Source organism: Pseudomonas entomophila L48 (assembly GCF_000026105.1).
Classification (GTDB): Bacteria; Pseudomonadota; Gammaproteobacteria; order Pseudomonadales; family Pseudomonadaceae; genus Aquipseudomonas; species Aquipseudomonas entomophila.
The window spans coordinates 5,505,425-5,727,459 of the sequence record NC_008027.1; the positions used below are offsets into that span (position 1 = coordinate 5,505,425).

General features: G+C 63.9%; 213 protein-coding genes, 2 tRNA genes, 1 other RNA gene and 4 pseudogenes (2 of these 220 running past the window's edge). 96 read left to right on the plus strand and 124 right to left on the minus strand.

Annotated features, from left to right (window positions below; translation table 11 throughout):
- Together PSEEN_RS23940 and PSEEN_RS23945 are read right to left on the minus strand one after the other, a co-directional pair.
- On the minus strand, positions 1-307 hold the 5' portion of the coding sequence (locus tag PSEEN_RS23940) for a DUF5943 domain-containing protein (RefSeq protein ID WP_011536163.1). Its footprint begins 224 nt before the window's first position; only the first 307 of its 531 coding nucleotides appear in the window; the start codon lies at positions 305-307; the stop codon falls past the left edge of the window.
- Between the two features lie 77 nt (positions 308-384).
- The gene (locus PSEEN_RS23945; RefSeq protein ID WP_011536164.1) at positions 385-1,362 is read right to left on the minus strand and encodes a dipeptidase; all 978 of its coding nucleotides are present in this window, start codon (positions 1,360-1,362) and stop codon (positions 385-387) included.
- Between the two features lie 286 nt (positions 1,363-1,648).
- Between PSEEN_RS23945 and PSEEN_RS23950 the strand changes: the two genes are divergently transcribed.
- Entirely contained in the window at positions 1,649-2,050 is a 402-nt protein-coding gene (locus tag PSEEN_RS23950) for a lysozyme inhibitor LprI family protein (protein WP_011536165.1), read from the plus strand.
- Between the two features lie 114 nt (positions 2,051-2,164).
- Here PSEEN_RS23950 and PSEEN_RS23955 read toward each other — a convergent pair whose 3' ends face one another.
- On the minus strand, positions 2,165-3,109 hold the full coding sequence (locus tag PSEEN_RS23955; RefSeq protein ID WP_011536166.1) for a GlxA family transcriptional regulator: 945 nt from the start codon (positions 3,107-3,109) through the stop codon (positions 2,165-2,167).
- 211 nt (positions 3,110-3,320) lie between these two features.
- Between PSEEN_RS23955 and choX the strand changes: the two are divergent.
- The 5 genes and pseudogenes from choX to PSEEN_RS23980 form a co-directional block, all read left to right on the plus strand.
- Positions 3,321-4,199 (plus strand): annotated as a pseudogene (gene choX, locus PSEEN_RS23960) (choline ABC transporter substrate-binding protein); the annotation flags it as partial.
- A gap of 111 nt (positions 4,200-4,310) precedes the next feature.
- On the plus strand, positions 4,311-5,195 hold the full coding sequence (gene cdhC, locus PSEEN_RS23965; protein WP_011536168.1) for a 3-dehydrocarnitine:acetyl-CoA trimethylamine transferase CdhC: 885 nt from the start codon (positions 4,311-4,313) through the stop codon (positions 5,193-5,195).
- 124 nt (positions 5,196-5,319) lie between these two features.
- Entirely contained in the window at positions 5,320-6,285 is a 966-nt protein-coding gene (locus PSEEN_RS23970) for an L-carnitine dehydrogenase (protein ID WP_011536169.1), read from the plus strand.
- A 10-nt stretch (positions 6,286-6,295) separates the two neighbouring features.
- On the plus strand, positions 6,296-6,769 hold the full coding sequence (locus PSEEN_RS23975) for a thioesterase family protein (RefSeq protein WP_011536170.1): 474 nt from the start codon (positions 6,296-6,298) through the stop codon (positions 6,767-6,769).
- A 285-nt stretch (positions 6,770-7,054) separates the two neighbouring features.
- The gene (locus tag PSEEN_RS23980; protein WP_044488534.1) at positions 7,055-7,312 is read left to right on the plus strand and encodes a hypothetical protein; all 258 of its coding nucleotides are present in this window, start codon (positions 7,055-7,057) and stop codon (positions 7,310-7,312) included.
- 79 nt (positions 7,313-7,391) lie between these two features.
- On the opposite strand, the gene gbdR is transcribed toward PSEEN_RS23980, so the two are convergent.
- Both gbdR and PSEEN_RS23990 read right to left on the minus strand, forming a co-directional pair.
- The gene (gbdR, locus tag PSEEN_RS23985) at positions 7,392-8,498 is read right to left on the minus strand and encodes a choline metabolism transcriptional regulator GbdR (protein ID WP_011536172.1); all 1,107 of its coding nucleotides are present in this window, start codon (positions 8,496-8,498) and stop codon (positions 7,392-7,394) included.
- 389 nt (positions 8,499-8,887) lie between these two features.
- Positions 8,888-10,264 (minus strand): L-serine ammonia-lyase, encoded by a 1,377-nt coding sequence (locus PSEEN_RS23990; RefSeq protein WP_044488535.1) that lies wholly within the window; start codon positions 10,262-10,264, stop codon positions 8,888-8,890.
- 443 nt (positions 10,265-10,707) lie between these two features.
- Here PSEEN_RS23990 and PSEEN_RS23995 point away from each other — a divergent pair, with 443 nt between their 5' ends.
- From PSEEN_RS23995 to choV, 3 genes are all read left to right on the plus strand, one after another.
- Positions 10,708-11,655 (plus strand): choline ABC transporter substrate-binding protein, encoded by a 948-nt coding sequence (locus PSEEN_RS23995; RefSeq protein WP_011536174.1) that lies wholly within the window; start codon positions 10,708-10,710, stop codon positions 11,653-11,655.
- A gap of 81 nt (positions 11,656-11,736) precedes the next feature.
- Positions 11,737-12,585 carry a choline ABC transporter permease subunit gene (gene choW, locus PSEEN_RS24000; RefSeq protein ID WP_193383931.1) on the plus strand — a complete coding sequence of 283 codons (849 nt, stop codon included), beginning with the start codon at positions 11,737-11,739 and terminating at the stop codon, positions 12,583-12,585.
- The gene (choV, locus tag PSEEN_RS24005) at positions 12,582-13,760 is read left to right on the plus strand and encodes a choline ABC transporter ATP-binding protein (protein ID WP_011536176.1); all 1,179 of its coding nucleotides are present in this window, start codon (positions 12,582-12,584) and stop codon (positions 13,758-13,760) included. The genes choW and choV overlap by 4 nt, the downstream gene beginning before the upstream one ends.
- Positions 13,761-13,878: 118 nt before the next feature.
- Here the strand turns inward: choV and hisF are convergent, their stop codons facing one another.
- The 6 genes from hisF to PSEEN_RS24035 form a co-directional block, all read right to left on the minus strand.
- Positions 13,879-14,649, minus strand: coding sequence for an imidazole glycerol phosphate synthase subunit HisF (gene hisF / locus PSEEN_RS24010; protein WP_011536177.1), 771 nt, complete (start codon positions 14,647-14,649; stop codon positions 13,879-13,881).
- Positions 14,650-14,658: 9 nt separating this feature from the next.
- The gene (gene hisA, locus PSEEN_RS24015; RefSeq protein WP_011536178.1) at positions 14,659-15,396 is read right to left on the minus strand and encodes a 1-(5-phosphoribosyl)-5-[(5-phosphoribosylamino)methylideneamino]imidazole-4-carboxamide isomerase; all 738 of its coding nucleotides are present in this window, start codon (positions 15,394-15,396) and stop codon (positions 14,659-14,661) included.
- 27 nt (positions 15,397-15,423) lie between these two features.
- Positions 15,424-15,684, minus strand: a complete 261-nt coding sequence (locus PSEEN_RS24020) for a DUF2164 domain-containing protein (protein WP_011536179.1) — start codon at positions 15,682-15,684, stop codon at positions 15,424-15,426.
- On the minus strand, positions 15,685-16,323 hold the full coding sequence (hisH, locus tag PSEEN_RS24025) for an imidazole glycerol phosphate synthase subunit HisH (RefSeq protein ID WP_011536180.1): 639 nt from the start codon (positions 16,321-16,323) through the stop codon (positions 15,685-15,687).
- Positions 16,324-16,917: an imidazoleglycerol-phosphate dehydratase HisB gene (gene hisB, locus PSEEN_RS24030; protein WP_011536181.1), complete on the minus strand. Its 594-nt coding sequence runs from the start codon at positions 16,915-16,917 to the stop codon at positions 16,324-16,326.
- Positions 16,918-17,134: 217 nt separating this feature from the next.
- Positions 17,135-18,793, minus strand: a complete 1,659-nt coding sequence (locus PSEEN_RS24035; protein WP_011536182.1) for an OFA family MFS transporter — start codon at positions 18,791-18,793, stop codon at positions 17,135-17,137.
- A 370-nt stretch (positions 18,794-19,163) separates the two neighbouring features.
- Between PSEEN_RS24035 and PSEEN_RS24040 the strand changes: the two genes are divergently transcribed.
- From PSEEN_RS24040 to PSEEN_RS24075, 8 genes are all read left to right on the plus strand, one after another.
- Positions 19,164-21,413 (plus strand): AsmA family protein, encoded by a 2,250-nt coding sequence (locus PSEEN_RS24040; protein WP_011536183.1) that lies wholly within the window; start codon positions 19,164-19,166, stop codon positions 21,411-21,413.
- Complete coding sequence (gene mutY / locus PSEEN_RS24045) at positions 21,410-22,477, plus strand: A/G-specific adenine glycosylase (RefSeq protein ID WP_011536184.1); 1,068 nt, start codon at positions 21,410-21,412, stop codon at positions 22,475-22,477. Before PSEEN_RS24040 ends, mutY begins: the two co-directional genes overlap by 4 nt.
- Positions 22,474-22,746, plus strand: a complete 273-nt coding sequence (locus tag PSEEN_RS24050) for an oxidative damage protection protein (protein ID WP_011536185.1) — start codon at positions 22,474-22,476, stop codon at positions 22,744-22,746. Before mutY ends, PSEEN_RS24050 begins: the two co-directional genes overlap by 4 nt.
- 90 nt (positions 22,747-22,836) lie before the next feature.
- Positions 22,837-22,912: transfer RNA gene (locus tag PSEEN_RS24055), tRNA-Phe, on the plus strand.
- Positions 22,913-23,125: 213 nt separating this feature from the next.
- Positions 23,126-23,587 carry a DUF4234 domain-containing protein gene (locus tag PSEEN_RS24060; protein ID WP_044488538.1) on the plus strand — a complete coding sequence of 154 codons (462 nt, stop codon included), beginning with the start codon at positions 23,126-23,128 and terminating at the stop codon, positions 23,585-23,587.
- A gap of 85 nt (positions 23,588-23,672) precedes the next feature.
- The gene (locus PSEEN_RS24065; protein WP_011536187.1) at positions 23,673-23,993 is read left to right on the plus strand and encodes a hypothetical protein; all 321 of its coding nucleotides are present in this window, start codon (positions 23,673-23,675) and stop codon (positions 23,991-23,993) included.
- 178 nt (positions 23,994-24,171) lie between these two features.
- Positions 24,172-25,182: a polyphosphate kinase 2 gene (gene ppk2, locus PSEEN_RS24070; protein ID WP_011536188.1), complete on the plus strand. Its 1,011-nt coding sequence runs from the start codon at positions 24,172-24,174 to the stop codon at positions 25,180-25,182.
- A 153-nt stretch (positions 25,183-25,335) separates the two neighbouring features.
- Positions 25,336-25,779: a hypothetical protein gene (locus PSEEN_RS24075; RefSeq protein ID WP_011536189.1), complete on the plus strand. Its 444-nt coding sequence runs from the start codon at positions 25,336-25,338 to the stop codon at positions 25,777-25,779.
- A gap of 114 nt (positions 25,780-25,893) precedes the next feature.
- Here PSEEN_RS24075 and gabP read toward each other — a convergent pair whose 3' ends face one another.
- Together gabP and PSEEN_RS26785 are read right to left on the minus strand one after the other, a co-directional pair.
- Positions 25,894-27,279 (minus strand): GABA permease, encoded by a 1,386-nt coding sequence (gene gabP / locus PSEEN_RS24080; protein ID WP_011536190.1) that lies wholly within the window; start codon positions 27,277-27,279, stop codon positions 25,894-25,896.
- Between the two features lie 133 nt (positions 27,280-27,412).
- Entirely contained in the window at positions 27,413-27,616 is a 204-nt protein-coding gene (locus PSEEN_RS26785) for a hypothetical protein (RefSeq protein WP_011536191.1), read from the minus strand.
- Between the two features lie 270 nt (positions 27,617-27,886).
- Between PSEEN_RS26785 and PSEEN_RS24085 the strand changes: the two genes are divergently transcribed.
- From PSEEN_RS24085 to PSEEN_RS24105, 5 genes are all read left to right on the plus strand, one after another.
- On the plus strand, positions 27,887-28,660 hold the full coding sequence (locus tag PSEEN_RS24085) for an ABC transporter ATP-binding protein (protein WP_011536192.1): 774 nt from the start codon (positions 27,887-27,889) through the stop codon (positions 28,658-28,660).
- Between the two features lie 11 nt (positions 28,661-28,671).
- Positions 28,672-29,433 (plus strand): ABC transporter substrate-binding protein, encoded by a 762-nt coding sequence (locus tag PSEEN_RS24090; RefSeq protein ID WP_011536193.1) that lies wholly within the window; start codon positions 28,672-28,674, stop codon positions 29,431-29,433.
- 57 nt (positions 29,434-29,490) lie between these two features.
- On the plus strand, positions 29,491-30,183 hold the full coding sequence (locus PSEEN_RS24095; protein ID WP_011536194.1) for an ABC transporter permease: 693 nt from the start codon (positions 29,491-29,493) through the stop codon (positions 30,181-30,183).
- The gene (locus PSEEN_RS24100; RefSeq protein WP_011536195.1) at positions 30,184-30,873 is read left to right on the plus strand and encodes an ABC transporter permease; all 690 of its coding nucleotides are present in this window, start codon (positions 30,184-30,186) and stop codon (positions 30,871-30,873) included.
- A 112-nt stretch (positions 30,874-30,985) separates the two neighbouring features.
- Positions 30,986-32,221: a methyltransferase gene (locus PSEEN_RS24105; protein WP_011536196.1), complete on the plus strand. Its 1,236-nt coding sequence runs from the start codon at positions 30,986-30,988 to the stop codon at positions 32,219-32,221.
- A gap of 234 nt (positions 32,222-32,455) precedes the next feature.
- Here the strand turns inward: PSEEN_RS24105 and mdtI are convergent, their stop codons facing one another.
- The gene (gene mdtI, locus PSEEN_RS24110) at positions 32,456-32,773 is read right to left on the minus strand and encodes a multidrug/spermidine efflux SMR transporter subunit MdtI (protein WP_011536197.1); all 318 of its coding nucleotides are present in this window, start codon (positions 32,771-32,773) and stop codon (positions 32,456-32,458) included.
- The gene (locus PSEEN_RS24115; protein ID WP_011536198.1) at positions 32,767-33,126 is read right to left on the minus strand and encodes a multidrug/spermidine efflux SMR transporter subunit MdtJ; all 360 of its coding nucleotides are present in this window, start codon (positions 33,124-33,126) and stop codon (positions 32,767-32,769) included. Before PSEEN_RS24115 ends, mdtI begins: the two co-directional genes overlap by 7 nt.
- A gap of 484 nt (positions 33,127-33,610) precedes the next feature.
- On the opposite strand from PSEEN_RS24115, the gene PSEEN_RS24120 reads away from it, so the two are divergent.
- From PSEEN_RS24120 to PSEEN_RS24145, 6 genes are all read left to right on the plus strand, one after another.
- A complete protein-coding gene (locus PSEEN_RS24120) occupies positions 33,611-34,189 on the plus strand; it encodes a hypothetical protein (protein WP_011536199.1) in 579 nt (192 codons plus the stop codon).
- A gap of 9 nt (positions 34,190-34,198) precedes the next feature.
- Positions 34,199-34,405, plus strand: coding sequence for a helix-turn-helix domain-containing protein (locus tag PSEEN_RS24125; protein WP_011536200.1), 207 nt, complete (start codon positions 34,199-34,201; stop codon positions 34,403-34,405).
- 18 nt (positions 34,406-34,423) lie between these two features.
- On the plus strand, positions 34,424-34,804 hold the full coding sequence (locus PSEEN_RS24130) for a hypothetical protein (RefSeq protein WP_011536201.1): 381 nt from the start codon (positions 34,424-34,426) through the stop codon (positions 34,802-34,804).
- A 22-nt stretch (positions 34,805-34,826) separates the two neighbouring features.
- Positions 34,827-35,078, plus strand: coding sequence for a hypothetical protein (locus tag PSEEN_RS24135; RefSeq protein ID WP_011536202.1), 252 nt, complete (start codon positions 34,827-34,829; stop codon positions 35,076-35,078).
- Positions 35,079-35,176: 98 nt separating this feature from the next.
- A tRNA-Thr gene (locus PSEEN_RS24140) sits at positions 35,177-35,252 on the plus strand.
- A 130-nt stretch (positions 35,253-35,382) separates the two neighbouring features.
- On the plus strand, positions 35,383-35,706 hold the full coding sequence (locus PSEEN_RS24145; protein ID WP_011536203.1) for a helix-turn-helix domain-containing protein: 324 nt from the start codon (positions 35,383-35,385) through the stop codon (positions 35,704-35,706).
- Here PSEEN_RS24145 and PSEEN_RS24150 read toward each other — a convergent pair.
- A complete protein-coding gene (locus PSEEN_RS24150; protein ID WP_011536204.1) occupies positions 35,703-36,053 on the minus strand; it encodes a type II toxin-antitoxin system RelE/ParE family toxin in 351 nt (116 codons plus the stop codon). The genes PSEEN_RS24145 and PSEEN_RS24150 overlap by 4 nt on opposite strands.
- 5 nt (positions 36,054-36,058) lie before the next feature.
- On the opposite strand from PSEEN_RS24150, the pseudogene PSEEN_RS24155 reads away from it, so the two are divergent.
- Positions 36,059-36,691, plus strand: a pseudogene (locus PSEEN_RS24155) (hypothetical protein); the annotation flags it as partial.
- Positions 36,692-36,695: 4 nt separating this feature from the next.
- Here the strand turns inward: PSEEN_RS24155 and PSEEN_RS24160 are convergent.
- The 3 genes from PSEEN_RS24160 to PSEEN_RS24165 form a co-directional block, all read right to left on the minus strand.
- Positions 36,696-37,715: a DUF262 domain-containing protein gene (locus tag PSEEN_RS24160; RefSeq protein WP_011536207.1), complete on the minus strand. Its 1,020-nt coding sequence runs from the start codon at positions 37,713-37,715 to the stop codon at positions 36,696-36,698.
- Between the two features lie 8 nt (positions 37,716-37,723).
- Complete coding sequence (locus PSEEN_RS26790; RefSeq protein ID WP_011536208.1) at positions 37,724-38,284, minus strand: hypothetical protein; 561 nt, start codon at positions 38,282-38,284, stop codon at positions 37,724-37,726.
- Positions 38,285-38,847: 563 nt separating this feature from the next.
- Entirely contained in the window at positions 38,848-39,063 is a 216-nt protein-coding gene (locus PSEEN_RS24165) for a hypothetical protein (RefSeq protein ID WP_044488541.1), read from the minus strand.
- Between the two features lie 204 nt (positions 39,064-39,267).
- Here PSEEN_RS24165 and nirK point away from each other — a divergent pair, with 204 nt between their 5' ends.
- The 3 genes from nirK to PSEEN_RS24180 all read left to right on the plus strand — a co-directional run bounded on the left by nirK (position 39,268) and on the right by PSEEN_RS24180 (position 41,571).
- Positions 39,268-40,410, plus strand: a complete 1,143-nt coding sequence (gene nirK, locus PSEEN_RS24170; RefSeq protein WP_011536210.1) for a copper-containing nitrite reductase — start codon at positions 39,268-39,270, stop codon at positions 40,408-40,410.
- Positions 40,411-40,488: 78 nt separating this feature from the next.
- Positions 40,489-40,707, plus strand: a complete 219-nt coding sequence (locus tag PSEEN_RS24175; protein ID WP_011536211.1) for a DUF3079 domain-containing protein — start codon at positions 40,489-40,491, stop codon at positions 40,705-40,707.
- A gap of 42 nt (positions 40,708-40,749) precedes the next feature.
- Positions 40,750-41,571 carry a suppressor of fused domain protein gene (locus tag PSEEN_RS24180; protein WP_011536212.1) on the plus strand — a complete coding sequence of 274 codons (822 nt, stop codon included), beginning with the start codon at positions 40,750-40,752 and terminating at the stop codon, positions 41,569-41,571.
- 19 nt (positions 41,572-41,590) lie between these two features.
- Here PSEEN_RS24180 and PSEEN_RS24185 read toward each other — a convergent pair whose 3' ends face one another.
- From PSEEN_RS24185 to PSEEN_RS24200, 4 genes are all read right to left on the minus strand, one after another.
- Positions 41,591-41,998, minus strand: a complete 408-nt coding sequence (locus PSEEN_RS24185; RefSeq protein ID WP_011536213.1) for a type II toxin-antitoxin system HicB family antitoxin — start codon at positions 41,996-41,998, stop codon at positions 41,591-41,593.
- Positions 41,999-42,015: 17 nt separating this feature from the next.
- Positions 42,016-42,207 carry a type II toxin-antitoxin system HicA family toxin gene (locus PSEEN_RS24190; protein WP_011536214.1) on the minus strand — a complete coding sequence of 64 codons (192 nt, stop codon included), beginning with the start codon at positions 42,205-42,207 and terminating at the stop codon, positions 42,016-42,018.
- 218 nt (positions 42,208-42,425) lie between these two features.
- Entirely contained in the window at positions 42,426-43,295 is an 870-nt protein-coding gene (locus PSEEN_RS24195; protein WP_011536215.1) for a LysR family transcriptional regulator, read from the minus strand.
- Between the two features lie 12 nt (positions 43,296-43,307).
- Positions 43,308-45,554, minus strand: a complete 2,247-nt coding sequence (locus PSEEN_RS24200; RefSeq protein WP_011536216.1) for a heavy metal translocating P-type ATPase — start codon at positions 45,552-45,554, stop codon at positions 43,308-43,310.
- Positions 45,555-45,741: 187 nt separating this feature from the next.
- Here PSEEN_RS24200 and cadR point away from each other — a divergent pair, with 187 nt between their 5' ends.
- Positions 45,742-46,185 (plus strand): cadmium resistance transcriptional regulator CadR, encoded by a 444-nt coding sequence (cadR, locus tag PSEEN_RS24205; protein WP_011536217.1) that lies wholly within the window; start codon positions 45,742-45,744, stop codon positions 46,183-46,185.
- Positions 46,186-46,308: 123 nt separating this feature from the next.
- Here cadR and PSEEN_RS24210 read toward each other — a convergent pair whose 3' ends face one another.
- The 3 genes from PSEEN_RS24210 to PSEEN_RS24220 are packed head-to-tail and all read right to left on the minus strand — an operon-like array spanning position 46,309 to position 48,937.
- Positions 46,309-47,280, minus strand: coding sequence for a thymidylate synthase (locus PSEEN_RS24210; protein ID WP_011536218.1), 972 nt, complete (start codon positions 47,278-47,280; stop codon positions 46,309-46,311).
- Positions 47,281-47,328: 48 nt separating this feature from the next.
- Positions 47,329-48,138, minus strand: a complete 810-nt coding sequence (gene lgt / locus PSEEN_RS24215; protein ID WP_011536219.1) for a prolipoprotein diacylglyceryl transferase — start codon at positions 48,136-48,138, stop codon at positions 47,329-47,331.
- Positions 48,139-48,154: 16 nt separating this feature from the next.
- On the minus strand, positions 48,155-48,937 hold the full coding sequence (locus tag PSEEN_RS24220) for a sulfite exporter TauE/SafE family protein (protein ID WP_011536220.1): 783 nt from the start codon (positions 48,935-48,937) through the stop codon (positions 48,155-48,157).
- Between the two features lie 131 nt (positions 48,938-49,068).
- Here PSEEN_RS24220 and PSEEN_RS24225 point away from each other — a divergent pair, with 131 nt between their 5' ends.
- Positions 49,069-49,815 (plus strand): NRDE family protein, encoded by a 747-nt coding sequence (locus PSEEN_RS24225; RefSeq protein WP_011536221.1) that lies wholly within the window; start codon positions 49,069-49,071, stop codon positions 49,813-49,815.
- 113 nt (positions 49,816-49,928) lie between these two features.
- Here PSEEN_RS24225 and ptsP read toward each other — a convergent pair whose 3' ends face one another.
- Complete coding sequence (ptsP, locus tag PSEEN_RS24230) at positions 49,929-52,202, minus strand: phosphoenolpyruvate--protein phosphotransferase (RefSeq protein ID WP_011536222.1); 2,274 nt, start codon at positions 52,200-52,202, stop codon at positions 49,929-49,931.
- A 22-nt stretch (positions 52,203-52,224) separates the two neighbouring features.
- Positions 52,225-52,704 (minus strand): RNA pyrophosphohydrolase, encoded by a 480-nt coding sequence (locus tag PSEEN_RS24235; protein ID WP_003249017.1) that lies wholly within the window; start codon positions 52,702-52,704, stop codon positions 52,225-52,227.
- A gap of 139 nt (positions 52,705-52,843) precedes the next feature.
- Here PSEEN_RS24235 and PSEEN_RS24240 point away from each other — a divergent pair, with 139 nt between their 5' ends.
- Entirely contained in the window at positions 52,844-53,500 is a 657-nt protein-coding gene (locus PSEEN_RS24240) for a histidinol-phosphatase (RefSeq protein ID WP_011536223.1), read from the plus strand.
- A 114-nt stretch (positions 53,501-53,614) separates the two neighbouring features.
- Here the strand turns inward: PSEEN_RS24240 and PSEEN_RS24245 are convergent, their stop codons facing one another.
- Both PSEEN_RS24245 and ilvA read right to left on the minus strand, forming a co-directional pair.
- Positions 53,615-54,040, minus strand: a complete 426-nt coding sequence (locus tag PSEEN_RS24245) for a DUF2269 family protein (RefSeq protein ID WP_011536224.1) — start codon at positions 54,038-54,040, stop codon at positions 53,615-53,617.
- Between the two features lie 75 nt (positions 54,041-54,115).
- Positions 54,116-55,630: a threonine ammonia-lyase, biosynthetic gene (ilvA, locus tag PSEEN_RS24250; protein ID WP_011536225.1), complete on the minus strand. Its 1,515-nt coding sequence runs from the start codon at positions 55,628-55,630 to the stop codon at positions 54,116-54,118.
- Between the two features lie 133 nt (positions 55,631-55,763).
- Between ilvA and rpiA the strand changes: the two genes are divergently transcribed.
- Positions 55,764-56,438: a ribose-5-phosphate isomerase RpiA gene (gene rpiA, locus PSEEN_RS24255; RefSeq protein ID WP_011536226.1), complete on the plus strand. Its 675-nt coding sequence runs from the start codon at positions 55,764-55,766 to the stop codon at positions 56,436-56,438.
- Positions 56,439-56,542: 104 nt separating this feature from the next.
- Here rpiA and PSEEN_RS24260 read toward each other — a convergent pair whose 3' ends face one another.
- The 4 genes from PSEEN_RS24260 to PSEEN_RS24275 form a co-directional block, all read right to left on the minus strand.
- Positions 56,543-57,442: an SdiA-regulated domain-containing protein gene (locus tag PSEEN_RS24260; RefSeq protein WP_011536227.1), complete on the minus strand. Its 900-nt coding sequence runs from the start codon at positions 57,440-57,442 to the stop codon at positions 56,543-56,545.
- A 90-nt stretch (positions 57,443-57,532) separates the two neighbouring features.
- A complete protein-coding gene (locus PSEEN_RS24265) occupies positions 57,533-58,459 on the minus strand; it encodes an SdiA-regulated domain-containing protein (RefSeq protein WP_011536228.1) in 927 nt (308 codons plus the stop codon).
- Positions 58,460-58,612: 153 nt separating this feature from the next.
- On the minus strand, positions 58,613-59,278 hold the full coding sequence (locus tag PSEEN_RS24270; RefSeq protein WP_011536229.1) for a fumarylacetoacetate hydrolase family protein: 666 nt from the start codon (positions 59,276-59,278) through the stop codon (positions 58,613-58,615).
- Between the two features lie 25 nt (positions 59,279-59,303).
- Positions 59,304-60,701 (minus strand): FAD-binding oxidoreductase, encoded by a 1,398-nt coding sequence (locus tag PSEEN_RS24275; protein ID WP_011536230.1) that lies wholly within the window; start codon positions 60,699-60,701, stop codon positions 59,304-59,306.
- A gap of 170 nt (positions 60,702-60,871) precedes the next feature.
- Here PSEEN_RS24275 and serA point away from each other — a divergent pair, with 170 nt between their 5' ends.
- Positions 60,872-62,101, plus strand: a complete 1,230-nt coding sequence (gene serA / locus PSEEN_RS24280; RefSeq protein ID WP_011536231.1) for a phosphoglycerate dehydrogenase — start codon at positions 60,872-60,874, stop codon at positions 62,099-62,101.
- 167 nt (positions 62,102-62,268) lie between these two features.
- Here the strand turns inward: serA and PSEEN_RS24285 are convergent, their stop codons facing one another.
- Positions 62,269-62,745, minus strand: coding sequence for a DUF4399 domain-containing protein (locus PSEEN_RS24285; protein ID WP_011536232.1), 477 nt, complete (start codon positions 62,743-62,745; stop codon positions 62,269-62,271).
- A 227-nt stretch (positions 62,746-62,972) separates the two neighbouring features.
- On the opposite strand from PSEEN_RS24285, the gene PSEEN_RS24290 reads away from it, so the two are divergent.
- Positions 62,973-63,437, plus strand: a complete 465-nt coding sequence (locus PSEEN_RS24290) for a transporter substrate-binding domain-containing protein (protein ID WP_011536233.1) — start codon at positions 62,973-62,975, stop codon at positions 63,435-63,437.
- A gap of 83 nt (positions 63,438-63,520) precedes the next feature.
- Here PSEEN_RS24290 and PSEEN_RS24295 read toward each other — a convergent pair whose 3' ends face one another.
- Both PSEEN_RS24295 and PSEEN_RS24300 read right to left on the minus strand, forming a co-directional pair.
- Positions 63,521-64,021, minus strand: a complete 501-nt coding sequence (locus tag PSEEN_RS24295) for a 2-thiouracil desulfurase family protein (protein WP_044488544.1) — start codon at positions 64,019-64,021, stop codon at positions 63,521-63,523.
- A complete protein-coding gene (locus tag PSEEN_RS24300) occupies positions 64,002-64,625 on the minus strand; it encodes a 2OG-Fe(II) oxygenase (protein ID WP_011536235.1) in 624 nt (207 codons plus the stop codon). Before PSEEN_RS24300 ends, PSEEN_RS24295 begins: the two co-directional genes overlap by 20 nt.
- Positions 64,626-64,746: 121 nt before the next feature.
- Between PSEEN_RS24300 and PSEEN_RS24305 the strand changes: the two genes are divergently transcribed.
- A complete protein-coding gene (locus PSEEN_RS24305) occupies positions 64,747-65,499 on the plus strand; it encodes a DUF2059 domain-containing protein (RefSeq protein WP_011536236.1) in 753 nt (250 codons plus the stop codon).
- On the opposite strand, the gene bipL is transcribed toward PSEEN_RS24305, so the two are convergent.
- Positions 65,500-66,426: a phospholipase BipL gene (gene bipL / locus PSEEN_RS24310; protein ID WP_044488546.1), complete on the minus strand. Its 927-nt coding sequence runs from the start codon at positions 66,424-66,426 to the stop codon at positions 65,500-65,502.
- A gap of 98 nt (positions 66,427-66,524) precedes the next feature.
- On the opposite strand from bipL, the gene PSEEN_RS24315 reads away from it, so the two are divergent.
- Positions 66,525-67,091, plus strand: a complete 567-nt coding sequence (locus PSEEN_RS24315) for a DUF6436 domain-containing protein (RefSeq protein WP_011536238.1) — start codon at positions 66,525-66,527, stop codon at positions 67,089-67,091.
- On the opposite strand, the gene PSEEN_RS24320 is transcribed toward PSEEN_RS24315, so the two are convergent.
- Positions 67,070-67,636, minus strand: coding sequence for a sugar O-acetyltransferase (locus PSEEN_RS24320; protein WP_011536239.1), 567 nt, complete (start codon positions 67,634-67,636; stop codon positions 67,070-67,072). The genes PSEEN_RS24315 and PSEEN_RS24320 overlap by 22 nt on opposite strands.
- Before the next feature lie 86 nt (positions 67,637-67,722).
- Here PSEEN_RS24320 and PSEEN_RS24325 point away from each other — a divergent pair, with 86 nt between their 5' ends.
- Positions 67,723-70,089: a penicillin acylase family protein gene (locus PSEEN_RS24325; RefSeq protein WP_011536240.1), complete on the plus strand. Its 2,367-nt coding sequence runs from the start codon at positions 67,723-67,725 to the stop codon at positions 70,087-70,089.
- 75 nt (positions 70,090-70,164) lie between these two features.
- On the opposite strand, the gene PSEEN_RS24330 is transcribed toward PSEEN_RS24325, so the two are convergent.
- The 7 genes from PSEEN_RS24330 to PSEEN_RS24360 form a co-directional block, all read right to left on the minus strand.
- The gene (locus PSEEN_RS24330; RefSeq protein WP_011536241.1) at positions 70,165-71,037 is read right to left on the minus strand and encodes a transporter substrate-binding domain-containing protein; all 873 of its coding nucleotides are present in this window, start codon (positions 71,035-71,037) and stop codon (positions 70,165-70,167) included.
- The gene (locus tag PSEEN_RS24335; RefSeq protein ID WP_011536242.1) at positions 71,034-71,819 is read right to left on the minus strand and encodes an amino acid ABC transporter ATP-binding protein; all 786 of its coding nucleotides are present in this window, start codon (positions 71,817-71,819) and stop codon (positions 71,034-71,036) included. Before PSEEN_RS24335 ends, PSEEN_RS24330 begins: the two co-directional genes overlap by 4 nt.
- Positions 71,816-72,475 carry an amino acid ABC transporter permease gene (locus tag PSEEN_RS24340; RefSeq protein WP_011536243.1) on the minus strand — a complete coding sequence of 220 codons (660 nt, stop codon included), beginning with the start codon at positions 72,473-72,475 and terminating at the stop codon, positions 71,816-71,818. The genes PSEEN_RS24335 and PSEEN_RS24340 overlap by 4 nt, the downstream gene beginning before the upstream one ends.
- A complete protein-coding gene (locus tag PSEEN_RS24345) occupies positions 72,456-73,121 on the minus strand; it encodes an amino acid ABC transporter permease (protein WP_011536244.1) in 666 nt (221 codons plus the stop codon). The genes PSEEN_RS24340 and PSEEN_RS24345 overlap by 20 nt, the downstream gene beginning before the upstream one ends.
- A 554-nt stretch (positions 73,122-73,675) precedes the next feature.
- The gene (locus PSEEN_RS24350; RefSeq protein ID WP_011536245.1) at positions 73,676-74,461 is read right to left on the minus strand and encodes a MetQ/NlpA family ABC transporter substrate-binding protein; all 786 of its coding nucleotides are present in this window, start codon (positions 74,459-74,461) and stop codon (positions 73,676-73,678) included.
- Between the two features lie 359 nt (positions 74,462-74,820).
- Positions 74,821-75,768, minus strand: a complete 948-nt coding sequence (locus tag PSEEN_RS24355; protein ID WP_011536246.1) for a sigma 54-interacting transcriptional regulator — start codon at positions 75,766-75,768, stop codon at positions 74,821-74,823.
- Positions 75,769-75,832: 64 nt separating this feature from the next.
- Positions 75,833-76,414 (minus strand): alpha/beta hydrolase, encoded by a 582-nt coding sequence (locus PSEEN_RS24360; protein ID WP_011536247.1) that lies wholly within the window; start codon positions 76,412-76,414, stop codon positions 75,833-75,835.
- Positions 76,415-77,217: 803 nt separating this feature from the next.
- Here PSEEN_RS24360 and PSEEN_RS24365 point away from each other — a divergent pair.
- On the plus strand, positions 77,218-77,460 hold the full coding sequence (locus PSEEN_RS24365; protein ID WP_011536248.1) for a hypothetical protein: 243 nt from the start codon (positions 77,218-77,220) through the stop codon (positions 77,458-77,460).
- A gap of 123 nt (positions 77,461-77,583) precedes the next feature.
- A complete protein-coding gene (locus PSEEN_RS24370) occupies positions 77,584-77,853 on the plus strand; it encodes a DUF3077 domain-containing protein (protein WP_011536249.1) in 270 nt (89 codons plus the stop codon).
- A 187-nt stretch (positions 77,854-78,040) separates the two neighbouring features.
- Here the strand turns inward: PSEEN_RS24370 and PSEEN_RS24375 are convergent, their stop codons facing one another.
- From PSEEN_RS24375 to PSEEN_RS24455, 18 genes are all read right to left on the minus strand, one after another.
- On the minus strand, positions 78,041-78,394 hold the full coding sequence (locus PSEEN_RS24375) for a hypothetical protein (RefSeq protein ID WP_011536250.1): 354 nt from the start codon (positions 78,392-78,394) through the stop codon (positions 78,041-78,043).
- Between the two features lie 284 nt (positions 78,395-78,678).
- On the minus strand, positions 78,679-80,064 hold the full coding sequence (locus tag PSEEN_RS24380) for an IS4-like element ISPen1 family transposase (protein WP_011536252.1): 1,386 nt from the start codon (positions 80,062-80,064) through the stop codon (positions 78,679-78,681).
- 162 nt (positions 80,065-80,226) lie between these two features.
- The gene (locus PSEEN_RS26410) at positions 80,227-80,505 is read right to left on the minus strand and encodes a hypothetical protein (RefSeq protein ID WP_011536253.1); all 279 of its coding nucleotides are present in this window, start codon (positions 80,503-80,505) and stop codon (positions 80,227-80,229) included.
- 108 nt (positions 80,506-80,613) lie between these two features.
- Positions 80,614-80,916, minus strand: coding sequence for a hypothetical protein (locus tag PSEEN_RS24385; RefSeq protein WP_044488548.1), 303 nt, complete (start codon positions 80,914-80,916; stop codon positions 80,614-80,616).
- Positions 80,909-85,573, minus strand: a complete 4,665-nt coding sequence (locus PSEEN_RS24390; protein ID WP_011536255.1) for an RHS repeat-associated core domain-containing protein — start codon at positions 85,571-85,573, stop codon at positions 80,909-80,911. Before PSEEN_RS24390 ends, PSEEN_RS24385 begins: the two co-directional genes overlap by 8 nt.
- The gene (locus PSEEN_RS24395; RefSeq protein WP_011536256.1) at positions 85,570-88,557 is read right to left on the minus strand and encodes a type VI secretion system Vgr family protein; all 2,988 of its coding nucleotides are present in this window, start codon (positions 88,555-88,557) and stop codon (positions 85,570-85,572) included. The genes PSEEN_RS24390 and PSEEN_RS24395 overlap by 4 nt, the downstream gene beginning before the upstream one ends.
- A gap of 85 nt (positions 88,558-88,642) precedes the next feature.
- Positions 88,643-89,161: an Hcp family type VI secretion system effector gene (locus PSEEN_RS24400; RefSeq protein WP_011536257.1), complete on the minus strand. Its 519-nt coding sequence runs from the start codon at positions 89,159-89,161 to the stop codon at positions 88,643-88,645.
- 440 nt (positions 89,162-89,601) lie between these two features.
- Complete coding sequence (locus PSEEN_RS24405; protein ID WP_011536258.1) at positions 89,602-90,003, minus strand: ExbD/TolR family protein; 402 nt, start codon at positions 90,001-90,003, stop codon at positions 89,602-89,604.
- Between the two features lies 1 nt (position 90,004).
- Positions 90,005-90,727 (minus strand): MotA/TolQ/ExbB proton channel family protein, encoded by a 723-nt coding sequence (locus PSEEN_RS24410; RefSeq protein WP_011536259.1) that lies wholly within the window; start codon positions 90,725-90,727, stop codon positions 90,005-90,007.
- A 30-nt stretch (positions 90,728-90,757) separates the two neighbouring features.
- A complete protein-coding gene (locus PSEEN_RS24415; protein WP_011536260.1) occupies positions 90,758-91,555 on the minus strand; it encodes an energy transducer TonB in 798 nt (265 codons plus the stop codon).
- 549 nt (positions 91,556-92,104) lie between these two features.
- The gene (locus PSEEN_RS24420) at positions 92,105-93,094 is read right to left on the minus strand and encodes a sulfate/molybdate ABC transporter ATP-binding protein (protein ID WP_011536261.1); all 990 of its coding nucleotides are present in this window, start codon (positions 93,092-93,094) and stop codon (positions 92,105-92,107) included.
- Between the two features lie 3 nt (positions 93,095-93,097).
- A complete protein-coding gene (gene cysW, locus PSEEN_RS24425; protein WP_011536262.1) occupies positions 93,098-93,970 on the minus strand; it encodes a sulfate ABC transporter permease subunit CysW in 873 nt (290 codons plus the stop codon).
- A gap of 12 nt (positions 93,971-93,982) precedes the next feature.
- The gene (gene cysT, locus PSEEN_RS24430; protein ID WP_011536263.1) at positions 93,983-94,801 is read right to left on the minus strand and encodes a sulfate ABC transporter permease subunit CysT; all 819 of its coding nucleotides are present in this window, start codon (positions 94,799-94,801) and stop codon (positions 93,983-93,985) included.
- A gap of 135 nt (positions 94,802-94,936) precedes the next feature.
- The gene (locus PSEEN_RS24435) at positions 94,937-95,944 is read right to left on the minus strand and encodes a sulfate ABC transporter substrate-binding protein (RefSeq protein ID WP_011536264.1); all 1,008 of its coding nucleotides are present in this window, start codon (positions 95,942-95,944) and stop codon (positions 94,937-94,939) included.
- A gap of 48 nt (positions 95,945-95,992) precedes the next feature.
- Positions 95,993-96,175 (minus strand): sulfur starvation response protein OscA, encoded by a 183-nt coding sequence (gene oscA / locus PSEEN_RS24440; RefSeq protein WP_011536265.1) that lies wholly within the window; start codon positions 96,173-96,175, stop codon positions 95,993-95,995.
- Between the two features lie 263 nt (positions 96,176-96,438).
- The gene (locus PSEEN_RS24445) at positions 96,439-99,504 is read right to left on the minus strand and encodes an efflux RND transporter permease subunit (protein WP_011536266.1); all 3,066 of its coding nucleotides are present in this window, start codon (positions 99,502-99,504) and stop codon (positions 96,439-96,441) included.
- The gene (locus PSEEN_RS24450) at positions 99,501-100,568 is read right to left on the minus strand and encodes an efflux RND transporter periplasmic adaptor subunit (RefSeq protein WP_011536267.1); all 1,068 of its coding nucleotides are present in this window, start codon (positions 100,566-100,568) and stop codon (positions 99,501-99,503) included. The genes PSEEN_RS24445 and PSEEN_RS24450 overlap by 4 nt, the downstream gene beginning before the upstream one ends.
- Positions 100,565-101,653, minus strand: a complete 1,089-nt coding sequence (locus tag PSEEN_RS24455) for an efflux RND transporter periplasmic adaptor subunit (protein ID WP_011536268.1) — start codon at positions 101,651-101,653, stop codon at positions 100,565-100,567. The genes PSEEN_RS24450 and PSEEN_RS24455 overlap by 4 nt, the downstream gene beginning before the upstream one ends.
- 139 nt (positions 101,654-101,792) lie before the next feature.
- On the opposite strand from PSEEN_RS24455, the gene PSEEN_RS24460 reads away from it, so the two are divergent.
- Positions 101,793-102,959: an AAA family ATPase gene (locus tag PSEEN_RS24460; RefSeq protein ID WP_011536269.1), complete on the plus strand. Its 1,167-nt coding sequence runs from the start codon at positions 101,793-101,795 to the stop codon at positions 102,957-102,959.
- Positions 102,960-103,071: 112 nt separating this feature from the next.
- Here the strand turns inward: PSEEN_RS24460 and PSEEN_RS24465 are convergent, their stop codons facing one another.
- From PSEEN_RS24465 to PSEEN_RS24495, 7 genes are all read right to left on the minus strand, one after another.
- A complete protein-coding gene (locus tag PSEEN_RS24465; protein WP_011536270.1) occupies positions 103,072-103,965 on the minus strand; it encodes an ABC transporter permease subunit in 894 nt (297 codons plus the stop codon).
- Entirely contained in the window at positions 103,962-104,843 is an 882-nt protein-coding gene (locus tag PSEEN_RS24470) for an ABC transporter permease subunit (protein ID WP_193383932.1), read from the minus strand. The genes PSEEN_RS24465 and PSEEN_RS24470 overlap by 4 nt, the downstream gene beginning before the upstream one ends.
- A gap of 35 nt (positions 104,844-104,878) precedes the next feature.
- The gene (gene potA / locus PSEEN_RS24475) at positions 104,879-106,021 is read right to left on the minus strand and encodes a polyamine ABC transporter ATP-binding protein (protein ID WP_011536272.1); all 1,143 of its coding nucleotides are present in this window, start codon (positions 106,019-106,021) and stop codon (positions 104,879-104,881) included.
- 57 nt (positions 106,022-106,078) lie between these two features.
- A complete protein-coding gene (locus PSEEN_RS24480; RefSeq protein ID WP_011536273.1) occupies positions 106,079-107,173 on the minus strand; it encodes a polyamine ABC transporter substrate-binding protein in 1,095 nt (364 codons plus the stop codon).
- Between the two features lie 161 nt (positions 107,174-107,334).
- Entirely contained in the window at positions 107,335-108,432 is a 1,098-nt protein-coding gene (locus PSEEN_RS24485) for a polyamine ABC transporter substrate-binding protein (RefSeq protein ID WP_011536274.1), read from the minus strand.
- A gap of 169 nt (positions 108,433-108,601) precedes the next feature.
- The gene (locus tag PSEEN_RS24490) at positions 108,602-109,963 is read right to left on the minus strand and encodes an aspartate aminotransferase family protein (RefSeq protein ID WP_011536275.1); all 1,362 of its coding nucleotides are present in this window, start codon (positions 109,961-109,963) and stop codon (positions 108,602-108,604) included.
- A gap of 48 nt (positions 109,964-110,011) precedes the next feature.
- Positions 110,012-111,370, minus strand: coding sequence for a glutamine synthetase family protein (locus tag PSEEN_RS24495; protein WP_011536276.1), 1,359 nt, complete (start codon positions 111,368-111,370; stop codon positions 110,012-110,014).
- Positions 111,371-112,037: 667 nt separating this feature from the next.
- On the opposite strand from PSEEN_RS24495, the gene PSEEN_RS24500 reads away from it, so the two are divergent.
- On the plus strand, positions 112,038-113,414 hold the full coding sequence (locus PSEEN_RS24500; protein WP_011536277.1) for a glutamine synthetase family protein: 1,377 nt from the start codon (positions 112,038-112,040) through the stop codon (positions 113,412-113,414).
- A gap of 200 nt (positions 113,415-113,614) precedes the next feature.
- Here the strand turns inward: PSEEN_RS24500 and argA are convergent, their stop codons facing one another.
- Both argA and argE read right to left on the minus strand, forming a co-directional pair.
- Positions 113,615-114,913, minus strand: coding sequence for an amino-acid N-acetyltransferase (gene argA / locus PSEEN_RS24505; protein WP_011536278.1), 1,299 nt, complete (start codon positions 114,911-114,913; stop codon positions 113,615-113,617).
- A 125-nt stretch (positions 114,914-115,038) separates the two neighbouring features.
- Positions 115,039-116,181 (minus strand): acetylornithine deacetylase, encoded by a 1,143-nt coding sequence (gene argE, locus PSEEN_RS24510; protein WP_011536279.1) that lies wholly within the window; start codon positions 116,179-116,181, stop codon positions 115,039-115,041.
- A 180-nt stretch (positions 116,182-116,361) separates the two neighbouring features.
- Here argE and PSEEN_RS24515 point away from each other — a divergent pair, with 180 nt between their 5' ends.
- Positions 116,362-117,741 (plus strand): CYTH domain-containing protein, encoded by a 1,380-nt coding sequence (locus PSEEN_RS24515; protein ID WP_011536280.1) that lies wholly within the window; start codon positions 116,362-116,364, stop codon positions 117,739-117,741.
- A gap of 88 nt (positions 117,742-117,829) precedes the next feature.
- Here PSEEN_RS24515 and PSEEN_RS24520 read toward each other — a convergent pair whose 3' ends face one another.
- Positions 117,830-118,300, minus strand: a complete 471-nt coding sequence (locus tag PSEEN_RS24520; protein WP_011536281.1) for an Lrp/AsnC family transcriptional regulator — start codon at positions 118,298-118,300, stop codon at positions 117,830-117,832.
- 126 nt (positions 118,301-118,426) lie between these two features.
- Between PSEEN_RS24520 and PSEEN_RS24525 the strand changes: the two genes are divergently transcribed.
- The 3 genes from PSEEN_RS24525 (at position 118,427) to PSEEN_RS24535 (ending at position 120,926) form a co-directional block, all read left to right on the plus strand.
- The gene (locus tag PSEEN_RS24525; protein ID WP_011536282.1) at positions 118,427-118,753 is read left to right on the plus strand and encodes a hypothetical protein; all 327 of its coding nucleotides are present in this window, start codon (positions 118,427-118,429) and stop codon (positions 118,751-118,753) included.
- A gap of 98 nt (positions 118,754-118,851) precedes the next feature.
- Positions 118,852-120,519, plus strand: a complete 1,668-nt coding sequence (locus PSEEN_RS24530) for a GspE/PulE family protein (protein ID WP_011536283.1) — start codon at positions 118,852-118,854, stop codon at positions 120,517-120,519.
- Between the two features lie 92 nt (positions 120,520-120,611).
- Positions 120,612-120,926 (plus strand): DUF2388 domain-containing protein, encoded by a 315-nt coding sequence (locus PSEEN_RS24535; RefSeq protein WP_011536284.1) that lies wholly within the window; start codon positions 120,612-120,614, stop codon positions 120,924-120,926.
- A gap of 104 nt (positions 120,927-121,030) precedes the next feature.
- On the opposite strand, the gene gcvP is transcribed toward PSEEN_RS24535, so the two are convergent.
- The 10 genes from gcvP to PSEEN_RS24585 all read right to left on the minus strand — a co-directional run bounded on the left by gcvP (position 121,031) and on the right by PSEEN_RS24585 (position 133,441).
- On the minus strand, positions 121,031-123,904 hold the full coding sequence (gene gcvP / locus PSEEN_RS24540; protein WP_011536285.1) for an aminomethyl-transferring glycine dehydrogenase: 2,874 nt from the start codon (positions 123,902-123,904) through the stop codon (positions 121,031-121,033).
- 161 nt (positions 123,905-124,065) lie between these two features.
- Positions 124,066-124,449, minus strand: a complete 384-nt coding sequence (gene gcvH / locus PSEEN_RS24545; protein ID WP_011536286.1) for a glycine cleavage system protein GcvH — start codon at positions 124,447-124,449, stop codon at positions 124,066-124,068.
- A gap of 47 nt (positions 124,450-124,496) precedes the next feature.
- The gene (gene gcvT, locus PSEEN_RS24550) at positions 124,497-125,579 is read right to left on the minus strand and encodes a glycine cleavage system aminomethyltransferase GcvT (protein WP_011536287.1); all 1,083 of its coding nucleotides are present in this window, start codon (positions 125,577-125,579) and stop codon (positions 124,497-124,499) included.
- Between the two features lie 124 nt (positions 125,580-125,703).
- Positions 125,704-127,326, minus strand: a complete 1,623-nt coding sequence (locus PSEEN_RS24555) for an ABC transporter permease (RefSeq protein WP_011536288.1) — start codon at positions 127,324-127,326, stop codon at positions 125,704-125,706.
- 143 nt (positions 127,327-127,469) lie between these two features.
- Positions 127,470-128,471 (minus strand): extracellular solute-binding protein, encoded by a 1,002-nt coding sequence (locus PSEEN_RS24560; protein ID WP_011536289.1) that lies wholly within the window; start codon positions 128,469-128,471, stop codon positions 127,470-127,472.
- A 156-nt stretch (positions 128,472-128,627) separates the two neighbouring features.
- The gene (locus PSEEN_RS24565; protein WP_167535670.1) at positions 128,628-129,845 is read right to left on the minus strand and encodes a 2-octaprenyl-3-methyl-6-methoxy-1,4-benzoquinol hydroxylase; all 1,218 of its coding nucleotides are present in this window, start codon (positions 129,843-129,845) and stop codon (positions 128,628-128,630) included.
- Positions 129,846-129,854: 9 nt separating this feature from the next.
- A complete protein-coding gene (locus PSEEN_RS24570) occupies positions 129,855-130,337 on the minus strand; it encodes a DUF4442 domain-containing protein (protein WP_011536291.1) in 483 nt (160 codons plus the stop codon).
- Entirely contained in the window at positions 130,334-131,533 is a 1,200-nt protein-coding gene (gene ubiH / locus PSEEN_RS24575; protein ID WP_011536292.1) for a 2-octaprenyl-6-methoxyphenyl hydroxylase, read from the minus strand. Before ubiH ends, PSEEN_RS24570 begins: the two co-directional genes overlap by 4 nt.
- Positions 131,530-132,864, minus strand: a complete 1,335-nt coding sequence (pepP, locus tag PSEEN_RS24580) for a Xaa-Pro aminopeptidase (RefSeq protein WP_011536293.1) — start codon at positions 132,862-132,864, stop codon at positions 131,530-131,532. Before pepP ends, ubiH begins: the two co-directional genes overlap by 4 nt.
- Positions 132,865-132,886: 22 nt before the next feature.
- Positions 132,887-133,441, minus strand: a complete 555-nt coding sequence (locus PSEEN_RS24585; protein WP_011536294.1) for a YecA/YgfB family protein — start codon at positions 133,439-133,441, stop codon at positions 132,887-132,889.
- Between the two features lie 146 nt (positions 133,442-133,587).
- Here PSEEN_RS24585 and PSEEN_RS24590 point away from each other — a divergent pair, with 146 nt between their 5' ends.
- The 4 genes from PSEEN_RS24590 to PSEEN_RS24600 all read left to right on the plus strand — a co-directional run bounded on the left by PSEEN_RS24590 (position 133,588) and on the right by PSEEN_RS24600 (position 134,988).
- Entirely contained in the window at positions 133,588-133,797 is a 210-nt protein-coding gene (locus PSEEN_RS24590) for a TIGR02449 family protein (RefSeq protein ID WP_011536295.1), read from the plus strand.
- Complete coding sequence (locus PSEEN_RS24595; RefSeq protein ID WP_011536296.1) at positions 133,794-134,111, plus strand: cell division protein ZapA; 318 nt, start codon at positions 133,794-133,796, stop codon at positions 134,109-134,111. The genes PSEEN_RS24590 and PSEEN_RS24595 overlap by 4 nt, the downstream gene beginning before the upstream one ends.
- A 17-nt stretch (positions 134,112-134,128) precedes the next feature.
- Positions 134,129-134,308, plus strand: a non-coding RNA gene (gene ssrS / locus PSEEN_RS26415) — 6S RNA.
- A 71-nt stretch (positions 134,309-134,379) separates the two neighbouring features.
- On the plus strand, positions 134,380-134,988 hold the full coding sequence (locus tag PSEEN_RS24600) for a 5-formyltetrahydrofolate cyclo-ligase (RefSeq protein ID WP_011536297.1): 609 nt from the start codon (positions 134,380-134,382) through the stop codon (positions 134,986-134,988).
- Between the two features lie 19 nt (positions 134,989-135,007).
- On the opposite strand, the gene PSEEN_RS26895 is transcribed toward PSEEN_RS24600, so the two are convergent.
- Entirely contained in the window at positions 135,008-135,163 is a 156-nt protein-coding gene (locus tag PSEEN_RS26895) for a hypothetical protein (protein ID WP_011536298.1), read from the minus strand.
- Between the two features lie 176 nt (positions 135,164-135,339).
- Here PSEEN_RS26895 and PSEEN_RS24605 point away from each other — a divergent pair, with 176 nt between their 5' ends.
- The 4 genes from PSEEN_RS24605 (at position 135,340) to PSEEN_RS24620 (ending at position 140,674) form a co-directional block, all read left to right on the plus strand.
- Positions 135,340-135,789: an EVE domain-containing protein gene (locus PSEEN_RS24605; protein WP_044488550.1), complete on the plus strand. Its 450-nt coding sequence runs from the start codon at positions 135,340-135,342 to the stop codon at positions 135,787-135,789.
- A 94-nt stretch (positions 135,790-135,883) separates the two neighbouring features.
- The gene (locus tag PSEEN_RS24610; RefSeq protein ID WP_011536300.1) at positions 135,884-136,843 is read left to right on the plus strand and encodes an HlyD family secretion protein; all 960 of its coding nucleotides are present in this window, start codon (positions 135,884-135,886) and stop codon (positions 136,841-136,843) included.
- Positions 136,840-139,563, plus strand: a complete 2,724-nt coding sequence (gene rbbA, locus PSEEN_RS24615; RefSeq protein WP_011536301.1) for a ribosome-associated ATPase/putative transporter RbbA — start codon at positions 136,840-136,842, stop codon at positions 139,561-139,563. Before PSEEN_RS24610 ends, rbbA begins: the two co-directional genes overlap by 4 nt.
- Before the next feature lies 1 nt (position 139,564).
- On the plus strand, positions 139,565-140,674 hold the full coding sequence (locus PSEEN_RS24620) for an ABC transporter permease (protein WP_011536302.1): 1,110 nt from the start codon (positions 139,565-139,567) through the stop codon (positions 140,672-140,674).
- On the opposite strand, the gene PSEEN_RS24625 is transcribed toward PSEEN_RS24620, so the two are convergent.
- On the minus strand, positions 140,675-141,079 hold the full coding sequence (locus PSEEN_RS24625) for a flagellar basal body-associated protein FliL (protein ID WP_044488552.1): 405 nt from the start codon (positions 141,077-141,079) through the stop codon (positions 140,675-140,677).
- Positions 141,080-141,236: 157 nt separating this feature from the next.
- Between PSEEN_RS24625 and PSEEN_RS24630 the strand changes: the two genes are divergently transcribed.
- Positions 141,237-142,214: an NADPH:quinone oxidoreductase family protein gene (locus tag PSEEN_RS24630; protein WP_011536304.1), complete on the plus strand. Its 978-nt coding sequence runs from the start codon at positions 141,237-141,239 to the stop codon at positions 142,212-142,214.
- Positions 142,215-142,265: 51 nt separating this feature from the next.
- Here PSEEN_RS24630 and PSEEN_RS24635 read toward each other — a convergent pair whose 3' ends face one another.
- The 5 genes from PSEEN_RS24635 to trxA form a co-directional block, all read right to left on the minus strand.
- Complete coding sequence (locus PSEEN_RS24635) at positions 142,266-142,916, minus strand: gamma-glutamylcyclotransferase (RefSeq protein ID WP_011536305.1); 651 nt, start codon at positions 142,914-142,916, stop codon at positions 142,266-142,268.
- A 345-nt stretch (positions 142,917-143,261) separates the two neighbouring features.
- The gene (locus PSEEN_RS24640; protein ID WP_011536306.1) at positions 143,262-144,230 is read right to left on the minus strand and encodes a CDP-6-deoxy-delta-3,4-glucoseen reductase; all 969 of its coding nucleotides are present in this window, start codon (positions 144,228-144,230) and stop codon (positions 143,262-143,264) included.
- Positions 144,230-145,696, minus strand: a complete 1,467-nt coding sequence (gene ubiD, locus PSEEN_RS24645) for a 4-hydroxy-3-polyprenylbenzoate decarboxylase (RefSeq protein ID WP_011536307.1) — start codon at positions 145,694-145,696, stop codon at positions 144,230-144,232. The genes PSEEN_RS24640 and ubiD overlap by 1 nt, the downstream gene beginning before the upstream one ends.
- A 212-nt stretch (positions 145,697-145,908) precedes the next feature.
- Entirely contained in the window at positions 145,909-147,168 is a 1,260-nt protein-coding gene (gene rho / locus PSEEN_RS24650; protein ID WP_011536308.1) for a transcription termination factor Rho, read from the minus strand.
- A gap of 310 nt (positions 147,169-147,478) precedes the next feature.
- Complete coding sequence (gene trxA / locus PSEEN_RS24655; protein WP_011536309.1) at positions 147,479-147,805, minus strand: thioredoxin TrxA; 327 nt, start codon at positions 147,803-147,805, stop codon at positions 147,479-147,481.
- Between the two features lie 245 nt (positions 147,806-148,050).
- Here trxA and ppx point away from each other — a divergent pair, with 245 nt between their 5' ends.
- On the plus strand, positions 148,051-149,553 hold the full coding sequence (gene ppx / locus PSEEN_RS24660; protein WP_044488910.1) for an exopolyphosphatase: 1,503 nt from the start codon (positions 148,051-148,053) through the stop codon (positions 149,551-149,553).
- Positions 149,554-149,757: 204 nt separating this feature from the next.
- Here the strand turns inward: ppx and ppk1 are convergent, their stop codons facing one another.
- Positions 149,758-151,989, minus strand: coding sequence for a polyphosphate kinase 1 (gene ppk1 / locus PSEEN_RS24665; protein ID WP_011536311.1), 2,232 nt, complete (start codon positions 151,987-151,989; stop codon positions 149,758-149,760).
- Between the two features lie 19 nt (positions 151,990-152,008).
- Positions 152,009-153,019 carry a porphobilinogen synthase gene (hemB, locus tag PSEEN_RS24670; protein WP_011536312.1) on the minus strand — a complete coding sequence of 337 codons (1,011 nt, stop codon included), beginning with the start codon at positions 153,017-153,019 and terminating at the stop codon, positions 152,009-152,011.
- 208 nt (positions 153,020-153,227) lie between these two features.
- Here hemB and PSEEN_RS26425 point away from each other — a divergent pair, with 208 nt between their 5' ends.
- A complete protein-coding gene (locus tag PSEEN_RS26425) occupies positions 153,228-153,872 on the plus strand; it encodes a DedA family protein (protein WP_011536313.1) in 645 nt (214 codons plus the stop codon).
- A 501-nt stretch (positions 153,873-154,373) separates the two neighbouring features.
- On the opposite strand, the pseudogene PSEEN_RS27080 reads toward PSEEN_RS26425, so the two are convergent.
- A pseudogene (locus PSEEN_RS27080) lies at positions 154,374-155,000 on the minus strand (sterol desaturase family protein); the annotation flags it as partial.
- 113 nt (positions 155,001-155,113) lie between these two features.
- Between PSEEN_RS27080 and elbB the strand changes: the two are divergent.
- Positions 155,114-155,782 carry an isoprenoid biosynthesis glyoxalase ElbB gene (elbB, locus tag PSEEN_RS24685; protein WP_011536315.1) on the plus strand — a complete coding sequence of 223 codons (669 nt, stop codon included), beginning with the start codon at positions 155,114-155,116 and terminating at the stop codon, positions 155,780-155,782.
- 78 nt (positions 155,783-155,860) lie between these two features.
- Here elbB and PSEEN_RS24690 read toward each other — a convergent pair whose 3' ends face one another.
- Together PSEEN_RS24690 and PSEEN_RS24695 are read right to left on the minus strand one after the other, a co-directional pair.
- Positions 155,861-156,313 (minus strand): YaiI/YqxD family protein, encoded by a 453-nt coding sequence (locus tag PSEEN_RS24690; RefSeq protein WP_011536316.1) that lies wholly within the window; start codon positions 156,311-156,313, stop codon positions 155,861-155,863.
- 191 nt (positions 156,314-156,504) lie between these two features.
- Positions 156,505-158,436, minus strand: a complete 1,932-nt coding sequence (locus tag PSEEN_RS24695; protein ID WP_044488555.1) for an FTR1 family protein — start codon at positions 158,434-158,436, stop codon at positions 156,505-156,507.
- Between the two features lie 275 nt (positions 158,437-158,711).
- Between PSEEN_RS24695 and PSEEN_RS24700 the strand changes: the two genes are divergently transcribed.
- From PSEEN_RS24700 to PSEEN_RS24715, 4 genes are read left to right on the plus strand one after another with little or no spacing between them, the layout of a single operon-like run.
- Positions 158,712-160,103: a COG3014 family protein gene (locus PSEEN_RS24700; RefSeq protein WP_011536318.1), complete on the plus strand. Its 1,392-nt coding sequence runs from the start codon at positions 158,712-158,714 to the stop codon at positions 160,101-160,103.
- A 14-nt stretch (positions 160,104-160,117) separates the two neighbouring features.
- Positions 160,118-160,486: a YcfL family putative periplasmic lipoprotein gene (locus PSEEN_RS24705; protein ID WP_011536319.1), complete on the plus strand. Its 369-nt coding sequence runs from the start codon at positions 160,118-160,120 to the stop codon at positions 160,484-160,486.
- A gap of 21 nt (positions 160,487-160,507) precedes the next feature.
- Positions 160,508-161,095, plus strand: a complete 588-nt coding sequence (lpoB, locus tag PSEEN_RS24710) for a penicillin-binding protein activator LpoB (protein WP_011536320.1) — start codon at positions 160,508-160,510, stop codon at positions 161,093-161,095.
- Positions 161,096-161,098: 3 nt separating this feature from the next.
- On the plus strand, positions 161,099-161,842 hold the full coding sequence (locus PSEEN_RS24715) for a hypothetical protein (RefSeq protein WP_011536321.1): 744 nt from the start codon (positions 161,099-161,101) through the stop codon (positions 161,840-161,842).
- 56 nt (positions 161,843-161,898) lie between these two features.
- Here PSEEN_RS24715 and PSEEN_RS24720 read toward each other — a convergent pair whose 3' ends face one another.
- The 7 genes from PSEEN_RS24720 to PSEEN_RS24750 all read right to left on the minus strand — a co-directional run bounded on the left by PSEEN_RS24720 (position 161,899) and on the right by PSEEN_RS24750 (position 167,984).
- Entirely contained in the window at positions 161,899-162,147 is a 249-nt protein-coding gene (locus PSEEN_RS24720) for a DUF3077 domain-containing protein (RefSeq protein WP_011536322.1), read from the minus strand.
- Entirely contained in the window at positions 162,144-162,407 is a 264-nt protein-coding gene (locus PSEEN_RS24725) for a hypothetical protein (protein WP_011536323.1), read from the minus strand. The genes PSEEN_RS24720 and PSEEN_RS24725 overlap by 4 nt, the downstream gene beginning before the upstream one ends.
- A gap of 619 nt (positions 162,408-163,026) precedes the next feature.
- Positions 163,027-164,265: a heme biosynthesis HemY N-terminal domain-containing protein gene (locus tag PSEEN_RS24730; protein ID WP_011536325.1), complete on the minus strand. Its 1,239-nt coding sequence runs from the start codon at positions 164,263-164,265 to the stop codon at positions 163,027-163,029.
- On the minus strand, positions 164,262-165,362 hold the full coding sequence (locus tag PSEEN_RS24735; RefSeq protein WP_044488558.1) for a uroporphyrinogen-III C-methyltransferase: 1,101 nt from the start codon (positions 165,360-165,362) through the stop codon (positions 164,262-164,264). The genes PSEEN_RS24730 and PSEEN_RS24735 overlap by 4 nt, the downstream gene beginning before the upstream one ends.
- A gap of 46 nt (positions 165,363-165,408) precedes the next feature.
- On the minus strand, positions 165,409-166,176 hold the full coding sequence (locus PSEEN_RS24740; RefSeq protein WP_011536327.1) for a uroporphyrinogen-III synthase: 768 nt from the start codon (positions 166,174-166,176) through the stop codon (positions 165,409-165,411).
- Complete coding sequence (gene hemC, locus PSEEN_RS24745; protein WP_011536328.1) at positions 166,173-167,114, minus strand: hydroxymethylbilane synthase; 942 nt, start codon at positions 167,112-167,114, stop codon at positions 166,173-166,175. The genes PSEEN_RS24740 and hemC overlap by 4 nt, the downstream gene beginning before the upstream one ends.
- A 120-nt stretch (positions 167,115-167,234) precedes the next feature.
- Positions 167,235-167,984 (minus strand): LytR/AlgR family response regulator transcription factor, encoded by a 750-nt coding sequence (locus tag PSEEN_RS24750; protein WP_044488561.1) that lies wholly within the window; start codon positions 167,982-167,984, stop codon positions 167,235-167,237.
- Between the two features lie 295 nt (positions 167,985-168,279).
- Between PSEEN_RS24750 and argH the strand changes: the two genes are divergently transcribed.
- Positions 168,280-169,674, plus strand: coding sequence for an argininosuccinate lyase (argH, locus tag PSEEN_RS24755; RefSeq protein ID WP_011536330.1), 1,395 nt, complete (start codon positions 168,280-168,282; stop codon positions 169,672-169,674).
- Between the two features lie 66 nt (positions 169,675-169,740).
- Here argH and PSEEN_RS24760 read toward each other — a convergent pair whose 3' ends face one another.
- Positions 169,741-170,403: a glutathione S-transferase family protein gene (locus tag PSEEN_RS24760; protein ID WP_011536331.1), complete on the minus strand. Its 663-nt coding sequence runs from the start codon at positions 170,401-170,403 to the stop codon at positions 169,741-169,743.
- Between the two features lie 147 nt (positions 170,404-170,550).
- Between PSEEN_RS24760 and PSEEN_RS24765 the strand changes: the two genes are divergently transcribed.
- The 4 genes from PSEEN_RS24765 to PSEEN_RS24780 all read left to right on the plus strand — a co-directional run bounded on the left by PSEEN_RS24765 (position 170,551) and on the right by PSEEN_RS24780 (position 175,123).
- Entirely contained in the window at positions 170,551-170,853 is a 303-nt protein-coding gene (locus PSEEN_RS24765) for a hypothetical protein (protein WP_011536332.1), read from the plus strand.
- 51 nt (positions 170,854-170,904) lie between these two features.
- Positions 170,905-171,150 carry a TIGR02647 family protein gene (locus PSEEN_RS24770; protein ID WP_011536333.1) on the plus strand — a complete coding sequence of 82 codons (246 nt, stop codon included), beginning with the start codon at positions 170,905-170,907 and terminating at the stop codon, positions 171,148-171,150.
- 168 nt (positions 171,151-171,318) lie between these two features.
- Entirely contained in the window at positions 171,319-174,183 is a 2,865-nt protein-coding gene (locus tag PSEEN_RS24775) for a class I adenylate cyclase (RefSeq protein ID WP_011536334.1), read from the plus strand.
- 97 nt (positions 174,184-174,280) lie between these two features.
- Positions 174,281-175,123 carry a PI-PLC domain-containing protein gene (locus PSEEN_RS24780; RefSeq protein WP_011536335.1) on the plus strand — a complete coding sequence of 281 codons (843 nt, stop codon included), beginning with the start codon at positions 174,281-174,283 and terminating at the stop codon, positions 175,121-175,123.
- A 36-nt stretch (positions 175,124-175,159) separates the two neighbouring features.
- Here the strand turns inward: PSEEN_RS24780 and rnk are convergent, their stop codons facing one another.
- The 3 genes from rnk to cyaY form a co-directional block, all read right to left on the minus strand.
- Positions 175,160-175,570, minus strand: a complete 411-nt coding sequence (gene rnk, locus PSEEN_RS24785; protein ID WP_011536336.1) for a nucleoside diphosphate kinase regulator — start codon at positions 175,568-175,570, stop codon at positions 175,160-175,162.
- A gap of 157 nt (positions 175,571-175,727) precedes the next feature.
- Positions 175,728-175,946: a DUF1289 domain-containing protein gene (locus PSEEN_RS26430; protein ID WP_011536337.1), complete on the minus strand. Its 219-nt coding sequence runs from the start codon at positions 175,944-175,946 to the stop codon at positions 175,728-175,730.
- 1 nt (position 175,947) lies between these two features.
- Positions 175,948-176,280, minus strand: coding sequence for an iron donor protein CyaY (gene cyaY, locus PSEEN_RS24795; protein WP_011536338.1), 333 nt, complete (start codon positions 176,278-176,280; stop codon positions 175,948-175,950).
- A gap of 214 nt (positions 176,281-176,494) precedes the next feature.
- Between cyaY and lptM the strand changes: the two genes are divergently transcribed.
- From lptM to PSEEN_RS24840, 9 genes are all read left to right on the plus strand, one after another.
- On the plus strand, positions 176,495-176,704 hold the full coding sequence (lptM, locus tag PSEEN_RS25880) for an LPS translocon maturation chaperone LptM (protein ID WP_011536339.1): 210 nt from the start codon (positions 176,495-176,497) through the stop codon (positions 176,702-176,704).
- Between the two features lie 9 nt (positions 176,705-176,713).
- A complete protein-coding gene (lysA, locus tag PSEEN_RS24805) occupies positions 176,714-177,961 on the plus strand; it encodes a diaminopimelate decarboxylase (RefSeq protein WP_011536340.1) in 1,248 nt (415 codons plus the stop codon).
- Positions 177,962-177,965: 4 nt separating this feature from the next.
- Positions 177,966-178,796, plus strand: a complete 831-nt coding sequence (gene dapF / locus PSEEN_RS24810) for a diaminopimelate epimerase (protein ID WP_011536341.1) — start codon at positions 177,966-177,968, stop codon at positions 178,794-178,796.
- Between the two features lie 13 nt (positions 178,797-178,809).
- Complete coding sequence (locus tag PSEEN_RS24815) at positions 178,810-179,517, plus strand: DUF484 family protein (protein WP_011536342.1); 708 nt, start codon at positions 178,810-178,812, stop codon at positions 179,515-179,517.
- Positions 179,517-180,416 (plus strand): tyrosine recombinase XerC, encoded by a 900-nt coding sequence (gene xerC, locus PSEEN_RS24820; RefSeq protein WP_011536343.1) that lies wholly within the window; start codon positions 179,517-179,519, stop codon positions 180,414-180,416. Before PSEEN_RS24815 ends, xerC begins: the two co-directional genes overlap by 1 nt.
- Complete coding sequence (locus PSEEN_RS24825) at positions 180,413-181,108, plus strand: HAD family hydrolase (RefSeq protein ID WP_011536344.1); 696 nt, start codon at positions 180,413-180,415, stop codon at positions 181,106-181,108. The genes xerC and PSEEN_RS24825 overlap by 4 nt, the downstream gene beginning before the upstream one ends.
- A gap of 157 nt (positions 181,109-181,265) precedes the next feature.
- Positions 181,266-182,189 carry a glycosyltransferase family 2 protein gene (locus tag PSEEN_RS24830; RefSeq protein WP_044488566.1) on the plus strand — a complete coding sequence of 308 codons (924 nt, stop codon included), beginning with the start codon at positions 181,266-181,268 and terminating at the stop codon, positions 182,187-182,189.
- Complete coding sequence (locus PSEEN_RS24835; RefSeq protein WP_011536346.1) at positions 182,176-182,616, plus strand: GtrA family protein; 441 nt, start codon at positions 182,176-182,178, stop codon at positions 182,614-182,616. The genes PSEEN_RS24830 and PSEEN_RS24835 overlap by 14 nt, the downstream gene beginning before the upstream one ends.
- Positions 182,613-183,365: a class I SAM-dependent methyltransferase gene (locus PSEEN_RS24840; protein ID WP_044488568.1), complete on the plus strand. Its 753-nt coding sequence runs from the start codon at positions 182,613-182,615 to the stop codon at positions 183,363-183,365. The genes PSEEN_RS24835 and PSEEN_RS24840 overlap by 4 nt, the downstream gene beginning before the upstream one ends.
- A gap of 12 nt (positions 183,366-183,377) precedes the next feature.
- On the opposite strand, the gene PSEEN_RS24845 is transcribed toward PSEEN_RS24840, so the two are convergent.
- From PSEEN_RS24845 to glnK, 4 genes are all read right to left on the minus strand, one after another.
- Positions 183,378-185,024 carry a hypothetical protein gene (locus PSEEN_RS24845; RefSeq protein WP_158020277.1) on the minus strand — a complete coding sequence of 549 codons (1,647 nt, stop codon included), beginning with the start codon at positions 185,022-185,024 and terminating at the stop codon, positions 183,378-183,380.
- Positions 185,025-185,169: 145 nt separating this feature from the next.
- Entirely contained in the window at positions 185,170-185,499 is a 330-nt protein-coding gene (sutA, locus tag PSEEN_RS24850) for a transcriptional regulator SutA (RefSeq protein ID WP_011536349.1), read from the minus strand.
- 431 nt (positions 185,500-185,930) lie between these two features.
- Entirely contained in the window at positions 185,931-187,265 is a 1,335-nt protein-coding gene (locus tag PSEEN_RS24855; protein ID WP_011536350.1) for an ammonium transporter, read from the minus strand.
- A gap of 49 nt (positions 187,266-187,314) precedes the next feature.
- On the minus strand, positions 187,315-187,653 hold the full coding sequence (glnK, locus tag PSEEN_RS24860; protein ID WP_002555808.1) for a P-II family nitrogen regulator: 339 nt from the start codon (positions 187,651-187,653) through the stop codon (positions 187,315-187,317).
- Positions 187,654-188,059: 406 nt separating this feature from the next.
- On the opposite strand from glnK, the gene PSEEN_RS24865 reads away from it, so the two are divergent.
- The 11 genes from PSEEN_RS24865 to PSEEN_RS24915 all read left to right on the plus strand — a co-directional run bounded on the left by PSEEN_RS24865 (position 188,060) and on the right by PSEEN_RS24915 (position 201,993).
- Positions 188,060-188,323, plus strand: coding sequence for an accessory factor UbiK family protein (locus tag PSEEN_RS24865; protein ID WP_011536351.1), 264 nt, complete (start codon positions 188,060-188,062; stop codon positions 188,321-188,323).
- A 24-nt stretch (positions 188,324-188,347) separates the two neighbouring features.
- Positions 188,348-188,776, plus strand: coding sequence for a TOBE domain-containing protein (locus PSEEN_RS24870; protein WP_011536352.1), 429 nt, complete (start codon positions 188,348-188,350; stop codon positions 188,774-188,776).
- 471 nt (positions 188,777-189,247) lie between these two features.
- Positions 189,248-189,454, plus strand: a complete 207-nt coding sequence (locus PSEEN_RS24875; protein ID WP_044488571.1) for a hypothetical protein — start codon at positions 189,248-189,250, stop codon at positions 189,452-189,454.
- A 311-nt stretch (positions 189,455-189,765) separates the two neighbouring features.
- Positions 189,766-192,477: a magnesium-translocating P-type ATPase gene (mgtA, locus tag PSEEN_RS24880; RefSeq protein WP_044488572.1), complete on the plus strand. Its 2,712-nt coding sequence runs from the start codon at positions 189,766-189,768 to the stop codon at positions 192,475-192,477.
- Between the two features lie 9 nt (positions 192,478-192,486).
- Positions 192,487-192,849, plus strand: a complete 363-nt coding sequence (locus PSEEN_RS24885; protein ID WP_011536355.1) for a DUF2493 domain-containing protein — start codon at positions 192,487-192,489, stop codon at positions 192,847-192,849.
- Positions 192,850-193,036: 187 nt separating this feature from the next.
- Entirely contained in the window at positions 193,037-195,037 is a 2,001-nt protein-coding gene (locus tag PSEEN_RS24890) for a DUF4034 domain-containing protein (protein WP_011536356.1), read from the plus strand.
- A gap of 4 nt (positions 195,038-195,041) precedes the next feature.
- On the plus strand, positions 195,042-196,850 hold the full coding sequence (locus PSEEN_RS24895; RefSeq protein ID WP_011536357.1) for a M48 family metallopeptidase: 1,809 nt from the start codon (positions 195,042-195,044) through the stop codon (positions 196,848-196,850).
- A gap of 111 nt (positions 196,851-196,961) precedes the next feature.
- The gene (locus PSEEN_RS24900; RefSeq protein ID WP_011536358.1) at positions 196,962-198,449 is read left to right on the plus strand and encodes a YifB family Mg chelatase-like AAA ATPase; all 1,488 of its coding nucleotides are present in this window, start codon (positions 196,962-196,964) and stop codon (positions 198,447-198,449) included.
- Positions 198,450-198,674: 225 nt separating this feature from the next.
- Positions 198,675-198,926 (plus strand): DUF2790 domain-containing protein, encoded by a 252-nt coding sequence (locus PSEEN_RS24905; RefSeq protein WP_011536359.1) that lies wholly within the window; start codon positions 198,675-198,677, stop codon positions 198,924-198,926.
- Between the two features lie 31 nt (positions 198,927-198,957).
- Positions 198,958-199,974 carry an alpha/beta hydrolase gene (locus PSEEN_RS24910; protein WP_011536360.1) on the plus strand — a complete coding sequence of 339 codons (1,017 nt, stop codon included), beginning with the start codon at positions 198,958-198,960 and terminating at the stop codon, positions 199,972-199,974.
- 231 nt (positions 199,975-200,205) lie between these two features.
- Positions 200,206-201,993: a monovalent cation:proton antiporter-2 (CPA2) family protein gene (locus tag PSEEN_RS24915; RefSeq protein WP_011536361.1), complete on the plus strand. Its 1,788-nt coding sequence runs from the start codon at positions 200,206-200,208 to the stop codon at positions 201,991-201,993.
- Positions 201,994-201,996: 3 nt separating this feature from the next.
- On the opposite strand, the gene PSEEN_RS24920 is transcribed toward PSEEN_RS24915, so the two are convergent.
- Positions 201,997-202,275 carry a HigA family addiction module antitoxin gene (locus PSEEN_RS24920; RefSeq protein WP_044488574.1) on the minus strand — a complete coding sequence of 93 codons (279 nt, stop codon included), beginning with the start codon at positions 202,273-202,275 and terminating at the stop codon, positions 201,997-201,999.
- 641 nt (positions 202,276-202,916) lie between these two features.
- Here PSEEN_RS24920 and PSEEN_RS24925 point away from each other — a divergent pair.
- Entirely contained in the window at positions 202,917-203,210 is a 294-nt protein-coding gene (locus PSEEN_RS24925; RefSeq protein WP_044488576.1) for a DUF3077 domain-containing protein, read from the plus strand.
- Positions 203,211-203,308: 98 nt separating this feature from the next.
- Here PSEEN_RS24925 and ycaC (PSEEN_RS24930) read toward each other — a convergent pair whose 3' ends face one another.
- Positions 203,309-203,938, minus strand: coding sequence for an isochorismate family cysteine hydrolase YcaC (gene ycaC / locus PSEEN_RS24930; protein ID WP_011536364.1), 630 nt, complete (start codon positions 203,936-203,938; stop codon positions 203,309-203,311).
- Positions 203,939-204,180: 242 nt separating this feature from the next.
- Between ycaC (PSEEN_RS24930) and PSEEN_RS24935 the strand changes: the two genes are divergently transcribed.
- Positions 204,181-205,092, plus strand: a complete 912-nt coding sequence (locus PSEEN_RS24935; protein WP_011536365.1) for a LysR substrate-binding domain-containing protein — start codon at positions 204,181-204,183, stop codon at positions 205,090-205,092.
- Positions 205,093-205,161: 69 nt separating this feature from the next.
- Here the strand turns inward: PSEEN_RS24935 and PSEEN_RS24940 are convergent, their stop codons facing one another.
- The 6 genes from PSEEN_RS24940 to PSEEN_RS24965 all read right to left on the minus strand — a co-directional run bounded on the left by PSEEN_RS24940 (position 205,162) and on the right by PSEEN_RS24965 (position 210,353).
- Positions 205,162-207,003, minus strand: a complete 1,842-nt coding sequence (locus PSEEN_RS24940; protein ID WP_086009466.1) for an amidohydrolase — start codon at positions 207,001-207,003, stop codon at positions 205,162-205,164.
- A gap of 269 nt (positions 207,004-207,272) precedes the next feature.
- Positions 207,273-208,091 (minus strand): alpha/beta fold hydrolase, encoded by an 819-nt coding sequence (locus PSEEN_RS24945; protein ID WP_011536367.1) that lies wholly within the window; start codon positions 208,089-208,091, stop codon positions 207,273-207,275.
- Between the two features lie 40 nt (positions 208,092-208,131).
- Positions 208,132-208,698 (minus strand): antibiotic biosynthesis monooxygenase, encoded by a 567-nt coding sequence (locus PSEEN_RS24950; protein ID WP_011536368.1) that lies wholly within the window; start codon positions 208,696-208,698, stop codon positions 208,132-208,134.
- A 118-nt stretch (positions 208,699-208,816) separates the two neighbouring features.
- A complete protein-coding gene (ycaC, locus tag PSEEN_RS24955; protein ID WP_011536364.1) occupies positions 208,817-209,446 on the minus strand; it encodes an isochorismate family cysteine hydrolase YcaC in 630 nt (209 codons plus the stop codon).
- 155 nt (positions 209,447-209,601) lie between these two features.
- The gene (locus PSEEN_RS24960; protein ID WP_011536369.1) at positions 209,602-209,928 is read right to left on the minus strand and encodes a DUF4234 domain-containing protein; all 327 of its coding nucleotides are present in this window, start codon (positions 209,926-209,928) and stop codon (positions 209,602-209,604) included.
- On the minus strand, positions 209,925-210,353 hold the full coding sequence (locus PSEEN_RS24965) for a hypothetical protein (RefSeq protein ID WP_011536370.1): 429 nt from the start codon (positions 210,351-210,353) through the stop codon (positions 209,925-209,927). The genes PSEEN_RS24960 and PSEEN_RS24965 overlap by 4 nt, the downstream gene beginning before the upstream one ends.
- A gap of 230 nt (positions 210,354-210,583) precedes the next feature.
- Here PSEEN_RS24965 and PSEEN_RS24970 point away from each other — a divergent pair, with 230 nt between their 5' ends.
- Entirely contained in the window at positions 210,584-212,011 is a 1,428-nt protein-coding gene (locus PSEEN_RS24970; RefSeq protein WP_011536371.1) for a mechanosensitive ion channel family protein, read from the plus strand.
- A gap of 67 nt (positions 212,012-212,078) precedes the next feature.
- Here PSEEN_RS24970 and amaA read toward each other — a convergent pair whose 3' ends face one another.
- Complete coding sequence (amaA, locus tag PSEEN_RS24975; RefSeq protein ID WP_011536372.1) at positions 212,079-213,365, minus strand: L-pipecolate oxidase; 1,287 nt, start codon at positions 213,363-213,365, stop codon at positions 212,079-212,081.
- A 148-nt stretch (positions 213,366-213,513) separates the two neighbouring features.
- The gene (amaB, locus tag PSEEN_RS24980; RefSeq protein ID WP_011536373.1) at positions 213,514-215,004 is read right to left on the minus strand and encodes an L-piperidine-6-carboxylate dehydrogenase; all 1,491 of its coding nucleotides are present in this window, start codon (positions 215,002-215,004) and stop codon (positions 213,514-213,516) included.
- Positions 215,005-215,137: 133 nt separating this feature from the next.
- On the opposite strand from amaB, the gene PSEEN_RS24985 reads away from it, so the two are divergent.
- Both PSEEN_RS24985 and hglS read left to right on the plus strand, forming a co-directional pair.
- The gene (locus tag PSEEN_RS24985; protein WP_011536374.1) at positions 215,138-216,022 is read left to right on the plus strand and encodes a LysR family transcriptional regulator; all 885 of its coding nucleotides are present in this window, start codon (positions 215,138-215,140) and stop codon (positions 216,020-216,022) included.
- 145 nt (positions 216,023-216,167) lie between these two features.
- Positions 216,168-217,553 carry a 2-oxoadipate dioxygenase/decarboxylase HglS gene (hglS, locus tag PSEEN_RS24990; protein WP_011536375.1) on the plus strand — a complete coding sequence of 462 codons (1,386 nt, stop codon included), beginning with the start codon at positions 216,168-216,170 and terminating at the stop codon, positions 217,551-217,553.
- 98 nt (positions 217,554-217,651) lie between these two features.
- Here hglS and PSEEN_RS27475 read toward each other — a convergent pair whose 3' ends face one another.
- The 3 genes and pseudogenes from PSEEN_RS27475 to PSEEN_RS25000 form a co-directional block, all read right to left on the minus strand.
- Positions 217,652-218,518 carry a methyl-accepting chemotaxis protein gene (locus PSEEN_RS27475; RefSeq protein WP_420806637.1) on the minus strand — a complete coding sequence of 289 codons (867 nt, stop codon included), beginning with the start codon at positions 218,516-218,518 and terminating at the stop codon, positions 217,652-217,654.
- Positions 218,516-219,652, minus strand: a pseudogene (locus tag PSEEN_RS27480) (Cache 3/Cache 2 fusion domain-containing protein); the annotation flags it as partial. The gene PSEEN_RS27475 and the pseudogene PSEEN_RS27480, both read right to left, overlap by 3 nt.
- A gap of 180 nt (positions 219,653-219,832) precedes the next feature.
- Positions 219,833-220,762 carry a LysR substrate-binding domain-containing protein gene (locus PSEEN_RS25000; protein WP_011536377.1) on the minus strand — a complete coding sequence of 310 codons (930 nt, stop codon included), beginning with the start codon at positions 220,760-220,762 and terminating at the stop codon, positions 219,833-219,835.
- Between the two features lie 155 nt (positions 220,763-220,917).
- Between PSEEN_RS25000 and PSEEN_RS25005 the strand changes: the two genes are divergently transcribed.
- Positions 220,918-222,035: the 5' portion of a NorM family multidrug efflux MATE transporter gene (locus PSEEN_RS25005; protein WP_011536378.1), read on the plus strand. It continues 277 nt past the right edge of the window; 1,118 of the gene's 1,395 nt are visible here — the first part of the coding sequence; its start codon is at positions 220,918-220,920; its stop codon lies beyond the right edge, outside the window.

Below are 222,035 nucleotides of genomic sequence, written 5' to 3' on the forward strand. Positions count from 1 at the left end.
GGTCGATGTCCTGGATCTGGAACAGGCCCCAGCCACGCTGGGACAGGCGCTTCATGTAGTGCTCGAACACCGCCACGCCTTCCAGGCCATGGCACTCGGCTTCTTTCTCGCACCAGTGCCAGGCGGACTTGTAGCCGGCCTTGTAGAGGATTTCGGCGTACTGCTCGGCGCCCAGCACTTCCTCGATGCCCATGTGGTTGTTGACGAAGAAATGCCGGGGCACGTAGAGCATCGGCAGGGCGTCGCTGGTCCAGACACCGGTCTCGCTGTCGACTTCGATTGGCAATTGCGGGGCGATCTTGGCCATGGAAACTCAACTCCATAAAATTTTTGTTTGGATGCCCCGGCGTTGCTGGCAGGGGCTTTCAGGCTTGGAGAGCGGCTTTATTCGCCCCAGACGTCCTTCAGGACATTGACCCAGTTTTCGCCCATGATCTTGCGCACCACCCGTTCGGAGTGGCCGCGTTTGAGCAGGGTTTCGGTCAGGTTGGGGAACTCGCCGACGGTACGGATGCCCAGCGGGTTGATGATCTTGCCGAAGTTGGTCAGGCGCCGGGCGTAGCCCTTGTCGTGGGTGAGGTACTCGAAGAAGTCCTGGCCATGGCCCTGGGTGAAGTCGGTGCCGATGCCGATGGCGTCCTCGCCAACGATGTTCATGGTGTACTCGATGGCCTCGGCGTAGTCGTCGATGGTCGAGTCGATGCCCTTGGCCAGGAACGGCGCGAACATGGTCACACCGACGAAACCGCCGTGGTCGGCGATGAACTTCAGCTCTGCATCGGACTTGTTGCGCGGGTGTTCTTTAAGGCCCGAGGGCAGGCAGTGGGAATAGCAGACCGGCTTCTTCGACTCGAGGATGACCTCTTCGGAGGTCTTGGAGCCGACGTGCGAGAGGTCGCACATGATGCCGACGCGGTTCATCTCAGCGACGATCTCGCGGCCAAAGCCCGACAGACCGCCATCACGCTCGTAGCAACCGGTGCCCACCAGGTTCTGGGTGTTGTAGCACATCTGCACGATGCCCACGCCGAGCTGCTTGAACACGTCGACATAGGCGATCTGGTCCTCGAACGCATGGGCGTTCTGGAAGCCGAAGAGGATGCCGGTCTTGCCCAGCTCCTTGGCCTTGCGGATGTCGGCGGTGGTGCGCACCGGCATCACCAGGTCGCTGTTCTCGCGGATCAGTTTCTGGCTGGACGCGATGTTGTCGACGGTGGCCTTGAAGCCCTCCCACACCGACACCGTGCAGTTGGCCGCGGTCAGCCCGCCCTTGCGCATGTCCTCGAACAGCTCGCGGTTCCATTTGGCAATGATCAGGCCGTCGATGACGATGCTGTCGGCGTGAAGTTCGGCTGGGCTCATCAGGCTGTCCCCTTTTATCGAGTGTGACCGCGCCGAATCCTGTGCCGGCGCTTTGGGGCCAGCATATGCCTGCGGCTGGATGCGCCCCGATGCAAAAACGACAGGGGGTTTGCCGAAAGCGTCAACGGCCGCCCCGGCGCGCTCTGGCACGGTGCTCGGTGATGAGAGCCAGTCTCGACAACCGGAGTTTGTAAGGCTTTGATGAACTTTTTGTCAGGGAGCTATCGCCGCCAACACCGGCTGAGCGAGAATCCTGCGATTCGTCAGCCTGATCGGGAGAAAACGGATGAAATCAATGGCATGGCTGGTGCTGCTGGCCGTCGCTTGCGGCGCGCAGGCCGCCGAGGAAGAAAGCACGCCCTGCGACAACGTCGAAAGCGACCAGCAAGGCTATGCGTGCGCGGCCTACAACAAGCAGACCGCCGAGCGGGAGCTGAAGGCGGCCTACGACGACCTGATCCAGCGCATCCGCGACCAGTACGCGGACGAGAGCGACAAGGCCGCCGCCCTGAGTGCGAAGATGGAAGCGGCGGAGAAACTCTGGGCCCAGTTGCGCGACGCCGACTGCAAGGTCGAGACCTATGCCGAGAAGCCCGGTAGCAAGGCCTTCGAGGCGGCGTGGAACACCTGTGTGGCGCAGCGCAGCGACGAGCGTTCGGAATACCTGCAGTCGATCGGCCAGCAGTAGAAACTGCCATCGGCAACTGTAGGAGCGGCTTCAGCCGCGATCACCCGCAAAGCGGGTGCCAGGCACCGGGGTGCCCGCATCGCGGCTGAAGCCGCTCCTACAGTCGAAGCTGTCTCATGACACCGCCAACCGCCTGTCCTCCCGCGGACACCGCTCGAACCGCGCCCGGTAACAACGGGTGAAATACGACGCCGACTCGAACCCGCACGCCACCGCAACCTCCAACACGCTCATGTCGGTCTGGCGCAACAGCTGCCGGGCCTTGTCCAGCCGCAGCCGCAGGTAGAAGCCACTGGGCGTGTCGTCCAGGTGCAGACGGAACAACCGCTCCAGCTGGCGCCGGGTGACCTGCACCGCATCGGCCAGCACCTGGGTGTTCAGCGGCAGCTCGGTGTTGCGCTCCATCTCCCCGATCACCTTGACCAGCTTCTTGTTGCGCAGCCCGTAGCGCGTGGCGATCTGCATGCGCTGGTGGTCCTGGCGCGGGCGGATGCGCCCGAGCACGAACTGCTCCGACACCTGTACCGCCAGCTCGCTACCGTGGGCCTGGGCGATGAGGTCGAGCATCAGGTCAATGGACGCGGTACCGCCCGCGCAAGTGATGCGCCGACGGTCGATCTCGAACAGTTCCTGGGTGGCCTGCAAGCGTGGGTAGCGCTCCTTGAACGCCTCCAGCGCCTCCCAGTGCAAGGTGGCGCGGTGGCCGTCGAGCAGGCCGGCTTCGGCGAGCACCATGGCGCCGGTGTCGATACCGCCGAGCACCACGCCTTCGTGATCGAAGCGACGCAAATGCTGCTGTAGCAACGGCCCATGGCAGGCCAGCGGTTCGAAGCCGGCGACCACCAGCAACAGCCGGGCATGCTCGCCCTCGCCCAGCACGCCATCAGCGTTCACCGACATGCCATTGCTCGCCTGCACCGCGCCGCCGTCCAGGCTGAGCACGCGCCAGCGATACAACGGCCCACGGAAGCGATTGGCCACCCGCAGCGGCTCGATGGCGCTGATGAAACCCATGGCCGAGAAACCCGGCAGCAGCAGGAAATCGATGGTTTCAGGCATTGCTCGCTCCACGGTAAAAGTGGTCGCCTCCGTGCAAGTCTTGGTCGCCAGGGTGCGATTTTCCACCCTGCCGCCAGCGTAGCTTGTTCACACGGCCCGCAGAGGCCGGCACCCATAAAAAACGCACTGCCGATGGAGAGCCACCATGCAACGCTTTATCCGCCGCAGCCTGTTGTCCCTCGCACTCAGCACCACCTTTGTTTCCCCGCTATTCGCCGCCGAACCCGCCGCCTGCAAGGACGTGCGCCTGGGCGTGGTCAACTGGACCGACGTGATCGCCACCAGCGCCATGGCCCAGGTGCTGCTCGACGGCCTGGGCTACCAGACCAAGCAGACCAGCGCCTCGCAGCAGATCATCTTCGCCGGCATCCGCGACAAGCGCCTGGACATGTTCCTGGGGTACTGGAACCCGATCATGACCCAGACCATCACCCCGTTCATCCAGGCCAACCAGGTCAAGGTGCTCGACAAGCCCAGCCTGGAAGACGCCCGCGCCACCCTCGCCGTGCCCAAGTACCTCGCCGACAAGGGCCTGAAGACCTTCGCCGACATCCACAAGTTTGAGAAGGAACTCGGCGGCAAGCTCTACGGCATCGAGCCGGGCTCGGGCGCCAACACCCAGATCAAGGCGATGATCGCCAAGAACCAGTTCGACCTGGGCAAGTTCCAGCTGGTCGAGTCGAGCGAGGCCGGCATGCTCGCCGCGGTGGATCGCGCGGTGCGGCGCAAGGAGGCGGTGGTGTTCTTCGGCTGGGCGCCGCACCCGATGAACGTGAACATCGACATGGTCTACCTCGGCGACAGCCAGGACGCCCTCGGCCCGGACGAAGGCCGCGCCACGGTGTGGACAGTGACCGCGCCGGATTACGCCGAACGCTGCCCCAATGCCAGTCGCCTGCTCGCCAACCTGAGCTTCAGCGCCGAAGACGAGAGCCGGATGATGCAGCCGCTGCTCGACCACAAGGACGCCCTGGAGTCCGCCCGCCAGTGGCTCAAGGACCACCCCGAGGACAAGGCGCGCTGGCTTGAAGGGGTAACGACCTTTGACGGCAAGCCGGCTGCGGACAACCTCAAGCTCACCGCCAACTGACAGATCGCATCGCGGATGAATCCGCTCCTACACCGCCCAGGAGGCAGCACGCCTCCTGTAGGAGCGGATTCATCCGCGAAAAGCCCACAAACGATTCCAGAAGGAACCCCCATGAACCACGACGTCATCATCACCTGCGCCCTCACCGGCGCCGGCGACACGGTAGCCAAGAGCCACCTGGTCCCGGTCACCCCGAAACAGATCGCCGAATCCGCTGTCGAGGCTGCCAAGGCCGGCGCCACCGTGGTCCACTGCCACGTCCGCGATCCGCAGACCGGCCGCTTCAGCCGCGACGTGAACCTCTACCGCGAGGTCATGGAGCGCATCCGCGAAGCCGACGTGGACATCATCGTCAACCTCACCGCCGGCATGGGCGGCGACCTGGAGATCGGCCCCGGCGAGTCGCCGATGGAATTCGGCCCAGGCACCGACCTGATCGGTCCGCTGGAGCGCCTGGCCCACGTCGAGGCGTTGCTGCCGGAAATCTGCACCCTCGATTGCGGCACCCTCAACTTTGGCGACGGCAATGCCATCTATGTCTCCACCCCTGCCCAACTACGCGCTGGCGCCAAGCGCATCACCGAGCTGGGCGTGAAGGCCGAGCTGGAAATCTTCGACACCGGCCACCTGTGGTTCGCCAAGCAGATGATCAAGGAAGGCCTGCTGGACGACCCGCTGTTCCAGCTGTGCCTGGGTATCCCCTGGGGCGCGCCGGCCGACACCACCACCATGAAAGCGATGGTCGACAACCTGCCGGCCGACGTGACCTGGGCCGGCTTCGGCATCGGCCGCATGCAGATGCCCATGGCTGCCCAGGCGGTGCTGCTCGGCGGCAACGTGCGGGTGGGGCTGGAAGACAACCTCTACCTGGACCGCGGCGTGCTGGCCAGTAACGGCCAGTTGGTCGAACGGGCGGCGCAAATCATCACCCGCATGGGCGCCCGCGTGCTCACCCCGGCCGAAGGCCGGGAAAAGATGAACCTCAAGCGCCGCTAACCCCTGTAGGAGCCGGCTTTGCCGGCGAACCAGGCAACTCGGTGCCAGGCACCGGCCATGCCGGTGTTCGCCGGCAAACCGGCGCCTACAGGCCATCGCCAAATCAGCTTTCATGGAGTGCCATATGCCTTTCATCACCGACATCAAGACCTTCGCCGCCCTCGGTAGCGGCGTGATCGGCAGCGGCTGGGTCGCCCGCGCCCTGGCCCACGGCCTGGACGTCATCGCCTGGGACCCGGCCCCCGGCGCCGAAGCAGCCCTGCGCAAACGTATCGCCAACGCCTGGCCAGCCCTGCAGAAGCAGGGCCTGGCCCCCGGCGCATCGCCGGACCGCCTGACCTTCGTCGCCACCATCGAGGCGTGCGTGCGCGACGCCGACTTCATCCAGGAAAGCGCACCGGAACGCCTGGACCTCAAGCTCGACCTGCACGCAAAGATCAGCGCCGCCGCCAAGCCAGACGCAATCATCGGCTCCAGCACCTCGGGGCTGCTGCCCAGCGAGTTCTACGAGTCGGCCACCCACCCCGAACGCTGCGTGGTCGGCCACCCGTTCAACCCGGTGTACCTGCTGCCACTGGTGGAGATCGTCGGCGGCCGCAACACCAGCCCCGACGCCATCGAAGCGGCGAAGACCATCTACACCGCATTGGGCATGCGCCCGCTGCACGTGCGCAAGGAAGTCCCCGGCTTCATCGCCGACCGCCTGCTCGAAGCGCTGTGGCGCGAAGCCCTGCACCTGGTCAACGACGGGGTGGCCAGCACCGGCGAGATCGACGATGCAATCCGCTTCGGCGCAGGCCTGCGCTGGTCGTTCATGGGCACCTTCCTCACCTACACCCTCGCCGGTGGCGACGCCGGCATGCGCCACTTCATGGCCCAGTTCGGCCCGGCGTTGAAGCTGCCCTGGACCTACCTGCCAGCCCCGGATCTGACCGACAAGCTGATCGATGATGTGGTGGAAGGCACCTCGGAGCAACTGGGCGAACGTAGCATCGCCGCCCTGGAACGCTATCGTGATGACACCCTGCTGGCAGTACTGGAAGCGGTGCGCAGCAGCAAGGCCAGCCACGGCATGGCCTTCGGCGATTGAGGAGAACCCGATGCCCGCTCTGATCACCTACCGAACCCCAGTCCAGGAGGACTGGGTGGATTACAACGGGCATCTGCGCGATGCCTACTACCTGCTGATCTTCAGTTATGCCACCGATGCGCTGATGGAGCGCATCGGCCTGGATGCCGACGCCCGTGGGCAGACAGGACACTCGTTATTCACCCTGGAGGCACACATCAACTACCTGCACGAGGTGAAGCTCGGTAGCGAGGTGTGGGTGCAGACGCAGATCATCGGTTTCGACAGGAAGCGCCTGCATCTGTACCACAGCCTGCATCGGGCAGGGTTCGACGAGGCGCTGGCAGCCAGTGAGCAGATGTTGCTGCATGTGGACCTGGCAGGGCCGAAGTCGGCGCCGTTCGGGGAGCATAGTGTTGCCTTGTTGCAAGGACTGAAGGATGAGCAGCGTGATCTGCAGGCACCGCAATTTGTCGGGCGTGTACTGGGGTTACCTGCTGGCTGACAGATCCCGGGGGCGCAAAGCGCCCCCACTGCGCTCAAAAAAACAACCCCGGAAAGCCGTGAGCATCCGGGGCCAAGAGCGAGCAACATCCACTGTGCATGAAGTGGAGGTGACCAAACCTCCGGTGCCGTGAATGACTTCAGTGTGCGGCCTTCCTTCCCCTGCGATTTAGCCGTAAACGACCTGTTCTTAGCCAAAGCAGCCATCGCGGCAATCTGTCCTTGCCGCGCTGATGTGACGGACACAGAATCGATCGCAAACAACAGCGGCAAAAGGACAACAGTCATGATGCATGCGGACTTGATCGACCAGGACGACCTGCTGGGCCAACTGCGCTCGCGGGGTTTCGATATTCCGGCGGGCGCCAGCGCCGAGCAGGCGTGCGAGGTGGTGATACGCGGGCTGACCGAGCCCAATGCCCGTGCCTTGAAGGGTATGGTGGAGCAGATGTACACGGGTAGCGCGACCATCCTCCCGGCCGTGCGCCAAGCCATCGACAAGCAGTTGCTGCCTGCCTTGGCGCAGTTCAATAGGCGCGCCTGACCTTCACGGCCCATTCGCCGGCAAGCCGGCTCCTACGGGTAACCAGCCTGTAGGAGCCGGCTTGCCGGCGAATGCGGTATCAGAGCCTCACGCTGGCAAAGGTCGACTCGTTGCGCGCCTGGCTCAGCGCCGCCATCGGCCCGCTGTGCGGCGACAGGGCCATGGCCTGCGGGATCGGCATCATCGCCACCTGCTGCGTGGTGTTCGAGCCCACGCGCTCGTCACGCGGCGGAATGCCGAAGTACTCGCGGTAGCACTTGGAGAAGTGCGGCGTGGAAACAAAGCCGCACACCGACGCCACCTCGATGATCGACATCGGCGTCTGCTTGAGCAACTGCCGCGCGCGGATCAGGCGCAGCTTGAGGTAGTAGCGCGACGGCGAGCAGTGCAGGTACTTCTGGAACAGGCGCTCGAGCTGGCGCCGCGACACCGCCACGTACACCGCCAGTTCGTCCAGGTCGATCGGCTCTTCCAGGTTCGCTTCCATCAGCGCGACGATTTCCTGCAGCTTCGGCTGGTTGGTGCCCAGCATGTGCTTGAGCGGTACACGCTGGTGATCCTGCTCGTTGCGGATGCGCTCGTAGACGAACATCTCGGAGATCGCCGCCGACAGCTCGCGGCCATGATCGCGGCTGATCAGGTGCAGCATCATGTCCAGCGGCGCGGTCCCGCCGGAGCTGGTGAAGCGGTTGCGGTCGAGGGTGAACAGGCGGGTGCTCATGTTCACCCGCGGGTAGGCCTCCTGCATCGCCGCCAGGCATTCCCAGTGCACGCTGCAATCGAAGCCGTCGAGCAGCCCGGCGCAGGCCAGCGCCCAGCTGCCGGTGCACACCGCGCCCAGGCGACGCGACTGGCGGGCCTGGGCCTGCAGCCAGGTGACATGCTCACGGGTGACCGTGCGCTGGATGCCCACGCCACCGCAGACGATCACGGTGTCCATGGGCGGAGCATTGTGCATGGCGGCATCGGGGGTGATCTGCAAACCATCGCTGGCCCACACCTGGCCACCGTCGACGGTCAGCGTGTGCCAGCGGTACAGCTCGCGGCCGGACAGCTGGTTGGCCATGCGCAGCGGTTCGACGGCTGACGCCAGCGAGATCAGGGTGAAGTTGTCCAGCAGGAGAAAGCCGATGGACTGGGGTGCTGTGCGGTTCTGGGTTGGGGTCCCGGAGGTGTACGACGTCATCGCGATTTCTCCTCACACAATGCAGGGTGTGCCTCAGGCGAGCACTGTTCTTGTAGTGGCCCCGTTTCGTATGCAGGGGCTTTGCCAATCCCGACGCAAATGGCATGCCGGAAATTGAACGCTCATCCAATAAAACCTGAAAGCGACGTTGGCATGCGCCTTCCAGCAGGGTCAGGAAGGAGCGTAGACCTAAACGCAAATCGGCGCGCCAGCGCCTTTGCGTGTCACGGCTGAGCAGTTCGGTAGCACTTGTGGGAAGGATGCCCAGATGCGACAGATTTGAGTGTCACCGACAATGACCCTGCTGGTAACGACAGGCGACGGCCGGTAGATGACAACCGTTGCGCCAGAATGTGGCGCAACGGTCAGGCGTGGGCAAAAACGGCGCATCAGCACTCGATGACGCTGACCGCCAGACCTCCACGCGAGGTTTCCTTGTACTTGTCATGCATGTCGGCGCCGGTGTCGCGCATGGTGCGGATCACCTGGTCGAGCGAGATGAAATGCTCGCCGTCGCCGCGCAGGGCCATCTGCACGGCATTGATTGCCTTCACCGCAGCGATGGCGTTGCGCTCGATGCACGGCACCTGGACCAGGCCGCCGACCGGGTCGCAGGTCAACCCCAGGTTGTGCTCCAGGGCAATCTCGGCGGCGTTCTCCAATTGTGGCGGCGTGGCACCCAGCACTTCGGCCAGGCCCGCCGCAGCCATGGCGCAGGCCGAACCGACCTCGCCCTGGCAACCGACTTCGGCGCCGGAGATCGATGCGTTCTTCTTGCACAGGATGCCCACCGCCGCCGCCCCCAGGAAGAAGTCCACCACGTTGGATTCGTCCACCACATCGGAGAAGCGCATGTAGTAGTGCAGCACAGCCGGAATGATCCCGGCGGCACCGTTGGTGGGTGCGGTGACCATGCGCCCGCCGGCGGCGTTCTCTTCGTTCACGGCCAGGGCGTACAGGTTGACCCATTCCATGGCGCTCATGGTCGAGCCGATCACATTGGGCTTGCCCAGCTCTTGCAGGCTGCGGTGCAGCTTGGCGGCGCGGCGGCGCACATTGAGCCCGCCGGGCAGAATCCCTTCATGCTTGAGGCCGTTGTCCACGCAGTCCTGCATGGCCTGCCAGAGCTTGAGCAGGCCGGCGCGAATCTCGGCCTCGCTGCGCCAGACCTTTTCGTTCGCCATCATCAATTGCGACACACGCAGGTCGTTTTGCTTGCACAGGCGCAGCAGTTCGGCGGCACTGTCGAAGTCGTAGGGCAACACCGTCTGGTCGGCATCCAGCACACCGCTGGCGGCTTGCGCGGCATCGACCACGAAGCCGCCGCCCACCGAATAGTAGGTGTCGCGGTGCAGCTCGCCGCCCTCGCCTTCGGCGATCAGGGTCATGGCGTTGGGGTGGTACGGCAGGTTCTCGTCCAGCAGCAGCATGTCGCGGGCCCAGACGAACTCGATGGGCAGCCGGCTATCAAGCTGCAACACGTTGGTTTCGCGCAAATCGGCGATGCGCGGCGTGATCTGGCTCGGGTCGATCGCGTCGGGCCATTCGCCCATCAACCCCATGATCGTGGCGTTGTCGGTGCCGTGGCCGACACCGGTGGCCGACAGCGAGCCATAGAGCCGCACCTCGACGCGCTGCACCCGCTCCAGCTCGCCGCGTTCACGCAGCCCCTGGACGAACAGCGCGCCAGCACGCATGGGGCCGACGGTGTGGGAGCTGGAAGGCCCGACACCGATCTTGAACAGGTCGAACACGCTGATGGCCATGGCCGATTCACCTCTTGATGGGCTTGTCTCACGGCGCCGAACACCGCCTTGCACAACTGCTAGGCTGAAGTTCGAGCCGCCTTGGAATGCTCGCATCATCGGGCTTTTGCCCACCCCCTCGCCGTCTGCAACCGACGTACTTTTGCCCAGCAGCGCCGCCGCTGAACCGGCCCTGCGTGCGCCGTTTTCCAGCGCCCGGGCGCCGTAAAAACCGAGGCGTGGGGGTGGAAAAATCCAGTTGCGACATCGTCCGTACTGGATGCGACCCGTCCTGTACTGGATACGACGCCACCAGTAGGCGATTGCCGAACGCTGGAGGATTATCGAAAGCGACTCGTATTGCACGGCCTCGCATCCTGCCCTCTGCAGGCCTGGTCGACCGGAGCCCTGAGAACGCCCGGCGACCCACGCGAACCCGAAGATAAAATCACAGGAGTCCATCCATGAAAGGTAAACCCTCGCTGTTGCTGGTCGCGTTGCTGTCCGCCCCGCTGCTGGCCCAGGCCGCAGAGCCCGAACAGTGTCAGACGGTACGTTTCTCGGACGTCGGCTGGACCGACATCACCGTGACCACCGCCATGACCAGCGTCGTGCTCGAAGCCCTGGGCTACAAGACCCACACCAACATGATCTCGGTCCCGGTGACCTACAAGTCGCTGGCCGGGGGCAAGGACCTCGACGTGTTCCTCGGCAACTGGATGCCGACCATGGAAAACGACATCAAGCAGTACCGCGACGCCGGCACCGTCGAGACCGTGCGCGCCAACCTGGAAAACGCCAAGTACACCCTGGCCGTGCCCCAGGCGCTGTACGACAAGGGGCTGAAAGACTTCGCCGACATCGTCAAGTTCAAGGACGCGCTGGGCGGCAAGATCTACGGCATCGAACCGGGCAACGACGGCAACCGCACCATCCAGAGCATGATCGACAAGGACGCCTTCGGCCTGAAGAGCGCCGGCTTCAAGCTGGTGCAGTCCAGCGAGGCGGGCATGCTGTCGCAGGTCGACCGCTCGCAGAAACGCGGCGAGGCGGTGGTGTTCCTGGGCTGGGAACCGCACCCGATGAACAAGCGCTTCGCCATGAAGTACCTCACTGGCGGCGACGAGTACTTCGGCCCCGATTTCGGCAAGGCCACCGTGCTCACCAACACCCGCAAGGGCTATGCGCAGGAATGCAGCAACGTCGGGCAACTGCTGAAGAATCTGTCGTTCACCCTCGACATGGAAAGCGAGCTCATGGGCAATGTCCTGGACGACAAGATGAAAGCCGATGCCGCCGCCAAGGCGTGGCTGAAGAAAAACCCGCAAGTGCTCGACACCTGGTTGGCAGGTGTGACCACCGTGGATGGCAAACCCGGCCTTGAGGCGGCCAAGGCCAAGCTGACGCAATAACGCAAGACGCAATGGCAACACCGCGGGGCGGGACCGTGCCCGCCCCGGACTGATTTCAATCTTTGCAGGTGGAAGCTCGCTATCATGCTTATCGATCAGAAAATACCCTTGGGGCAGTACATCGCCTCATTCGTCGAATGGTTGACCCAGAACGGCGCCAGCTACTTCGATGCTATCGCCCAGGGCCTGGAGTTCATGATCCATGGCGTCACCAGCGCCCTGACCTGGTTCAACCCGTTCGTGCTCATCGCCCTGTTCGCCGCCCTCGCGCACCTGATCCAGCGCAAGTGGGCCCTTACCGTATTCGTCGCCCTGTCGTTCCTGCTCATCCTCAACCTGGGCTACTGGCAGGAAACCATGGAAACCCTGGCGCAGGTAACCTTCGCCACGGTGGTCTGCGTGGTCATCGGCGTGCCGCTGGGCATCGCGGCCGCGCACAAACCGATGTTCTACACCGCCATGCGTCCGGTGCTCGACCTGATGCAGACCGTGCCCACCTTCGTCTACCTGATCCCCACGCTCACGCTATTCGGCCTGGGCGTGGTGCCGGGGCTGATCTCCACCGTGGTGTTCGCCATCGCCGCGCCCATTCGCCTCACCTACCTCGGCATCTGCGACGTGCCACAGGAGCTGCTCGACGCCGGCAAGGCCTTCGGCTGCTCGCGCCGCCAGCTGCTGACCCGCATCGAACTGCCCCACGCCATGCCGAGCATCGCCGCCGGCATCACCCAGTGCATCATGCTGTCGCTGTCGATGGTGGTGATCGCCGCCCTGGTCGGTGCCGACGGCCTGGGCAAACCCGTGGTCAACGCACTGAACACCGCCGATATCTCCCTGGGCTTCGAAGCGGGCCTGGCGATCGTGCTGCTGGCGATCATGCTCGACCGAATCTGCAAGCAACCGGAACTGCCGGTAAGGGGTGAGGCATGAGCATCATTCGTTTCGAAGACGTCGACGTCATCTTCTCCACCAAGCCGCGCGAGGCGCTGTCGCTGCTCGACCAGGGCAAGACCCGCGAACAGATCCTCCAGCAGACCGGGCTGGTGGTCGGCGTCGAGAAGGCCAACCTGGACATCAACAAGGGCGAGATCTGCGTGCTGATGGGCCTGTCCGGCTCGGGCAAGTCCAGCCTGCTGCGTTGCATCAACGGCCTGAACACCGTCAGCCGCGGCAAGCTGTTCGTCGAGCATGAAGGCAAGCACATCGACATCGCCCACTGCACCCCGGCTGAGCTGAAGATGATGCGCACCCAGCGCATCGCCATGGTGTTCCAGAAGTTCGCCCTGATGCCCTGGCTGACCGTGCGCGAGAACATCAGCTTCGGCCTGGAGATGCAGGGCCGCCCGGAGAAGGAACGGCGCAAGCTGGTGGACGAAAAGCTCGAGCTGGTGGGCCTGACGCAGTGGCGCAACAAGAAGCCCGATGAGCTCTCCGGCGGCATGCAGCAGCGCGTGGGCCTGGCCCGGGCGTTGGCGATGGACGCCGACATCCTGCTGATGGACGAGCCGTTCTCGGCCCTCGACCCATTGATCCGCCAAGGCCTGCAGGACGAACTGCTGGCCCTGCAGAGCAAGCTGAGCAAGACCATCGTGTTCGTCAGCCACGACCTGGACGAAGCGCTGAAACTGGGCAGCCGCATCGCGATCATGAAGGACGGGCGGATCATCCAGTACAGCAAACCGGAAGACATCGTGCTCAACCCGGCCGACGAGTACGTGCGCACCTTCGTCGCCCACACCAACCCGCTGAACGTGCTGTGCGGCCGCAGCCTGATGCGCAGCCTGGACAACTGCCGGCGGGTCAATGGCTCGGTGTGCCTGGACCCGGGTATCGACTCATGGCTGGACCTGGGCGAAGGCAACTCGATCAAGCGCGCACGCCAGGGCCAGAACGGGCTGGACATGCAGAACTGGGCACCGGGGCAGGATGTGGAGCTGCTGGAGCGCAGGCCGACCGTGGTGCACGCCGATATCGGCATGCGCGAGGCACTGCGGATTCGTTACCAGACCGGCAACAAGCTGGTGTTGCAGGATAACGACAAGGTGGTGGGGATTCTTGGGGATACCGAGCTGTATCACGCGTTGCTCGGCAAGAATCACGGGTGATGCATTGGGGCCGCCTTGCGGCCCATCGCGGCTGAAGCCGCTCCTACAAGGATCACGCGTCTCCTGTGTAGGAGCGGCTTCAGCCGCGATGGGCTGCAAAGCAGCCCCAATCACGCTGTCAGCGCACGACAATCCCACGCGAAGCCATGTAGGCCTTCGCTTCCGGCACCGTGTACTCACCGAAGTGGAAGATACTCGCCGCCAGCACCGCGCTGGCATGCCCTTCCAGAATCCCGTCCGCCAGGTGCTGCAGGTTACCCACGCCACCCGAGGCAATCACCGGAATCCCCAGCGCATCGCTGATCGCCCGGGTCACCCCCAGGTCGAAACCGTTCTTCATGCCATCCTGGTCCATGCTGGTGAGCAGGATTTCACCGGCCCCCAACCCTTCCATCTTCTTCGCCCACTCCACCGCATCCAGCCCGGTGGGCTTGCGCCCGCCATGGGTGAAGATCTCCCAGCGCGGCGCTTCGCCCGGGCCGGAGACTTTCTTGGCGTCGATGGCAACCACGATGCACTGCGAACCGAACCGGTCCGCCGCCTCGCCCACGAACTCCGGGTTGAACACCGCGGCGGTGTTGATCGACACCTTGTCGGCACCGGCATTGAGCAGGTTGCGGATGTCCTGCACGGTACGCACGCCACCGCCCACGGTCAGCGGGATGAACACCTGGCTGGCCATGCGCTCGACGGTATGCAGGGTGGTGTCACGGCCATCGACACTGGCGGTGATGTCGAGGAAGGTGATCTCGTCGGCACCCTGTTCGTTGTAACGACGGGCGATCTCCACCGGGTCGCCGGCATCGCGGATGTTCTCGAACTTGACGCCCTTGACCACCCGGCCGTTGTCCACGTCCAGGCAAGGGATGATGCGCTTGGCCAGTGCCATGGTCGTTCCTCAGCCTTGGTAGTTGTCGCAGAAGGCCTGGGCCTCGGCGACGTCGAGGGTGCCTTCGTAGATGGCACGGCCGGTGATGGCGCCGATGATGCCGGGGGCTTTCGCGTCCAGCAGGGCCTTGATGTCACCCAGGTTGTGGATGCCGCCCGAGGCGATCACCGGGATCGAGGTGGCTTCGGCCAGGGCCTTGGTGAAGGGCACGTTGCAGCCCTGCATCATGCCGTCCTTGGCGATGTCGGTGTAGACGATCGCCGAGACACCATCGGCCTCGAAACGCTTGGCCAGGTCGATCACTTGCACCGCGCTCACTTCGGCCCAGCCGTCGGTGGCGACGAAGCCGTCTTTCGCATCCAGGCCGACGATGACCCGGCCCGGGAAGGCCTTGCACGCTTCGGCGACGAACTCTGGCTGCTTGACCGCCTTGGTGCCGATGATCACGTGGCTGACGCCCGCCTTGACGTAGTGCTCGATGGTTTCCAGCGAGCGGATGCCGCCGCCGATCTGGATCGGCAGGTTCGGGTAGCGCTTGGCAATCGCGGTCACCACTTCACCGTTGACCGGCTGGCCTTCGAAGGCGCCGTTCAGGTCGACCAGGTGCAGGCGGCGGCAGCCACCCTCGACCCATTTGGCGGCCATGCTCACCGGGTCGTCGGAGAATACGGTGGAGTCTTCCATGCGGCCTTGGCGCAGACGTACGCAGGCACCGTCCTTGAGATCGATAGCGGGGATAATCAGCATCTTGATGACCTGTCTTGTTCGTTGAGTTCAGGGCTTCTCGAGCGCCCACAGGTCGCTTTCGATGCTCTCGAACCGCTCCTTGAGGTGCAGCTGAACATCGGCAATCGCCCTGTTGTAGTAATACGGAGCCACTTCTTTGGAAAACAGCTCGAGGACCTCGGCCACCTCGAACGACCCCAGCTCCAGCTCGAAACGGTCTTCGAGGAAGCGCTTGAGCTTGTCGAGCGCCTCGCGCTCTTGCTCGGGGGCCAGCGTGAGAATGGGGGCCTTGGTCTTCGCTCGGCTCATTTACCAGCGCCCATCCCAGGCGACGAAGTTCTGCAGCAGTTGCAGGCCATGGGTGTGGCTCTTCTCCGGGTGGAACTGCACGGCGAAGCGCGAACCGTCGGCCAGCGCGGCGGCGAAGTCGACGCCATAGTGGCCGCGACCGACTACCTGGCCTTGCTTACCGGCATTGATGTAGTAGCTGTGCACGAAGTAGAAGCGTGCGCGATCAGGGATGTCGTGCCACAGCGGGTGGTCGATGGTCTGGCTGACCTCGTTCCAGCCCATGTGCGGCACTTTCAGGTGCTCGCCGTCTTCCTTCAGGTCTTTACCAAAGAAGCGCACCTGGCCGGGGAACACACCGATGCAGTCGACACCCTCGTTCTCTTCGCTATGGTCGAGCAGCGCCTGCATGCCCACGCAGATACCGAGGAACGGGCGGTCCTGGCTGACTTCGCGCACCAGGCTGTCAAAGCCCAGGCGGCGGATCTCGGCCATGCAGTCGCGGATCGCGCCGACGCCGGGGAACACCACACGGTCGGCTTCACGAATCACCGCGGCGTCGCTGGTGACCAGCACCTTGCCGGCACCCACGTGCTCCAGGGCCTTGGCCACCGAGTGCAGGTTGCCCATGCCATAGTCGATTACGGCTACCGTCTGCATTTACAGGCACCCTTTGGTGGAAGGCATCTGCCCGGCCATGCGCTCGTCTTGCTCGATGGCCATGCGCAGCGCGCGACCAAAGGCCTTGAACACGGTCTCGATCTGGTGGTGGGTGTTGTGGCCACGCAGGTTGTCGATGTGCAGGGTCACCAGGGCATGGTTGACGAAGCCCTGGAAGAACTCCTGGAACAGGTCGACATCGAAGCCACCCACCGATGCGCGGGTGTAGGGCACGTGCATCTGCAAGCCCGGGCGGCCGGAGAAGTCGATGACCACCCGCGACAGGGCTTCGTCCAGCGGCACGTAGGCGTGGCCGTAGCGGTAGATGCCTTTCTTGTCGCCAATGGCCTGGGCGAACGCCTGGCCGAGGGTGATACCGACGTCTTCGACGGTGTGATGGTCATCGATATGCAGGTCGCCCTTGCACTCGATGTCCAGATCGATCAGCCCATGCCTGGCGATCTGGTCGAGCATGTGTTCAAGGAAAGGCACGCCGATATCGAATCGGGCCTTGCCGCTGCCATCGAGGTTGATCGAGCACTTGACCTGGGTTTCCAGGGTATTGCGCTCGACGGAAGCCTTACGTTCGACCATCACCAGCTCCGCAAAATCATTGGGCGAAAAGGGTTCCATTATAGGCCCAGAATGCGCCGGCTTGAAACGCGGATGACATATGGTGGAGCAAGCATTTACGGGGGTTGGACAGGCCTACAGGTCTATACAACCGCCCTTTCGCCGGCAAGGCCGGCTCCCACAGTCGCATCGCACCCTGTAGGAGCCGGCCTTGCCGGCGAACAGCCTCAAGCATCAATCAATGAAACAGCACGGCCGTCTTCTGCAAGGTGATCCACACCCCCCAGGCCAGCGGAATCACCACCACGGCCCAGGCCAGCAGCACCAGCGGCAGGCTGCCCGGCGCTGCATGCCATTCCAGCGCACGCGCAGAATCCGCGCCCTTGTCATGGCTCAAGGCCCGCTCGGCGGCCAACTCGGCGTCGGTCATGAAGTACTTGTCCGCCACTGGCCGCACCAGCATGTTGCAGATAAAGCCCAGCACCAGCAGGCCGGCCAGGATGTACAGGGTCATGTCGTAGGCCGCGGCCCGCTCGACGCCCGCCGCCAGCTGCGCCTCGCGCAGGTAGGTGATCAGCACCGGCCCCAGCACGCCGGCCGCCGCCCAGGCAGTCAGCAAGCGGCCGTGAATGGCGCCGACCATCTGCGTACCGAACAGGTCGGCCAGGTACGCCGGCACGGTGGCGAAGCCGCCGCCGTACATCGACAGGATGATGCAGAACGCCGCCACGAACAGCGCCACGTTGCCGATATGGCCCATGTTCGGCACCAGGCTGTACAGCCCCACGCCCAGAGCGAAGAAGGCGAAGTAGGTGTTCTTGCGCCCGATGTAGTCGGAGAACGAAGCCCAGAAGAAACGCCCACCGATGTTGAACAGGCTGAGCAGGCCGGTGAAGCCTGCGGCGATGGCGGCAATCTGCGCCAGTTGCGCGGCGTTCAGCTCGCTGAAAGTCAGCTCGTTGCCCAACAGCTTGCCAGCGAACACTTCCTGCAGCAGCGGCGACGCCATGCCGAGAATGCCGATACCCGCCGAAACGTTCAGGCACAGCACCAGCCACACCAGGGCGAACTGCGGGGTTTTCCAGGCCACGCTGACATGCACATGCCGGTCAGTGACCATGGCGTTGGCCTTCTTCGCCGGCGCGGTCCAGCCTTCAGGCTTCCAGCCGGTCGGCGGCACCCGGTAGGCCAGGGCGCCGGCGGTCATGAACACGAAGTAGATCGCGGCCATGGCGACGAAGCTCTGCCATACGCCCACCTCGGTCGGGCTGGAGAAATGCCCCATCAGCGCGGTGGCCAGCGGCGCGCCCACCATGGCACCCCCGCCAAAGCCCATGATCGCCATGCCGGTGGCCATGCCGCGCTTGTCCGGGAACCACTTGATCAGCGTCGACACCGGCGAGATATAGCCCAGCCCCAGGCCGATCCCGCCGATCACCCCCGAGCCCAGCCACATCAGCCACAGCTGGTGGGTCTTCACGCCGATCGCCGAGATCAGCAGGCCACCGCACCAGCACAGCGCCGACACCAGGCCGGCCTTGCGTGGGCCGGCGTGTTCCAGCCAACCGCCGAGCACCGCGGCCGAACAACCGAGGAACACGAAGAACAGGGTGTAGATCCAGCTGAGCATGGAGATCGGCCAGTCGCACTCGGCGCTGAACAGGCGGGCGACGAAGCCCATGTCAGCAGCGCAGGCCACCGGCGCGCTGACACCCAGGGCCTGGGACAGCGGTAGCCAGAACACCGAGAAACCATAGGCCATGCCGATGCACAAGTGGATGGCCAGGGCCGCCGGCGGCACCAGCCAGCGGTTGAAGCCCGGGCGGGCGATGATGCGCTCCTTCGACAGGAAGCCCGGCGCGCTCGCCGCCACTCCCGCCGTGATACTGCTGTTCATGGGTTGTTCCTTTTTTGTAGGTGGGCGATGCACGCGGAGGGCTCTGCACGGCTGCACGCAAGGCAGCCCGGCCGCTTCGGTCGGCACCCCGCGACAATGGGTCGCGGGGGCTCCACGGGCGGCGCAAGATTACCAGCAGCCGGTGGCATGAAAGCAATCTGATATCGTGTTTTTTTCGTCAGCTGAAACGGTATTTCTCAGACCGTGTCGCCTGGTTCGCCGGCAAGCCGGCTCCTACGGCTTCGGTGGGGACCGGATTGCAGGCGAACCGGCCAAGCCACGCACGGTCGAAACGTCGAATGCGCAGAGCCAGGCGCCACGGCGCTATACTCGCCGCTGAATTTCACTTTCGGACTACAAGGACTCGCCCATGAAAGCGTTCGGCAAAATCCTGGGGCTGGGGCTGCTCGGGTTGTTGCTGATCATCGTGGCGCTGGGCTTCGCCCTGACCCACCTCTTCGATCCCAACGACTACAAAGACGAGATCCGCCAGCTGGCCCGCGACAAGGCCCATGTGGAGCTCACGCTCAATGGCGACATCGGCTGGAGCCTGTTCCCCTGGCTGGGCCTTGAGCTGCACGAGGCGAGCATCGCCACGCTGAACAACCCCAAGGTGCCGTTCGCCGACCTGCAGATGCTCGGCCTGTCGGTGCGCGTGCTGCCGCTGCTGCGCCGCGAGGTGCAGATGAGCGACGTGCGCGTCGAAGGCCTCAACCTGACCCTGACCCGTGACGCCAATGGCCACGGCAACTGGGAAGACATCGGCAAACCACTGCCTGATGCGACGGCCGCCAACGCACCTGCCGCCACCCCGGGCGAGGCGCCCGTCAACCCAGCTGCCAAGCCGGAACCCAGCGAGCGCATGGTCAAGCTCGACATTGACAGCCTGACCGTCAACAACGCCCGGGTGCTGTACACCGACGAGAAGGCCGGCCAGAGCTACGGTGCAGAGAGCATCCAGCTGAGCACCGGCGCCGTGCACGAAGGCATCAATATTCCGCTCAAGGCCAGCGCGTTCCTCAGCGCCAGCCAACCGAACATCAAGGCACGCACCGAGCTCACCGGCGAACTGCGCTTCGATCGCAAGCTCAAGCGCTACAACCTCGAAGACATGCGCCTGTCCGGCGAAACCTCGGGCGAGCCGCTGGCCGGCAAGACCCTGACCTTCGTCGCCCAGGGCCAGGTGCTGGTGGACCTGGCCGCCAACGTCGCCTCGTGGAGCGGCCTGAAAGTCTCGGCCAACCAACTGCGCGCCCTCGGTGAGCTGAACGTGCGCGACCTGGACAAGGCGCCGCAGGTCAGCGGCGGGCTGTCCATCGCCCAGTTCGACCTGCGCACCTTCCTCGACGGTATCGGCCACCCGCTACCGGCCACCGCCGACCCGGCCGCATTCAAGAAGCTGGAGCTGGTGACCCGCCTCGACGGCACCCGCGACAGCCTGGCCCTGGAAGACCTGGCCGTGAAACTGGACGACAGCACCTTCACCGGCCGCGTCGCCGTGGAAGACTTCGCCAAGCAGGCCCTGCGCATTCGCCTGAAAGCCGACAAGTTCGACGCCGACCGCTACTTCCCGGCCAAGAGCGACGAGGCCAAGGGCGCCACCGCGGCGCGCCAGGCCGAAGTGAAACAGCAGGAAGCCAGCGCCGTCGCCGGTGCCGGCACCACCCCGCTGCCCAACGCCCCGACGCAACAGGCCTGGAGCAACGACAAGCTGCTGCCGGTAGACCGCCTGCGCGCCCTCGACCTGCAGGCCGACCTGTCCTTCGGCGCCCTGGTGCTGGACAAGCTGCCCATCAGCGACGCCCAGCTCACGGCCACCGGCCAGGGCGGCCTGGTGACTCTGCAGACCCTACGCGGCGGCCTGTACAACGGCAGCTTCGAAGCCAAGGGCACGGTCGACGTGCGCCCTGCCGTGCCGCAGATCGGTGTGAACACCAAGATCAATCGCGTCCCCGTGGAGCACTTCATCAAGCGCGAAGGCCCCGACCAGGCGCCCCCCGTCAAAGGCCTGCTGACCCTGAGCAGCGACCTGACCGCCACCGGCAACAGCCAGAAGGCGCTGGTCGACACGCTCAACGGCAACGCCAGCTTCACCATCAACGACGGCGTGCTGGTCAACGCCAACCTGGAACAGCAGCTGTGCCAGGCCATCGCCACCCTCAACCGCAAGCAGCTCAGCGGCGAGGCGCGGGGCAAGGACACGCCGTTCCAGGAACTGCGCGGCAGCCTGGTGATCCGCAACGGCGTGGCCAGCAACCCGGACCTCAAGGCGCGCATCCCGGGCCTGACCGTCAACGGCAATGGCGACCTCGACCTGCGCGTGCTGGGCATGGACTACAACGTCGGCATCGTCGTCGAAGGCGACCAGCGCGCCATGCCCGACCCGGCCTGCCAGGTCAACGAGCGCTTTGCCGGCGTCGAAGTGCCGCTGCGCTGCCGTGGCCCGCTGGAACTGGGCGCCAAGGCCTGCCGCCTGGACCAGGATGGCCTGGGTAAAGTCGCGGCGAAGCTGGCCGGCAACCGCCTGAAGGACAAGATCGATGAAAAGCTCGAAGAAAAACTCGGAGACAAAGTGAGCCCGGAACTCAAAGATGCGCTCAAGGGGCTGTTCAAGCGATGACACCCCAGCAGTTCTCCAGCGCCGTGCTGGCGTGGTACGACCAGCACGGCCGTCACGACCTGCCCTGGCAACAGGGCATCACCCCGTACCGGGTGTGGGTCTCCGAAATCATGCTGCAGCAGACGCAAGTCAGCACCGTGCTCAACTACTTCGACCGCTTCATGCAGGCCCTGCCCACCGTGCAGGCCCTGGCCGAGGCGCCGGAGGACGAGGTGCTGCACCTGTGGACGGGCCTGGGCTACTACACCCGCGCCCGCAACCTGCAAAAGGCCGCAAAGATCGTCGTCGAGCAGCATGGCGGCGAGTTCCCGCGCAGCGTCGAGCAGCTCACCGAGCTGCCCGGTATCGGCCGCTCCACCGCAGGCGCCATCGCCAGCATCAGCATGGGCATCCGCGCGCCGATCCTCGATGGCAACGTCAAGCGCGTGCTGGCCCGCTTTACCGCGCAAGCGGGCTACCCCGGCGAGCCCAAGGTGGCCAATCAGCTATGGGCCACCGCCGAGCGCGTGACCCCGATGACACGGGTCAACCACTTCACCCAAGCGATGATGGACATGGGCGCCACGCTGTGCACCCGCAGCAAGCCCAGTTGCCTGATCTGCCCATTGCAGCGCGGCTGCGAAGCGCACCTGCACGGCGAAGAGACCCGCTACCCCGAGCCCAAGCCGCGCAAGGCCCTGCCCCAACGCAAGACCCTGATGCCGCTGCTGACCAACCCCGAAGGCGCGATCCTGCTCTACCGCCGGCCCTCCACGGGCCTGTGGGGCGGCCTGTGGAGCCTGCCGGAGCTGGACAACCTCGAACAGCTCGACGACCTCGCCTACCAGCACGGCCTGCGCCTGGCCGGCAGCCAGGCACTCGCAGGCCTGACCCACACCTTCAGCCATTTCCAGCTGGCCATCGAGCCCTGGCTGGTGCGTGTCGACCCCGTCGGGCCGCACGTGGCCGAGCCCGACTGGCTCTGGTATAACCTCGCCACCCCGCCGCGCCTGGGCCTCGCCGCCCCGGTCAAGAAGCTGCTGCAACGCGCGGCCGACGAACTGATTGCAGGAGAGAAGCCATGACCCGCACCGTGAAGTGCCGCAAGTACAACGAAGAGCTGCCAGGCCTGGACCGCCCACCGTATCCGGGCGCCAAGGGCCAGGACATCTTCGAGCACATCTCGCAAAAAGCCTGGAAGGAGTGGCAGGACCACCAGACCATGCTGATCAACGAGAAGCGCCTGAACATGATGAATGCCGAGGACCGCAAATTCATCCAGGCCGAGATGGACAAGTTCTTCGCTGGCGAGGACTACGCCCAGGCCGAAGGCTACGTTCCGCCCTCGAATTGACCCCGGAAAACGTAAGCGACGGAATTAATTTAAATTTTTTCAAAAAAGTCGTTGACGATCGGTTCGGAAATCTATTTAATGCACCTCGTCGCCCAGATAGCTCAGTCGGTAGAGCAGAGGATTGAAAATCCTCGTGTCGGCGGTTCGACTCCGTCTCTGGGCACCAAGTGCCAAAACCCTGGTTCGAAAGAACCAGGGTTTTTTTATGCCCGAATGATTTGTGCGCCGGATTTCTGGCGACAAAATATCAATGTGATATCATTCGCGCCCGCGACCCACTCAAGTGGACGCGCACCAAGGAAGATGGTTGAGCAAGGATTGCCTCGACGGACAGCCGATGTCTCAACCCGCTTTTCACTCAACGAAAATCGGAACACTCATGACATCCCCTGCCGAACTCATGAACAAGGTCAACCGCAAGACCTTGCACCTCGTCCTGCTGTCCATGGCCACCGGCGGCCTCTATCTGCTGGTCTGGCTGTTCAAGGCCAACCAAGCCCTGCGTGAAGCAACCGGGCAACCACTCTGCAGCGAAACCTTCGTCATCTGGCTGTGTGTCTGCACCGGCCTGGGCGGCGCCTTCGCCGGCAGCCCGGAGCCGCTGGTTGCCGGCCTGGGTGGCTTGCTGGGCCTCGCCGGCTGGGTGCTCTGGATCATCTGCGCCTTCAATGCACGCACCTTGCTGATCGCCTATGCACGCGAGCATGAGCAACCTCATTTCAGGATGAACGGCTTCTATACGATCCTGTTCAACCTCTACTACATCAACTACTGCATCAACGAGCTGGGCGAGAACGACACGCGCCAGCAGCCGATCTACGCACAGACCACCCAGGCCTGATCGAACACCTGCCCACGCGGGCAACCCAGGATTCGCATGCTGGCCCGATCATGCTTTTGACTATCGGGCATCCAAGGAGAGATAAATGGCTTACACCTCGATCATGTTCAAGAACCCGAAAACCGGCGCATTCAAGGAAGCGCCGGTCGGCTTCTCCTGGACCACCTTCTTCTTCGGCTTCTTCCCAGCCCTGTTCCGCGGTGACTGGAAATACGCCGCCATCCAGTTCGCGCTGCAGATCGTGACCCTTGGTCTGAGCGGGTTTGTGTTCGCCTTCATCTACAACAAGCTGTACATCCATGACCTGATCGGCTCCGGCTTCATGGCCCAATCGATCTCCAAGGGCGACATGGACTATGCGTCCGTCAAGCTGGGCCTGCCGATCCCGATGCTGCCATCGGCCTGACCCAACCGGCGTCGCACCTTGTGCACCCATGGCAGCCGCACTGCCATGGGTGACCGCCCTTCCTCCCTTCCCCCCCGCCACACAGCCCCCCCTGCCCGGTTGACCGACATCAAGGATCACGCCCCCCTTTGCCCATAGGATGGAAGGTGGACACTCGACCGACCCCGCAAGGACCTCCATGAGCGAAGAATCCGCCACCCTCCTGCTGCCGTCGCCTGCCGACAACAGCGCCATCGGCAAGCCGCCCACCCGCACGCGCCGTCCGCGCCAACGCAAGCCTGCTTCCCCCGCCGCCGCGCAGGAGACCATCACCCAGGTCAGCCAGCAGCCCGCCGCTCTGGAAGTGGCCAACGCCCGCAAGGGCAGCAGCGAGGACAGCACCTCGGCACGCCTGTCGGCCAGCTACCCGTACCGCACGCGCATGCGCCGCCAGGACTACGAGAAGGCCAAGCACGACCTGCAGATCGAGCTGTTGAAAGTGCAGAACTGGGTGAAGGAAACGGGTCAGCGCATCGTGGTGCTGTTCGAGGGCCGCGATGCCGCCGGCAAGGGCGGCACCATCAAGCGTTTCATGGAGCACCTGAACCCCCGTGGCGCACGCATCGTCGCCCTGGAGAAGCCCTCCGAGCAGGAGAAGGGCCAGTGGTACTTCCAGCGCTACATCCAGCACCTGCCCACGGCCGGTGAAATGGTGTTCTTCGACCGCTCCTGGTACAACCGCGCCGGGGTCGAGAAGGTCATGGACTTCTGCTCGCCGCTGCAATACCTGGAGTTCATGCGCCAGGCGCCGGACCTTGAGCGCATGCTGTGCAACAGCGGCATCCTGCTGTTCAAGTTCTGGTTCTCGGTGAACCGCGAGGAGCAGCTGCGCCGCTTCATTTCACGTCGCGACGACCCGCTCAAGCATTGGAAGCTCTCGCCCATCGACATCAAGTCGCTGGACAAGTGGGAGGACTACACCGCCGCCAAGGAGGCGATGTTCTTCCATACCGACACCGCTGATGCGCCGTGGACGGTGATCAAGTCGGATGACAAGAAGCGGGCGCGGATCAACTGCATCCGCCATTTCCTGCATTCGCTGGATTACCCCGGCAAAGATCCTCGCGTAGCGCACGCGCCGGATCCGTTACTAGTAGGCCGGGCCGCTCGGGGGTTCGAGGAAGACGAACCAGCAACAGGCCCCCTGTAGGAGCCAGCCTTGCTGGCGAACAGCCCCCCAGCAAATGCATGGGCCCTGTTCGCCAGCAAGGCTGGCTCCTACAAGGATCTTCGAAGCCCTTGGGTTTCCCTGGCAACTACGCTTCAATACGCGCCTTTACCAGACACCCAAGGACCTGCCCCCATGGCCACCAACACCAAACAACAGAAACGCGCCAAGCGCGCCGCCGCCAAGGCCAAGCAGAACCGCATGGTGCGCAGCGGCCAGGCGGTCAAGGCCAGCACCGGCGACAGCGCCAGCGTCGAGCAGGTGTTCAACAAGGCCATGGAGTCAGGCAGCTACACCAGCCTGTTCGAGAAGATGAAGGAAGCCCAGGAAAACGGCCTGGTGCCGATGATCTCGGTGTTCCTGGTCGACCCACTGCTGGCACTGGTGCTCAAGGGCCACAAGGAAGAGCACGCCACCGACTACATCGTCATGGTGTTCACCGCCTACCGCAAATGGCTCGACGGCACCGACGAGGACGCGACCATGGCCTGGCTGGAGAGCGATGAGTTCCAGGACGCCTATGTCACCGCTTCCGAGGTGGTGGCCAAGCAGCAGCAACAGCAGAAGCAGTTCGGCTGACCTTCCGGGCCCTGTTCGCCGGCAAGCCGGCTCCTACACGACCCCTTCCTGCCCAGACAAACAAAAAGGCCGCGCCCCTCAAAGGACGCGGCCTTTTCATTTCACACCAGCGAATCAGCTATCCAGCGCAACCCGCGCGGCGGTGCCGCGCTTGCGGTGCACCAGCAGGCCGGTGGCAACCACACCGATGCTCAGGATTGCAGTGGCGATGATCTCGGCACGGTGATCTTCACGCAGGGCCATCACCACCAACACGGCAATGATGAAGGCGATGGTCGCCCAGGTCAGGCCCGGGAACATCCACATCTTGAACGAGATCTTCTCGCCCTTGGCTTCACGCTGGGCACGCATACGCAGTTGCGACACGGCGATTACCAGGTACACCAGCAGGGCGATGGCGCCGGAGCTGGCCAGCAGGAACTCGAACACCTCGGCCGGGGCCAGGAAGTTGGCGAACACGCACAGGAAGGCCGCTGCAGTGGACAGCAGCACGGCCCAGTGCGGGGTACCCGCCTTGGTGGTGCGCTGGGCGATGGCTGGGGCGTCGCCACGCTTGCTCAGGGAGAACAGCATGCGCGAAGAGGTATACAGCGCCGAGTTCAGGCAGCTGGTCACGGCGATCAGCACGACGATGTCGACAATCAGCTTGGCATTCGGCACGCCGATCAGGCTGAGGACGGTCTGGTAGGAGCCTTTCTCGGCCAGAGCCGGATCGTTCCACGGCACCATGGCCACGACCAGGAAGATCGACACCAGGTAGAACAGGCAGATACGCCAGATCACCGAGTTGGTGGCCTTGCTGATCTGCTTGCCTGGGTCTTTCGATTCGGCGGCGGCGATGGTGACGATCTCGGTACCCATGAACGAGAACATGGTGGTCAGCATGGTGGCCAGCACGGCGCCCAGGCCGTTGGGCATGAAGCCTTGGGTGTCGAACAGGTGGCTGATGCCGCTCACCTGGCTGCTTGGCACCATGCCGAACATGGCGGCGCAACCGACGATGATGAAGCCGATGATCGCCAGTACTTTGAGCAGGGCGAACCAGAACTCGAACTCACCGTAGTTCTTCACGCTGAACAGGTTGGTGACCGTCAGGGCCAGGGTGATGATCAGGGAGAAGGCCCACAGGTCCACGGCCGGGAACCAGGCGTGGAGAATGGCCGCGGCGGCGTTGGCTTCCAGCGGGATCACCAATACCCAGAACCACCAGTACAGCCAACCAATGGTGAAACCGGCCCAACGCCCGATGGCGCGGTCGGCATAAGTAGAGAAGGAGCCGGTGTCGGGCGAGGCGACCGCCATCTCACCGAGCATGCGCATCACCAGCACGACCAACGTACCCGCGGCGGCATAGGCCAGCAGCACGGCAGGGCCGGCAGCAGCGATGGCGTGGCCGGAACCGACGAACAGGCCGGCGCCGATGACGCCAGCGATGGACAGCATGGTCACATGCCGTTGCTTGAGCCCCTGAGCGAGGTCATTGGAATTGTTACCGCTCATAAAACTACCTTTGTAAGGAGGTGGACTACACGAATGACTGCCGGCGCGCCTGGGGATGTAAGTGGGCGCTGCCGCATTCAGTGGTTTCCAGATGGCAATAAGCGGGCCAGGTGAGAACCACTTTCGTCTGAAATCATCCAGCCGCCAATAACGGCGCGGCTTGCAGGGCATTCTGCCAAGCTTTGACCGAAAGGCCATTAAAACCCCATGCCAAGTCCGGATTACTGAAATACCCACTTACAAACGCACCAAAGGTGCTCCCCGGTAACACCTGCGCACACTTCATGGGCACATAAAAGCGCAACCAGCAGGCGCAACCATCCTCCAGCGCAATCATGAACAAAGCGCCACCCGGGCAAAAACGGCTTCCCAGACAGGGCCAAAGCTGGCACCATCGCGCCTTTTTTCATCAAGGCTCCGGCGCTGGGCAAAACGCCGTTGCGGACATCCTCGCGACAGTCCACTGCAACGATGCGACAAACTGTCCCACCAGCGACCTGAGCCCCCCGCGACCCGGTTGGCCGCCGTTATGCCGCTATGCTAGCGTGGCGCTCGCCAGGAAGGCCGCCAACAGCTGGGAACGCACCCGAACACATGAGGACCGCACATGGCCCAGGCCACGCCCGCGCTGGAAATCCGCAACCTGCACAAACGCTACGGCGAGCAGGAAATTCTCAAGGGCATTTCGCTGACCGCGCGCGACGGTGACGTGATCTCCATCCTGGGGTCGTCCGGCTCCGGCAAGTCCACCTTGCTTCGCTGCATCAACCTGCTCGAGAACCCGCACCAGGGCGAGATCCTCGTCGCCGGCGAGGCACTCAAGCTCAAGGCGCAGAAGAACGGCGACCTGATCGCCGCCGACAACCGCCAGATCAACCGCCTGCGCAGCGAAATCGGTTTCGTCTTCCAGAATTTCAACCTGTGGCCGCACATGTCGATCCTCGACAACATCATCGAGGCACCACGCCGCGTGCTCGGCCAGAGCAAGGCCGAAGCCATCGAGCACGCCGAGGCACTGCTGAACAAGGTCGGCATCTTCGACAAGCGCCACAGCTACCCCGCGCAGCTTTCCGGTGGCCAGCAGCAGCGCGCCGCCATCGCCCGAACCCTGGCCATGAAGCCCAAGGTCATCCTGTTCGACGAACCCACCTCGGCGCTCGATCCGGAAATGGTCCAGGAAGTGCTTAACGTCATCCGCGCATTGGCCGACGAAGGCCGTACCATGCTGCTGGTGACGCACGAGATGAACTTTGCCCGCCAGGTGTCCAGTGAAGTGGTGTTCCTGCACCAGGGCCTGGTCGAAGAGCAGGGATCGCCGCAGCAGGTCTTCGAGAACCCGACCTCGGCGCGTTGCAAGCAATTCATGTCCAGCCACCGCTAACGGAGCAATACATGCAGACTTACAAGAAGTTCTTCCTGGCAGCTGCTGCCACGCTGGTGATGTCGGCCAACGCAATGGCCGCGGAAAAACTGCGCATGGGTATCGAAGCTGCCTACCCACCGTTCAACAACAAGGATGCCAGCGGCCAGGTCGTCGGCTTCGACAAGGACATCGGCGACGCCCTGTGCGCCAAGATGAAGGTCGAGTGCGAAGTGGTCACCTCCGACTGGGACGGCATCATCCCGGCCCTGAACGCCAAGAAGTTCGACTTCATCGTCTCGTCGCTGTCGATCACCGATGAGCGCAAGCAGGCGGTGGACTTCACCGACCCGTACTACTCGAACAAGCAGCAGTTCATCGCACCGAAGAAAGTCGACTTCAAGACCGACCGCGCCTCGCTCAAGGGCAAGACCATCGGCACCCAGCGCGCCACCCAGGCCGCGACCTGGCTGGACGACAACGGCGGCCTGGACGGCGACTTCAAGGTCAACCTCTATGATGGCCAGGAAAACGCCTACCTGGACCTGACCTCCGGCCGTGTCGACGCCATCCTCGCCGACAAGTACGCCAACTACGACTGGCTCAAGTCGAAGGCTGGCCAGGACTACGAGTTCAAGGGCGACCCGGTCAACGAAAGCGACAAGGTCGGCATTGCCGTGCGCAAGGGTGACAACGAGCTGCGTAACAAGCTCAATGCCGCACTGAAGGAAATCGTCGCCGACGGCACCTACAAGAAGATCAACGACAAGTACTTCCCGTTCAGCATCTATTGATTCGCCCCGACAGGCATCGCCGCCATGGCGATGCCTGTCCCTTGAACAAACTTACCCATGAATATCGACCTGCACGGCTTCGGTCCGGCCATGATGGCCGGCACCCTGATGACGGTAAAACTGGCGCTCTGCGCCCTGCTGCTGGGGCTGGTCCTTGGGCTGCTCGGCGCCCTGGCCAAGACTTCTTCGGTCAAGCCGCTGCAATGGCTTGGCGGCACCTATTCGACACTGGTGCGCGGCGTACCCGAACTGCTCTGGGTACTGCTCATCTACTTCGGTACCGTCGGGCTGATGAACAGCCTCGGCGCACTCTTCAACATGCCAGGCCTGGAGCTCAGCGCCTTCGCCGCCGGCGTGATTGCCCTCGGCCTGTGCTTCGGCGCCTACGCCACGGAAGTGTTCCGCGGCGCGATCCTGGCCATCCCCAAGGGGCACCGTGAAGCGGGCCTGGCCCTCGGTTTGTCGAAAGGGCGCATCCTCTCGCGGATCATCCTGCCGCAGATGTGGCGCATCGCCCTGCCGGGCCTGGGCAACCTGTTCATGATCCTGATGAAGGACACCGCGCTGGTGTCGGTGATCGGCCTGGAGGAGATCATGCGCCACGCGCAGATCGGCGTGACCGTGACCAAGGAACCGTTCACCTTCTACGCGGTCGCCGCGTGCATCTACCTGGGCCTGACCGTCATCGCCATGACCGGCATGCACTTCCTGGAAAAGCGCGCCGCTCGCGGCTTCATGAGGGCCGAATAAATGAACTGGGAAGTCATCATCAAGTGGCTGCCACGCCTGGCCCAGGGTGCGACCCTGACGCTGGAGCTGGTGGCCATCGCGGTCATCGCCGGACTGATCCTGGCCATTCCGCTGGGTATCGCGCGCTCTTCGCGGCACTGGTACGTGCGCGCCCTGCCCTACGGCTACATTTTCTTCTTCCGCGGCACCCCGCTGCTGGTGCAGCTGTTCCTGGTCTACTACGGCCTGGCGCAGTTCGACCTGGTGCGCGACAGCTCGCTGTGGCCATACCTGCGCGATCCGTTCTGGTGCACGGTGCTGACCATGACCCTGCACACTGCGGCCTACATCGCCGAGATCCTGCGCGGCGCGCTGCAGGCGATCCCCAGGGGCGAGATCGAAGCCGCCCGGGCGCTGGGCATGTCCCGCGGCAAGGCGCTGTTCTACATCATGCTGCCGCGCGCCGCGCGCATCGGCCTGCCGGCCTACAGCAACGAAGTGATCCTGATGCTCAAGGCCAGCGCCCTGGCCAGTACCGTGACGCTACTGGAGCTGACCGGCATGGCACGGACCATCATTGCCCGGACCTACCTGCCAGTGGAGATCTTCTTCGCCGCCGGGGTGTTCTACCTGCTGATCTCGTTCTTCCTGGTGCAGGGCTTCAAGCTGCTGGAGCGCTGGCTGCGCGTGGACGCCAGCCAAGGGCGTTGAGCCTGTAACACGCTGCGCCCCCCATTGCCCGGTATTGCGCGGCCCTTGTAGGAGCCGGCTTGCCGGCGATGGGCCGCGAAGCGGCCCCAACCAACAACGCCGCGGTACCTGCATGCCGACCACGCCCCCACTCCACGACCCGCACCTGCTCGAGCGCTTCCAGGCCCTCGACCACTTCCTCGTCGAGCATCAGCACCTGTGGCGTCCACGCCCCTTCACGCACGCGCGAATGGGCTGGGAAAGCGAGCATCCCGAACTGTCCCACTGGCTACGCCAACGCACCCTGGAACAGGCCGAAGCCGCCCAGCAACATCCCGAGCGCCTCCCCGCCCCGGCCCCCTTTCCACAGCTGGCCGAGCAGGCCCTGCACCTGGCCGAGGTGGGCGAGTTGCCCTACGCCGGCCTGCACCCCGCCAGCCACCGCCTCGACGTCAACGTCCCCGGCCGCAAGTGGCAACAGATCGAAGCCTTCGCCAGCCGCCTGGCATTTGCGCAACCAGTGCAGCACTGGCTCGACTGGTGCTCAGGCAAAGGCCACCTGGGCCGTCGCCTGCTGCAGCCCGGCCAACAACTGACCTGCCTGGAGTACGACGTCGACCTGGTCAACGCGGGCCAGGCCCTGAGCGACCATCACTACCTGCCCGCCACCCATGTGCACCAGGACGTCATGGCGGCGGACAGTGTCCAGTACCTTGATGGCGGCAAAAGCGCAGTCGCCCTGCATGCCTGTGGCGACCTGCACGTGCGCCTGCTGCAAGCGGCCAGCCAACAGGGGTGCCAGCAGATCGCCGTGGCCCCCTGCTGCTACAACCGCATCCAGGGCAAGCATTACCATGCGATGTCGGCAGCCGCGCTGGCCTCGACCCTGGCTCTGACCCAGGAAGACCTGGGCCTGCCGCTGAGCGAGGCGGTGACCTCCAGCCTCAGGACACGCCGCCAGCGCGACACCTCCATGGCCCGCCGCCTGGGCTTCGACTTGCTGCAGCGCCAGCAACGCGGCGTGGACGACTACCTGCCGACCCCCTCGCTACCCGTCAGCTGGCTGGCAAAGCCCTTCGAGCAGTACTGCCGCGACCTGGCTGACCTCAAGCAGATGGCGCTGAGCGCAGATCCCGATTGGGCCAGCCTGGAGGCGATGGGATGGCAACGCCTGGCCCAGGTGCGCAACCTCGAGCTGGTGCGCAACCTGTTCCGACGACCGTTGGAGATGTGGCTGGTGCTCGACCGCGCACTGTTCCTGCAGGAGCAAGGCTACGCGGTACGCGTCGGCCTGTTCTGCGACTACCCCCTCACGCCACGCAACTTGCTACTGCTGGCCGAGCGCGACGGATCGCCGCAGCAGGCTTGAAAACCTGTGGATAAGTCTGTGAACAAGCTTGTGATGAAAATCACGTGACGATGAAGAAAAGCGCTATTTGCGCCGCTTTGCTTATTCCACTGAAACCGTGAAAGCCAGAGAAAACAGGCCTTTGCGCAAAGACAGGTGGTAGCGTCGGCCGGCATGCCTTTTGTGCAAGGCGCAAATGCTCCTTGTGCATAAGCATTCCAGCCAAACGCTCTAACCACCCTCGAACGAGGGGGTTCAGGCCAGTTTCAGCAGGCTCATGCCCACCAGCAGCAGCACCAGCCCCAGCCAGCCACGACCGGCCAGGCGCTGGCCGAACAAGGCCCAGCCCATGGCCACGGTGGCGAGGATGCCGAAGCCACCCCAGATGGCGTAGGCCAGCGACAGTTCGATGTCCTGCACCGCCTGGGCCAGCGCGGTGAAGGCCGCCAGCACGCAGAGGATCGAGGCCACGCCCAGGCCCTTGCGGCGGAAGCCGTCGGAGTACTTGAGCAGCAGGTTGGCCAGCACTTCCAGCGCAATGGCCAGGCCCAGCCAGGCGAATGGGATCAGCATGGCAGCGCCTCCCCTTCACGTTCGACAGCCTTGGCCCGGGTACCCGCCTTGACCAGCAGGATGCCGGCGATCATCACCGCCAGGCCCAGGGCCTTGGTCCAGCCCAGGCTTTCACCCAGCCACAGCACGCTGATCAGGGTGATCAGCACGATACCGAAGCCTTCCCACAGCGCGTAAGCGACGCCCACCGGCACCCGCTTGACCGCCAGGGCCAGGAAGAAATACGACAGACAGATCATGACGTACATGACCACATGCCCCATCACGGGGAAATGAGTGGCGGCGAGTTTCATCGACGCCGTGCCGATCACCTCGAAGGTGATGGCGACGATCAGATAGATCCAGGAACGCATGGTGCCCTCCCATGGGCGACAGCAGCCGGGCGCACAGTCATCGGCGCCGGAAATAGACGTTTAAGGCTGAAGAGGGAGGGAGGAACTAGAGGTCGCCGGTCCAGTGACGTTCACGGGAAACCAGGCGGGAGGTGGAGAGGAGCTTGAAAGCTTTACTGTTCAACATAATGCACACAAGATTAGCTGAGCTGATCGAATAAGTCAAAACGATAGACTGAGACTAATTATTTATCGCGAGCAGTCGTCCACAAACAGTGAAAACCCCTTAAAGCCTGCTGAAAGCTTCGTAAATTATATTATCCAGCCCAACCCCCACCCCCTGTAGGAGCCAGCTTGCTGGCGAAAGGGCCATCACCACCACCGCGATTCAAATGCCTCCCCTGCGGCAAAGTGTCACCACAGCCAAAATCCATCAATTAATTATTGTATTACGATAATTATTCAAGAATAATCCGCCCCGTTCATCACTGTACGGAGGCACCCCATGAACAGTAGATCCGTGGCCTATGCGCGTTCGCGCCTACGCACCATTGGCGCATTCGCCGCCTTTCTCGCCTGGACGACCGCCGCGGTAGAGCTGCTCGGCACCCCCATGCTGTGGCTGTTCGACTTCCCCGAAGTACAGGCCGCCTACCTGCAGGGCCACGGCGACCAGATGCCCCTGCTGCTGGCGCCCAACTACCAGCCCTCGACCCTGTCCATCGGCCTGGTCCTGGTACTGGACATGATCCCCACCAGCATCTCGGCCGTGGCCCTGGGCATGACCGGCCTGTTCTTCCACCGGCTGTCCAAGGGCCAGACCTGGACCAACGCCAACATCAAGCTGCTGTGGTGGGTCGGCCTGCTGTGCATCGGCATGCCGCTGCTGTGGCCGGTGATCGACACCCTCCAGGGCTTGGCCCTGGCCATCGACCTGCCTGCCGGGGAAAGGAGCTTCAGCGTCTCGATCGGTGTATCATCGCTGGCTGTCTACGAGATCATGAAAGGCATCCTGCTGTGTGCCTTCTCGCTGCTCATGCGTGACGCCAAGACCATCAGCGATGAACACAACTGTTATGTCTAACCGCTCCCTATGCCGATAATCATCCGCCTCGACGTCGTCATGGCCCGGAACAAGATACGTTCCAAGGACCTGGCGGAAATCATCGGCATCACGGAAGCGAACCTGTCGCTGCTGAAGAACGGCAAGATCAAGGGTTTCAAGATCGAGACCCTGGAGAAGCTGTGTCGCGCACTGAACTGCCAACCGGGCGACCTGCTGGAGTTCAGCGACGAATGATCAAGGACTGCACCCCCCATGGCATTTTCCCGCAAGGGCCTCGCGGCCCTGCTATTGGCCTGCCTGCCGCTGGCCGGCTGTGGCCCGAGCTACAGCTATAGATATTCGCCACCGCCCAGTGCGCATGGCATGAACTGCATCAACAGCTGCTCCGCGCAGCGCAACCATTGCCAGCAGATGGCCCGGTTGCAGGAAAACAGCGAACGCGCGCTGTACCAGGCCGAGATGAGGGCCTACCAGTACTGCCAGAACGGCAAGAGCAAGAAGGAAGCGCGTCACAGTTGCTACCACCCGAGCTATCCCTTCTCGACGGGGAGCAGCTACAGTTGCGGCAACGACTACGACTCCTGCTACATGGCCTGCGGCGGCACCATCCAGCGCATTTTGAACAAAGACTGATCCCGGAACGGACCCGAACCACGTGAAACACGCCAAGCCCTTCGCCCTGCTGACCCTCGCCCTGGCCATGACCGGCTGCGCCGGCAACACCGCCAGCAGCAAACCCGCCCCGCTCGACTGGAACATGCCCGGCATGCAGCTCGGCGGCGACCGCGGCCTGCCGCTGCACAACGTCGACGGCAGCTGCCGCAAGCGCGGTTGTGACAACAACAAGCTGTTCTTCAACCCAGGCAAGCCTGAGCCGAGCGTCAACACCATCCACCGCGGCTGGTAGGAAAATTCTCCTTTCGCCTCGGTGACTTAGGGGTTTTGGCGATGAATGCAACGAAGTGGTTTACAGCCGCGATTCCATCGCTATAATGACGCCCCTGTGCCGGTATAGCTCAGATGGTAGAGCAACTGACTTGTAATCAGTAGGTCCCGGGTTCGATTCCTGGTGCCGGCACCATACGTAGTACTCAAGAGGCTCACCGAAAGGTGGGCCTTTTTTGTTTTGTTGCGAATGAAGCTTTGACTTGCCCCGCCCAGGCCGCTACGATTTTTATCGTAAATTTTAGATATTCAGGGCAGGTCGGCCAATGGCACTTCAATTCCACGAAAGCCCCTTCCACGTTACCCACGATGCGGAAACGGCCAGCAAGATGGCTTTGAAGATGGACCTTTCCATCTTCATCACCGACTGCATCAAGAAAATGGGCCTCAAGCAACACGAGGCCGCAGCCAGGCTGAACGTCACCCAGTCCCGGGTATCCGAGCTGGCCAATGGCAAGATCGAGAAATTCACGCTGGATGCCATGCTGGACATGCTCGATAAGCTCGGCTTTCGCACCCGCCTTGTACTGGCCTCGAACGATACTGATGCCCTTCCCCAGATTGTGATCTCGCAAGCGCCCGGCAGCTAAACCCTGTACCCCATCTTTCTGAGCTCCAGCTTCAGCTCCTTCAATCGATCCTCAGCGACCTGCATCGCATGCCGGTCCGACCTGTTGGTGGTTTTCACGAACGAATGCAGCACAACCACCATGTCTGCATATTTGGCTACGTACACACATCTGAAAGCCGGGCTGCCGTTGATGATGAGCTCGATTGCCCCCGCCCCCACCGAATCAGTCAGTGACTTGATAGGCCGTACAGGGTCCTGCCCGTACTGAATGCGCCGCAGGTCCTTACCGAAATCATCCTGGACATCCTGTGGCAGGTCCTTGTACTCACGCTCGGCGGCAGTACTGACAAACGCGAACTTTCTCAAATTGGTTGAGCCTGCCCCGGGTACCGAAAGGCGACCAGGTCTGGCAGCACAGCGAGGCCTGCCAGCAGCGCGTCGACGCGGAAGGCAACTGGCTGCGCCAGACGGACGGGAAGATCCAGGACAAGGCGATCGAGCGCGAGGTGGAGTCGCTGGCCAACCGCGAGCAGTTCCAGAGCCACACCAGGAACGTGGACGAACATTCCACCGAGACGGTGGGCGGGGTGAAGAAGGTCGAAGCCCTGGGCGCGCTGAAGCTGCTGTCCGGCGGATCCGCGAGCCTGGCCGCTGTGGATGACCTGCACTAGGCCACCGGGCGCGACCTCAACCTGGTGGTGGGGCAGAAGCTCAACGCGACGATTGGCGGTGATGTTCAAGAGCAGATCCTGGGCCTGCGCCGCAGCGTCTCCAACGTCAGTCAGCGACTGCAGGCTCCCAAAACCTGGCTGGGGTCGGAAGAGGTCAATGTACTGCAGGTGTTGTGCGATCTGCTCCATCTCGTTGAGCAGATGAACGTACAACTAGCTGGCCATGTACATGGTGCAAGCCCTACACCTCACAATGCCCAAGCGAACAGTCTGCACGCTGTTCGCGCGAGCAATTTTGCCTCAGTTCTTCAAGGTGTTACTGCTCAACCCTAATGACTTACACACCCTCAATTCGTTTAAAAATCGCTGAAAACACTCTTTCCCGCTCGGCTCGCTTGGATTTGTCCGAGGTTGATCTTGATGAAACCTCAGAGAAAATCACCACATCCTCATCACCAGACGAAAAGTCGTTTTGCTTGGCGGAAACAACGAGCTTTGTAAGCTCTTCTTTTAGTTGCTGCGCGTTGCTGAAATGGCTAAGCCCAGTACTTCGCGTATATTCTAGACAAACTCCAAATAGAGAATGGAAAACCCCTTTTGACTTGAAGTACTGAAGATTATCTTTATCCAGTATGTTTTTTATTAAGGAAATACTGCTATTGAACTCACTTTCGCAATCTGACTCCGTAGGGAATTCCTCGTCAAATTCGATATAAGCAGTTTCCAGCAGGTCTTTTTTATTTGTTATTCCGTACACCTGACGGAGCAGTAGCTCACTGACATATTCAATGTCTAGCATTCTCCTTACGTCGCGAGGTGTAAAAAGCCCGATACTTTGAAAATAGGGGTTGTCGGCAAGCCTTTCTGAGAGCTGCTTGAAAAGCCCTTTGTATCGCGCATTCCTAAGCTCCTGATCGTTAAGAACTATATTGTTAGTATTCAGCCTAGTGAATGTGTTACGTATTTCTTCATCATTCGTTTTGCGAAGAAATCTAACTACAACCTTATAATCCCAGAACTCTTCTTTTTGAGTTGTCGACAGATCCCTAAAATACTCATTCGACCAGTTGTCGTTGTTTGGCAATCCAAATTCATTATCAATGAATTTAATGATCGAAGTAATCCGCTGTTGACCATCAACAACTATATGCTGCTGTTTTCCGGACTCTGGATCGGTCGTAATCTGCATGTATATCTCTGGAAAAGGCAGGTCCCCTAGGATGGTATCCATAAGGAACGACCTTTCTTTTTCCATCCATACTGCACGCCTCTGGAATTTTGGACTGATTTGCAAACTGCCGTCATTCCTTAGGCTGTTGAACCAAGCTACAGTCTGAAGACTAACATCGTAATCCATAATTCCCCCTATTTATTGGCTAGACGTATGCTACGCACATAGTAGTCGATCGTTTCTGCCACATTCCTAAAATACATCATATTGACCTGCTTGTAGCTCACCGCCTTATTGGAGTATTTATCGGTGAGCTTTAAGTGATCGCGTTTTAATTCTGATGTAAGGGCTGGCACCCACTTGGGGGTTGCGAAGCCTGAGTATACGTTTTCCCCATTGCGCCTTAATGCTGCCTGTGCGGAATGGCCAAGTGAATAGTATTTATCGCGATGAAAGCGCCTAAGTTCTTCCCAGGTTTTTAGATAGCTATCCGCACAAATTATAGCTATATCTATATCCGATCCCTCATGGAAAACCCTAAAATTCTTATCCGGATTCAGGCTGAATTTCCAGTTAGCTGATCCAACAATGGAAACTAGGTGGGCATGGGGATGATCTGCTTTTATTGGAGCTTTATAGTCTTCGTAAGCTTTCTGGGAGTCAAAAGCATGAATTGAGCTTTTATGTATAAGCTCTTCAGCAACGGCGGAGTATGGTTTTGATTTCAGGAAATCTTTGAATTCTGCCAACTCCATTTGCACAAATCTCCTTCTGCCAAATCCTAAAACTGTTGTTTTGATAACATCTGAAGATATGCTGCGCGCGTCAAGACAACGGGGAGATAGCTGCTCTTACTGACGAACGCTCCGGCTTCGCGTAAGCCTGATTCTGCCCGAAGATGGCAGACTCGAGCTCTTGAGAGGAAATCTTACCTTACGGAAAAAAATCTGGCTGAAAAATCACTTATCCCCCTCCCGCCGACGCGCTCCGCCTCGGAAAAAATGCAAAGGGGCTGGGCTTTGCTACGGCCGGCCACGGCAGGCGCGGCGCGGGCCACGGGGGGCCAAGAGGCATTGCACACTGTGCAAAGGAGTGAAGGGCTGTGCAGCGCTGAGCTACTGAGAGTGTCCACAGCGCTCCCGGATACCGGCCCCAAATATCCGTGAATAACCAACAAAATCAGCTGATAGCCGGCTTTTATCAATGAACGCTGGGCGATAGAGTGGACTTGTAATCAGTAGGTCCCGGGGGTCGACTCCTACTGCGGCACCATATTCAAAGCCTTGCTACGCGGGGCTTCTTGTTTCTGGCTTCCAACTCACCCCTCCATCAACGCCTTCTGCAACTTCCTCACCTCAACCCCACTCAGCTCAAGCGCCACATTCCCCCCCTCCTTCCCCATCCCCCTGATCAACACAATCCCACCCTTGTTGAAATTGCGCTCCTGAGCCAGCGGATACATCGCAATGATGTGATCGACACTGACCACGTAATGCCGATGGTTGGTGATCTCGAAACTGACGAATCGGCTCACTCCGTGTGCTCCTTGCAGTGCTGACCAGCGCGCCCCGGTTGCAACCCACGCCATCCAGAGGCGCCCCACAAGCCATAGTAGCCTTCCGCCAGACCTGCGACAGGTTGTCAGCCCTTTCCACTTCTTGTTTTCGCTCAATAAACCTTATGTTTAAAAGGGGTAATCCTGTGTCCGACGGCTTTCGTCGACTTAAGGAGAAGTCCCATGAGTGAGCAAGACGGATTGGCCCTGACCCGGCGCGGCATCCTGGCGGGCGGTGTGTTACTCGGTGTCGGCGGCACCCTGCTGGGCTCTGGCCTGGCCCAGGCAGCGGAGCCGGAGGCAAAAGCGTCGCCTGTGGATCTGGCGAAGCTAGAGCGGGTCAGCGTGGAACTGGTCGCACCGCCCCAAGTGCACGCCCACACCCAGCGCGCACCCGGTAAGCCACGCATCGTCGAATTCCGCCTGGTCATCGAGGAAAAGGAACTGGCCGTCGACAACAACGGCGCCTTCATCCACGCCATGACCTTCAACGGCTCGGTGCCCGGCCCGCTGCTGGTGGTACACGAAGGCGACTACGTCGAGCTCACCCTGGTCAACCCGGCCGGCAACAGCATGATGCACAACATCGACTTCCACGCCTCCACGGGCGCTCTGGGCGGCGGCGAGCTGACCCATGTGAAGCCCGGCGAACAGGTGAAGCTGCGCTTCAAGGCCGATCGGGCCGGGGTGTTCGTGTACCACTGTGCGCCCGGTGGGGCAATGATCCCGTGGCATGTGGTGTGCGGCATGAACGGCGCGATCATGGTGCTGCCGCGCGATGGCCTGAAAGACCAGGATGGCCGCCCGCTGAAGTACGACAAGGTCTGGTACATCGGCGAGCAGGACTACTACATCCCCCGCGACAAGGACGGCAAGTACAAGCGCTACCCCACCCCCATCGCCAGCTTCGCCGACATGCAACCCCTGATGAAGGGGCTGGTGCCGACCCATATCGTGTTCAACGGCAGCGTCGGCGCGCTGACCGGCAAACAGGCCCTGGCCGCCAAGGTGGGCGAGACGGTGCTGATCGTGCACTCGCAGGCCAACCGCGACACCCGCCCGCACCTGATCGGCGGCCACGGCGACTACGTCTGGGCCTCCGGCAAGTTCGCCAACCCGCCGCAGCGCAACCTGGAAACCTGGTTCATCCCGGGCGGCGCGGCGGGCGCGGCGCTGTACACCTTCCGCCAGCCCGGCCTGTACACCTACCTCAATCACAACCTGATCGAAGCGGTGATGCTCGGCGCGGCCGCCCATGTGCAGGTCGAAGGCCAATGGAACGATGACCTGATGAGCCAGGTGGAGGCGCCCGGGCCGATCAAGTAGCGGCGTTGACCCCGATCAAGGCCCTTGGCCATGCGCGGCATAGCCTGAGCGCAGGCATCCACTTCATGGAGGGAGACCATGGCCAAGAAATTTCCCGTGAACCCCAGCCACCCCGAACGGATCTGCTGGGGGTGCGACCTGTATTGCCCGGCCAAGGCGCTGGCCTGTGGCAACGGGGCGGAGCGCACCATGCACCCGGCGGAGCTGTTTGGCGAGGACTGGAACCTGCAAGCAGACCTGCTGGCCTCGCCGCTGCACGACACCTCTGGCAGCAAACTTGAGCCAGACGGCCGATAACGGCACCATGGCGGTCGCCCTCTTACCCAGCAAGGACCGCTCATGGACTTCTTCAAGAAGCTGTTTGGCCAGTCGCGCCCAAACACCCGCGAAACTGAACCACAACCCCAGCCGCCAATCGCCGAGCCCGAGCCGGCGATGACCGCCGTCGAAGCCGCCAACCAGGCCGCGCGCGAGGCGGGCTGCGCCGTGCTCGATCGCCATTGGCAGACGGTCGGCAACGTCGAACAGGATGTGCTGGGCTACGCCATCAGCCCAAGCTTGATGGGCGGCTCGCACTGGCCATCGACCCGCCAGGCCTACCGAATCGTGCGCCGAGAGCGCAGCATCCTGCTGGCCAGCGATGGCCTGTCTGATCCGTTCGATGATGTCGAAGGCGCCGGCAACGGCTTCGAGCTGGAACTGTTCGTCGAATCGGCCGACTTCCCCGAAGCGGTGTACGGCAAGACGGGCGACGTCAGCCCGTTCATGGGCAGTTGGGCGTTCGACGTGGTACGCACCGTGGCCGATACCGTGGCCGACGCGGGCGGCATCAATCACCGGCTGGAGCGCTTCGGTGTGCTGTCGTTCGAGCTACCTGGCGTGAGCGAGTCGCCGTGCATGAAGGGGCAATTGCCCGCGCACTTCGTGACCGAGGATGACTGCCTCGGTGTCCTGGTCGGCGGGCCAGCGCCCGACTTCAGCACACACCTGGCGGACATGCCGCTATCGCCGGTGACGCTGGTGCCGGTGGTACTGATCACCGCCGCCGAGCTCGACTATGTGCGTAACGGCGGCGGCCAGGCGCGGATGGATCTGGTGGAGCGCCTGCAGGCTGCGGGGCATGGGCATGTGAGCAGTTTGCAGCGAGAAAGCGTGATCTGAAGGTATCGCCCTGCGGCGCTTACTTGCCCTGCAGCACCTTGAGCGCCGCTTCGGCCAGGAAACCCGAGCGGCTCTTGTGCTCGGGGTGGTTCTGCACATAGCTGTCGATGCGGGTGAGCAGGTAGGCCGGCAAGGTGATGTTGAGTTTTTCGGCCTTGCCCAGGTAACGGGTGATGTCGATGTCGATCAGCGCCCAGGTGCATCCGGCGAACGCCGGGTTGGCGGCATGCTCGCTGACCTTGCCGGCCTTGGGGATCTCCTGCTGGTCCTGGGCGAGCAATTCCAGGTGGCCTTCGATCGCCTCGCGGGCCATGGCAATGGCATCGTCAAGGTCGTCGCCGGCCGAGAAGCACCCAGGGATGTCCGGCACTTCCACGCCCCAGGCGTGCTGGTCGTCGCCGGGGAGGATCGCGATAGGGAAAAGCATGGCTGGGGTTCTCCTGCTCAACTGGCGTAACCGATCCGCGCCTGGCGCAGGATGCTGGCCGCGGTGGCGGGCAACAGGTCCTTCTTCGGGTGCGGGATGGTGACCAGTCCGGTCTTGTGGGGGTGCTTGAAGTGGTGGTGGCTGCCTTTCGAACGCACCAGGTACCAACCATCCGCCTCGATTACTGCAATCATTTCGCGGCTGTTCATGACCCAATCCTTGGGTAAGCCGGACGGTGGTTAGTATAACCACCGAACATGCTTTATCAACACCATACCCACCAAAGCGACGAGTGGGCGATCCGAAGGGAATTATGGTGATTGGGCGGTGGGGCGATGGGGGAGAAGTGATGCAGGGGTTTGCACAGGGCCCGGCTATGCCGGGCATCGCCAGCAAGGCTGGCTCCTACCTGGGTAGCATTGACCCCTCAGGTCGCAAGCCCCGCAACCTCCTGCGCCACCCCCAGGAACGCGGCCGGCAAGCGCGCCTGGCGCCGCTCCTTGAGGCAATACAGGTACTCGTGCATCAGCGGCGCTTCCTCCAGCGCCAGCACCCGCAGCTCCGGGTTATGCGGTACTTCGTGGCGGGCAATGATGCTGATACCGATATTGCGCAGCACCGCCTCGCGGATCGACTCGCGGCTACCGATTTCCAGCAGCGCCCCCGCTTTCACACCGGCCTCCTGCATCATCTGCTCGGTGAGTTTGCGGGTGGTGGAGCCCTTCTCGCGCATCAGCAGGCAATGCCCGGCCACCACGTCGATGGACACCGTCTGGCGGTGGGCCAGCGGATGATTGCGGTGCACCGCCACCACCAGCGGGTCGGTACCCAGCACCCGGCGCACCAGGCGCGCGTCCTCCAGCAGTTGCGAGGAGGCGGCGATGTCCACCCGGTAGTCCTCGAGCATTTCCAATACTTGCTGGGAATTGCCTATCTCGACCGCCACATCTACCTGGGGCAGGCGTTCGCGGAAGATCTTCACCAGGTCGAGGATGTAGTACGGCGCGGTGGCGGCGATGCGCAAGCTACCCTGGGCCTGCCCGCTGTTGCGTAGCTCGAACTCGATGTCGGCCTCCTGCTGCAGCAGGGCCTTGACCATCGGCAGCAGGCGCACGCCCTCCTCGCTCAGCACCAGGCGACGGCCGCCGCGGTAGAACAGCTCCACCGCGTACTGGCTCTCGAGGTTGCGGATCTGTGTGGTCACCGTGGGCTGGCTGAGCCCGAGCTTCTTCGCCGCCAGGGTGATGCTGCCCAGGCGGGCCACCATGTAGAAGGCTTTGAGCTCGGCGCTCAGCATTGTGGATAACCTCTATTTGCGTAGCAGGCGCAAGCCGTTGAACACCACCAGCAAGCTCACGCCCATGTCGGCGAACACCGCCATCCACATGGTGGCCATGCCGGCAAAGGTGATCGCCAGGAAGATCGCCTTGATCCCCAGGGCCAACACGATGTTCTGGGTGAGGATCGCCGCGCTTTGGCGCGACAGCCTGACGAACGCCGGGATTTTGCGCAAGTCATCGTCCATCAGCGCCACGTCGGCGGTCTCGATGGCCGTGTCGGTACCGGCGGCGGCCATGGCGAAACCGATCTCGGCACGGGCCAGGGCCGGTGCGTCGTTGATACCGTCACCGACCATACCGACCCGGTGGCCCTCGGCGTACAGGCGCTCGATGGTGGCGAGCTTATCGGCCGGCAGCAGGTTGCCCTCGGCCCGGTCGATCCCCACCTGGGCAGCAATGGCTTGGGCGGTGTGGGGATTGTCGCCGGTGAGCATGACCGTCTTGATACCGAGCTCATGCAGTTCGGCGATGGCCTGGCGGCTGCTGTCCTTGACCGTGTCGGCCACGGCGAACAGCGCCAGCGGGCCACTGCGGTCGAGCAGCAGCACCACGGTCTTGCCCTGACGTTCCAGCTGGTCCAGCTCGGCTTCGAGCTGCGGCGAGCACAGGCCCAGCTCCTCGACCAAGCGATGGTTGCCCAGGTGGTAGGTTTCCCCGTCGATGTCGCCACGCACGCCGCGCCCGGCCAGGGCGGCGAACTCGGTGACTTCACTCAATGGCAGGCTTTGCGCCTTGGCGAACAGGGCGATGGCGCCGGACACCGGGTGGTCGGAGCGGGCGGCAAGGCTTGCGGCCAGCGCCTGGGCACGGCCTTCGAACAACGGGTCGAGCACCTTGCTGTCGGTCTGTACCGGCTTGCCGTGGGTGATGGTGCCGGTCTTGTCCAGGGCCAGGAAGTCCAGCTTGCGCCCGCCTTCCAGGTACACACCACCCTTGATCAGGATGCCCTTGCGCGCGGCGGCGGCCAGGCCGCTGACGATGGTCACCGGGGTGGAGATCACCAAGGCGCACGGGCAGGCCACCACCAACAGCACCAGGGCGCGGTAGATCCAGTCGAACCAGGCGCCGGCCATGAACAGCGGTGGGATGATCGCCACGGCCAGGGCCACGGCGAACACCACCGGGGTGTAGATGCGCGAGAACTGGTCGACGAAGCGCTGGGTCGGCGCACGGGCGCCCTGGGCTTCCTCGACCGCCTTGATGATGCGCGCCAGGGTCGACTGGCCGGCACCTGCGCTGACGCGGTACTCCAGCGAGCCTGCCTGGTTGATGGTGCCGGCGAACAGTTTGTCGCCCACGGTTTTCTCTACCGGCAGGCTTTCGCCGGTGATCGGTGCCTGATCGACACTGGACTGCCCACTAACAACCTCGCCGTCCAGGCCGATGCGCTCACCCGGTCGCACCCGCACAAGGGCGCCCAAAGCCACCTCGCGCACGTCGACTTCACGCCATTGCCCATCGGCCTCCCGCACGGTCGCCATATCCGGCGCCAGCTGCATCAGGCCGCCGATCGCGTTGCGCGCGCGGTCCAGCGAGCGGGCTTCGATCAGTTCGGCCACGGTGAACAGCACCATCACCATGGCCGCTTCCGGCCACTGGCCGATCAGCACGGCGCCGGTCACGGCGATGCTCATCAGGGCGTTGATGTTGAGGTTGCGGTTCTTCAGGGCGATCCAGCCCTTCTTGTAGGTGCCCAGCCCGCAGCCGAGGATGGCCGCCAGGGCCAGCGCCGCCACTACCCATTCCGGCGCCTTGCCGGAGAAGTGCACGAGCTCGGCGGCGATCGCGGCTACACCGGACAATGCCAGCGGCCACCAGCGGGTCTTGCTGGCCTGGGGCACTTCGACGCTGCCGTCGTCCTCGTCCGCCAGCGGCTCGGCCTTCATGCCCAGGCTGTCGATGGCCTGCTCGATCTGGCCGGTGCCGTCGTGGGTGTGGCGCACGCCCAGCACGCGGTTGATCAGGTTGAACTCCAGTTGCTCGATACCGGCCAGCTTGCCCAGCTTGTCCTGGATCAGCGTCTGCTCGGTCGGGCAGTCCATGGCCTGGATGCGGAAACGGCTGAGCCGGGCCTGGGCGCTGGCCTTCTCGGTCAGTTGCACCAGGGCCGGCGCGGCATGGGAGCCGCAGCAGCTGTGGGCATGGGTGTCGTGGCTGTGACCCTTTTCACCATGGTCGTGGTCATGCTTGTGTTCGGGGCTGACTGGCTGGTTCATGGAATCATCCTTAAAAAGGGCACTAGCTCCCTATAGGAGCCGGCTTTGCCAGCGAAAGCGTCCGCCCAGGCAAAGGTGCCGTTTCTGCTGACGCGTTCGCCGGCAAGCCGGCTCCTACAGGGAGGGTTGTTGCCAAGTGAACACCCTGTAGCCACTATAGGGTCAAGCCCCTTGCTGGAGATTTGCCATGAAGATCGGAGAACTGGCCAAGGCCACCGACTGCGCCGTGGAGACCATCCGCTACTACGAACGCGAGCAGCTGCTGCCCGAGCCGGCCCGCAGCGATGGCAACTATCGGCTGTATACCCAGGCCCACGTCGAGCGGCTGACCTTCATCCGCAACTGTCGCACCCTGGACATGACCCTGGACGAAATCCGCAGCCTGTTGAACCTGCGTGACAGCCCCGAGGCGTCGTGCGGCAGCGTCAATGCGCTGATCGACGAGCATATCGAGCATGTGCAGGCACGGATCGACGGGTTGGTGGCGCTGCAGGCGCAGCTGGTGGAATTGCGCCAGCAGTGCAATGCGCAGGGAGCGGAGTGCGCGATTCTGCAGCAGCTGGAGACGAATGGGGCGGTGTCGGTGCCGGAGGTGGAGCACTCACACGTGGGCAGAAGCCACGGGCATTGAAAATCCTGGGGGCGCTACGTGCCCCTTTCGCGACACAAGGCCGCTCCCACAGGTTCTGCAGCGTACCTGTGGGAGCGGCCTTGTGTCGCGATGGGCTGCAAGGCAGCCCCGGCAATCTGAAAGTTAGACCGCCATCGGCGCCGTCATCGGCGCATGGTGCTCATACCCTTCCAGCGAGAAGTCGCTCGGCTCGATCTTCTCCAGCCACTCCGGCTCGTACTTGCCGGTCTTGGCGAACGCCGGCACGCGGTCGCTGATCACCAGCTTCGGCGCCGCCAGCGGTTCGCGCTTCATCTGCTCGTTGAGCATGTCCAGGTGGTTCTCGTACACATGGGCATCGCCGATGAAGTAGGTGAACCAACGCGGGGTGTAGCCGGTCAGGCGGCCGAACAGCGACAGCAGAGCCGCGCCTTCGGTGAGGTTGAACGGTGTGCCCAGGCCCAGGTCGTTGGAGCGGATGTAGAGCGTCAGGGAGATTTCCTTGGTCTCGACATTCGGGTGGAACTGGTACAGCAAGTGGCACGGCGGCAGGGCCATTTCGTCCAGCTGGGCGCAGTTCCAGCCGTGGAACAGGATACGGCGGCTACCCGGGTCGTTGGCGATGGTGTCCAGGCACTGGCGCACCTGGTCGATGGCCTTGTACAGGATGACGAACGCCTGGCCGTCCTCCTCATCCTGGGCAATGCGACGGAAGCCCGCCTTTTCCGCCATCTCGATGGCGGCCGGGTTGCTCAGCGGGATGCGCTTGTAGCCCGGCCACTGGCGCCACTGCACGCCATAGATCTCACCGAGGTCGTCATGCCCCTGGCGGAACGGGTTGGCCAGCCACTGGGCGTTCTCGTTGGCGTTCTGGTCCCAGACCTTGCAGCCCAGCTCGCGGAATTCGCCGGCGTTCTTCACGCCACGCAGGAAACCGACCATCTCGCCGATCGCCGACTTGAACGCCAGCTTGCGCGTGGTGATGGCCGGGAAGCCTTTCTGCAGGTCGAAGCGCAGCATCGCGCCCGGCAGGCTGATGGTGCGGATGCCGGTGCGGTTTTCCTGCAGCGTGCCGTTGTCGATGACGTCACGGACCAGATCTAGATACTGTTTCATGGCTTACCTGTAGCAAGAACGGCAGGGGGATCGCCCCTGCCGTGGGAATCAAACGGTGGCCTTGGCCGTCGGTTTGCGGTTGTAGGCCAGCCAGATCAGGAAGATGCCGCCGACGATCATCGGCACGCAGAGCAACTGACCCATGGTCAACCAGCCGAAGGCGATGTAGCCCAGCTGGGCGTCGGGTACCCGCACGAACTCCACGATGAAGCGGAAGATGCCGTAGAACAGCGCGAACATGCCGGAAACGGCCATGGTCGGGCGCGGCTTGCGCGAGTACAGCCAAAGGATGACGAATAATGCCACACCTTCGAGGGCGAACTGGTACAGCTGCGACGGGTGACGCGGCAGTTGCGCCGGGTCGCTGAACGGCGGGAACACCATGGCCCAGGGCACGTCGGTGGCCTTGCCCCACAATTCGGCGTTGATGAAGTTGCCGATGCGCCCGGCGCCCAGGCCGATCGGCACCAGCGGCGCGACGAAGTCCATCAGCTCGAAGAACGACTTGTTGTTGCGCTTGCCGAACCACAGCGCCGCCAGCATCACGCCGATGAAGCCGCCGTGGAACGACATGCCGCCCTTCCACACCTCGAAGATCAGCGTCGGGTTGGCCAGGTACTGGTGCAGGTCGTAGAACAGCACATAGCCCAGGCGCCCACCGACGATCACCCCCATCGACAACCAGAACACCAGGTCGGAGAGTTTCTCGCGGCTCCAGGTCGGGTCGAAGCGGTTCAACCGGCGCGAGGCCAGCAGCCAGGCGCCGCCGATGCCGATCAGGTACATCAGGCCGTACCAGTGGATTTTCAGTGGCCCGAGGGCCACGGCCACGGGGTCGATCTGCGGGTAAGGCAGCATTGTCTTTCCTCTAGTTTCAGATAAGGAAGCTGAGTCCGACGCAGAACAGCAGCGCGGCGAACAGGCGCTTGAGCACGCGCGGCGACAGCTTGTGCGCCAGGCGCGCGCCGAAGCGGGCGAAGAACATGCTGGTCACGGCAATGCCGACCAGCGCGGGCAGGTAGACGTAACCGACACTGTGGGCCGGCAGGTGATCTTCATGCCACCCCAGCCACATGAAGCTCAGGGCGCTGGCCAGGGCGATCGGCAGGCCGCAGGCCGACGAGGTGGCCACCGCCTGCTGCATGGGCAGGCTGCGCCAGGTCAGGAAGGGCACGGTGAGCGAACCGCCACCGATGCCGAAAATGGCCGAGGCCCAGCCGATCACGCCGCCGGCGGCGGTCAGGCCGGGTTTGCCGGGGATGCCACGGCTGGCCTTGGGCTTGAGGTCCAGGGCCATCTGCGCGGCGATCACCAGGGCGAACACACCAATGATCTTCTGCAGCATCGGGCCCTGGATCAACGAGGCGGTCTTGGCACCGACCAGTGCGCCGAGCAGGATGCCCACGGTCATCCAGGCGAAGATCGGCCATTGCACCGCGCCCTTGCGCTGGTGCTCGAGCACAGCGTTGATCGAGGTGAAGACGATGGTCGCCAGCGACGTGCCGACCGCCAGGTGGGTCAGCACCGAAGGGTCGAAGCCCTGCAGGGTGAAGCTGAACACCAGCACCGGCACGATGATGATGCCGCCACCGACGCCGAACAGCCCGGCCAGCACACCCGCGCAGGCGCCCAGCAGCAGATAGAGAGCGAATTCCATTCGTGGCCCCAGTGGAAAACAATCCGGCATGGTAACGGAAGCCACGCCCGGCGCTCTAGTGAAGTCTGTGTCAGGTGATGGCTAGCGGCCGGCGGCGCGGGTAGAGTGGCCGAAAACACAGGGGACAACCTATGTGCCTGATCGTATTCGCCTGGCGGCCAGGGACAGCCCGGCCGCTGATCGTCGCAGCCAACCGCGATGAGTTCCATGCCCGGCCTACCCAGGCCCTGGGCGCCTGGGAGGATGCACCGGGGGTGTATGCCGGGCGGGACCTGGAGGCCGGCGGGACTTGGCTGGGGGTCGGGCCACGGGGGCGGTTCGCGGCACTGACCAATATTCGCGACCCGCGCCAGCCGTTGGGGCCGCGCTCACGAGGAGAACTGGTCGCGGCCTATCTGCGGGGTGAACTGGGGGTCGAGGCCTACCTTGATCAGGTGGCCAGCCGTAGCGGGCAGTATTCCGGCTTCAACCTGCTGGTCGGCGATGGGCAGCAACTGGGTTACCTACATGCTCACGAGGCGGGGCCGCGCCTGCTCTCGCCCGGTGTATACGGACTGTCGAACGCCGGGCTGGATACGCCCTGGCCGAAGCTGGTGAAAGCGCGTAGCGGGCTGGAGGGATTGCTTGATTCGGACGATCCACAGCGGCTGCTGGCATTGCTGGCTGATGCACAACCTGCGCCGGACAGCGAATTGCCCGAGACAGGTGTAGGGCTGGCCACCGAGAAGCTGCTGTCGAGCGTGTTCATCGCCAGCCAGAACTATGGGACGCGGGCGAGCACGGTGTTGATCGTGGATGACCAGGGGCGGCGACGGATGATCGAGCGCAGCTTCGGGCCGTTTGGTGGGCACCTCGGGGAGGTCAGCCTGGAGGTTTGAGGTGATTTGGTGGGTGGTTCGCCGGCAAGCCGGCTCCTACAGGTATAGGCGTAACACCGCAACCGTCGTAGGAGCCGGCTTGCCGGCGAAAGGGCCCTTGCAAACGCTACAAATCAGAGGGTCTTGTTCGGCCCGATCATCCGCGCCAAGCCAAGGTTCTTCAGCGCCAGCTGCAACGAGCTGTGGATAACCTGCGGGTTGTCATGGCTCATGGCGTCAGCCAACAGCTCCTCGGCCTTGCTCTTGTTGATCTGGCGCAGCATCCACTTGACCTTCGGCAGGTTGGTGGCGTTCATCGACAGGCTGTCGAAACCCATGGCCATCAGCAGGATCGCGGCTGCCGGGTCACCGGCCATCTCGCCGCAGATGCTCACCGGCTTGCCTTCTTCGTGGGCCACGCTGACCACTGTCTGCAACGCCTGCAGCACTGCCGGGTGCAGGTAGTCGTACAGATCGGCGACCCGCGGGTTGTTGCGGTCGACCGCCAGCAGGTACTGCGTCAGGTCGTTCGACCCGACCGAGAGGAAGTCCACCTGCCGCGCCAGCTCGCGGGTCTGGTACACGGCGGCAGGGATCTCCACCATCACCCCGACCGGCGGCATCGGCACGTCGGTGCCTTCGTCACGCACCTCGCCCCAGGCGCGGTGGATCAGGTGCTGGGCTTCTTCCAGCTCGTGGATGCCGGAAATCATCGGCAACAGGATGCGCAGGTTGTTCAGGCCCTCGCTGGCCTTGAGCATGGCGCGGGTCTGGACCAGGAAGATTTCCGGGTGGTCGAGGGTGACGCGGATGCCGCGCCAGCCCAGGAAGGGGTTTTCTTCCTTGATCGGGAAGTACGACAGCGACTTGTCGCCGCCAATATCGAGGCTACGCATGGTCACCGGCAGCGGGTGGAAGGCCTGCAACTGTTCGCGATAGATCGCCAGCTGCTCTTTCTCGCTGGGGAAGCGCTGGTTGATCATGAACGGCACTTCGGTACGGTACAGGCCGACCCCCTCGGCGCCACGCTGCTGGGCACGGGCCACATCGGCCAGCAGGCCGGTGTTGACCCACAGCGGCATGCGGTGGCCGTCCGGGGTGATGCACGGCAGCTCGCGCAGGGCATCGAGCCCGCGGGCCAGCTGGCGCTCTTCCTCGACCACGTCGCTGTACTGCTTGCGCAGCACCTCGCCGGGGTTGGTGAACACCTCGCCCTTGTAGCCGTCGACGATCATCTCGATGCCGTCGGCCTTCGAATACGGCAGGTCGACCACGCCCATGACGGTGGGGATACCCATCGCCCGGGCGAGGATCGCCACGTGGGAGTTACCCGAGCCGAGTACCGAGACCAGGCCCACCAGCTTGCCTTCCGGCACCTCGCCAAGCATGGCGGGGGTCAGCTCCTCGCTGACCAGGATGGTGTTGTCTTCATAGACCAGCGACTGTGAACGGGCTTCCTGGAGATACGCCAGCAGGCGCCGGCCCAGGTCCTTGACGTCCGAGGCGCGCTCGCGCAGGTAGTCGTCGTCCATCAGCTCGAAGCGGTTGACGTGCTCGCCAACCACCTGGCGCAGGGCGCCCTGGGCCCACTGGCCGGTCTTGATGACCTCGACCACCTCGCCACCAAGGGCGGCGTCCTCGAGCATCATCAGGTACACGTCGAACAACGCGCGCTCTTCGGGGCGCAACTGGGTGGCGAGCTTGGCCGACAGCTTGCGCATGTCCTCGCGCACGCCTTCGAGGGCGTTGTTGAACAGCTTGAGCTCGTTGTCGATGTCCTCGACGGTGCGGTCCGGCACCACTTCCAGGTCGGCGGGCGGCAACATCACCACGGAGCGGCCGACAGCGGCGCCGGGCGAGCCCGGAACCCCAACGAAGCGGGCCTCCTGGATGCCCTTGCCCTGGCGGCCGAGGCCGCGAATGGAGCCGGTGGCCTCGGCGTGGGCGATAACCCCGGCGAGCTGGGCGCTCATGGTGACCAGGAAGGCTTCTTCGCCTTCATCGAACTGGCGGCGCTCCTTCTGCTGGATGACCAGTACCCCCACCACGCGACGGTGGTGGATGATGGGGGCACCGAGGAAGGAGGCGAATTTCTCTTCGCCGGTCTCGGCGAAGTAGCGGTAACGGGGATGGTCGGCGGCGTTCTCGAGGTTCAGCGGCTCCTCGCGGGTACCGACCAGGCCGACCAGGCCCTCGTTGGGGGCCATGCTGACCTTGCCGATGGAACGCTTGTTCAAGCCCTCCGTCGCCATCAGCACGAAACGGTTGGTTTCCGGGTCGAGCAAGTAGACCGAGCAGACCTGGCTGCCCATGGCCTCCTTGACGCGCAAGACAATGATACCCAACGCCGTCTTGAGATCTTTGGCGGAGTTCACTTCCTGGACGATCTTGCGCAGCGTATTGAGCATGGCTCGGGGTCGGACTCCGTCGTCAGTCGCGCGTCAGCAGGCGCGGGGCTAGCTCTTTCAGGGCGCGTCGGTAGACCTCGCGCTTGAATGTCACCACCTGGCCCAGCGGATACCAGTAGCTGACCCAGCGCCAGCCGTCGAATTCCGGTTTGCCGGTGAGGTCCATGCGTACCCGTTGCTCATTGCTCACCAGGCGTAGCAGGAACCACTTCTGTTTCTGGCCGATGCACAGCGGCTGGCTGTGGGTGCGCACCAGGCGTTGCGGTAAACGATAACGCAACCAGCCGCGGGTGCAGGCAAGAATTTCCACATCGTCGCGTTCAAGGCCAACTTCTTCGTTCAGCTCGCGGTACAGGGCATCTTCCGGCGTCTCGTCAGGGTTGATGCCACCCTGCGGGAATTGCCAGGCATCCTGGTTGATCCGCCGAGCCCATAGCACCTGCCCGGCATCATTCGTGAGAATGATCCCGACATTGGGGCGAAAACCATCCGGGTCGATCACGGCAGCAACCTCGCAAACGCATGTCGCGGCATTGTTCCACAAAGCCTGAGCGCGCAGCAACGCGCCCGCCAAGCTTATGTGCAGCGAGGTGAAAACTCCGTATTCTGCGGAGCTCCCGGAAGCTGATGCGAGACTACCCATGCGCCTGGCGTTATTCGACCTGGACAATACCCTCCTCGGTGGCGACAGCGACCACGCCTGGGGTGACTACCTGTGCGAACGGGGCATCCTCGACCCGGTCGCGTACAAGGCACGCAACGATGCCTTCTACCAGGACTACCTCAGCGGCACCCTGGACATGCAGGCCTACCTGGCCTTTTCCATGGAAATCCTCGCCGCCAGCGAGCCCGCGCAGCTGGAGCAGTGGCACCGCGAGTTCATGCGCGACTGCATCGAGCCGATCATCCTGCCCAAGGCCGAGGCCCTGCTGCGCCAGCATCGCGAGGCCGGCGACCAGCTGGTGATCATTACCGCCACCAACCGCTTCGTCACCGCGCCCATCGCCCGCCGGCTTGGGGTGCGCACCCTGCTGGCCACTGAATGCGAGACGCAGGACGGGCGCTACACCGGGCGCAGTACCGATATACCGTGTTTCCGTGAAGGCAAGGTGACGCGGTTGCAGCGCTGGATGCTGGAGAACGGTTTCGATCTCGACGGCAGCTGCTTCTATAGCGATTCGCTGAACGATGTGCCGTTGCTGGAGGTGGTGGCGCGGCCGGTGGCGGTGGATCCGGACCCGAAACTGCGGGTGGAGGCCGAGCGCAGGGGCTGGGAGATCATCTCACTGCGCGACTGAACCGGACGCGCCCCGTAGGAGCCAGCCTTGCTGGCGAAAGGGCCCTCGAGAACCCTGGCAAGGCTGCGCCTTGCATCGCCAGCAAGGCTGGCTCCTACAGGTTCGGCGCTGTTTCTAGACGGGCTTGGCGCCCATCAGGCCGGCAATGGACAGGAAACACACCCCGCTGAACACCGCCAGCGCCAGGGTGAACTTCAGCCCCACCACTTCAGCCTTGCGCAGCCGGTTAAGGCGTACCAGCAACCACCAGACGGCGAAAGCACCGAAGGTGTAGATGACGCTGGAGGCCAGCACCCAGGTCTGCCCCAGCGGCCAGCCGACCAGGTGCACCAGCCACCAGCCGGTGAACGGCATGCTCACCAGGCACAGGCCCATCAGCAGCCAGACGAATACCAGTGGCCGGCGCAGCAGCTTCCCATAGGCGTCGGCATCACCCTTGCGGCGGGCTTGAAGGGTCCAGATTGCCAGGCCCAGGGCACCCAGCAGCAACAGCGCGGTGGCGAGGATGTGCAGGGTCTTGAGAGTGGTCAGGTGTTCCATTTATGGATTGTCCTTCCGCAAGCCGTCCAATCGCGGGGCAAGCCCGCTCCCGCCGGCTGCCGCACGATACGTGTTTCAGCCCAAGAATAGCCGGTAAGCCGGGTTCTCGGTCTCGTCCCAGTACGGGTAGCCGATCTTGGCCAGCGCCGCCGGCACCAGGTGACGCTCCTCCTCCGGCACCTGCAGCCCCGCCACCACGCGACCATCGGCCGCACCGTGGTTACGATAGTGGAACATCGAGATGTTCCAGCGCCCACCCAGCTTGTTGAGGAAGTTGAACAAAGCGCCCGGGCGTTCCGGGAACTCGAAGCGCAGCACCAGCTCGTCGCTGGCCCCCGCCGAATGGCCGCCGACCATGTGGCGGATATGCAACTTGGCCAGCTCGTTGTCGGTCAGGTCGGTAACCGGGAAGCCCTGCTCGGTCAACTGCTGTACCAACGCGGCGCGCGGGTCGGTTTCCGGATGGGTCTGCACGCCGACGAAGATGTGTGCTTCGTCCGCCGTGTGCTTGCGGTAGTTGAATTCGGTGATCTGGCGCTTGCCGATCGCCTCGCAGAAGGCCTTGAAGCTGCCCGGGCGCTCGGGGATGGTCACGGCGATGATCGCCTCGCGCTTCTCGCCCAGTTCGGCACGCTCGGCCACATGGCGCAGGCGGTCGAAGTTGACGTTGGCGCCCGAGTCGATGGCCACCAGGGTCTGGCCCGTCACACCCTTGAGTTCGACATACTTCTTGATCCCGGCCACACCCAGTGCGCCGGCAGGCTCGGTGATCGAGCGGGTATCGTCGTAGATATCCTTGATGGCCGCGCAAATCTCGTCGGTGCTGACGGTGATCACCTCGTCCACATGGTGGCGGCAGATATCGAAGGTGTGCTGGCCGATCTGCGCCACCGCCACGCCATCGGCGAACAGCCCGACCTGCGGCAGCACCACGCGCTCGCCCGCGGCCATGGCGGCCTGCAGGCAGTTCGAGTCGTCCGGCTCGACGCCGATCACCTTGATCTCAGGGCGCAGGTACTTCACGTAGGCGGCAATCCCGGCGATCAACCCGCCGCCACCCACCGGCACGAAGATCGCATCGAGCTGGCCGGGGTGCTGGCGCAGGATCTCCATCGCCACGGTGCCTTGGCCGGCAATGGTGTGCGGGTCATCGTAGGGGTGGATGTAGACGAAGCCCTTCTCGTCGACCAGTTTCAGCGAATACGCCAGCGCCTCGGGGAAGGAGTCGCCGTGCAGCACCACCTTGCCACCCCGCGAACGCACGCCCTCGACCTTGATCTCGGGGGTGGTGCGGGGCATCACGATGGTCGCCTTGATGCCCAGCTCCCGCGCCGCCAGGGCTACGCCCTGGGCGTGGTTGCCGGCCGAGGCGGTGACCACGCCACGGGCCAGTTCTTCCGCGCTCAGTTGCGCCAGCTTGTTGTAGGCACCGCGGATCTTGAACGAGAACACCGGCTGCAGGTCCTCGCGCTTGAGCAGCACCGTGTTGCCCAGGCGCTTGCTCAATTGCCCGGCGCTGTGCAACGGGGTTTCGACAGCAACGTCGTAGACGCGCGAGGTGAGGATCTTCTTGACGTACTGTTCGAGCATCGGAAAGCATCACTGGGCCGCGGGACAAGGCCTGGGAGTCTACCGCAGCGTCACGTCGGGCAGCCACAGCAAAGCCGCCGGAGCCGTTATACTAGGCAACTTTGAAATCCGCCCTGCCCCTCCCGGAGCCCGCATGACCCAGGACCAACTCAAACAGGCCGTCGCCCAGGCCGCCGTCGACCTCATCCTGCCCAAGCTGGATGAAAAAAGCGTCGTCGGCGTTGGCACCGGTTCCACCGCCAACTTCTTCATCGACGCCCTGGCCCAGCACAAGACCGCCTTCGACGGCGCCGTCGCCAGTTCCGAGGCCACCGCCCAGCGTCTGAAGGGCCATGGCATCCCGGTCTACGAGCTGAACAGCGTCAGCGAGCTGGAGTTCTACGTGGATGGCGCCGACGAGAGCGACGCTCACCTGAACCTGATCAAGGGCGGCGGCGCGGCCCTGACCCGCGAGAAGATCGTCGCGGCGGTGGCCAAGACCTTCATCTGCATCGCCGACGCCAGCAAGCTGGTGCCGGTACTGGGTGCCTTCCCGCTGCCGGTCGAGGTCATCCCCATGGCCCGCAGCCACGTGGCGCGCCAGCTGGTCAAGCTGGGCGGCGACCCGGTCTACCGCGAGGGTGTGGTGACCGACAACGGCAACGTCATCCTCGACGTGCACAACCTGCAGATCACCAACCCGGTGGAGCTGGAAAGCCAGATCAACGCCATCGTCGGCGTGGTCACCAACGGCCTGTTCGCGGCACGGCCGGCGGATGTGCTGCTGCTGGGCACCGCCGAAGGCGTGAAGACCCTCAAGGCCGAGTAAGCACAACACCCGACCACTGTAGGAGCCAGCCTTGCTGGCGAACCGGCGTCCGACATAGCAGCCGAGGGCGTGCCCGTTCGCCAGCAAGGCTGGCTCCTACAGCGTCATGGCTGCTTGAACACGTAGAACAGGTTCGGCTCACTGACCAGGTAGATGGTCCCGGCATCGTCCATCGCAATCCCTTCCGCCTGCGGCACCGTCTGCTTCAGCCCCTGCATCCCCTTGCGCAATGACAGGGTGCTCAACGGCCGCCCCTTCACATCCAGTTCCAGCACCAGCCGCGACTCGTCCGACAGGGCCAGCAGATGCCCGCTGCGCTCGTCGAACTGCAGGCTGGACAAGTCCCGCACGAACAACCGCTTGTCGCGCTTGCGGTCCTGCACCACATGCACCGCGTAAGGCTTGTCCGGGTTGTCATGAGGGAAGCCGTGCACCTCGTAGATCATCATCGGGTCGCGCTCCTTGGCCACGAACAGGCGCTTGCCCGCCGAGTCGTAGGCCAACCCCTCGAAACCCTTGTTGCCATTGAGGCCGATGCCCAGGGACAGCTGCTCGGCGTCGTTGGCATCGAGGAACAGCGTGTCATCGTCCAACCGCACGCGGATCAGCCGCTGCTGGCGCTCATCGGTGATCACGTAGCTGTTGGGGCCCACGTATTCCACGGCCTCGGGGTCGCCGAAGCCGGTCAGCGGCACGCGGCGCAGGATACGCCCGTCCAAAGACAGCTCGATGAGCTCGGAACGGGCATTGGTCACCGTGAACAGGCTCTTGCGGTCCGGGTCGTAGGTCAGGGCCGAAAGATCGTCGTCCAGCCCTTCGATGGGCTGCGCCTCCACCGCTACCCGATAACGGTCCAGCCCCATGCTCTGCTCGGCGGGCTGCCACCAGGCCCGCAGGTTGAACCAGCCGCGCTCGAACAGGCGGAACTCCTGGGCTGCCGCACCCAGCACAAGCAAGGCGGCAAGCACGGTTAGAGCAAGGGTGAGGCGATAACGACGGCGCATGGCGGCAGACTCGGCAAAGGGGACGCGAATCTAACCATCAACAACTGAAGCGAAGCTTAATGCCATCATCGGAATATCCCGAAGAGGGCGTCATTGCTTCCTGAAACGATAGAACAGGTTGGGTTCGCTGACGATGTACAGGTTGCCCTTGTCGTCCATGGCCACGCCTTCGGCGCGCGGGACGGTGTCCTTCAGGCCATTGAAGCCCCCCAGCAGGGTCATGAAGCTGACCTGTTCACCTTTCTCGTCCAGCTCCAACAGCATGTTCGAGTCCGCCGACAGCACCAGCAGGTGGCCCGTGCGCGGGTCGACACTCAAGGCCGACAGGTTGCGCAGGTCCAGCTCATCGCTGGGCAGCACCTGCTTGACCCCCGTGAGCGGGCCATGCCCGTCGGTGTTCCAGGTATAAAGCTTCGGCGGGCGCTCCTCGCCGATCAGCAGGCGTTGGCGCATCGGGTCCCAGGCCACGGCCTCGAAGCCCTTGTTGCTCTTGACCGACTCGCCCAGGTCGTAGCTCTTGAAGTCGGTGCTGGTCAGCGAAGCCGTGGTGGCGTCCACTTTCACCAGGGTCAGGTCATGGCGGCGCTCATCGGTGATCGCGATCTGCCCGTCCTCGAGCACGGCGACGCCCTCGGGATTGTCCCAGCCTTGCAAGGGGATCTTGCGCAGCACATCGCCATCCAGGTTCAGCTCGGCCAGGAACGGGTGCTTGCCCATGACAGCGAACAAGGTGCGGGTATGCGGGTTGAAGGCCACGTCCGAGGCTTCGTCTTCCTCCATGCCCACCAAGGGCTTGGCGTCTATGTCTGCCACGTAATCTGGCAACCAGATGCTTTCCTGGCGCTCGGCAGGCGTTTCGAAACGCTCCTTCAGCCACAGCAGGCCACGGTCATCCCAGTGCATGGCCACGACCACGCCATAGCTGATCACTGCCAGGGCGGCAAAGCCGATCAGCCAGCGCAGCGAGGCACGGCGCTTGGGTGCAGGCGGAAGGGATGCACGGGTGGAGGTGGCCATTGAAGGAAATTCCTGAAAGCGAGCGGTGAGGTATAGCCCAATGCCGACGAAAATGCGCAGTTCGCGCATTATCCGCATCGATTGTGAAAAAAATGGCAACGACCACCCGCGGTCAGGGAGACGGCGACGGCTTCCAGCCGCCGCCATGCAAGGTCAGAGCACGCGCCCTTCGAAACGGCTCGCGCCCGGAAGTTCCAACACCAGCTCGTCGCCCACGTTCAGCGGGCCAACCCCGGCCGGGGTGCCGGTGAGGATGACGTCGCCCGGCTGCAGCGAGAAATGCCCGGCGATGTGCTGGATGATCGGCACGATCGGGTTGAGCATCATCGCGCTGCTGCCGTCCTGGCGCACTTCGCCGTTGATGGTCAGGCGGATACCGATGTCGGCCAGGTCCTCGAAAGTACTGGCCGACACAAACGGCGGCAGCACGCAGGCGCCATCGAAGCTCTTGGCCAGCTCCCAAGGCAGGCCCTTTTCCTTCAGTTTCGCCTGCACCTCGCGCAGGGTGAGGTCGAGCGCCGGGGCATAACCTGAAATGGCGTCGAGCACCTCTTCCTCGGACGGCGCGGTGGACAGCGGCTTGCCCAGCAGCACGGCAATTTCCGCTTCGTAGTGCACCGAGCCACGCTCGGTCGGGATCTTGAAGCCGCCTTCCAGGGGCACCACGCAGCTACCGGGTTTGATGAACAGCAGCGGCTCGCTGGGGATGGGGTTGTCCAGTTCCTTGGCGTGCTCGGCGTAGTTGCGGCCGATGCACACCACCTTGCCCAGGGGGTAATGGATGCGGGTGCCGTCTACGTACTGGTGCTGGTAACTCATGGCCGACTCCTGTGAATACTGCTTTTTATTCGGGAGCGAAGATCTTACCCGGATTCATGATGCCGTTAGGGTCGAACACGGCCTTGATCGCCTTCATGCAGGCGATTTCATCCGCCGAGCGGCTATAGCCGAGGTAGTCGCGCTTGGTCATGCCCACGCCATGCTCGGCGGAGATCGAGCCGTTGTAGCGCTCGACGATCTCGAACACCCACTTGTTGACCTTGGTACAGGAGGCGAAGAAATCGTCCTTGGTCATGTGGTCGGGCTTGAGAATGTTCAGGTGCAGGTTGCCGTCGCCGATGTGGCCGTACCAGACCACTTCGTAGTCTGGGTAGTGTTCGCCGACGATGGCGTCGATATCGCGCAGGAACGCCGGCACTTTCGACACGGTGACCGAAATGTCGTTCTTGTAGGGCGTCCAGTGGGAAATGGTCTCGGACAGGTATTCGCGCAGCTTCCACAGGTTCTTCAGCTGGGTTTCGCTCTGGCTCATCACCCCGTCCAGCACCCAGCCCTGCTCGACGCAGTGCTCGAAGGTGGCCAGCGCCTCGTTGGCCACCTCCTCGGTGCTGGCCTCGAACTCCAGCAGCGCATAGAACGGGCAGCCCGTCTCGAACGGTGCCGGTACATCGCCACGGGCGAGGATCTTGGCCAGGCCCTTGTCGGAGAAGAACTCGAAGGCGGTCAGGTCGAGCTTGCCCTGGAAGGCGTGCAGCACCGGCATGATCGAGTCGAAGTCCGGCGTGCCCAGCACCATCGCGGTAAGGTTGCGCGGCGCGCGGTCCAGGCGCATGGTCGCCTCGACCACGAAGCCCAGCGTGCCTTCGGCGCCGATGAACAGCTGGCGCAGATCGTAGCCGGTGGCGTTCTTGATCAGGTCCTTGTTCAGCTCCAGCAACTCGCCCTTGCCGGTGACCACTTTCAGCCCGGCCACCCAGTTACGGGTCATGCCGTAGCGAATCACCTTGATCCCGCCGGCATTGGTGCCGATATTGCCGCCAATCTGGCTGGAGCCGCTGGAAGCGAAATCCACGGGGTAGTACAAGCCCTGGTCTTCGGCGAACTGCTGAAGCTGGCGGGTAATCACGCCTGGCTGGCAGACCACGGTGCGGTCGAACTCATTGAAACCGAGGATCTGGTTCATAGAGTCGAACGCCACCACCACTTCGCCATGGGCGGCGACCGCGCCTCCCGACAGCCCGGTACGCCCACCGGACGGCACCAGGGCGACCTTGTGCCGGTTCGCCCAAAGCACGATGGCCTGGACCTGTTCGATGGTTTTGGGGAAGACGATGGCGCTGGGCGCGGGCGGGTAGTGCTTGGTCCAGTCCTTGCCATATGCCTCGAGCGAGGCGGGATCGGTGAGGACCTTGCCAGGGTCGACCAGGGTCATCAGCTCATCAATTACCGCAGACTGGGTCATCGCAGGAACTCTCGACTTATTCATAGTCACCCTGAGCACGCTTCACCTGTCGGGATAAGCTCAGATCAGGTCGCGTATGCTAGCATAGCCCTCCCGCTGTCCGTGCTAAGGCCGACGCCGCGCCGCTTCACCCTCCTCGCCATTTTTCTCCGGGATACAGGTTTAAGCAGATGAGCAAGACGTCTCTCGACAAGAGCAAGATCAGGTTCCTTCTTCTTGAAGGCGTCCACCAGAATGCGGTGGATATCCTCAAGGCCGCCGGGTACAGCAACATCGAGTACCTCACCGGTTCGCTGCCGGACGCCGAGCTGAAGGAAAAGATCGCCGATGCCCACTTCATCGGTATCCGCTCGCGCACCCAGCTGACCGAAGAGGTCTTCGACTGTGCGAAGAAACTGGTCGCGGTCGGCTGCTTCTGCATCGGCACCAACCAGGTCGACCTGAACGCGGCCCGCGAGCGCGGCATCGCGGTGTTCAACGCACCGTACTCCAACACCCGTTCGGTAGCCGAACTGGTGCTGGCCGAAGCCATCCTGCTGCTGCGCGGCATCCCCGAGAAGAATGCCTCCTGCCACCGTGGCGGCTGGATCAAGAGCGCGGCCAACTCCTTCGAGATCCGTGGCAAGAAGCTGGGCATCGTCGGCTACGGCTCGATCGGCACGCAGCTGTCGGTGCTGGCCGAAGGCCTGGGCATGCAGGTGTACTTCTACGACCCGCTGACCAAGCTGCCGCTGGGCAACGCCACCCAGGTCACCAGCCTGCACGAACTGCTGGGCCTGGCCGACATCGTCTCGCTGCACGTGCCTGAACTGCCGTCCACCCAGTGGATGATCGGTGAGAAGGAAATCCGCGCGATGAAGAAGGGCGCGATCTTGATCAACGCCGCCCGTGGCACCGTGGTCGAGCTGGACCACCTGGCCGCCGCGATCAAGGACAAGCACCTGATCGGCGCCGCCATCGACGTGTTCCCGGTCGAGCCGCGCTCCAACGACGACGAGTTCGAAAGCCCGCTGCGTGGCCTGGACAACGTGATCCTCACCCCGCACATCGGTGGTTCCACCGCCGAAGCCCAGGCCAACATTGGCCTGGAAGTGGCCGAGAAGCTGGTCAAGTACAGCGACAACGGTACTTCCGTATCGTCGGTCAACTTCCCGGAAGTGGCCCTGCCGGCCCACCCAGGCAAGCACCGCCTGCTGCACATCCACGAAAACATCCCGGGCGTGCTCAGCGAGATCAACAAAGTGTTCGCCGAGAACGGTATCAACATCTCCGGTCAGTTCCTGCAGACCGACGAGAAAGTCGGTTACGTGGTCATCGACGTGGACGCCGAGTACTCGGACCTGGCCCAGGAGAAACTGCAGCACGTGAAGGGCACCATTCGCTCGCGCGTACTGTTCTAAGTTTCACGGCGGCATGAAAAAGGGAGGCCCTGGTGGCCTCCCTTATTCTTTGTCGCGGTACACCGACGATTCTTGTAGGAGCGGCTTCAGCCGCGATCGCCCGCGAAGCGGGTGCCAAGCGCCGCGGTGTCTATTTCGCGGCTGAAGCCGCTCCTACAGGTTCTGCGTCACTTCACATCTACTGTGATCTTCTTCGACTCGACGCTCGGCTTGAACGGCACGTGGTACTGGTCACCCAGCACCAACTGCAGGGTGTGCTTGCCCGGCGTCAGGGTGATGGTCGCCTCGGTCTGCGCCTTGCCGAAATGCAGCACCTGCGGGCCAGCCGGCAACGGTGCGTTGTTTTCCGGCATCAGGCTGGTCGGCAGCGGCATATCAGCTGCCGGCGCCTTGTCGACATCCACCAGCAGGTGGTGATGGCCGGTGTGCGGGGTCTGGTCACCCGCCGGCTTCAGGCCCATGCCCTCGATACCGAACTTGACGGTGAAGGTCTTGTCGACCGTGGCACCGTCGGCGGGGGAAACGATGAAGACCTTGGCGCCTTCCGGTGGCTGCTGGCTCTTCAGGGCATCCGCGGCGCTGGCGAACACCGATGCCCCCATCAAAAGACCGGCGACGACAGCACGCGACATTAGGCTTTTCATTCACTTCTCCTGTGATTCACTTCAATTGACCGCTATCACTTAAACGAAGCACGGCGGTACTTCACCATAGTCCACCCACACTGGAAGAGGTTCAAAAACAGGCGCGGAAATATTTCAGGGCCGCGTCAAACATTGACCGGGCCCTGAGGTCTGAGGCTGCGCTCGACCGTGGCAGGTAATAAGTCCCGGCGAATGGAAATCTTCTGCCGAACAAGAAAGGGGCATTCATGCGTTTGACCATTGGCGTGCTGCTGGCAGCACTGTTCACTCCATTGGCCCAGGCCGAACTGATCGATGAAATCAACGACCGGGGGGAGTTGCGCATCGCCGTGCAGAGCGACGCCGCGCCCTATGCCTTCAAGCAGGACGAGCACCTGACGGGTTTCGATATCGAGCTTGGCCAGGCATTGGCCCGGGAACTGGACCTGCGCGCCGAGTTCATCGAGACGCCGGCCGCGGAAGTACTGGCGGGGGTGGAGAGCGGCAAGTTCGACATCACTGTCGACAAGCCCGATGTGCAAGGCAAACTTGCACCTGCGCTGAGCGCCAGCCAGCCGTTTGGCGACCAGCACCTGGTGATTCCATTCCAGAAGGACAACCCGGCGTTCGAGAGCGCGGTGAACAATGCCTTGCAGCGGCTCAAGGACAATGGGCGCCTGACCGAGCTGGAAAAGAAATGGCTCCAGCAGTAGCCACGCCACCGATCCCGTAGGAGCCAGCTTGCTGGCGAACAATTCTCAAGCCGGTGTGCGATCGTTCGCCAGCAAGCTGGCTCCTACAGGTCCGCGTGGTTCAGGGCTTGCTCGGCCTGGTCCAGCTCCAGCTCGCTGAACACCAGCACCCCTTCACGACGCAACAAGGCTGCCGTGACCCCTTCCCCCGCCACCTTCACACCCGTGAAGCTGCCGTCATAGGTCAATCGATTACCACACGACGGGCTACCGGACTTGAGCACCGCCACCGTGATGCCGTGCCGCCGCACCAGGGCCAGGGCCTGCCTGGCACCTGCGAGAAACGCCTCGCTGACATCCTCGCCCGCCACCGTCACGACCTGCGCCTGTCCGTCCAGCACGGCACCACCCTGCCCGCCCGGAATCTCCGCTGGCGGGCGCGGCGTCGGCAAGCCACCGGCCACCTCCGGGCACAATGGCACCACCCGCCCCTCGGCCTGCCAGCGCTGCAACAGGTCGGGATGGCCGCTGGCACGCCCGTCATAACGCACCGGCTGGCCCAGCAGGCAGGCGCTGACCAGCACCTTAGAACGGATCGTTGCCACGGCGACGGAACCAGCCTGTCAGCGACAGGCGCTCGCGCCCGGCCGGGAGGACTTCGTGGGGGATGTCGCCCGACAGGAACACCACCAGGGTGCCCGCCAGCGGCGGCACGTCATGCTCGACGTCCCCCTGCAGGAACATGCGCAACTGGCCACCGTCGTCGGGCTGCCAGCCTTCATTGAGATAGAACACGGCCGAGACGGCACGCCGGTCGTCGTCGCGGAACCGGTCCAGGTGGCGGCGATAGAAGGCGCCCGGGGGATACAGGGCGAAATGGCACTCGAAATCCTCGAGCCCCAGGTACAACCCTTGGTTGATGGCCTGGCGCAGGCTGTCCATGGCCCCCAGGTACTGGTCGCAGGCCTCGGAGTCACCCGGGTCGATCCACTGGATCTGGTCGCCGCGAATGGCCTCGCGCACCTCCTGCGCGGCACCGCGCCCGACCCCGGCCGGGTTGAGTTCGCCTTCGGCGTGGCGACGGCGGCATTCGAGCGCCAGCGCGCGGGCCAGTTCGTCGGACAAGAAGAGCGACTGCTGCGACCAGCCACGGGTGGCCAGGTCATCGACGATCGCCGACAGCATCGGATGTTCAGGAGGAATGTGCATGGCGCATCATAGCCATTCGGCATGCGCTCGCACAGCGCCACTTGGTCGAGAACTGCCGTTGGCGTCTCGACAAAGCCCCGCCGGGCCACGGACAATAGCGGCCTGCCGACAGGAGTCCTGAATGCGCCGTTTGTTTTCCCTGCTTCTGCTGATGATCTGCACCATGCCTGTCTGGGCAGACAGCCTCGATCAACTGTACAAGGCCGCCGGCTGGCCCGACCAGCGCGCCCATTTCAACGATGCCGTGAGCGCCGCCCAGCAGCGCTACCGCAACAGCCTGCCGCCTGCGGTCTACCAGGCGCTGGTCAGCAACAGCAACCAGCGCTTCCAGGCCCAGGCCATGGATCGCCGCGCCCTGGCGCAGCTGCGCACGAACTTGCAGAACCCTGCGCCGGCCCTGAACTTCTTCCAGTCGCCGCTGGGGCGCAAGGTGGTTGCCGCCGAACTGCTGGCCACGCGCAAAGATCAACTGGCCAAGAATGCCAAGGGCCTGCCCAAGATGCAGGTCAGCGACAACCGCCTGCTGATCGTCGGCCACCTGGCCCAGGCACTGCCCGCCCGTGAGGCCGGCGCCGAGGTCAGCCTGGCGATTGCCGGGGTGGCGGCGGACAGCCTCAGCTCGATGATCCCCGGCCTGTTCGGTGGCGGCCAGGCCCAGAACCTGCTCGACGGCCAGCGCCAGCGCCTGATGAACCAGGTCGGCGAAGACCTGAACAACACCCTGCTGTATGTCTATCGCGACCTGTCGGACACCGAGCTGGAAGAGTTCGCCACCTTCGCCGAGTCGCCGCAAGGCCAGGCCTACTACAAGGCCGCCGTGGCCGCCGTGCGCGCCGCGCTGGCGGTCGGCCAGAACGCCGCGGACCTGAACTGATCAGCCCAGGCGCTGGCCGATGAAGTCGAAATAGCGCTGGCGGATGCCCGGCAGCTCATTGGCCAGGTGGTGCCGCGCCTCGGGCAGCATGAGGATCTGCGGCTCGCTGAACTTGGCCTTGAGCACCTTGAGGTTGTAGGGCCAGTCCACGGTACCGTCCGCCTCCCCTTGCACGATCAACAGCCGCCGCGTGCTGCGCGGCGCCTCCTCTATACGCCGGACCCATTTCAACAGCGCGCCGACCCAGGCTGTCGGCAAACGGCGCGGTTGCAGCGGGTCGGCTTCCAGAAACGGCAGGAACGCCGGGTCGTTGGTGTTCTCGCTGAAGCGCCGCTCGATGCCGTTGACGAAGTGGCGCAGCACGCAATAGCTGAGCTTCGACCAGTGCCAGGCGCGCGGGCGCACCAGCGGCGCCAGCAGGATCACCTCGCCGTCGGCCGGGCTGCGGCCGTCGCAGTGCAGCAGGTGATCGACCACGATCGCCCCGCCGGTGCTCTGCCCGCACAGGTGCCACGGGCGTGGCAGGTCGAGCTGGCGCGCCTGTTCGAACAAGGCGCCCAGTGTCTGCTGATAAATGTCGAAGTCTTCGATGCTGGCCCGCTCTCCGCTGGACAGCCCGTGCCCAGGCAGGTCGCAGCTGATCACCGCATAGTGCTGCCCAAGCGCCCAGTCGATCACATGCCGATACAGGCCCATGTGGTCGTAGTAGCCATGCAGCAGGAACAGGGTCGCCACCGGTTGCTCCGGCAACCAGACCTGGCCGACCAGGTCGAACCCAGCGGCCTGGAAGCGACCAAGCCAACTGGCCACCGGCAGGTCCAGGCCATAGAAGCGCTGGTAGTCACGGCCTTGGGCCGGCAGCGACTGGCGCTCGGTGAGGGGCGACAGGCTGGCGCGCAGCGAGTCGGGTTGGAAGGCGGCGGGCATCGGGTACATCCACACTGAAGCAAGTATTGATCTGCGATATTCAGGTCTTGCAGTCATCGTGGCAAGCTTGTGCGGTTATCAGGCGCTGCGAATAGACCATGCCCCGAAGTTTCAAGCCATTGGCCGGTATCACCGCCACCCTGCTCTGCGCCGTCGCGCTGTGGTGGGCCTACGACAGTTTCCAGAGCCGCTACCTGCGCCCCTTCGACAACCAAGCCACCTTCTTCGACGGCAGCCAGTTGCAATTGCCGCCCGAGCTGTCCGGCCCCGGCCCTATCCGCGTGGTGCACTTCTGGGACCCGGCCTGCCCATGCAACGTCGGCAACCAGCAGCACCTGGGCGAGCTGGTCGCGCAGTTCGCCCCACGGGGCGTGAGCTTCCACGTCGTGCAGAAGCCCGGCAGCCACGGCCAGCTTCCCGCCAACCTCACCGCGCTGAAGCCACTGGCCAGCCTGCCCGGCAGTGAACGACTACCCGCCACGCCCGCCGTGGCAATCTGGGACCGCGAGGGCAACCTGGCTTACTTCGGCCCCTACAGCGAAGGCGCGGTGTGCAACTCGAGCAACAGCTTCATCGAGCCAATCCTCAAGGCACTGGAGCAAGGGCGCCGGGTACAGGCTTCCAATACCCTTGCGGTGGGCTGCTACTGCCCCTGGGCCGGCTGACGCACCCGCGCCGGGTTGCCCACCACCACCGCCCCCGCCGGCACATCGCGGGTCACTACGCTGCCGGCACCGACCACGGCGTTGTCGCCGATGGTCACGCCGGGCAGGATGATCGCCCCACCGCCAATCCACACGTTGTCGCCGATAGTCACCGGCCGGCCGCTCTCGAGGCCGGTACGGCGAAGCGCAGGGTCCATCGGGTGGTCGGCGGTGTAGATCTGCACCGCCGGGCCGATCTGGCAGTCGGCGCCAATGCGCACTGGCAGCACATCGAGGATCACACAGTTGAAGTTCATGAAACTGTTGGCGCCAATGCTGATGTTGTAGCCGTAGTCGCAGTAGAACGGTGGGCGGATCACCGCGCCGTCGCCGACGTGGCCGAAATGCTCGAGCAGCAGGCCATGGCGCGCGTCGTTGAGCAGCTCGACGCTGCTGTTGTAGCGGTGCATCCAGTGCTTGTTGGCGATCTGCTCGGCCTGCAGCTCGGGGCAACCGGCGTGGTAGAGCTCACCGGCCAACATCTTCTGTTTTTCGCTGAGGGACATGGAAACTCCTTTCAGGGGCTATGCTCAGTTCGCGAATCCGCCGATGATCGGACCACATTTTTCGCTGGCGTGCACAAGGAGTTTCAATGAAGCGCAGCCTGACCCTGCTGGCGGTGGTGATCGCCGTGGCCGCCGCTGGCACCGGTTACTGGTACGTGCAGGGCAAGCAGCCCCAGCGCGAGGGCGAGGTGGCCGTCAGCGGCTTGCAGGCGCCGGTCAGCGCCCGCTACGACGCCCGCGGCGTGCCGCACTTGCAGGCCCAGAACGAACAGGACCTGTACCGCGCCCTGGGCTACGTGCACGCCCAGGACCGCTTGTTCCAGATGGAGATCATGCGCCGCCTGGCCCGGGGCGAGCTGGCCGAGGTGCTGGGCGAGAAGCTGGTGCCCACCGACACCCTGTTCCGCAGCCTGCGCATCCGCGACCAGGCCGCGCTGATGGTGCAGCGCCTGGATCACCAGTCGCCAGCCTGGCAGGCCCTGCAGGCGTACCTGGACGGCGTCAACCAATGGCAGGCGACGCACCCCAAGCCGATGGAGTTCGACGTGCTCGGCATCCCGAAGCGCCCGTTCACCGCTGAGGACACCCTGAGCATCGCCGGCTACATGGCCTACAGTTTCGCCGCAGCGTTTCGCACGGATCCTGCGCTGACCTACATCCGCGATCAGCTCGGCCCCGAGTACCTGAAGATCTTCGACCTCGACTGGAAGCCCGACGGTGCCGTCGCCACCCCGCTGGCCGCCGCCGACTGGCGCAGCCTCGAGCAACTGGCGCGGCTGAGCCACGAGGCCCTTGGCGATGCCGGCATCCCGCAGTTCGAGGGCAGCAATGCCTGGGCCGTGGCCGGTAGCCACACCCGCAGCGGCCGCCCGCTGCTGGCCGGCGACCCGCACATCAGCTTCGCCGTGCCGGCGGTGTGGTACGAGGCCGAACTGTCGGCGCCGGGCTTCAACCTGTATGGCTATTTCCAGGCCCTCAACCCGTTCGCCCTGCTCGGCCACAGCCGCGATTTCGGCTGGAGCCTGACCATGTTCCAGAACGACGACGTCGACCTGATCGCCGAGAAGACCAACCCGGCAGATGCAAATCAGGTGATGGTCGATGGGCGCTGGCAAGCACTGGAGAAGACCGAGCAACAGATCGCAGTCAAGGGGCAGGCGCCGGTAACCATCACCCTGCGTCGCTCGCCCCATGGCCCGATCGTCAACAGCGTGTTGGGTGATACGGCCGGCCCGGCGCCGATCGCCATGTGGTGGGCGTTCCTCGAAACCGAGAACCCATTGCTTGAAGGCTTCTACCAGATCAACCGCGCCGACACCCTCGGCAAGATGCGCGAGGCAGCGGCGAAGGTTCAGGCGCCGGGGCTGAACCTGGTATGGGCCAATGCCCGTGGCGATATCGGCTGGTGGGCGGCGGCGCGCCTGCCGATCCGCCCGGACGGGGTCAACCCGGCGTTCATCCTCGACGGCAGCAGCGGCCAGGCCGCCAAGCCTGGGTTCTACCCCTTCAGCGTCAACCCGCAACAGGAGAACCCGGCCAGCGGCTATATCGTCTCAGCCAACTACCAACCACCGGCCTCGATAGCGATACCTGGTTACTACAACCTGGCTGACCGTGGTCGCCAGCTCGATCGCCAGCTGAACAATCCGGATATCAAGTGGGACATCCAGAACAGCCAGGCCCTGCAGCTCGACACCAGCACCGACTATGGGCCACGCACCCTGGCACCGCTGCTGGGCACTCTGCGCGCGGTTGCCAACGGTGACGAAGAGAAAGAGCTGGTGGAACAGCTGGCCGCCTGGCGTGGCGATTACCCGCTGGACTCCACCAGTGCCACGCTGTTCAACCAGTTCCTCTACGAACTGGCCTTCGCCGCGTTGCACGATGAGTTGGGCGATACCTGGTTCCCGGTGTTGATCAGCACCCGCGCCATCGATGCCGCCCTGCCGCGCCTGGCCGCCGACGCCAACTCTCCCTGGTGGAACACCCGTGGTGGCAACGAGCGAACTGACCGCGCCGCCATCGTGCGCCAGGCCTGGCAGCGCAGCCTGAAGCACCTGCGCGAGACGCTCGGCAAGGACCCGGCCAGCTGGCAGTGGGGCAAGGCCCACACCCTCACCCACAACCATCCGCTGGGGCTGAAGAAGCCGTTGAACCTGCTGTTCAATGTCGGCCCGTTCGCCGCGCCGGGCACCCATGAAGTGCCGAACAACCTTTCGGCGAAGATCGGCCCAGCGCCCTGGCCGGTCACCTATGGGCCTTCGACCCGCCGGGTGGTCGACTTCGGCGACCCCGGGGCGGCATTGACCATCAACCCGGTCGGGCAGAGTGGCGTGCTGTTCGACAGCCACTACAAGGACCAGGCCGAGGATTACATCGAAGGGCGCTATCACAAGACGCGGATGGGGGTGATTCCGGCGCAGAGCACCTTGCGCCTGGTGCCTGGCCCATAAGCGGTTCGCCGGCAAGCCGGCTCCTACAGGGTGAACGTAGGAGCCGGCTTGCCGGCGAACCGATCCATCAGGCGATCAACCCTGCCACTTGCCGCCTTCGACGATCACGCTCTCCGGCTTGGTGTCATCGCTGAGTTCTTTACGCACGTACTGGTCGTACAGCTTGAGCAGGAACTTCTCCTCGCCCAGCTTGGCCAGCTCGGCGTTCACCCAGTCGCGCAGCTCGGTGTTGCCCTTCTTCACCGCCGGGGCGATCGGCGCCTCTTCACCCAGCAACTGCGGCAATACGCGATAGCCCGGGTTCTGCTTGGCCCAGCTGAACAGGATCAGGTTGTCCTGGGCATAGGCCTCGCCGCGGCCGCTGGCCAGGGCGGCCAGGGACTCGGTGTTCTTCTCGAACTTCAGCAGCTTCCAGTCCGGGTGGTTCTTGGTCAGCCAGATATCGGCGGTGGTGCCAGTGGTGACGATGATGGTCTTGTCGGCCAGGTCGTCGAGTTTCTGCACCGGGCTGCCGTCGGCGACGATGGCCTGCACCGCCACGCGCAGGTTGGGGTTGGTGAAGTCCACCGCCTCTTTGCGCTCGGGGGTGACGGTCATGTTGGCGAGGATCAGGTCGACCTTGTCGCTCTGCAGGAACGGAATGCGGCTGGCGGGCTCGACGGCGACGAACTCGACCTTGTTCTCGTCGCCCAGCAGCTCCTTGGCGAAGCGCCGGCCGATATCGGTGTCAAAGCCGACGTAGCGGCCGCTTTCATCGACGAAACCGAACGGCGGCTTGTCGGTGAACACCCCCACGATCAGCTTGTCGCGGGCCTTGATGGTTTCCAGGTAGCTGGTGGCCGGCGAGGCGGCGGCGGGCTTGGCCGCGTCTTCGGACTTATTGCAGCCGGCCAGCAGGGCCAGGCCAAGCAGTGGAGCGAGCAGTTTGGCGAACGGTGCGGTCTTCATGACAGTTCCTTGTGCAGTGACTTGGGCAGTATCTTGGGCAGGCTTTCGACGAACGAGAATTTCTCCAGGAACTGCTGCGCGCGTGCGCTCTGCGGTTGGGTGAAGAAGCGCTCGGGGTCATTCTGTTCAAGGATCCTGCCGGCCTCCATGAACACGATGCGGTCGGCCACCGCGCGGGCGAAGGCCATTTCGTGGGTGACGATGAGCAGGGTCATGCCGTCGCGGGCCAGGCCCTGGATCACCTGCAGCACCTCCTTGACCATCTCCGGGTCGAGGGCCGCGGTGACTTCGTCGAACAGCATCACCTGGGGGTTCATGCACAGCGAGCGGACGATGGCGATGCGCTGCTGCTGGCCACCGGAAAGCTGCCGGGGGAAGGCGTCGCGCTTGTCCAGCAGCCCGACCCGCGCCAGCAGCGCCTCTGCCTGGGCCTGGGCTTCGCGGCGCTCGCGCTTCTGCACCTTGAGCGGGCCCAACAGCAGGTTGTCGAGCACACTCATATGGCCGAACAGGTGGTAGCTCTGGAACACCATGCCGACCCGTTGGCGCACCTGGCGCCAGTCGGTGCGCGGGTCGAGCAGTTCCTGGCCGTCGAGGCGCAGGCTGCCGCCTTGGGCTTCCTCCAGCCCGTTTAGGCAGCGCAATAGGGTGCTTTTACCGCAGCCGCTGGGGCCGAGGATCACCACCACTTCACCAGCCTGCACTTGCAGGTCGACATCCTTGAGCACCTGGTGCTCGCCGAAGAATTTGTTGAAACCCTGGAATTCGATCAATGCGTTCATGGCTGGGCCCAGCGGCGTTCCAGCACGCGCGAGGCGGCGGAAAGCGGATAGCAGACGAGGAAGAAGAACAGGAACAACGCGCCGTAGATCAGCACCGATTCGTAGGTGCGCTCGATGATCTGCTGGCCGACCTTGATGACGTCGACCACACCGATCAGCACCGCCAGCGAGCTGGTCTTGATGATGCGCGTGTAGATATTGATGGTCGGCGGGGTCATGCGCTTGAGTGCCTGGGGTAGCAGCACGTAGCCGTACAGCTGCCAGCCGCCCAGGCCGATCGACAGCCCGGCCTCGCGCTGCCCGCGGGGTAGCGATTGCAGGGCGCCGCGCACCACCTCGCCCACCTCGCTGGCGCCCCACAGGCCGAGTACCAATACCGCGCACCAGAAGCTGGGGATGCTCAGGCCGAAGAAGATCGGCAGCCCGAAGAACACCAGGTACAACCAGACCAGCACCGGAATCGCCCGGAACAGCTCCAGGTATACCTGCAACAGGAGGTTCAGTGCCCGGTTGCCGAGGGTGGTCAGCACGCCGTAGAGCACGCCGCCCAGGGTGGCGAACAGGATGCCCAAGGCCGAGATCGTCAGGGTCTGTGCCGCGCCTGCAGCCAGTTGCGGCAGCGATACCAGCAACAGATCAATGCCCGAACTGGCCATGTTGCAGCCTCCTTTCCAGGTAGCGCAGCAGCAGCGACAGCGGCAGGAAGATCAGCACGCAGAGCAGGGTCAGCACGGCGAGCATCTCGTAGGTCTTGTAGTACAGGGCGATGTAGTTCTTGGTGGTATAGAGGATCTCCGGCACCGCCACCGCCGAGACCACGGTGGTTTCCTTGAGCAGGAACACGAAGTTGGCGAACAGCGCCGGCAGGCTGAGGATGCCGGCCTGGGGCAGGATCACATGGCGCAGCAACTGCCCTTCGGACAGGCCGATGGAGCGCCCGGACTCCAGTTGCGCGCGTGGTACCGCCTCCACGCCGGCGCGCAGTACCTCGGTGAGGTAGGCGCCGCCCATGAAAGTCATGGTGATGATCGCCGCGGTGAAGCCGGACACCTTCAACCCCAGGCTCGGCAGGGCGAAGTAGACGAAGAACAGCTGGATCAGCAGCGGCGTGTTGCGGGCAAGTTCCACATAGCCCTGGACCAGGCGGCGCAGGTAGGGCGTGCAAAATACCAGGATCGTTGCATTGACCAGCGCCACCAGCATCGAGGTGGCGATGGCGATCAGCCCGACCTGCAGGGTCACACCCACGGCCTTGAAGAACGCGGGCAATGTGCTAAGCATGAAGGCGGTGTCGAAGCTCATGGAAAGGGCCTCGGCACGGGGGTTTGAAGGTATGGCATGGGGAGGTTCCAGCTCGGCGCGAGGGTCGCTCGACGTCCTTGTACAGAGTGATGGCGCTGTGCCGGTAAGCACGATAGGCAAACTTTAAAGGCATAAGAATGTTTCTCTAAATACCTTTATTGCATATCGATATCCCCCTTCGAATTGCTCGGAAATTTCCTTCATTACAAAGGGATCTTTCTGATCAAACCCTTCTCAAAAGAGTTTCAGACTGCGACCTGCATGGCCCATCACACCTACAAGGACGATAACGATGAACAGCCCCTGCTCTCCCGCCTCGAATGAACAATTGCTTTGGTTGCTGGCATTGCGCCGGGCGCTGGCCAGCCAGCGCTGAGCCCCACCTGTTGGAGTGGGTTTAGCCACGAAAGAGATACCACGGTGCCTGGCACCCGCTTTGCGGGTGTTCGCCGGCAAGGCCGGCTCCTACGGGTTTGCGGTTGGGCAGGCCCTGCCAATAAAAAAACCGACGCTATTTGCGTCGGTTTTATCGTTGAAGCGTGTCGTGCCGGGTATCAGAACGCCGGCAATACCGCGCCCTGGTACTTCTTGGCGATGAATGCCTTCACCTCGGGGCTGGTCAGCGCCTTGGCCAGTTTCTGGATGGCCGCGCTGTCCTTGTTGTCCGGGCGGGCCACCAGGAAGTTCACGTACGGCGAGTCGCTGCCCTCGATCACCAGGGCATCCTTGGCCGGGTTCAGGCCAGCTTCCAGAGCGTAGTTGGTGTTGATCAGGTCCAGGTCGACCTGGTCCAGCACGCGCGGCAGCATGGCCGATTCCAGTTCGCGGAACTTGAGCTTCTTCGGGTTCTCGGCGATGTCTTTCGGGGTGGCCAGGGCGTTCTTCGGATCTTTCAGGGTGATCAGGCCGGCCTTCTGCAGCAGGAGCAGGGCACGGCCGCTGTTGCTGCCTTCGTTGGGGATGGCGACGGTGGCGCCTTCCTTCAGCTCGGCCAGGCTCTTGACCTTCTTCGAGTAGCCACCAAACGGCTCGACATGCACGCCGATCACGGTTTCCAGGTGGGTGCCCTTGCCTTCGTTGAAGTTCTTCAGGTACGGCAGGGTCTGGAAGTAGTTGGCGTCCAGGCGCTTCTGGTCGACTTGCACGTTGGGCTGGACGTAGTCGGTGAAGACCTTGATTTCCAGGTCCACGCCCTCTTTGGCCAGGGTCGGCTTGATCAGTTCGAGGATTTCGGCGTGCGGCACAGGCGTGGCGGCGACCACCAGTTTTTCAGCAGCGTTGGCGAAGCCCGTGAACGACAGGGCGGCAGCCAGGGCGGTGGTCAGCAGGGTCTTTTTCATGGTGATCCTTGTTCTATAGCTGGGCCATCGCAGATGGCGACGTCGGGTGCCCATCCGTTCGGGTGGGCATGAAACGGACAATACCGATTATTTTTATTCCGTAACAATATCTTTTGATTAGCTGCTTATTCCGATTAGGCATTGGAGAGTTACAGCGCGTATTAGATCGAGCGCCGCCCGCGCGGCGCATCGCGGATGAATCCGCTCCTACATTCGTTGCAACGTGCCGCACCTGTGGGGCCTTGGATGCCAGCCTTGTCGCGCCGAACTGGCCCGAAACAAACCTGTGTAGGAGCGGATTCATCCGCGATGCGCCGCGCGAGCGGCGCTCGATCTCAAAAACACTGCAAGACGGTCGTCTAGAACGCGCCTTCATCCAGCCGCGCCAGGGCTTCACCCAGCAGCCGACGCAGTTCACCGAGGGTCTGCGCTTCACCGCCACGACGTAGCTGCTCCAACTGCCGCGCCAGGCTGGCCAGGGGGCTGGTGTCCGGTAAGTCGAGGTGCTCCGGGAGGATTTCATCGCCGTCACTGACCAGCAGTGCAAAGTGGATAACGTTCTCCAGCTCGCGTGTGTTACCTGGCCAGGCATGGGCTTCCAGCGCCTGCTGCGCCGCCTCGCTGATCAGGGGCACCGAGCGGTCCAGGCGCACGCTGTAGATGCCGACGAAGTACTCGGCCAAGGGCAAGATATCGCCGACTCGGTCGCGCAGCGCCGGCAGCTCCAACTCACCTTCATGCAGGTAGTGGTACAGCCGCTCATTGAAACGGCCTGCCCGCACCGCCTGGGCCAGGTCGATGCTCGATGCGGCCACCAAACGCACATCCACCGCCTGGGCCTGGGTGGCGCCGACACGGGTCACTTCACGGTTCTCCAGCGCCGCCAGCAGCTTGCCCTGGATCGCCAGGGGCAGGTCGGCGATCTCATCCAGGTACAGCGTGCCGCCGTTGGCCGAACCGAACCAACCGGCCCGGCTGCTGGCGGTACCGCCTTGGGTGCCGGCGCTATAGCCGAACAGTTCGGCGTCGGCATAGGTCGGGCTGATGGCCGCGCAGTTGACCGAGACGAACAACCCACCACGATCACTGGCGCGGTGGATCTGCCGGGCCAGCAACTCCTTGCCGGTGCCCGTCTCGCCGCGGATCAGCACCGGCAACGGTTGTGGCGCCAGGCGCTCAAGGGCCCGGCGCAGCGCCTGCGAGCGTTCATCGACGAACACCAGCGCCTTGGCGCGGATGCTCAGCGGGCTCTTGTCCAGCTCGGGGAAGGTCAGCAGCGGCTGGCCGAAAGGGCTGTGAAACGTCATGGAATACTCCCGCCCCGACCGCAAGCGGCCGAGGCTCAAGGCAATGCTGTGGATAAGTGCCGAATCAGGCGCGGCGCAGCGCGCGCTGGTCGATCCGAGCCTGCAGGCGGTAGAGGTAGGCGAAGCCCTGCTCCCAACGCTCATGGCCGGATTTCACGTTGATATGCCCGGCATTGGTCAGCAACCCCGCCTCGGCCCCCCAGGCACTCGCCAGGTGCAGTGCACGGGGCACGCTCACTGCCGGGTCGTTGTCGGAGCTGACCACCTGGCTGGGGAACGGCAGCGCCTGCAACGGAATCGGCGCGAAGTTGCGCAGGGCCGGCGCGCAGGTCGGGCGTTCAACGTCGGCCGGCGCCACCAGCAGCGCGCCACGCACCCGGCGCAGCAGCTCAGGGCTGGCGTGCGCGGCCCAGTGGGCGACGGTGATGCAGCCCAGGCTGTGGGCGATGAGAATCACCGGCGAGCGTTCGGCGGCAATCGCCTGCTCCAGGGCCTGCACCCAATCGCGCCGCTGCGGGGTCAGCCAGTCGTGCTGCTCGACCCGGGCGCTGTTGGGCAGGCTGCGCTGCCAGTGACTTTGCCAATGGTTGTCTGGCGATCCTTGCCAGCCCGGCACAATCAGGTAACGAATCGACTCATTGCGCATGGGGACGCCTCCAAGGTGTTTGCGTGCTTGGGGGCCAGTATAGGGAGGGGAGATCTAGCGTAAAGGAATAAGAAGCTATTTATTAATAACCAAAAAGCAATGCTTCTCTACGCGCTGGGTGGGTCTTGATGGCGACCAGGTGCCCGTCTGATGATGTGTAGTGGTGCGTAAATCGAGCGCCGCCCGCGCGGCGCATCGCGGATGAATCCGCTCCTACATCGGTTGCAACGTGGCCATGATCGATAGGCCATGGTTGTCCGCCTGGTTTGTACGACGCGATTTTTTGCTTGTCGCCACCGCCGCCCCACCTGCCTCAAGCCATGCGCCAAGGCTGGCAACCATGGCCTCCCAGATGCGGCACGTTGCAACAAATGTAGGAGCGGATTCATCCGCGATGCGCCGCGCGGGCGGCGCTCGATCTGATAGGCGCTGAACATTCTGTGGCAGGCCCTCTCGCCCACAACGCCAATCAAAAATGAACCCCCAGCCCCCCACGAACCACCAAAAAATCAGATTAAACCCCTTCCTTGTAGTCCATTTCCCAAACATACTCCCGCCGCCTTTTTTCCGTTGCGGCTGCTCAGGGAGCGCTCTAGTCTCGGCGAGTCGTTGCATATCAACGACACAGCTTTGACAGGCTGCGACGAAAAATCGTGTACGGCTCGCCCTCTATGGCGGCTGTGCGTGCGGGCACGCTTGCGTGCGCCGGAATTTTACGATTTTCGCCGGTCTGTCAACCCACGCACAGCTGCCACCCTCTGTTTGACAGCAGACAGGTGGCCGCACCGGAAAGGAAAATCGTTATGCTGAAGATCGTCCCCGACCCACCCCACAACCCCCACTCCCTCGAAGACACCCTCATCCAGGCCACCGAGTACGCCCTGTGTGCCTTGACCGTGGCCCATCAGGCGGTACTGGCCCAGCCCAGGTCCCCTGCCACGATCCTGATGATGGCGTCGATGCACGAAGTCGAATCGCTGCGCGTGCTGCTCGAATCGGCGTTGATCCAGGTGCAGATGCCCAAGGCCCCACAGACGCTGCACTAGCCCGCGCCCGGCCCTGTTCGCCGGCAAGCCGGCTCCTACCGGGGGCTGCGTTTCACCTGTAGGAGCCAGCCTTGCTGGCGAAAGGGCCCGCCCAGGCCCCGAAAAATCCAGGGAGAAAAAACAATGACAACAGACGAAACCACCCCCAACACCACCGCAGGTAAAACCAAGTTCTACCAAGGCGAAGGCCAGACCATCCCACTGTTCTGCATCGAACCCGGCATCCCCTGCCAGCACGCCCGCGAACAGGCTTCGGAACTGATGGGCTGCGTGCGTGACCTGACCATCACCGGGATCATGGAAGAAAAGCCGCAACTGCTCTGGGCCTCGTATTACCTGAGCGCGCTGGCCAAGGCACTGATGGATGACGCCGAGCTGGGAATGACTCACTGAGTGTCGCGGTGCCTGGGGGTGAATCACACCTGCTCCCAGGCAATCGCGTCAAACGCCATCAGCCATTTTTTTGCAATCACCTTCACTTTTCTGGAAAATTTAACAGCAGAAAGGGGACGAATTTATTTCCTCCACTATAGAATAGTGAAAATAAACTCGCCCATTTTTGTGGTGCTTTACTGCAGCCTCACTTCTCTACGTAGCGGATAAAATGCTTTAGTAGAATTTCATCCGCCGACTTGTAGTTCTCACCACCACATTGAAGAAACTCCATAAACCAACTTAATTTTTCTGACATCATCTCTTGATCGTCAGATTCATCAATACTAAGCAAGAGCATAGCCAAACGGGCGCTCAGTGCATCTTTACTATGGAAATCTCTAACACCCGCCACGCCTGCAATTTGCCCCCTCCATTCTGCAGCCAATTCGGTACACTCTAGCTGCACGATTTCACATGAAACATACTTATCAGCTAGGCTCATTGGATCCGGCAACACTTCAGGGAACTTATAGCCGATTGCCCTGAGGGCTTTGAGCATAAAGCTCCTTAGTAATATATTTGCCTCTCGACCATCTTCAGGCCATACAATCTCACCGTACGCAAAGCTCATTCCCACTCCAATCCTAAATGCTTCATTACATCACGACAGCTTTTGCATGCTGGCTTGTGAGTCCCATGTCCCTTCCCCGACTTTCCGATATTTACGGCCTTGGCCTTACCACCTGCAGGGTCGACACCATCTTCTAATGCTTTATCTAAACACACGATTTCGGCACGCCCGCCATGAAAAAAAGGAAAAAAGGGGACAGATTTGAATGGCACTTACTTAACATGCTTCGGATGCCCATGTTTCCGGATATCTGCCCTTGCTGATCGACGTGGTTTGGTCAGCAAGGGGTAGGCCTGAGGCCTTCGCTTTATCGCCCGAGGCTCGACACGACCAGGCCGGTTGCCTACACGCCTTTGAGCAATCAGCATCAGCAAACTTGCCAACCGATCCTCCCCCTCGCCGTAGCTGCGCTGTCGTAGCGCCAGCCATAGCTGGAGGCTGTGCTTGAAACTCAGCTCGCGGGGCAAGCAATCGGCCATTAACGCCGATTGTGACATGAGCATTCGGATCAGGTTGTGTGCCAGCAGATAGACCCACAGCTCCTTGACGGCCATCCCTGGTGTTTTGCAACTCAGTTTTCCCAGTCCCAACGTTGCTTTCAGGTTTCGTAAATCCAGTTCGACATGCCAGCGCCCTTTGTAGAGCGACCTGAGGGCTGATTTGGGTGTTTGCTTTGGGCATTGCAACGTTGTCACCAGGATCTTGCCACCGGCCTTCAGCTCTCTCACCGTCAGCCTCTCCGGCGCCTGTTCATACTGCGCCATGCTCATCCAAGGCGGCCTGCATCCAGGCTTTTTCAGCTCGATCAAATGGTCTTCCGGTCCGAGACGTTGCCCTAAAGCAAAATCCGTACTGCGCCGTCGCGCTCCGTACTGCTCAAACACCCCATCGACGCCCCTTCGCTGCAGCTCACACAACAGAAAGTAGGTAGCGTAATACGCATCACCCAACAGAATATCGCCTGTTTTCAGCACATTGAGCATTGACCTGAGCAGGGTCTGTTCATCACCACCTTTACCTCTGAAGCGGCCCAAAGCAGCGTCCAGAACGGCACCGCTACATAGACAGACAATGCCAACCATTCGGCAGAGTGGGAAACCCAGGCCGACCTTCTGCCCCCGTGATTGTGGATATGCAACCTGATTGGCAGCCGTGTCGGGCATCGAAACGGTTGTTCCATCAACAAGACGCACCGGCCGTCCCCTCCAACGCCACGACGAGGGGGCTTGATCACTGATCGATGAAGCCGTGTGACGAACCAGGGTTGAGACCATCTCCACCGGTAGGCGCTGCCTGGCTCTGCAGAAGGCGCCTGTACGAGTGCTGTTGGGCTTCATACCGTTGCAGGATCGCTTGATGGAAAAGTCATTGACCGCCTGCTGGCAGGAGCGATCAGCATTCATTGCTTGAGCCAGGAACATCGAGAGCGTTTCAGTCGGTGGGAATAGGCGCTCTCGATGTGCTGGCAACAATGACTCGACACGCTTCAGCAGTTCGGGGGCCATCAGGAGATCGAAAAATGCCTGAGCGTCACTGGTCGAAGCATGGTGGCGGAAGCGCTGCTGTTGATGCTGCAGGATTTGACGTCTACGATCCATTCTGGGCTGCGTCCTTGGCTTAATGGTGTGTGTTCGCAACTATCACCGTAGACCAAGGCCAGCCCTTCTTCATTTTTTTCCTACAGATCAAAGGGTTGGCTGCTAAGTAAGTGCCATTCACATCTGTCCCCTTTTACTTACCCCCTTTTACTCGCTGACTTTCTAGTCACCATAAGCTATTAACACCTCATCTTCCTCAATTGACACACCTAGAAAGCTCACAAAACTAACAACTTTCTCGTCGCTAATACCTCTCAAAAAAGCCACCAATATCCTTTGATGATCGGGGTAAATTCGCGCTTTACCATACGGATCTATATATACTCCCGTCTTCTGCTTGAGCGCCCAGAAGGCAGACTCAAACAATGTGAATTCTCTATCATGAATAATGAAGGAAGGCTTTTCACCCTGAGCATCAGATAAATATGAAATATCAAGCATGACTTATCACTCAAACACGCGGCGATTCGCGAAATAGCAAAAAAGGAGGGATATTTATTCTCTTTACTTTAGGCCAGTAAAAATAAATCCGCCCCCTTTTCCCTACAGTCAAAAAGGCAAAACCCCTTTCATACTAGAAAACCTCCCCACATCAACATTTTTTAACCTGAAATAGTCAAAAGCCTCCTCCACACTTGAAAACTCACTAAGCTCTTCCGTCGCATAATCCTCAAACACATCCATTTTACTTTCAAGAACGCAAAAAAAGTACGCAACATACTTTTCACCTTGCTTTTTAATCGCATATTGAAAAAAGTAGCTACCCCCATCTATATCCCGCACTTCGTCATAGCCCCTTACTTTACCTTTCTCTATAGAGGCAACCAAATTTTCAACTGAAAAACTAGCCATCTATATCAATCCTCACCATTGTCCCGTCAGAGCGTTTAATATTCACATGAGGTAAAGAGCCATGCCCTGTACCCTTAGGGTCATCATGGCCAAACACACGACCAGTATTAGAATCTATTGGATAGTCTTTCCTATAGCGGACAACACCATCCTTTTTCTTAAACTGTTCAATTTTATGTTTTTTTCTAATGCCTGCAGCATCTTGCGAACCGATCCCTCTAACTTTCTGAGCATCAGGAAACGCCTCCTGCAGCAGATCATGAGCTTCCTTCTTTGACTTAACTGTGACAACCGTTCCTTGAGGCCCCTCTCGCAGAGATTTCACTTTTTTCGGGCATGCTTTCAGCCCAAGCGGATCGACCCATGCCAACGGATTAGGCGCATATGTATATAAGTTCAGTCCACCTACATAGCGAATCGGATCTTGCCCGATAAACCGCCCAGCTTTCGGATCATAGTACCGATAGCGGTTGTAGTGCAGTCCGTTCTCATGGTCGTGGTACTGCCCCTGGAAGCGAATCGGGTTGCTCAGACCGTGCTGCTTAGCCCAGTCCGAACGCTCCTCTCGGACCTCGCCCCACGCCTTGTACTGCCCGGTCCAGGCAACGTGGCCCTGCTCATCGGTCAGTTCCATCGGCGTACCGAGATGGTCACACTGGTACCAGGCAATCGCCTCGAACGCCTGTGGTTTCACCTCGGTGTGCCACAACGGATCCTGATCGAAGTCGTATTCGCGCTGGCTCCAATCCGGTTGCTTGTGCAGGCGGATCGGGCTCTTGCGCAGAGCCTGGGCAACCGGCACGAAGCTGCCCGGCTCGTACAGGTAGTGCACGGTGCGGCCGGTGTCGCCTTCATCGCGTGGTGGTGAGCTTTCCCAGGCCAGGGTGTCGCCATCCCAACCAAACAGGGTGAAGCCACAGCCCAGTTCACGTTGGCGCTTGGCCCGTTGCAGCTGGTTCCAGCCGGTCCCCGCCTCGGGTCGATCCCAGAAATGCGCCACCGAATGCTTGTGCAGACGCCGGCCCAAGGCATCGTAGCTGTAGTCGACCTTGAGCTTATCGTCGTTGTAGCTGGCCAGCCGGTCGAACAGGTCCCAGGTGAAATGGGCATGGGAGCCGTTGTGCAGACGATGAATCAGGTTGCCGCGTTCGTCGTAACGGTAATGGGTACCGGCATACTCGCGCAGCAGGTTGTCCATCAGTTTGTTACGACGCGGATCGGCTTCCAGCGGGCGGTTCAGTTCCTGGGTTTTCTGGTCCAGCAGGTTGCCGGCCGGGTCGAAAGCGAAGGTTTCCACGCCCAAGCGGCTGGTGGCCTTGAGCAAGCGGCCGACGGGATCATACTGGTACTCCAACGGGCCACGACGGCTGTCGTGGATGTTGGTCAGCTGGCCGGCGGCGTCATAGCGGTACTGACGCTTGAGCAGCGTGGATTGACCGTCGTGGCTGCCCAGCAGTTGCTCCTGCAAGCGCCCGGCCGGGTCCCAGGCCTGGGTCTGCATCAGCTTATTGCCCTGATGGCGCACGACTTCACGGTGCAGGTCATCGCGCTCGTAGGCCAGCATTTCGTGCTGGTCGAGGGTCATGCCGAGCAGGTGGCCGCTGCCGTAGGTCAGCCAGCTGACCTTGTGGCCATCCGGGCGAATCGTGCTGACCCGCTGGTTGAGCGCATCGTATTCGTGCTGCCACACCGCAACCATCGGCGTACCCGTGGCCAGGTAGTGCTGGTGCTCACGGGTCAGGTTACCGGCCTCGTCGAAGAACCATTGCAGCTTGCTGGCGGCGTTGACCGCCTGAACCAGCTGACCATTGCCGTCGTAGGCGAAGGTTTCGCTCTGGCTTTGATCCCCCAGGCGTGCCGTACGCTCGCGCAATCGGCCCATGCGGTCGAAAGTCAGGTCGATACGACGTTGGCCGACCTGGGTGCTCGCCAATCGACCACTGTACGGGTCGTACTGGTAGCGGGTGACCAGCCCATCGAAGCCGGTCTCCTGCAGCAGCCGCCCCACCGGGTCATAGAGGAAGTTGGCCTTGCTCTCGTTTTCGTTCTCCAGCCCGATCAAGCGGCCGAGCTTGTCCCAGCGATAACGCAAGGTGTGTTCGTTGGCATCGACCCGTTCAGCGAGCAAGCCTGCGGCGCTGTACGCCCAGGTGGTGCAGCGGTCGAGGGCGTCGACGTGGGCCAGCAGGCGACCTTCGGCGTCGTAGTTGAAGCGCTCCTCGGTCTTGTCCGGGTGGGTGACCTTGGCCAGTTGCCCGGCCTTGTATTCGTAGGCGGTCTTGTTGCCGGCGGCATCGGCGAACTCGGTCAACTGGCCAAAGGCGTTGTACACCCAGCTACTGGTCTTGCCGGAACAGTCGGTGTATTCGAGCAGTTGCCCGGCATCGTTGTAGGCAACCTTCTTCTCGTTACCGAGCGCGTCCTTGATCGCCTTAACCAACCCGGCCGGGGTGTAGGCGAACTCGGTCTTGTTGCCCAGTGGGTCGACGGTCTCGACCAGGTTGCCGCGCTCGTCATAGTCGCGTAGCCACAGCCCGCCTTCGGCGTCGCTGATCTTGGTCAGTTGGTCCTGATCGTCGTAGGCGTAGTGCTCCACGCTGTGATCCGCGCGGATGTGCTTGAGCAGGTTGCTGCGCTCATCGTAGACGTAGCGGTCCTGGCTGCCGTCGGGGTGGACGTGGCGGATGACGTTCTTGCGCACGTCACGGAACAGCCATTCTTCCTGACCATCCGGGTACTTGATGCGGTAGGTGTAGCCCTGCTGGTCGTAGTAGTGCCAGGTTTCCTGGCCGTGGGCGTCGGTGACGTAGGTCAGGCGGATGCGCTCGTCCCATTCCAGACGGGTCTCGTAGCTGCCATCGTCGGCCCATTCGCGGATGGCCTTGGCGTGTGGACCGCTGCCGTCCCACTCGAGGTTGAAGCCACGGTCGGTACGGTCGGTGTAGCGGGTGATCAGGTGATGCTGGTAGGCGTAGCGCCAGGCCGCACCATGTTCGTCCTGGGCCGCGATCAGGTCGCCCTGGGCGTCGTAGTGATAGGCGCACAGTTGACGCAGCGGCTTGCCATCGACCACCTGCCACAGGCCTTGGATATGCCCATGGTCATCGAGCAACGTACCCAGTTGCAGGTGCACCTTGGTGGGGTCGTCGTCCTGATAAGTGTTGATGTCCGACAGCACCGGCCGGTCGTGATGGCGATGCTCGTAGTGCAGCATCGCGCCGGCACCACTACGTAGTTGGATATGGGTCAGGTAGAAGCGGTCGCCATGACGGGCGTAGGTCTCGCGACGATCCAGGCCCCGCAGCAGCACCAGTTGCTGCTCGGCGGTACGCACCAGGGTGAAATACTCCACCGCATCGTGGTGCGGCTTGCCCTGCTTGGGCAGTGGGTAGTCATGGCTGCGACCATCGTAGTCGTGGAACACCACGCCTTGGTCGAGCACATCGATGCAGGTGGTGAACTCGGTGAGCCAGCGGGCGCCGAGGCTGCCGTCATCCAGCTTGTCCAGGCGCGAGTTGTAGGTCCGCGTCCACTCGACCGGGAACGGGCCGGGCAAGCTGAAATCGGTATGCGACAGCGTTTCGCTGCCGAGGGCGAAGTTGATCTGGTTGGAGGTGTTGCATGGCACCCCGTTCTTGCAGCAACTCGGCGCGCCGGTGGCAGGCACTTGTGTGGTAATCGACTCGGTACGTCCTTGAGCCCCCTGCACCTTCGCTTCGGTGACGGTGTTCTGCTTGACCACAGTGTCCTTGCCCTTGGGGTTGCGGGCATGCCAGATCACGCTGCTGTTGTGCAGGATACGCCGCATGTTCTCGATCGAATGCGGGTTGGCCGCACTGGACAGGCTCAACAGCTTGCCGCTCATTTGTGGCCCGAGGGTGCGGAATTTTTTGGTGTAACCCAGCACTTCTTCCTGCACCCGGGTGGGCACGGCGTTGCTCATGAGCGTGTTGGCCGCGCCCTTGCCCATCGCCGAGTAGGCGTTGCTCAGCGCGCCGAAGGCGTTCTCGAAGGCCACCGACGGGTCGGACTTCCAGGTTTCGCTGACCTTCTGCGCCAGTTGCGCGGCCTTGTCCAGGTCGCCCTTGCTGTCGAGCTTGCCGAGAATGATCGCGTCAATGGCATCGGCAGTGTTGTTGATCAATTGCTCACCGGTCTTGGCCGCATCGGTGAGGATCGGGGTGAGCTGGCCTTCGGCGTCGGCAAGGAACTTGTCCAGCTCGCCCAGCAGGTCGGCGTTGAGATGGCCGACGATGATCTCGACCAGTGCGTCGCCGAGGACCTGTTTGCGCTCCTGGCGGGCCAGGGTCAGCATCGGCCGCAGGCCCTTGCGCGCCGCGGCCATGGTCGGCGGCGCGGGGATCACGCCGATCAGGTTGATGCCCAGGCTCACCCAATCCCACGGGTCGGGTTCCTTGGCACTGGCCAGGTTGACGATATCGCCCACGGCATCCACCAGGGCAATGATGTTGCCGATTACCGGCAACACCTCGGCGGTGTCCTTGAGCCGCTCCAGGTTGACGTAGCCGCCGCTGATCTCGCGCAGCCAGGCGTCGAACACGGCGGCGCCGCGGCTGACGTCGGCCATGCCGATCTGGTCCAGGGGAACGACCGCCGCCTGGGCTGGACGTGGTTTTTCAGAGGTATCGGCGGTCATGACATCAGTTCACTTGGCAGAAGATCGGTAGCAGTGCTCAGGCTTGGGGCCCTGAAAGCGGGGAGTTTGGGCATCGCCGGCAGCTTGGGCAGGCTTGGCAGGCTGGCCATGGCCCCCTGCGCAGCACTGCCCGCCTTGCCGGCGGCGCCCAGGGCGTTGGAGGCGGCCGGCAGCGCCGAGCTGGCGGCACTGGCCAGTTGCGGTAGGCCGGCGACGCCGCCTTTGAGCGCGCCTTGCACTTGCTGCGCACTCTGCATCGCGCCCTGTCCGGTCTTGAGCAGGTTCATGCCAGTCTTGGCCGCGTCCATGCCGCTGCCGGCCAACTGCTTGGCCTTGTCGAACAGGCCGCCTTCGCCCTTGGGCAGCGGCAGCTTGTCGACCAACGATTCGAGCTGGGTCGACAGGCTGTTCGGGTCGGGCGGCTGCACCGGCCACTCGACCTCGCCGATGTAGCTGCTCGGCGCCCACGGGGGCGTCGGGTCGCGGCCGAAGGTGACCCAGGCCGGCCCGGGCGCGGCGCCGGACACGGCGTTGAAGCCCTGCCCGTCCAGCGAGCCCTTGAGTACCGTGCCCAGGGCGTCGGTGACTTCGTAGTCGCCAGCCTTGATGCCCTTAGTGTTGGCATACAGGTTGAACAGCTCCAGCGCGCCCTTGCCGGGCTTGGGCGGCTCGGGGAAAGTACCGGCCATGCTCGCCGCGCCGATGTGGGCAAACTGCGCGGCGTGGGCGGTGTAGTTGGCGCTGGTAACGTGGGTGATGCCGCTGGCGTTGTAAGTCGTCGCGCTGCCGCCGCCCTGTACCACCAGCTCGGTCTTGGCCTTGAGGATGATGCGGTCGGCGTTGGCAGTGATGTCGAGTTTGGCCAGCAGGTTGATGCTGTCCTTGAGAGCGCGGATGTCGATGTCGCCGGAGGCCGACACGAGTTTCCAGCCCAGGCTCTGCACGAAGAAGCGCATGCCCTGGCTGGCGCTGGCCAGCAGGCGCTTGCCGATCGACATACTGGTGTGGCCGGTACTGCTCAGGGCCAGGTGGCTGCCGCTGGTGAGGTGGTTCGGGCCGGGGGTGGTCAGGGCGATGCCGGCCGGACTCGATACCACCAGGTGCGGCTGGGTGAATTCGGCGAACTCGTTTTTTGTGAGGTCACCCGGGCCGCTGCCGAGAATGCCCATGTGCTGCTTGTGCAGGTCCTTGGCCACGGCGTCCTGGTCGCCGGGCTCCTGGGCCTGCATCTGCTTGGCCAGCTCCGCCAGGCTGTCCTGCTGCTCGCTGGCGGTGGCCAGGCGTTCGGCGGTTTCGGGCAGGTCCTTGTGGTGCTTGGCTTCGTTGGCGCGGGGCTCGGTGGTGATCAGCAGGCCACCGGCTGCGCGCACGGCGCCGTGGCGGTCGGTGCGCAGTTCGAAGCCTTCACCGCGGGGGGCGCCGCCGCTCGGGCGTGGGTGGGTCAGGTAACCGAGGTTCAGCGCACTGGCGCCGTGGTCGCTGCGCAGGGCGATGCTGATTTCGCTGGTGGTGTCGTCGATGCGCAGTTCGTTGCCGCGGCTGCCCTTGTATTCCTTGCTCTTGATCGTGGCCAGGGTTTTCAGGTCGGGCAGCTTGTAGTGCGGCATGTTCACGCCGTGGTACAGGCAGCCGGTCACCAGAGGCTGGTCGGGGTCACCTTCGAGGAAGCTGACCAGCACTTCCATGCCGACCCTTGGCAATTGCAGGCCGGCGATGCCCTGCCCGGCCCAGCTGCTGGCCACGCGCATCCACACGCTGGACTTGTCGTCCGAGCGGCCTTCGCGGTCCCAGAAGAACTGCACCTTGATGCGGCCATATTCGTCGCAGTAGATCTCTTCACCGGCCGGGCCACTGACCACGGCGCGCTGCTCACCCAGCACCTTGGGTTTCGGGTGGTTCAGCGGCGGGCGGTACGGTTGCTCCCACGGGGTGACCACGAAGAAGTTGCGGTAGCCCTGCTGGAAACCGTCGAAGCGCGGGTCGATGTCGCTGGTGATGGCTTCTTCCAGGACCTGCGGCTGGCGGCCCTGGTGCTGGATTTCGGTGAGCAGCCAGAGGTCGTTCCAGCTGGCGTTGGGATGGCTGGCCAGGGTCAGGAAATGGCCACTGGCGAGCAGTGGCTGGTCGCTGTCGCCGCTCGCCTGGCGGTAGTCGCTGCGGTGACGTTCCAGGGCGCGATTGGCCAGGTGCTTGCCACGCGGGCGATCAAGGAAGCGGCCGGGGTAGTCGTAGTCTTCCAGGGCCGGCTCATCATGGCTGTCGGCCTCGCCTTCGAGCTGGATCAGCGGTTTCTTGAAGTCGTAGTCGCGGCGGGTGACGCTGCTGGTGCGGGTTTCCAGGCGCAGGGCGAAACGCTTGATCATCGGCGTGTCGGCGACCAACCCGGAGTCGTGCTGGAACTGCACCGGGGCCAGTTTCGGGAACACCGTCTGGTCGTCGCCGAACACCAGCTGGTGGCCGTCGGCGCTGTGGCGGAAGTGGTAGTGGATACCCTCTTCTTCGCACAAGCGCTGGATGAACTGCAGGTTGGACTCGTCGTACTGCACGCAGTACTCGCGCTGCGGGTACGTCGCGCCCAACTGGAATTGGTAGGCGTTGGCGAGGATGCCATGCTCCTCGAGCACCTGGGCGATGATCTCCTGCACGGTCTTGTGCTGGAACATGCGCTGGTTGATGCGGTGGGCCAGGTAGGCCAGTTGCGGGCGTAGCGTGACCTGGTAGCGGGTCAGGCGCTTGCCCGCCTCGCCTTGCGCGGCGCGGTAGATCAGGCCGTGCAGGCCGCGGCCGTCGTCGCCGAGCTGGAGGAACGCGGGCTTGTGCAGCAGGCTTTCCAGGTCCCGCGAGGGGTGCTCGCTGACCAGTTCCAGGTCGATGGCGTAAGGTTGGCTGATGGCCTCCTTGCCGTCGAAGGCAAGCACCTGGAAGTCATGCTCCAGGCCGTCGATGTGCAGGCTGAAATGGGTCTGGTTCGCGGCGGCAAACATCCCTGTCCCTCTGTTGCGAAAATTCGATGGTCAAAACGACCGCAGCCCGCGGCGCGAACGCGGCGGGCTACGGTGGAGTCCAGGCTTAGCCTGCGACCGGCGCGCGCCAGTCGTCGGAACCGGAAGTACCGGACACTTCGTGGGTCCAGGTGATCTTGCGGTAGGTGAAGTGCACGTCTTCCAGGTGGGTGAAGTGGGCGTTGCCCGGGTCCTGGCAGTTGTGCATGTAGTCCTTGATGTCGACGATGATCGCGTCTTCCAGGACGGTGGTGTAGTAGTGCTCCTGGGTGCCCTGGGCCGAGGTGCGGTACCACTTGATCTCGACCTTGGTCATGCGCTCGCCCGAGGTCAGGGCAGCCAGCAGCAGCGGCGAGGCCTTGTCGAAGACCTTGGTGATCTTCACCGGCTTGTGCACGCGCTGGCCGGTCGGCTGGCCGGACTGCGGGTCACGCGGGATGATCACTTCGTGTTCGAAGCCCTGGACCATGACCTGGTCTTCGTGGCCTTCCTGGTAGGTGTTGCCCACCGAGTCGGCGGTGAAGGCGCCGGCAGTGATCAGACCTTGTTTTTCGCCGGTGACGGCCATGTAGGCGGGAGTTGCCATGTGTTGCTCTCCTTGCTGGATAAGTGCCTGTTCTGGCAGGAAATTGCCAGTTGGCTAGCAAGAGAGTTATCAAAAGTCGTGCCAGAAAATATTTTCTTAGTACTTTCAATTACTTAAAAACGTCACGCATTCATTTGGATGCTCTAGAAAGAAAAAACCATCCAAAAGTTGCGCAACTTTTTGCGCAGTGGTGGCAAAAAGTTGCGCAGTTGGCTGTAGGCCTTGCTGCGCATGCTCTACATCAATGTATTCACACACTTATCCACATTCGAGTGCGCAACTTCTTGCGCAGTTGACCAGAGAGTCAGATTTCCCAAACAAGGCCAAAACGAGTGATCCGAGGAAGCTGGCCCGGGCATAAAAAAAGGGGCCAACCCCTGCCAAGAGATATGGCCCCAACGCACCTGCGAGAATCGCTTGCCTGAAGAGGGTCTTGCCGGTCAGCGCGCGGTGATCACCGCCAGCTTGCTGATGCCGGCCCGTTCAATGGCCGCCATCGCCCGGGCGACCTCGCCGTAGTTCACGCCATCGTCGGCCTGCAGCTGCACGCGCAGCTCGGCATCCTTGCTCTTGGCGGCCTTGAGGTTGGTCTCCAGCAGGTCCGGCTGGATCTCGTCCTTGTTGATGAACAGCTTGCCGCTGCCATCGATGCTCACCACCAACGGGTCCTTCTGCTCCACCGGGGCGACGGCCTCGGTCTTGGGCAGGTTGATGGGGATGGCGTTGGTCAGCAGCGGCGCGGTGACGATGAACACCACCAGCAGCACCAGCATGACGTCCACCAGCGGCGTGACGTTGATTTCACTCAACACTTCATCGCTGTCCTGGGTCGAGAAGGCCATGTCAGGAGGCCTCCTTCACAGGTTGGGTGAAGCCGGTGTGCTGGCGCTGCACCGCGGGGTGTACCAGCACGCGGAAGGCACTCTTCTGCGCCAGGCTGTAGAAGTCGTGGGCGAAGTCGTCGAGGTCGGCCGCGGTCAGCTTCAGGCGACGGAGGAAGTAGTTGTAGACCAGCACCGCCGGCACCGCGACGGCGATACCCACGCCGGTGGCGACCAGCGCCGCACCGATCGGGCCGGCCACGGTTTCCAGGCTGGCCGAGCCTGCCGCGCTGATGCCCTTGAGGGCTTCCATGATCCCCCACACGGTGCCGAACAGGCCGATGAACGGCGAGGTGCTGCCGATACTGGCCACCACCGCCAGGCCGGTTTCCAGCGAGCGGCGCTCGCGGACGATCTGCTGACGCAGGGCGCGCTCGAGGCGGTCCTGGTGGTTGATGGCCTGGCTCAGGTCACTGGCCTGGCCGGGCTCGCCGACCGCGATCGCCGCAAAACCCGCCTGGGCGACGCGGGCGGCCGGGCCGGGCAGGTCGTGGGCGGGCTCGGCGGCGGAGTCGAGGCTGGACGCGGCCCAGAACTGCTGGTGGAAGCGCTTGTCCTGGTTCTTCAGGCGCACGAACTGCACGACCTTGGCCAGGGCCAGCGCCCAGGTGGCGACGGAGAAGCCGACCAGCAGCCAGATGACCGCGCTTTCAACGGATTCGAGGGGGGATGCCAACAGGCTCATGATGTAGTCCTTCCTTTGTGCGGTCGCGGGTTAACGAAGCTTGAAATCGATGGGTACGCTGACCCAGCCCACCTGGGCCACGTCGCCCTGCTTGGCCGGCACGAAGCTCCAGCGCTTCACGGCGGCCAGCGCGGCGGCGTCCAGGGCGTCACGGCCGCTGCTCTTCTGGAGCTGGATCTGCCCCGGCTTGCCGCTGGGCAGCACCTCGACCCGCAGCAGCACGGTGCCTTCCCAGCCACGGCGCAGGGCCATCTGCGGGTACTCCGGCGCCGGGTTCTTCAGGTAGGCGGCGTTGGCCGAAGCCGGGGTGACCGGCGCGGGCGCTGGTGGTGCGGGAGCCGGCGCCGGGGGTGCGGGCGCGGCCACCGGAGTTGGCGGTGGCGCCTCGACCGGCTTGGGCTGCGGCTTGGCCACGGGCTTGGGTGCAGGCTTGGGTTTCGGGACCGGCTTGGGCGCGGGCTTGGCGGCCAGTTCGTCGACCACCGGTGGTGGTGGTGGCGGCTGGACCACTGGGGCTGGCGGTGGCGGTTCGACCACTGGCGGCGCCGGGGCGGCGAACTCGATGGTCATGGGCGGAATCTGCGGCGCAACGACCGGCAGCTCGGGCGTGGGCTGATGGCTGACCCAGTACGCCGCGACACCGTGCAGCACCAGCACCAGCAGGCCGAGCGCCAGTTTGTCGCGGCGCTTCAGGCCACTGACCGGCGTGCGTTGCAGGCGCAATTGCGCGAGCGGCAGGCGCAGGGTGCGGCCAAGCTCGACAAGCTCCCCCGGCGCGGGGCGCCAAGGCTGGTCGTAGGCCCGGGCGGCGGTCTGGACATTACCCATTGCTTGAGGCTCCTGGGGTGTTGATTCAGGTGTGTGGCTGAATCATCAGCGCCAGATGCTTAGTTCATAAAGTAATGTTTAAAATTAAAGTTATAGCCTTTTGGAATATTTATTTTGAGAGATTACCTCTAAGCCCCGGTTTTCATGGGGTGTGGCGATAGGGTGCTTGGTTGATGCCTTGTGGGCATATGAAATATTCGCGTAAGGCATCAGATTGTCGCGAGGGCTACGCCCTCGATCGCGACGCAAGGCCGCTCCCACAGGGGGATTGCGCACCTTGGCCCATGTGTGGGGGCAACTGTCTTCCTTGTGAAAGCTGGCCCTGCTAGCAATAGATCACAGAGTGCCCCTGGCCCGGCCATGCCGGGCATCGCCAGCAAAGCTGGCTCCTACAGGTTTGCAGTGAAGCTCAGGCTTGGCGCGGTCCATGTGGGAGCGGCCTTGCCGAGGCGTCGGACCGGTCGGAAAGGGCTGCGCAGCAGCCCCAGCAATCTTGCAGGCAACAAAAAACCCGGGACCATGCCCGGGTTTTTCATCTCAAGCGCCAGCTCAAATATCCGCCACCTTCTGCCACACCTTCGGCCGGAAGAACAACGTCTCCCCCCGCGCCAGTCCGGTGAGGCTGTCGTGATCCTTGACCACCTCGGCCTCGATCAGCTCACTCTGCCCTTCCACCTTCAGGGTCACCCGGGTAGTCGCGCCCAACGGGCGAATATCACGCACCTCGGCGGCATGGTGCCCTTCGGTCTCATGGCGCGACAGCGACACTTCGTGCGGACGGAACAGCACGTGGTGCCCTTCGCTCAGCGCCAGGCGGTTGGAGTCGCCGAGGAAGTGGTAGACGAAGTCGTTGGCCGGCTTCTCGTACACCTCGCCCGGCGAGCCGATCTGTTCGATCACACCCTTGTTCATCACCACGATGCGGTCAGCGACTTCCATCGCTTCTTCCTGGTCGTGGGTAACAAACACCGAGGTCAGGTTGATATCCTCGTGCAGGCGCGCCAACCAGCGGCGCAGCTCCTTGCGCACCTTGGCATCCAGCGCCCCGAACGGCTCGTCGAGCAGCAGCACCTTGGGCTCCACCGCCAGAGCGCGAGCCAGGGCGATACGCTGGCGCTGGCCACCGGACAGTTGCTCGGGGTAGCGGTCGGACAACCAGTCGAGCTGGACCATGTTCAGCAGCTCATGAACCTTCTCGGCGATCTTGCTCTCGCTCGGGCGCTCGCCCTTGGGCTTCATGCGCAGGCCGAAGGCGACGTTGTCGAACACGCTCATATGGCGGAACAACGCGTAGTGCTGGAACACGAAACCGACGTTGCGATCACGCACGTCGTGGCCGGACACGTCCTCGCCATGGAACACGATGCTGCCGTTATCCGGCGTCTCGAGGCCGGCGATGATGCGCAGCAGGGTGGTCTTGCCGCAGCCGGACGGGCCCAGCAGCGCCACCAGCTCGCCGCTGTGGATATCCAGGTTGATGTTGTCCAGGGCCTGGAAGCTGTTGAAGCGCTTGCTGACGTTACGAACTTCGATCGACATGAATCATTCCTCCGCGGCGCTGTGGCGCAGGCGGTTAATACGGTTCTCGCTCCACTGCTTGAGCAGCAGGATGAAGAGCGCCAGGATCAGCAGCAGGCTGGCCACGCTGAAGGCCGCGACATGGTTGTACTCGTTGTAGAGGATCTCCACGTGCAGCGGCAAGGTGTTGGTGACGCCACGGATATGGCCGGACACCACCGACACCGCGCCGAACTCGCCCATGGCCCGGGCGGTGCACAGCACCACGCCGTAGATCAGGCCCCACTTGATGTTCGGCAGCGTGACGTGCCAGAACATCTGCCAGCCGTTGGCACCGAGCAGGCGCGCGGCCTCCTCTTCCTGGGTGCCCTGCTCCTGCATCAGCGGGATGAGTTCGCGGGCCACGAACGGCACGGTGACGAAGATGGTCGCCAGGACGATGCCCGGCAGGGCGAAGACGATCTGGATATCGTGGTCCTGCAGCCACGGCCCGAACAGGCCCTGGGCGCCGAACATCAGCACGTAGACCAGGCCGGCGATCACCGGCGACACCGAGAACGGCAGGTCGATCAGGGTGACCAGGATGCTCTTGCCGCGGAAGCTGTATTTGCTCACGCACCAGGCAGCGGACACCCCGAACACCAGGTTCAGTGGTACCGAGATGGCCACCGCCAGCAGCGTGAGCTTGAGCGCGGACAGCGCATCGGGCTCGAAGATCGCTTCGAAGAACGTGCCGAAGCCGTTCTTCAGCGCCTGCGACACCACGATCACCAGCGGCAGCGCCAGGAACAGCGCGAAGACGATCCAGGCCAGGGTGATCAGCACGCGGCGCGAAGTGGCGCTGCCACGCCGGGCGGCGTTGGCGGCGGCGGTTGCGCCGAGGGTTTGACTAGACATTGCCGGCCTCCTTCAAGGGGTTTCGATGCGCCGCTGCAGCAGGTTGATCAGCAGCAGCAGGATGAAGGAAACCACCAGCATCAGCACGCCGATGGCGGTGGCACCGGTGTAGTCGTACTGGTCGAGCTTGACCATGATCAGCAGCGGCAGGATCTCGGTCTTCATCGGCATGTTGCCGGCGATGAAGATCACCGAGCCGTACTCGCCAACACCCCGGGCGAAGGCCAGGGCGAAGCCGGTCAGCCAGGCCGGCAGCAAGGCCGGCGCCAGCACATGGCGGAACACCTGCAAGGGTTTCGCGCCCAGGCAGGCGGCGGCCTCTTCCACTTCACGGGGGATGTCGGCCAGTACCGGCTGTACCGTGCGCACCACGAACGGCAGGGTGACGAAGGTCAGCGCCAGGGTGATGCCCAGCGGCGTGTAGGCGATCTTGAAACCGAGGTCGGTGGCGAACTGGCCGACCCAGCCCGCCGGGGCGTACAGGGCGGTCAGGGCGATACCGGCGACGGCGGTGGGCAGGGCGAACGGCAGGTCGATCATCGCGTCGATGACCTTGCGCCCGGGGAAGGTGTAGCGCACCAGCACCCAGGCCAACAGGGTGCCGATCACACCATTGATGATGGCGGCGAACAGGGCGGTGCCGAAACTCAGCTTCAGCGCGGCCAGTACCCGCGGTGCGCTGACGATGTTCCAGAACTGCTCCCAGGTGAGCTGCGCGGCATGGATGAACATGGCGGCCAGCGGTATCAGCACGATCAGGCTGAGGTACACCAAGGTGTAGCCCAGCGTCAGCCCGAAGCCGGGTATGACGGGGGAAATGCGACGTGACATAAAGGTCCCTGGTTGAGCGCACGAAGCCCGGGGGTCATCCCGGGCCGGTGCAGGCTGCTGGAGTTCGCCGGCAAGCCGGCTCCTACAGGTATTGCGCGCCCCTCGTAGGAGCCGGCTTGCCGGCGAACCGCGTACTCACTGTGCCTGATAGATCTGGTCGAACACCCCACCGTCATTGAAGAACTTGGGTTGTGCAGTCTTCCAGCCACCGAAGTCCTTGTCGATGGTCACCAGGTCCAGCTTGGGAAACTGCTTGCCGAATTCGGCGGCGACCTTCTCGTCACGCGGACGGTAGAAGTTCTGCGCGGCGATCTGCTGGCCCGCCGGGCTGTATAGGTGCTTGAGGTATTCCTCGGCGATCTTCTCGTTGCCCTTCTTCTCGGCGTTCTTGTCGACCACCGCCACCGGTGGTTCGGCCAGGATCGACAGCGAAGGCACGACGATCTCGAACTTGTCGGCGCCGCCGTCTTCCTTGAGCGCCAGGAAGGCCTCGTTCTCCCAGGCCAGCAGCACATCACCCTGGCCGTTGTTGACGAAGGTGATGGTCGAGCCACGGGCGCCGATATCGAGCACCGGCACGTGCTTGAACAGCTCCTGCACGTAGGTCTTGGCCTTGTCTTCGCTGCCGCCGCTCTTCAGGCCGTAGGCCCAGGCGGCGAGGAAGTTCCAGCGGGCGCCGCCGGAGGTCTTCGGGTTGGGGGTGATGACCGAGACGTCCTTCTTGATCAGGTCGCCCCAGTCCTTGATGCCTTTCGGGTTGCCCTTGCGCACCAGGAACACGATGGTCGAGGTGTACGGGGTGCTGGCCTGTGGCAGGCGCTTCTGCCAATCCTCCGGCAGGCTCTTGCCGAGCTTGGCGACTTCGTCGATGTCACCGGCCAGGGCCAGGGTCACCACATCGGCGCGCAGGCCGTCGATCACCGCGCGGGCCTGCTTGCCGGAACCGCCATGGGATTGCTGGATCTTCACCTGGTCGCCCGGGTGGGCGGCCTGCCAGTGCTTGATGAACTCGGCGTTGTACTGCTGGTACAGCTCGCGGGTCGGGTCATAGGACACGTTCAGCAGTTCGTAGTCCTTGGCGATCGCGGAACCGGCAAAAACGGCACTGGCCAGGGCGGCAAGCGCATAACGGCGGATGGACATGGTGAAGCTCCCGATTGGCATTTTTCTAGTTTTGTAAGAGATGCGATATCAGCCGGACTTGCCGCCGGGCTGCTGCAGGCGGAACTTCTCCTTGCGTTCGATCTGCACCACCTGGGCGTTGTGCACGGTGATCTCCACCGCGCCGAAGCGCAGGTCGCGTAGTGCGCTCTGGATTTCACGCAGAATGGTGGCTTCGTCCTGACCGTCGATGCTGCGCAGAGATGCACTCATGCTCGTTCTCCTGTGAGTAAGGGTGCCGGGCAGAGGTTTGAAGGGGATTTGCGCCTGGCGTAAGCGCAATACTAGTGAGGCGCGGATATTCTTAAAAATACTGTTTAAGAATGTTTATATAACTGATTTTTCCGGTTACATCTGCCGATGTTCGCCGGCAAGCCGGCTCCTACGGGTAGGAGCGGATTCATCCGCGATGCAGGCACCGCGGCGCTCGGCACGGGCGGTGCCCGTGATCGCGGATAAATCCGCTCCTACCAGGGTCAATGCGATTTCGGGGCTTTGTTTTCCGGCTCGCGGATCTTGTACCAGGCCACATACAGCGCCGGCAGGAACAACAGCGTCAGCAGCGTTGCACTGATGATGCCGCCGATCATGGCGTAGGCCATCGGCCCCCAGAACACCTCCCGGGCAATCGGGATCATGCCCAGGCTCGCCGCCGCCGCCGTCAGCAGGATCGGCCGACGCCGGTGGTTGGTCGCTTCCACCACCGCATCCCAAGGTGAGTAACCCTGCTCCTCGAACTCATCGATCTGGGTCACCAGGATCACCGAGTTGCGGATGATGATGCCAGCCAGGGCGAGGATCCCGAGAATCGCCACGAAGCCCATCGGCGTGCCCGTGGGCACCAGCGCCAGCACCACGCCGATCAGCCCCAGCGGCGCGACGCTGACCACCAGGAACAGCTTCTGCACGCTGTGCAGCTGGATCATCAGGAAAGTCGCCATCAGGAACAGCATCAGCGGGATCACGGCGGCGATCGGCCCCTGGGCCTTGGCGCTCTCTTCCACCGTACCGCCCGTGGCCACTTCGTAGCCGACCGGCAGCTTGCTGGCGAAGTCATCGATGCTGGGCTTGAGTTCGGCCACCAGGTCGGTGGGCTGGATATCACCGACCACCGACGCCTTGATGGTGATGGTGGGCTTGCGGTCGCGACGCCAGACCAGCGGCTGCTCTTGTTCGTAGCGCACGGTGGCGAAGGCCAACAGCGGAATCGAAGCGCCGCTGGGCGTGACGATCTGCAGGTTCTGCAAGGTATCCGGCGAGCCGCGCTCACTGTCCTCGGCGCGGGCCACCACATTGACCAGGTAGATGTTGTCGTTGACCTGGGTAACCTGCACGCCACTGACGATGCTGTTCATCACATTGGCCACGTCCTCGGACGACAGCCCCAGCTGGCGCGCCTTGTCCTGGGCGATCTCGATGCGCAGCACCTTACCGGGCTCGTTCCAGTCGTAGATCATCTCGCCGATGTGCTCGTTGCTGTCGAGCAGGGTCGCCAGGTCGATGGCATGCCGGCGCACCTGGTCGATATCCTTGCCGCTGACTCGGTACTGGATCGGCCGCCCCACCGGCGGGCCCATCTCCAGCGACTGGACGTTGGTGCCGACGCCGACGAACTCCTCGTGCAGCAGCTTCTGCAGGCGCTCCATCATGCCCGCGCGCTCCTCGAAGCCCTTGCTGACGATCACCAGCTGGGCGTAGTACGGGTTCTGCAATTGCTGGTCGAGGGGCAGGTAGAAGCGGATCGCGCCCTGGCCGATGTAGGTGCTCCAGCGCACCAGGTCGGGGTCGTCCTTGATCTTGGCCTCCAGGCGGTCGACGACCTTGCGCGTCTCCTCGATCGAGGCGTTCTGCGGCAGGTTGAGGTCGACCAGGATCTCCGGCCGGTCCGACGACGGGAAGAACTGGTTCTGCACGAAGCGCATGCTGAAGATCGACAGGGCGAACAGCACCACTGTACCGATGATGGTCAGCCAGCGGTGGCGCATGCACCACAGCAGTCCGCCCTCGAACGCCCGGCCGACGCGCCCGGGCTCGGCCTCATGGGGCTTGAGCTTGCTGCTGCTGAGAATGTGCACGCCCAGCACCGGGGCGAAGAACACCGCCACCACCCACGACACCAGCAAGGCCACGGCGATCACCGCGAACAGGGTATAGGTGTACTCGCCCGCGGAACTGGCGTTGAGGCCGATCGGCACGAAGCCGGCCACCGTCACCAGGGTGCCGGTGAGCATGGGGAACGCCGTCGAGGTGTAGGCGAAGGTGGCCGCCTGCTCCTTGGTCTCGCCCATCTCCAGGCGCGTGACCATCACCTCGACGGTGATCATCGCATCATCCACCAACAGGCCCAGGGCAATGATCAGCGCACCGAGCGAGATCCGCTGCATGGTGATGTCGCTGTACTCCATGAACACGAACACCATCGCCAGCACCAGCGGAATCGAGCAGGCCACCACCAGCCCCGCGCGAATGCCCAGGCTGACGAAGCTCACCGCCAGCACGATCACCACCGCCTCGAACAGCGCGCTGGTGAAGCCGCCGACCGCCTGCTTGACCACCACCGCCTGGTCGGACACGTTGTGCACGCCCACGCCCACCGGCAAGTCGCGGACGATGCTGTCCATCCGTGCTTTCAGGGCCGCGCCGAACACCTCGATGTTGGCGCCGGCCTTCATGCCGATCGCCAGGCCGATGGCAGTCTGACCGTTGAAGCGGAACATCGGCGACGGCGGGTCGACATAACCGCGCTCGATATCGGCGATGTCGGCCAGGCGGAAGAAGCGGTCGTTGATGCGCAGGTTCACCGTTTCCAGGTCTTTCTCCGAAGCAAACTGCCCGGTGGTGCGCACCGAGATGCGCTCGGGCCCCGCCTCGATCACCCCCGCCGGGGTCACCGCGTTCTGCTGCTGCAGGGCCTGCATGGCCTGGCGCTGGTCGATGCCCAGCGCAGCCAGCTTGCGGGTGGAGAAGTTCAGGTAGAGCACTTCATCTTGTGTGCCGATCAGCTCGACCTTGCCGATGTTGGGCACTTCGCGCACTTCGGCCCGCGCCACTTCCACATAGTCGCGCAGCTGGCGCAGTGTGAGGCCGTCGGCGGTGAAGGCGTAGATCGAGCCGAACACGTCGCCGAACTCGTCGTTGAAGCCAGGGCCCTGGATGCCTGCGGGGAACTGTCCGCGAATGTCCTGGATCTTCTTGCGCACCTGGTACCAGATCTCGGGGATGTCCTTGGCCTTGGTGGTGTCGCGCAGGTAGACGTAGACGGTGGACTCGCCCGGGCGAGTGTAGCTTTTCACGTAGTCGAGCGAATCAAGCTCCTCGAGCTTCTTCTCGATGCGGTCGGTGACCTGGTACAGGGTCTCGTCCTGGGTGGCGCCGGGCCAGCGGGTCTGGATGACCATGGTCTTGATGGTGAAGGACGGGTCTTCCTCACGGCCGAGGTTGAAGTAGGAGAAGATCCCCATCAGCAGGCCGACGAACATCAGGTACCAGACGAAGGACTGGTGCTTCAGCGCCCATTCCGAGAGGTTGAAGCTTCCTTTCATTGCGCGTCCTCGTCGAAGGTGACCTTCTGGCCGGGCTTGAGACTGTTCACGCCGGCCGTGACCACCCGCTCGCCGGGCTGCACGCCGGAGGCCAGGACAATGCTGTCGGCGGTTCGCCCGATCAGCGCGACGTCACGGGCGGCCACGGTTTTCTGCTGCGGGTCGACCACCCACACCTGGGTCTTGCCGTCGCGCTCGAGCAGCGCGGTCAACGGCAGCTGACTGCGTGGGCTCACCGCCGATGACAGGGTGACGCTGATCGCCGTGCCCAGATGGAAGGCATCGGGGGTGCTGGCCAGGGTCAACCGGGCGCGACGGGTACGGGTGGTGGCGTCGGCCTGAGGCTCCAGCTCGCGCAGGGTGGCGGTGGTGTTGATGCTGGGGTCGAGCTGCGAAGCGACGGTGAAGGTGAGGTCCTTGTTCAATTGCTCGGCCAAAGGGATCGGCAGGTCGATCACCGCCTCCTTGACGTCGGGACGGGCCAGGGTGACCACCGCTTGGCCCGCACTGACGGTCTGTCCGGCCTCGGCCTGCCAGGCGGTGACCACCGCCGCGTGGTCGGTGCGCAGGGTGCTGTAGTCGAGCTGGTCGCGGGCCTGGCTGACCGCCGAACGTGCTTGCTCCAGCGCGGCGCCGGTGGTCTTCAGGTCGGTCTGGGCGATGTCCAGCTGGGCCTGGGCGCCGACGCCACGGTCGTAAAGCTGCTGCTGGCGGCGGGCATTGGCTTGCGCGTTGATCCATTGCGCCTGGACCTTGGCCAGGTCGCCTTCGGCGGCGCGCAACTGGTTCTGCTGATCGGTTGGATCGAGGGTGGCCAAGGTGTCGCCAGGATTAACCCGGGCGCCCACGTCCAGCCAGCGCCGGGCGATGCGCCCGGACACCCGGAACCCCAGGGTACTTTCGAAGCGGGCCTGAATGGCACCGGCAAAGCGGCCCAGTTGCGACTGCACCTGCGGCTCGACCAGCGTCGACAACACCGGGCGTGTCGCCTCGGGCTGCACCTCTTCACCGCCGCAGGCGGCCAGCATCAGGCTGGTGGACAGTATCAACAGCTGGCGCTTCATGGCGCGGCTCCTCCGTCCTTGGCGCTGACCTTCTCGACCTGCATGCCCGGGTGCAGTAGTTGCCCCCCGCCCACCACCACGGTTTCGCCGCCCTTGATGCCGTCGGCGATCACCACCTTGCCGGTGAGGTAGCGCGCCACCTGGACCTTGCGCAGCTCGACCTTGTCGCCCTCGCCCACCACCCATACCGCCGGCTCTTTCAGCGCCTTGGTCAGCGCCGCCCAGGGCAGCTCGATGCTGGGCCGGCCCTGGGTGTTGCCGGTGGCAGTGACCGGCGAGCCCAACTGCATGCCCGCGGGCACGTTACGCAGTGCGACCTTGACCTGCACCGTGCCGCTCTCGGCGGACACCGTCGGGGTGATCTCGCGGACCCGGCCTTCGGCCTTGATCGCTGGGTTGTCCAGCAGGCTGACGACGACGCCCTCGTCGCTGGGCGGTTTCACCAGCAGTGCTTCATAGACATTGAACACCGCGTCACGGTCGCCATCGACGGCCAGGCTGAAGATCGGCATGGTCGCCTGCACCACCTGGCCGACTTCGGCCTGGCGCGCGGTGATCACCCCGTCGGCTTCGGACACCAGTGCGGTGTAGCTCAACTGCTCGTTGGCATTGGCCAGTTGCGCCTGGGCGGCCTTGAGCGCGCTCTGGCTGCTGCGCAGGGCGGCTTCGGCGGAGTCGTATTCGCTCTGGCTGGTATAGCCCTTGGGCAGGAGTTTCTGCTGGCGCACGAACGCGGCGCTGGTCTGGGTGACCCGGGCCTGCTCGGCGAACACCTCGGCCTTGGCGGAATCGACCGTGTTCTGCAGGTCTTTCGGGTCCAGCCGCGCCAGCACCTGGTTGGCCTTGACGTGGTCGCCGACATCGACGCTACGCGTAATGATCTTGCCACCCACGCGGAACGACAGGTCGGTCTGCACCCGCGCCTGCACATCGCCCGTCAGTGTGACCCTGGCGGCGAAGTCGGTGGGCTGCACCTGTTGCACCGCCACCCTGGGCAACACCGGGCCGGTCTCTTCCTTGCCACAGCCCGAAAGCATGAACAGCAGCCCCAGGCAAACGACCATCGGCGGACGTATGACCGTCATGCAGGCTCCTTGCATCGACAAAGGGTGAGAGGGATGCGTTTGAAGCGTAGATCAGGGATGGACAAACGACACCGATGTCGCCCAACAAAGCGCAGCGCTATCGGCGATACTGCCAGCCAGACGCTCAAGGACACCGCCGATGCTGACCACCCTGGCCATTGCCAACTACCGCTCGATCAACCAGCTGGTGATGCCGCTCGGGCGGCTCAACGTGATCACCGGTGCCAACGGCAGCGGCAAGTCCAACCTGTACAAGGCCTTGCGCCTGCTGGCCGAGACCGCCCGCGGCGGCGTGGTCAATGCGCTGGCGGCCGAGGGCGGGCTGGAGTCGACCTTCTGGGCCGGCCCCGAGAAGCTCACCCGGCGCATGCTCAACGGCGAGGTGCCGGTGGAAGGCGGGCCACGCCAGCAAGCCAGGCGCCTGAAGATGGGCTTTGCCGGTGAAGATTTCGGCTACGCGATCAGCCTCGGCCTACCCGAACCCAGCCGGTCGAAGTTCGCCCTGGACCCGCAGATCAAGCAGGAAACGATCTGGGCCGGCCCGCTGTGCCGCCCGGCCAGCCAGCTGGTGCAGCGCAATGCAGGGATGGTCAAGGCCCGCGACGGGCGTCAATGGCAAGTACTGCACCAGCACATGACCGAGTTCGACAGCCTGTTCGACCAGGTCGGCAGCCTCCAGGGCTCCCCCGAGGTGCCGCATCTGCGCGAACAGATCCGCAGCTGGCGCTTCTATGACCATTTCCGTACCGATGCCGAAGCCCCTGCCCGGCAATCACGGCTGGGCACGCGCACGCCGGTGCTGCACCACGACGGCCGCGACCTCGCCGCCGCCCTGCAGACCATCGATGAGATCGGCGACCTGCAGGCCCTGCAGGACGCAGTGGGTGACGCCTTTCCCGGCGCCCGGCTCGCGGTCGACGCCCAGCCCGGCGGCCTGTTCGGCCTGCGCTTCCACCAGGCCGGGCTGCTGCGGCCGCTGAGCGCCGCGGAGCTGTCCGACGGGACCTTGCGCTACCTGTTGCTGGTGGCCGCCCTGCTCACGCCGCGCCCACCGAGCATGATGGTGCTCAACGAGCCGGAGACCAGCCTGCACCCGGACTTGCTGCCGGCACTGGCGCGCCTGATCCGCCGCGCGGCGCGGGAATGTCAGGTATGGGTGGTGTCGCACGCGCCCCGGCTGGTGGCGGCGCTGGAGGAGGATGAGCACTGCAACTCGATCCACCTGGAGAAAACACTGGGACAGACTGGCATTGTCGGTCAGGGAATGCTGGATGAGCCGGCCTGGAACTGGCCGGATCAAGGCTGAACAGACACCACCCGTAGGAGCCAGCCTTGCTGGCGAACCAGGCACCGCGGTGCCTGGCACCGGCAGTACCGGTGTTCGCCGGCAAGGCCGGCTCCTACGGTGATCACCTGGCTCAGGCTTGCGCGGTGGCCTGGGCCGGACGGCGGACCTGCGGCTGCGAGACGTTCGCCGCGGCGCCCTCCTCGATGGCCTGCTGGATCGCCCGGCGGCGGCGCTCTTCGGCCTGGCGGCTGAAGTACCAGACCAGGAAGGTCACCAGCGACACCGACAGCAGGATCAGGCTGGCCACGGCGTTGATCTCCGGCTTCACGCCCAAGCGGACGGCCGAGAACACTTCCATCGGCAGCGTGGTCGAGCCCGGGCCGGACACGAAGCTGGCCAGCACCAGGTCATCCAGCGACAGGGCGAACGACATCATGCCGCCCGCCGCCAACGACGGCGCGATCATCGGGATGGTGATCAGGAAGAACACCTTCCAGGGCTTGGCGCCCAGGTCCATGGCCGCCTCTTCAATGGACAGGTCGAGCTCGCGCAGGCGCGCCGACACCACCACCGCCACATAAGCGGCGCAGAACGTGGTGTGGGCGATCCAGATGGTGACGATGCCTCGCTCCTGGGGCCAGCCGATCATCTGCGCCATGGCCACGAACAGCAGCAACAGCGAAAGACCCGTGATCACCTCGGGCATCACCAGCGGCGCAGTGACCAGGCCACCGAACAGGGTGCGGCCCTTGAAGCGGGTGACCCGGGTCAGCACGAAGGCCGCCAGGGTGCCCAGCGCCACCGCAGCGACCGCCGTGTAGCAGGCGATCTCCAGCGAGCGCATCACCGAACCCATCAGCTGGCTGTTGTCGAGCAGGCCGACGTACCACTTCACCGACCAACCGCCCCACACCGTCACCAGCTTGGAGGCGTTGAACGAGTAGATCACCAGGATCAGCATCGGCAGGTAGATGAACAGCAAGCCGAGCACCAGCATCAGCTTGGAGAAACTGAAGCGTTTCATGCGCGGCCCTCCATTTCTTTGGCCTGGCTACGGTTGAACAGCAGGATCGGCACGATCAGGATCGCCAGCATCACTACCGCCAGCGCGGACGCCACCGGCCAGTCACGGTTGTTGAAGAATTCCTGCCACAGCACTTTACCGATCATCAGGGTTTCCGGGCCGCCAAGCAGTTCAGGAATCACGAACTCGCCCACCACCGGGATGAACACCAGCATGCAGCCGGCGATGATGCCGTTCTTCGACAGCGGCACGGTGATCTTCCAGAAGCTGTTGAAGGTGCTCGAACCCAGGTCCGAAGCAGCCTCGAGCAAGCTCTCGTCGTGCTTCACCAGGTTCGCGTACAACGGCAGGATCATGAACGGCAGGTACGAATAGACCACGCCGATATACACCGCCAGGTTGGTGTTGAGGATCTGCAGCGGCTGGTCGATCAGGCCCAGCCACAGCAGGAAGCTGTTGAGCAGCCCGTTGTTGCTGAGAATGCCCATCCAGGCATAGACGCGGATCAGGATCGCGGTCCAGGTCGGCATCATGATCAGCAGCAGCAGGACCGTCTGCGACTCCTTGTTGGCCTTGGAGATGGCATAGGCCATCGGGTAGCCGATCAGCAGGCACAGCAAGGTGCTGAACAGGGCCACCTTCAGCGAACCGAGGTAGGCCGCGATGTACAGTTCATCCTCGGTGAGCAGGCCGTAGTTGGCCAGGTTCAGCACCAGCTGGACCTTGCCTTCGAGATAGGTGTAGATCTCGGTGTACGGCGGGATCGCCACGTCGGCTTCGGCAAAGCTGATCTTCAACACGATGAAGAACGGCAGCATGAAGAACAGGAACAGCCAGATGAACGGCACGCCGATCACCATGTGCCGCCCTTCGGGGATCAAGCGCTGGAGGGCTCGTTTGAGCTTTCGTGGTTTCATGAGCGCAGTACCACGCCGCTGTCGTCTTCCCACCACACGTAGACTTCGTCATCCCAGGTTGGGCGGGTGCCCTGGCGCTCGGCGTTGGCGACGAACGACTGGACGATCTTGCCGCCGGGCAGTTCGACGTGGAACACCGAATGGCCGCCGAGGTAGGCGATGTCGTGGACCTTGCCGCGCGACCAGTTGTGCTCGCAGGTCGGCTGCTCGGTGGTGACCAGCAGCTTCTCCGGGCGCAGGGCGTAGGTGATGTGCTTGTCCTCGACCGAGGTGGTGACACCGTGGCCGACGTAGATCTTGCGCTCCAGTTCCGGGCTGGCAATGATCGCGTGGCCTTCGGCATCGTCGACCACTTCACCCTCGAACAGGTTGACGTTGCCGATGAACTCGCAGACCAGGCGGCTGGTCGGGGTCTCGTAGACGTCGATCGGGCTGCCGATCTGGGCGATCCAGCCCAGGTGCATGATGGCGATGCGCTGGGCCATGGTCATGGCCTCTTCCTGGTCATGGGTCACCATCACGCAGGTCACGCCCACGCGCTCGATGATCTCCACCAGCTCCAGCTGCATCTGCGAGCGCAGTTTCTTGTCCAGCGCGCCCATGGGTTCATCGAGCAGCAGCAGCTTGGGGCGCTTGGCCAGCGAACGGGCCAGGGCCACGCGCTGGCGCTGGCCACCGGACAGCTGGTGCGGCTTGCGCTTGGCGTACTGGGTCATGTGCACCAGCTTGAGCATTTCGGCCACGCGGGCGTCGATCTCGGCCTTGGGCATCTTGTCCTGCTGCAGGCCGAAGGCGATGTTCTGCGCCACGGTCATGTGCGGGAACAGCGCGTAGGACTGGAACATCATGTTGATCGGCCGCTCGTAGGGCGGCATGTCGGTGATGTCGACGCCATCGAGGAAGATCCGCCCTTCGGTCGGACGCTCGAAGCCGGCCAGCATGCGCAGCAAGGTGGATTTGCCGGAACCGGAGCCGCCCAGCAAGGCGAAGATCTCGCCCTTGCGGATTTCCAGGGACACATCGTCCACGGCTACCGTTTCGTCGAATTTTTTCGTGACCCGGTCGATTTTGACCAGCACCTGCTTGGGTTGCTGGCCACCCTCGAGGGCTTTCTTATAGGCACCGGAGGCAACTGCCATGAGTGAAACTCCCAACAAGATTTATGTGCCCACCGCTGCGCTGGCGGGCCTGGATTGTTACTTGCCCGACTTGACCTTGGTCCAGCTGCGGGTCATCAAACGTTGCACCTTGGGTGGCAACTCGGCGTTGACGAACATCTTGTCCAGCACTTCCTGCGGTGGGTAAACCGCGGCGTCAGTCCTCACGGCCTGGTCCATCAGGTCGCCAGCCTTGGGGTTCGGGTTGGCGTAACCGACGTAATCACTGACCTGGGCGATCACCTCAGGTTTCAGCAAATAGTTGATGAAGGCATGGGCCTCCTTGACGTTGCTGGCGTCCTTGGGAATCGCCAGCACATCGAACCAGAGGTTGCCGCCTTCCTTCGGGATGGCATAGGCCAGTTTCACGCCCTTCTTCGCTTCTTCAGCGCGGGCCTTGGCCTGGAACACGTCGCCGGAGAAGCCGGCGGCCACGCAGATATCGCCGTTGGCGAGATCGGTGATGTATTTCGAGGAGTGGAAGTAGGTCACGTACGGGCGCACGGCCAGCAGTTTCTCTTCCGCCTTCTGGTAATCCTTTGGATTGCTGCTGTTGGGGTCCAGCCCCATATAGTTGAGCACGGCCGGGAGCATCTCGTCGGCCGAGTCGAGGAAGGCCACGCCGCACTTGGCGAGCTTCTTCATGTTCTCGGGTTCGAACAGCACCGCCCAGGAGTCGATCTTGTCGGTGCCCAGCGCCGCCTTGACCTTCTCGACGTTGTAGCCGATGCCATTGGTGCCCCACAGGTAGGGGACGGCGTACTGGTTGCCCGGGTCGTTCTTCTCCAGGCGCTTCATCAGCGCCGGGTCGAGGTTCGCGTAGTTGGGCAGCAGGTCACGGTCGAGCTTCTGGAACGCGCCCGCCTTGATCTGCTTGCCGAGGAAATGGTTGGACGGCACGACCACGTCGTAGCCGGTGCGCCCGGCCAGCAGCTTGCCTTCCAGCGTCTCGTTGCTGTCGAAGACGTCGTACTTGGGGGTAATGCCGGTTTCCTTCTGGAACTCGGCAAGGGTATTGGGGCCGACATAGTCGGACCAGTTGTAGATGTGCACCGTGGGCGCCGCTTGGACGCTGCAAGCCAGCGTCAGGCCCGCTCCAGCCATCAAGGCCTTGCGAAATACAGAAATGGACAAGTGGGTGGTCCTCACAATCAGTGCCTCAAGTGGCGGAATAACTCGGCCGCACACGCAAAACCGGCGCGCAACTTACCTTCACGGCGTGGATGCCGCAAACTTATTTGCCTTAACCTGCCTCCAGGCCGGGAAACCCCGGCCCAGAGGGCCTTGCATCGGGCTTACTTGCCCGACTTGATCTTGGTCCAGCTGCGGGTGATCTCGCGCTGGGCGGTCTTCTCGGGCGCCTTGATGGCGTACAGCTTGGCCTTCACTTCATCGGACGGGTAGATCGCCGGATCGCTGGTGATCTCTTTGTCCACCAGGGGGGTGGCGGCCTTGTTGCCGTTCGGGAAGCGCACGGCATTGGTGATGCCGGCCATCACTTCCGGCTGCAGCAGGAAGTCCATGAACTTGTAGGCAGCCTCGACGTTCTCGGCGTCCTTCGGAATGGCGACCATGTCGTAGAAGGTACCGGCGCCTTCCTTCGGAATGGTGTAGCTCAGCTTGACCTTGTCGCCGGCCTCGTGGGCACGGGCCTTGGACTGCTCCAGGTCACCCGAGTAACCCACGGCCACGCAGATGTTGCCGTTGGCCAGGTCCGAGATGTACTTGGAGGAGTGGAAATAGGTGATCGAAGGACGGATCTTCAGGAACAGGTCTTCCGCGGCCTTCAGGTCTTCCTTCTTGGTGCTGTCGCTCGGCAGGCCCAGGTAGTGCAGCGCGGCCGGGATCATTTCGGTCGGGGCATCGAGGAAGCTCACGCCGCAGCTCTTGAGCTTGGCGATGTTCTCAGGCTTGAACACGGCGTCCCACGAGTCGATCTTGTCCACGCCCAGCGCGGCCTTGACCTTCTCCGGGTTGTAGCCGATGCCGATGGAGCCCCACATGTACGGGAAGGCGAACTTGTTGCCCGGGTCGCTGGCGTCGCCCACGGCCTTGAGCAGTGCCGGGTCGAGGTTCTTCCAGTTGGGCAGCTTGGAGCGGTCCAGCTCCTGATAGACGCCGGCCTTGATCTGCTTGGCCAGGAAGTTGTTGGACGGCACGACGATGTCATAGCCCGACTTGCCCGCCAGCAGCTTGGCTTCGAGGGTCTCGTTGCTGTCGAAGACGTCGTAGACCACCTTGATGCCGGTCTGCTTCTCGAAGTTGGCCACGGTGTCCGGGGCGATGTAGTCCGACCAGTTGTAGACGTGCAGCACCTTGTCGTCAGCCTGAACAGCGGTCGCCATGGCACCCATCAGGGCGGCGGCCAGCAGCGTCTTGCCCAATTTCTTCATGCGTAATGCTCCAGAATTTATTATCAAGCCATCTGTTCAGCAGCCAGGTACCACGGGACGCGCGCTGGGCGACTGAAACAGCCGTTAGTCTGGCAAGTTACAAGGCGCTGTTTCAACCGAAGCAGGGCCTTGCAGTGACTTAATGTCACCTCGCCAGCCTAGCAGACCGTCACTTGATCGCTTCGTACGTCAAATCCAGGCACTTGCGCGCCTTTTCCACCAGTTCGTCGATCTCGTCGCGGCTGATCACCAGCGGCGGCGCGATGATCATGGTGTCGCCCACCGCACGCATCACCAGGCCGTTCTCGAAGCAGTGGGTGCGGCAGATCATGCCCACGCCCTTGCCTTCGTAACGGCTGCGGGTCGCCTTGTCCTTGACCAACTCGATCGCCCCCAGCAGGCCCAGGCCGCGTACCTCGCCCACCAGCGGGTGGTCCTGCAGCTCACGCAGACGTTTCTGCAAATACGGTGCCGTTTCCGTGCGGGCGCGCTCGACGATCTTCTCGTCACGCAGGATGCGCAGGTTTTCCAGGCCCACCGCCGCCGCCACCGGGTGGCCGGAGTAGGTGAAGCCGTGGTTAAAATCACCGCCTTCGCTGATCACCTTGGCCACTTTGTCACGCACGATCACACCGCCCATGGGGATATAACCGGAGGTCAGGCCCTTGGCGATGGTCATCAAGTCGGGCTTGAGGTCGTAGTAGTCGGAGCCGAACCACTCGCCGGTGCGGCCGAAACCGCAGATCACTTCGTCGGCGACGAACAGGATGTCGTACTTCGCCAGAATTTCCTTGACCTTCGGCCAGTAGGTTTCAGGTGGGATGATGACCCCGCCGGCACCCTGAATCGGCTCGGCGATGAAGGCGGCGACGTTGTCCTCGCCGACTTCGAGAATCTTCTGCTCCAGCTGTTCGGCTGCCCACACACCGAATTCATCCGGGGTCATGTCACCGCCTTCGCCGAACCAGTAAGGCTGCGGAATGTGCACGATGCCCGGGATCGGCAGGCCGCCCTGCTCGTGCATGCCGCTCATGCCGCCCAGGCACGCACCGGCGAAGGTGGAGCCGTGGTAGCCGTTGATGCGGCCGATGATGGTCTGCTTGTGCGGCTTGCCCTTGAGCGCCCAGTAGTGGCGGACCATGCGCAGCACGGTGTCGTTGCCTTCGGAACCGGAGCCGGTGAAGAACACATGGGTCATGCCCTCGGGCGCCACGTCGGTGATCGCCTTGGCCAGCTCCAGGGCTGGCGGGTGGGCGGTCTGGAAGAACAGGTTGTAGTACGGCAGTTCGCGCATCTGCTTCTCTGCCGCCTGCACCAGCTCTTCACGGCCGTAACCGACCGCCACGCACCACAGGCCGGCCATGCCGTCGAGGATCTTGTGCCCCTCGCTGTCCCACAAATGCACGCCCTGCGCCTTGGTGATGATGCGCGGCCCCTTCTCCTTCAGCTGCGTGTAGTCGCTGAAAGGTGCAAGGTGGTGCTCGCCGCTCAGGGTCTGCCATTCACGGGTTTGCGGGTTGTTGACGCTCATGTGCCTCTCCATTTTCCGGTGGCCGCCCGCAGGCGGCCTCAGGGTTGATCACACAGCAAACAGCAGGAACTCACGCTCCCAGGAGCTGATGACACGCTTGAAGTTCTCATGCTCGGCGCGTTTGGTGGCGACGTAGCCGGTGATGAATTTCTTGCCCAGGTACTGCACCAGCGCGCGGCTGTTCTCCATGCGCTCGAGGGCGTCCTCGATGGTCAGCGGCAGGCGCAGGTTGCGACGCTCGTAGCCACGGCCCTGCACCGGCGCACTGGCCTCGATGCCTTCGACCATGCCGATATAGCCGCACAGCAGGCTGGCGGCGATGGCCAGGTACGGGTTGGCGTCGGCGCCCGGCAGGCGGTTCTCGACCCGGCGGTTCTGCGGGCCGGCATCCGGCACGCGCAGGCCGACGGTACGGTTCTCCTCGCCCCACTCGACGTTCACCGGCGCCGAGGTGTCGGGCAGGAAGCGGCGGAACGAGTTGACGTTGGGCGCGAACAGCGGCAACGCCTCGGGGATGAATTTCTGCAAGCCGCCGATATGGTGCAGGAACAGCTCGCTCATGCTGCCGTCGGCGTTGGAGAAGATGTTCTTGCCGGTGGCCACGTCGACCACGCTCTGGTGCAAGTGCATGGCGCTGCCCGGCTCGCCGGTCATGGGCTTGGCCATGAAGGTGGCGGCCACGTTGTGCTTGAGCGCCGCCTCGCGCATGGTGCGCTTGAACACCAGGATCTGGTCGGCCAGGTGCAGCGCGTCGCCGTGACGGAAGTTGATCTCCATCTGCGCCGTGCCGTCTTCGTGGATCAGCGTGTCGAGGTCCAGCTGCTGCAGTTCGCACCAGTCATAGACATCTTCGAACAGCGGGTCGAATTCGTTGGCGGCTTCGATGGAGAACGACTGACGGCCGGTTTCCGGGCGGCCGGAGCGGCCCACGGGCGGCTGCAGCGGGAAGTCCGGGTCTTCGCTGCGCTTGGTCAGGTAGAATTCCATCTCCGGCGCGACGATCGGCTGCCAGCCCTTGTCGGAATAAAGCTTGAGGACGCGCTTGAGGACGTTGCGCGGCGACAGCTCGACCGGGTTGCCTTTCTTGTCGTAGGTGTCGTGGATCACCTGGGCGGTCGGCTCGATGGCCCATGGCACCAGGAACACCGCCTTCTCGTCCGGGCGGCAGATCATGTCGATGTCGGCCGGGTCGAGCAGGTCGTAATAGATGTCGTCGTCGACGTAATCGCCGGTGACAGTCTGCAGCAGCACGCTCTCGGGCAGGCGCATGCCCTTCTCGGCAATGAACTTGTTGGTTGGCGAGATCTTGCCGCGGGTGATGCCGGTCAGGTCGCTGATCAGGCATTCCACTTCGGTGATCTTGTGCTCTTTCAACCAATCGGTGAGCTGGTCGAGGTTGTTACTCATAAATACCTCAGGAGGTAATGTGGCCCGGACGATGGATGCCGGCCGCCACTGACGCCTGGCGTCGGTCAAAATCGGCGCGCACGGCGCCGAGGGGCCTGGACAGGCCCGCGCCTTGATTCTGGATGCTGTGCATGGCTAAAGCAAAAACCCCCGCGCAGGACGGCAGTGGATACACTGCATAAGAGCGTGTCCACGATGGAAGCGAAGGGCAGATAGAAAGGAAGACGTGCGGTAAAACGTTACGAGGTATGGTTTTTTTGTGCGAACCGTCAATTATTGCGGCCAGTGCGACAGCCCATTGATGCAGCCGCGCAATGATCGGACGGTAACCGGGAGATGTGCCTGAACGCACCGTGCATGCGGCGCTGACAGGTCTCGACAGGCGGACCATGTGACCCTCGTATTATTGTGTTCTGGGTTGTGACCGAGCTTATCCTCGTTCATTTTTTTTCACAACCTCTCCGTAAAAAATAAAACACGCCCCGCTCGGGATAACCCTTCAGGACGAAAATAGCGGATAATGGCACGCCCTGATATGCAGCAAATCTGCCGTAGATGTGCCATTTAAGGGCATCATGGGGCTGGCTTGACTTCACCTGGTCTTTCCGATTGACTGGGGTTGCAAGCCCCCCTTGATTGATATTTTTAACAAAAAAGGTGTTGCATCATGTCGGTACCCCCGCGTGCCGTTCAGCTTAACGAAGCGAACGCGTTCCTTAAGGAACATCCTGAGGTTCTCTACGTTGACCTTCTGATTGCAGATATGAATGGTGTGGTGCGTGGCAAGCGCATCGAGCGCACCAGCCTCCACAAGGTTTACGAGAAAGGCATCAACCTGCCCGCCTCCCTCTTCGCCCTGGATATCAACGGTTCGACCGTCGAAAGCACCGGCCTTGGCCTGGACATCGGCGATGCCGACCGCATCTGCTACCCCATCCCCGGCACCCTCTCCAATGAACCCTGGCAGAAGCGCCCGACCGCGCAGCTGCTGATGACCATGCACGAAATCGAAGGCGAGCCGTTCTTCGCCGACCCGCGCGAAGTGCTGCGCCAGGTGGTGAGCAAGTTCACCGAGATGGGCCTGACCATCTGCGCCGCGTTCGAGCTGGAGTTCTACCTGATCGACCAGGAGAACGTGAACGGCCGTCCGCAGCCGCCGCGCTCGCCTATCTCGGGCAAGCGCCCGCAGTCGACCCAGGTCTACCTGATCGACGACCTCGACGAATACGCCGACTGCCTGCAGGACATCCTCGAAGGCGCGAAGGAGCAAGGCATCCCCGCCGACGCCATCGTCAAGGAAAGCGCCCCGGCGCAGTTCGAAGTCAACCTGCACCATGTCGCCGACCCGCTCAAGGCCTGTGACTATGCGGTACTGCTCAAGCGCCTGATCAAGAACATCGCCTACGACCATGAAATGGACACCACGTTCATGGCCAAGCCCTACCCGGGCCAGGCAGGCAATGGCCTGCATGTACACATCTCCGTGCTGGACAAAGATGGCAACAACATCTTCACCAGCGAGGATCCCGAGCAGAACGCCGCGCTACGTCACGCTGTCGGCGGTGTGCTCGAGACCCTGCCCGCTTCGATGGCGTTCCTTTGCCCGAACGTCAACTCGTACCGCCGTTTCGGCGCGCAGTTCTACGTGCCGAACGCACCGAGCTGGGGCCTGGACAACCGCACCGTCGCCCTGCGCGTCCCAACCGGTTCGCCGGATGCCGTGCGCATCGAGCACCGCGTGGCCGGCGCCGACGCCAACCCGTACCTGATGATGGCGGCCGTGCTGGCCGGCGTGCACCACGGCCTGACCAACAAGATCGAGCCGGGTGAACCGATCGAAGGCAACTCGTACGAGCAGCTGGAACAGAGCCTGCCGAACAACCTGCGCGATGCCCTGCGCGAGCTGGACGACAGCGAGATCCTCAACAAGTACATCGATCCGAAGTACATCGACATCTTCGTCGCGTGCAAGGAAAGCGAGCTGGAGGAGTTCGAACACTCGATCTCCGACCTCGAGTACAACTGGTACCTGCATACCGTGTGAACGAAAACGCCGCCCTCTGGGGCGGCGTTTTTCTTTGGCCTAATGGTCGCTGACCGCTGTGGGAGCGGCCTTGTGTCGCGAAAGGACCGCAAAGCGGTCCCCGTTTCCTTGTGGTGATTCTGATATCGCCGGGGCCGCTGCGCGCCCCTTTCGCGACACAAGGCCGCTCCCACAACAACGGCGCAAGCCTGCGAACGTATTTACAAAGGTTTCTCGAAGATCTTCGAATTGCGCTGGTAGTTGTACAGCGACGCCCGCGCCGCCGGCAGCCGCTCCACCTCGCTGGGTGAGAAGCCACGCTCGCGGAACCAGTGCGCGGTGCGGGTCGTCAGCACGAACAAGGTGCTCAGCCCCAGCGCCCGCGCCCGCGTCTCGATGCGTTCGAGCAACTCATCACCGCGCCCGCCATGCCGGTACTCCGGGTTCACCGCCAAGCACGCCAGCTCCCCCGCCTCGGAGTCGGCAATCGGGTACAGCGCCGCGCAGGCGATGATCATGCCTTCGCGCTCGACCACACTGAACTGCTCGATCTCCCGCTCCAGCACCTCGCGCGAACGACGCACCAGAATGCCCTGCTCTTCCAGCGGGCTGATCAGGTCCAGCAAGCCACCGACATCGTCGATGGTCGCCTCGCGCACCACCTCGAACTGCTCCTGGGACACCAGCGTGCCGCCACCGCCACGGGTGAACAACTCGGTCAGCAACGCACCATCCTCGGCATAACTGACGATATGGCTGCGCGCCACACCGCCCTTGCAGGCCTCGGCGGCGGCATCGAGCAACTCGCCCTGGTAATCGCTGCCCAGGCGCAGCAGATGCGGCGCCACCTGCTGCGGACGCAGTTCACGCACCAATTGGCCCTGTTCGTCCAGCAGCCCGCGCTCGGCACCGAACAGCAGCAGCTTGTCGGCACCCAGCTCGATGGCGGCACGGGTGGCAACGTCCTCGCAGGCCAGGTTGAAGATCTCACCAGTGGGTGAATAACCCAGTGGCGACAGCAGCACAATGGAACGCTCGTCGAGCAAGCGGTTGATACCCTTGCGGTCAACCCGGCGCACTTCGCCGGTGTGGTGGTAATCGACCCCCTCCAGCACGCCGATCGGCCGCGCTGTGACCAGGTTGCCGGAGGCTACGCGCAAGCGTGAGCCCTGCATCGGCGAGGCCGCCATGTCCATCGACAGGCGTGCCTCGATGGCCAGGCGCAGGGCGCCGACCGCATCGATCACGCAGTCCAGGGTTGCCGCGTCAGTGATGCGCATGCCGCGGTGGTAATGCGGGGTCAGGCCGCGCGCAGCCAGGCGGCTTTCGATCTGCGGGCGCGAGCCGTGTACCAGCACCAGGCGCACGCCAAGGCTGTGCAGCAGGACCAGGTCGTGGACGATATTGCCGAAATTAGGGTGTTCAACGCCGTCCCCCGGAAGCATGACCACGAAGGTGCAGTCGCGGTGGGCGTTGATGTAGGGGGAAGCATGGCGCAGCCAGTTGACGTAGTCGGGCATGACAAGGCCTGTGGATAAGTGAACGGAGAACGAAAAGGCGCACAACGTTCGAAAGTCATCGTCGGAACAGGCTTGCGGTCACGCGCGGTCTCCTCTAGGCAGGAACGAATCAGCTCAATGGACGTTTAGCTCAGGCAATAGTGCCGGATCAGGTCACGCAATAGACGCACGGTAGGCTCGATGCGTGACATTTCAAGGTATTCGCCAGGCTGGTGGGCGCAGGCGATGTCGCCTGGGCCGAGCACGATGGTCTGGCAGCCGAGCTGCTGAAGATAAGGCGCTTCGGTGCCAAAGGCCACTGCTTCGGCACGATGGCCGGTCAGGCGCTCGGCCAGCCGCACCAGCTCGCTGTCGGCAGCCTGCTCGAACGGCGGCACTTCGGGGAACAGCGGCGCGTAGTCGATGCGCACCTCGTGACGCTCCGCCAGCGGCTCCAGCTTGGCGCGAATGGCGGCGCGCAGCGGCTCCACATCCATGCCTGGCAGCGGGCGCAGGTCGAACTCCAGGGCGCACTGGCCGCAGATGCGGTTGGGGTTGTCGCCACCGTGGATGCAGCCGAAGTTCAGGGTGGGGGTTGGCACGCTGAACTGCGGGTTACGGTACTTTTCCTGCCAGCCACGACGCAGTTCCATCAGCTCGCCCATCACCGCGTGCATGGCCTCCATGGCGCTGTGGCCCAGGCTCGGATCCGACGAATGGCCACTGCGCCCGAGGATATCGATGCGGTCCATCAGGATGCCTTTGTGCATGCGGATCGGCTTGAGCCCTGTCGGCTCACCGATCACCGCCGCTCGCCCGAGCGGCTGGCCGGCTTCGGCCAGCGCGCGGGCGCCGGACATGGAGCTTTCCTCGTCGCAGGTGGCGAGGATCAGCAGCGGTTGCTTGAAGTCGTGTTCGAGCAGCGGGATCACGGCGTCGATGACCAGGGCGAAGAAGCCTTTCATGTCGCAACTGCCCAGCCCCACCCAACGGCCATCGACCTCGGTCAGCTTGAGCGGGTCGCTGCTCCACAGCTGAGGGTCGTAGGGCACTGTGTCGCTGTGCCCGGCCAGCACCAGGCCGCCCGGGCCGGTGCCGCGGCTGGCCAGCAGGTTGAACTTGCCGGGGCTGACCTGCTGGATCTCGCAGGTGAAGCCAAGGTCGCCCAGCCAACCGGCCAGCAGGTCGATGACCGGGCGGTTGGACTGGTCCAGCGCAGGCTGGGTGCAACTGACCGAGGGGGCGGCGATCAGGGCGGCGAACTGGTCTTTCAGCGACGGCAACGGCATGCGCGGACTCCTCGGCGGCATCGACGCTCATCATAACAACCCCGTCCCTGCGCAGAGCAAGCGATTGCCTGTAGGAGCGGGTTTACCCGCGATGGGCCGCAAAGCGGCCCCAAAACCGGCAGGCCACAGCCGACTCCTGTAGACTGCTCGCCAACGACGCCCCTCCTTCCCGAGCCCGCGATGCACAAAGAAACCGAACTCAAACTCCGCGCCAGCCGCGAGACCCTTGACGCCCTGCGCGAGCACCCGCTGCTGAAGAAGCGCAACAAGTCCGGCTGGCAGACCCGCGAGCTGCTCAACCAGTACTTCGACACTCCGGAACGCGAGCTCTCCGCCGCCCGCGTCGCCCTGCGCCTGCGCCGCGACGGCGAGGTCATCATCCAGACCCTCAAGTGCCGTGGCCAGAGCGTGGCCGGCCTGTCCGAGCGCAACGAGTACGAGTGGCACCTGGACAAGGTCAAGCTCGACCTGAAGAAGCTCGATGCCACCTGCTGGCCCGAGCAACTGGCCGACCTCGACAAGAAGACCATCAAGCCGCTGTTCACCACCGACTTCACCCGCGAGTACGCTGAAATCGCCTGGGGCCGTGGCAAGGCCAAGGTGGTGATCGAGGCCGCGCTGGACCGGGGCTTCGTGATCGCCGGCAAGCGCAAGGAAGAAATCTGCGAGCTGGAGCTGGAGCTGCGTGAAGGCGCACCGGAAGCGCTGCTGGAACTGGCCGCCGAGCTGGCTGCCTCGCTGCCGTTGATGCCCTGCGACATCAGCAAGGCCGAACGTGGCTACCGCCTGCTCGACCCGGACAGCTACGAGCTGGACCTCCCGCACACCGAGCTGGACGCCGAGACGCCACTGGACGACGCCTACGCCGCCCTCGCCTGGCAACTGCTGGGCAGCAGCCAGCGCCTGGCCGAGCAATTCCGCCACAACGGCCACTGGCGCCTGCTTCAGGACTGGGTCCGCTGCCTGGCCGAACTGCGCGCCCTCACCTCCAGCCTCGGCCAGGCTGCGCCGCGCCCTGCCACCCGCGCCCTGCGCAGCAGCCTCGACGCGCTGCTGGAAGACTGGCGCCCGCTGGTGCAGGCCGGCAATGATGACGAAGACATTCGCCGCGCCGCGCCCGAGCAGTTCGCCGAAGAGCTTGAAGATGTGCGCTGGGGCCAATTCTCCCTGGAGACCGCCAATTGGCTGAACGCCCGTGCCTGGACCGCCGAGCGCAAGGGTCGTGGCGAGCGCCAGGGCAAGGCCCAGCTGGCCAGCTGGCTGCAACACCAGCTGGGCGAGGAAGCCCGGGCATTGAAGCTGCCGCTGTACGTGCAGCGCCCGGAAGACCTGGCCGAACAACTGCCGCGCATCGAGTGCGTGCAGGCCTGGCTGCACCATGCGCGCCAGGTGCTGGACCTGCCGCAGCTGGACCGCCTCTACGGTGAGCTGAACAAGCTGCACCAGCTGGCCGAACAGCCGTTGCTGGACGAGCACAAGGACGAACTGCTGGAGGCCCGCATCGAGCAGGCCCGCGCCATCGAGCAGAACCGCGCCTGGAAGTACCTGCTCAAGGCCTGAGGCCCCTTCGCCGGCAAGCCGGCTCCTACACTGTCTGGATTGCCCCAGTCCACCGTCCGTAGGAGCCGGCTTGCCGGCGAACCGCTCCTCAACGCCCCAGCGGCAGGCTGGTGGTGCTCTTGATCTCCGACAGCGCCACGATCGAATTCACCTCCTGGATCCCCGGCACATTCGACAACTTCTCGAAGAAGAACCGTTCGTACGCCTCGATATCCGACGTGACGATCCGTAGCAGAAAGTCCACCGCCCCCATCAGTACGTAGCACTCCAGCACTTCAGGAAACCCACGGATCGCTTCGGTGAACTCGGCGAAATTCGAGCGGCCATGGGCATTGAGCTTCACCTCGGCGAAGATCTGTGTGTTCAACCCTACCTTCTTGCGGTCCAGCAGGGTCACCTGACCTCGGATCACGCCCTCTTCCTTCAAGCGCTGGATACGCCGCCAGCAAGGCGATTGCGACAACCCGACGCGCTCGGCAATCTGCGCACTGGATAGCGAAGCATCCTCCTGCAGCAATTCGAGGATGCGTCGATCATAGGCGTCCAACTCGCTTTGCATAGTTGATTCCTGATTTAGCTAAATATGAAATTGAATTATTCGACCGGGCGGTAAATCGAATAAATCATAGCGAAAAAATGCCCCGCCCCCCGTGCAAGAATTTCCCCACTTTCGCGGAGACCCGGCATGAACGCACTCGAACGCCCCCTCACCCCCTCTCGCGCCGACGCCTGGGCCGCCAACGCCGCCCACTGCACCGTGCGCTACCACTTGCAGGCTGAAGCCGAGCCAGACAGCCTGTGCCGCGTGCTCAACCTGTTCGCCCTGCAGTTCCTCACCCCGCACAGCGTGCAGGTCAGCCAATGCGACGACCTGCTGGACATGCAGATCGGCATCGGCGGCCTGAGCTGGCACCGTGCCGAAGTGATCGCGCAAAAGCTGCGCAACCTGGTTTGCGTCAGCGAAGTCAGCCTGGAAAACCTGCCAGCGCTGGCCGAGGTCGTCGCGCGCTGAATGACCCACGCAAGATTCCGAAACCCTTTGCCGGCGCAGTCTTGATCACCCGCGACTAGCCTTGCCCAGGCCACCGTTCGCCCGGCAGGGACGCCACCATGTTCGCCAACGCTACCCAAGACCTCGATCTCAATCGCCTGCTCGACGCGCTGCTGGCCGAACACCGGCTCACTGCCGGCGACGCGCTGGAGGTGCTCGAACGCGCCAAGGCGTGCCCCACCGAACATCCCCTGGAGCTGATCGCCGCGCTCGACCTGGCCGACCCGCTGCACCCCGGCCAGCGGCTGGACCTGAACACACTGTGCCGCTGGCTGGCAGACCAGGTTGGCCTGCCGTTCCTGCACATCGATCCCCTGCAGGTCGACCTGGCCCGGATGACTAGCCTGATGTCCGCCGGTTTCGCCCAGCGTCACGGCATACTGCCCATCGCGGTGGACGCTGGCGCCATCACGGTGGCCACTGCCCAGCCCTACCTGCGTGAATGGGAGGCCGAGCTCGCGCTCAGCCTGGGCAAGACGGTATGCCGCGTGCTGGCCAGCCCCAGGCAGATCCACCAACTGAGCCCGACGTTCTTCGGCCTGGCCCGCTCCGTGCGCGGTGCTGGCGCCCAGCCCCCGCCGGGCCTGGATGAGCTGGAGCAGCTGCTCGAAGTGGGCGTCAACCAGCCACAGGCCAGTGCCGATGATGCCCATATCGTGCATATCGTCGACTGGATGCTGCAGTACGCCATCGAACAACGGGCCAGCGATATCCACCTGGAGCCCCGCAGGGAACAAGGCCACCTGCGCCTGCGCATCGATGGCCTGCTGCACCAGGTCTACAGCTTCCCGGCCAACGTCACCTTGGCCATGGTCAGCCGCCTCAAGCACCTTGGGCGGATGAACGTCGCGGAAAAGCGCCGCCCGCAGGATGGCCGCCTGAAGAGCCGCTTGCCAGGCGGCACTGAGACCGAGCTTCGCCTTTCCACGCTACCGACGCCGTTCGGTGAAAAGCTGGTGCTGCGCCTGTTCGATCCACAGCAGCTGCACGACAACCTCGAAAGTCTGGGTCTGGACGGCCCGATGCTGGAGCAATGGCAAGCGCTGCTGCGTCAACGCCGGGGTATCCTCCTGGTGACCGGCCCCACCGGGTCAGGCAAGACCAGTACCCTCTACGCCAGCCTCAGGCATCTGGCCACTCCCCAGGTAAACCTGTGCAGCATCGAAGACCCCATCGAACGCCTGGAGCCGGCGATCAACCAGCTGCAGGTCCAGCCTGCGCTCGACCTGGGCTTCGCCAATGGCGTGCGTGCCCTGCTGCGCCAGGACCCGGACATCATCATGATCGGCGAGATCCGCGACCCGGAGACCGCCCAAGTGGCCGTACAGGCCGCATTGACCGGCCACCTGGTGCTGTCGACGCTGCACACCAACGATGCCTGCGGAGCAATCACCCGCCTGCAGGAACTGGGCGTCGCCGACTACCTGATCAAGGCCACCTTGAGCGGCGTCCTGGCCCAGCGCCTGGTTCGCACCCTTTGCCCGGCATGCCACGGCACACAGGCCTGCCAGCAGTGCCGTGGCACGGGCTACCACGGCCGCACCGGGCTGTTCGAGTTGCTGCCTGTCAGCCCACGCCTGCGCGAATGGATCACGCCGTCCACCGACATTGCCGCGCTGCACCAGCAAGCCCTGGCCGACGGCATGCGCGACCTGCGACGCTGTGCACAGGACAAGATCGAGCGCGGCCTGACCAGCCAGGAAGAGGTACTGCGTGTCTGTGGATAACCAAGAATTCCCCTGCGTGGCCGGGAACTTGCCGCAGGATCAGTGGATCAAACCGGCATCTCAACCGCCCTCATCCACCGAGGTGATTCAACATGCGTTTCAAAACAGCCATCGCAGCCACCGTCCTGTTCTCGCTGCCTATTGGCTCCGCCATGGCCGATACGTTCTGGCGTAACGTGATTTCCTCCGGCGCCACCACCGCCTCGACCTACCTGACGTTCAAGGATCACAAGCTGATCGTCGCCGCCCAGGACGACGCCGGCAGCTTTGTCGCCAGCGAGGGCGCGATCCGCGGGCCGTACCTGGAAGCCGCAATGCGCCAGGTGCGCGCGGACAACCCTGGCGTCCAGGCCAGCGACATGGAGCTGGCCAACGCAATCCTGGCCAAGAACGCCGTCGCCGAGTAACCCCCCTCGCCCTGTAGGAGCGGCTTCAGCCGCGATCACCCGCAAAGCGGGTGCCATGCACCGCGATATCCGCATCGCGGCTGAAGCCGCTCCTACACACCATTTCAGCGATACGCCTCCACCGGCACACACGCACAGAACAGATTCCTGTCCCCGTACACGTTGTCGACCCGGTTCACCGCCGGCCAGTACTTGTGCTGGCGCGCGTGAGCGCTGGGCGCCACCCCCTGCTCGATGCTGTAGGGCCGATCCCACGGCGCCAGCACATCGGCCAGGGTATGCGGGGCATGCTTGAGCGGATTGTCCTCGGCAGGCCAGTTCCCTTCCTGCACCTCACCGATTTCGGCACGAATTGCCAGCATCGCCTCGACGAACCGGTCCAGCTCGGCCTTCGACTCGCTCTCGGTGGGTTCGACCATCAGTGTGCCTGGCACCGGGAACGACATGGTCGGCGCATGGAAGCCATAGTCCATCAGGCGCTTGGCCACATCTTCCTCGCTGATACCGGTCAACGCCTTGAGCGGGCGCAGGTCAAGGATGCACTCGTGGGCCACACGCTCGTTGCGCCCACGGTAGAGCACCGGGAAGGCATCGCGCAGCTGGCTGGCCAGGTAGTTGGCCGACAGGATCGCCACCTCGCTGGCATCGGCCAGTTGCGGGCCCATCATCGCGATGTACATCCAGCTGATCGGCAAGATGCTGGCGCTGCCCCAGGGCGCGGCGCTGACCGCCGTCATGTTCGGATCCAGGCCGGGCACCGGCACCACCGGGTGGCTGGCGACGAACGGCTTGAGGTGGGCACGGATGCCGATCGGGCCCATGCCCGGGCCGCCACCGCCATGGGGGATGCAGAAGGTCTTGTGCAGGTTCATGTGCGACACGTCGGCACCAATGTCGGCGGGCCGCGTCAGGCCAACCTGGGCGTTGAGGTTGGCGCCATCCATGTACACCTGGCCACCGTGCTGGTGCACCACCTCGCAGATTTCGCGGATGCCCTCCTCGTATACGCCATGGGTCGATGGGTAAGTGACCATCAGGCATGACAACCGATCACCGGCCGCCTGCGCCTTGGCCTTGAGGTCGTCGAAGTCGATGTTGCCCTGCTCGTCGCATTCGACGATCACCACTTCCATCCCCGCCATCTGGGCCGACGCCGGGTTGGTGCCATGGGCCGACGACGGGATCAGGCACAGGGTGCGCCTGGCCTGGTGGCGGCTGCGGTGATAACGGGTGATGGCCATCAACCCCGCATATTCGCCCTGGGCGCCGGAGTTGGGCTGCATGCAGATGGCGTCGAAACCGGTGATCGCGCACAACCAGCGTTCCAGCTCGTCGATCATCGCTTTATAGCCCTGCATCTGGGTGAGCGGGGCAAACGGGTGTGGTTGCGAGAATGCAGGCCAGGTGATGGGGATCATCTCGCTGGTGGCGTTGAGCTTCATGGTGCAGGAACCCAGGGGGATCATCGACTGGTTCAGCGCCAGGTCCTTGTTCTCGAGCTGCTTGAGATAACGCAGCATCTCGGTTTCGCTGTGGTGCAGGTTGAACACCGGGTGCTGCAGGATCGGCGTGCGTCGTACCAGGGCACCGGGGATGCCTTCGGGCAGCGCTTTCTGATCAAGCTCGGTGATATCCAGCCCGTGGTCGACACCAAGGAAGATGTCGAACAGCTTGTACACCGTCGCTTCGTTGCAAGTTTCGTCCAGGCTGACACCCAGGTGCCCGCGCCCGAGGATGCGCAGGTTGATACGCGCCTCCTCGGCGCTGGTGATGATTGCTGCCTGGGTGCCGCCGACATCCAGCGTCAGGGTGTCAAAGAAATGCTGGTTGAGGCGCTTGATGCCCTTGGCCTCCAGCCCGGCGGCAAGGATGAAGGTCAGCCGGTGCACGCGCTGGGCGATGCGTTGCAGGCCCTCGGGGCCATGATAGACGGCGTAGAAGCCGGCAATGTTGGCAAGCAGCACCTGCGCCGTGCAGATATTCGAGTTGGCCTTCTCGCGGCGAATATGTTGCTCGCGGGTCTGCAGGGCCATGCGCAGCGCGGTGTTGCCACGGGCATCGCGGGACACACCGATGATGCGCCCGGGCATGGCCCGCTTGAAGTCGTCACGGCAGGCGAAATAGGCCGCATGAGGCCCGCCATAGCCCATGGGCACGCCGAAGCGCTGGGTCGAACCGAGCACCACGTCCGCCCCCAGCTCGCCCGGCGGGGTGAGCACCACCAGGCTGAGGATGTCGGCGGCCATGCAGGCCAGCGCCTGCTGGCCGTGCAACTGGTCGATGAGGGGACGCAAGTCGCGCACTTCGCCGTGGGTGTCCGGGTACTGCAGCAAGGCCCCGAATACCTTGTGCCTGGCTAGGTTATCCACAGAATCGACGATCAGTTCGAAGCCGAAACCCTCGGCGCGAGTCTTGAGTACCGACAGCGTCTGCGGATGGCAGTGCTCGTCGGCGAAGAAGGCGTTGCTCTTGCTGCGCGCCACCCGTTTGGCCAGGGCCATGGCTTCGGCCGCGGCGGTGGCCTCGTCGAGCAGCGAGGCATTGGCCAGCGCCAGCCCGGTCAGGTCTATGACCATCTGCTGGAAATTCAGCAACGCCTCAAGGCGCCCTTGGGCAATCTCTGGCTGGTAGGGTGTGTAGGCGGTGTACCAGCCTGGGTTCTCCAGCACGTTGCGCAGGATGACCGTGGGGGTGACGGTGGCGTGATAGCCCATGCCGATCAGGCTGGTCCACAGCTGGTTCTGCGCGGCGTAGCCGGCGAGCTTGTCGAGCGCGGCCTGTTCGTCGAGGGCTGGCGGCAAGTCGAGGGGGCGGTTGAGGCGAATGCCGGGCGGCACGGTCTGTTCGATCAGCGCATCGCGGCTGGCGACACCCAGTGCCTCGAGCATGGCCTGCTGCTCCGGGCCGTCGGGGCCCAGGTGGCGACGCAGGAAAGGGTTGGGCTCTTGCAGTTGACTCAGGGATGGCGACTGGGACATGGCGACGATCTCTTCCTGGACCAGTTCTCTTGGAGACTTACAAGTCTAGGAAGGGATCGGGGATGTTGCGGGAAAACTTGTGAAGCCTGTTCGCCAGCAAGCTGGCTCCTACATGAACGTGCGCATCCCTTGTAGGAGCCAGCCTTGCTGGCGAACCACGATCACTCGCCGATCAAAGCCTTATAGCCAGCAGCATCCAGCAGCTTGTCCAACTCGGACTTGTCGCTCGGCTTCAGCTTGAAGATCCACGCACCGTAAGGTTCTTCATTGAGCAGCTCCGGGCTGTCGGCCAGCTCGTCGTTGACCGCGATCACTTCGCCGCCCACCGGCGCGTAGATATCCGAAGCGGCCTTGACCGACTCGACCACGCCTGCGGCGTCGCCAGCCGCGAACACCTTGCCGACTTCGGCCAGTTCAACGAACACCACGTCACCCAGGGCTTGCTGGGCATGGTCGCTGATGCCCACGGTCACGGTGCCATCGGCTTCCAGGCGCGCCCATTCATGGCTTTCGGCAAAACGCAGGTCGGCGGGGATATTGCTCATGTCTTGTCTTCCTCGATTGGGTCAGCGGACGGCCCGCCGTTAAGTGTTCAGATCAGGATCTTGCCGTGGCGCACGAAGGTCGGCTTGACCACCCGCACCGGGTACCACTTGCCGCGAATCTCCACCTCGGCGCGATCACCGGTGGCCATGGGCACGCGCGCCAGGGCAATGGATTTGCTCAGCGTAGGCGAGAAACTACCACTGGTGATCTCCCCTTCGCCAATGCCGGATACACGGACCACCTGATGGGCGCGCAACACACCGCGCTCCTCGAGCACCAGGCCGACCAGTTTTTCCTTCACGCCCTGCTCGATTTCCGCCAGCAGGCCGCCGCGGCCGACGAACTCGCGGCCAGCCGGCTCCCAGGCGACGCTCCAGCCGAGATTGGAAGTCAGCGGGGTGTGCGACTCGTCGATGTCCTGGCCATACAGGTTCATGCCGGCTTCCAGGCGCAGCGTGTCACGGGCACCCAGGCCACTGGGGGCGATGCCCGCACCGACCAGGTCGTTGAAGAAGGCCGGGGCCTGTTCGCCGGGGAGGATGATCTCGAGGCCGTCCTCGCCGGTGTAGCCCGTGCGGGCGATGAACCAGTCACCTTCGGCGAAGCCCTCGAACGGGCGCAGTTCGCGGATGAGTGCGGCACGTGGCGCGCTGACCAGGGCGGCAACCTTTTCACGGGCTTGCGGGCCTTGAATCGCGAGGATTGCCAGCTCCGGGCGGGCGGTGAAACTGACCTTGAAGCCAGCGCTCTGCGCGTGCAGCCAGTTCAGCACCTTGTCGCGGGTGGCGGCGTTGGCCACCAGGCGATAACCCGCTTCGGTGCGGTAGGCGATCAGGTCGTCGATGACCCCGCCTTCATGATTGAGCAAAGGGCTGTAAAGCGCCTTGCCGGGGCTTTCCAGACGCGTCACGTCATTGGCGAGCAGGTGCTGCAGCCAGGGCGTGGCGGCACAGCCTTCGATATCGATGACGGTCATGTGCGAGACATCGAAAACCCCGCAGTCACTGCGCACCTGATGGTGCTCCTCGACCTGCGAGCCGTAGTGCAGGGGCATGTCCCAACCGCCGAAGTCGACCGTCTTGGCGCCAAGCGCCAGGTGCAGGTCATACAGAGGCGTACGCTGTCCCATGGGTTTCTCCTTCCGGGCGTGGCGAGGCGGCGGCGGGCGGCAATGTTTATCGACTGCCTGTTCTTGTAGGATCCGCCGCTGCGAATGCCGCGCATTGTAGCCGCAAGGAAGCGCCCTGGCACCCTTATCGCCGATGCCCCGGACGATGGGCCGAGCGACGGATCAGGCCGATCACCGGCAGCAAACCGACCAGCACCAGGGTCAGCGCCGGCAGCGAAGCCCGCGCCCATTCACCCTCGCTGGTCATCTCGAACACGCGCACGGCCAGGGTGTCCCAGCCGAACGGGCGCATCAGCAAGGTGGCTGGCATTTCCTTGAGCACATCGACGAACACCAGCAACGCGGCGCTCAGGGCTCCGGGCACCAGCAACGGCAGATACACCTTGAAAAACAATCCTGGCCCGCCAACGCCGAGGCTGCGCGATGCCTCCGGCAAGGAGGGCCGGATGCGCTCCAGGCTGCTTTCCAGCGGCCCGTAGGCAACGGCGATGAAGCGCACCAGGTAGGCCAACAGAAGCGCCGACAGGCTGCCCAGCAACAGCGGCTTGCCCGCCCCGCCCAGCCACTGCGACAACGGTATCACCAACTGGTTGTCCAGGTAGCTGAACGCCAGCATGATCGACACGGCCAGCACCGAGCCTGGCAACGCATAGCCCAGGTTGGCCAGCCCGACCCCGGCACGGATCCCCGTGGTGGGCGCCTGGCGACGGGCGAAGGCCAGCAGCATCGCCACGCTGACCGTGATCAACGCGGCCATGCCCCCCAGATACAGGGTGTGCACGACCAGCCCGAAATAGCGTTCGTCCAGGTCGTGCCGACCTCGCTGCCAGAACCACGCCAGCAGTTGCAGCAGTGGGATGACGAAGGCGCAGGCGAACACCAGCAGGCACCAGGCGCTGGCGGCGAACGCCTTGACGCCGCGCAGGTGATACAGCGCCTGCCCCCGTGGCCGTTCATTGCCACTGCGGCTGGCACCGCGGGCGCGGCGCTCGCCGTACAACACCAGGATGACCGCCAGCAACAGCAAGCTCGCCAGCTGCGCCGCGCTGGACAGGCTGAAGAAGCCGTACCAGGTCTTGTAGATCGCCGTGGTGAAGGTGTCGAAATTGAACACCGACACCGCGCCGAAATCGGCCAAGGTTTCCATCAGCGCCAGGGCGATACCCGCACCGATAGCTGGGCGCGCCATGGGCAGGGCGACGCGCCAGAACGCTTGCAGGGGGGACAGCCCAAGCACCCGCGCCGCTTCCATCAGGCCCTTGCCCTGGGCCAGGAACGCGGTGCGCGCCAGCAGGTAAACGTAGGGGTAGAACACCAGCACCAGCACCGTGATCACCCCACCGGTGGAACGCACCCGCGGCAGGCGCATGGGCCCGAACACTTCGCGCAGCGCCGTCTGCACGGGGCCGGCGAAATCCAGCAGGCCGACGAAGACGAATGCCAGCACATAGGCTGGGATGGCGAATGGGAGCATCAACGCCCAGTCGAGCCAACGCCGGCCCGGGAATTCACAAAGGCTGGTGAGCCAGGCCAGGCTCACCCCCAGCACCGTCACGCCGACACCAACGCCGACCACCAGGGTGAGGGTGTTGCCCAGCAGGCGGCCCATCTGGGTGTCGAGCAGGTGCGACCAGATCTGCGTGTCGATCGACTGCCATGAGATCAGCAGGACGCTCAGCGGCAGCAGGACCAGGGCGGCAGTGAGGAAGACCGGGAGGTACCAGCGGCGTTGGAGGGTATGGGGCAATGCAGGAGTCTCGATTGCAGGTGGCGACCGCTGCGCGGTCGTTCGCGGCTGAAGCCGCTCCTACAGGGGACCGTACAATCCTGTAGGAGCGGCTTCAGCCGCGAAGGGGCCCCTGAGGGCCCCGCAAGGATAAGCCGTGAAACTCAGTTCCAGCCAGCCCGGTCCATCAAGCGAATCGCCTCGGCCTGGCGCTTGCCGGCGACCTCGACCGGAATGCTGTCGGCCTTGAAGCTACCCCATGCTGCTACCTCTTCCGACGGTTTCACCTTCGGGTTGGCCGGGAATTCCTGGTTGATGTCGGCAAACAGCTTCTGTGCCTCTTCACCTGTCATCCACTCGACCAGCTTCTTCGCCGCTTCCGGGTGTGGCGCATGTTTGGTCAGGCCAATACCCGACAGGTTGACGTGCACGCCACGGTCGCCCTGGTTGGGCCAGAACAGCTTCACCGGCAGGTTCGGCTTCTCCTTGTGCAGGCGGCCGTAGTAGTAGGTGTTGACGATACCCACGTCGCACTGGCCGGCGGCGATGGCCTGGAGCAAGGCGGTGTCGTCGGAGAACACATCGGTGGACAGGTTGTTGACCCAGTCCTTGACCAGCTTCTCGGTCGCGGCCTCACCGTGGTTCTCGATCAGGGTGGCGGTCAGCGACTGGTTGTAGACCTTCTTCGCCGTGCGCAGGCACAGGCGGCCTTCCCAGTTCTTGTCGGCCAAGGCTTCGTAGGTGCTCAACTCGGACGGTTTGACCCGCTCGGTGGAGTAGGCGATGGTCCGCGCGCGCAAGCTCAGGCCGGTCCAGTCGTGGGACGAGGCGCGGTACTGTGCAGGAATGTTCTTGTCGATGATGTCCGACTTGATCGGCTGCAGGATGCCCATCTGCTCGGCCTGCCAGAGGTTGCCGGCATCGACGGTGAGCAGCAGGTCGGCCACGCCGTTCTCGCCCTCGGCCTTGATGCGCTGCATCAGCGGGGCTTCCTTGTCGGTGATGAACTTGATCTTCACCCCGGTCTTGGCGGTGTAGGCGTCGAATACCGGCTTGATCAGTTCGTCGATGCGCGAGGAGTACACCACCACTTCATCCGCTGCCTGGGCGGTGCCACCGAACAACGTGAGGGCCAGGGCGGCCAGTAGGGGCTTGCGGGATAACATTCGGAGCACTCCTCGCTGAGTTGAGAGGTGCAAATGGTAGTGGTTCCCATTTTGTGGCTCATCTGTCGAGCCGTTACCGGATGTTGCAAAGTGCCCGTTCGCCGGCAAGCCGGCTCCTACGCAGATCACTGTAGGAGCCGGCTTGCCGGCGAACCTTCACGCCCGCGCCAGTTCCGGCAGATCCCCGGACAACCCCAGCGCCTGGCGCACGAACAACGCCTTGGCCTCGGGCATCTGCTCCACCAGCTTCAACCCGCTGTTACGCAACCAGCGCAGCGGCAGCGGATTGGCCTGGAACAACCGCTCGAAACCTTCCATCGCCGCCATCAATGCCAGGTTGTGCGGCATCCGACGGCGCTCGAAACGGCTCAGCACCTTCACATCGGCCAGGCGCTCGCCGCGCTCGCAGGCCCGCACCAGCTCCTCGGCCAGCACCGCGGCATCGAGGAAGCCCAGGTTGACCCCCTGCCCCGCCAGCGGGTGGATGGTATGGGCCGCGTCGCCGATCAGCGCCAACCCTTCCTCCACGTAGCGCTTGGCGTGACGCTGACGCAGCGGCACGCAGACCCGCGGGTCGGCCTGCAACACCTCGCCCAGGCGGCCCTCGAAGGCCCGTTCCAGCGCCTTGCAGAACGCCTCGTCATCCATCGCCATGGCCTGCTCGGCCTGCTCCGGCGTGGTCGACCAGACGATCGAGCACCAGTCCTGCCGGCCGTCACGATCGAGCGGCAGGAAGGCCAGCGGCCCCTCGTCGGTGAAACGCTGCCAGGCCGTGGCCCGGTGAGCCTCGCTGCAGCGCACGCTGGTGACGATGGCGTGGTGCAGGTAATCCCACTCACGGGTCTCGCAACCCGCCAGGCGCCGCACCGCCGAGTTGGCACCGTCGGCGGCGATCACCAGCGGCGAGCGCAACTGGCGGCCATCGGCCAAGGTCAGCAGCCATTCGTCGCCGGAACGGCGCAACTGCTCAAGACGAGCGTTGGGCAGCAGGCCGACATCACTGTCGTGCAGGCGCTCCAGCAGGCCGTCCTGGACCACGCGGTTCTCGACGATATGGCCCAGCACCTGGGCATGCACGCTGGCCGCCGAGAAGTGAATCTCGCCAGTACCGCTGCCATCCCAGACGCGCATGTGCGAATACGGCGATACGCGCCGCCGAGCGATGCCCTCCCAGGCCCCCACACGCTCGAGAATGCGCTGGCTGGCCGCCGACAACGCGCTGACCCGCGGCTCGAACGCCGCGTCGCTGTCGAAGGGCTTGACCGACAGCGGGCCGCCGTCGAGCAGAAGGACTTCCAGGCCGCTGTGGCGCAAGGCCAGGGCCAGTGCGCTGCCGACCATACCGGCACCGACAATCAACAGATCCGCGCGCATTTCCATGCCTTACGCCTGCCTCGCTTGCGGCTTGAGCCGCACATATAGGGTTTTGTCGACCCGCGCCACCAGCTCGCCGACGCCATCGCGGATCTCCACCTGCAACCGGGGCAGGTATTTCTTGCCGCTGGCGGTCTGCTGGCGGATGTCGTCCAGCAGCGCGTCATCGACGTGCAGTTCGGCATACACCGGGCCCTTGCCCGGCGAGATGAAATCGATGCTGGCGGCCTTGTCCCAGACGATGTACTCGCGCCCCAGCTGCTCGATCAGCAGCAGCATGTAGAACGGGTCGACCATCGAATACAGGCTGCCGCCGAACTGGGTGCCGACGTAGTTGCGATTCCACCGCGTCAGCTTCATGCGCACCTTGACGCGGCGCATGTCCGGGCTGATTTCCTGGATGTGGATGCCGGCACCGAGGTAAGGCGGGTAGAGGTTCAGCAGCCAACGCAGCATGCGGGCCCGGCGGGCGAGCTTGCGGGAGTCGCTCATGCCTGGCCTCGCGGGTCGGGGCGTGTCCCCAGGCCCATGGCCTGGCGGGCGAACCAGCTTTTCGCGGGGGGCAGCAAGTCGAGGCCGAGCAGGCCGATATTGCGCCCAGCCGCCATCAAAGGCTGGTTGCTGCCGAACAGGCGAGTGACCTGGTCGGAGAAGCCGATGGTCATCGCCTGGTCGAGGCGCTGGCGCTTCTGGTAGACCTGCAGCGTGGCCAGGTCGCCAGGTTGCTGCGGGCCGGCCAACAATGCATCGGCCAGCGCCTGCACATCGCGCAGCGACAGATTGAAACCCTGGCCGGCAATCGGGTGCAGGCTGTGGGCGGCGTTGCCCAGCACCACCAGGTGCGGGCGCACCTGCTCCTCGGCCTCGACCAGCGCCAGCGGATACAGATGGCGGGCGCCCACCTGGCGCAGCGCGCCCAGGCGATAGCCGAAGGCGTCCTGCAGCTCGCGCAGGAAACTGCGCTCATCGAGTTCGGCCAGGCGCCTGGCGTCCATCCCCTGGCGCGTCCAGACCAGCGCGCAACGGTTCTCGGACAATGGCAACAGCGCCATCGGACCCTGCTCGGTGAAGCGTTCGAAGGCTTGGCCGCCATGGGCCTCGCCCGGAGTGATGTTGGCGATCAGCGCGCTCTGGTCATAGGGCGTGCGCCGCACATGAATGCCCAACTGCTCGCGCAGGCCCGAGCGCCCACCATCGGCCAGCACCGCCAGGTCGCACTCAAGCGAGGTGTCGTCGTCCAGTTGCAGCCGATAGCCACCGGCGATTGCCTGCATGGCCTTCACTTCGGCCGGGCAACGCCAACTGACCACCTCGCTGTCGATGGCCTGCCACAGGCACTGCCCGAGCCAGGCGTTCTCCACCACATAGCCGAGCGCCGGCACGCCCTCCTCGCCGGCATCCAGGCGCGTGGCACCAAAGCGGCCACGGTCGGAGACCTGGATCTGCAGGATCGGTTCGGCACGACGGCTGATGGCCTGCCACAGCCCCAGTTGCTCATAGATCTGCCGGGTGCCGTAGGACAGCGCCGAAGAACGCGCGTCGTAGCTGGGCTGGAAGCTGTCGCCCGGGGCGAACGGCTCGATCAGCAGGATCTTCCAGCCACGCGCCTTGGCCGCGGCCTGCAGGGTCAACGCCAGGCTGGCGCCGACCAGGCCGCCACCGATGATCGCCAGATTGACCCGGTTCATGCGGCGTCCTCGCGGGCACCGAGCATCAACGCCTCGATCTCCGGGACAGTCTTGGGTACGCCTGAAGTAAGGATTTCACAACCTTGCCTGGTGACTACCACGTCGTCCTCGATCCTTACGCCGATGCCGCGCCATTTTTTCGCGACGTTCTGGTTGTCGGCGGCAATGTAGATGCCGGGTTCGACGGTCAGCGCCATGCCCGGTTCAAGCACCCGCCACTGGCCACCGACCTTGTATTCGCCCACGTCGTGCACGTCCATGCCCAGCCAGTGCCCGGCACGGTGCATGTAGAAAGCGCGATGGGCTTCGCTGTCGATCAGCGCCTGTACCTCGCCCTTGAGCAGGCCCAGTTCCACCAGCCCTTCGGTGATCACCCGCACGGTCGCCTCGTGGGCGTGGTTCCAGTGCTTGCCCGGGGCGATCACCTCGAACGCGGCTTCCTGGGCCTTGAGCACCAGCTCGTAGATGGCCTTCTGCTCCGGCGAGAAGCGCCCGCTGACCGGGAAGGTGCGGGTGATGTCGCTGGCGTAGCAGTCGATCTCGCAGCCGGCGTCGATCAGTACCAGGTCACCGTCCTTGAGCGGTGCGTCGTTCTGCTGGTAATGCAGGATGCAGCTGTTGCGCCCGGCCGCGACGATCGAGCCGTACGCCGGCATCTTCGCCCCGCCCTTGCGGAACTCGTAGTCGAGCTCGGCTTCCAGGCTGTATTCGTGCAACCCCGCACGGCACGCCTGCATGGCCCGGACGTGGGCGCGGGCGGAGATTGCCGCGGCCTCGCGCATCACCTTCACTTCCGCCGCCGATTTATACAGGCGCATGTCGTGCAGCAGATGATCCAGGGCAACGAACTCGTTCGGCGGCTGGGCACCCAGGCGGGCCTTCGAACGGATCACGTTGATCCAGTCCATCAGCCGCCGGTCGAACTCGGCATTGCTGCCCATGGCGCTGTACACCCGCTCGCGGCCTTCGATCAGGCCGGGCAGGATCTCGTCGATGTCGGTGATGGGGAAGGCGTCGTCGGCACCGAAGTCGCGCATCGCGCCTTCCTGGCCGGCACGCAGGCCGTCCCATTGCTCGCGCTCAGGGTTGCGCTCGCGGCAGAACAGCACGTACTCACCGTGCTCGCGGCCAGGGATCAGCGCGATCACCGCCTCGGGCTCGGGGAAGCCGCTGAGGTACTGGAAATCGCTGTCCTGGCGATAGACGTGCTCGACGTCACGGTTGCGGATGGCAACCGCGGCGGCCGGCAGGATGGCGATGCTGTTGGGGACCATCTGCGCCATCAGCGCCTTGCGCCGACGGGCGTACTCCGCCTTGGGTATGTGGCTCATGGGCAAACGACCCCGGTTCAGATCAGTGCAGCGATGGCTTGGTGGCGGGCGCTTCCGGTTTCGCCAGCTCCGTGTAGAGCAGCAGCGGCGCTACACGCAGGTATTCCATGACTTCCATGTAGTCGTTTTCGCCGTCCTCGGATTCTTCCAGCGCTTCCTGGACCTGCGAAATGGCCACCAGGTCCTGGAGCACTTCCTTCGCGTCGGTGGACAAGTCCTTGCCGCCGGCGTTCAAGCCGAAACCGGTAATGAAGCCCTGGCACCACTGGCCCAGCGCGGCGGCGCGGTCGGCCAGCGCGGCATCATCGGACGGCAGCAGCAGGACGATGGCGACGTCCTCGCCGGTCAGTTCGGCCTTGACCATCTCTTGCAGGCCGACCAGGGCGTTGCGAACGGTGTCACCAGGCTCGGTCTCGAGCAGCTGGGCCGCATCGGCCAGCCAGGCGTCGGCATCGAAGCCGGCGCCGGCGCAGCTGCGGCCGATCAGCAGGCCATGCAGCTCGGCGGGAGTGACAGGGTGGCCATTGCTCGAAAGCAACATGGCGAAGGCGATGTAGGGCGATTGGGTATTGGGCATGGGCAGCTAGGCGCCAGACGGCGCAATGACTAGAATGGAGACCTTGTATCCTAGCACCGGCAGGCGCGCCAAGACCATCGGCACTGGCCGTCTCGCCCCTGGGGCAGGCATGATCGCCAGGTGAGTCAAGGAATCGAGTGCAACCCATGCAAGAGAACGACCTGCAAGCGCTGATGAGCCGGTTCGAGCTGCTGATCGAGCGCGTCGAGCAACTAAAACGGCAAAATGCACTCCTACTAGCTCAGGAACGATCCTGGCGCGAGGAGCGCGCCCACCTCATCGAAAAGAACGAGATCGCCAAACGCAAGATCGAATCGATGATCCTGCGCCTCAAGGCCCTGGAGCAAGACTCATGAGTTCAAGCAATAGCGTCACCGTGCAGATCCTCGACAAGGAATACTCGATCATCTGCCCGCCCGAGGAGCGCAACAACCTGGTCGGTGCCGCGCGTTATCTCGATGGCAAGATGCGCGAGATCCGCAGCAGCGGCAAGGTGATCGGCGCCGACCGCATCGCCGTGATGGCCGCGCTCAACATCACCCACGAGCTGCTGCACCGCCAGGAACGCCCGGAAGTCGCCAGCGGCGGCACCACCCGCGAGCAGGTGCGCGACCTGCTGGAACGGGTCGACCAGGCACTCACCGACGATCCGGTTAGCAAAAACGATTGAGATTGGTATACTGGCGCCACTCCCTGGGGGATGCGCCAGTCGGTTATGTCCCTGAGCCGATACGCACAACCACGGGGGTTGCACGCTGGGGCCGGTGTGCATGTCCGCCCGACGGAAAGCCTTAACGCCCCCTGCAATCTCCACCTTGAACTTTCGGGTTCAAGGGCTACACCGATAGCGGTCTTGTCGGGGAGCCTGAATTCTATTGCCCGCCTTCCTGGCGGGCATTTCGTTTTGGCCGCCAGCCTCATCGGGGATCGCCCGTGCCATGACCGACATCGCGCCGCTCACCCGCCCCCAACTGCGCCGCCTGCTGCGCAACGCCCGCCGCGCACTGACAACATCCCAGCAACGCCAGGCTGCAATCGGCCTGTACCGCCAGTTGGCGCAGGACCCGCTGTTCCGTCGCGCCCGGCATATCGCCCTGTACCTGCCCAACGACGGCGAGATCGACCCGCGCCTGCTGCTGCGCGAAGCCCACAAGCGCGGCAAACGGGTGTATCTGCCCGTGCTGCACGCCTGGCCACGCACGCGTATGGTGTTCCAGCGCTTCGAGCCGGGTGAAAAACTGCGCCCCAACCGCTTCCGCATCGCGGAGCCGGTGATCGAGCGCAAGCGTCAACGACCGGTCTGGGCGCTGGATCTTGTCCTGCTGCCGTTGGTCGGGTTCGATGAAGTGGGCGGTCGCCTGGGCATGGGCGGCGGCTTCTACGACCGCAGCCTGGCCTACCAAGCGCGGCGCAAGGCCTGGAAAAAACCAGTGCTGCTGGGGCTGGCACACGAATGCCAGAAGGTGGAGCGGCTGGCCCAGGCGAGCTGGGATGTACCGTTGCGCGGGACGGTCTCGGACCGTGGCAGGTACCTGGCGCCGAAGTGAACGGGCGCGAAAAGGGGGATCAGCGGTGCTGCTGTTGCGCCGGGTCGACCGGGGCCTGTTGATAGGCGGCGTCCAGCTTGCGCTCCCACAAACCCTGGGCGTAACCGGTGGTGACCACACCCAGGCCGAAGATGAAGGCCAGGATCCAGAGCAGGTCCGGTTTACGTTGTTTCATCGATTGCCCCCCTAGGCAATAGTTCATGCTCGGCGGCTTTCTTGATGGCTGCCGGAGCGTCTAGCTTTAAAATCGGCGCATTTTCCGACAACGTGAGTCGACACGCAAACGTTGACGCCAACCGACTGTCGGTTTCATGCAACGATTTATTTCAAACCCTTTCAGGAGCTGCATCCATGGCCTATTGGCTGATGAAATCCGAGCCCGACGAGCTGTCGATCGAGGCCTTGGCACGCCTGGGCGAAGCCCGCTGGGACGGTGTGCGCAACTACCAGGCGCGCAATTTTCTGCGGGCCATGAGCGTAGGTGACGAGTTCCTGTTCTACCACTCCAGATGCCCGCAACCGGGCGTCGCCGGTATCGCCCGGATCACCGCCGCCGCTTATCCGGACCCCACGGCGCTGGACCCTGAAAGCCACTACTTCGACGCCAAGGCCAGCACCGAGAAGAACCCGTGGAGCGCGGTGGACGTGGCCCATGTACAGACCTTCCGCCGGGTGCTCGGCCTGGGCCTGCTCAAGCAGCAGGCCGCCTTGGAGGCATTGCCCCTGGTGCAGAAAGGCACCCGCCTGTCGGTGATGCCCGTGACACCCGATCAGTGGGCGGCAATCCTCGCACTGAACTGAATAGCCGTCTATCGTCAGGGGTTTGACCGATATCAACGCGCCAGGAAGTGCGCCGCGCCAGGATTGAGGCGTGCCAGCCGCAGGATGCAGACCGATGAACCGAATCGCCCCCAGACTCTTCGCTGGCGCCTTGATCGCCCTGCTATTGGCGGCAGGTGGGCTGGGTTACTGGAAATCCCTCCACGACCGCCTGCCTGAAGGCCTGAGCATGGGCAACGGCCGCCTAGAGTCCACCGAAGTGCAGATCGCCAGCAAGGTCCCCGGCCGCCTGGCCGAGGTGCTGGTGGACGAAGGCGACAAAGTCAGCCGTGGCCAACTGCTCGCACGCATCGACACCCGCACGATGGAAGCCCAACGCGCCCAGGCCGAGGCCGAAGTGCTGCGCGCCAACGAGAACTACGCCGCCGCCCAGGCCAGCGTGCAACTGCGCCAGAGCGAGCTGCTGCTGGCCAGCCAGGAGCTCAAGCGGGTGCGCGAAATCTACCAGCGCAAGTTCGCCAGCCAGCAGTTGCTGGACCAGCAGCAAGCCCGCTACGACACCGCCAACGCCGCCGTGGTCGCCGCCCGGGCGCAACTGGCGGCGATCAAGGCCGCCATCGGCGCCGCCGAGGCCCAGGTGGCGCAACTCACCAGCGAGATCGACGACAGCAGCCTGCGCGCCCCCATCGACGGCATCATCCAGCTGCGCCTGGCCGAGCCCGGCGAAGTGCTCGGTGCTGGCGGCCGGGTGTTGATGCTGATCGACCCCAGCGACCAGTACATGAACCTCTACTTGCCCGCCGCCACCACCGGGCGGCTGACGGTTGGCGATCAGGCACGGATCGTCCTCGACGCCCTGCCGGAAAAGGCCTTGCCGGCCAAGGTAGCGTTCGTTGCGGCGAAGGCGCAGTTCACCCCGAAACAGGTGGAGACCCGCGACGAACGGCAGAAGCTGGTGTTCCGGGTGAAACTGCGCCTGAGTGAACCCAGCGCCGTGCCCCAGGCCAAGCCCGGCATGCCCGGCGCTGGTTACGTGCGCACCGCCGACGTGGACTGGCCGGCCAACCTGCAATGAACGCCGCACCAGCGCTGCTGGCCGAAGACATCAACCACCGTTACGGCGATATCCAGGCCCTGCGCGACGTGGCCTTCAGCCTGCCGGCCGGCACCCGCTGCGGCCTGATCGGCCCGGATGGCGCCGGCAAGTCGACGCTGCTCGGGCTGATCGCCGGGGTCAAGCGCCTGCAACAGGGTGAGCTGCAGGTGCTTGGCGGCCCGATCCGCCAGCGCCGTCACCGCACCGCGCTGTACCCCAGGGTCGCGTTCATGCCCCAAGGCCTGGGCAACAATTTGTACCCGGAGCTGTCGATCCGCGAGAACATCCAGTTCTTCGCCACCCTGTTCGGCCTGGGCCGCGCCGAATGCCGGGAGCGCATGGCCAGCCTGCTGCGCGCCACCGACCTGGAACGCTTCGCCGAGCGCCCGGCGGGCAAGTTGTCCGGTGGCATGAAGCAGAAGCTCGGTTTGTGTTGCGCGCTGATCCACGAACCGGACCTGCTGATCCTCGACGAGCCAACCACGGGCGTCGACCCGTTGTCGCGGCGGCGCTTCTGGGAACTGGTGGAGCAGGTCCGCGTCCAGCGCCCTCAACTGACCCTGCTGGTGGCCACCGCCTACATGGAAGAGGCCGAGCAGTTCGAGCACTGCCTGATGCTCGACGGCGGGCGCCTGCTGGCGGCCGGCCCCAGCCAGGAACTGGCCGCCGTTACCGCCAGCGGCAAGCTGGACGATGCCTTCACCCACTTCCAGGGCGCCGGGCGCGAACAGCCCGCCCCCTTGCACATTCCGCCCCACGAGGCCGACGACGGCCCGGTTGCCATCGAAGCCCACGACCTGACCCTGCGCTTCGGCGACTTCACTGCCGTGAACAAGGTCAGCTTCGCCATCGGCCGTGGCGAGATCTTCGGCTTCCTCGGTTCCAACGGCTGCGGCAAGACCACCACCATGAAAGTGCTTACCGGCCTGATGCCGGCCAGTGAAGGCAGCGCCAGCCTGCTCGGCCGCCCCGTGGACGCCGGCGATCTGGCCACGCGCAAGCGGGTGGGGTTCATGTCCCAGAGTTTTTCCCTGTATGGCGAGCTGAGTACCCGACAGAACCTCGAGCTGCACGCACGTCTGTTCGACCTGGCCAAGGCCGACAGCGCCCCGCGCATCGCCGAGTTGATCGAGCGTTTCGACCTCGGCGCGATTGCCGACCAACCGTCCGGCGCCCTGCCCCTGGGCTTGCGCCAGCGCCTGTCGCTGGCCGTGGCAGTGCTGCACCGCCCGGAAGTGCTGATCCTCGACGAACCTACCTCCGGCGTCGACCCGGCCGCCCGCGACGGCTTCTGGCGCTTGCTGGTTGAACTGTCCCGCGAACAGGGTGTGACCATCTTCCTCTCCACCCACTTCATGAACGAAGCCCTGCGCTGCGACCGCATCTCGCTGATGCACGCCGGCCGGGTGCTGGCCTGCGACACCCCGCAGGCGCTGCAGCGACGGTTCGGCGGGGACACCCTGGAAGACGCCTTCGTGCGCTGCCTCGAACAGGCTCAGGACACGCCAACCCAGGCCCAGGCCGAGACAGCTCTGCAACAGGCCGGCACGCCTCCACCGCCAATGCGCCAGGCCTTCAGCCTGCGCCGCCTGCTGGCCGTGGCCAGCCGTGAAGGCAAGGAACTGCTGCGCGACAAGGTGCGCCTGGCCTTTGCCCTGCTCGGTGCGCTGTTCATGATGGTGATATTCGGCTATGGCATTTCGCTGGACGTGGAGAACCTGGCCTTCGCCGTCTACGACCAGGACCAGAGCACGCAAAGCCGCGCCTACCTCGAAGCCTTCCGCGGCTCACGCTACTTCGCCGAACAAGCGCCGATTCGCGATGCCCGCCAGCTGCACCAGCGCCTGCAACGCTCGGAGATCAAGCTGGCCCTGGAAATCCCACCAGGCTTCGGCCGCGACCTGCACGCCGGGCGCCAGCCGGTGGTAGCGGCCTGGCTCGACGGCGGCATGCCGTTCCGCGCCGAAACCAGCCGCAACTATGTCGAGGCCGTGCACCAGGCCAACCTCGAGCAGCTCGCCGCCCTCAGCCCGCACCCGGTGTCGCGCCAGCAGCCCGTGCGCCTGGAGACGCGCTTTCGCTACAACCAGGATGTGGTCAGCGTCAACGCCATCGGCCCCGGAGTGATGGCGCTGATCCTGGCGTTCATCCCGGCCATGCTCACCGCGCTGGGGATCGTGCGGGAAAAGGAGCTGGGCTCGATCACCAACTTCTACGCCACCCCGCTCACCCGCCTGGAGTTCCTGCTCGGCAAGCAGGCGCCCTACCTGGCGGTGAGCCTGGTCAACCTGGCGCTACTGGTGGCGATGAACCGCTGGCTGTTCGGCGTGCCGCTCAAGGGGAGCCCGCTGGCCCTGGCCTGCGGTGGCCTGGCCTACCTGCTGGCGACGACCAGCCTCGGCTTGTTGATCTCGGCTTTCACCCGCACGCAGATCGCGGCGATCCTCGGCACCATGATCATCACCAGCCTGCCGACCATCCAGTTCTCCGGGCTGATCGTGCCGCGTTCATCGCTGGACGGTTCGGCGGCGCTCATGGGCCAGCTGTTCCCGGCCGGGTACTTCCTCGACATCGCCGTCGGCACCTTCACCAAGGCCCTGGGCCTGCGTGAGCTGTGGCCACAGTGCCTGATCTTGCTGGGCTTCTTTGCCGCCTTCACCGGCCTGAGCCTGGCCATGCTGAAAAAGCAGGAGGCCTGAGATGAGCCGACTCGCGCATACCTTGCGCCTGGGCCTGAAGGAGCTGACTAGCCTGCGTCACGACAGCGTGTTGCTGCTGTTCCTGCTGTATGCCTTCAGCGTGGCGATCTACATGCCTGCCGCAGGCTCGGTGATCGGCGTGCACAACGCCAGCGTGGCGGTGGTCGACGAAGACCGCAGCGCGCTGTCGCGCAAGCTCGCCGAGTCGCTGCAACCACCCGAGTTCCAGCCGGCCGCGACCCTGCCAGCCGACCGCCTGGACCAAGCCATGGACAGCGGCCAGTACACCTTCGTCATCAACGTGCCGGTGAACTTCCAGAGTGACCTGCTGGCCGGGCGCTCGCCGGAGCTGCAGGTCAACGTCGATGCCACGGCCATGAGCCAGGCGTTCATGGGCGCCGGCTACATCGGCCGGATCTTCGAGCGCGAACTGCTCGAATACGCCGACCGCAGCGCCACCAGCCCCGCGTTGATCAACCCCAAGGCACTGTTCAACCCCAACCTGGAGGGTGGCTGGTTCCTGGCGGTGATCCAGATCGTCAACAACATCACCATCCTCGCGATCGTGCTCACCGGCACCGCGTTGCTGCGCGAACGCGAGCACGGCACCCTCGATCACTTGCTGGTGCTGCCGCTGACGGCGCTGGAAATCATGTTGGCGAAGATCGGCAGCAACGCCCTGGTGGTGGTGCTGTGCACCTGGGTTTCGCTGGAGGTGGTGGTCAAGGGCGCGCTGGGCGTGCCGCTGGCGGGCTCGCTGGGGTTGTTCCTGGGGGTAACCGCGCTGTACCTGTTCGCCAGCACGGCACTGGGCATCTTCCTCGCCACCCTGGCGCGCTCGACGCCGCAGTTCGGCCTGCTGGCGATCCCCGTGATCATCCCGATGCTGCTGCTCTCGGGCGGCAGCACGCCGCTGGACAGCATGCCGCAATGGCTGCAGTGGGTCATGCAGGGCTCGCCCTCGACCCACTTCGTCAGCCTGGGCGCGGCGATCCTGTTCCGCGACGCCGGGCTGAGCGTGGTGTGGCCAGACGTGCTGGCCCTGGCCGTGATCGGCCTGGTGTTCTTCAGCGTGGCGTTGCTGCGCTTTCGCCGCAGCCTCGCCGCCTGATCACTGCACGATCAGGTTGTTGAACAGCAGGTCCTCGACGATCGGCTTGCCCTCTTCGGACTCCATCACCTGCTGCACCTGCTTCAGGGCTTCCTGGCGCAGTTTTTCCTTGGCTTCGACGTTGCTCATGTTGTCCACGCCCTGCTGGGTGAACAGCGCCACCAGCTGGTTGCGGATCAGCGGCTCGTGGTGCTTGACCGCAGTGGCGGCGGCATCGCCGGTGACGCGCAGGGCCACGTCGGCCTTGTACACCCGCAGTTTCGGGCCACCATCGAGCGCGTAGTTGCCGACGAAGGGCGGGCTCAGGGTGATGTAGGAGACTTTCGGTTCCCCTTCCTTGGCTTCCTCGGCCATTGCCGCCACTGGCAGCATCAGGGCCAGCACCATCAAGATCCACGCTTTCACGAATTCGCTCCTCAATACAGTTGGCGCCAGCTTACCCAGCGCGCCAGCCAAACCCAAGCCCGGGCTTATGCCGGCTCATCAGGGCGGGCCATGCTCGTTGACCGCAGTCACCGCCCTCCTACACTTATCGGCCACCACACGCAAAGGAATAGCCCTGATGAAAGCCTTGTTGTGCAAAGCCCTGGGCCCGGCGCGGGACCTGGTCCTGGAAGAGGTCGCCAGCCCCACGCCGAAGAAAAACGAAATTCTGCTCGACGTGCATGCCGCGGGGGTCAACTTCCCCGACACCCTGATCATCGAGGGCAAGTACCAGTTCCAGCCGCCCCTGCCCTTTTCGCCCGGTGGCGAGGCGGCCGGCGTGGTGGCGGCGGTCGGCGAGAAGGCCGGCGCGTTCAAGGTGGGCGACCGGGTCATGGCCCTGACCGGCTGGGGCGCTTTCGCCGAACAGGTGGCGGTGCCGTTCTACAACGTGCTGCCGATTCCGGCCGGCATGGACTTCACCACCGCCGCCGCCTTCGGCATGACCTACGGCACGTCGATGCACGCGCTGACCCAGCGCGGCCAGCTCAAGGCCGGCGAGACCTTGCTGGTGCTCGGCGCCTCGGGTGGCGTGGGGCTGGCGGCGGTGGAAATCGGCAAGGCCCTCGGCGCGCGGGTGATCGCCGCGGCCAGCAGCGCCGAGAAGCTCGCGGTAGCCAAGGCTGCCGGGGCCGATGAGCTGATCGACTACAGCCAGGCCAGCCTGAAGGATGAGATCAAGCGCCTGACCGGTGGCCAGGGCGTGGACGTGGTCTACGACCCGGTCGGCGGCGAGCTGTTCGACCAAGCCGTGCGCGGGCTGGCCTGGAACGGGCGGTTGCTGGTGGTGGGCTTTGCCAGCGGCACGATCCCGCAGTTGCCGGTGAACCTGGCGCTGCTCAAGGGCGCGGCGGTGCTCGGGGTGTTCTGGGGGGCATTCGCCCAGCGTCAGCCGGAGGACAATGCGAAGAACTTCCGCCAGCTGTTTGCCTGGCATGCCGAGGGCAAGTTGAAGCCGTTGGTGTCGCAGACCTATCCGTTGGCCGAGGGGGGCGCGGCGATCGAGCGCCTCGCGCAGCGCCAGGCGGTGGGCAAGCTAGTCGTGGTGGCCAGGTAGAGGGGTTCGCCGACAACAGCGTCCGTAGGAGCCGGCTTGCCGGCGAACCTCTCAGACCTCACGCAGGTTGTGGCAGCGCCTGAACCGCGCCTCCAGGTTGCGATCCGGCATCTGGTGGCTGCGCAGGGCGTTGAGGGTCTGCTCCACATAATCCCGCGTCGTGCCATAGCGCCCCTTGGCGCTGGCCAGAATGTGGCTCAGCAAGGTGTCTGGCAAGTTTCCGGCATAGCACGGCAAGTGCCGCTCCAGCACGAAACCCAGCGCCTGCACCTTGCTGCCATCACTGAGACGGCAACTGAGCCAGTGCGGTCGATAAGCGGGATAAGGCATCTCGCGTTGCCACAGGGCCATCAGCGAGTCTTCCAGGTTGCTGTCGTCCAGCCGGTAGGCGAAACCACTGCAGGAGCCGCCACGATCCAGGCCGAACACCAGCCCAGGGCATTCCGGGGTGCCGCGATGCTCGTGGGACCAGAGGTAGAGGCCCCGATGATAGCCATGCACCCGTGCTCGCTGGCGTTCCACCGAATGGCACTCAGGGCGCCAGATCAATGAGCCATAGGCGAACAGCCACACCGGGCCGCCCATGTGCTGTGACAGGGTGACATTCATCGACTGTTGTAGTTGCTCGCGGGTCAACTGTTGCCCGAAGTCGAGCGAGGGGGGATATGTGACCTGCCAGGATGAACTTTCAAGTGCCGACATAAACTGCCGCCATAATTCCTGTGAACTGCCAGAGTGCCGGTTCTACTGCGATACTTAGAGTGCTTGTACGGGCGTATTCGCGGCTGAAGCCGCTCCTACAGAGGCCTGCGCTACTCCTGTAGGAGCGGCTTCAGCCGCGAAGGCCCTGGCGCCTAACGTAAGACAGAATGCAGGTTCGGCTCAAGCCCGAAATCAAAGTTTCATTCAGTCGCCCGCCGAACGGAAACTAATATTTCGAGTATAGCGACAGTTATTAACCGTATCGGCAATAATTCCCGCCATATAATCATGCGAAAAAAGTTGGTTATTAAAAACAGCACACCCTTGCAGTGTGCTGTTTCACGATCAGCCGCGCGGCGCGTAGGCGAATACGTCGGCGCGCATGCGGTGGGCGTCCATACCCGCCTCGACCAGGGCGTCGAGGGTGGCATAGACCATGTTCGGCGAGCCGCTGGCATAGACATGGACCTGGTTCAGGTCGCCGATGTCCTCGCACACCGCTTCGTGGAGCAGGCCACAACGCCCTTCCCAACCGCACAGGTCGCTGACGACCTTGTGCAGGAACAGGTTGGGCAGGCGCTGCCACTCATCCCAATGCTCGATCTCGTAGAAGTCCTCGGGTCGGCGCACGCCCCAGTACAGGTGCACCGGGTACTTGAAGCCATTGGCGCGGCAATGCTCGACCAGGCTGTGCATCTGGCCCATGCCGGTGCCCGCGGCAATCAGCACCAGCGGGCCATCCGGCAGCTCGGCCAGGTGGGCGTCGCCAAACGGCAGCTCGATACGCGCGATGCCATTGCGCTGCAATTGCGCGATCAGTTGCACGGCACTGCTCTCACGCGCCAGCACATGCAGCTCCAGGTCACGGCCGCCGTGGGGGGCCGAGGCCAGGGAGAATGCGGCCTTGTCGGCGCCCTCGCGCTCGATCATCAGGTACTGCCCGGCGTGATAGCGCGGTGGCTTGCCGGCCGGGGCACGCAGGCGCACGCGCCAGACGTCGCCACCCACCTCGACGCACTCGCTCACGGTGCAGGCCAGCTTGCGCACCGGGAGTTCGCCCAAGGCCAGCACACCATCCCAGAGCACCACGCAATCCTCCAGAGGCTCGGCGATGCAAGTGAACAGCTCGCCGTGATCACGGACCACGCCCTCCTGGCGCACACGCCCTTCCACCAGCAACGCGGCACAGACATGACAGTTGCCATTACGGCAACTGCTCGGGCAGTCGTAACCCAGCCGCCGCGCCGCATCCAGAATCCTTTCCCCGGGCTCCACCGCCAGTACCGCCCCGGAAGGCTGCAAGGTCACCTGCATCAATCTATTCCCAACTGGTCCCACAGCTCATCGATACGGCGGGTGACGGCCTCGTCCTTGACGATGACCCGGCCCCATTCGCGTGTAGTTTCGCCCGGCCACTTGTGGGTGGCGTCCAGGCCCATCTTCGACCCCAGCCCCGACACCGGCGACGCGAAGTCGAGGTAGTCGATGGGGGTATTGTCGATCATCACCGTATCACGCTTGGGGTCCATGCGCGTGGTGATGGCCCAGATCACATCGTTCCAGTCGCGGGCGTTGATATCGTCGTCGGTGACGATAACGAACTTGGTGTACATGAACTGTCGCAGGAACGACCACACACCCAGCATTACGCGCTTGGCGTGGCCTGGATACTGCTTCTTCATGGTCACCACCGCCATGCGGTAAGAGCAGCCTTCCGGTGGCAGGTAGAAATCGACGATCTCGGGGAACTGCTTCTGCAGGATCGGCACGAACACTTCGTTCAGCGCCACACCGAGGATCGCCGGCTCATCCGGCGGACGGCCGGTGTAGGTGCTGTGGTAGATCGGCTTCTGCCGGTGGGTGATGCGCTCTACGGTGAACACCGGGAAGCTGTCCACTTCATTGTAGTAACCGGTGTGGTCGCCGTACGGGCCTTCGGGGGCCATTTCGCCCGGATGGATCACGCCTTCGAGGATGATCTCGGCGGTGGCCGGGACCTGCAGGTCATTGCCACGGCATTTGACCAGTTCGGTGCGGTTGCCACGCAGGAGGCCGGCGAAGGCGTATTCGGAGAGCGTGTCCGGCACCGGCGTGACCGCGCCGAGGATGGTCGCAGGGTCCGCGCCCAGGGCCACCGCCACCGGGAAAGGCTGGCCGGGGTGCTTCTGGCACCATTCGCGGTAGTCCAGGGCGCCACCGCGGTGGCTCAGCCAGCGCATGATGACCTTGTTGCGGCCGATCACCTGCTGGCGGTAGATGCCCAGGTTCTGGCGGTCCTTGTTCGGGCCACGGGTCACGGTCAGGCCCCAGGTGATCAGCGGTGCCACGTCGCCCGGCCAGCAATGCTGGATGGGCAGTTGCGACAGGTCGACATCGTCGCCCTCGACCACGATCTCCTGGCACACCGCGTCCTTGACCACTTTCGGGGCCATCGACACGACTTTCTTGAAGATCGGCAGTTTCGACCAGGCGTCCTTCAGGCCTTTCGGCGGCTCGGGTTCCTTGAGGAACGCCAGCAGCTTGCCGATTTCACGCAGCTCTTCGGTCGATTCGGCGCCCATGCCCATGGCCACGCGCTCGGGGGTGCCGAACAGGTTGCCCAGCACCGGGATGTCGAAGCCGGTGGGCTTTTCGAACAGCAACGCCGGGCCCTTGGCGCGCAGGGTGCGGTCGCAGACTTCGGTCATTTCCAGGACGGGGGAGATGGGAACCTGGATGCGCTTGAGTTCACCGCGCTGTTCCAGGCCACGGATGAAGTCGCGCAAATCGCGATACTGCATGCATGAGCCTCGTGTTGGCCGTATCGGTCGGGGTGCAGAGTGTAGCGCCGTTCACGCCTTGTTTGGGGGCAAAAATGAAACGGGGCCGCTTCGCGCCCCATCGCGGCTGAAGGCCGCTCCTACAGCGGTCCGCGTATGCAGAACCCGTGTAGGAGCGGCCTTCAGCCGCGATGGGCTGCGAAGCAGCCCCAGTTACAGCCTGATCTATGAGCTTACTTGCGCTTCATCGACAGGAAGAACTCGTCGTTGGTCTTGGTCTGCTTGAGCTTGTCGACCAGGAACTCGATGGCGGCGATCTCGTCCATCGGGTGCAGCAGCTTGCGCAGGATCCACATGCGCTGCAGTTCGTCGTCGGCGGTCAGCAGCTCTTCGCGGCGGGTACCGGACTTGTTGATGTTGATGGCCGGGAACACACGCTTTTCAGCAATGCGACGGTCCAGGGGCAGCTCCATGTTGCCGGTACCCTTGAACTCTTCGTAGATCACTTCGTCCATCTTCGAGCCGGTCTCGACCAGCGCGGTGGCGATGATGGTCAGCGAACCGCCTTCCTCGATGTTGCGCGCGGCGCCGAAGAAACGCTTTGGCTTCTCCAGGGCGTGGGCGTCGACACCACCGGTCAGTACCTTGCCGGAGCTCGGGATCACGGTGTTGTAGGCACGGGCCAGACGGGTGATCGAGTCGAGCAGGATGACCACGTCCTTCTTGTGCTCGACCAGGCGCTTGGCCTTCTCGATGACCATTTCGGCGACCTGCACGTGGCGGGTCGGCGGCTCGTCGAAGGTGGAGGCAACCACTTCGCCGCGCACGGTGCGCTGCATCTCGGTCACTTCTTCCGGGCGCTCGTCGATCAGCAGGACGATCAGATGGCACTCGGGGTTGTTGCGGGTAATGTTCGCCGCGATGTTCTGCAGCATGATCGTCTTGCCCGCTTTTGGTGGGGCGACGATCAGGCCACGCTGGCCTTTGCCGATCGGGGCGCACAGGTCGATGACGCGACCGGTGAGGTCTTCGGTGGAACCGTTGCCGGCTTCCATCTTCAGGCGCTTGTTGGGGAACAGCGGCGTCAGGTTTTCGAACAGGATCTTGTTCTTCGCGTTTTCCGGACGGTCGAAGTTGATGGTGTCGACTTTGAGCAGGGCGAAGTAACGCTCACCTTCCTTCGGTGGACGGATCTTGCCGACGATGGTGTCGCCGGTGCGCAGGTTGAAGCGGCGGATCTGGCTGGGCGACACGTAGATGTCGTCAGGGCCGGCCAGGTAGGAGGCATCCGCCGAACGCAGGAAACCGAAACCATCCTGGAGAATCTCCAGCACGCCGTCACCCGAGATCTCTTCGCCGCTTTTCGCATGCTTTTTCAGCAGGGCGAAAATCACGTCCTGTTTGCGCGAACGGGCCATGTTTTCGATGCCCATCTGTTCGGCCATTTCCAAAAGATCGGTAATCGGCTTTTGCTTGAGTTCTGTCAGGTTCATAAGGGGAGTGACGTAATCATGTAAGAAGGGAGAGAGTAAGCATTTGGCTTAATGAGGCCGCGCCGCTAGATGGCGACAAGATCGCGTACTGATTCGAATTAGGGATGCTTCGGCGACGGCGTGCAGAGGGCACTGAAAGGGTCAGTGCGAGGCCGAATGTAACACTTGATTTTTTCGACGTCTAGTGGTTTTAGCCACACATATCGACAGGTTTTTACCGGAAGGGGCGATATCGTGGGGCGCGCCTGCTTGCGCCGATATTTCCCACGGCAGGCAAAGAAAAGCCCCGCATTTGCGGGGCTTTTTCACATCACAGGTTGGCGTCGATGAACGCCTGCAGCTGCGATTTCGACAGGGCGCCGACCTTGGTGGCCTCGACGTTGCCGTTCTTGAACAGCATCAGGGTCGGGATGCCGCGCACGCCGTGCTTGGCCGGGGTTTCCTGGTTTTCGTCGATGTTCAGCTTGGCGACGACCAGTTTGCCTGCGTAGTCTTCGGCGATGGCGTCCAGTACCGGAGCGATCATCTTGCATGGGCCGCACCATTCAGCCCAGTAGTCGACCAGCACCGCGCCTTCGGCCTTGAGTACGTCGGCTTCGAAGCTGGCGTCGGTGACGTGTTTGATTTTGTCGCTCATGGAAATCTCCAAGGTCGTAAGCAATAAAAAACGTTGCCCATCATAGCGGCACCCTGGCGCGACAGGAAGCCACGGACGATTGAGTGTAACTATAGTTGTGCAAGACCCCACGAATCGAAACGGTCATGTCGCTGCCATAACATTGCCATGACCTTGCCATGCATCAAGCCTTGCAGCGCCGCGCGTTGGCGGATGGCCACGATCGTGGCACGATTGCCGGGTTAACGACCGAGAACCTCCAGACCATGCCGCAAACCACCGCGAAGAACCTGTCTCTGATCGCCGCCATCGACCTGGGCTCCAACAGCTTCCACATGGTGGTGGCCAAGGCCCATCACACGGAAATCCGTATTCTAGAGAGGCTTGGAGAAAAGGTTCAGCTCGCCGCCGGCATCGACGAGGAGCGCAGGCTCAGCGAAGAGGCCATGCAGCGAGGGCTGGAGTGCCTCAAGCGCTTCGCCCAGCTGATCAACGGTATGCCCGCAGGCTCCGTGCGCATCGTCGGCACCAACGCCCTGCGCGAAGCGCGCAACCGCAACGAATTCATTCAACGCGCCGAAGCCATCCTCGGCCACCCGGTCGAGGTCATCTCCGGCCGTGAAGAGGCGCGCCTGATCTACCTCGGCGTTTCGCATACCCTGGCCGACAACCCCGGCAAGCGCCTGGTTGCCGACATCGGCGGCGGCAGCACCGAGTTCATCATCGGCCAGCGCTTCGAGCCGCTGCTGCGCGAAAGCCTGCAGATGGGCTGTGTAAGCTTCACCCAGCGCTACTTCCGCGACGGCAAGGTCACCCCCGCACGCTATGCCCAGGCCTACACCGCCGCGCGCCTGGAGCTGATGAGCATCGAGAACGCCCTGCACCGCCTGACCTGGGACGAAGCGATCGGCTCCTCGGGCACCATCCGCGCCATTGGCGCGGCGATCAAGGCCGGTGGCCTGGGCAATGGCGAGGTCAACGCCGAGGGCCTGGCCTGGGTCAAGCGCAAGCTGTTCAAACTGGGCGAGACCGACAAGATCGACTTCGACGGGGTCAAGCCGGACCGTCGGGCGATCTTCCCGGCCGGCCTGGCCATTCTGGAAGCGATTTTCGATGCCCTGGAGCTGGCGCGCATGGACCATTGCGACGGTGCCCTGCGCGAAGGCGTGCTGTTCGACCTGCTGGGCCGCCATCACCACGAAGACGTGCGCGAGCGCACCCTGAACTCGTTGATGGAGCGTTACCACGTTGACCAGGGCCAGGCCGCGCGCGTGGAGCGCAAGGCGCTGCATGCCTTCGACCAAGTGGCTGAGGCATGGGATCTGGAAGATGGAAATTGGCGCGATCTGCTGGGCTGGGCGGCGAAAATCCACGAAATAGGGTTGGATATCGCGCACTACCACTACCACAAGCATGGCGCCTACCTGATCGAGCACTCCGACCTGTCCGGTTTCTCCCGCGAGGACCAGCAGATGATGGCCCTGCTGGTGCGTGGCCATCGCCGCAACATCCCCAAGGACAAGTTCGCCGAGCTGGGTGAAGAAGGCATCAAGCTGCTGCGCCTGTGCGTGTTGCTGCGCTTTGCCATCCTGTTCCACCACATCCGTGGCACCCAGCAGATGCCGAAGGTGGTGCTGCAGGCTGGGGAAGACAGCCTCGACGTGGTGTTCCCGGAGGGTTGGCTGGAGCAGAACCAATTGACCCAGGCCGACTTCGCCAACGAGGCGGAATGGCTGGCGCGGGTCAATTTCGTGCTTAGCGTCAGGTAACGTGCGGTGCATGGCACCGGCTGCGCCGGTGTTCGCCGGCAAAGCCGGCTCCTACAGGTTTGGCGCTGACCGTGGGCCTGGTGCAACCCCTGTAGGAGCGGCTTCAGCCGCGATTCAGGCGACGCGGTGCCTGGCACCGGCTACGCCGGTGATCGCGGCTGAAGCCGCTCCTACAGGGCTGCAGAACGGCACCAGCCATCGGCACTAGCGAACGTTGAGCACCGGGTTGCTCAGGCGCTCCAGCAGGGTCGCCTGGGCACTGCGCGGGTTCTGGTTGCCGGTTGGGGTGCTGCGCACGTAGCGCCCGTCCGGCTGCAGGGTCCAGGCCTGGGTATTGTCGGTGAGATACCCCTCCAGCTCCTTCTTCACCCGTAGCAGCAGCTTCTTGCCTTCCACCGGGAAGCAGGTCTCGACGCGCTTGTCGAGGTTGCGCTCCATCCAGTCGGCGCTGGACAGGTAGATCTGCTCCTCGCCACCGTTGAGGAAGTAGAACACCCGAGTGTGCTCGAGGAAGCGGCCGATGATCGAGCGCACATGGATGTTGTGCGACACCCCCGCGATGCCCGGCCGCAGGCAGCACATGCCACGCACCACCAGGTCGATGCGCACGCCCGACTGGCTGGCCTTGTACAGCGCCTTGATGATCTTGGCGTCGGTCAGCGAGTTGAACTTGGCGATGATGTGCGCCGGCTTGCCTTCCAGGGCGAACTGGGTCTCCCGGGCGATCATGTCGAGCATGCCCTTCTTCAGGGTGAAGGGCGCGTGCAGCAGCTTCTTCATGCGCAGGGTCTTGCCCATGCCGATCAGCTGGCTGAACAGGCGGCCGACGTCCTCGGTGAGGGCGTCGTCGGAGGTCAGCAGGCTGTAGTCGGTGTACAGGCGGGCGTTGCCGGCGTGGTAGTTGCCGGTCCCCAGGTGCGCGTAACGCACGATCTCGCCCTGCTCGCGGCGCAGGATCAGCATCATCTTGGCGTGGGTCTTGAAGCCCACAACGCCGTAGATCACCACCGCGCCGGCGGCCTGCAGGCGGCTGGCCATCTGCAGGTTGGACTCTTCGTCGAAGCGCGCGCGCAGCTCGATCACCGCAGTGACCTCCTTGCCGTTACGCGCCGCGTCCACCAGGGCGTCGACGATCTCCGAGTTGGCACCGGAGCGGTAGAGCGTCTGGCGCACGGCGAGCACATGCGGGTCCTTGGCGGCCTGGCGCAGCAGGTCGATCACCGGGGTGAACGACTCGAACGGGTGCATCAGCAGCACGTCCTGCTTGCCGATCACGCTGAAGATGTTGTCGGCGTTCTGCAGCAGCTTGGGGATCGCCGGGGTGAACGGCGTGTACTGCAGCTCCGGGTGGCTGTCGAGCCCGGTGATGCTGAACAGGCGGGTCAGGTTGACCGGGCCATTGACCTGGTACAACTCGCTCTCGCTCAGGCTGAATTGCTTGAGCAGGTAGTCGGAGAGGTGTTTCGGGCAGGTGTCGGCCACCTCGAGGCGCACGGCATCGCCGTAGCGACGCGAGAACAGCTCGCCGCGCAGGGCGCGGGCCAGGTCGTCGACTTCTTCGGAGTCCAGCGCCAGGTCGGCGTTGCGGGTCAGGCGGAACTGGTAGCAGCCCTTGACCTTCATGCCCTGGAACAGGTCGTCGGCGTGAGCGTGAATCATCGACGACAGGAACACATAGTTGTCGCCTGGGCCGCCGACCTCTTCCGGCACGCGGATCACTCGTGGCAGCAAGCGTGGCGCCGGGATGATCGCCAGGCCCGAGTCGCGACCGAAGGCGTCGACACCCTCGAGCTCGACGATGAAGTTGAGGCTCTTGTTCACCAGCAGCGGGAACGGGTGGGTCGGGTCGAGGCCGATCGGGGTGATGATCGGCGCGATCTCGTCGCGGAAGTAGCGGCGCACCCAGGTCTTGAGCTTGGGCGTCCAGTAGCGGCGGCGGATGAAGCGGATCTGGTGCTTCTCCAGCTCCGGCAGCAACACATCGTTGAGGATCGCGTACTGGCGGTCCACCTCGATGTGCACCAGCTCGCTGATGCGGGCCAGCGCCTGGTGCGGCTGCAGGCCGTCGGCGCCGGCTTGTTCGCGGGCGAAGTTGATCTGTTTCTTCAGGCCCGCCACGCGGATCTCGAAGAACTCGTCCAGGTTGCTGGAGAAAATCAGCAGGAACTTCAGGCGCTCGAGCAGCGGGTACGACTCGTCCAGCGCCTGTTCCAGCACGCGGATGTTGAACTGCAGCTGCGAGAGCTCGCGATGAATGTACAGGCTGCTGTCGTCCAGGCTCGGCACGGCGATCGCTGGCGCAGGCGCCGGAGCAGGCGCGGCGGCCTCTACTACCGGCTCCGGGGCGGCGGGCAGGTCGGGCGGGGTCTGTACCAGCTCTTCGGGCACGGCCTGGGCGTCCTTGATCTCGACAGGGGTTAGCACTTCGTTATTCATCTGACGTTCCTGGAGGGCGTTACTGCCCTCTCATCAATTGAGCGGCACGCACGGCGAAATAGGTCAGGATGCCATCAGCGCCTGCCCGTTTGAAAGCGGTGAGGGATTCGAGGATCACGGCCTCGCTCAGCCAGCCGTTCTGGATCGCCGCCATGTGCATGGCGTACTCGCCGCTGACCTGGTAGACGAAGGTCGGCACTTTGAACTCGGTCTTCACTCGGTGAACGATGTCCAGGTACGGCATGCCCGGCTTGACCATGACCATGTCGGCGCCTTCGGCGAGGTCCAGGGCCACTTCGTGCAGGGCCTCGTCGCTGTTGGCCGGGTCCATCTGGTAGGAGGCCTTGTTGGCCTTGCCCAGGTTCAGCGCCGAGCCGACCGCATCACGGAATGGGCCGTAGTAGGCGCTGGCGTACTTGGCCGAGTAGGCCATGATGCGCACGTTGACGTGGCCGGCCACTTCCAGGGCCTCGCGGATCGCGCCGAGGCGCCCGTCCATCATGTCCGACGGCGCGACAACCTGGGCGCCTGCTTCAGCGTGGGACAGGGCCTGGCGCACCAGGGCGTCGACGGTGATGTCGTTCTGGACGTAGCCCTCTTCATCGAGGATGCCGTCCTGGCCGTGGGTGGTGAACGGGTCCAGGGCGACGTCGGTGATCACCCCCAGCTCCGGGAAGCGGGCACGCAGGGCGCGGGTGGCGCGCTGGGCAATGCCATCCGGGTTCCAGGCTTCGGCACCGTCCAGGGACTTCTTCTCGGTAGGCGTCACCGGGAACAGTGCCAGCGCCGGAATGCCCAGCTCAACCCAACCCTGTGCGGCTTCCAGCAGCAGGTCGATCGACAGGCGCTCGACGCCCGGCATGGACGGCACTTCCTCGCGGCGGTTCTCGCCGTCCAGCACGAATACCGGAAGAATCAGGTCATCGACGGTCAGGGTGTTTTCGCGAACCAGGCGACGGGAGAACTCGTCCCGGCGGTTGCGACGCAGGCGGGTGGCAGGAAACAGACGGTTGGCGGGGGTAAAGCTCACGGCAGACTCCTGAGCCCGCGCAGGCGGGCGAGCGCGACAGTTATAAGCGGCCATTATGACGCCTGTGTTACACCCAAGGGCAACCCTGCGACTCGTGGCCGCAGTCATTGTCCTTGTAGGAAATGTTCACGTCGAGACACATTTGGACACTTTCCCGAACGCCCACGAAGGGGTAGGCTGCGCGTTCATTTCGCCAGCACGCCAGAAAATGCTTCAACAATTCCTGAACGATTTCGGCTACTTTGCCCTTTTTCTCGGCACGTTCTTCGAGGGCGAGACCATCCTGGTGCTCGCGGGCTTTCTTGCGTTCCGCGAATACATGGATATCAAGCTGGTGGTCGCGGTGGCCTTCTGCGGCAGCTATGCCGGTGACCAGCTGTGGTACTTCATGGGCCGCCGCCACGGGCGCAAGATTCTCGCCCGCAAGCCGCGCTGGCAGGCCATGGGCGACCGGGCGCTGGAGCATATCCGCCGCCATCCCGACATCTGGGTGCTGAGTTTCCGCTTCGTCTACGGCCTGCGCACGGTGATGCCGGTGGCCATCGGCCTGTCCGGCTACCCGCCGCGCCGCTACCTGCTGCTCAACGGCATCGGCGCCGCGGTCTGGGCCCTGGCCCTGGGCCTGGCGGCCTACCACTTCGGCGCCATCCTCGAAGGCATGCTGGGCAGCATCAAGAAATACGAGCTATGGGTGCTCGGCGGCCTGCTGGTGCTGGGCCTGCTGCTGTGGCTGCGCCGGCGTTTTCGCAATATCCGCGCCGAGCGCCGCGCGGCGGCAGAAGGCGAGGCCAGCGAGGCTGAGCAGGCTGTAGCCCAGGAGCAGCCACCACGCCAGGGGCGTGACCAGCACTAAGCCCAGCGCGCCGGCCAGGTACAGGGCCGGCGCATTCGACAGCAGACGCGCCAGCTCCAGGCGCCCTGCCCAGGGCCGGTCCTCCAGGGCCGCGCCCAGCACGAACAGACCGAACGCCATCAGCGCCCAGCCCAGCACCAGGGCCGAGGGCGACAAGCGCCCGGCGTTGTCCATCAGGTAACTGCCCAACGCCACGTAGACCGCGAACTGCAGCGTGACATACAGCTGTTGCCTGCCACCGAGCGGGATGGCGAACTTGCGAAAGCGCGCCAGGTCCTGCTTGGGCTGCGGATGGGCGGCCGCCACATCGGCCGGGCGCCAGCCGGTGGGCATGAACCAGATACGCAGCCGGTCCCACCCGCTGGACGTGAGCCGGGCGTCGCTCCACAACTGCGCGTAGAACTGCACGTTGGCCCACAGCGGATTCCAGCTGGCCAAGGGCGTGGTCACGCCGAAGATCACCGGCTCTCGCTCGTCTTCTTCCTGGAAGGTGCCGAACAGGCGATCCCAGAGGATGAACACACCGCCGTAGTTGCGATCCAAGTACAGAGGATTCTGCGCATGGTGGACGCGATGGTTGGACGGCGTGATGAAGATCCACTCCAGCCAGCCCAGCTTGGGCACATGGCGGGTGTGCACCCAGAACTGGTACAGCAGGTTCAGCGAAGCCACGGTGATGAACACCACCAGCGGCACGCCCAGCAGCGCCAGGGGCAGGTAGAAGATCCACGAGAACAGGAAGCCGCTGCTGGTCTGGCGCAGGGCGGTGGTGAGGTTGTACTCCTCGCTCTGGTGATGCACCGAGTGGGCGGCCCAGAGGATGTTGCGTTCGTGGCCGAGGCGGTGCAGCCAGTAGTAGCAGAAATCGTAGAGCACGAAGGCGAACACCCATACCCACCAGGCATCGGCGCTCAAATGCAGCAGCGCCAGGTGCTCCAGGGCCAGGGCGTAGGTGACCAAACCCACGCCCTTGGTCAGCAGCCCGGTGCTGGTCGACAGCGCCCCGGTGCTCAGGCTGTTGATCGAGTCGGCCAGGCGGTAGTTGCGTTGGCCACGCGCACGGTCGGCGATCAGCTCCACGGCGATCAGCACGAAGAAGAACGGCACGGCCAGCAGAATCAGGTCCATGAACGGCCACCTCCAAGGTTATCCACAAAGATTAGGCCGCCTCCGAGGCAAATCCCATGGATACATCTGCCAAACTAGAGGACATTTAGCGCCTCGACACTGGAGTATTGAGCATGACGAAAAAAGTTGCGGTGATTCTTTCCGGCTGTGGCGTGTACGACGGCGCCGAAATCCACGAAAGCGTGATCACCCTGCTGCGCCTGGACCAGCGTGGCGCCAAGGTGCAGTGCTTTGCCCCGAACATCGCGCAGATGCACGTGATCGACCACCTCACCGGTGAACAGATGCCCGAATCGCGCAATGTGCTGGTGGAGTCGGCGCGCATTGCCCGTGGCGAGGTGAAGGACATCCGTGAGGCCGACGCGAAGGAGTTCGACGCCTTGATCGTGCCTGGTGGTTTCGGCGCAGCGAAGAACCTGTCCAACTTCGCCGTCGAAGGCGCCAACTGCACCGTGCACCCCGATGTGCTGGCCCTGGCCGAAGCCTTTGCCGACGCCTGCAAGCCGGTCGGGCTGATCTGCATCTCGCCTGCGCTAGCGGCGAAGATCTACGGGCCGGGCGTAGTCTGCACCATTGGCAAGGACGCCGGCACCAGCGCGGCGGTGGTGAAGATGGGCGGTACCCATGAAGAATGCGATGTGCATGACATCGTCGAGGATGTGCAGCGCAAGCTGGTGACCACTCCAGCGTACATGGAAGCGAAGTCGATCAGCGAAGCCGCCAGTGGCATCTACAAGCTGGTGGACCGGGTGCTGGAGCTGACCCACGAGGGTGACCAGTAAGGCCTCTTCGCCGGCAAGCCGGCTCCTACAGAGGACCCCGTAGGAGCCGGCTTGCCGGCGAACCGCACCACCACCGAATCAGCCTTTGGCAAGCCGGGTCAAGATCCGATCCAGGGCATTGGCGAACGCCTGCTTCTCCCGCTCGCCATAGGGCGCCTGCCCGCCCCCCACCTGCCCCTGTTCACGCAACTCGGTGAACAGGTTGCGCACGGCCAACCGCTCGCCCATGTTGCGCTCGTCAAACTCGCGCCCGCGCGGGTCCAGCGCCGCCACGCCCTTCTTGATCAGCCGGTCAGCCAGCGGCACATCACTGCAGATCACCAGCTCGCCGGGCACGGCGTTTTCCACCAGGTAGTCATCGGCCGCGTCCATGCCGCTGGGCACCACGATCAGCCGTACGCAGGCGAAGGCCGGCTTGATCTGCGGCTGGCCCGCGACCATCACCACCTCCAGCTTGCGCTTGAGGGCGAACTTGACGATCAGGTCCTTGGCCGCCTTGGGGCAGGCGTCGGCATCGATCCATACACGCATTGCTTTCGTATCCTCGCAAAGCTGGGAGGGCTGCGCCCTCCTTTCGCGACACAAGGCCGCTCCTACAGAGTTGTCAGTATGCCTGTGGGTGCAACTGACTTGCACTGGGCAACACAAGGCCTTAGGTAGACACGGTCACTGTGGGAGCGGCCTTGCGTCGCGATGGGCCGCGTAGCGGCCCCACTCTATGATCAGCTGGCCGCCGCCCTGCGCTTCTCGGCCAGCCAGCTGCGCCCATACAGGAACATCACCGCCAGCAACGCCACCGCCTGGGCGCCCAGCGAATACGCATCGGCATGAATCCCCAGCCAGTCGAACTCGAAGAATGCCACCGGCCGCGTGCCCAGCACGCCGGCCTCCTGTAGCGCCTTGACGCCATGCCCGGCGAACACCACCGACAATGCGCACAGCAGCCCGGCGTTGATGCTGAAGAACAGTGCCAGCGGCAGCTTGGCCGAACCGCGCAGGATCACCCAGGCCAGGCCCACCAGCAGCACCAGCGCCGTGGCGCCACCTGCCAGCACCGCCTGGTGCCCGGCCGGGCCCGCCTGCAGCCACAGGGTCTCGTAGAACAGGATCACCTCGAACAGCTCGCGGTACACCGAGAAGAACGCCAGCAAGGCGAAGCCGAAGCGCCCACCGCCGCTGACCAGGCTGCTCTTGATGTAGTTCTGCCAGGCGGCGGCGTGGCGGCGGTCGTGCATCCACACGCCCAGCCACAGCACCATTACCGAGGCGAACAACGCGGTGCAGCCTTCGAGTAGTTCACGCTGCGCGCCGCCCACGTCGATCACGTAGGCCGCCAGGGCCCAGGTGCCGAAGCCGGCGAGCAGCGCCAGGCCCCAGCCGATGTTGACGCTGCGCACCGCCGACTGCTGGCCGGTGTTGCGCAGGAAGGCGAGGATCGCCGCCAGCACCAGGATTGCTTCCAGGCCCTCGCGCAGCAGGATCAACAGGCCGGAGATGTAGCTCAGCGACCAGCTCAGGCCATCGCTGCCCAGCAGCTTGGCCGCTTGGGCAAGCTTGATCTTGGCTTCGGCCAGGCGCTGTTCGGCCTGGGCCAATGGCAAGCCGTCCTGCAACGACTGACGGTAGGCCATCAGGGACTTTTCAGTGTCCTTGCGCACCTGGGTGTCGATGTTGTCGAGCGAGCTTTCCACCAGCTCGAAGCCTTCCAGATACGCCGCCACCGACAGGTCGTAGGCCTGGTCGTGGTCACCAGCGCGGTAGGCCGCCAGGCTCTTGTCCAGGGTGCTGGAGGTGTAGTCGAGCAACTGCGCCGGGCCACGCTTGACCTGCGGCGGCTGGGCGCGCTGGGCGCGGAATGCCGGCACGGCGTCGGCGCCTTCAGTGGTGGCGATTTCGGCGGGTGTCTGCCTGGCCAGGTCGGCGATGTTCCAGGTCTTGTCGCCCTTGGCCGCCTGCGGATCGGCGGTAAAGCTGGCGATGTAAGCAGCCACATCCCAACGCTGGCGCTCGTCGAGTTGGTCGGCGAACGAGGGCATCTCGGTACCATCGATGCCCAAAGTCAGGGTGTTATAGAGGTCGAACAGGCTGAGCTGGTCCAAGCGCTCGGCGTTGCGCAGGTTGGCCGGCGCAGGCTCCAGGCCCACACCCGCAGGGCCGTCGCCCAGCCCGGTGTCGCCATGACAGATCGAGCAATTCTGCGCATACAGCGCCGCGCCACGGGCCGCGTCCGGGGTGATCACCGGGGCCTGGCTGACTTCATAGGCCACCGCCAGGCGCGCCCCCAACTGGCGGGCCTGGTGGGCGACGGTACTGCCGTCCTGGCGCTGTTCGATGGCCTGGCGCAGTGCCTGCACGCCCTGCTCCAGCCCGGCGCGCTCGGCATTGGCCGGCAAGCCTTTGACCAGCTCGGCCAGCAGCGCGCTGAACTCCTGCTGCTCGCGGTATTCCCCCGTGTCCACCACCTTGCCGTCACGCACCGTCGGCGGATAGTCGGCACCGATGTAGTCCAGCAAGTGCAGGGCCTTGGCCGCATCGGCCGGGGCCTCGGCCAGTGCCAGGGTACTGCCCAGGGCCAGTAGCGGCCACATCAACAAGGCGAGAAGACAGGAACGGGAAATCATGGCCAATCTCGACGGAAATACGAAAGAGAACATTGTTCACTTCCACTTCCCATCGCTCAAGGCTCAGCGGCGGATTTCATGAAAAATCTTGCAACATCCGCATTTCAAAGCCTGCTATCCGACTGATGGCACCAAGCGAAAAATAAGAACCATTTGGCCATCACATAGCTACCACTTTGGGTATAATCCCGCGCCGCCTTAATAGCCATTTGCGATCAAGGTGCCTTCATCGAGAGGTTACGGCGATGAACAGAGGGACCTGCCGCCCCCGCCTGCGCGGCTCAACTGTTTTCAGGGAAAGAAGTCCGATGGTATCCCGCGCCCTAACCTTGGCGACCCTGGTCGTCGCCGTGCAGCTCACAGGCTGCTCGGTGTTCCGCAGCTACGACAGCGAACTGCAGGAAACCAACCAGCAGCTGGCCGCCGGCAACGTCGACGCCGCCCTCGCCTTGCTGGAAAGCCACAACAAGGGCGAGCAGAAAGACCTGCTCTACTACTTCGAGAAGGGCGAGCTGCTGCGCTCCAAGGGCGACCTCAAGGGCAGCCAGGACGCCTGGCGCGCAGCTGACAGTGTGGTATTCCAGTGGGAAGAATCGGTCAAGCTCGACACCGACAAGTACCTGAGCCAGTTCGGCAGCTACCTGGTCAACGACAAGGTCCGCCGCTACGAAGGCTACGACTACGAAAAAGTCATGCTGACCACGCAGATGGCCCTGAACCTGCTGGCCCAGAACGACTTCGACGGCGCCCGCACCGAAATCAAGAAGACCCACGAGCGCGAGGCGGTCATCGCCGAGCTGCGTGACAAGGAATACCTCAAGCGCGAGGAAGAAGCCGAGAAAGAGGGCATCAAGACCGAGTACAAGGACCTGCAGGGCTACCCGGTCGCCAGCCTCGACGCCCCCGACGTGGTGGGCCTGAAGAACAGCTACCAGAGCGCCTTCAGCCACTACCTGTCCGGTTTCGTCTACGAAGCCCTGGGCGAGAAAGGCCTGGCCGCGCCGGGCTACCGCAAGGCCGCCGAACTGCGGCCGAAGACCCCGCTGCTGGAGCAGGCCCTGCTCGACCTCGACAAGAACAGCGCCAAGCCCGGCGAGAGCGATGTGTTGATCGTGGTGCAGACCGGCCTGGCGCCGGCCCGCGACTCGATTCGCATCCCCCTGCCGCTGCCGATCGACAACAACCTGGTGATCACCCCGCTGTCGTTCCCGATCATCAAGGACGACACCTCGACCGCGCACCTGAGCGAGATCCAGCTCAACGACAAGGCCCTGGCCCTGACCGCGCTGAACAGCACCAGCGCCATGTCGCGCCGCGCCCTGCGCGACGACATGCCCGGCATCATCCTGCGCACCAGTGTGCGCGCCATCAGCCGCGGCGTGGCGCAGAAAAACCTGAACAAGACCAACCCCATGGCCGGCCTGGTGGTAGGTATCGCCGGCACCGTGCTCGAAGGCGCCGACACCCGCACCTGGCGCACCCTGCCGAACGAGACCCAGGTCGCCCGGGTACGCCTCAAGCAAGGCGAGCATCACCTGAACCTGCCGTCGAGCCTCGGTGGCACCCAGGTCACCGTGAAGGTCGATCGCCCGTACCAGGTGGTCAGCCTGCGTGTGGTCGGCAACCGCGTGTTCGCCGGCGGCCCGGCCGTCGAAGTCGCCCCACAGGCCTCGGCGCAAGCCGTGGCCAGCCTCAAGTAAGTCAAGGATCGATCATGCGCAGAACATGCCTCGCCCTGGCCGCCGTCGCCCTCCTGGCCGGCTGTGCCACCCCGCCCCCTGCCCCAGGCAGCGCCGCCAGCAAGGTGGTGACCATGGGCCAGCTGGACAACATCGAGGTCGGCCAGATGCGGGTCGCCCGCGAGAACGGTTTCCTCACCGTCAACGTGGCGCTGAACAACACCGGCCGCAGCAACCAGACCCTGTACTACCGCTTTGCCTGGCTGGGCAACGACGGCTTCCCGGTGGCTGACGAAGAGTCCTGGAAGACCCTGCCGCTGTACGGCAAGCAGGCCAAGTACCTGCCCGCCATCGCCCCGACGCCCAAGGCCACCGACTTCCGCCTCGAAGTCCACACCCGGTAACCCCTTTCAGGAGCATTTCCCATGTTTGCACGCCTTTCCCTCGCCGCCGTCGCCATCGCCCTGGTCAGCGGCTGCAGCAGCCCTTCCCCGGTTCTGGGCAGCAAGAACATCAACTACGGCGACAGCAAGGCCGTTGAGCTGATCACCAACGAGTTCGGCTCCACCGACCTGCAGATGATCGCCGAGAGCATGACCCGCTCCCTGGCCCAGTCCGGCGTGCTGCACGGCCGCCCGGTGGTGCAGGTATACGACGTGAAGAACAAGACCAGCGAGTACATCGATACCCGCGAGATCACCACCTCGATCAAGACCCAGTTGATGAAGTCCGGCACCGCCCGCTTCGCCAGCGACAACACCGAGATGCAGAGCCAGGTCGACCAGCTCAAGCTGCAGAACCAGAGCGGCCTGTACAAGAAGAACACCGTGGCCAAGACCGGCAACATGATCGCCGCCAAGTACCGCCTGGAAGGCTCGATCAGCTCGATCGTCAAGCGCAGCAGCGACTACAAGGACGTGTTCTACAAGTTCAGCCTGCAGTTGATCGACGTGGAAAGCGGCCTGGCCGAGTGGATGGACGAAAAAGAAATCCGCAAGACCACGGAGCGCTGATCGATGCGTGCATGGATGACCATCATCGGCCTGGCCTGGGCGTTCGGCGCCCAGGCGGCCCCCAAGGTGGCGGTGACCGACCTGGCCTACCAGGAGCGGGTGGAGGAGTACATCCACACCGTCGAGGCACAGAACAGCCACCAGTCGAGCCTGTACAGCGCCAGCGGCCAGTCTAGCTACAGCGAGTACGAGAGCCGCAACAGCTACATCGAGCAGACCGAAGTGCGCAAGTTCGGTGGCGATATCAAGGGTGAGATCCTCAAGAGTGGCCTGTTCCAGCTGGTCCAGGGCAAGCCCTACACCGCCGGCTCCGAGGAAGACGTGTACGACGTGATCCGCCGGATCAAGAACGGCGCGTTCGAGGGTGCCGACTACGTGCTGTTCGGCACCCTGTCGGACATCGACTTCCAGGAAGACATCAACGCCCTGGACCACACCGACAGCTTCTCGGCGGTGCTGGGCCTGACGGTGGTCGCCGACTTCAGCCTGATCAACACCCGCACCTACGAGATCACCTCGGCGTTCACCGCCATGGGCGAAGGGCAGGACACCAAGCTGGTGAAGAGCCGCGACCGCAGCGTGACGCTGAACCGCCCGCGGGTGGTGCGCGACGTGTCGAAGGCGCTGGGGGAAGATGTGGCGCAGCAGCTGGCTGAACAGCTGGGTGGCTCGGTGCCGGGGAAAGCCCGGCCGCCGCGGGGGCAGGACAACCTGCCGCCGGATGAGCCGGCGCAAATCCTGCGGTAATCGTTGAAAACGCCCGGTGATCCACCGGGCGTTTTCATTCAAGCGGGCTCAAATGCTCATGTCACCCGATTCATCCCCAACTCCATGTCATCGATCAGCGCCTTGGCCAGCTCGCTGAGAATCCGCGCCGCGCTCCCGGCCATGCGGTCGTTTTCCATTTCCGCTTCGGTGGTCAGGTGGCGGATGCAACCGAGCAGGACCGACAGCTGGGAAAACGCGTGGTCGAAGGGCACGCCGGGGCACATCTGGAACAGGTCGAAGGTCGCCTTGCCAGCCGTCTGGGTGGCTTTCAGCTCGTCGGTCATGGCTTTGCTCCCTCCGTCATCGTCTGGTCGTGCAATACCGTCATGAAGCGGCACAGCAGGCGGATGTTCATGCCCATCGCATCGCGCGCACGGCCGGGCTGGCTGTCGAGGAAGACGTTCACGGTTTCGTGCATGATCAGGCTCAGGGTGTGGAGCATGCTGTGGCATTCGTTGATGCCGAGCGGGGATTGCAGCGCGAGGGGTGGGGGTTCGAAGGGGATCAATGGGGTGGAAGGTGGATCGGGGACGATCTTTTTCATTCTGGAAGCTCCTATTGAAATGCCAGGAACTGCCGTCCTATTCGTCTCACGGAAATGGTGGCAGCAACACGCGGGGGTGAGACCCGGGCCAATAGGAAACCCGACCAGGCCGAAGCCTGCCCGCGTGCGGCTGCCATGGAGTGGCATCTATTGATCCAGGGGTCTCAATCCCGGTCGCCCGAAAGCGACCCGAAGACGTTATGCCTGGGGCATTTCCCCGACAACATCGAAGCTTCCGCAAGGCGCGTAGGATACTTCCGAAGCCAAGAATGGCTGAAGGATTTGGTTTCAGATTCGGAAAAGTCGCACGGCACAAGGCAACATAAAACTTCCCTATGGTTTGTTCTTGAGCGACATTTATTTACTGCCTACGCGATCCTGGGGCTGCTTTGCAGCCCTTTCGCGACACAAGGCCGCTCCCACATGGACTGCGGGAAACATGAGCCTCACTGCAAATCTGTAGGAGCCAGCCTTGCTGGCGATGCCCGGCAAGGCCGGGCCAGCATCCACAAGTAAGATAGTTTTTCCCACAGGGGAACACGACATCCTGTGGGAGCGGCCTTGCCGAGGCGTCGGACCGGTCGGAAAGGGCCGCAAAGCGGCCCCGGCATTTTCTAGCTCAGGCGCGTACGCCTTCAGGCAACGGCAACGCCAGCAAACGCTCGTCCAGCAGCCCCAGCCCTTCCTGGAACAGCTGGTTGCTGCGCTCGGTCTCACCCAGCCCCGCCAGCAGGCGCGCCAGCTCGGCACACGCCTCCGGGTTGCGCTCCATGCGCAGACTGCTTTCCAGATAATCCCGGGCCTTGCCCCACAGTCGGTTCTGCAAGCTCAGACGGCCGAGAGTAAGCAACAGGCTCGGGTCCTGCGGATGCTCCTTCAACCAGCCTTCGGCCGTTTGCAACTGACGCGCCGGATCATCACCCCGCACCAATCCATACAAACGGGCCAGGTGGCTTTCATAAGCGCGTTTGAGCGCCCCTCGCAGCACCTGTTCGGCTTCACCCTGCGCGCCCACCTGGCGCAACTGCTCGGCATAGGCCAGAACCAACTGGGGCTCCTGACGCTGTGCGGCGGTGAGTTGCTGCCAGGCACGCTCCAGCGCCTGGCGCGCCGCCTGCGGATCTTCACCGCGGGTCGCCGCCAGCCCCAAGTTCTGCCCCCAGGCACGCTGCTCAAGGTCAGCCAGTTCATTGGCCGGCAGCACCTTGTGCTTGCGCAGGTCCGGCAGCAGGCGGATCACCGCAGACCAGTCACCGCGTTCCAGATGCAGCCGCTGCAACAGGCGCAGCACCTGGGCGTTGTTCGGGTAGCGCTCCTGCATGGCCAGCAGGGCTTCCAGGGCCCCATCACTTTCGCCACGGTCCATCTGCAGCTGGGCATGGGCCAGGGCGATGGCGAGCTCGGCCTGGGGCTGGCGCTCCAGGGCACGCTCCAGCAAGTTGTCGCGGTCTTCGACACGGCCCAGCTCGTTGGCTGCACGCGCAGCACCGAGGTAATAGAGCAGCGGCTGGCGAGCGGACTCGGCGGCCCGCTGCAGATGGCGCTGGGCACTGGTCCAGCGGCCTTCGGCCAGGTCCAGCTGGCCTTGCTCGATGGCGATGCGGTCGCGACGAACGCGGTTACGGCGCGACCAGGGGTTGACCACGCCAGTCGACGTCAGCACCAGCCCGATCAAATAACGCAGCACCAGCAACAGCAGCACGATACCGACCAGCGCGCCCAGTGCGGCCCAAAGGCCGGACTGGTAACGGAAACCGCCATAGGCGATCAGTACGTAGCCGCTGTGCTTGGCAATGGCGATGCCCAGCGCCGCGGCGATCACGATCGCCAGCACCGCCAGCAGGTAGGCACGTTTCATGGCTTGGCCCCCTCGGCCGGGGCCGGCAGGTGACGGCGCTGAATGTAAGCCTGTACGGCCGCCAGGCTCTCGCTCAGGTCAGGGGTCACGACCGACACCGGTTGCTCGGCGAGCTGGTTGAGGCTGTCGAGCATGGCCTTGCTTTGCGGGTTGTCCGGGTTGAAGTTGGCCAGCAGCACGCTGCGGGCGTCATCCAGCGCCTGGCTGTAGACCTTGTCCTGGCCATTGAGCGCCGCCCACTGGGCCTGCTCGATGGTCAGGCTGAGGGCCAGGCGCAGTTGGTTCAACGACTGCCCGGAAAGCAGCGGGCGCACATTGTCGTCGGCGTTGAACTCGATCTGGAAGTATTTGGAAATCTCGGCCCACCACTGCGACCAGCGGCTGGCGCCATCGCCGTCGGCGGTCAGGGCGCCCATGGCATCGGCATTGGCGGCGAACTCCGGCGATTGGGCGCTGAGCTGCTGCACCAGTTCACGCTGGGCGGCGAGCTTGAGGAACAGGCCGGTGCGGTCCGGCTGCTGGGTGCTGTTGAGCGTGGCCAGGCTGCGCGCCAACTGCTCGCGGGCCGCGAAGGCGCCCGGGTCGCTCTGCTCGCGCAGGATTTCGTCGGCGCCCTCGACCAGGGCCTTGGCGCTGGCGACATCCTGCAACGCCGACAGGCGCAGCGTGGCCAGGCGCAGCAGGTGCTCGGCCTCGGCCAGGCGCCATTCCTTGCGGCTCTCGCCAAGCACGGTTTCCAACCGCTGGCTCAGGCGCTGCTGATCACCCTGCAGTTGCGCCACCAGGCGGCGACGGTCCTCCAGTTCGCCAGCTGCCGGCAGGCTGGCCAGTTGCGCGGTCAGCTGCTGCTCGCGTTGCTGCAATGCGTCGGCCCGCTGGGTGAGGGCCTGCAGGTGTTCGCCCTGCCCTTGCTCGCTGCCCTGCAGCTGGCGTACCTGCAAGACGCCCCAGCCGCCCACGGCGACCCCGGCGGCGCCCACTAACAGGGCCAGCAGTGCCAAGCCATTGCCGGAGCGTCGGGCGGGCGTGGCGGTGGAAGTTTGCGGCGCGTCTGGCGCCGAGGGCTGTTCCGTGTTGGACAAGACAGTTTCGCTCACGTATCCATCCTTTGCATGGTGGCGCATCGTTCTCTAGCTTAGCGCCTTAAAAGGCAGGCGCAGCGGTTCGCTGCACGGCTGCCAGCAAGGCCGCGGCACTGGCGCCACGGCAATCCACAACCTCGCGGGCCCCCAGCGCGCGGGCCTGGTCGGCGACCCGCGGGCTGGGCACGAACAGCGGCAGGCGCGAAAGCCGCGGCCAGTCCGTCCCCGCTAATTGATGCAAGTGTTCAAGACCCTGCCCACTGCTGACCACCAGGCCATTGAGGCGTTCCCCATCGATGCACTGCGTCAGCGTCCCGGCCGGGTAGTGCGGCAGGCAGCGGCGATACAGTTCCAGATAATCGACACTAGCACCTTGCTCCGCAAGACGCTCGGCGAGCAGTTCGCGACCTCCGACACCACGGACAATAAGGACGCGGGATGTAGGAAGCGCGATAGCCTGACGTAGGAATGGATGAGCCAGCAAGGCCTCGCTGTCATCACCTTCTGTAGGGAAAGTCACCAAAAGCCCACGCGCCTGAAGCACGCCCGCCGTGGCCTCCCCCACCGTGAACCAGCCCGCATGCGGCGGTTCGACGCCTGCCTGGTCAAGCTGTTCGAGCAGCAGACGTGCAGCCGGCTTGCTCACCACAATGATCGCCTGCGCCTGGCCAATCTCAGCCAGGCGCTCCTGTTGCCGGGGCTCCAGTGCGACCGGCTCGATGGCCAGCAAGGGCAGGCTGGCACTGGCGATGCCGGCATCGGCCAGCGACTGCGCCAGTGCCGCACAGTCCTCTTCAGGGCGGGTCAGCAGCAGGCGCCAGGGGCTCACGGGTGGCCAGCCTCGCCATAGACTTCCTTGAGGATCGCTTCGGCGCCCTGGCTGAGCAGGTCCTCGGCTACCTGCACGCCCAATGCTTCTGCACTAGCGCGTGGCGCCCGAGCATCGGCCACCAGCAGGGTGCCGCCGGAGGGCTGGCCGACCAGGCCGCGCAGCCACAGCTGATCGCCTTCGAGCACCGCGTAGCAGGCGATCGGCACCTGGCAGCCGCCGTTCAGGCGCTTGTTCAGGGCCCGCTCGGCTACCACGCGATCGGCGGTATCGATATGGTGCAGCGGCGCCAGCAGCGCGTGGATCTCGCTGTCGGCGCTGCGGCACTCGATGCCCACGGCACCCTGGCCGCCCGCCGGCAGGCTATCGTCGACGCTGATGGTGGAGGTGATGCGGTCCTCGAAGCCCAGGCGGACCAGGCCGGCTGCGGCGAGAATGATGGCGTCGTACTCGCCGGCATCGAGCTTGGCCAGGCGGGTGTTGACATTGCCGCGCAGAAAGCGGATTTCCAAGTCAGGGCGACGCGCCAGCAACTGGGCCTGGCGACGCAGGCTGGAGGTGCCGACGACGCTGCCGGCCGGCAGTGCTTCAAGGCTCTTGAAGGTGTTGGAGACAAAGGCATCACGCGGGTCTTCGCGCTCACAGATGCAGTACAAGCCCAGGCCTTCGGGGAAGTCCATGGGCACGTCCTTCATCGAATGCACGGCGATGTCGGCTTCGTTGTCCAGCAGGGCGGTTTCCAGCTCTTTTACGAACAGGCCCTTGCCGCCGATCTTGGCCAGCGGTGCGTCGAGCAGCTTGTCGCCACGGCTGACCATGGGTACCAGGCTGACCTGCAGGCCGGGATGGGCCTGTTCGAGACGGGCTTTGACGTATTCGGCCTGCCACAGGGCCAAGGCACTTTTACGGGTGGCAATGCGGATTTCGCGAGTGGACATGAAACGCCCCGATCCAGAGAAATGCGGTCGATGATAACAGCTCCTCCGGCTGTTCCCGCAGATTCAGATCAGCTATCCGTGCCCATTCGCGGGTAAACCCGCGAATGGGCCAATCGGGTTTCAATGCAGCGTCTGCATCATCTTGCGCACCCCGGCCACATGCCGGCGGCTGACGGTCAGGGCGTCCCCTTCCAACCCCTTGAGATAGAGCTGGAAATGCCCCAGCGGCGTGCGCTGCAGTTTTTCGATGCGCTCGCGGGCGACCAGGGCGTTACGGTGTATGCGCACAAAGCGCTCGCCGAACTCGTCTTCCAGCGCCTTCAACGGCTCGTCGAGCAGCACCTCGCCCGCTTCGTGGCGCAGGGTGACGTATTTATGGTCGGCGATGAAATAGATGACTTGCGGCAACGGGATCAGCTCGATGCCCTTGCGGGTGCGGGCACTGATATGGCTGCGCGGGCCGCCACCCTCATCGCTGGTGGGCCGGGTCAGCGCCGCCAATTGCGCGCGGTTGGGTTTTTCCGCGCGGCGCAAGGCGTCGCGCAGGGTCTGGGGCTGGATGGGTTTGTCGACATGGCTCAAGGTGCTCTCCTTGAAGGCCTGGCTGCCGTATTCGTCGTCACCGGTGCAGAACACCACCGCCGGCGGCGCCTCGCGCTCGCACAGCTTGGCGGCCACCTGCAGGCCATCGAGGCCGGGCATACCGATGTCCAGCAGCACCACATCGGGCTTGAGGCTCTCGATCAGTGCCAGGGCCTCCTCGCCGTTGGTGGCGCTGGGCTCCATCACGGTGTAGCCCTCCAGCTCGCCGAGCAGCCGGCTCAGGCGTTCGCGGGCTTGGGGTTCGTCATCAACGATCAGGACATTCATAATTGCGCTGGATTCCTGAGTGAGTCTCGCACGGGTATAGCGTAGACAAGTGTGGGGAGACCGGAAACGGTCACGCTACAGACCGGTGCGAAGGCCAAAGATTCACTGGCCTGGCAGATTCACCGCCAGTCCTCTGTCCAACTGTAGACGGTCCGTGGAACACTGCCGTTCAATCGTTGAATATGCCGCACCCCCTTGCCCGCGCGCTTCTCTCGACCAGCGCCCTGCGGCGGTGGGCGCAACCCTGCTATGATCGGCGCCACTTTTTCCGTTCACGCCTTCAAAGAGTGAATCCATGAGCACCGACAAGACCAATCAGTCCTGGGGCGGCCGCTTCAGTGAGCCCGTCGACGCCTTCGTCGCCCGCTTCACCGCCTCGGTCGACTTCGACAAGCGCCTGTACCGCCACGACATCATGGGTTCGATCGCCCACGCCACCATGCTGGCGCAGGTCGGCGTGCTCAACGATAAAGAGCGCGACACCATCATCGATGGCCTGAAGACCATCCAGGGCGAGATCGAGGCCGGCAACTTCGACTGGCGCGTCGACCTGGAAGACGTGCACATGAACATCGAGGCACGCCTGACCGACCGCATCGGCATCACCGGCAAGAAGCTGCACACCGGCCGCAGCCGCAACGACCAGGTGGCCACCGACATCCGCCTGTGGCTGCGCGACGAGATCGACATCATCCTGGGCGAGATCACCCGCCTGCAGCAGGGCCTGCTGGAGCAGGCCGAGCGCGAAGCCGAAACCATCATGCCCGGCTTCACCCACCTGCAGACCGCCCAGCCAGTGACCTTCGGCCACCACCTGCTGGCCTGGTTCGAAATGCTCAGCCGCGACTACGAGCGCCTGGTCGACTGCCGCAAGCGCGCCAACCGCATGCCGCTGGGCAGCGCCGCGCTGGCCGGCACCACCTACCCGATCGACCGCGAGCTGACCTGCAAGCTGCTGGGCTTCGAAGCCGTGGCCGGCAACTCGCTCGATGGCGTCTCGGACCGTGACTTCGCCATCGAATTCTGCGCCGCCGCGAGCATCGCGATGATGCACCTGTCGCGCTTCTCCGAAGAGCTGGTGCTGTGGACCAGCGCCCAGTTCCAGTTCATCGACCTGCCCGACCGCTTCTGCACCGGCAGCTCGATCATGCCGCAGAAGAAGAACCCGGACGTGCCGGAGCTGGTGCGTGGCAAGACCGGCCGCGTGTTCGGTGCCCTGACCGGCCTGCTGACCCTGATGAAAGGCCAGCCACTGGCCTACAACAAGGACAACCAGGAAGACAAGGAGCCGCTGTTCGACGCCGCCGACACCCTGCGCGACTCGCTGCGCGCCTTCGCCGACATGATCCCGGCGATCAAGCCCAAGCACGCGATCATGCGCGAGGCGGCCCTGCGCGGGTTCTCCACCGCCACGGACCTTGCCGACTACCTGGTGCGCCGCGGCCTGCCGTTCCGTGATTGCCACGAGATCGTCGGCCATGCCGTGAAGTACGGTGTCGACACCGGCAAGGACCTGGCCGAGATGAGCCTGGACGAGCTGCGCCAGTTCAGCGACCAGATCGAACAGGATGTGTTCGCGGTGCTGACCCTGGAAGGTTCGGTGAATGCGCGTAACCACATCGGCGGCACCGCGCCGGCGCAGGTGCGCGCAGCCGTGGCGCGCGGCAAAGCCTTGCTGGCTTCGCGTTGACTGCATTCGCCGGCAAGCCGGCTCCTACGCGTGTAGGAGCCGGCTTGCCGGCGAACCGCTGCTGGCCTATCGCTTACCGCTCTTGATCATTTCCTGGAACGCCGGCATCGCCGCGTCCTTGTCTGCCACGATCCGCGCCATGTGCGGGTTCTCGCGCAGTTTCTCCAGCAACGCCGCCGCCTGCGGGAAGTCCGCGAGGAAGTCGACGTTCAGCACTTTCTTGCCCACGGCGTAAGCCAGATCGACCGAGAAGCAGAACATCAGGTCGGCGATGGTCATCTGCTCACCCGCCACATAAGGCTGGAACCGCCCATTGCGCTTGAGCGTGGCGAACCCCGCCAGCAGGTCGGCCCTTGCACGTTCCTTGATCAGCGGCTCCACCGCCGCGCCAAAGAATGCCTCGCCGTAGCAGGTGCGCGCCGGCAATTCGATGTACAGCTCGATCTCCCGGAGCAGTTCACGCACTTTCGCCTGACCATAGGCATCAGCCGGCAGCAGCGGCGTGCCAGGCTGGGTCTGCTCGATATAGTCGAGGATCACACCCGTCTCGCTGATGAAGCCGTGCTCGGTCTCCAGCACCGGCACCTTGCCACGCGGGCTGATGGCCAACGCCTGGGGCGACGGGCCGCCGAAGAACGGCACCTCTTCGAAGGGCACGCCTTTCTCCAGCAAGGCCAGCTTGACCATGTTGTAGTAGTTGCTGACCGCGAATCCATGAAGCTTGAGCATGTGAGACAGCCTCCAAGGCCGTATGGGGTTGGCCCGGCTTTTATAGCCCCCCCGCGCCGCCTTGGCCAGTGCCATGGCCGGCGCTGATGGCCGGGCATTGCCGGCGCAGGCATGGCACACTGTGCGCTTCACCACAGGAGCACCGCCATGAGCGAGCACGACGATATCGACGGCAACGACGAAGAAGCCTTCACCGAGGCCACCCTCACCCAAGCCATCGAAAACCAGATCGAAAGCGGCGAGCCCCCAGCGGCCAAGGCCACCTTCAACAAGCTGACCCTGGTCGGCTACGAGCGCGAGGACATCCTCAACCTCATGGCCCATGTGCTGGCCGTGGAAATCGACGCCATGCTCGACGAGGACCGCCCCTTCGACACCGAGTGGTACGAAACCGCCCTGCGCGCCCTGCCGGAGCTGCCACCTGAGGCGGATCAAGGCGATATCGAATAAGCCTGACTACACTCCTGACTTCCATCCTTGTCTGGAAGTCAGGAGTCGCCCATGTCCTTCACCCCCGAACTGATCGCCGAACTGGAAGTCCTCGCCCTGTTCAACCTGGACAGCCACCAGGAAGGCATCAAGGTTCACAGCAATGCCTCCCCTGCCCTGATCGCCGCCGCGAAACGCCTGCACGACAAACAACTGACCGACCAGCCCGATGGCGGCTACCTCACCAGCCTGGGCCTGGATGCCGCGCAGAGTGTCCAACAGCTGCTGACCATTTTGAAAACCGCACAGCCTGCCTGATCGATCATCATGCTGGCGAACGGCATTGCTATGCGGTTCGCCAGCAAGCTGGCTCCTACAACGACGAGCGGCGCTGGAAAAATGGCGTCAAAAAGCCACTTTTCACTTATCCGAGTGTCCCGCTCAGGCTAAACTCGCCAGTGCTTCCCCAGCCTGCCTGAGTGCGCAATGAACCACCCCCATGAAATCCGCCCCGACATCGACCAAGGCATCGACCGCAAGGAGTTGTCCAGGCTGCGCGCACGGTTCCTGAAGATCAACCAGGGGCGGTTGGCACGGGCGCTGGAAGGGTTGTCCACGCGCCAGCAACAGGTGCTCACGCTGTTGCCGCTGTTTTTCCACGTCAACCACCCGTTGTTGCCGGGCTATGTCTCGGGTAACACCCCTGCCGGCGTTTCAGGCTTCGAGCCGGATACAGAGCTGCTGGCCGAAGCCCAGCGCCTGACCCGCTCGTTCACCTACAAGGCGCGTCACGGCAACCCGCCTCAGCCCATCCACGGCCTGTTCCTGATGGGCAGCCTCGGCACCCTGGCCCAGGCTGAGCAAAGCGATATGGACCTGTGGGTGTGCCACGCGCCCGGGCTGGACGAACAGGCGCTGGCGGAGCTGCGGCGCAAGTGCCAGTTGCTCGAGGACTGGGCCGCCACCCAGGGCGCCGAGGCGCACCTGTTCCTGATCGAGCCCCAGGGCTTTGTCCAGGGCGAGCGCGACAGCCGGCTCAGCTCGGACGATTGCGGCACCACCCAGCACTACCTGCTGCTCGACGAGTTCTACCGCACCGCGCTCTGGCTTGCCGGGCGCACGCCCCTGTGGTGGCTGGTGCCGGTGTACCAGGAGCACAACTACCGGGACTACACCCAGACCCTGCTGTCCAAGCGCTTCATCCGCGTGACCGATGCCCTGGACCTCGGCCATCTGGCGCACATCCCAGCCGGTGAGTACGTCGGTGCCGGGCTGTGGCAGCTGTACAAGGGCATCGACTCACCCTACAAGTCGCTGCTCAAGCTGCTGCTCACCGAAACCTACGCCAGCGAACACCCCCACGTGCGCTGCCTGAGCCTGGACTTCAAGCAGGCCGTGTTCGCCAACCGCCTGGACCTGGATGAGCTCGACCCCTATGTCATGGTCTACCGGCGTATCGAACAGTACCTGCTGCGCCGTGGCGAGACCGCGCGCCTTGAGCTGGTGCGCCGCAGCCTCTACTTGAAGGTGAACAAGAAGCTCGGCGGCCTGGGCCGTTCGCGCAACGTCGGCTGGCAGCGCCAGTTGCTGGCCCGCCTGGCCGAGGAATGGGGCTGGGACGAACGCCAGCTGGCACTGCTCGACAGCCGCAGCCAGTGGAAGGTGCGCCAGGTCGCGGTCGAGCGCCGCGAGCTGGTGGCCGAGCTGAACCACAGCTACCGCTTCCTCACCCAGTTCGCCCGCGAACAGAACGCCAACAGCCGCGCCGACCAGCGCGACCTCAATGTGCTGGGCCGTCGCCTTTACGCCGCCTTCGAGCGCCGTGCCGGCAAGATCGAGATGATCAACCCCGGTATTGCGCCAGACCTGGCCGAGGACACCCTCACGCTCGTGCAATCGCCCAACCGCAAGGAGCCGGGCACCCATCACTGGGGCCTGTACAACGGCAACCTGGGCGTGCACGAATGGGAGCATTTCAGCCCTATCAAGCGTTGCCGTGAACTGCTCGAACTGCTGACCTGGGCCCACCGCAATGGCGTAATCGATAGCAGCACACGCCTGGCCCTGCACCCAGGCGCCAGCGATCTAAGCGAGTTCGAACTGTTCAACCTGATCGGCAGCCTGCAACAGAGCATCCCGCTGCCTCTGGAAACCGTCAGCGAGGTGCGCCTGCTGCAACCCAGCGTGGCTGACGAGATCCTGCTACTGGTCAACGTCGGTGTCGACCCGCTGCGCCATCACCGCGACCTGAACATCCTGATGACCACCGAGCGCACCGACTCGCTGAGTTATGCCGGGGTGCGCGAGAACCTGGTACTGACCCTCGACCAGATCACCTTGAACAGCTGGAACGAAGTGCTGGTGCAGCGCTACGACGGCGAGCACGCGCTGGCGCGCTGCCTGCGCGACTTCCTCAACAGCCTCGGCCATCGCAGCCACCGCCCCCGGGTGCGGGTATGCTGCTACTGCCACAACCGGGCACAGGCCATCAGCCAGCGGGTCGAGGAAATCTTCGATACCGTGCAATTGCTGCTCGACCAGAACCTCAATCACCGCTACCTGCTGCAGGTCGCCCGGCACACCCATGTGCTGGAACTGCAGCCCGGGCAAGTGACGCTGGCCACCCTCGTCGAACATGACGCGCTGCTCGCCACCCTCGGCGAGGAACGCAACAGCTACAGCCCGCTGCATCTCGACGCCAATGCGTTGCAGGACTACGACCTGCCGCTGGTGCTCAGCCAGGGCCAGCCCCAGTGCATCCAGGTGTTCTACCGCCTGCTCGACGGCTGGGCCGACCTCTATGTGCTGGATGAGTACAACGCGCTCTGGCAGCAACGCCTGCCCCTGCAGGACGAACTGCATCTACTGCTGCCGCTGCAACGCTTCCTGCAATCGATGGTGATGCGCCGCGACGCACAGTTGCCGCTGGACAGCCTGCAGCAGGCCTCGCTGGATATCCTCTACTACCAGTTGCTGCCATCCGGGGTTGGCAAGGCACGTGGGCTGGAGCCACGCCCGGCCCCCGTCGATGGGCGCGACCGGCCGTACTACGAGGTCCAGGCGATTCTCCAGGCCAGCATGGGTGACGAGGTGCATGTCACGCTCTATTGCGACCAGCAGGAATACTCCGAGCTGGAACATGGCGACCAGCTGTACAGCGTGGTGGCCCGGCAAATCCTGCGTCAACGCCACAGCGCCAGTAGCTACCGCTGCTACATCACCGACCTGGACCTTTCCGAGCTACTGGGTGACGACCAAGGCTCGACCAGTCTGTACCTGCGCTACAAGAGCGAGCTGGAACAGGCGCTCAATGAGGGACTGGAGCGTTTGCAAGCACGACTGGCCCCCTGAGAAACATCTCGTTTGAGGGAAGGACTTCTCACTGCCGTACGGCTATTCGCGGGATACATCCTACGCACTCTCCAACAAATCAAATAAGAGTGCAGTCATGAACAAAGAACACTGGATGGGTGCTCACCCTGAACTGGGACGCCTGCGCATCGATCAGCTCATCCTGCCCGGCTCACACGATTCCGGCATGGATAAACTGGCATCGAGCATGAACCTGCCCAACGAAATCACCCAGGACGTTTCCTGCATCGAGCAGATTCGTGGTGGGATACGCGTATTGGACTTGCGCGTGAGGGCACATCCGCACCACCCAAGGAACAGCCCACTGCATTTTCAGCTGTTTCACCTGAGTTCGTCCGGGCGCACGATCCAGGCGGACATCGTCGATGCGCTGAGCGACTTCTACGCCAACCCGGGCAATGCAAGGGAAATCGTGATTCTCGACTTCCATGAGTTCAGCGACTTCGATTCCGACGAGCACCAGTTACTGCAGACAGTGCTCGCAGAACTGAGCCCTCGAATGATTCCATATTCACTGCATGGGCTCACGCTGGGCGAACTATGGAGCCAGCATCCAGGCAAGACCATAGTGATTGGTTACGATACTGGTCACACCCCACCCGAGTACTGGCCGAGCGTCCAACATCGCTGGATTGGCGAAAACACACCCAGTGCCAGCAAACTGAAGGAATACATGGATGAGGTGGCCACATACGGCGACGCTGGCCTGCCCCTGACATCAATCCAGTGCGCCAAGTATGTCTGGCCATTTTTTGTGCCCGATGACTTCCACGACAAGATTGACGCCTGGTTCGAGTCCCGGGACCTGAACAGCTACATCCAGCATTTCCGGATCATAAATACCGATTGGTCGCTGAGGGGCAGGATTGTGGACAACTGTATCCACGCCAACCGCCTCCGCGCATCGGTCATTGGCTGACCGACAAGAGGCGGCAGTTCGCCACCTCAACTCCGTTCAGAGATCGAAGTCGCCCGCAGCTTCCGGCTGATACTCAACCGCCAGCAGTTCGAGCTTGAGAGTCTTGCCGCCCGGCGCGGGCCAGTCGATCTGGTCGCCCACCGACAGGCCCAAGAGCGCGCAGCCAATCGGCGCAAGAATCGAGACATTGCCTTCCGGCCCGGCATCCTTCGGGTAGACCAGCGTCAGGTGGTAATCCTTGCCACTGGCGATCTCACGGCAATGCACGCGGGAATTCATGGTGACCACGCCCGCCGGCACTTCCTCATGACCGACCACCTGTTCGGCGCGGTCCAGCTCGTCCTGCAGGGCGAGCACACCCGGGGTGCTCTCATCGAGGCTGTCGAGCAGGCGCTCGAGACGCTGCACGTCCAAGCGGGTGAGGATGAGGGAGGGCTTGGTGCTCATGATCCAGTCAGACTCCTTTGAACAGGCGATTTTCCACAGACAGATAAAGCAAAACCCCGCCCAAGGGCGGGGTTTGCGAAATGCTTCTGGCGTCAATGACGCAGAACCTGACACTACCACAGCGGGGCAAATACACAAGCCCGCAGGAAACCTGTGGCTATCGTCCAGAACGTGCCTTGAGCACCTCGGCCTCGCGGCAGATCTGCCGGCGCCGCTCGTCGTCAGCCGCGCGCCACTCGCGGATATGCTCGACATGGCGGTGGCAACCAGTACAAACCTTGTACTCGTCCAGCCGACATATGCTGATACAAGGTGACGGTACTGCCGGGCTGACGTTGCTGTAGAGCGGCTTGGGCGGCCGGGGTTGATCACTCATTTCAGATCTCGTCGAAATCCAGCTTCTCGCCGGCCCGTTCCCAGACAATGCGCTCGAGCATTTCACCGAGCAGTTCCTCGGTCTTCTCGCACACCCACTTGCCGCTTTCTTCGTCGTAGTCGAAGTGGAAGCCACCGGAGCGGTCGGCCAGCCACAATTGGCGCAGTGGTTCCTGGCGGCTGAAGATCAGCTGGCTGCCGTTGTCGAACTTGACGGTCAGCACACCGGCGGAGTTTTCCATGTCCAGGTCCAGGTCGCTCTCGTCGAACAGGTCTTCCAGGGCCTGTTGGGTCGCGTCGACCAGATCGTGGAAACGCGCTTCGCTCAAACTCATTGCAGGAACCTCGAAAAATGGCTGCACACACGCAAGCCGGGCACGATAAGGCCGGTTGGTCGTGATTGCAAAGTTTAGCGCTGATCTGCGGCCCTTTCGCCGGCTTGCCGGCGAACAAGGCATGCCCGCCAAGCGGACCGGTGCTTGCATAGGCAATCGGGTGGTCGCTCGGTATACTCGGCCGCAATACTGCATATTTCCAAGGATTTCACCCATGAAGCGCCTGATTTCCTCCCTCGCGGCACTGGTCGCGGTTGCCTGCCTCGTTTCGGCCTGCGGCCAGAAAGGCCCCCTGTACCTGCCCGAAGACGGCAAGGACGGCAAAGGCCCGCGCAAGTCGCACCAGCAGCACCAGCACGCCCAACCGGCCCAGCAGCAGGCACCGGAGCAGCAAGAGCAGGCTGAGCCGTCTCCCGCGCCGTAAGGAAATCCCATGGATGCATTCAACTACCGCGACGGCGAGCTGTTCGCGGAAGGGGTGGCCCTGTCGGCAGTCGCCGAGCGCTTCGGCACGCCGACCTACGTGTACTCCCGCGCCCACATCGAGGCCCAGTACCGTAGCTATACCGACGCCCTGCAGGGGGTCGAGCACCTGGTCTGCTTCGCGGTCAAGGCCAACTCCAACCTGGGCGTGCTGAACCTGCTGGCGCGCCTGGGCGCGGGTTTCGACATCGTCTCCGGCGGTGAGCTGGAGCGCGTACTGGCCGCCGGTGGCCGCGCCGATCGCGTGGTGTTCTCCGGTGTCGGCAAGACCCGTGAAGACATGCGCCGTGCCCTGGAAGTCGGCGTACACTGCTTCAACGTCGAGTCCAGCGACGAGCTCGAACGCCTGCAGGTCGTTGCCGCCGAGATGGGCAAGACGGCCCCGGTCTCGCTGCGTGTGAACCCGGACGTCGACGCCGGCACCCACCCGTACATCTCCACCGGCCTCAAAGAAAACAAGTTCGGCATCGCCATCGCCGACGCCGAAGCCATCTACGTGCGCGCCGCGCAGCTGCCCAACCTGGACGTGGTCGGCGTCGACTGCCACATCGGTTCGCAACTGACCACCGTCGAGCCCTTCCTCGATGCCCTCGACCGCCTGCTGGTGCTGGTCGACCGCCTGGCCGAGTGCGGCATCCACCTGCGTCACCTCGACCTCGGTGGCGGTGTCGGCGTGCGTTATCGCGACGAGCAGCCTCCGGTGCTGGCCGACTACATCCAGGCCATCCGCGAGCGCGTTGGCGACCGTGAGCTGGCCCTGGTATTCGAGCCGGGCCGCTACATCGTCGCCAACGGCGGCGTGCTGCTGACTCGCGTGGAATACCTCAAGCACACCGAGCACAAGGACTTCGCCATCATCGACGCAGCGATGAACGACCTGATCCGCCCGGCCCTGTACCAGGCCTGGATGGACGTCAGCGCGGTCAAGCCCCGCGAAGGCGAAGGCCGTGCCTACGACCTGGTCGGCCCGATCTGCGAGACCGGCGACTTCCTGGGCAAGGACCGTGTACTGGACCTGGCCGAAGGCGACCTGCTGGCCGTCCGCTCCGCGGGCGCCTATGGTTTCGTCATGAGCTCGAACTACAACACCCGTGGCCGTTGCGCCGAAGTGCTGGTCGACGGCGACCAGGCCTTCGAAGTGCGTCGCCGCGAGACCGTCGCCGAATTGTTCGCCGGCGAAAGCCTGCTGCCGGAGTAAGCCCATGCTGCTGCGTTTCACCAAGATGCACGGGCTGGGCAACGACTTCATGGTCCTCGACCTGGTCAGCCAGCACGCCCATATCCAACCCAAGCACGCCAAGCAATGGGGCGACCGCAACACCGGCATCGGCTTCGACCAGTTGCTGATCGTCGAGGCCCCCAGCAACCCGGACGTGGACTTCCGCTATCGGATCTTCAACGCCGATGGTTCCGAGGTCGAACAGTGCGGCAACGGTGCGCGCTGCTTCGCCCGCTTCGTGCTGGACAAGCGCCTGACCGCGAAAAAGCGTATCCGCGTCGAAACCAAGGGCGGCATCATCGAGCTGGATGTGCGCAACGATGGCCAGGTCTGTGTCGACATGGGCCCGCCGCGCTTCGTGCCAGCCGATATCCCGTTCATCGCCGATGAGCAGGCGTTGAGCTACCCGCTCGAAGTCGATGGACAGGTGCACCAGATTGCCGCCGTGTCCATGGGCAACCCGCATTCGGTACTGCGCGTCGACGATGTGCGTACCGCGCCGGTCCACGAGCTGGGGCCGAAGATCGAGCACCACCCGCGCTTCCCGCAGCGGGTCAACGCCGGCTTCATCCAGGTCGTCGACCGCCACCGCGCCAACCTGCGGGTATGGGAGCGCGGCGCGGGCGAAACCCAAGCCTGCGGTACCGGCGCCTGTGCCGCGGCCGTTGCGGCCATCGCCCAGGGCTGGATGGACTCGCCGGTGACCATCGACCTGCCAGGCGGGCGCCTGAGCATCGAGTGGGCCGGCCCCGGCAAGCCTGTGCTGATGACCGGCCCGGCTGTACGCGTTTTCGAAGGACAGGTTCGTCTCTAAGCGAGTATCCGCCATGACCGATCAGCCTAACGTTGCACCCCAGGCCAACGCGCTCGACGAAGAGGCCGTGGTCGCCTACCTGCGCGCCCATCCCAGCTTCTTCGCCGAGCACGACGAGCTGCTGCTCGAGCAGCGTATCCCCCACCAGCGCGGCGACAGCGTGTCGCTGGTGGAGCGCCAGCTCAAGCTGCTGCGCGACCGCAATATCGAGATGCGCCATCGCCTGTCGCAATTGATGGACGTGGCCCGCGACAACGACCGGTTGTTCGACAAGACCCGCCGGCTGATCCTCGACCTCCTCGATGCCAGCAGCCTTGAAGAAGTGGTGATGGCCGTCGAGGACAGCCTGCGCCAGGAATTTCAGGTGCCCTTCGTCAGCCTGATCCTGTTCGGCGAAAACGCCGCGCCGGTCGGCCGCTGGGTACCTGGCGCCGAGGCGCAACAAGCCATCGGCGGCCTGATCGGCGGCGGCAAGACCATCAGCGGCAGCCTGCGCGAGCACGAGCTGGCCTTCCTGTTCGGCGACACGGCCCACAAGGAAGTCGGCTCCAGTGCCGTGGCCACCCTCGAACACCAGGGCCTGCATGGCGTGCTGGCGATCGGCAGCCGCGACCCGCAGCACTACAAGAGCAGCGTCGGCACCCTGTTCCTCAGCTACATCGCCGAAGTGCTCGGTCGCGTGCTGCCGCGCTTCACCCAGACGCTGCGCTCGGTGCGCTGATGGAACGCCAGCTGGAGGCTTATTGCGCACACCTGCGCAACGAGCGCCAGGTGTCCGGGCACACCCTGCTGGCCTACCGCCGCGACCTCGAGAAAGTCATCGAATTCTGCAACAACCAAGGCATTGCCGGCTGGGATGCGCTGCAGGTCCAGCAGTTGCGCCAACTGGTGGCGCGCCAGCACCACCATGGCCAGTCCTCGCGCAGCCTGGCACGCCTGCTCTCGGCGGTGCGCGGCCTGTACCGCTACCTCAACCGCGAAGGCCTGTGCCAGCACGATCCGGCCAACGGTCTGGCACCACCGAAGGGCGAGCGTCGCCTGCCCAAGACCCTGGATACCGACCGCGCCCTGCAGTTGCTCGATGGCGGCGTCGACGATGACTTCATCGCCCGGCGCGACCAGGCCATCCTCGAGCTGTTCTACTCCTCGGGCCTGCGCCTGTCGGAGCTGGCCGGCCTCGATCTGGAACACCTGGACCTGACCGGTGGGCTGGTCCAGGTACTCGGCAAGGGCGGTAAGAGCCGCGTGCTGCCGGTCGGGCGCAAGGCTTGCGAAGCGTTGCAGGAATGGTTCAGGCTGCGTGGCATCGCCGCCCCCCGGGACGGCGCGGTGTTCATCACCCGCCAGGGCAACCGCTTGAGCACACGGGCCATCCAGATGCGGGTCAAGACCTTCGGCGAGCGCGAGCTGGGCCAGCACCTGCACCCGCACATGCTCCGCCACTCCTTCGCCAGCCACCTACTTGAGTCGTCCCAGGACCTGCGCGCGGTGCAGGAGATGCTTGGCCACGCTGACATCAGCACCACGCAGATCTACACCCACCTGGACTTCCAGCACCTGGCCGCCGTGTACGACAGCGCCCACCCTCGGGCCAAACGCAGCAAAGGCAACGAATCATGAGCATCAAGCTGATCACCTTCGACCTGGACGACACCCTATGGGACACCGCGCCGGTGATCGCCAGCGCCGAGACTGTCCTGCGCGACTGGCTGGCAGCCAATGCGCCGACCCTCGGCGGGGTGCCGATCGAGCACCTGTTCGCCATCCGCGAGCGCCTGGTGCAGGCCGAGCCGGGCCTCAAGCACCGCATCAGCGCCCTGCGCCGTCGCGTGCTGTTCCACGCCCTGGAAGAGGTCGGCTACAGCGAGAAGCATGCCCAGGAGCTGGCCAACGAAGGCTTCGAGGTGTTCCTGCATGCGCGACACCAGATCGAGGTGTTCCCCGAGGTGCAGCCGGTGCTGGAGATCCTGCGCCATCACTACACCCTTGGCGTGGTCACCAACGGTAATGCCGACGTGCGTCGGTTGGGGCTGGCGGACTATTTCAAGTTTGCGCTGTGCGCCGAGGACCTGGGCATCGGCAAGCCTGATCCGGCGCCCTTCATCGAAGCCCTCAAGCGTGGTGGCGTGGTGGCCGAGGCCGCCGTGCACGTCGGCGACCATCCGGGTGACGATATCGCTGGCGCCCAACGTGCCGGACTGCGGGCGATCTGGTTCAATCCACAACTCAAGCCCTGGAGTGGTGAACGGCCCCCTGATGCGCAAATACAACGGCTTTCGCAGTTGCCCGAGGCCCTGGCGCGTTGGCGCTGAGCCTCAGGACAAGGCGAAGGCCACAGGCTTGCGCTGTCGACAACGAAAAAAGCCTGATATACAGGCTCCCTTGCGTACCCAACCACGGCGTTGCCAACCCGCCTGGCACCTAGACTGCGGCATTGAAACCTGCACTTACCATGAAGCACACCTCACTATGAAACTGTCCATTGTCGCCACGCTGTACCAGTCGGCCTCTCATCTGCAGGAGTTTCATGCCCGCTGCAGCAGCGTCGCGCAAGCCTACGCCGGTGACGACTATGAGATCGTCCTGGTCAATGATGGCTCGCCCGACGACAGCCTGGCCCGGGCCATTCGTCTGACAGAAACCGACAGTCATGTGGTGCTGGTCGACCTATCGAGAAACTTCGGCCATCACAAGGCGATCATGACGGGGTTGGCACATAGCAGGGGTGATCAGGTGTTCCTGATAGACAGCGATCTGGAGGAACCGCCGGAATACCTGTCGAAGTTTGCCGAACAGTTGCAGGGGGAAGACTGCGATGTGGTCTATGGCGTGCAGGAGCAACGCAAAGGCAGCTGGTTCGAACGCCTCAGCGGCGGCGTTTTCTGGACGCTGATCAATCGTCTGTCGGGGCTGTCGCTGCCGGCCAACGTGGTCACCGCCCGCCTGATGACCCGGCGCTATGTCGATGCGCTGCTGTGTCATGACGAACAGGAAGTGTTCATGGCCGGCCTGTTCCAGATTACCGGTTTCGCCCAGAAAGCCATCACCATCAAGAAGCTCAGCAGCGGCCAATCCACCTATACGTTGCGGCGCAAGCTGGCGCTGCTGGTGAACTCGGTGACCTCGTTCAGTGCCTTGCCACTGGTCGCCATTTTCTACATCGGCCTGCTCATTTTCTCGTTCTCATGTTGCTATGCCGCCTATCTGACCGTGCACTCGCTGTTCTTCTCCTACACCCTGCCGGGCTGGACATCGGTAATGGTCTCGATCTGGGTGCTGGGTGGCCTGATCCTCTCCTGCATGGGCGTCATCGGGATCTATCTGTCGAAAGTCTTCTCGGAAAGCAAACGCCGCCCCTACACCATCGTCAGGCATATCTATGGCCGCCCATGACCATACCCAGCCCGCTCGTACGAGCCTGGGCGCACGGTTCAAGCACCGGCTACCCCTGGCCCAACTCGTCAAGTACGGCATCATCGGCCTGCTCAGCAACGCCTGCGGCTATGCCCTCTATCTGCTGCTGACCGAACTGGGTGCTCCTCCGAAGCTGGTCATGACACTGCTCTACCTCACCGGCGCACTGATCGGCTTCTTCGGCAACCGCCGGCTGACGTTCTCCTACCAGGGCGGGCTCCTCGGTTCGGGCTTTCGCTACATCCTGGCCCATACGTTGGGCTATGGCATCAACCTGGCCCTGTTGACGGTATTCGTCGACCACTTCGGGTACGCCCACCAGTGGGTGCAGGCCATGGCTATCCTGGTCGTCGCCGGCTACCTGTTCCTCACCTTAAAATTCTTCGTGTTCAAGGCCAGCCAATGACTTCGCCCGATCGCTCCCCGTTTCCGTCGTCGACGTTCGCCCAGCTTGCCCAGGCGGAGTCGGGGCACTGGTGGTTCAGAACCCGCAACCAGATCGTGCTCTGGGCCTTGGCGAAGAAGGTCAAACCTTTCAATAGCCTTCTAGAGATTGGTTGTGGCACCGGGTATGTGCTCGAAGGTATCAGCCGTGCCTGGCCGCAGATCGAACTGCACGGCTCCGAGTACTACGAAGAAGGGCTTGAACACGCCCGCAAACGCATCCCCAATGCACAACTGAAGCAACTGGACGCGACACGGATGCAAGAGGTCGAGCGCTACGACATCGTCGGCGCCTTCGATGTCATCGAACATATCGAACAAGACGAGACCGTACTGCGAAACCTGACCCGCGCCCTGCGCCCCGGCGGCTCACTGGTGGTCACCGTGCCTCAGCATCGCTGGCTCTGGTCGCAAGTCGACGAGTACGCTTGTCACGTTCGCCGTTACAGCCGCGCCGAGCTGGTGGAAAAAGCCCAGCGGGCCGGCCTGCAGGTCAGCTACGTCAGCTCGTTCGTCAGCTTGCTGGTACCCTTGATGTGGCTGTCCAGAAAGCGCGCCAACAAGCAGCATGACCCCATGGGCGAATTCAACATTCCCCGCTGGCTGAACCAGTCCCTGGAAATGCTGATGCGGTTGGAGCTCGGGCTGATCAAGGCCGGCGTGCGCTTTCCCATCGGCGGCTCACTGCTGATGGTCGCAACCAAGCCCTGATCCGTCCTGTCACTAACGATTGCCGAAATCGACACAGCAGTAGCCCTGGTCGTTGCGCTGCTGGCCATCACGCAGCTCATTGGGCACCCATTCGCAACGGGTGATCAGGCCAGGGCTGTTACGCGCCTTGAGAAACGGCAACAGCTTGCCGTTGAGCAAGTCCGCACCATAGCCTAACTCGGAGACATACAGGACATGCACAGGTTTGCTGTCCTGCAGATAGGCGAAATACGTCATGTGATCGAGTACCACATGTTCAGCCCCCGCTCGCGGTATATGGCAGGTGTCGCCCAGTTTTAGGATCGAGTCCAGATGTGCCTGGGTATTCAGCAGCGGAATGGATAGCGACTGCCCTGGCAGGCTGGCGTTTGCATAACCGGCGTTGCGCAGCAGAGTCGGCGTGACCAGAGAGAACAGCGCAAACAACGAGGCCAGCGACAGTCCACTCATGAGCGTCACTGCCAAGTAGCCCGTTGCCCGCACCCCAGGCCACTGTGGCACGGTCGGCACACAATGGAACAACAAGGTGACGATCATCAGGGACAACGGAATGTACTGGATGCCTGCATAGAAGTTCTGCAGGTTGTACAACGCCGCATTGATCAGGTCAGCTGCGGCCAGCAATGCCGCCAGCAGCAAGGCCGCCGGCAGCCGCCTGCGGATCAGCGCGATTGCCGCCAGTAGCAGCGCCAGCAAGTGGCTGCCGACCACCAACACCAACAATGCGCAGGCGATAAGCGGGTTCAGCCAGCGCAACCACACCGGTTGCTCCGTCAGAGACGCAAGCCAGCCCGACTGGAAAGTGGGGTTGAAGGTCAGGTGCGCGAGCATGCGCCCTGGAAACAGACTGACGTTCTGCCAGGCGGCAACCAGGAATGCCACCGGATCCTCCAACAGCATGCCGGGCAGCAAGCTGTTGGTTGCCAGAAGCGCCTGTACGGCTGGTGCATCCTGGCACCCGCCCAGCAGACTGGCATCATGCAGGACCTGCCCGCTCAACACGAGTATGTAAAGCACCAGGCCAGTACGGATCAGCAGACTGCTCCCACGCGTGGCGAACCAAGTGGCAACGAGCGCAAAGGGCGCGAAGAACACGCTTTTGGGGTGCGCATAAAAGAATACCGATAGCACCACCACCAAGCCGACGGTCACGGCAAGCTGCCGCTTCCTGCTGTTTTGCACAGGCGTCAGCAACGCCACCATGCACATGATCAGTAACGGCAGCAGCATGAACTGCTCAGGCCGCGAAAACACCCAAAGGTAAGGCATCACACCCAGCGCCGCAAAAGCTGCCAGGAAGCTGAAGCGACCGATGCCGCCCTCAGCTGCCTGCCTGCGACACCAGTAGGCCAGCAGCACAAACCAGGCCAATGTCAGGACGATCCCGCTCAGCCGTATGCCCAATGGCCCCAGATGAGCGTATACCGAGGAAATCAGCAGCGCGGCCGGGTAAAAGACCCAGGCCACGCCATGACCCACGGTGCTGGTGCATTGTGGAAAGAACGAGACCATCTGGCCCCCTTCCAGGAAGAAGCGGGCCACGCTGAACTTGGTCACGACCTCATCGGAGTAGACCGGAAGAAACACGCCACTGAGCAACGCGCAAAGCAGCACCAAAGGTGTCAGTAGCAAACCCGCCCTACTTAAAGCGTTACTCATGACTCAGCATCCGGCTAGAAGACACACAGGGTGCGAACGCTACCATTTGCTGGATAGCGGGTGAAGCAGGTCATGTCCCTGGCAAGTCTCGAAAACACCCACAAAAAAGCCCGCAGCGACGGCGGGCTCTTTTGCATTCAGCCACTCAGATAGGGCGGCTGCCGTACTTGTTGTCCGGCTTCTTGGGCGGATCGGCGACCACGTTGGCCTCCACTTCCTGCACCTTGCCACCGCGCGACAGGAATTCTTCCATCGCCTTGGCCAGCGCATCGCGCTCTTTCTGCTTGGCTTCCATGCTCGGCATCTCGTCTACCGAGACAGCCGCCTTGGACTTGCCCTTGGCAGCAGGCGCGGGGCTGCTGTCGTCATCGCCAGCGTCTTCCGCGCCATCGTCAGCGGCCGCTTCGAGGCCTTCATCAGCCTCGTCTTCGTCGCCTACTTCGAGGTCGTCATTTTCCAGATCGTCGTCGCTCATGTTCTACCTCATGACTTGCGAAAAGCAGGTTAGTTATAGACCGGTGCAGCCGTAGACCGGCAGCCACCAGTGAAAATTCAACTGGCCGTGGGTTGGCCACTGCCCTGGGTGTCCGCCCCCTCATGGGGAGCCTGGCACCCTGCAGGCCCTGCTCCTGGCAAGGCCTGACGAAATACGTTGCACCCTTGCTGGCCACAGGCTATTGGCAAGCCTAGCAAAGGGTGGCGAAGTGTGTGGACTACTCGTCCTGCTTCCTTCGGCGCGCATTCTAGCGCGCTCGCAGAAAAAGCAAAGCACCAGAAACACCCGATGGCTTGTAAGAATTCTGCCCAGGTCGCGAACAGGTGGGGTAAACCGTTTGCATCGCGTAAAGCAGCAAACTACAGGCAAAAAAATGCCCGGCGAACCGGGCAAGTTTTCCAGCGTCACGGTTACAGGTTGTAGCCGCGCTCGTTGTGTTGAGCCAGGTCGAGGCCGACCGACTCTTCTTCTTCGCTGACCCGCAGGCCCATCACCAGGTCGAGCACCTTGAGGATCACGTAGGTGACGATGGCGGTGTAGACCACGGTGAAGATCACGCCCTTGGCCTGGATCCAGAACTGCGCGGCGATGTCGGTGACCGCGCCGAAGCCGCCCAGGGCGGGGGCTGCGAACACACCGGTGAGCAGCGCGCCGATGATGCCGCCGATGCCGTGCACGCCGAAGGCGTCGAGGGAGTCGTCATACCCGAGCTTGCGCTTGAGGCTGGTGGCACAGAAGTAGCAGACGATGCCGGACACCAGGCCGATCACCAAAGCACCCATCGGGCCGACGGTGCCGGCGGCCGGGGTGATGGCGACCAGGCCGGCAACCACGCCCGAGGCGATGCCCAGTGCGCTGGGTTTGCCGTGGAAGATCCACTCGGCGAACATCCAGCCCAGCGCGGCGGCGGCGGTGGCGATCTGGGTCACCAGCATGGCCATGCCGGCGGTGCCGTTGGCGGCGGCGGCGGAACCTGCGTTGAAGCCGAACCAGCCGATCCACAGCATGGCCGCGCCCATCAGGGTGTAGCCCAGGTTGTGCGGCGCCATCGGCGTGGTTGGGTAGCCCTTGCGCTTGCCCAGCACCAGGCAGCAGACCAGGCCGGCGATACCGGCGTTGATGTGCACTACGGTGCCGCCGGCGAAGTCGAGCACGCCCCAGTCCCACATTAGCGCGCCGTCACCGCTCCAGACCATGTGCGCGATCGGCGCGTAGACCAGGGTGAACCACACGCCCATGAAGATCAGCATCGCCGAGAACTTCATGCGTTCGGCGAAGGCACCGACGATCAGCGCTGGGGTGATGATGGCGAAGGTCATCTGGAAGGTGATGAACACCGCTTCCGGGAACAGCGCGGTGGCCGAAGTCAGGCCCGACGGCGTGACGCCGTTGAGGAAAGCCTTGGAGAAGCCACCGATGAAGGAATTGAAGTTGAGCACGCCCTTTTCCATACCGGCGGTATCGAAGGCGAGGCTGTAGCCGTAGATGACCCACAGGATGCTGATCAGCCCGGTGATGGCGAAGCACTGCATCATCACCGACAGCACGTTCTTCGAGCGCACCATGCCGCCGTAGAACAGGGCCAGGCCCGGGATGGTCATGAACAGGACCAGCGCCGTCGAGGTGAGCATCCAGGCGGTGTCGCCGGAGTTCAGCACCGGGGCGGCCGTTTCCTCGGCCAGGGCCAGCCCTGGCATTACGAGGGACAATAGGGCTCCTAGCCCTGCGATCTTGCGCAGAGTCATGTTGTTTTCTCCTGGGGCGTTTGGGTTTGGTGAGGCTTGGTTCTGGCGCTTAGATCGCGTCGGTATCGGTTTCGCCGGTACGGATACGGATTGCCTGCTCCAGGTTGACCACGAAGATCTTGCCGTCGCCGATCTTGCCGGTGTTGGCCGCCTTGGTGATGGCCTCGATCACCCGATCAAGGTCCTTGTCGTCGATGGCCACATCGATCTTCACCTTGGGCAGGAAATCGACCACGTATTCGGCGCCGCGGTACAGCTCGGTGTGACCCTTCTGACGACCGAAACCTTTGACTTCGGTGACGGTGATGCCCTGCACGCCGATTTCCGACAGCGACTCGCGCACGTCGTCCAGCTTGAACGGCTTGATGATGGCAGTGACTAGCTTCATGAAACTCTCTCCCGATTTGGTGGACTTGCCCCAGGAAAACAAACCCGACTCAAGTCTAAGCGCAGCGCCTGGCTTTGTAACGCGTCGTCGGCTCCATCCTCCCCGCCGACGCACGATCCGGCTTTGACGAAGAACCCTCCGGCTCCGCCTGCGCACTGCCTGGTCACAAGGGACTGCATCAGTGCATGGCTCGATCAGGTCTTTGCAGAAACCTTGCCAGTTGGCGCAAGTGACGAAAAAACAGCTAGTTGCGTGAACAGGCCGGGATTGGCCAATCGCCAGCAGCGAAAAAGCGCACAAAATCGGTGCGCGACCTTTGGCCGCCCTGCGCGAAAAGCGTGCAGCGCAAGTAGGCGAAGGCCGCGTGCTACACTGCTGCCCTTTCAGTGATCAGCGGATAGCCAACATGCTCGCGCCCAAAGCCTTTCTCGATGCCCTGAGCGACCAGGCCTCGCGCCTGTTCAGCGGCGACACCGCTGCGCCTCGCGCCGAACTGGAAAGCCAGTTCAAGGTGCTGATGCAGGGCGCCTTCAGCAAGCTCGACCTGGTCAGCCGCGAAGAGTTCGACAGTCAAATGGTGGTGCTGGCCCGCACCCGCGCCCGGCTGGAAGCCCTGGAGAAACAAGTCGCCGAGCTGGAAGCACGGATGGCCCCGCCCGCCGCGGAATAACAATCGATACACGGAGCGTTTCCCATGAAAGTCAGTGCCCGCAATGTCTTCGAAGGTACCGTCAGCAGTGTTCAACCCGGCGCAGTGAATGCCGAGGTGGAAGTGACCCTGGCCGGCGGTGAGAAACTGGTCGCGGTAGTCACCATGGCCAGCCTGCACAACCTCAGCATCAATGTCGGCAAGCAGGCCGTGGCCCTGGTGAAGGCACCGTGGGTGGTGCTGATGACCGATGCCGCCGGCTACAAGCTGTCTGCGCGCAACAGCCTGGAAGGCGAAGTGGTGCGAGTCGGCGACGGTGCGGTGAACGCTGAAGTGGTCCTGAAGCTGTCCGGTGGCACCGAGGTCTACGCCATCGTCACCCGTGAAGCGGTGCAGGAGCTCGGCCTCAAGCCAGGCGTAAAAGCCACCGCGCTGATCAAGGCCTCGCACATCATCCTCGGCGCCAAGGCCTGACCCTGGCAACCCGGCTCCTGTAGGAGCCGGCTTTGCCGGCGATGCCGTTCTCATGACCCACAGATCTTGCGCGGCCTCTGTAGGAGCGGCTTTAGCCGCGATCACCCGCAAAGCGGGTGCCACACACCGCGTTGCCTGCATCGCGGCTAAAGCCGCTCCTACAGCGCTGATTCAGCAAAACCAAATATTCCCTGAACCAACCAGATGAAACTTATTTAAGTTTCACCTCCCCGGTTGACTTGCCCGCTATGCTTTGCATAAAGTTCACCCGCCCCGAAAAAGCGGGCCTTTATTTCAACTCACGAAGACGTCAATGGACACAGTATCTAGTCGCTGCCTGGCCGCTTATGCCTGCCAGGCACTTGAACCGGAACTCCGGGCCCGCCCCCTTGGTCGGGCAAGCCGCGCCAGAGCCTGATTGCTCCGCCGTTGCTTGCCGCCCCGGGTGCCCGCCCGGTCGGAGGCAAGCTCATGAACTTCATCACCTTTATCCGCGATCGCCTGCACGCCCCAGCGCGCAAGGCCTTGCCATGCCTATCCCCACCCCGCGCGAGCGCTTCAAGGCTGCGCGCCACCTGGCTGCCCCAGCTGGGCAGCCCTGCCCTGCGCCTGCACTGGCATACCGAAGACACCCAGGAACCGCCCAGTCGATGGCGCGCCCGCCTGTGCTTCTGCTGACCGGCGCGATGCATGCCCGACCCTGAACTGACGACACATTAAACGTCAGACTTTCACGAACTTTAAATATTTAAAGTTCGCAGGCTTCTTATTGCCTGACATTTATTCGAGGTTTCAAAAAGCCCATGGAATCAGCCAGTAGAAAGTTCGCTGCCGATCTTATTTCCGGCATTCGCCAGCGAACACGTAAACGTCGGAAAAACCATGCTTTTCATCGATCGAATGATCGCGGCCCGAGACACGTTCACTCACCCGCCCACCCGTGAGTCGACTGTGTGTCGTGCCGCCTCCTGCGGCAGGAGCACAGCCAAATGACCGTAAAAGACCGCAACACCACGAGCAAAACCGGTGCAGACGCCCGCCTCTCCATGCGCGCCGCCCGTGAGGCGCGCAACGGCCTGGCCGTCACCCTCGCCAACCTCGACGCCAGCGAACTGGGCCTGACCGAGCACGAAGCCAGCAAGCGCCTGCAGCGCGACGGGGCCAACGAAGTCGCCCACGACAAACCGGAACCGGCCCTGGTGCAACTGCTCAAGGCCCTGCACAACCCCTTCATCTATGTACTGCTGACCCTGGCCGGGATCAGCTTCGTCACCGACTACTGGCTGCCCCTGCGCGCAGGCGAGGTAGAAGAGGCCGACCTGACCAAGGTCATCATCATCATGACCATGGTCAGTGCCAGCAGCCTGCTGCGTTTCTGGCAGGAGTACCGCTCGAACAGGGCCGCCGAAGCGCTCAAGGCCATGGTCCGCACCACCGCCACCGTGCTGCGCCGTGAACGCCACGACCAGGCCCCGCGCCTGCGCGAGGTGCCGATGAACGAACTGGTGGCCGGCGACATCGTGCAACTCAGCGCCGGCGACATGATCCCCGCCGACATCCGCCTGATCGAATCCCGCGACCTGTTCATCAGCCAGGCCGTGCTCACCGGCGAAGCCTTGCCGGTGGAGAAGTACGACACCCTGGGCCATGTCGCGCAAAAATCCGCCGACGACGGCGCCAGCGTGCAAGGCAACCTGCTCGACCTGCCCAACATTGGCTTCATGGGCACCAACGTGGTCAGCGGCCGGGCCCGCGCCGTGGTGGTGGCCACCGGCAAGCGCACCTATTTCGGCTCCCTGGCCAAGGCCATCGCCGGCTCGCGCAGCCAGACTGCCTTCGACCGCGGGGTGAACAGCGTCAGCCGCCTGCTGATCCGCTTCATGCTGGTGATGGTGCCGGTGGTGTTCATGCTCAACGGTGTGGTCAAGGGCGACTGGAGCGACGCCTTCCTGTTCGCCCTCGCCGTGGCCGTGGGCCTCACCCCGGAAATGCTGCCGATGATCGTCAGCGCCAACCTGGCCAAGGGCGCCGTGGCCATGGCCCGGCGCAAAGTGGTGGTCAAGCGCCTGAACGCCATCCAGAACTTCGGTTCGATGGATGTGCTGTGCACCGACAAGACCGGCACCCTCACGCAGGACCGAATCATCCTCGAACACCACGTCGACCCCAGTGGCCGCGCCAACCCGCGCCTGCTCGAACTGGCCTGGCTCAACAGCCATCACCAGAGCGGTGTGAAGAACCTGATGGACCAGGCCGTGCTGCGCTTCGCCGGAGAGAACGGCAGCTTCCAGCCACCCTACGCCTATGCCAAGGTCGACGAGCTGCCCTTCGATTTCATCCGCCGTCGCCTGTCGGTGATCGTCAAGGACGCCTTGGGCGATCACCTTCTGGTGAGCAAGGGCGCGGTCGAAGAGGTGCTGGCCATCGCCACCCACGTGGAACAGGACGGCCAGCGGGTCGCGCTGGACGACGCCCATCGCCAGCAGTTGCTCGCCACTGCCGCCACCTTCAACCAGGAAGGTTTCCGCGTGCTGCTGGTCGGTACCCGCGAGATTCCCGCCATCGAAGGCAAGGCCCAGTACCACACCGACGACGAGCGCGAACTGGTGATTCGCGGCTTCCTGACCTTCCTCGACCCACCCAAGGAAACTGCCGGCCCGGCCATTGCCGCCCTGCGCGAAATGGGTGTGAAGGTGAAGGTGCTGACCGGCGACAACCCGGTGGTCACCTGCAAGGTCTGCCGCGAAGTGGGCCTTGAGCCTGGCCAGCCGCTGCTCGGCCAGGACATCGAACGCCTCGACGACACCCAGCTCAAGGTGCTGGTAGAAGAGCGCACGGTGTTCGCCAAGCTCACCCCACTGCAGAAGTCGCGGGTGCTCAAGGCGCTACAAGCCAACGGCCACACCGTCGGTTTCCTCGGCGACGGCATCAACGACGCCCCGGCCCTGCGGGATGCCGACGTCGGCATTTCGGTGGACAGCGGCACTGACATCGCCAAGGAATCGGCCGACATCATCCTCCTGGAAAAGAGCTTGATGGTGCTGGAAGAGGGTGTGCTCAAAGGCCGGGAAACCTTTGGCAATATCATGAAGTACCTGTGCATGACCGCCAGCTCCAACTTCGGCAACGTGTTCTCGGTGCTGGTGGCCAGCGCCTTCATCCCGTTCATGCCAATGCTGGCGATCCACCTGCTGCTGCAGAACCTGATGTACGACTTCTCCCAGCTGTCACTGCCGTGGGACCGCATGGACAAGCAGTTCCTGCGCGAGCCACGCAAGTGGGATGCCCGCAACATCGGCCGCTTCATGCTGTGGATCGGGCCGACTTCGTCGATCTTCGACATCACCACCTTTGCCCTGATGTGGTACGTGTTCGCCGCCAACAGCGTGGAAATGCAGGCGCTGTTCCAGTCCGGCTGGTTCGTCGAGGGGCTGCTGTCGCAGACGCTGGTGGTGCACATGCTGCGCACCCGCAAGGTGCCGTTCTTCCAGAGCACCGCGGCGCTGCCGGTGATCCTGGCGACGGGGCTGGTGATGTGCCTGGGCATCTACATCCCGTTCTCGCCGCTGGGGGCGATGGTCGGGCTGGTGCCGCTGCCGTGGGAATACTTCCCGTGGCTGGCCGCGACCCTGCTGGGCTACTGCCTGGTCGCGCAGACCATGAAGACCCTATACATCCGCCGCTTCGGCCAGTGGTTCTGAGGGGTGGCCATGCGAGTACTGATCTGCGCGGGGCGCAACTACGCCGACAGCCACCGCTGCCGCCAGGCGCTGGACGACCTCCAGCGCCAGCAACCGATCCGCGTGCTGATCCATGGCGGCAGCCAGCATCTGGGGGGCGATATCGAAGCCTGGGCCCGCGAGCATGGCGCCGATATCGTCCGCTACCCGCCCAACTGGCAGCTGCATGGCAAATTGGCCGAACGTCTGCGCAATGTCTTCATGTTGCGTGACAGCCGGCCGGACACGGTGCTGGCGCTGCCCGGCGGGGACGATACCGAGGAGCTGTTGGCCCGGGCACGGGGACAAGGTCTTGTGGTCATCTGCGGGGCTCGACAAACCAGGAGCCAATGACACCTGCGCAGCACATGAAACAAACACTGCCGCCCCTTGCGAATCAGGGAGGCGGCAGTGGCCCATCAGGGAACCCCCTAGCCCTGGCCTTTGCGCTTTACTCCCGATAAGTCCATCGCGTACTGTTCATTTGCCATCATCTTGGCAATGGACGCTTCCGTTTAAATGGACTTACCAGGTAGACCTCTTGCAGACGCTCACCCGTACCCGCCAGCACATCCGTGAACTGGCGCAGGCCAACGCATTCGAAGAACTGACCCACTTTATCGATTCACTTGAGGCGCAATGGCTTCAGGCGGCCCCTGGTGAGTGCCCGGCCTACCTCGACGCCGCCAAGGGGCACATGCTGATCGACTGGGAAACCCAGATTGGCAAGGACCTTACCGCCGTCCTGCAGGCCTGGATCGACGCGTGCCCGAACGCCTACCACCCACATGTCGCCATGGCCTTCCACGCGTTCGACCGGGCCACTCACATCCGCAGTTTCGCGGTGGCGCCCGAGGTGACCGAGGATCGCTGGCTGGGGGCCGCGCAAGCTTGTGAAGTGGCCGCTGCCCATCTGTTGCAGGCCATGAACCTGTCGCCACGTCCCGTGGCCGCGGCAATCTGCATGATCAAGATCTGCGCGCACTTCGACGAGCCCGGCTGGCTGAGCGAATTGTTCAAAGGCCAGCCAGCTCGCTGGCGCCCCGCCGACCAGGCCGAGGCGCAGGTACGGCAAGAAGCTGCCGAGCACCTGCATCGCTATGGCCTCCAGGTGCTTGCCGAGTTACCGCAGGCGCTTCCCGCCTTGCTACCGGCCCGTGACGTGCACGAGTTCGAGCGCCCACAAGACTATTGGTTGCTCAGGGCAATGGCAGGGTTCCCCAATGCCTATGAGGCGATGCAGACCTACACCGCCTACCTTCGACCACGCTGGGGTGGCAGCTATGAGGAGATCGACGGCCTGGCCAGCGGCCGCTTGACCGACGGCTGGAGCGAAGCCCATCGCAACGGCCTGCGCTGGGTGATCCTCGATGATCAGTTCGATCTCCCGGAAAGCGACGAGCACGACAGGATCGCCGACTGGCAGGCGGTGTTCCAGGACTGGTCGCAACGCGAACTGCGCCCCTTGGAACGCGCCACGTTGCTCGCGCGCGAAGCGGCGTTCCGACGCTATTCGCTCAGCGACAACGCCGGGGCCATGGCGTTGTTCAGCGCTAGCGTGGAGCACTATCCGGACCAGAGCTGGGTGGGCGACATCGGCGAGCCGTTCTGGAGCCTGGCCTACCTGGCCGTGAACCAACTGGCCCCCGATCCGCAGCAGACCTTCAAGACCGTCATCGAACGGCTCTGTGACACCCCCAACTACGCCGCAGCCTGCGCCCTGCGCGCCGCCGGGCATCAGTTCGGGCTCTGGGGCTTCGAACGTTCGGGCGAGCTGGCCGACCAATGGCTGGCGACCGCGGCCAAGCGCCAGAGTGGGCGGGATGGTTATGGTTTCGACGTGCTGGACGTCCCGTTGATGCTGTGGGGCGCCAACCTGCATCCGGTGGCGTACTTCCTCTACCAGCGCTTCGCCGAACTGGAGCTGCCCAATGCCCCGGCCGCGCTGTACGACCTGCACCGTGGCTGGCTGCATGACACGCCCGAGCAGTACCTGGACGAGCACAAGGCCGACTACTGGCTCAAGCGCGCGGCACAGATGGGCTGCAAGGTCAGCAAGTACAACATTGCGCGTGACCGCATGAGTTCGGGTGAGGACCTGAGCGATCCGGTGGCCCGGGTGGAAGTCTGGGGGCAACTGCTCGAGGCTTTGGGCGACGAGCGCATCGATGGCCACGTCAACCTGCACCTGGGCATTCTGCTGCGCCGCTACGGCGAGCCTGTGGACCATGAACAAGGCCTGGCGTACCTGTATACGGTCTTCGATCACGCCCATGACTGGGTGGCCGCCCGTGCCTGCGCGGAAATCGGCCTGGCCTGGATGGAAGGCCAAGGTGCGCCCCGCAAGAATCGCTTTGCCGCCATGCAATGGGTATCGCGCGCCATGCAGATCAAGCCTGACAGCGAGCAGATCCAGGAAATCGCCTGGTGCATCTTCAACTCGCACAACCGCCTGCTCTCGTTCCTCACCGGGATCACCGCGTTTCTGTTCAAGGGCAAGTTCTCGAGAGGCGAACTACCGCCTGCCGCGCTGACCCGCTGAAACCATGAGCGCCACTTTTCTCGAGCGTGTGCGTATCCATGCCTGGCTGTGGTTCGGCGAAGGCTTTCTGATCTTCCTCGCCTGCACGCTGTGCCTGCTGCCCTTGCTGGCCTGGCTGACCTTTTCAGGTTGGCCGGGCTGGGTGGCCGCGCTGCTGACCTGGCCGGCACCGGTGATGGGGTGGTCGATCATCCGCCAGGCATTCACCCACCAGGACGACGACGAGTCACCCGGTATCGAGTTGCATGCGCAAGCACTGCCGGATCTCGCCGCCGCCATTGAACAAGTACGTGCCAAGCTCGGCGCACCGGCGCCAGACTTCGTCTACCTGGATGAATGTTTCAATGCCGGCATCCGCCAACAACGCTCGTTGCTCGGCCGCACCCGCAACAGCCTGGTACTCGGGCTACCACTACTCGAAGCGCTGGACAGCGAAGCCTGCACGGCGATTCTCGCCCACGAGTTCGCCCACATCGCCCAGCGGCATGGCCGCTACAGCAGCCGCCTGTATTTTGCACGGCAACGCTGGCAGGCCATGGGTGAGCGTATCGAGAAGCATGTCGGGCTGGCCCATGCGCCCCTACGTCTGTTCGTCGGTTGGTATGTACCTCGCCTGCTCAGGGCCAGTTACGCGTTCGCCCGGCAGTGCGAGTACCAGGCCGATGCCGAAGCGGCGCGCACCTACGGCAGCCGGGTCATGGCGCAGGCGCTGATCGGGATGCGCATCCAGTCCCGGGCGCTGCAATCCGCGTTCTGGCCACAGCGCCATGTCGAGACGGCGGGAGGGCACTTCACCGAACTGGCGCATGGTCAACCACTGGCCGAGCCCACAGACAGGGCTCACGCCTGCACTTGGTTGCATGATGCCTTGCGTGAGGAGGTGGATGAACACTCGACCCACCCGAGCCTGGCACAGCGCCTGTCGGCGCTGGAGATCGACACGGACCCACAGCATGCCGACATTCCCTGGCAGCGCCCCGCACCCTGCGCGGCACGCCTGTGGCTGGGGGATGAACATGCGGCCCTGGCGCAGCGCATGGACGCGCGCTGTGACGATCATTTTCAGCATCAGCATGAGCGCGCGACCCAGCGGACTCGGGCTCAACGCAGCGATAGGCATGCCCTGCTGAGCAAGCGCTCGCTACGGACACTGAATGCCGACGAACTGGCGCACCTCGCCTGGCTGGAGCGCCACCTGCTGGCGCCTGGATGCGAAGGTGAAAACTGGCTCGAGCTTGGCCTGGCCCTGGATGCACAGCATCCCTGGCTGATGTTCCAGCAGGCACAGCGGCACCAGCAGCAGGGCGACTGCTCGACGGCCAGCGAGCTGTGGCAAGCACTGGCGGAGCAACCCTCCAGGTACCAGGTGAGCGCACTGCACCGCCTTGCCGAACATGCATTGCGCAACCAGGACTGGGCCGCCGCCCGCCTCCTGCGCGAACAGGCGGACGAGCTGTCGCAGGCCTTCGAGCAAGCGCCTGACTACCAGCCCCACGGCCTGCCCGCATCGAAACTGGAGATACTGACCGAAACCCTTGCTCCGTTATTGTCGGCCACGGCCGGTGCCTGGCTGTTGCTCGAGCCTGGCGCGGATCACTATCTGCTGGTGGTGCTGCCACGCAACTCCTGGCTTTCACGGCTGCTGCGGCGAGTCAGCGGCGAGGTTCCATTCGAACAGGAGGCGTGCGAGCAGCTCCTTGAGCGACTGATGCCCAGGGTCGAGTTGCCCGTGCGCAGCCTGCTGCTCGAACCCTCGGATCCACTGCTGGCTCACTGCGGTCCGGCCAGCGCCCTGCACCCACTCGAACCTTGAGCGAGCGCGGTAAAACCTCGATGCACTCTTTTCAGCCCTGCGAGCAGAGACCCCTCTAAGCTTTGCCGGGCCGCCGGATGCGGCCCCTCGCAAGCAAGCACGGAGCGCCCAATGTCCCTCGCCCTCGTCCACAGCCGCGCCCAGGTCGGGGTGCTGGCACCACCTGTCAGCGTCGAAACCCACCTGGCCAACGGCCTGCCCACGCTCACCCTGGTCGGTTTGCCGGAGGCCACGGTCAAGGAGAGCAAGGACCGGGTGCGCAGCGCCATCGTCAACTCGGGGCTGGACTACCCAGCCCGGCGCATCACCCAGAACCTCGCCCCCGCCGACTTGCCCAAGGACGGCGGGCGCTATGACCTGGCCATCGCCCTGGGTATCCTCGCCGCCAACGGCCAGGTGCCGGCGGCCACCCTCGATGACATCGAATGCCTGGGCGAGCTGGCCTTGTCCGGGGCGTTGCGGCCAGTTCAGGGGGTGCTGCCTGCAGCCCTCGCCGCACGCGATGCCGGCCGGGCGCTGGTGGTACCCCGAGAGAATGCCGAAGAGGCCAGCCTGGCCAGCGGGTTGGTGGTGTATGCCGTTGGCACTCTGCAGGAACTGGTCGCCCACCTGAGCGGGCAACTGCCCCTGCCACCCTACGCGGCTAATGGCTTGCTACTGGAACAACGGCCCTACCCAGACCTGAGCGAAGTCCAGGGCCAGGTCGCCGCCAAACGCGCCCTGCTGGTGGCGGCCGCCGGAGGGCACAACCTGCTGTTCACAGGCCCGCCCGGTACCGGCAAGACCTTGCTCGCCAGCCGCCTGCCCGGCCTGCTGCCGCCGCTGGACGAGCGCGAGGCGCTGGAGGTGGCGGCCATCCGCTCGGTCAGCGGCCATGCTCCGCTCGACTGCTGGCCGCAGCGGCCATTTCGTCATCCCCACCATTCCGCATCCGGCCCGGCGCTGGTCGGGGGTGGCAGCCGACCGCAGCCCGGCGAGATCACCCTGGCGCACCACGGCGTGCTGTTTCTCGACGAGCTACCGGAGTTCGAGCGACGCGTGCTGGAGGTGCTGCGTGAGCCGCTGGAATCCGGCGAGATCGTGGTGGCCCGGGCCAAGGACCGGGTGCGCTTTCCGGCGCGTTTCCAGCTGGTAGCGGCGATGAACCCCTGCCCCTGCGGTTACTTCGGCGACCCCACCGGCCGCTGCCGTTGCAGCCCCGAGCAGATCCAGCGTTATCGCAACAAACTCTCCGGCCCCCTGCTCGATCGTATCGACCTGCATCTTACCGTGGCCCGCGAAAGCACCGTGCTGAACAGCCAGCCCAGCGGTGAGACCAGCTCCAGTGTTGCCCGCGTGGTCGCCGAGGCTCGCGAGTTGCAGCAACGCCGCCAAGGCTGCACCAATGCCTTCCTTGACCTTAAAGGCCTGCGCCGGCACTGCCCGCTGGAACCGGCTGACCAGGCTTGGCTGGAGACGGCCTGTGAACGCTTGACCTTATCGTTGCGGGCAGCACACCGGCTGTTGAAGGTGGCCCGCACGCTGGCAGACCTGGAACAGGCCCCCTCCATCACCAGGTCGCACCTGGCCGAAGCGCTGCAGTACCGGCCCAGCGCCTGACGCAGCCTGTAACACCGGCTCTGTAGGAGCGGCTTTAGCCGCGATCACCGGCAACGCCGGTGCCACACACCACGTTGCCCGCATCGCGGCTAAAGCCGCTCCTACAGACACGCTCAATCGGCGCCATAGTGGAAATATATTTTGCGCACTAAATATTATCGCGCAATATTCATCTCACGCAGCAAGCAGTCGCCAACCCCACTCAGCAGAACCTGGAGAACGACCATGACCCTTCGCAAAGCCTTCGCCCTGACCGCCACCGCCCTGACCCTCGGCACCAGTGCCGGCGCCTTCGCCACCGAAGCCACCCCCTACCACTACGGCATGGACCTGGACATCGCCCAGGTGGTCAAGGTCGACGCGCCCGCCAGCACCCAGGGCCACACCGGCAACGCCACCCTGACCTACCGCGACAGCAGCGGCCAGCTGCGCGCCGTGAGCTACGTGCAACCCACCACCCTCGCCAACCAGAACTGAACCACCGACACATCACTCAAGGAGCCCGAACATGAACCTGTCCCGCACCCTGACCGCCGGCCTGCTGACCTTGGCCGTGAACAGTGCCTTCGCCGCCGGCAGCCCCGGCGTCGAGTCCACCACCCAAGGTTTCCTCGATGCCCTCGCCGCTGGCGGTGGCAAGCCGCTGGAAACCCTGGCACCTAAAGATGCCCGCGCCGTACTGAGTGGTGCACAGGCCGGGGTGAAGGTCGACCTGTCGGGTATTCGCGTCGAGCGCCGGACCATCCAGGCCGACGGCCAGCCGCTGGAGATCCGCGTGGTACGCCCCGAAGGGGCCAAGGGTGAGCTGCCGGTGTTCATGTTCTTCCACGGCGGCGGCTGGGTGCTGGGCGATTACCCCACCCACGAACGCCTGATCCGCGACTTGGTGGTCGGTTCCGGCGCGGCAGCGGTGTACGTCGATTACACGCCATCGCCAGAAGCGAAATTCCCCACCGCGATCAACCAGGCCTACGCCGCCACCCGCTGGGTGGCCGAGCATGGCAAGGAGATCGGCGTGGACGGCAATCGCCTGGCAGTAGCCGGCAACAGCGTCGGCGGCAACATGGCCGCGGTGGTGGCGATCAAGGCCAAGGAGGCCGGCACGCCGAAGCTGCGCTTCCAGGCACTGCTGTGGCCGGTGACCGATGCCAACTTCAACAACGCGTCGTACAACCAGTTCGCCGAGGGCCATTTCCTGACCCGCAACATGATGCAGTGGTTCTGGAACAGCTACACCACCGACCCGCGCCAGCGCGATGACATCCACGCCTCGCCGTTGCGCGCCAGCCTCGAGCAGTTGAAGGGCCTGCCACCGGCGCTGGTGCAGACCGCCGAGATGGATGTGCTGCGTGACGAAGGCGAAGCCTATGCCCGCAAGCTCGACGCGGCCGGGGTGCCGGTGACCGCCGTGCGCTACAACGGCATGATCCATGACTACGGCCTACTCAATGTGCTGAGCACGGTGCCCACTGTCCGCAGTGCCATGGACCAGGCGGCACAGGCATTGAAGCAACACCTCCAGTAACAACGTGCCCTCGTAGGAGCCGGCTTGCCGGCGAACACCGGCAACGCCGGTGCCAGCCACCGCGGCGCTTGGTTCGCCAGCAAGCTGGCTCCTACGGTACGGGGGCCGGGCGTACCGTTCCTCTGAACGAACGATGCGTCACGCCCTGGCGGATTGTCGTTGCCACGACCAGTCCGCAAAATAGCGCTCCAGACACAACCGCTGCCCACGCAGTTCATGGAGCCCGAACCGATGCCACACGAAGGCAGCCTTCTACAAACCGCGGTGATCTTCCTGCTCGCCGCCGTGATCGCCGTTCCCCTCGCCAAACGCCTGCAACTGGGCGCCGTGATCGGCTACCTGCTGGCCGGCGTGGCCATCGGCCCGCAGGCCCTGGGCCTGATCCGCGACACCGAAAGTGTCGCGCATATCTCCGAACTGGGCGTGGTGTTGCTGCTGTTCATCATCGGCCTTGAGCTGTCTCCACGACGCTTGTGGCTGATGCGCAAATCGGTGTTCGGCGTCGGCACCGCGCAAGTACTGCTGACGGGCGCGGTGATCGGCGCCATCGCCCTGTTCGGCTTCAGCCAGACACTGCCGGCCGCCTTGGTGTTGGGCCTGGGCCTGGCGTTATCGTCCACCGCACTGGGCTTGCAAAGCCTGGCCGAAACCAAGCAGCTCAACGCGCCCCACGGCCGCCTGGCGTTCGCCATCCTGCTGTTCCAGGACATCGCCGCGATCCCGCTGATCGCCCTGGTACCGCTGCTGGCCGCCAGCGGCCCGGACACTGCCCAAGGCGACAGTCTCGAGCACGGGCTGAAAGTGTTCGCCAGCATCGCCGTGGTCGTCGTCGGCGGCCGCTACCTGCTACGCCCACTGTTTCGCACCGTGGCCCGCACCGGCCTGCCGGAAGTGTCCACCGCCACCGCGCTGCTGGTGGTGATCGGCACCGCCTGGCTGATGGAGGAAGCCGGGGTTTCCATGGCCCTGGGCGCCTTCCTCGCCGGCCTGTTGCTGGCCGACTCGGAATACCGCCATGAGCTGGAAGCGCAGATCGAGCCGTTCAAGGGCCTGCTGCTGGGGCTGTTCTTCATCAGTGTCGGTATGGGCGCCAACCTGCGCCTGCTGCTGGAAATGCCGCTGGTGCTACTGGGCCTGACCCTGCTGCTGATCGCCGTGAAACTGGTGCTGCTGATCGGCGTCGGCCGCCTGGCGGGTGGGCTCAACCGTGCCAGCGCCCTGCGCCTGGGCATGGTGCTGGCGGCCGGTGGCGAGTTCGCCTTCGTGGTGTTCAAGCTGGGCAAGGACCAGGGGCTGTTCGATATCCAGACCTACGACCTGCTGTTGATGACCATCACCCTGTCGATGGCAATCACCCCACTGCTGATGCTCGGTTGCGCCCGCGCCCTCAAGCGCCCGCAGCCACCGCGCGAAGTGCCCGAGCAGTACAAGAGTATCGACGCCGGCACCCCGCGGGTGGTGATCGTCGGCATGGGCCGCATGGGCCAGATCGTCGCGCGCATCCTGCGGGCGCAGAAGGTGCCGTTCATTGCCCTGGAAACCTCGGTGGACACCATCGAGATGACCCGCATGTTCGAGCAGGTGCCTGTGTTCTACGGCGACCCATCGCGCTCCGATGTGTTGCATGCGGCCAAGGTCGGCGAGGCCGAGTATGTGATCATCACCATCGACGACCCGGAGGCCGCCACCCGCACCGCCGAGCGGGTCAAGCGGCTGTACCCGCACCTGAAGGTGGTCGCCCGGGCGCGCAACCGCCAGCATGTGCACAAGTTGATGGACGTGGGCGCCGAGCCGATCCGCGAGACGTTCCATTCCAGCCTGGAGATGAGCCGGCGCACCTTGATCGGGCTGGGGTTGTCGGAGGAACAGGCGGCCTACCGGATCGAGCGGTTCGCCGAGCATGACGAACAGGTGCTGGAAGCCCAGGGCCTGGTGCGTGACGACCGGGCCAAGGTGATGCAGACGGCCAAGGAAGCGCGGGTGGAGCTGGAGCGGTTGTTCGAGTCGGATGCGGATTGAGACTCAGGCGAACGCCAACCGCTCGATGGGTGGATGCTCGCGGTGCGCGGCCTGCCACAGGTCATAGGCCGCCTGCTCGGCCAGGTACTGACGGGCACTGCCGAGGCCGGCCAGTTCAAGGCGATAGGCCAGGTCGGCTGAAATGGCGGCGTGGCCGTTGAGCACTGTGGATAACTGGCCACGTGAGTAGCCAAGGTGGCGAGCCAGGGAAGAGACGTTCATGCCGATGGTGGCCAGGATGTCTTCGCGCAGGGCTTCGCCGGGATGGGGAGGGTTGTGCATGGCTGTCACTCCGTCTTGAACTTTTTGGGGCTGCTGCGCAGCCCTTTCGCGACACAAGGCCGCTCCCACAGGAGATCGCAATCCTCTGTGGGAGCGGCCTTGTGTCGCGAAAGGGCCGCAGAGCGGCCCCGCTTTAAACGGCAGATCGAGGTCTCACCCTACGCTGATGATCCAGCCACCAACGGGGTCCCTACACCAGTTATCGCCACTGGATAGCAACTGGTTTCGCGCTCGTCCGAAACCATACAACAGCGGCAGAGCAGATCAACCGAGAAACTTCTGACAACCTCGACAGAGGATGTTCGAAAAACGCCCGAATCTGCCGAGCTCAGCAATGTCCTACGTGATCTGAAAACCTTTCTCACTGACCAGCCTACACCCCAGGAAATACCCTACGAGATCTGTCGATTCCCGTCTGATTGTCCGGGGAAATCACGCCCTCTAGGATCTCCCAGTCGCTGTCGGTTCAGCGATCGGGTGTGGAAACCCAGTAGTCCTTAGAAGGTGCCGTAATGGCAGTTGTATGCGGGAGGCCTCTGGCCTACCGGGTGACCTTCTTTCCGGATTTCCACCCCGTGTACAACTGCCGCCCTCTGCGTGGAAACGGACGGTTGCAGTCAAACCTCAAGAAGGAATCTGCAATGAAAAAGATCGTCCCCGACCCACCCCTCCCCGACACCCGCCACCACCCCTTCGGCAAATGCGACGCCGGCCACCCACCGCTGTTCGCGGTCAACCCCGACATCAACGCCCACGACGCCCTGGTGCATGTCGCCCAGTACCTGCGCAGCGCCTACAACGTTGGCTACAAAGCCCTCGACCATATGGACGACACGGGCAAGAGCCTGTTGTGGGCCAACCTGCATGCGGTCGAGATGGCCGAGGGGCTGACGGAGGCGATGCTGGAGGGGATCGAGTCCAATGGCGTGAAATGAGGGCCTGAGCAGGTTCGCCGGCAAGCCAGCTCCTACGGGCCAAGCACAAAAAGGCCGGCCCCTTCGACGGGGCCGGCCTTTGGCGTTTTCAGCGCGGGTTACTTGCCAGCAGTCAGCGCGTTGTAGCTGGTGATCAGATTGCGGTAGTCGGGGATGTGGTTGGAGAACAGCGCCGCCAGCCCTTCGACGTCGTTGCGCCAGTCGCGGTGCAGCTCGCAGGCCACCCCGAACCAGGTCATCAGTTGCGCGCCGGCCTGGCTCATGCGGTTGTGGGCCGCGTCGCGGGTCATTTCGTTGAAGGTGCCGGAAGCGTCGGTGACCACGAACACCTCGAACTCCTCCTCCAAGGCCGCCAGCGCCGGGAAGGCCACGCACACTTCGGTCACCACGCCGGCGATGATCAGCTGCTTCTTGCCGGTGGCCTTCACCGCCTTGACGAAGTCCTCGTTGTCCCAGGCGTTGATCTGACCGGGGCGGGCGATGTACGGGGCATCCGGGAACAGTGCTTTCAGCTCCGGCACCAGCGGGCCGTTGGGGCCTTGCTCGAAGCTGGTGGTGAGGATGGTCGGCAGGTTGAAGTACTTGGCCAGGTCCGCCAGGGCCAGCACGTTGTTCTTGAAGCGGTCCGGCTCGATGTCGCGCACCAGCGACAGCAGGCCAGCCTGGTGGTCCACCAGCAGTACGGCGGCGTCGTCTTTGTTCAGGCGGTTGTAGGTGAATTTGCTCATGTCGTTGCTCCTGAGGGGTGGTGTTTCGCGTTGATGAGCAAAGATTAGATTCGTTACCTTTGAGTCGGTAGACTGCGAAAATTGGCTTTAGCGTCCTGTTTTATGAACGATAGATAGTGGGTTGGCTTACGGGCCTCTTCGCCGGCAAAGCCGGCTCCTACAGGTACGGCGCAACCCTTGTAGGAGCCGGCTTTGCCGGCGAAGAGGCCGGTACTGGCAACCCAACACCCGGAGACCGCCCCATGGAAGACCTCAACTCCCTCTACTACTTCACCCAGGTGGTCGAACACGGCGGCTTCGCCCCGGCCGGCCGGGCACTGGACATGCCCAAGTCCAAGCTCAGCCGGCGCATCGCCGACCTGGAGGAGCGCCTGGGCGTGCGCCTGCTGCACCGCACCAGCCGCCATTGCTCGCTGACCGAGATCGGCCAGGCCTACTACAACCGTTGCCTGGCCATGCGCGTGGAGGCCGAGGGCGCCGCCGAGATCATCGAACGCAACCGCAGCGAACCACGCGGGCTGGTGCGCGTCAGCTGCCCGACCACCCTGCTCAACTCCTGGGTCGGGCCGATGCTGACCCGCTACATGCTCAAGTACCCGCAGGTGGAGCTGTTCATCGAGAGCACCAACCGCCGCGTCGACCTGCTGCACGAGGGTTTCGACATCGCGTTGCGGGTGCGCTTCCCGCCGCTGGAGAACACCGACATGGTGATGAAGGTGCTGAGCAACAGCACCCAGTGCCTGGTCGGCCATCCGTCATTCCTCGAACAGCTGCCGGCAGGTTTCGACCCACAGCAACTGAGCACGCTGCCCAGCCTGCATTGGGGCGGCGCCCAGCGCGAGTACCAGTGGGAGCTGTTCCAGGGTGAGGACAGGGCACAAAGCCTGGTGATCCCGCACAAACCACGAATGGTCACCGATGACTTGTTCGCGCTGCGGCATTTCGTGGTGGCCGGGGTGGGGATCGCGCACCTGCCGCGGGTGGCGGTGCGTGAGGACCTGGCGGCCGGGCGCCTGGTGGAGATGCTGCCGGACTGGCAGCCGCGCTGTGGGATCGTGCATGCGATCTTCCCGTCGCGGCGGGGGTTGCTGCCGTCGGTACGGGCGCTGATCGATCACCTGGCGGAGGAGTTTGCGGTCAGCGACATGGCGTAGCCCGCGCCCACAAATCCCTGTAGGAGCGGGTTTACCCGCGAAAGGGCCGCAAAGCGGCCCCCGTTTCACTCAGAACGCAAAGCAGGAACAACCCAACGCCCCCCAGAACCCCTGGAAGTCGCTCACCGGCACACTGGAATGCCGCGCCTTCTCATGACTGTGCGCATGCACCCCGCAAGGCCCGACGCACTGGTGCACGGCCGCAGCCAGCGGTGCGCCGGCCCGCCAGTGCCCCGGCACCTTCACCACCGGCGACCACTCCGGCACCACCGGGATCTGCGCCGGCCCCAGCTTCTCGAAGTCACCGGCGCCATACACCACCTTGCCGTCGACCACGGTCAGCACCGACTCGATCCACTTGATCGCCTCTTCCTCGACGCTGAAGAAGTCCGCCGACAGCGCCGCCAGGTCGGCCAGCTGGCCCACCTTGATCTGCCCTTTCTTGCCCTGCTCGCTGGAGAACCAGGCGCTGCCGTGGGTGAACAGCTGCAGGGCAACGTCACGGCTCAGGCCACCGTCCGGGTACAGTTCCAACCCACCAACGGTCTTGCCGCTGACCATCCAGTACAGCGAGGTCCAGGGGTTGTAGCTGGACACCCGAGTGGCATCGGTACCCGCACCCACCGGCACGCCCTCGGCCAGCATGCGCTTGATCGGCGGGGTCGCCTCGGCGGCCTTGGCGCCATAGCGCTCGACGAAGTATTCGCCCTGGAACGCCATGCGGTCCTGGATGGCGATGCCACCACCCAGCGCCCTCACCCGCTCGATGTTCTTCGGCGTGATGGTCTCGCAATGGTCGAAGAACCACGGCAGGCCATTGAACGGGATATCGCGGTTGACCTTCTCGAACACATCGAGCATGCGCGAGATGGACTCGTCGTAGGTGGCGTGCAGGCGGAACGGCCAGCGCTGCTCGACCAGGTGGCGCACCACGGGTTCCAGTTCCTGCTCCATGGTCTGCGGCAAGTCCGGGCGGGGTTCGAGGAAGTCCTCGAAGTCGGCCGCCGAGAACACCAGCATCTCGCCAGCGCCGTTGTGGCGCAGGAAGTCGTTGCCGTCGCCGGGCTTGACCTTCTGCGTCCAGTTCTTGAAGTCGGCCAGTTCTTCCTTGGGTTTCTGGGTGAACAGGTTGTAGGCGATGCGCACGGTCAGCTGGCCGTTGTCGGCCAGCTCCTGGATCACCTGGTAGTCATCCGGGTAGTTCTGGTAGCCACCGCCGGCATCGATGGCGCTGGTCAGCCCCAGGCGGTTGAGCTCACGCATGAACTGGCGGGTGGAATTGACCTGGTACTCCAGCGGCAGCTTCGGCCCCTTGGCCAGGGTGGCGTAGAGGATGGCGGCATTGGGCCGGGCGATGAGCATGCCGGTGGGGTTGCCGAACTTGTCGCGCTGGATCTCGCCACCGGGCGGGTTGGGCGTGTCCTTGGTGTAGCCGACCGCCCGGAGCGCGGCGCGGTTGAGCAGCGCGCGGTCGTACAGGTGGAGGATGAACACCGGGGTGTCGGGCGCGGCCTGGTTGATTTCTTCCAGGGTGGGTAGGCGCTTTTCGGCGAACTGGAATTCGTTCCAGCCCCCGACCACCCGCACCCACTGCGGGGTCGGCGTACGGTCGGCCTGGTCCTTGAGCATGCGCAGGGCGTCGGCCAGCGATGGCACGCCCTCCCAGCGCAGTTCCAGGTTGTAGTTCAGCCCACCGCGGATCAGGTGCAGGTGCGAGTCGTTCAGGCCCGGGATCACCGTGCGCTGCTTGAGATCGATGATCTGCGTGCTGCTGCCTTTATGGGCCATGGCTTCGGCGTCGCTGCCCACGGCGATGAACGTGCCGTCCTTGATGGCGACGGCGCTGGCCTGGGGTTTCTCGCGGTCGACGGTGTGCAGTCGGCCATTGAACAGGATGAGGTCGGCGGTCATGGGGCTTCCTTGGGTGGCTGCATAGGTGGAACCGGCGGTGCCGGCAAAGGGCAACGCGGACCAGATGGCGCCAGCCGCACCAAGCATGGTACTGGCGGCGAGGAACTGGCGGCGGCTCTTGTCGTTCGAGGCCTGGGACATGGTGTTCTCCATCGGGATGCGACAGGCGTCATGGCGGAGCATGCCGGTTGACGCCAGGCGAAGGATTGGATGGATGTGCCGTGGGGCTGATTGAGGTTAGCAACCCCTGGGGCTCGTGCCTTGCACCTTTACCGCTGAAGAAACGCCAGCAGGTCTTCGTTCAACTGCTGCGCATGGGTCACCGCGAACCCGTGCGGTGCGCCGGCGTATACCTTCAGTTCAGCCCCACGGATCAGCTCGGCGGCCCGCTTGCCAGTGGTTTCGAATGGCACGATCTGGTCGTCGTCACCATGGATCACCAGGGTCGGCACATCGATTCTGGCCATGTCCGGGCGGAAGTCGGTCTCGCTGAACGCCGTCACGCAATCCAGGGTGCCCTTGATCGATGCCATCAGGGCGATGTTCAAGGTCTGGGCCTGGACGCCCTGGGACACCTGCTGGCCATGGTTGATACCGTAGAACGGCGCCGCGAAGTCAGCGATGAATTGCGCACGGTCGGCACGCAGGCCGGCCTTGATACCGTCGAACACCGTGGTATCGACACCGTCCGGGTTGTCAGCACGCTTGCCGAACACCGGCGTCACCGCGCCCAGCAGCACCAGGCCGGCCACACGCTCGCTGCCATGGCGGGCGATGTAGCGGCTGACATCACCGCCGCCCATCGAGAAGCCCACCAGGGTCACTTCGCGCAAGTCGAGGTGTTCGATCAGCTGGGCGATGTCATCGGCGAAGGTGTCGTAGTCGTAGCCGTCCCACGGCTGGCTGGAGCGGCCAAAACCGCGGCGGTCAAAGGCGATGGCGCGGTAGCCGCGACTGGCCAGGTACTCCATCTGCGAATCCCACATGTCGGCATCGAGCGGCCAGCCGTGGCTGAACAGCACGGGTTTGCCGGTGCCCCAGTCCTTGTAGTAGATCGAGGTGCCATCGCGGGTGACGAGCGTGCTCATATCGGTATCTCCTGAAAATGGATTTGGCGGTTCGCAAAATTCAGCCACGCAGCCAGGCGGCGCAGCGGCGGGTTACCCAGGGCATGATGTAGAACACCACGGGCAGGATGACGAACAGGTTGGTGACCAAGTTGCCGGTGACCGGGCCACCCAGCAGCGGATAACGGGCAAACAGCGGCGCCAGCAGCTGCGGAATGACCAGGGTCATCGGGCAGATCACCAGGTAAGTCAGCAGGGCCTGTTTCCAACGCGGTGGTTGCGCGGCGCCCATGCTGGGCGGGGTGAACCAGAACTCCGGGTCGTCGTGCACCTGGGTCTGGTCGCCGTCTTCCAACAGTGGCAGCACTTCGCTGATCAACGCCTGGCGCTCGGCAGAGTTGACCCAGGCCTGCAGCAGGCCGGCATCGGCGAAGCGCACCACGGTGGTGAAGTGGCGGCCGCTACCGTCCGGGCGGATGACATTGACGTCCAGGTGGCCAGGCTGTTGGCGGGCGGTGGTCACGGCGCGCTTGAGCCAGGTTTCGTAGTGCGCCAGCGCCTGAACACGGACCTTGTGCTGGATCACCAGCGTGACGACATTGCGGTTGCCTTCGGTTGCGGTGTTCATCGCTGACATTTCCTGGGGATGAGCTAGCCTGCATCCACTGTGCAACGGCACACGGGCGCTGGATTGGATGGCTGTGCTGCCTTGCCTGGCACCGCGCGGGTGCCAGGCTGGCGGCGGCTTACTTGCCGGCGGTCAGGGCGTTGTAGCTGGTGATCAGGTTGCGGTAGTCGGGGATGTGGTTGGAGAACAGTGCCGCCAGCCCTTCGACATCGTTGCGCCAGTCGCGGTGCAGCTCACAGGCCACGCCGAACCAGGTCATCAGTTGCGCGCCGGCCTGGCTCATGCGGTTGTGGGCCGCGTCGCGGGTCATTTCGTTGAAGGTGCCGGAAGCATCTGTCACCACGAACACTTCGAACTCTTCCTCAAGGGCCGCCAGCGCCGGGAAGGCCACACACACCTCGGTCACTACGCCGGCGATGATCAGCTGCTTCTTGCCGGTGGCCTTCACCGCCTTGACGAAGTCCTCGTTGTCCCAGGCGTTGATCTGGCCAGGGCGGGCGATGTACGGGGCATCCGGGAACAGTGCTTTGAGCTCCGGCACCAGCGGGCCGTTAGGGCCTTGCTCGAAGCTGGTGGTGAGGATGGTCGGCAGGTTGAAGTACTTGGCCAGGTCCGCCAGGGCCAGCACGTTGTTCTTGAAGCGGTCCGGCTCGATGTCGCGCACCAGCGACAGCAGGCCAGCCTGGTGGTCCACCAGCAGTACGGCGGCGTCGTCTTTGTTCAGGCGGTTGTAGGTGAATTTGCTCATCGTCGTTGCTCCCAAAGGTGTGTGATTGTCGTTGCCATCGGTGTTTCGCGTTGATGGGCAAAGATTAGATTCATCACCTTTGAGGCGGTAGACGGCGAAAATTGGCCTTAGCGTTCTATTTAAAGAACGATCGACTTCCCTTCGCGCAGCGCTGCTTAACGGACCAGTTTCCAGACGATGTGAGCGTTGCGACCACTGAGCCTGTACTCACACCCCTGGAACAGCCCCCAGATCAAGGGACCGAACGACAGGACAAGCAACAGGGGGAACACATAGAGCCCCAGAATGAGCAACACCGAGAGCAGTTTGTGCTCGAAGGTCACGGCCAGCCTGTGGACCTCGCCCGCCCCTTCGAAGGTATTGATATCCAGACCGCGCTGCCTGGCGAAGTACCAGGCATAGATAGCCAGGGTGAATGCGGACACCATTACACACACGAACATCAGGCGATTGACGAAACCGAGGGTTTCACACAGGGTCACGAAATCGACCCACTTGGTCGCTGTTCATGCTCGGGAAGCTCCTCTGCCCGGACATGGCCGCCCACTACATAGAACTCACCGTCACGTCGGACCTCGTCGAGTGAGCGAGGGTCTTCGGCACCGCCATACATACCGTTCACATCGATGCACCAAAGGCCATCGAACTTCAGCAGTTTGACGCTGAGATAGATCCGCCGGCATTCATCGCTGGATACTTTCAGGGACAACTCCCGAACATCCTCGACCACGACCCTGACATGTCGCCAGACATTGCCGCCGGCCCAGTTGTCACGGCCGTTGAAGGTCATTGCAAAGCTGAGGGTTCCATCCACGGCTTCCTGATACTCGAACGCCAGCAGATAACCATCGTCGAACCGGTGGTACTTCTCGAAAATCGCTTCTGCCGATAACGTCCCTGTAGCCACTGCAGCCTCCTGGAAAAATCGAAAAGCCCCGGGCAATCCCAATGCCGCCCTGGCACACTCGAAGCACGCGCGGCTTCAACCGTGCGCCATTGTTTCCAACTCATCGGCCTGCAGCAAGAACATCGTGCCCTTGTAGGCGCCGGCTTGCCGGCGAACAGCGACAACAAGATTGCCTGCCCCTTCAACCTGCTCTATTACTAGCCACAGCCCTCCCTCGCACCGAGATCATCATGCTGGCTTTCATCCAGTCTTCCCCGTTGTTGCTCGGCACCGCCCTGATCTTCCTCGACCTGCTGCTCTGGCACCTGATCCCCCTGGAACGCCGCGCCTGGCGCATCGCCTCGCGGCTGGCGATCTTCCTGCTGTTCAGCTGGGTCTTGCTGGCCGCGGGCATGAGCCCGCTGCAACCGCCGCCCTGGGCCGACGATGTGTCGCGCAACCTGATGGCCACGGTGCTGGCGATCGGCTGGTGGCTGTTCGGCGCGCGCACGGTGACGGTGGTGTTCGGCCTGTTGCTGGTGGCGCGGGGCAGCCACGGCGGGCGCCTGCTGCAGGATGTGGTGGGGGCGCTGATCTTCCTGGTGGCGGCGGTGGCGGCGGCGGCCTATGTGATGCAGCTGCCGGTCAAGGGCCTGCTGGCCACCTCCGGGGTGATGGCCATCGTCATTGGCCTGGCCTTGCAGAGCACCCTGGCCGACGTGTTCTCGGGCATCGTGCTGAACACCACGCGGCCCTACCAGATCGGCGACTCGATCTCCATCGACGGCACCGAGGGCAAGGTCGTCGATATCGACTGGCGCGCCACCCGGCTGATCACCGGCAACAGCAGCCTGGCGGTGATCCCCAACTCGGTGGCGGCCAAGGCCAAGATCCTCAACTTCAGCCGCCCGGCCGAGGTGCACGGGGTGTCGATCAGCGTGGTGGTGCCGGCCAAGGTGCGCCCGCAGCGGGTGTTCGATGCGCTGGAAAAGACCCTGCAGGGCATCAGCATCCTGCTGGACAAGCCCGCGCCCAAGGTCACGGTGAAGGCGTCGACGCTGGAGTCGGTGGAGTACGAGGCCAGCGGTTTCATCGCCGACATGTCGCGCAAGACCGAAGTGCGCAACCAGCTGTTCGACCTGGCCCACCGCCACCTGGAGGCCAGTGGCGTGATCTGGAACGTCGAGACCGGCGTACCAGCGCGCAGCCGCCAGCGTGAGCTGCTGGAGGAGGTGCGGGTGTTCCGCTCGCTGACCAGCGACGAGCGCGACAGCCTGAGCCAGCGCATGACCACGGTAGAGTACCCGGCCGACCAGGTGATCCTGGCTATCGGCGAGCGCTCAGACCATGTACTGCTGATCAGCCGTGGCGTGGTGTCGGCGTCGGTGCGCGATGGCGAGCGGGTGGTCGAGGGTGGCCGCATGGGGCCGGGGGAAGTGCTGGCGCTGGAAGGGTTGCTGGATGACGAGGCCTCGCCCGTCGAATTCCGTGCCCTGACGGGGTGTGTGCTCTACCGCATCGACAAGGAGCAGATACGCGGCTGCCTGACCCAGAGCGGGGACGTGAAGTCGGCATTGACCAAGTTGCAGCGCTTCCGTCGGCAGAAGCGTGAATCGCTGTTGTTGCAGAAGCCGACCGTTGTGAAGAAAGGCGGGTTTCTGAGTTGGCTGCACAAGTGATTCGCCAGCAAGCTGGCTCCTACAGGTATGCGCCGACCCTGTAGGAGCCAGCTTGCTGGCGAACCGCCTACAACACCACCCGCAAACACTGCCCCGCGTGGTACAGCGAGAACCCCGACTCATAGAACGCGGTGCGCAACGACGGCGCGCTCACCGGCTTCATCGGCGAGAACGGAATCGGCAAACTGTCCGGATCATCCTTGAGCAAAAACTCGGCAAAGGCCCGGCCGATCACCGTGCCGGTGGTGTTGCCCCGGCCGTTGTAGCCAGTCACCGCCACCAGCCCCGGCGCCGGCTCGAACAGCCGCATCAGGTGGTCGGGGGTGAAATCGATGCAGCCGGTCCAGTGCATCTCCCACTCGACCTTGCCCAGTTCCGGGTAGTAATGGCTCTGGATGCGATCGGCCCAACTGCGCACGAACCACGCCGGCTTGTTGTCGACCCGGCCGAGGCTGCCGAGCAGCAAGCGGCCCTGGTCGTCACGGCGAATGCTGCTGAGCACGGTGCGGGTGTCCCAGGAGCCCTGGCCATGGGGCAGGACCTTGTCGGCGGCCGCGCCCTGCAAGGGTTTGGAGGCAACCTGGTAGTAGTAGCCACGGAAGAAATGCTTCTGCAGGTTGCTCCAGTCGCCTTCGGTATAGGCGCCCGTGGAAATCACCACCTTGTCGGCGCGCACCGCGCCGCGCGCGGTCTTCACCCGCCAGGCATCGCCGTCGCGCTCCAGCCCTTCGACCGAGGATTGCTGGAACAGCTTGCCCCCCAGCCGGCTCACGGCGGCGGCCAGGCCTTGTGTATACCCCATGGGGTTGATGGTGCCGGCGCGGCGGTCGAGCAGCGCGGCGGAAATCTTGTCGGTACCGCAGTATTCCTGGCATTGCGCACCGGTCAGCAGCTCGACGTCGGCGCCGCGCCGGGTCCATTGCTGGTGGCGGGCCTCGAGGTCGGCGATGCCGGTGGCGTTGTGCGCCATGTGCAGGGTGCCTTTGTGCTGCGCCTGGCAATCGATCCCAAGGCGCTCGATCATCGCGAACACTTCGCCCGGGGCCTCGCCGAGCACCTTGTTCAGGCGGCTGCCCTGCTTGTGGCCGAGGGTGGCCTCGACGTCGTCGGGGCGAATCCAGGTGCCGGCGTTGACCAGGCCGACGTTGCGCCCGGAACCGCCATGGCCGATCTTCCAGGCCTCCAGCAGGATCACCGACTTGCCTTGCTCCAGCAGGTGGATCGCCGCGGACAGGCCGGTGATGCCGCCGCCGATCACGCAGACATCGGCCTTGTGCTCGCCAGCCAGGGCCTGGGCGGCCACGGTCGGCTGGGTGACGAATTCCCACAGACATTCTTGACGCAGTTCGGACATGGCCCGGCTCCAGCTATTGTTCTTATTGCCTCTGGGGCCGCGTTGCGGCCCTTTCGCGACGCAAGGCCGCTCCCACAGGAATCCCGCCGAACCCTGTGGGAGCGGCCTTGCGTCGCGATCCGGGGGCCTTAGCCCCCGCCTGCGATCATCAATCGAACACGATGCCCTGCGCCAGCGGCAGCTCGCGCGAATAGTTCACGGTGTTGGTCTGGCGACGCATGTAGCCTTTCCAGGCATCCGACCCGGACTCACGCCCGCCCCCGGTCTCCTTCTCGCCACCGAACGCGCCACCAATCTCCGCACCGCTGGTGCCGATGTTGACGTTGGCGATACCGCAATCACTGCCCGAGGCACTCTGGAAGCGCTCGGCCTCGCGGATGTCGGTGGTAAAGATGCACGAGGACAGCCCTTGCGGCACTTCGTTGTTCAGGCGCAGCGCCTCTTCGAAATCGTCGTAGGCCAGCACGTAGAGGATTGGCGCGAAAGTCTCGTGGCGCACCACGTCGCTCTGGGCCGGCATCTCGGCAATGGCGGGCGAGACGTAGTAGGCATTGGGGTACTGGTCAGCCAGCTGACGCTCGCCACCGAACACCAGGCCGCCTTCGTCGCGGGCCTTGGCCAGCGCGCCCTGCATGGCGTCGAACGACAGCTTGTCGATCAGCGGGCCAACCAGGTTGTCCTTGCGCGGGTCGCCGATGCGCACCTTGCCGTAGGCGGCTTTGACCCGCGCCACCACTTCGTCCTTGATCGAACGGTGGACGATCAGCCGGCGCAGGGTGGTGCAGCGCTGACCAGCGGTGCCCACCGCTGAGAACAGGATGCCGCGCACGGCCAGGTCCAGGTCGGCGCTCGGGGCCAGGATCATGGCGTTGTTGCCGCCCAGTTCGAGGATGCTGCGACCGAAGCGCGCCGCTACACGCGGCCCGACTTCACGGCCCATGCGGGTACTGCCGGTGGCGCTGACCAGCGGCACGCGCGGGTCGTCGACCAGGGTTTCGCCGGCTTCACGGCCGCCGATCACCAGTTGGCTCAGGCCCGCCGGCGCATCACCGAAGGCTTTCAGGGCTTTTTCGAACAGCGCCTGGCAGGCCAGGGCGGTAAGCGGGGTCTTCTCGGACGGTTTCCACACCACGGCGTTGCCGGCCACCAGTGCCAGCGCAGCGTTCCACGCCCACACCGCCACCGGGAAGTTGAAGGCGCTGATCACGCCGACCACGCCCAGCGGGTGCCAGCTTTCACGCATGTGGTGGCCGGGGCGCTCGGAGGCGATGGTCAGGCCGTACAGCTGGCGCGACAGGCCCACGGCGAAGTCGCAGATATCGATCATTTCCTGCACTTCGCCCAGGCCTTCCTGGGTGATCTTGCCGGCTTCGATCGACACCAGCTCACCCAGGTCGGCCTTGTGCTCGCGCAACACTTCGCCAAACAGGCGCACCAGCTCGCCACGGCGCGGCGCCGGGACATTGCGCCAGGCTTCGAAGGCCTGCTGCGCCTGGTCGATGCGGGCGGTGGTGTCGGCCTTGCCGAGCAGTTTCACCGAGGCGATCTGGCTGCCGTCGATCGGGGTGTGGACAGGGTGGTCGCCCTGGGTGTGAGCCGCGGCGGTAACGCCGAGGCGTTCGAGCAATCCAGCAACCATGTGCTTCTCCTACATCGGGTGAAGGGTTGGAAAATGACGTGGGTCAGTATTAATCCGATTACACAGGTGCAACAAACGACCTTTATTCCGCATATCATTCCGCCAGGTAATGATTCGAGCCGCAGAGACCGCTATGTCCAAACGCCTGGTGCCTTCCATGACCGCCCTGCAGTGCTTCGAGGCTGCAGCCCGCCACCTGAGCTTCACCCGCGCCGCCGAGGAGCTGCACCTGACCCAGAGCGCGGTGAGCAAGCAGGTGGCGCAGCTCGAGGAGATGCTGCGCCATCACCTGTTCCTGCGCATTCGCCGGCGCCTGCAGCTCACGCCCGCGGGCGCGCTGTACCTGGCTGAAGTGAACAAGATCCTCACCCAGGTCGACATGTCCAGCCGCTACGTGCTCAGCTACGGCACGCAGACCGAAGTATTGAAGGTAGCCACTCAACCGAGTTTCGGCGTGCGCTGGTTGATTCCGCACCTCAAGGGCTTCGGCAAGCGCCACCCGAACATCCACCTGGACATCCGCAACGAGATGGAACCGTTCGCCCTGCTGCAGGGCTCGGCCGACGTGGTGTTCTTCTTTGGCCAGGGCACCTGGCCGGGGGCGACCTGCGTGGAGTTGTTCGGTGAGGAAGTGCTGCCAGTGTGCGCGCCGGAACTGCTGCAAGGCCGCACGCTGCCTGACGCGGGCGCGGTGGCGGAATTGGTGCTGCTGCAGAGCACCTCGCGGCCGGAGGCCTGGCACGAGTGGTTCCTGGAGCAGGGGCTGCACACCGACAACAGCTACCACGGGCCGCGCTTCGATACCTTCTACATGGCCTTGAGCGCGGCGCAGGCCGGCTGTGGGGTGGCATTGGTGCCACGTTACCTGGTGGCGAAGGAGCTGGCCGAGGGCAGCCTGGTGGTGGCCTGGGATCATGCGATGAAGAGCAATGGCGCGCATTACCTGGCGTTTGCCGAGCATGCGGCGGAGGTGCCGAAGGTGCGGGCGTTGGTTGAGTGGGTACGCGAGCAGTTGTAGCGGTTCACCTGTAGGAGCCGGCTTGCCGGCGAACCGCCCCTGAGGTCGATCAAAAAAGGAATGAAACCCGCACTTTTTTTCGCTTGTACGGCCACTCCATTCCCAGCTTTCATGTAAGGGTCCTCACTCACCCAGGAAGCTCGCGATGCCCGCCCACGATTTCGTCAGCCCCGACAGCATCCGCGCGCGGTTCTCCGCCGCCATGTCGCTCATGTACAAGCAGGAAGTGCCCCTGTACGGCACGCTGCTCGAGCTGGTGAGCGAGATCAACCGCCAGGTCATGGCCGAGCAGCCCAAGGTCGCCGAGGCCCTGCGCTGGACCGGCGAGATCGAGCGCCTCGACCAGGAGCGCCACGGCGCCATCCGCGTGGGCACCGCCGAGGAGCTGGCCACCATCGCCCGCCTATTCGCGGTGATGGGCATGGAACCGGTCGGCTACTACGACTTGAGTTCGGCCGGAGTGCCGGTGCACTCCACCGCGTTTCGCGCGGTGCATGAGCAGTCGCTGCATATCAGCCCGTTCCGCGTGTTCACCTCGCTGCTGCGCCTGGAGCTGATCGATAATCCGAAACTGCGTGATCTGGCCCAGAGCATCCTGGCCAAGCGGCAGATCTTCACCCCCCGCGCGCTGGAACTGATTGACCAATGCGAACGCGATGGCGGCCTGAACGCATCCGACGCCGACACCTTCGTCCAGGAAGCCCTGCACACCTTCCGCTGGCACCAGGACGCCACCGTCACCGCCGAGCAGTACCAGCAACTGCACGACCAGCACCGGCTGATCGCCGACGTGGTGGCCTTCAAGGGCCCGCACATCAACCACCTCACGCCACGCACCCTGGACATCGATGCGATCCAGCTCGGCATGCCGGCCAAGGGCATCCCGCCCAAGGCCGTGGTCGAAGGCCCGCCGACCCGCCGTCACCCGATCCTGCTGCGCCAGACCAGCTTCAAGGCCCTACAGGAAGAGGTCGCCTTCAGCGATGCCCAGGGCAGCCATACCGCGCGCTTCGGTGAGATCGAGCAGCGCGGCGCGGCATTGACGCCGAAGGGTCGGCAACTGTACGACCGCCTGCTCGATGCAACCCGCGCAGCCCTGGGCGGCGCGCCGGCCGAGGCCAATGCCGAACGCTACATGACGCTGCTCGCACAGCACTTCGCCGAGTTCCCGGATGACCTGGCGCAGATGCGCGAGCAAGGGCTGGCGTACTTCCGCTATTTCGCTACCGAAAAAGGGCTGGCGGCGCGCGGCCAGGCGGATCGCCCGACCACCCTGCAAGGGCTGATCGACGCCGGGCATGTGCATTACGAGGCGTTGGTGTACGAGGACTTCCTGCCGGTGAGCGCGGCGGGGATCTTCCAGTCCAACCTGGGCGACGATGGGCAGGCGGAGTACGGCAGCAATGCCAACCGCGAGGCCTTCGAGCAGGCGCTGGGGCTGACGGTGCAGGATGAGTTGGCGCTTTATGCGCAGAGCGAACGACGGTCGCTGCAGGCATGTGCGCAAGCCTTGGACCTGGGGGCGATGTGAGGCCAGGTTCGCCGGCAAGCCGGCTCCTACAGGGGTTTACGCGGTACCTGTAGGAGCCGGCTTTGCCGGCGAAGAGGCCAGCACAGGCAACAAACCTGTTACTTGACCCGGAACCGATCCACTTCCTGACGCAACTGCCCCGCCAGCCCTTCCAGCTCCCGCGCCGTCATCGCCAGCTCATTGGCCACGTCACGCTGCTCGCTGTTGGCCTGGGCGATGCTCTGCAGGTTGCGGCTGAGCACCGTCGCCGTGCTGCTCTGCTCCTGGGTCGCCGTGCTGATCACGGTGAACTGCTCACCGGCAACCCGGCTCTGTTCGTCGATGCGCGCCAGCGCCTCGGCCACCTTGTCGTTGCGCGCCAACCCCTCCTGCATCAGCTCGTTACCCTGCTCCAGAGTGCTGATGGCATGGCCGGTCTGCTGCTGGATGCTGGCGATCATGCCGGAGATCTCGTCGGTGGCCTGGCGGGTGCGCGCGGCCAAGCCACGCACTTCATCGGCCACCACCGCGAAACCACGCCCCTGCTCGCCGGCCCGGGCCGCTTCGATGGCGGCGTTCAGCGCCAGCAGGTTGGTCTGCTCGGCAATCGCGGTGATCACCCCGACGATGCCGCCGATTTCCTGGGAACGCGCACCGAGCGTATCCATCACCGCCGCAGTGCCGCCCAGGGCCTCGGCGATCTGCTTGAGCGAGGCCGACGCTTCGTCCATGGCCGTGCGGCCGATGCGGGTCTGCTGGGCATTGTCGCGGGCCATGCGCTCGGTGCCGGCCATGTTGTCGGCGATGTTCATCGAGGTGGCGCTGAACTCCTCCACCGCGCCGGCCATGCTGGTGATCTCACCGGATTGCTGGTCCATGCCTTCGCAGGCGCCGGACGACAGCCCCGACAACGAACGGGCGCGGCCGCTGACCTGGTCGGAAGCACTGCGGATGTGCTCGACCATGGTCGCCAGGGCCTCGCCCATCTGGTTGAAGCTGCGCGCCAGCTGGCCGATCTCGTCATGGCTGGTCACGCTCAGGCGGGCACTGAGGTCGCCCGCGCCGAGGGCCTCGGCCTGGCGCACCAGGTCGCCCAGCGGGCGCAGCTTGCGGCGCAGCAGCCACAGCGTGGCGGCCACGGCCAGGAGCATGGCCAGCAGGCTGCCAATGGCCAGGCGCAGGCCGACGCTCCAGGTCACCTCGCGGATTTCCCCTTCGGGCATGCTCGCCACCACGGTCCACGGGCCTTCGGCGAACGGCACGGCAACACTGAACAACTGCTCGCCCGCGCTGGCCCAGAAGCGCCCTTGGCCCGGCTCGAAGTGTTTGAACACCTGCCCGTCGGCATCACCCGCGCCAGCCGGTGGGACCAGCCATTTGCCCTGCTCGTCGAGCAGCGCCAGCGAACCGGTCTGGCCGATGCGGAAGCGCTTGAGGTTGGCGAACTGGGCGTTCTGCGCGTCGGTGTAGTCGAAGCCGACGAACAGCACGGCGATCACCCGGCCGGCGCCGTCGCGCACCGGCACGTAGCGGGTCATGTAGTTGCGTTCGAACAGCACGGCGCGGCCCACATAGGTCTGCCCGGCCATGAGCTTCGAATAGGCCGGGTGCTGGCGATCGAGCTGGGTGCCGATGGCGCGGCTGCCGTCCTGCTTGGTCAGGCTGGTGCTGATGCGCACGAAGTCGTCGCCGCTGCGCACGAACAGGGTAGCGACCCCGGCGGTCATCTGCTGGAACTCGTCGACCTGCTGGAAATCGTTGTTCAGCAGGTGATCGCCGAGGTACAGGGCCGGTGTCTGCGCGCCGGCCACATTGACCGTCTCGCCCGCGTGCACCGCCAGGCCCGAGGCGAAGCGCCGCTCGAACAGGCCGCTCAGGCGCTGGGTGTTGTCCTTGAGCGAACCGTGGAAGGTATCGAGCTGGTCGGCCAGCAACCGCGCCTCGCTGGCCAGGTGCGCCTGGCGGGTGGTGAGGTTGGCGTCGTCCAGCGAACGCAGGGCGAACAGGGTACTGCCGGTAATCACCAACGCCAGCACGACGGCGAGGGCGACACCGAGTTGCGAGGCAATCCGGGCACGCGGTTGGGACATGGGAAGCTCCTGGCAAGAGGCCGGGATCATCCTGATCACGCTGACCGCCCGCTTTCTGATCGACGGGTAATCGCGCCCTCTTCCGGGACGCTGGTGCCATTGGATCGGCGTCGCGGGAGAATACTTGAGTGTCGGGCCGGGGTATTCGCAAACCTTTGCGCCGTCGGCGTCCACACGCCCCTGTAGGAGCCAGCCTTGCTGGCGAACGGCTCAACGCTGTGCCGGCAGAATGTGTACTGCTGGCAGGTCCATCGCCACCGCCTCTTCCTGCAAGAAGGCACTCAACCGCCGCAACCGCTCGCCCCCCGGACGGGTCCTGGGCCACACCAGGTAATAATCCATGCCACTGGCCACCGCCGTCGGCCACGGCAGGCTCAGGCGCCGCTGGGCGACATCCTCGGCCACCATCAGCAGGTCGCCCATCGAGATGCCATAGCCCCGCGCGGCGGCGATCATGCCCAGTTCCAGGGTGTCGAACACCTGCCCGCCCTTGAGCGACACTTTGTCGGTCAGCCCCATGCGCGCCAGCCAGGCACGCCAGTCGCGTTTGTCGGGGGTCGGGTGCAGCAGCTCCATGCCGGCCAGGCGCCGCTCGTCCCAGGGCGCCTCGTCGAGCAGGTCCGGCGCGCCCACCGGAATCAGCAACTCGGAGAACAGCCGGCGCACTTCCCAGTCCGCCGGGAAGTTGCCGTCACTGAGCAACACCGCGCAGTCGAACGGTTCCTGGTTGAAATCCACATGGTCGACGTCCATCCAGGCGCTGGTCAGTTGCACTTCGTTGCCTGGTTGCAGATGCCGGAAGCGGCTCAGGCGAGCCAGCAACCAGCGCATGGTGAGGGTGGACGGCGCCTTCATGCGCAGGATGTCGTCCTCCCCGCGCAAGGCGTCGCAGGCCCGCTCCAGGGCGGCGAAGCCATCGCGCACGCCGGGCAGCAGCATCCGCGCCGCCTCGGTCAGCTGCAGGCTGCGCCCGCTGCGCACGAACAGGCGACAGGCAAAGTGCTCTTCGAGGGTACGGATATGCCGGCTGACGGCACTCTGGGTGATCGACAACTCTTCACCAGCGCGGGTGAAGGAACTCAGCCTGGCAGCGGCTTCGAATGCACGCAGCGCATAGAGCGGAGGGAGCTGGCGAGACATGACGCACCTGTCATTCGGGGCCGAGAAGGCAATGCCAGATCATACAGGCATGAGTCAGACTCATGGCAATGATCGCTTTTATCCTTTTGTGCAAAGCTGACCGAAGCCTCAGAATCGACCCTTCGCTCAACAGGATCATCAAGAAGGATCGCCCCATGCATGTCGCGCCCACCACCGAACTCAAGGCTCTGCTGCGCCTGGCCGGGCCACTGATCGCCTCGCAGCTGGCGCACATGCTGATGGTGCTGACCGACACCCTGATGATGGCCCGCATCAGCCCACAGGCCCTGGCCGGGGGCGGCCTGGGCGCGGCCAGCTATTCGTTCGTGTCGATCTTCTGCCTGGGGGTGATCGCCGCGGTCGGCACCCTGGTGGCGATCCGCAAGGGCGCCAACGACATCGAGGGCGCCACGCGCCTGGCACAGAGCGGCCTGTGGCTGGCCTGGGGCCTGGCCGTGCTGTCGGCGCTGGTGCTGTGGAACCTCAAGCCCGCGCTGCTGCTGTTCGGCCAGAAGCCGGAGAACGTCGACTCGGCCATGCAGTTCCTGACCCTGCTGCCGCTGGCCCTGCCCAGCTACATGACCTTCATGGCCCTGCGCGGCTTCACCAGCGCCCTGGGCCGCTCGACGCCGGTGATGGTCATCAGCCTGGCCGGCACGGTGCTCAACTACCTGCTCAACCATGCGCTGATCGAAGGCATGTTCGGCCTGCCCAAGCTGGGCCTGATGGGCATCGGCCTGGTCACCGCGCTGGTGTCGCTGGGCATGGCCATCTCCCTGGCGCTGTATATCCGCTGGCACAAGGCCTATGACCAATACCCGCTGCGCAAGGGGCTGTGGCGGCCTTCGCTGCCGGCGCTGCGTGAGCTGTGGCGCCTGGGCCTGCCGATCGGCGGCACCTACATGGTCGAGGTCGGGCTGTTCGCCTTCGCCGCCCTGTGCATGGGCGTGCTCGGCAGCACGCAGTTGGCGGCGCACCAGATCGCCCTGCAGATCGTCTCGACCGCGTTCATGGTCCCGACAGGGCTTTCGTACGCCGTGACCATGCGCGTCGGCCTTTACTACGGTGCCGGCAACCTGCTCGCGGCACGCAGCGCCGGGCGGGTGGGGATCGGTTTCGGCGCGTCGCTGATGCTCGGCTTCGCCGTGTTGTTCCTGGTGCTGCCGAACGAACTGGTGGCCTTGCTGGTGAATCGCCACGACCCGGCCTTCGCGCCGATCTTCCAGCTGGCGGTGCAACTGGTGATGGTGGCGGCGTGGTTCGAGCTGTTCGA

What these genes read in the sequence shown, in the direction of transcription:
- glnK (WP_002555808.1), bottom strand. Translation starts at nt 187,653, where the DNA reads ATGAAGCTAGTCACTGCCATCATCAAGCCGTTCAAGCTGGACGACGTG.
- PSEEN_RS24180 (WP_011536212.1), top strand. Translation starts at nt 40,750, where the DNA reads ATGGACTTCTTCAAGAAGCTGTTTGGCCAGTCGCGCCCAAACACCCGC.
- PSEEN_RS24920 (WP_044488574.1), bottom strand. Translation starts at nt 202,275, where the DNA reads ATGCACAACCCTCCCCATCCCGGCGAAGCCCTGCGCGAAGACATCCTG.
- PSEEN_RS24460 (WP_011536269.1), top strand. Translation starts at nt 101,793, where the DNA reads ATGCTGACCACCCTGGCCATTGCCAACTACCGCTCGATCAACCAGCTG.
- PSEEN_RS24265 (WP_011536228.1), bottom strand. Translation starts at nt 58,459, where the DNA reads ATGGCCACCTCCACCCGTGCATCCCTTCCGCCTGCACCCAAGCGCCGT.
- PSEEN_RS24330 (WP_011536241.1), bottom strand. Translation starts at nt 71,037, where the DNA reads ATGAAGACCGCACCGTTCGCCAAACTGCTCGCTCCACTGCTTGGCCTG.
- lysA (WP_011536340.1), top strand. Translation starts at nt 176,714, where the DNA reads ATGGATGCATTCAACTACCGCGACGGCGAGCTGTTCGCGGAAGGGGTG.
- PSEEN_RS24380 (WP_011536252.1), bottom strand. Translation starts at nt 80,064, where the DNA reads ATGGATCGTAGACGTCAAATCCTGCAGCATCAACAGCAGCGCTTCCGC.
- PSEEN_RS24840 (WP_044488568.1), top strand. Translation starts at nt 182,613, where the DNA reads ATGACTTCGCCCGATCGCTCCCCGTTTCCGTCGTCGACGTTCGCCCAG.
- PSEEN_RS26425 (WP_011536313.1), top strand. Translation starts at nt 153,228, where the DNA reads ATGCTTCAACAATTCCTGAACGATTTCGGCTACTTTGCCCTTTTTCTC.
- rnk (WP_011536336.1), bottom strand. Translation starts at nt 175,570, where the DNA reads ATGAGCACCAAGCCCTCCCTCATCCTCACCCGCTTGGACGTGCAGCGT.
- PSEEN_RS24490 (WP_011536275.1), bottom strand. Translation starts at nt 109,963, where the DNA reads ATGAGCGTCAACAACCCGCAAACCCGTGAATGGCAGACCCTGAGCGGC.
- PSEEN_RS24095 (WP_011536194.1), top strand. Translation starts at nt 29,491, where the DNA reads ATGAATATCGACCTGCACGGCTTCGGTCCGGCCATGATGGCCGGCACC.
- PSEEN_RS24640 (WP_011536306.1), bottom strand. Translation starts at nt 144,230, where the DNA reads ATGCAGGTGACCTTGCAGCCTTCCGGGGCGGTACTGGCGGTGGAGCCC.
- amaB (WP_011536373.1), bottom strand. Translation starts at nt 215,004, where the DNA reads ATGGTTGCTGGATTGCTCGAACGCCTCGGCGTTACCGCCGCGGCTCAC.
- PSEEN_RS24970 (WP_011536371.1), top strand. Translation starts at nt 210,584, where the DNA reads ATGCTGGCTTTCATCCAGTCTTCCCCGTTGTTGCTCGGCACCGCCCTG.
- PSEEN_RS24865 (WP_011536351.1), top strand. Translation starts at nt 188,060, where the DNA reads ATGCTCGCGCCCAAAGCCTTTCTCGATGCCCTGAGCGACCAGGCCTCG.
- PSEEN_RS24765 (WP_011536332.1), top strand. Translation starts at nt 170,551, where the DNA reads ATGAGCGAGCACGACGATATCGACGGCAACGACGAAGAAGCCTTCACC.
- PSEEN_RS24370 (WP_011536249.1), top strand. Translation starts at nt 77,584, where the DNA reads ATGACAACAGACGAAACCACCCCCAACACCACCGCAGGTAAAACCAAG.
- amaA (WP_011536372.1), bottom strand. Translation starts at nt 213,365, where the DNA reads ATGTCCGAACTGCGTCAAGAATGTCTGTGGGAATTCGTCACCCAGCCG.
- dapF (WP_011536341.1), top strand. Translation starts at nt 177,966, where the DNA reads ATGCTGCTGCGTTTCACCAAGATGCACGGGCTGGGCAACGACTTCATG.
- PSEEN_RS24415 (WP_011536260.1), bottom strand. Translation starts at nt 91,555, where the DNA reads ATGGGTAATGTCCAGACCGCCGCCCGGGCCTACGACCAGCCTTGGCGC.
- PSEEN_RS24420 (WP_011536261.1), bottom strand. Translation starts at nt 93,094, where the DNA reads ATGTCGATCGAAGTTCGTAACGTCAGCAAGCGCTTCAACAGCTTCCAG.
- gabP (WP_011536190.1), bottom strand. Translation starts at nt 27,279, where the DNA reads ATGAGCGGTAACAATTCCAATGACCTCGCTCAGGGGCTCAAGCAACGG.
- PSEEN_RS24100 (WP_011536195.1), top strand. Translation starts at nt 30,184, where the DNA reads ATGAACTGGGAAGTCATCATCAAGTGGCTGCCACGCCTGGCCCAGGGT.
- mutY (WP_011536184.1), top strand. Translation starts at nt 21,410, where the DNA reads ATGACACCCCAGCAGTTCTCCAGCGCCGTGCTGGCGTGGTACGACCAG.
- PSEEN_RS24065 (WP_011536187.1), top strand. Translation starts at nt 23,673, where the DNA reads ATGGCTTACACCTCGATCATGTTCAAGAACCCGAAAACCGGCGCATTC.
- ubiH (WP_011536292.1), bottom strand. Translation starts at nt 131,533, where the DNA reads ATGAACCGGGTCAATCTGGCGATCATCGGTGGCGGCCTGGTCGGCGCC.
- PSEEN_RS24175 (WP_011536211.1), top strand. Translation starts at nt 40,489, where the DNA reads ATGGCCAAGAAATTTCCCGTGAACCCCAGCCACCCCGAACGGATCTGC.
- PSEEN_RS24760 (WP_011536331.1), bottom strand. Translation starts at nt 170,403, where the DNA reads ATGCTCAAGCTTCATGGATTCGCGGTCAGCAACTACTACAACATGGTC.
- PSEEN_RS24910 (WP_011536360.1), top strand. Translation starts at nt 198,958, where the DNA reads ATGAACCTGTCCCGCACCCTGACCGCCGGCCTGCTGACCTTGGCCGTG.
- gbdR (WP_011536172.1), bottom strand. Translation starts at nt 8,498, where the DNA reads ATGACGTCGTACACCTCCGGGACCCCAACCCAGAACCGCACAGCACCC.
- PSEEN_RS24500 (WP_011536277.1), top strand. Translation starts at nt 112,038, where the DNA reads ATGTCGGTACCCCCGCGTGCCGTTCAGCTTAACGAAGCGAACGCGTTC.
- oscA (WP_011536265.1), bottom strand. Translation starts at nt 96,175, where the DNA reads ATGAGTGCATCTCTGCGCAGCATCGACGGTCAGGACGAAGCCACCATT.
- sutA (WP_011536349.1), bottom strand. Translation starts at nt 185,499, where the DNA reads ATGAGCGACGACGATCTGGAAAATGACGACCTCGAAGTAGGCGACGAA.
- rbbA (WP_011536301.1), top strand. Translation starts at nt 136,840, where the DNA reads ATGAACGCCGCACCAGCGCTGCTGGCCGAAGACATCAACCACCGTTAC.
- ubiD (WP_011536307.1), bottom strand. Translation starts at nt 145,696, where the DNA reads ATGCAGTATCGCGATTTGCGCGACTTCATCCGTGGCCTGGAACAGCGC.
- serA (WP_011536231.1), top strand. Translation starts at nt 60,872, where the DNA reads ATGAGCAAGACGTCTCTCGACAAGAGCAAGATCAGGTTCCTTCTTCTT.
- PSEEN_RS24815 (WP_011536342.1), top strand. Translation starts at nt 178,810, where the DNA reads ATGACCGATCAGCCTAACGTTGCACCCCAGGCCAACGCGCTCGACGAA.
- PSEEN_RS24830 (WP_044488566.1), top strand. Translation starts at nt 181,266, where the DNA reads ATGAAACTGTCCATTGTCGCCACGCTGTACCAGTCGGCCTCTCATCTG.
- PSEEN_RS24305 (WP_011536236.1), top strand. Translation starts at nt 64,747, where the DNA reads ATGCGCCGTTTGTTTTCCCTGCTTCTGCTGATGATCTGCACCATGCCT.
- PSEEN_RS24870 (WP_011536352.1), top strand. Translation starts at nt 188,348, where the DNA reads ATGAAAGTCAGTGCCCGCAATGTCTTCGAAGGTACCGTCAGCAGTGTT.
- PSEEN_RS24465 (WP_011536270.1), bottom strand. Translation starts at nt 103,965, where the DNA reads ATGAAACGCTTCAGTTTCTCCAAGCTGATGCTGGTGCTCGGCTTGCTG.
- PSEEN_RS24340 (WP_011536243.1), bottom strand. Translation starts at nt 72,475, where the DNA reads ATGGCCAGTTCGGGCATTGATCTGTTGCTGGTATCGCTGCCGCAACTG.
- ycaC (WP_011536364.1), bottom strand. Translation starts at nt 203,938, where the DNA reads ATGAGCAAATTCACCTACAACCGCCTGAACAAAGACGACGCCGCCGTA.
- PSEEN_RS25000 (WP_011536377.1), bottom strand. Translation starts at nt 220,762, where the DNA reads ATGTCTCGCCAGCTCCCTCCGCTCTATGCGCTGCGTGCATTCGAAGCC.
- PSEEN_RS24450 (WP_011536267.1), bottom strand. Translation starts at nt 100,568, where the DNA reads ATGAAGCGCCAGCTGTTGATACTGTCCACCAGCCTGATGCTGGCCGCC.
- PSEEN_RS24115 (WP_011536198.1), bottom strand. Translation starts at nt 33,126, where the DNA reads ATGCGTTCCTGGATCTATCTGATCGTCGCCATCACCTTCGAGGTGATC.
- PSEEN_RS24395 (WP_011536256.1), bottom strand. Translation starts at nt 88,557, where the DNA reads ATGTTTGCCGCCGCGAACCAGACCCATTTCAGCCTGCACATCGACGGC.
- PSEEN_RS24285 (WP_011536232.1), bottom strand. Translation starts at nt 62,745, where the DNA reads ATGAAAAGCCTAATGTCGCGTGCTGTCGTCGCCGGTCTTTTGATGGGG.
- PSEEN_RS24875 (WP_044488571.1), top strand. Translation starts at nt 189,248, where the DNA reads ATGAACTTCATCACCTTTATCCGCGATCGCCTGCACGCCCCAGCGCGC.
- pepP (WP_011536293.1), bottom strand. Translation starts at nt 132,864, where the DNA reads ATGAGCCACATACCCAAGGCGGAGTACGCCCGTCGGCGCAAGGCGCTG.
- PSEEN_RS23950 (WP_011536165.1), top strand. Translation starts at nt 1,649, where the DNA reads ATGAAATCAATGGCATGGCTGGTGCTGCTGGCCGTCGCTTGCGGCGCG.
- PSEEN_RS24585 (WP_011536294.1), bottom strand. Translation starts at nt 133,441, where the DNA reads ATGCCCAATACCCAATCGCCCTACATCGCCTTCGCCATGTTGCTTTCG.
- PSEEN_RS24400 (WP_011536257.1), bottom strand. Translation starts at nt 89,161, where the DNA reads ATGGCAACTCCCGCCTACATGGCCGTCACCGGCGAAAAACAAGGTCTG.
- mgtA (WP_044488572.1), top strand. Translation starts at nt 189,766, where the DNA reads ATGACCGTAAAAGACCGCAACACCACGAGCAAAACCGGTGCAGACGCC.
- PSEEN_RS24715 (WP_011536321.1), top strand. Translation starts at nt 161,099, where the DNA reads ATGCGTGCATGGATGACCATCATCGGCCTGGCCTGGGCGTTCGGCGCC.
- PSEEN_RS24855 (WP_011536350.1), bottom strand. Translation starts at nt 187,265, where the DNA reads ATGACTCTGCGCAAGATCGCAGGGCTAGGAGCCCTATTGTCCCTCGTA.
- hisB (WP_011536181.1), bottom strand. Translation starts at nt 16,917, where the DNA reads ATGGTCGAACGTAAGGCTTCCGTCGAGCGCAATACCCTGGAAACCCAG.
- PSEEN_RS24090 (WP_011536193.1), top strand. Translation starts at nt 28,672, where the DNA reads ATGCAGACTTACAAGAAGTTCTTCCTGGCAGCTGCTGCCACGCTGGTG.
- PSEEN_RS24085 (WP_011536192.1), top strand. Translation starts at nt 27,887, where the DNA reads ATGGCCCAGGCCACGCCCGCGCTGGAAATCCGCAACCTGCACAAACGC.
- PSEEN_RS24345 (WP_011536244.1), bottom strand. Translation starts at nt 73,121, where the DNA reads ATGAGCTTCGACACCGCCTTCATGCTTAGCACATTGCCCGCGTTCTTC.
- PSEEN_RS24940 (WP_086009466.1), bottom strand. Translation starts at nt 207,003, where the DNA reads ATGACCGCCGACCTCATCCTGTTCAATGGCCGACTGCACACCGTCGAC.
- PSEEN_RS24620 (WP_011536302.1), top strand. Translation starts at nt 139,565, where the DNA reads ATGAGCCGACTCGCGCATACCTTGCGCCTGGGCCTGAAGGAGCTGACT.
- PSEEN_RS24935 (WP_011536365.1), top strand. Translation starts at nt 204,181, where the DNA reads ATGGAAGACCTCAACTCCCTCTACTACTTCACCCAGGTGGTCGAACAC.
- PSEEN_RS24270 (WP_011536229.1), bottom strand. Translation starts at nt 59,278, where the DNA reads ATGAGTTACCAGCACCAGTACGTAGACGGCACCCGCATCCATTACCCC.
- PSEEN_RS24720 (WP_011536322.1), bottom strand. Translation starts at nt 162,147, where the DNA reads ATGACCGACGAGCTGAAAGCCACCCAGACGGCTGGCAAGGCGACCTTC.
- PSEEN_RS24195 (WP_011536215.1), bottom strand. Translation starts at nt 43,295, where the DNA reads ATGCTGAGCGCCGAGCTCAAAGCCTTCTACATGGTGGCCCGCCTGGGC.
- PSEEN_RS24530 (WP_011536283.1), top strand. Translation starts at nt 118,852, where the DNA reads ATGTTCGCCAACGCTACCCAAGACCTCGATCTCAATCGCCTGCTCGAC.
- PSEEN_RS24520 (WP_011536281.1), bottom strand. Translation starts at nt 118,300, where the DNA reads ATGCAAAGCGAGTTGGACGCCTATGATCGACGCATCCTCGAATTGCTG.
- PSEEN_RS24300 (WP_011536235.1), bottom strand. Translation starts at nt 64,625, where the DNA reads ATGCACATTCCTCCTGAACATCCGATGCTGTCGGCGATCGTCGATGAC.
- lptM (WP_011536339.1), top strand. Translation starts at nt 176,495, where the DNA reads ATGAAGCGCCTGATTTCCTCCCTCGCGGCACTGGTCGCGGTTGCCTGC.
- PSEEN_RS24515 (WP_011536280.1), top strand. Translation starts at nt 116,362, where the DNA reads ATGCACAAAGAAACCGAACTCAAACTCCGCGCCAGCCGCGAGACCCTT.
- PSEEN_RS24365 (WP_011536248.1), top strand. Translation starts at nt 77,218, where the DNA reads ATGCTGAAGATCGTCCCCGACCCACCCCACAACCCCCACTCCCTCGAA.
- PSEEN_RS24630 (WP_011536304.1), top strand. Translation starts at nt 141,237, where the DNA reads ATGAAAGCCTTGTTGTGCAAAGCCCTGGGCCCGGCGCGGGACCTGGTC.
- PSEEN_RS24040 (WP_011536183.1), top strand. Translation starts at nt 19,164, where the DNA reads ATGAAAGCGTTCGGCAAAATCCTGGGGCTGGGGCTGCTCGGGTTGTTG.
- PSEEN_RS24210 (WP_011536218.1), bottom strand. Translation starts at nt 47,280, where the DNA reads ATGAAACAGTATCTAGATCTGGTCCGTGACGTCATCGACAACGGCACG.
- PSEEN_RS24060 (WP_044488538.1), top strand. Translation starts at nt 23,126, where the DNA reads ATGACATCCCCTGCCGAACTCATGAACAAGGTCAACCGCAAGACCTTG.
- ppk1 (WP_011536311.1), bottom strand. Translation starts at nt 151,989, where the DNA reads ATGAATAACGAAGTGCTAACCCCTGTCGAGATCAAGGACGCCCAGGCC.
- rpiA (WP_011536226.1), top strand. Translation starts at nt 55,764, where the DNA reads ATGACCCAGGACCAACTCAAACAGGCCGTCGCCCAGGCCGCCGTCGAC.
- PSEEN_RS24405 (WP_011536258.1), bottom strand. Translation starts at nt 90,003, where the DNA reads ATGGCCTTCTCGACCCAGGACAGCGATGAAGTGTTGAGTGAAATCAAC.
- PSEEN_RS24020 (WP_011536179.1), bottom strand. Translation starts at nt 15,684, where the DNA reads ATGAGCCGAGCGAAGACCAAGGCCCCCATTCTCACGCTGGCCCCCGAG.
- PSEEN_RS24225 (WP_011536221.1), top strand. Translation starts at nt 49,069, where the DNA reads ATGTGCCTGATCGTATTCGCCTGGCGGCCAGGGACAGCCCGGCCGCTG.
- PSEEN_RS24695 (WP_044488555.1), bottom strand. Translation starts at nt 158,436, where the DNA reads ATGTTCTCTTTCGTATTTCCGTCGAGATTGGCCATGATTTCCCGTTCC.
- lpoB (WP_011536320.1), top strand. Translation starts at nt 160,508, where the DNA reads ATGTTTGCACGCCTTTCCCTCGCCGCCGTCGCCATCGCCCTGGTCAGC.
- PSEEN_RS24560 (WP_011536289.1), bottom strand. Translation starts at nt 128,471, where the DNA reads ATGTTATCCCGCAAGCCCCTACTGGCCGCCCTGGCCCTCACGTTGTTC.
- gcvH (WP_011536286.1), bottom strand. Translation starts at nt 124,449, where the DNA reads ATGAGCAATATCCCCGCCGACCTGCGTTTTGCCGAAAGCCATGAATGG.
- PSEEN_RS24260 (WP_011536227.1), bottom strand. Translation starts at nt 57,442, where the DNA reads ATGCGCCGTCGTTATCGCCTCACCCTTGCTCTAACCGTGCTTGCCGCC.
- PSEEN_RS24605 (WP_044488550.1), top strand. Translation starts at nt 135,340, where the DNA reads ATGGCCTATTGGCTGATGAAATCCGAGCCCGACGAGCTGTCGATCGAG.
- PSEEN_RS24125 (WP_011536200.1), top strand. Translation starts at nt 34,199, where the DNA reads ATGCCGATAATCATCCGCCTCGACGTCGTCATGGCCCGGAACAAGATA.
- cdhC (WP_011536168.1), top strand. Translation starts at nt 4,311, where the DNA reads ATGAACCACGACGTCATCATCACCTGCGCCCTCACCGGCGCCGGCGAC.
- PSEEN_RS24220 (WP_011536220.1), bottom strand. Translation starts at nt 48,937, where the DNA reads ATGGAATTCGCTCTCTATCTGCTGCTGGGCGCCTGCGCGGGTGTGCTG.
- PSEEN_RS24390 (WP_011536255.1), bottom strand. Translation starts at nt 85,573, where the DNA reads ATGACCGCCGATACCTCTGAAAAACCACGTCCAGCCCAGGCGGCGGTC.
- ptsP (WP_011536222.1), bottom strand. Translation starts at nt 52,202, where the DNA reads ATGCTCAATACGCTGCGCAAGATCGTCCAGGAAGTGAACTCCGCCAAA.
- argA (WP_011536278.1), bottom strand. Translation starts at nt 114,913, where the DNA reads ATGCCCGACTACGTCAACTGGCTGCGCCATGCTTCCCCCTACATCAAC.
- PSEEN_RS24535 (WP_011536284.1), top strand. Translation starts at nt 120,612, where the DNA reads ATGCGTTTCAAAACAGCCATCGCAGCCACCGTCCTGTTCTCGCTGCCT.
- PSEEN_RS24905 (WP_011536359.1), top strand. Translation starts at nt 198,675, where the DNA reads ATGACCCTTCGCAAAGCCTTCGCCCTGACCGCCACCGCCCTGACCCTC.
- PSEEN_RS24495 (WP_011536276.1), bottom strand. Translation starts at nt 111,370, where the DNA reads ATGAGTAACAACCTCGACCAGCTCACCGATTGGTTGAAAGAGCACAAG.
- PSEEN_RS24350 (WP_011536245.1), bottom strand. Translation starts at nt 74,461, where the DNA reads ATGAAAAAGACCCTGCTGACCACCGCCCTGGCTGCCGCCCTGTCGTTC.
- PSEEN_RS26895 (WP_011536298.1), bottom strand. Translation starts at nt 135,163, where the DNA reads ATGAAACAACGTAAACCGGACCTGCTCTGGATCCTGGCCTTCATCTTC.
- PSEEN_RS24375 (WP_011536250.1), bottom strand. Translation starts at nt 78,394, where the DNA reads ATGCTCAAAGCCCTCAGGGCAATCGGCTATAAGTTCCCTGAAGTGTTG.
- cyaY (WP_011536338.1), bottom strand. Translation starts at nt 176,280, where the DNA reads ATGAGTTTGAGCGAAGCGCGTTTCCACGATCTGGTCGACGCGACCCAA.
- PSEEN_RS27475 (WP_420806637.1), bottom strand. Translation starts at nt 218,518, where the DNA reads ATGGGCGAGGCCCTGGCGACCATGGTCGAGCACATCCGCAGTGCTTCC.
- PSEEN_RS24900 (WP_011536358.1), top strand. Translation starts at nt 196,962, where the DNA reads ATGTCCCTCGCCCTCGTCCACAGCCGCGCCCAGGTCGGGGTGCTGGCA.
- PSEEN_RS24595 (WP_011536296.1), top strand. Translation starts at nt 133,794, where the DNA reads ATGAGTTCAAGCAATAGCGTCACCGTGCAGATCCTCGACAAGGAATAC.
- PSEEN_RS24160 (WP_011536207.1), bottom strand. Translation starts at nt 37,715, where the DNA reads ATGGATTACGATGTTAGTCTTCAGACTGTAGCTTGGTTCAACAGCCTA.
- PSEEN_RS24290 (WP_011536233.1), top strand. Translation starts at nt 62,973, where the DNA reads ATGCGTTTGACCATTGGCGTGCTGCTGGCAGCACTGTTCACTCCATTG.
- PSEEN_RS24690 (WP_011536316.1), bottom strand. Translation starts at nt 156,313, where the DNA reads ATGCGTGTATGGATCGATGCCGACGCCTGCCCCAAGGCGGCCAAGGAC.
- cadR (WP_011536217.1), top strand. Translation starts at nt 45,742, where the DNA reads ATGAAGATCGGAGAACTGGCCAAGGCCACCGACTGCGCCGTGGAGACC.
- PSEEN_RS23970 (WP_011536169.1), top strand. Translation starts at nt 5,320, where the DNA reads ATGCCTTTCATCACCGACATCAAGACCTTCGCCGCCCTCGGTAGCGGC.
- PSEEN_RS24610 (WP_011536300.1), top strand. Translation starts at nt 135,884, where the DNA reads ATGAACCGAATCGCCCCCAGACTCTTCGCTGGCGCCTTGATCGCCCTG.
- hisA (WP_011536178.1), bottom strand. Translation starts at nt 15,396, where the DNA reads ATGCTGATTATCCCCGCTATCGATCTCAAGGACGGTGCCTGCGTACGT.
- gcvT (WP_011536287.1), bottom strand. Translation starts at nt 125,579, where the DNA reads ATGGGACAGCGTACGCCTCTGTATGACCTGCACCTGGCGCTTGGCGCC.
- PSEEN_RS24950 (WP_011536368.1), bottom strand. Translation starts at nt 208,698, where the DNA reads ATGAACACCGCAACCGAAGGCAACCGCAATGTCGTCACGCTGGTGATC.
- PSEEN_RS24565 (WP_167535670.1), bottom strand. Translation starts at nt 129,845, where the DNA reads ATGCGCGCGGATCTGTTGATTGTCGGTGCCGGTATGGTCGGCAGCGCA.
- PSEEN_RS26785 (WP_011536191.1), bottom strand. Translation starts at nt 27,616, where the DNA reads ATGATTGCGCTGGAGGATGGTTGCGCCTGCTGGTTGCGCTTTTATGTG.
- PSEEN_RS26430 (WP_011536337.1), bottom strand. Translation starts at nt 175,946, where the DNA reads ATGAGTGATCAACCCCGGCCGCCCAAGCCGCTCTACAGCAACGTCAGC.
- PSEEN_RS24385 (WP_044488548.1), bottom strand. Translation starts at nt 80,916, where the DNA reads ATGGCTAGTTTTTCAGTTGAAAATTTGGTTGCCTCTATAGAGAAAGGT.
- PSEEN_RS24730 (WP_011536325.1), bottom strand. Translation starts at nt 164,265, where the DNA reads ATGAAACGTGCCTACCTGCTGGCGGTGCTGGCGATCGTGATCGCCGCG.
- PSEEN_RS24825 (WP_011536344.1), top strand. Translation starts at nt 180,413, where the DNA reads ATGAGCATCAAGCTGATCACCTTCGACCTGGACGACACCCTATGGGAC.
- potA (WP_011536272.1), bottom strand. Translation starts at nt 106,021, where the DNA reads ATGGCAGTTGCCTCCGGTGCCTATAAGAAAGCCCTCGAGGGTGGCCAG.
- PSEEN_RS24590 (WP_011536295.1), top strand. Translation starts at nt 133,588, where the DNA reads ATGCAAGAGAACGACCTGCAAGCGCTGATGAGCCGGTTCGAGCTGCTG.
- rho (WP_011536308.1), bottom strand. Translation starts at nt 147,168, where the DNA reads ATGAACCTGACAGAACTCAAGCAAAAGCCGATTACCGATCTTTTGGAA.
- cysW (WP_011536262.1), bottom strand. Translation starts at nt 93,970, where the DNA reads ATGTCTAGTCAAACCCTCGGCGCAACCGCCGCCGCCAACGCCGCCCGG.
- PSEEN_RS24845 (WP_158020277.1), bottom strand. Translation starts at nt 185,024, where the DNA reads ATGAGTAACGCTTTAAGTAGGGCGGGTTTGCTACTGACACCTTTGGTG.
- hglS (WP_011536375.1), top strand. Translation starts at nt 216,168, where the DNA reads ATGCCCGCCCACGATTTCGTCAGCCCCGACAGCATCCGCGCGCGGTTC.
- PSEEN_RS24525 (WP_011536282.1), top strand. Translation starts at nt 118,427, where the DNA reads ATGAACGCACTCGAACGCCCCCTCACCCCCTCTCGCGCCGACGCCTGG.
- PSEEN_RS24835 (WP_011536346.1), top strand. Translation starts at nt 182,176, where the DNA reads ATGGCCGCCCATGACCATACCCAGCCCGCTCGTACGAGCCTGGGCGCA.
- PSEEN_RS24355 (WP_011536246.1), bottom strand. Translation starts at nt 75,768, where the DNA reads ATGACGTTTCACAGCCCTTTCGGCCAGCCGCTGCTGACCTTCCCCGAG.
- PSEEN_RS26790 (WP_011536208.1), bottom strand. Translation starts at nt 38,284, where the DNA reads ATGGAGTTGGCAGAATTCAAAGATTTCCTGAAATCAAAACCATACTCC.
- hemC (WP_011536328.1), bottom strand. Translation starts at nt 167,114, where the DNA reads ATGTCCACTCGCGAAATCCGCATTGCCACCCGTAAAAGTGCCTTGGCC.
- PSEEN_RS23975 (WP_011536170.1), top strand. Translation starts at nt 6,296, where the DNA reads ATGCCCGCTCTGATCACCTACCGAACCCCAGTCCAGGAGGACTGGGTG.
- PSEEN_RS24120 (WP_011536199.1), top strand. Translation starts at nt 33,611, where the DNA reads ATGAACAGTAGATCCGTGGCCTATGCGCGTTCGCGCCTACGCACCATT.
- PSEEN_RS23995 (WP_011536174.1), top strand. Translation starts at nt 10,708, where the DNA reads ATGAAAGGTAAACCCTCGCTGTTGCTGGTCGCGTTGCTGTCCGCCCCG.
- hisF (WP_011536177.1), bottom strand. Translation starts at nt 14,649, where the DNA reads ATGGCACTGGCCAAGCGCATCATCCCTTGCCTGGACGTGGACAACGGC.
- ycaC (WP_011536364.1), bottom strand. Translation starts at nt 209,446, where the DNA reads ATGAGCAAATTCACCTACAACCGCCTGAACAAAGACGACGCCGCCGTA.
- PSEEN_RS24320 (WP_011536239.1), bottom strand. Translation starts at nt 67,636, where the DNA reads ATGTCCCTCAGCGAAAAACAGAAGATGTTGGCCGGTGAGCTCTACCAC.
- PSEEN_RS24750 (WP_044488561.1), bottom strand. Translation starts at nt 167,984, where the DNA reads ATGAATGTCCTGATCGTTGATGACGAACCCCAAGCCCGCGAACGCCTG.
- PSEEN_RS24275 (WP_011536230.1), bottom strand. Translation starts at nt 60,701, where the DNA reads ATGACCCAGTCTGCGGTAATTGATGAGCTGATGACCCTGGTCGACCCT.
- elbB (WP_011536315.1), top strand. Translation starts at nt 155,114, where the DNA reads ATGACGAAAAAAGTTGCGGTGATTCTTTCCGGCTGTGGCGTGTACGAC.
- PSEEN_RS24775 (WP_011536334.1), top strand. Translation starts at nt 171,319, where the DNA reads ATGAACCACCCCCATGAAATCCGCCCCGACATCGACCAAGGCATCGAC.
- PSEEN_RS23955 (WP_011536166.1), bottom strand. Translation starts at nt 3,109, where the DNA reads ATGCCTGAAACCATCGATTTCCTGCTGCTGCCGGGTTTCTCGGCCATG.
- PSEEN_RS24075 (WP_011536189.1), top strand. Translation starts at nt 25,336, where the DNA reads ATGGCCACCAACACCAAACAACAGAAACGCGCCAAGCGCGCCGCCGCC.
- PSEEN_RS24245 (WP_011536224.1), bottom strand. Translation starts at nt 54,040, where the DNA reads ATGGAACACCTGACCACTCTCAAGACCCTGCACATCCTCGCCACCGCG.
- PSEEN_RS24455 (WP_011536268.1), bottom strand. Translation starts at nt 101,653, where the DNA reads ATGACGGTCATACGTCCGCCGATGGTCGTTTGCCTGGGGCTGCTGTTC.
- ppx (WP_044488910.1), top strand. Translation starts at nt 148,051, where the DNA reads ATGCCGCAAACCACCGCGAAGAACCTGTCTCTGATCGCCGCCATCGAC.
- PSEEN_RS24635 (WP_011536305.1), bottom strand. Translation starts at nt 142,916, where the DNA reads ATGTCGGCACTTGAAAGTTCATCCTGGCAGGTCACATATCCCCCCTCG.
- PSEEN_RS24600 (WP_011536297.1), top strand. Translation starts at nt 134,380, where the DNA reads ATGACCGACATCGCGCCGCTCACCCGCCCCCAACTGCGCCGCCTGCTG.
- PSEEN_RS24885 (WP_011536355.1), top strand. Translation starts at nt 192,487, where the DNA reads ATGCGAGTACTGATCTGCGCGGGGCGCAACTACGCCGACAGCCACCGC.
- PSEEN_RS24485 (WP_011536274.1), bottom strand. Translation starts at nt 108,432, where the DNA reads ATGAAGAAATTGGGCAAGACGCTGCTGGCCGCCGCCCTGATGGGTGCC.
- PSEEN_RS24335 (WP_011536242.1), bottom strand. Translation starts at nt 71,819, where the DNA reads ATGAACGCATTGATCGAATTCCAGGGTTTCAACAAATTCTTCGGCGAG.
- hisH (WP_011536180.1), bottom strand. Translation starts at nt 16,323, where the DNA reads ATGCAGACGGTAGCCGTAATCGACTATGGCATGGGCAACCTGCACTCG.
- PSEEN_RS26410 (WP_011536253.1), bottom strand. Translation starts at nt 80,505, where the DNA reads ATGCTTGATATTTCATATTTATCTGATGCTCAGGGTGAAAAGCCTTCC.
- PSEEN_RS24360 (WP_011536247.1), bottom strand. Translation starts at nt 76,414, where the DNA reads ATGCGCAATGAGTCGATTCGTTACCTGATTGTGCCGGGCTGGCAAGGA.
- PSEEN_RS24700 (WP_011536318.1), top strand. Translation starts at nt 158,712, where the DNA reads ATGGTATCCCGCGCCCTAACCTTGGCGACCCTGGTCGTCGCCGTGCAG.
- PSEEN_RS24315 (WP_011536238.1), top strand. Translation starts at nt 66,525, where the DNA reads ATGCCCCGAAGTTTCAAGCCATTGGCCGGTATCACCGCCACCCTGCTC.
- PSEEN_RS24770 (WP_011536333.1), top strand. Translation starts at nt 170,905, where the DNA reads ATGTCCTTCACCCCCGAACTGATCGCCGAACTGGAAGTCCTCGCCCTG.
- PSEEN_RS24200 (WP_011536216.1), bottom strand. Translation starts at nt 45,554, where the DNA reads ATGAACCAGCCAGTCAGCCCCGAACACAAGCATGACCACGACCATGGT.
- PSEEN_RS24410 (WP_011536259.1), bottom strand. Translation starts at nt 90,727, where the DNA reads ATGAGCCTGTTGGCATCCCCCCTCGAATCCGTTGAAAGCGCGGTCATC.
- PSEEN_RS23980 (WP_044488534.1), top strand. Translation starts at nt 7,055, where the DNA reads ATGATGCATGCGGACTTGATCGACCAGGACGACCTGCTGGGCCAACTG.
- PSEEN_RS24925 (WP_044488576.1), top strand. Translation starts at nt 202,917, where the DNA reads ATGAAAAAGATCGTCCCCGACCCACCCCTCCCCGACACCCGCCACCAC.
- PSEEN_RS24185 (WP_011536213.1), bottom strand. Translation starts at nt 41,998, where the DNA reads ATGCTTTTCCCTATCGCGATCCTCCCCGGCGACGACCAGCACGCCTGG.
- PSEEN_RS24130 (WP_011536201.1), top strand. Translation starts at nt 34,424, where the DNA reads ATGGCATTTTCCCGCAAGGGCCTCGCGGCCCTGCTATTGGCCTGCCTG.
- PSEEN_RS24705 (WP_011536319.1), top strand. Translation starts at nt 160,118, where the DNA reads ATGCGCAGAACATGCCTCGCCCTGGCCGCCGTCGCCCTCCTGGCCGGC.
- PSEEN_RS24915 (WP_011536361.1), top strand. Translation starts at nt 200,206, where the DNA reads ATGCCACACGAAGGCAGCCTTCTACAAACCGCGGTGATCTTCCTGCTC.
- PSEEN_RS24190 (WP_011536214.1), bottom strand. Translation starts at nt 42,207, where the DNA reads ATGAACAGCCGCGAAATGATTGCAGTAATCGAGGCGGATGGTTGGTAC.
- nirK (WP_011536210.1), top strand. Translation starts at nt 39,268, where the DNA reads ATGAGTGAGCAAGACGGATTGGCCCTGACCCGGCGCGGCATCCTGGCG.
- argH (WP_011536330.1), top strand. Translation starts at nt 168,280, where the DNA reads ATGAGCACCGACAAGACCAATCAGTCCTGGGGCGGCCGCTTCAGTGAG.
- PSEEN_RS24895 (WP_011536357.1), top strand. Translation starts at nt 195,042, where the DNA reads ATGAGCGCCACTTTTCTCGAGCGTGTGCGTATCCATGCCTGGCTGTGG.
- ppk2 (WP_011536188.1), top strand. Translation starts at nt 24,172, where the DNA reads ATGAGCGAAGAATCCGCCACCCTCCTGCTGCCGTCGCCTGCCGACAAC.
- PSEEN_RS24050 (WP_011536185.1), top strand. Translation starts at nt 22,474, where the DNA reads ATGACCCGCACCGTGAAGTGCCGCAAGTACAACGAAGAGCTGCCAGGC.
- PSEEN_RS24035 (WP_011536182.1), bottom strand. Translation starts at nt 18,793, where the DNA reads ATGAACAGCAGTATCACGGCGGGAGTGGCGGCGAGCGCGCCGGGCTTC.
- choV (WP_011536176.1), top strand. Translation starts at nt 12,582, where the DNA reads ATGAGCATCATTCGTTTCGAAGACGTCGACGTCATCTTCTCCACCAAG.
- bipL (WP_044488546.1), bottom strand. Translation starts at nt 66,426, where the DNA reads ATGCCCGCCGCCTTCCAACCCGACTCGCTGCGCGCCAGCCTGTCGCCC.
- ilvA (WP_011536225.1), bottom strand. Translation starts at nt 55,630, where the DNA reads ATGCTCGAACAGTACGTCAAGAAGATCCTCACCTCGCGCGTCTACGAC.
- PSEEN_RS24145 (WP_011536203.1), top strand. Translation starts at nt 35,383, where the DNA reads ATGGCACTTCAATTCCACGAAAGCCCCTTCCACGTTACCCACGATGCG.
- PSEEN_RS24325 (WP_011536240.1), top strand. Translation starts at nt 67,723, where the DNA reads ATGAAGCGCAGCCTGACCCTGCTGGCGGTGGTGATCGCCGTGGCCGCC.
- PSEEN_RS24570 (WP_011536291.1), bottom strand. Translation starts at nt 130,337, where the DNA reads ATGAGCGACTCCCGCAAGCTCGCCCGCCGGGCCCGCATGCTGCGTTGG.
- mdtI (WP_011536197.1), bottom strand. Translation starts at nt 32,773, where the DNA reads ATGCTGATCCCATTCGCCTGGCTGGGCCTGGCCATTGCGCTGGAAGTG.
- lgt (WP_011536219.1), bottom strand. Translation starts at nt 48,138, where the DNA reads ATGCTGCCTTACCCGCAGATCGACCCCGTGGCCGTGGCCCTCGGGCCA.
- PSEEN_RS23990 (WP_044488535.1), bottom strand. Translation starts at nt 10,264, where the DNA reads ATGGCCATCAGCGTGTTCGACCTGTTCAAGATCGGTGTCGGGCCTTCC.
- PSEEN_RS24240 (WP_011536223.1), top strand. Translation starts at nt 52,844, where the DNA reads ATGCGCCTGGCGTTATTCGACCTGGACAATACCCTCCTCGGTGGCGAC.
- trxA (WP_011536309.1), bottom strand. Translation starts at nt 147,805, where the DNA reads ATGAGCGACAAAATCAAACACGTCACCGACGCCAGCTTCGAAGCCGAC.
- PSEEN_RS24105 (WP_011536196.1), top strand. Translation starts at nt 30,986, where the DNA reads ATGCCGACCACGCCCCCACTCCACGACCCGCACCTGCTCGAGCGCTTC.
- cysT (WP_011536263.1), bottom strand. Translation starts at nt 94,801, where the DNA reads ATGTCACGTCGCATTTCCCCCGTCATACCCGGCTTCGGGCTGACGCTG.
- xerC (WP_011536343.1), top strand. Translation starts at nt 179,517, where the DNA reads ATGGAACGCCAGCTGGAGGCTTATTGCGCACACCTGCGCAACGAGCGC.
- PSEEN_RS24435 (WP_011536264.1), bottom strand. Translation starts at nt 95,944, where the DNA reads ATGTCCATCCGCCGTTATGCGCTTGCCGCCCTGGCCAGTGCCGTTTTT.
- PSEEN_RS24780 (WP_011536335.1), top strand. Translation starts at nt 174,281, where the DNA reads ATGAACAAAGAACACTGGATGGGTGCTCACCCTGAACTGGGACGCCTG.
- gcvP (WP_011536285.1), bottom strand. Translation starts at nt 123,904, where the DNA reads ATGTCCCAGTCGCCATCCCTGAGTCAACTGCAAGAGCCCAACCCTTTC.
- PSEEN_RS23945 (WP_011536164.1), bottom strand. Translation starts at nt 1,362, where the DNA reads ATGAGCCCAGCCGAACTTCACGCCGACAGCATCGTCATCGACGGCCTG.
- argE (WP_011536279.1), bottom strand. Translation starts at nt 116,181, where the DNA reads ATGCCGTTGCCGTCGCTGAAAGACCAGTTCGCCGCCCTGATCGCCGCC.
- PSEEN_RS24945 (WP_011536367.1), bottom strand. Translation starts at nt 208,091, where the DNA reads ATGAGCACGCTCGTCACCCGCGATGGCACCTCGATCTACTACAAGGAC.
- PSEEN_RS24725 (WP_011536323.1), bottom strand. Translation starts at nt 162,407, where the DNA reads ATGAAAAAGATCGTCCCCGATCCACCTTCCACCCCATTGATCCCCTTC.
- PSEEN_RS24445 (WP_011536266.1), bottom strand. Translation starts at nt 99,504, where the DNA reads ATGAAAGGAAGCTTCAACCTCTCGGAATGGGCGCTGAAGCACCAGTCC.
- PSEEN_RS24985 (WP_011536374.1), top strand. Translation starts at nt 215,138, where the DNA reads ATGTCCAAACGCCTGGTGCCTTCCATGACCGCCCTGCAGTGCTTCGAG.